At 54.7% G+C, this 215,396-nt stretch carries 255 protein-coding genes, 6 tRNA genes and 1 riboswitch (2 of these 262 running past the window's edge); of the genes, 102 read left to right on the top strand and 159 right to left on the bottom strand.

Annotated elements, in window-relative coordinates; all coding sequences use genetic code 11:
• The 3 genes from ACZ5AM_RS09135 to ACZ5AM_RS09125 form a co-directional block, all read right to left on the bottom strand.
• On the bottom strand, window positions 1-129 hold the beginning of the coding sequence (locus tag ACZ5AM_RS09135; RefSeq protein WP_464914659.1) for an ABC transporter permease. It extends 1,035 nt beyond the left edge of the window; the window shows 129 of its 1,164 coding nt (coding positions 1-129); its start codon is at window positions 127-129; its stop codon lies beyond the left edge, outside the window.
• 12 nt (window positions 130-141) lie between these two features.
• The gene (locus tag ACZ5AM_RS09130) at window positions 142-1,143 is read right to left on the bottom strand and encodes an ABC transporter permease (protein WP_464914658.1); all 1,002 of its coding nucleotides are present in this window, start codon (window positions 1,141-1,143) and stop codon (window positions 142-144) included.
• An 89-nt stretch (window positions 1,144-1,232) separates the two neighbouring features.
• The gene (locus tag ACZ5AM_RS09125) at window positions 1,233-3,395 is read right to left on the bottom strand and encodes an ABC transporter substrate-binding protein (RefSeq protein ID WP_464914657.1); all 2,163 of its coding nucleotides are present in this window, start codon (window positions 3,393-3,395) and stop codon (window positions 1,233-1,235) included.
• A 310-nt stretch (window positions 3,396-3,705) separates the two neighbouring features.
• Here ACZ5AM_RS09125 and ACZ5AM_RS09120 point away from each other — a divergent pair, with 310 nt between their 5' ends.
• Window positions 3,706-3,948, top strand: a complete 243-nt coding sequence (locus tag ACZ5AM_RS09120) for an Lrp/AsnC ligand binding domain-containing protein (protein WP_464914656.1) — start codon at window positions 3,706-3,708, stop codon at window positions 3,946-3,948.
• Window position 3,949: 1 nt separating this feature from the next.
• Here the strand turns inward: ACZ5AM_RS09120 and ACZ5AM_RS09115 are convergent, their stop codons facing one another.
• Complete coding sequence (locus ACZ5AM_RS09115; protein ID WP_464916112.1) at window positions 3,950-4,279, bottom strand: signal recognition particle protein Srp19; 330 nt, start codon at window positions 4,277-4,279, stop codon at window positions 3,950-3,952.
• 56 nt (window positions 4,280-4,335) lie between these two features.
• On the opposite strand from ACZ5AM_RS09115, the gene ACZ5AM_RS09110 reads away from it, so the two are divergent.
• Window positions 4,336-4,965 carry a DUF257 family protein gene (locus tag ACZ5AM_RS09110; protein WP_464916111.1) on the top strand — a complete coding sequence of 210 codons (630 nt, stop codon included), beginning with the start codon at window positions 4,336-4,338 and terminating at the stop codon, window positions 4,963-4,965.
• Entirely contained in the window at window positions 4,955-5,719 is a 765-nt protein-coding gene (locus tag ACZ5AM_RS09105; protein WP_464914655.1) for a tRNA (adenine-N1)-methyltransferase, read from the top strand. Before ACZ5AM_RS09110 ends, ACZ5AM_RS09105 begins: the two co-directional genes overlap by 11 nt.
• Here ACZ5AM_RS09105 and ACZ5AM_RS09100 read toward each other — a convergent pair.
• Window positions 5,703-5,915 (bottom strand): hypothetical protein, encoded by a 213-nt coding sequence (locus ACZ5AM_RS09100; RefSeq protein WP_464916110.1) that lies wholly within the window; start codon window positions 5,913-5,915, stop codon window positions 5,703-5,705. The genes ACZ5AM_RS09105 and ACZ5AM_RS09100 overlap by 17 nt on opposite strands.
• 250 nt (window positions 5,916-6,165) lie before the next feature.
• Between ACZ5AM_RS09100 and ACZ5AM_RS09095 the strand changes: the two genes are divergently transcribed.
• Both ACZ5AM_RS09095 and gltA read left to right on the top strand, forming a co-directional pair.
• Window positions 6,166-7,032, top strand: a complete 867-nt coding sequence (locus tag ACZ5AM_RS09095; RefSeq protein ID WP_464914654.1) for a sulfide/dihydroorotate dehydrogenase-like FAD/NAD-binding protein — start codon at window positions 6,166-6,168, stop codon at window positions 7,030-7,032.
• The gene (gene gltA, locus ACZ5AM_RS09090; RefSeq protein WP_464914653.1) at window positions 7,032-8,474 is read left to right on the top strand and encodes an NADPH-dependent glutamate synthase; all 1,443 of its coding nucleotides are present in this window, start codon (window positions 7,032-7,034) and stop codon (window positions 8,472-8,474) included. Before ACZ5AM_RS09095 ends, gltA begins: the two co-directional genes overlap by 1 nt.
• A 15-nt stretch (window positions 8,475-8,489) precedes the next feature.
• Here gltA and ACZ5AM_RS09085 read toward each other — a convergent pair whose 3' ends face one another.
• The 10 genes from ACZ5AM_RS09085 to ACZ5AM_RS09040 form a co-directional block, all read right to left on the bottom strand.
• Window positions 8,490-9,587 carry an AAA family ATPase gene (locus ACZ5AM_RS09085; RefSeq protein ID WP_464914652.1) on the bottom strand — a complete coding sequence of 366 codons (1,098 nt, stop codon included), beginning with the start codon at window positions 9,585-9,587 and terminating at the stop codon, window positions 8,490-8,492.
• A 51-nt stretch (window positions 9,588-9,638) separates the two neighbouring features.
• Window positions 9,639-10,028 (bottom strand): type II toxin-antitoxin system VapC family toxin, encoded by a 390-nt coding sequence (locus ACZ5AM_RS09080; protein WP_464914651.1) that lies wholly within the window; start codon window positions 10,026-10,028, stop codon window positions 9,639-9,641.
• The gene (locus ACZ5AM_RS09075; RefSeq protein ID WP_464914650.1) at window positions 9,997-10,182 is read right to left on the bottom strand and encodes a hypothetical protein; all 186 of its coding nucleotides are present in this window, start codon (window positions 10,180-10,182) and stop codon (window positions 9,997-9,999) included. The genes ACZ5AM_RS09080 and ACZ5AM_RS09075 overlap by 32 nt, the downstream gene beginning before the upstream one ends.
• The gene (locus tag ACZ5AM_RS09070) at window positions 10,179-10,325 is read right to left on the bottom strand and encodes a hypothetical protein (protein ID WP_464914649.1); all 147 of its coding nucleotides are present in this window, start codon (window positions 10,323-10,325) and stop codon (window positions 10,179-10,181) included. The genes ACZ5AM_RS09075 and ACZ5AM_RS09070 overlap by 4 nt, the downstream gene beginning before the upstream one ends.
• 365 nt (window positions 10,326-10,690) lie before the next feature.
• Window positions 10,691-11,095 (bottom strand): glycine cleavage system protein GcvH, encoded by a 405-nt coding sequence (gene gcvH, locus ACZ5AM_RS09065; protein ID WP_464916109.1) that lies wholly within the window; start codon window positions 11,093-11,095, stop codon window positions 10,691-10,693.
• A 135-nt stretch (window positions 11,096-11,230) separates the two neighbouring features.
• Window positions 11,231-12,055, bottom strand: a complete 825-nt coding sequence (rsmA, locus tag ACZ5AM_RS09060; protein WP_464914648.1) for a 16S rRNA (adenine(1518)-N(6)/adenine(1519)-N(6))-dimethyltransferase RsmA — start codon at window positions 12,053-12,055, stop codon at window positions 11,231-11,233.
• Window positions 12,052-12,672 carry a DUF655 domain-containing protein gene (locus ACZ5AM_RS09055; protein ID WP_464914647.1) on the bottom strand — a complete coding sequence of 207 codons (621 nt, stop codon included), beginning with the start codon at window positions 12,670-12,672 and terminating at the stop codon, window positions 12,052-12,054. Before ACZ5AM_RS09055 ends, rsmA begins: the two co-directional genes overlap by 4 nt.
• A gap of 69 nt (window positions 12,673-12,741) precedes the next feature.
• Window positions 12,742-13,110, bottom strand: coding sequence for an RNA polymerase Rpb4 family protein (locus tag ACZ5AM_RS09050; RefSeq protein WP_464914646.1), 369 nt, complete (start codon window positions 13,108-13,110; stop codon window positions 12,742-12,744).
• 2 nt (window positions 13,111-13,112) lie between these two features.
• Window positions 13,113-13,409 (bottom strand): 50S ribosomal protein L21e, encoded by a 297-nt coding sequence (locus ACZ5AM_RS09045; RefSeq protein WP_464914645.1) that lies wholly within the window; start codon window positions 13,407-13,409, stop codon window positions 13,113-13,115.
• Window positions 13,410-13,610: 201 nt separating this feature from the next.
• Entirely contained in the window at window positions 13,611-14,771 is a 1,161-nt protein-coding gene (locus tag ACZ5AM_RS09040; RefSeq protein ID WP_464914644.1) for a tRNA pseudouridine(54/55) synthase Pus10, read from the bottom strand.
• Between the two features lie 46 nt (window positions 14,772-14,817).
• On the opposite strand from ACZ5AM_RS09040, the gene ACZ5AM_RS09035 reads away from it, so the two are divergent.
• Complete coding sequence (locus tag ACZ5AM_RS09035) at window positions 14,818-15,111, top strand: transcriptional regulator (RefSeq protein ID WP_464914643.1); 294 nt, start codon at window positions 14,818-14,820, stop codon at window positions 15,109-15,111.
• Here ACZ5AM_RS09035 and ACZ5AM_RS09030 read toward each other — a convergent pair whose 3' ends face one another.
• From ACZ5AM_RS09030 to ACZ5AM_RS09010, 5 genes are read right to left on the bottom strand one after another with little or no spacing between them, the layout of a single operon-like run.
• Window positions 15,112-15,321, bottom strand: a complete 210-nt coding sequence (locus tag ACZ5AM_RS09030) for a PRC-barrel domain-containing protein (protein ID WP_464914642.1) — start codon at window positions 15,319-15,321, stop codon at window positions 15,112-15,114.
• 36 nt (window positions 15,322-15,357) lie between these two features.
• Entirely contained in the window at window positions 15,358-15,885 is a 528-nt protein-coding gene (locus ACZ5AM_RS09025; protein ID WP_464914641.1) for a hypothetical protein, read from the bottom strand.
• Window position 15,886: 1 nt separating this feature from the next.
• Window positions 15,887-16,537, bottom strand: coding sequence for a DUF120 domain-containing protein (locus tag ACZ5AM_RS09020; RefSeq protein ID WP_464914640.1), 651 nt, complete (start codon window positions 16,535-16,537; stop codon window positions 15,887-15,889).
• A complete protein-coding gene (locus tag ACZ5AM_RS09015) occupies window positions 16,506-17,099 on the bottom strand; it encodes an endonuclease V (RefSeq protein WP_464914639.1) in 594 nt (197 codons plus the stop codon). Before ACZ5AM_RS09015 ends, ACZ5AM_RS09020 begins: the two co-directional genes overlap by 32 nt.
• Window positions 17,092-17,712, bottom strand: a complete 621-nt coding sequence (locus tag ACZ5AM_RS09010; protein ID WP_464916108.1) for a translin family protein — start codon at window positions 17,710-17,712, stop codon at window positions 17,092-17,094. The genes ACZ5AM_RS09015 and ACZ5AM_RS09010 overlap by 8 nt, the downstream gene beginning before the upstream one ends.
• A gap of 89 nt (window positions 17,713-17,801) precedes the next feature.
• Between ACZ5AM_RS09010 and gatD the strand changes: the two genes are divergently transcribed.
• Genes gatD through ACZ5AM_RS08980 form a run of 6 tightly spaced genes read left to right on the top strand, consistent with a single transcriptional unit; the run spans window position 17,802 to window position 23,299 of the window.
• Window positions 17,802-19,124, top strand: coding sequence for a Glu-tRNA(Gln) amidotransferase subunit GatD (gene gatD, locus ACZ5AM_RS09005; protein ID WP_464916107.1), 1,323 nt, complete (start codon window positions 17,802-17,804; stop codon window positions 19,122-19,124).
• Window positions 19,124-19,330 carry an antitoxin family protein gene (locus tag ACZ5AM_RS09000; protein WP_464914638.1) on the top strand — a complete coding sequence of 69 codons (207 nt, stop codon included), beginning with the start codon at window positions 19,124-19,126 and terminating at the stop codon, window positions 19,328-19,330. The genes gatD and ACZ5AM_RS09000 overlap by 1 nt, the downstream gene beginning before the upstream one ends.
• Entirely contained in the window at window positions 19,296-19,769 is a 474-nt protein-coding gene (locus ACZ5AM_RS08995) for a type II toxin-antitoxin system VapC family toxin (protein ID WP_464914637.1), read from the top strand. Before ACZ5AM_RS09000 ends, ACZ5AM_RS08995 begins: the two co-directional genes overlap by 35 nt.
• Window positions 19,766-21,652 (top strand): Glu-tRNA(Gln) amidotransferase subunit GatE, encoded by a 1,887-nt coding sequence (gene gatE, locus ACZ5AM_RS08990; RefSeq protein ID WP_464914636.1) that lies wholly within the window; start codon window positions 19,766-19,768, stop codon window positions 21,650-21,652. Before ACZ5AM_RS08995 ends, gatE begins: the two co-directional genes overlap by 4 nt.
• Window positions 21,653-21,683: 31 nt before the next feature.
• Window positions 21,684-22,229, top strand: coding sequence for a hypothetical protein (locus ACZ5AM_RS08985; protein ID WP_464914635.1), 546 nt, complete (start codon window positions 21,684-21,686; stop codon window positions 22,227-22,229).
• 23 nt (window positions 22,230-22,252) lie between these two features.
• Complete coding sequence (locus ACZ5AM_RS08980) at window positions 22,253-23,299, top strand: glycosyltransferase family 2 protein (protein WP_464914634.1); 1,047 nt, start codon at window positions 22,253-22,255, stop codon at window positions 23,297-23,299.
• Between the two features lie 12 nt (window positions 23,300-23,311).
• On the opposite strand, the gene ACZ5AM_RS08975 is transcribed toward ACZ5AM_RS08980, so the two are convergent.
• Window positions 23,312-23,815, bottom strand: a complete 504-nt coding sequence (locus ACZ5AM_RS08975) for an HIT family protein (RefSeq protein WP_464914633.1) — start codon at window positions 23,813-23,815, stop codon at window positions 23,312-23,314.
• A 93-nt stretch (window positions 23,816-23,908) separates the two neighbouring features.
• Between ACZ5AM_RS08975 and ACZ5AM_RS08970 the strand changes: the two genes are divergently transcribed.
• Window positions 23,909-23,986: transfer RNA gene (locus ACZ5AM_RS08970), tRNA-Val, on the top strand.
• A gap of 912 nt (window positions 23,987-24,898) precedes the next feature.
• On the opposite strand, the gene ACZ5AM_RS08965 is transcribed toward ACZ5AM_RS08970, so the two are convergent.
• From ACZ5AM_RS08965 to ACZ5AM_RS08925, 9 genes are all read right to left on the bottom strand, one after another.
• Window positions 24,899-25,198: a hypothetical protein gene (locus tag ACZ5AM_RS08965; protein ID WP_464914632.1), complete on the bottom strand. Its 300-nt coding sequence runs from the start codon at window positions 25,196-25,198 to the stop codon at window positions 24,899-24,901.
• 67 nt (window positions 25,199-25,265) lie between these two features.
• Window positions 25,266-25,865 (bottom strand): hypothetical protein, encoded by a 600-nt coding sequence (locus tag ACZ5AM_RS08960; RefSeq protein WP_464914631.1) that lies wholly within the window; start codon window positions 25,863-25,865, stop codon window positions 25,266-25,268.
• Between the two features lie 71 nt (window positions 25,866-25,936).
• Window positions 25,937-26,359 carry a hypothetical protein gene (locus ACZ5AM_RS08955; protein WP_464914630.1) on the bottom strand — a complete coding sequence of 141 codons (423 nt, stop codon included), beginning with the start codon at window positions 26,357-26,359 and terminating at the stop codon, window positions 25,937-25,939.
• A 53-nt stretch (window positions 26,360-26,412) separates the two neighbouring features.
• Window positions 26,413-26,643, bottom strand: coding sequence for a hypothetical protein (locus tag ACZ5AM_RS08950; protein WP_464914629.1), 231 nt, complete (start codon window positions 26,641-26,643; stop codon window positions 26,413-26,415).
• A gap of 96 nt (window positions 26,644-26,739) precedes the next feature.
• A complete protein-coding gene (locus tag ACZ5AM_RS08945) occupies window positions 26,740-27,348 on the bottom strand; it encodes a hypothetical protein (RefSeq protein ID WP_464914628.1) in 609 nt (202 codons plus the stop codon).
• Window positions 27,349-27,465: 117 nt separating this feature from the next.
• Window positions 27,466-28,479, bottom strand: a complete 1,014-nt coding sequence (locus tag ACZ5AM_RS08940) for a type I restriction endonuclease (RefSeq protein WP_464914627.1) — start codon at window positions 28,477-28,479, stop codon at window positions 27,466-27,468.
• A gap of 515 nt (window positions 28,480-28,994) precedes the next feature.
• Window positions 28,995-29,819, bottom strand: a complete 825-nt coding sequence (locus tag ACZ5AM_RS08935; RefSeq protein WP_464914626.1) for an integrase — start codon at window positions 29,817-29,819, stop codon at window positions 28,995-28,997.
• Window positions 29,820-30,204: 385 nt separating this feature from the next.
• On the bottom strand, window positions 30,205-32,859 hold the full coding sequence (locus ACZ5AM_RS08930) for a hypothetical protein (protein ID WP_464914625.1): 2,655 nt from the start codon (window positions 32,857-32,859) through the stop codon (window positions 30,205-30,207).
• A 137-nt stretch (window positions 32,860-32,996) separates the two neighbouring features.
• A complete protein-coding gene (locus ACZ5AM_RS08925; protein WP_464916106.1) occupies window positions 32,997-34,196 on the bottom strand; it encodes an aminotransferase class I/II-fold pyridoxal phosphate-dependent enzyme in 1,200 nt (399 codons plus the stop codon).
• 110 nt (window positions 34,197-34,306) lie between these two features.
• Here ACZ5AM_RS08925 and ACZ5AM_RS08920 point away from each other — a divergent pair, with 110 nt between their 5' ends.
• Both ACZ5AM_RS08920 and ACZ5AM_RS08915 read left to right on the top strand, forming a co-directional pair.
• Complete coding sequence (locus ACZ5AM_RS08920) at window positions 34,307-34,561, top strand: hypothetical protein (protein WP_464914624.1); 255 nt, start codon at window positions 34,307-34,309, stop codon at window positions 34,559-34,561.
• Window positions 34,558-35,142, top strand: a complete 585-nt coding sequence (locus ACZ5AM_RS08915) for a LysO family transporter (protein WP_464914623.1) — start codon at window positions 34,558-34,560, stop codon at window positions 35,140-35,142. The genes ACZ5AM_RS08920 and ACZ5AM_RS08915 overlap by 4 nt, the downstream gene beginning before the upstream one ends.
• 14 nt (window positions 35,143-35,156) lie before the next feature.
• Here ACZ5AM_RS08915 and ACZ5AM_RS08910 read toward each other — a convergent pair whose 3' ends face one another.
• From ACZ5AM_RS08910 to ACZ5AM_RS08890, 5 genes are all read right to left on the bottom strand, one after another.
• Window positions 35,157-35,726: a glucose-6-phosphate isomerase gene (locus ACZ5AM_RS08910; protein WP_464916105.1), complete on the bottom strand. Its 570-nt coding sequence runs from the start codon at window positions 35,724-35,726 to the stop codon at window positions 35,157-35,159.
• 64 nt (window positions 35,727-35,790) lie between these two features.
• On the bottom strand, window positions 35,791-36,354 hold the full coding sequence (locus tag ACZ5AM_RS08905) for a site-2 protease family protein (protein ID WP_464914622.1): 564 nt from the start codon (window positions 36,352-36,354) through the stop codon (window positions 35,791-35,793).
• A complete protein-coding gene (locus tag ACZ5AM_RS08900; protein ID WP_464914621.1) occupies window positions 36,351-36,539 on the bottom strand; it encodes a KH domain-containing protein in 189 nt (62 codons plus the stop codon). Before ACZ5AM_RS08900 ends, ACZ5AM_RS08905 begins: the two co-directional genes overlap by 4 nt.
• Window positions 36,540-36,552: 13 nt before the next feature.
• Window positions 36,553-37,281, bottom strand: coding sequence for a TraB domain-containing protein (locus ACZ5AM_RS08895; protein ID WP_464914620.1), 729 nt, complete (start codon window positions 37,279-37,281; stop codon window positions 36,553-36,555).
• Window positions 37,278-38,222 (bottom strand): ribonuclease Z, encoded by a 945-nt coding sequence (locus tag ACZ5AM_RS08890; protein ID WP_464914619.1) that lies wholly within the window; start codon window positions 38,220-38,222, stop codon window positions 37,278-37,280. Before ACZ5AM_RS08890 ends, ACZ5AM_RS08895 begins: the two co-directional genes overlap by 4 nt.
• Window positions 38,223-38,429: 207 nt before the next feature.
• Between ACZ5AM_RS08890 and ACZ5AM_RS08885 the strand changes: the two genes are divergently transcribed.
• The 5 genes from ACZ5AM_RS08885 (at window position 38,430) to rnhB (ending at window position 44,785) form a co-directional block, all read left to right on the top strand.
• Window positions 38,430-41,384: a PKD domain-containing protein gene (locus ACZ5AM_RS08885; RefSeq protein WP_464914618.1), complete on the top strand. Its 2,955-nt coding sequence runs from the start codon at window positions 38,430-38,432 to the stop codon at window positions 41,382-41,384.
• 71 nt (window positions 41,385-41,455) lie between these two features.
• Entirely contained in the window at window positions 41,456-42,421 is a 966-nt protein-coding gene (locus ACZ5AM_RS08880; RefSeq protein ID WP_464916104.1) for a hypothetical protein, read from the top strand.
• A gap of 60 nt (window positions 42,422-42,481) precedes the next feature.
• Entirely contained in the window at window positions 42,482-43,279 is a 798-nt protein-coding gene (locus ACZ5AM_RS08875) for a metal ABC transporter ATP-binding protein (protein ID WP_464914617.1), read from the top strand.
• On the top strand, window positions 43,276-44,097 hold the full coding sequence (locus ACZ5AM_RS08870) for a metal ABC transporter permease (RefSeq protein WP_464914616.1): 822 nt from the start codon (window positions 43,276-43,278) through the stop codon (window positions 44,095-44,097). Before ACZ5AM_RS08875 ends, ACZ5AM_RS08870 begins: the two co-directional genes overlap by 4 nt.
• A gap of 4 nt (window positions 44,098-44,101) precedes the next feature.
• The gene (rnhB, locus tag ACZ5AM_RS08865) at window positions 44,102-44,785 is read left to right on the top strand and encodes a ribonuclease HII (RefSeq protein WP_464914615.1); all 684 of its coding nucleotides are present in this window, start codon (window positions 44,102-44,104) and stop codon (window positions 44,783-44,785) included.
• Here rnhB and ACZ5AM_RS08860 read toward each other — a convergent pair whose 3' ends face one another.
• Window positions 44,786-46,588 carry a dolichyl-phosphate-mannose--protein mannosyltransferase gene (locus ACZ5AM_RS08860; protein ID WP_464914614.1) on the bottom strand — a complete coding sequence of 601 codons (1,803 nt, stop codon included), beginning with the start codon at window positions 46,586-46,588 and terminating at the stop codon, window positions 44,786-44,788. It abuts the gene before it with no gap.
• A gap of 85 nt (window positions 46,589-46,673) precedes the next feature.
• Between ACZ5AM_RS08860 and ACZ5AM_RS08855 the strand changes: the two genes are divergently transcribed.
• Window positions 46,674-47,831 (top strand): methyltransferase domain-containing protein, encoded by a 1,158-nt coding sequence (locus ACZ5AM_RS08855; RefSeq protein WP_464914613.1) that lies wholly within the window; start codon window positions 46,674-46,676, stop codon window positions 47,829-47,831.
• Here ACZ5AM_RS08855 and ACZ5AM_RS08850 read toward each other — a convergent pair.
• Window positions 47,826-48,017 carry a PCNA-inhibitor gene (locus tag ACZ5AM_RS08850; protein ID WP_464916103.1) on the bottom strand — a complete coding sequence of 64 codons (192 nt, stop codon included), beginning with the start codon at window positions 48,015-48,017 and terminating at the stop codon, window positions 47,826-47,828. The two genes, ACZ5AM_RS08855 and ACZ5AM_RS08850, sit on opposite strands and share 6 nt — an antisense overlap.
• A gap of 86 nt (window positions 48,018-48,103) precedes the next feature.
• On the opposite strand from ACZ5AM_RS08850, the gene pepQ reads away from it, so the two are divergent.
• The 5 genes from pepQ to ACZ5AM_RS08825 all read left to right on the top strand — a co-directional run bounded on the left by pepQ (window position 48,104) and on the right by ACZ5AM_RS08825 (window position 51,139).
• Window positions 48,104-49,156 carry a Xaa-Pro dipeptidase PepQ gene (pepQ, locus tag ACZ5AM_RS08845; RefSeq protein WP_464916102.1) on the top strand — a complete coding sequence of 351 codons (1,053 nt, stop codon included), beginning with the start codon at window positions 48,104-48,106 and terminating at the stop codon, window positions 49,154-49,156.
• A gap of 65 nt (window positions 49,157-49,221) precedes the next feature.
• Window positions 49,222-50,295 carry an mRNA surveillance protein pelota gene (locus ACZ5AM_RS08840; protein ID WP_464914612.1) on the top strand — a complete coding sequence of 358 codons (1,074 nt, stop codon included), beginning with the start codon at window positions 49,222-49,224 and terminating at the stop codon, window positions 50,293-50,295.
• A 56-nt stretch (window positions 50,296-50,351) separates the two neighbouring features.
• Complete coding sequence (locus ACZ5AM_RS08835; RefSeq protein WP_464914611.1) at window positions 50,352-50,546, top strand: hypothetical protein; 195 nt, start codon at window positions 50,352-50,354, stop codon at window positions 50,544-50,546.
• Between the two features lie 8 nt (window positions 50,547-50,554).
• The gene (locus ACZ5AM_RS08830; RefSeq protein WP_464914610.1) at window positions 50,555-50,845 is read left to right on the top strand and encodes a type II toxin-antitoxin system RelE family toxin; all 291 of its coding nucleotides are present in this window, start codon (window positions 50,555-50,557) and stop codon (window positions 50,843-50,845) included.
• Window positions 50,846-50,911: 66 nt separating this feature from the next.
• Window positions 50,912-51,139, top strand: coding sequence for a hypothetical protein (locus ACZ5AM_RS08825; RefSeq protein ID WP_464914609.1), 228 nt, complete (start codon window positions 50,912-50,914; stop codon window positions 51,137-51,139).
• Here the strand turns inward: ACZ5AM_RS08825 and ACZ5AM_RS08820 are convergent.
• The 3 genes from ACZ5AM_RS08820 to ACZ5AM_RS08810 are packed head-to-tail and all read right to left on the bottom strand — an operon-like array spanning window position 51,127 to window position 53,304.
• On the bottom strand, window positions 51,127-52,125 hold the full coding sequence (locus tag ACZ5AM_RS08820; RefSeq protein ID WP_464914608.1) for an AIR synthase family protein: 999 nt from the start codon (window positions 52,123-52,125) through the stop codon (window positions 51,127-51,129). The genes ACZ5AM_RS08825 and ACZ5AM_RS08820 overlap by 13 nt on opposite strands.
• 5 nt (window positions 52,126-52,130) lie before the next feature.
• Complete coding sequence (locus ACZ5AM_RS08815) at window positions 52,131-52,919, bottom strand: 7-cyano-7-deazaguanine synthase (protein WP_464914607.1); 789 nt, start codon at window positions 52,917-52,919, stop codon at window positions 52,131-52,133.
• A gap of 37 nt (window positions 52,920-52,956) precedes the next feature.
• On the bottom strand, window positions 52,957-53,304 hold the full coding sequence (locus ACZ5AM_RS08810; RefSeq protein ID WP_464914606.1) for a DUF4870 domain-containing protein: 348 nt from the start codon (window positions 53,302-53,304) through the stop codon (window positions 52,957-52,959).
• 221 nt (window positions 53,305-53,525) lie between these two features.
• Between ACZ5AM_RS08810 and ACZ5AM_RS08805 the strand changes: the two genes are divergently transcribed.
• The 10 genes from ACZ5AM_RS08805 to ACZ5AM_RS08760 all read left to right on the top strand — a co-directional run bounded on the left by ACZ5AM_RS08805 (window position 53,526) and on the right by ACZ5AM_RS08760 (window position 62,543).
• Complete coding sequence (locus ACZ5AM_RS08805) at window positions 53,526-53,753, top strand: FeoA family protein (RefSeq protein WP_464916101.1); 228 nt, start codon at window positions 53,526-53,528, stop codon at window positions 53,751-53,753.
• An 11-nt stretch (window positions 53,754-53,764) separates the two neighbouring features.
• Entirely contained in the window at window positions 53,765-55,771 is a 2,007-nt protein-coding gene (gene feoB, locus ACZ5AM_RS08800; RefSeq protein WP_464914605.1) for a ferrous iron transport protein B, read from the top strand.
• A gap of 9 nt (window positions 55,772-55,780) precedes the next feature.
• Complete coding sequence (locus ACZ5AM_RS08795; RefSeq protein ID WP_464914604.1) at window positions 55,781-56,053, top strand: DNA-binding protein; 273 nt, start codon at window positions 55,781-55,783, stop codon at window positions 56,051-56,053.
• Between the two features lie 82 nt (window positions 56,054-56,135).
• Window positions 56,136-57,377, top strand: a complete 1,242-nt coding sequence (locus ACZ5AM_RS08790; RefSeq protein ID WP_464914603.1) for a sugar phosphate nucleotidyltransferase — start codon at window positions 56,136-56,138, stop codon at window positions 57,375-57,377.
• Between the two features lie 169 nt (window positions 57,378-57,546).
• Window positions 57,547-58,431: a hypothetical protein gene (locus tag ACZ5AM_RS08785; protein ID WP_464914602.1), complete on the top strand. Its 885-nt coding sequence runs from the start codon at window positions 57,547-57,549 to the stop codon at window positions 58,429-58,431.
• A gap of 31 nt (window positions 58,432-58,462) precedes the next feature.
• Window positions 58,463-59,413 carry a hypothetical protein gene (locus tag ACZ5AM_RS08780; RefSeq protein WP_464914601.1) on the top strand — a complete coding sequence of 317 codons (951 nt, stop codon included), beginning with the start codon at window positions 58,463-58,465 and terminating at the stop codon, window positions 59,411-59,413.
• A 5-nt stretch (window positions 59,414-59,418) separates the two neighbouring features.
• Window positions 59,419-59,796: a hypothetical protein gene (locus ACZ5AM_RS08775; RefSeq protein ID WP_464914600.1), complete on the top strand. Its 378-nt coding sequence runs from the start codon at window positions 59,419-59,421 to the stop codon at window positions 59,794-59,796.
• A 1-nt stretch (window position 59,797) separates the two neighbouring features.
• Entirely contained in the window at window positions 59,798-61,876 is a 2,079-nt protein-coding gene (locus tag ACZ5AM_RS08770; protein WP_464914599.1) for a hypothetical protein, read from the top strand.
• 1 nt (window position 61,877) lies between these two features.
• Complete coding sequence (locus tag ACZ5AM_RS08765; RefSeq protein ID WP_464914598.1) at window positions 61,878-62,291, top strand: ATP-binding cassette domain-containing protein; 414 nt, start codon at window positions 61,878-61,880, stop codon at window positions 62,289-62,291.
• Window positions 62,292-62,543, top strand: coding sequence for an AAA family ATPase (locus tag ACZ5AM_RS08760; RefSeq protein WP_464914597.1), 252 nt, complete (start codon window positions 62,292-62,294; stop codon window positions 62,541-62,543).
• Window positions 62,544-62,549: 6 nt separating this feature from the next.
• On the opposite strand, the gene ACZ5AM_RS08755 is transcribed toward ACZ5AM_RS08760, so the two are convergent.
• A complete protein-coding gene (locus ACZ5AM_RS08755) occupies window positions 62,550-63,359 on the bottom strand; it encodes a DNA integrity scanning protein DisA nucleotide-binding domain protein (RefSeq protein WP_464914596.1) in 810 nt (269 codons plus the stop codon).
• Between the two features lie 142 nt (window positions 63,360-63,501).
• On the opposite strand from ACZ5AM_RS08755, the gene ACZ5AM_RS08750 reads away from it, so the two are divergent.
• From ACZ5AM_RS08750 to cyaB, 3 genes are read left to right on the top strand one after another with little or no spacing between them, the layout of a single operon-like run.
• Window positions 63,502-64,038 carry a UbiX family flavin prenyltransferase gene (locus ACZ5AM_RS08750; RefSeq protein ID WP_464916100.1) on the top strand — a complete coding sequence of 179 codons (537 nt, stop codon included), beginning with the start codon at window positions 63,502-63,504 and terminating at the stop codon, window positions 64,036-64,038.
• Complete coding sequence (locus ACZ5AM_RS08745) at window positions 64,035-64,517, top strand: Lrp/AsnC family transcriptional regulator (protein WP_464914595.1); 483 nt, start codon at window positions 64,035-64,037, stop codon at window positions 64,515-64,517. Before ACZ5AM_RS08750 ends, ACZ5AM_RS08745 begins: the two co-directional genes overlap by 4 nt.
• Window positions 64,518-64,545: 28 nt before the next feature.
• Window positions 64,546-65,058, top strand: a complete 513-nt coding sequence (gene cyaB, locus ACZ5AM_RS08740; RefSeq protein ID WP_464914594.1) for a class IV adenylate cyclase — start codon at window positions 64,546-64,548, stop codon at window positions 65,056-65,058.
• Window positions 65,059-65,078: 20 nt separating this feature from the next.
• Here cyaB and ACZ5AM_RS08735 read toward each other — a convergent pair whose 3' ends face one another.
• A complete protein-coding gene (locus ACZ5AM_RS08735; RefSeq protein WP_464916099.1) occupies window positions 65,079-66,272 on the bottom strand; it encodes a redox-regulated ATPase YchF in 1,194 nt (397 codons plus the stop codon).
• 257 nt (window positions 66,273-66,529) lie between these two features.
• On the opposite strand from ACZ5AM_RS08735, the gene ACZ5AM_RS08730 reads away from it, so the two are divergent.
• Complete coding sequence (locus ACZ5AM_RS08730) at window positions 66,530-69,481, top strand: glucodextranase DOMON-like domain-containing protein (RefSeq protein ID WP_464914593.1); 2,952 nt, start codon at window positions 66,530-66,532, stop codon at window positions 69,479-69,481.
• 81 nt (window positions 69,482-69,562) lie between these two features.
• Here ACZ5AM_RS08730 and ACZ5AM_RS08725 read toward each other — a convergent pair whose 3' ends face one another.
• The 4 genes from ACZ5AM_RS08725 to ACZ5AM_RS08710 form a co-directional block, all read right to left on the bottom strand.
• The gene (locus ACZ5AM_RS08725) at window positions 69,563-70,201 is read right to left on the bottom strand and encodes a hypothetical protein (protein WP_464914592.1); all 639 of its coding nucleotides are present in this window, start codon (window positions 70,199-70,201) and stop codon (window positions 69,563-69,565) included.
• A gap of 64 nt (window positions 70,202-70,265) precedes the next feature.
• Window positions 70,266-70,637, bottom strand: a complete 372-nt coding sequence (locus tag ACZ5AM_RS08720; protein ID WP_464914591.1) for a hypothetical protein — start codon at window positions 70,635-70,637, stop codon at window positions 70,266-70,268.
• Between the two features lie 51 nt (window positions 70,638-70,688).
• Window positions 70,689-71,837 (bottom strand): tRNA (guanine(10)-N(2))-dimethyltransferase, encoded by a 1,149-nt coding sequence (locus ACZ5AM_RS08715; protein ID WP_464916098.1) that lies wholly within the window; start codon window positions 71,835-71,837, stop codon window positions 70,689-70,691.
• 35 nt (window positions 71,838-71,872) lie between these two features.
• Window positions 71,873-72,136 (bottom strand): 50S ribosomal protein L35ae, encoded by a 264-nt coding sequence (locus ACZ5AM_RS08710; protein ID WP_464916097.1) that lies wholly within the window; start codon window positions 72,134-72,136, stop codon window positions 71,873-71,875.
• Window positions 72,137-72,229: 93 nt separating this feature from the next.
• Between ACZ5AM_RS08710 and ACZ5AM_RS08705 the strand changes: the two genes are divergently transcribed.
• Both ACZ5AM_RS08705 and ACZ5AM_RS08700 read left to right on the top strand, forming a co-directional pair.
• Complete coding sequence (locus ACZ5AM_RS08705; RefSeq protein ID WP_464914590.1) at window positions 72,230-72,817, top strand: metallophosphoesterase family protein; 588 nt, start codon at window positions 72,230-72,232, stop codon at window positions 72,815-72,817.
• A complete protein-coding gene (locus tag ACZ5AM_RS08700; protein ID WP_464914589.1) occupies window positions 72,817-73,791 on the top strand; it encodes a hypothetical protein in 975 nt (324 codons plus the stop codon). Before ACZ5AM_RS08705 ends, ACZ5AM_RS08700 begins: the two co-directional genes overlap by 1 nt.
• Here the strand turns inward: ACZ5AM_RS08700 and ACZ5AM_RS08695 are convergent, their stop codons facing one another.
• On the bottom strand, window positions 73,792-74,721 hold the full coding sequence (locus ACZ5AM_RS08695; RefSeq protein WP_464914588.1) for an NOL1/NOP2/sun family putative RNA methylase: 930 nt from the start codon (window positions 74,719-74,721) through the stop codon (window positions 73,792-73,794).
• Between the two features lie 294 nt (window positions 74,722-75,015).
• On the opposite strand from ACZ5AM_RS08695, the gene ACZ5AM_RS08690 reads away from it, so the two are divergent.
• Complete coding sequence (locus ACZ5AM_RS08690; RefSeq protein WP_464914587.1) at window positions 75,016-75,867, top strand: Kelch repeat-containing protein; 852 nt, start codon at window positions 75,016-75,018, stop codon at window positions 75,865-75,867.
• A gap of 159 nt (window positions 75,868-76,026) precedes the next feature.
• Here the strand turns inward: ACZ5AM_RS08690 and ACZ5AM_RS08685 are convergent, their stop codons facing one another.
• Window positions 76,027-77,391: an ATP-binding protein gene (locus ACZ5AM_RS08685; protein WP_464916096.1), complete on the bottom strand. Its 1,365-nt coding sequence runs from the start codon at window positions 77,389-77,391 to the stop codon at window positions 76,027-76,029.
• 93 nt (window positions 77,392-77,484) lie between these two features.
• Window positions 77,485-78,432 carry an ornithine carbamoyltransferase gene (gene argF, locus ACZ5AM_RS08680; protein ID WP_464916095.1) on the bottom strand — a complete coding sequence of 316 codons (948 nt, stop codon included), beginning with the start codon at window positions 78,430-78,432 and terminating at the stop codon, window positions 77,485-77,487.
• 223 nt (window positions 78,433-78,655) lie between these two features.
• On the opposite strand from argF, the gene ACZ5AM_RS08675 reads away from it, so the two are divergent.
• Both ACZ5AM_RS08675 and thyX read left to right on the top strand, forming a co-directional pair.
• Window positions 78,656-79,168, top strand: coding sequence for a DUF996 domain-containing protein (locus ACZ5AM_RS08675; RefSeq protein WP_464914586.1), 513 nt, complete (start codon window positions 78,656-78,658; stop codon window positions 79,166-79,168).
• A 74-nt stretch (window positions 79,169-79,242) separates the two neighbouring features.
• Window positions 79,243-79,983 carry an FAD-dependent thymidylate synthase gene (gene thyX / locus ACZ5AM_RS08670; protein WP_464916094.1) on the top strand — a complete coding sequence of 247 codons (741 nt, stop codon included), beginning with the start codon at window positions 79,243-79,245 and terminating at the stop codon, window positions 79,981-79,983.
• Window positions 79,984-80,010: 27 nt separating this feature from the next.
• Here the strand turns inward: thyX and ACZ5AM_RS08665 are convergent, their stop codons facing one another.
• Together ACZ5AM_RS08665 and ACZ5AM_RS08660 are read right to left on the bottom strand one after the other, a co-directional pair.
• The gene (locus tag ACZ5AM_RS08665) at window positions 80,011-81,255 is read right to left on the bottom strand and encodes an HD domain-containing protein (protein WP_464916093.1); all 1,245 of its coding nucleotides are present in this window, start codon (window positions 81,253-81,255) and stop codon (window positions 80,011-80,013) included.
• Window positions 81,256-81,340: 85 nt separating this feature from the next.
• Window positions 81,341-83,479 (bottom strand): restriction endonuclease, encoded by a 2,139-nt coding sequence (locus ACZ5AM_RS08660; RefSeq protein ID WP_464914585.1) that lies wholly within the window; start codon window positions 83,477-83,479, stop codon window positions 81,341-81,343.
• Between the two features lie 121 nt (window positions 83,480-83,600).
• Between ACZ5AM_RS08660 and ACZ5AM_RS08655 the strand changes: the two genes are divergently transcribed.
• Window positions 83,601-84,842 carry a phosphoglycerate kinase gene (locus ACZ5AM_RS08655; protein WP_464914584.1) on the top strand — a complete coding sequence of 414 codons (1,242 nt, stop codon included), beginning with the start codon at window positions 83,601-83,603 and terminating at the stop codon, window positions 84,840-84,842.
• Here the strand turns inward: ACZ5AM_RS08655 and ACZ5AM_RS08650 are convergent, their stop codons facing one another.
• A complete protein-coding gene (locus tag ACZ5AM_RS08650) occupies window positions 84,843-85,244 on the bottom strand; it encodes a DUF3783 domain-containing protein (RefSeq protein ID WP_464914583.1) in 402 nt (133 codons plus the stop codon).
• Window positions 85,237-85,995, bottom strand: a complete 759-nt coding sequence (cobB, locus tag ACZ5AM_RS08645) for an NAD-dependent protein deacetylase (protein ID WP_464914582.1) — start codon at window positions 85,993-85,995, stop codon at window positions 85,237-85,239. Before cobB ends, ACZ5AM_RS08650 begins: the two co-directional genes overlap by 8 nt.
• 145 nt (window positions 85,996-86,140) lie before the next feature.
• On the opposite strand from cobB, the gene ACZ5AM_RS08640 reads away from it, so the two are divergent.
• The 3 genes from ACZ5AM_RS08640 to ACZ5AM_RS08630 all read left to right on the top strand — a co-directional run bounded on the left by ACZ5AM_RS08640 (window position 86,141) and on the right by ACZ5AM_RS08630 (window position 89,321).
• Window positions 86,141-87,328 (top strand): aromatic amino acid transport family protein, encoded by a 1,188-nt coding sequence (locus tag ACZ5AM_RS08640; protein WP_464916092.1) that lies wholly within the window; start codon window positions 86,141-86,143, stop codon window positions 87,326-87,328.
• A 102-nt stretch (window positions 87,329-87,430) separates the two neighbouring features.
• Window positions 87,431-88,717: a serine hydroxymethyltransferase gene (gene glyA, locus ACZ5AM_RS08635; protein ID WP_464914581.1), complete on the top strand. Its 1,287-nt coding sequence runs from the start codon at window positions 87,431-87,433 to the stop codon at window positions 88,715-88,717.
• A gap of 112 nt (window positions 88,718-88,829) precedes the next feature.
• Window positions 88,830-89,321 carry an immunoglobulin-like domain-containing protein gene (locus tag ACZ5AM_RS08630; protein ID WP_464914580.1) on the top strand — a complete coding sequence of 164 codons (492 nt, stop codon included), beginning with the start codon at window positions 88,830-88,832 and terminating at the stop codon, window positions 89,319-89,321.
• A gap of 17 nt (window positions 89,322-89,338) precedes the next feature.
• Here ACZ5AM_RS08630 and ACZ5AM_RS08625 read toward each other — a convergent pair.
• Window positions 89,339-89,416 (bottom strand) — tRNA-Lys (locus tag ACZ5AM_RS08625).
• Between the two features lie 43 nt (window positions 89,417-89,459).
• Entirely contained in the window at window positions 89,460-90,308 is an 849-nt protein-coding gene (gene taw2 / locus ACZ5AM_RS08620) for a tRNA(Phe) (4-demethylwyosine(37)-C(7)) aminocarboxypropyltransferase Taw2 (RefSeq protein ID WP_464914579.1), read from the bottom strand.
• 129 nt (window positions 90,309-90,437) lie between these two features.
• Between taw2 and ACZ5AM_RS08615 the strand changes: the two genes are divergently transcribed.
• Window positions 90,438-90,782: a hypothetical protein gene (locus tag ACZ5AM_RS08615; RefSeq protein ID WP_464916091.1), complete on the top strand. Its 345-nt coding sequence runs from the start codon at window positions 90,438-90,440 to the stop codon at window positions 90,780-90,782.
• A gap of 165 nt (window positions 90,783-90,947) precedes the next feature.
• The gene (gene cas4, locus ACZ5AM_RS08610) at window positions 90,948-91,583 is read left to right on the top strand and encodes a CRISPR-associated protein Cas4 (RefSeq protein ID WP_464916090.1); all 636 of its coding nucleotides are present in this window, start codon (window positions 90,948-90,950) and stop codon (window positions 91,581-91,583) included.
• A 93-nt stretch (window positions 91,584-91,676) separates the two neighbouring features.
• Here the strand turns inward: cas4 and ACZ5AM_RS08605 are convergent, their stop codons facing one another.
• The gene (locus ACZ5AM_RS08605) at window positions 91,677-92,558 is read right to left on the bottom strand and encodes an MBL fold metallo-hydrolase (RefSeq protein ID WP_464914578.1); all 882 of its coding nucleotides are present in this window, start codon (window positions 92,556-92,558) and stop codon (window positions 91,677-91,679) included.
• 74 nt (window positions 92,559-92,632) lie between these two features.
• A complete protein-coding gene (locus ACZ5AM_RS08600; protein ID WP_464914577.1) occupies window positions 92,633-92,812 on the bottom strand; it encodes a hypothetical protein in 180 nt (59 codons plus the stop codon).
• Between the two features lie 136 nt (window positions 92,813-92,948).
• On the opposite strand from ACZ5AM_RS08600, the gene ACZ5AM_RS08595 reads away from it, so the two are divergent.
• The gene (locus ACZ5AM_RS08595) at window positions 92,949-94,256 is read left to right on the top strand and encodes a 2,3-diphosphoglycerate synthetase (RefSeq protein ID WP_464914576.1); all 1,308 of its coding nucleotides are present in this window, start codon (window positions 92,949-92,951) and stop codon (window positions 94,254-94,256) included.
• Window positions 94,253-95,131 carry a 2-phosphoglycerate kinase gene (locus tag ACZ5AM_RS08590; protein WP_464914575.1) on the top strand — a complete coding sequence of 293 codons (879 nt, stop codon included), beginning with the start codon at window positions 94,253-94,255 and terminating at the stop codon, window positions 95,129-95,131. The genes ACZ5AM_RS08595 and ACZ5AM_RS08590 overlap by 4 nt, the downstream gene beginning before the upstream one ends.
• On the opposite strand, the gene ACZ5AM_RS08585 is transcribed toward ACZ5AM_RS08590, so the two are convergent.
• Genes ACZ5AM_RS08585 through ACZ5AM_RS08575 form a run of 3 tightly spaced genes read right to left on the bottom strand, consistent with a single transcriptional unit; the run spans window position 95,128 to window position 97,906 of the window.
• Window positions 95,128-96,630 carry a metallophosphoesterase family protein gene (locus ACZ5AM_RS08585; RefSeq protein WP_464916089.1) on the bottom strand — a complete coding sequence of 501 codons (1,503 nt, stop codon included), beginning with the start codon at window positions 96,628-96,630 and terminating at the stop codon, window positions 95,128-95,130. The genes ACZ5AM_RS08590 and ACZ5AM_RS08585 overlap by 4 nt on opposite strands.
• Window positions 96,631-96,635: 5 nt before the next feature.
• On the bottom strand, window positions 96,636-97,046 hold the full coding sequence (locus ACZ5AM_RS08580) for a CBS domain-containing protein (RefSeq protein ID WP_464916088.1): 411 nt from the start codon (window positions 97,044-97,046) through the stop codon (window positions 96,636-96,638).
• Between the two features lie 47 nt (window positions 97,047-97,093).
• A complete protein-coding gene (locus tag ACZ5AM_RS08575) occupies window positions 97,094-97,906 on the bottom strand; it encodes a class II glutamine amidotransferase (protein ID WP_464914574.1) in 813 nt (270 codons plus the stop codon).
• 102 nt (window positions 97,907-98,008) lie between these two features.
• Between ACZ5AM_RS08575 and ACZ5AM_RS08570 the strand changes: the two genes are divergently transcribed.
• Window positions 98,009-98,950, top strand: coding sequence for a type I restriction enzyme HsdR N-terminal domain-containing protein (locus ACZ5AM_RS08570; RefSeq protein ID WP_464914573.1), 942 nt, complete (start codon window positions 98,009-98,011; stop codon window positions 98,948-98,950).
• Here ACZ5AM_RS08570 and ACZ5AM_RS08565 read toward each other — a convergent pair.
• The 6 genes from ACZ5AM_RS08565 to ACZ5AM_RS08540 all read right to left on the bottom strand — a co-directional run bounded on the left by ACZ5AM_RS08565 (window position 98,947) and on the right by ACZ5AM_RS08540 (window position 103,757).
• Entirely contained in the window at window positions 98,947-99,936 is a 990-nt protein-coding gene (locus ACZ5AM_RS08565; protein ID WP_464914572.1) for an AIR synthase family protein, read from the bottom strand. The genes ACZ5AM_RS08570 and ACZ5AM_RS08565 overlap by 4 nt on opposite strands.
• 1 nt (window position 99,937) lies before the next feature.
• A complete protein-coding gene (locus ACZ5AM_RS08560; RefSeq protein ID WP_464914571.1) occupies window positions 99,938-100,120 on the bottom strand; it encodes a hypothetical protein in 183 nt (60 codons plus the stop codon).
• Window positions 100,110-100,826, bottom strand: coding sequence for a SagB/ThcOx family dehydrogenase (locus ACZ5AM_RS08555; protein WP_464914570.1), 717 nt, complete (start codon window positions 100,824-100,826; stop codon window positions 100,110-100,112). Before ACZ5AM_RS08555 ends, ACZ5AM_RS08560 begins: the two co-directional genes overlap by 11 nt.
• Window positions 100,827-100,873: 47 nt before the next feature.
• Entirely contained in the window at window positions 100,874-102,646 is a 1,773-nt protein-coding gene (locus ACZ5AM_RS08550; RefSeq protein ID WP_464916087.1) for a ribosome biogenesis/translation initiation ATPase RLI, read from the bottom strand.
• Window positions 102,647-102,840: 194 nt separating this feature from the next.
• Window positions 102,841-102,948 (bottom strand) — tRNA-Met (locus ACZ5AM_RS08545).
• 65 nt (window positions 102,949-103,013) lie between these two features.
• The gene (locus ACZ5AM_RS08540; protein ID WP_464914569.1) at window positions 103,014-103,757 is read right to left on the bottom strand and encodes a cytochrome c biogenesis protein CcdA; all 744 of its coding nucleotides are present in this window, start codon (window positions 103,755-103,757) and stop codon (window positions 103,014-103,016) included.
• 132 nt (window positions 103,758-103,889) lie between these two features.
• On the opposite strand from ACZ5AM_RS08540, the gene ACZ5AM_RS08535 reads away from it, so the two are divergent.
• On the top strand, window positions 103,890-104,183 hold the full coding sequence (locus tag ACZ5AM_RS08535; RefSeq protein WP_464914568.1) for a hypothetical protein: 294 nt from the start codon (window positions 103,890-103,892) through the stop codon (window positions 104,181-104,183).
• Entirely contained in the window at window positions 104,180-105,379 is a 1,200-nt protein-coding gene (locus tag ACZ5AM_RS08530; protein ID WP_464914567.1) for a cysteine desulfurase, read from the top strand. Before ACZ5AM_RS08535 ends, ACZ5AM_RS08530 begins: the two co-directional genes overlap by 4 nt.
• Here ACZ5AM_RS08530 and ACZ5AM_RS08525 read toward each other — a convergent pair.
• The 5 genes from ACZ5AM_RS08525 to ACZ5AM_RS08505 are packed head-to-tail and all read right to left on the bottom strand — an operon-like array spanning window position 105,376 to window position 109,457.
• The gene (locus tag ACZ5AM_RS08525; protein ID WP_464914566.1) at window positions 105,376-105,708 is read right to left on the bottom strand and encodes a hypothetical protein; all 333 of its coding nucleotides are present in this window, start codon (window positions 105,706-105,708) and stop codon (window positions 105,376-105,378) included. The genes ACZ5AM_RS08530 and ACZ5AM_RS08525 overlap by 4 nt on opposite strands.
• 35 nt (window positions 105,709-105,743) lie before the next feature.
• Complete coding sequence (locus ACZ5AM_RS08520; protein ID WP_464914565.1) at window positions 105,744-106,283, bottom strand: hypothetical protein; 540 nt, start codon at window positions 106,281-106,283, stop codon at window positions 105,744-105,746.
• A 46-nt stretch (window positions 106,284-106,329) separates the two neighbouring features.
• Window positions 106,330-107,466, bottom strand: coding sequence for an ATP-NAD kinase family protein (locus ACZ5AM_RS08515; RefSeq protein ID WP_464914564.1), 1,137 nt, complete (start codon window positions 107,464-107,466; stop codon window positions 106,330-106,332).
• 4 nt (window positions 107,467-107,470) lie between these two features.
• Window positions 107,471-108,919, bottom strand: coding sequence for a potassium channel family protein (locus ACZ5AM_RS08510; protein WP_464916086.1), 1,449 nt, complete (start codon window positions 108,917-108,919; stop codon window positions 107,471-107,473).
• Complete coding sequence (locus tag ACZ5AM_RS08505; RefSeq protein WP_464914563.1) at window positions 108,912-109,457, bottom strand: GNAT family N-acetyltransferase; 546 nt, start codon at window positions 109,455-109,457, stop codon at window positions 108,912-108,914. The genes ACZ5AM_RS08510 and ACZ5AM_RS08505 overlap by 8 nt, the downstream gene beginning before the upstream one ends.
• A 46-nt stretch (window positions 109,458-109,503) precedes the next feature.
• Here ACZ5AM_RS08505 and ACZ5AM_RS08500 point away from each other — a divergent pair, with 46 nt between their 5' ends.
• Both ACZ5AM_RS08500 and ACZ5AM_RS08495 read left to right on the top strand, forming a co-directional pair.
• On the top strand, window positions 109,504-110,454 hold the full coding sequence (locus ACZ5AM_RS08500; RefSeq protein WP_464914562.1) for a transcriptional regulator: 951 nt from the start codon (window positions 109,504-109,506) through the stop codon (window positions 110,452-110,454).
• 61 nt (window positions 110,455-110,515) lie between these two features.
• On the top strand, window positions 110,516-112,366 hold the full coding sequence (locus ACZ5AM_RS08495; protein ID WP_464916085.1) for a prolyl oligopeptidase family serine peptidase: 1,851 nt from the start codon (window positions 110,516-110,518) through the stop codon (window positions 112,364-112,366).
• Window positions 112,367-112,368: 2 nt separating this feature from the next.
• Here the strand turns inward: ACZ5AM_RS08495 and ACZ5AM_RS08490 are convergent, their stop codons facing one another.
• From ACZ5AM_RS08490 to ppsA, 3 genes are all read right to left on the bottom strand, one after another.
• A complete protein-coding gene (locus tag ACZ5AM_RS08490) occupies window positions 112,369-113,781 on the bottom strand; it encodes an MATE family efflux transporter (RefSeq protein WP_464916084.1) in 1,413 nt (470 codons plus the stop codon).
• A 43-nt stretch (window positions 113,782-113,824) separates the two neighbouring features.
• Window positions 113,825-115,231, bottom strand: coding sequence for an MATE family efflux transporter (locus tag ACZ5AM_RS08485; protein ID WP_464914561.1), 1,407 nt, complete (start codon window positions 115,229-115,231; stop codon window positions 113,825-113,827).
• 139 nt (window positions 115,232-115,370) lie between these two features.
• The gene (gene ppsA / locus ACZ5AM_RS08480; RefSeq protein WP_464914560.1) at window positions 115,371-117,725 is read right to left on the bottom strand and encodes a phosphoenolpyruvate synthase; all 2,355 of its coding nucleotides are present in this window, start codon (window positions 117,723-117,725) and stop codon (window positions 115,371-115,373) included.
• A gap of 390 nt (window positions 117,726-118,115) precedes the next feature.
• Here ppsA and ACZ5AM_RS08475 point away from each other — a divergent pair, with 390 nt between their 5' ends.
• Window positions 118,116-122,078 carry a S8 family serine peptidase gene (locus ACZ5AM_RS08475; RefSeq protein WP_464914559.1) on the top strand — a complete coding sequence of 1,321 codons (3,963 nt, stop codon included), beginning with the start codon at window positions 118,116-118,118 and terminating at the stop codon, window positions 122,076-122,078.
• A 23-nt stretch (window positions 122,079-122,101) separates the two neighbouring features.
• On the opposite strand, the gene ACZ5AM_RS08470 is transcribed toward ACZ5AM_RS08475, so the two are convergent.
• Genes ACZ5AM_RS08470 through ACZ5AM_RS08455 form a run of 4 tightly spaced genes read right to left on the bottom strand, consistent with a single transcriptional unit; the run spans window position 122,102 to window position 123,939 of the window.
• Window positions 122,102-122,674: a DNA replication complex subunit Gins51 gene (locus ACZ5AM_RS08470; protein ID WP_464916083.1), complete on the bottom strand. Its 573-nt coding sequence runs from the start codon at window positions 122,672-122,674 to the stop codon at window positions 122,102-122,104.
• Between the two features lie 28 nt (window positions 122,675-122,702).
• On the bottom strand, window positions 122,703-123,452 hold the full coding sequence (locus ACZ5AM_RS08465) for a DNA polymerase sliding clamp (RefSeq protein WP_464914558.1): 750 nt from the start codon (window positions 123,450-123,452) through the stop codon (window positions 122,703-122,705).
• A 2-nt stretch (window positions 123,453-123,454) separates the two neighbouring features.
• Window positions 123,455-123,613, bottom strand: a complete 159-nt coding sequence (locus ACZ5AM_RS08460) for a hypothetical protein (RefSeq protein WP_464914557.1) — start codon at window positions 123,611-123,613, stop codon at window positions 123,455-123,457.
• Window positions 123,610-123,939 carry a transcription factor S gene (locus ACZ5AM_RS08455; protein WP_464916082.1) on the bottom strand — a complete coding sequence of 110 codons (330 nt, stop codon included), beginning with the start codon at window positions 123,937-123,939 and terminating at the stop codon, window positions 123,610-123,612. The genes ACZ5AM_RS08460 and ACZ5AM_RS08455 overlap by 4 nt, the downstream gene beginning before the upstream one ends.
• 88 nt (window positions 123,940-124,027) lie before the next feature.
• On the opposite strand from ACZ5AM_RS08455, the gene ACZ5AM_RS08450 reads away from it, so the two are divergent.
• From ACZ5AM_RS08450 to ACZ5AM_RS08410, 9 genes are all read left to right on the top strand, one after another.
• Entirely contained in the window at window positions 124,028-124,273 is a 246-nt protein-coding gene (locus ACZ5AM_RS08450) for a hypothetical protein (RefSeq protein ID WP_464914556.1), read from the top strand.
• 46 nt (window positions 124,274-124,319) lie between these two features.
• Window positions 124,320-125,645 (top strand): CoA-disulfide reductase, encoded by a 1,326-nt coding sequence (gene cdr / locus ACZ5AM_RS08445; RefSeq protein WP_464914555.1) that lies wholly within the window; start codon window positions 124,320-124,322, stop codon window positions 125,643-125,645.
• Window positions 125,646-125,723: 78 nt separating this feature from the next.
• Window positions 125,724-127,175, top strand: coding sequence for a proline--tRNA ligase (gene proS, locus ACZ5AM_RS08440; RefSeq protein WP_464914554.1), 1,452 nt, complete (start codon window positions 125,724-125,726; stop codon window positions 127,173-127,175).
• A gap of 86 nt (window positions 127,176-127,261) precedes the next feature.
• Window positions 127,262-128,872 carry a carbamoyltransferase family protein gene (locus ACZ5AM_RS08435; RefSeq protein WP_464914553.1) on the top strand — a complete coding sequence of 537 codons (1,611 nt, stop codon included), beginning with the start codon at window positions 127,262-127,264 and terminating at the stop codon, window positions 128,870-128,872.
• 238 nt (window positions 128,873-129,110) lie between these two features.
• Window positions 129,111-130,397 (top strand): translation elongation factor EF-1 subunit alpha, encoded by a 1,287-nt coding sequence (gene tuf, locus ACZ5AM_RS08430; protein ID WP_464914552.1) that lies wholly within the window; start codon window positions 129,111-129,113, stop codon window positions 130,395-130,397.
• Window positions 130,398-130,448: 51 nt separating this feature from the next.
• Window positions 130,449-130,757, top strand: a complete 309-nt coding sequence (rpsJ, locus tag ACZ5AM_RS08425; RefSeq protein ID WP_012571711.1) for a 30S ribosomal protein S10 — start codon at window positions 130,449-130,451, stop codon at window positions 130,755-130,757.
• 16 nt (window positions 130,758-130,773) lie between these two features.
• A tRNA-Ser gene (locus ACZ5AM_RS08420) sits at window positions 130,774-130,860 on the top strand.
• 300 nt (window positions 130,861-131,160) lie between these two features.
• Window positions 131,161-132,414: an aminotransferase-like domain-containing protein gene (locus ACZ5AM_RS08415; RefSeq protein WP_464916081.1), complete on the top strand. Its 1,254-nt coding sequence runs from the start codon at window positions 131,161-131,163 to the stop codon at window positions 132,412-132,414.
• Window positions 132,415-132,517: 103 nt separating this feature from the next.
• The gene (locus ACZ5AM_RS08410) at window positions 132,518-133,315 is read left to right on the top strand and encodes a gamma-glutamyl-gamma-aminobutyrate hydrolase family protein (protein ID WP_464914551.1); all 798 of its coding nucleotides are present in this window, start codon (window positions 132,518-132,520) and stop codon (window positions 133,313-133,315) included.
• Here ACZ5AM_RS08410 and ACZ5AM_RS08405 read toward each other — a convergent pair.
• On the bottom strand, window positions 133,295-134,137 hold the full coding sequence (locus tag ACZ5AM_RS08405) for an SPL family radical SAM protein (protein ID WP_464914550.1): 843 nt from the start codon (window positions 134,135-134,137) through the stop codon (window positions 133,295-133,297). The genes ACZ5AM_RS08410 and ACZ5AM_RS08405 overlap by 21 nt on opposite strands.
• 58 nt (window positions 134,138-134,195) lie before the next feature.
• Between ACZ5AM_RS08405 and ACZ5AM_RS08400 the strand changes: the two genes are divergently transcribed.
• The 4 genes from ACZ5AM_RS08400 to ACZ5AM_RS08385 all read left to right on the top strand — a co-directional run bounded on the left by ACZ5AM_RS08400 (window position 134,196) and on the right by ACZ5AM_RS08385 (window position 136,807).
• Window positions 134,196-134,609, top strand: a complete 414-nt coding sequence (locus ACZ5AM_RS08400) for an OsmC family protein (RefSeq protein WP_464916080.1) — start codon at window positions 134,196-134,198, stop codon at window positions 134,607-134,609.
• 39 nt (window positions 134,610-134,648) lie between these two features.
• Window positions 134,649-135,290, top strand: a complete 642-nt coding sequence (gene snatA, locus ACZ5AM_RS08395) for a neutral amino acid NAAT transporter SnatA (RefSeq protein WP_464914549.1) — start codon at window positions 134,649-134,651, stop codon at window positions 135,288-135,290.
• A 318-nt stretch (window positions 135,291-135,608) separates the two neighbouring features.
• Window positions 135,609-136,481, top strand: coding sequence for a hypothetical protein (locus tag ACZ5AM_RS08390; protein WP_464914548.1), 873 nt, complete (start codon window positions 135,609-135,611; stop codon window positions 136,479-136,481).
• Window positions 136,482-136,525: 44 nt separating this feature from the next.
• Entirely contained in the window at window positions 136,526-136,807 is a 282-nt protein-coding gene (locus ACZ5AM_RS08385) for a family 4A encapsulin nanocompartment shell protein (RefSeq protein ID WP_464916079.1), read from the top strand.
• Here ACZ5AM_RS08385 and ACZ5AM_RS08380 read toward each other — a convergent pair.
• The 8 genes from ACZ5AM_RS08380 to ACZ5AM_RS08345 form a co-directional block, all read right to left on the bottom strand.
• Window positions 136,800-137,717 (bottom strand): triphosphoribosyl-dephospho-CoA synthase, encoded by a 918-nt coding sequence (locus ACZ5AM_RS08380; RefSeq protein ID WP_464914547.1) that lies wholly within the window; start codon window positions 137,715-137,717, stop codon window positions 136,800-136,802. The two genes, ACZ5AM_RS08385 and ACZ5AM_RS08380, sit on opposite strands and share 8 nt — an antisense overlap.
• Window positions 137,718-137,948 (bottom strand): hypothetical protein, encoded by a 231-nt coding sequence (locus ACZ5AM_RS08375; protein WP_464914546.1) that lies wholly within the window; start codon window positions 137,946-137,948, stop codon window positions 137,718-137,720.
• 1 nt (window position 137,949) lies between these two features.
• Window positions 137,950-138,387 carry a PspC domain-containing protein gene (locus tag ACZ5AM_RS08370; RefSeq protein ID WP_464916078.1) on the bottom strand — a complete coding sequence of 146 codons (438 nt, stop codon included), beginning with the start codon at window positions 138,385-138,387 and terminating at the stop codon, window positions 137,950-137,952.
• Between the two features lie 108 nt (window positions 138,388-138,495).
• Window positions 138,496-139,290, bottom strand: a complete 795-nt coding sequence (locus ACZ5AM_RS08365; RefSeq protein WP_464914545.1) for a DUF1648 domain-containing protein — start codon at window positions 139,288-139,290, stop codon at window positions 138,496-138,498.
• On the bottom strand, window positions 139,290-139,640 hold the full coding sequence (locus ACZ5AM_RS08360) for a PadR family transcriptional regulator (protein ID WP_464914544.1): 351 nt from the start codon (window positions 139,638-139,640) through the stop codon (window positions 139,290-139,292). Before ACZ5AM_RS08360 ends, ACZ5AM_RS08365 begins: the two co-directional genes overlap by 1 nt.
• Before the next feature lie 6 nt (window positions 139,641-139,646).
• Window positions 139,647-140,378: a YhfC family intramembrane metalloprotease gene (locus ACZ5AM_RS08355; protein ID WP_464914543.1), complete on the bottom strand. Its 732-nt coding sequence runs from the start codon at window positions 140,376-140,378 to the stop codon at window positions 139,647-139,649.
• Window positions 140,379-140,383: 5 nt separating this feature from the next.
• Window positions 140,384-140,713: a YbjQ family protein gene (locus tag ACZ5AM_RS08350; protein ID WP_464914542.1), complete on the bottom strand. Its 330-nt coding sequence runs from the start codon at window positions 140,711-140,713 to the stop codon at window positions 140,384-140,386.
• A gap of 85 nt (window positions 140,714-140,798) precedes the next feature.
• Window positions 140,799-141,395 carry a YiiX/YebB-like N1pC/P60 family cysteine hydrolase gene (locus ACZ5AM_RS08345; RefSeq protein ID WP_464914541.1) on the bottom strand — a complete coding sequence of 199 codons (597 nt, stop codon included), beginning with the start codon at window positions 141,393-141,395 and terminating at the stop codon, window positions 140,799-140,801.
• 170 nt (window positions 141,396-141,565) lie between these two features.
• Here ACZ5AM_RS08345 and dph2 point away from each other — a divergent pair, with 170 nt between their 5' ends.
• From dph2 to ACZ5AM_RS08325, 4 genes are all read left to right on the top strand, one after another.
• The gene (gene dph2, locus ACZ5AM_RS08340; RefSeq protein WP_464914540.1) at window positions 141,566-142,594 is read left to right on the top strand and encodes a diphthamide biosynthesis enzyme Dph2; all 1,029 of its coding nucleotides are present in this window, start codon (window positions 141,566-141,568) and stop codon (window positions 142,592-142,594) included.
• An 81-nt stretch (window positions 142,595-142,675) separates the two neighbouring features.
• Entirely contained in the window at window positions 142,676-144,454 is a 1,779-nt protein-coding gene (locus ACZ5AM_RS08335) for a hypothetical protein (RefSeq protein WP_464914539.1), read from the top strand.
• A 43-nt stretch (window positions 144,455-144,497) separates the two neighbouring features.
• The gene (locus ACZ5AM_RS08330) at window positions 144,498-145,133 is read left to right on the top strand and encodes an METTL5 family protein (RefSeq protein WP_464914538.1); all 636 of its coding nucleotides are present in this window, start codon (window positions 144,498-144,500) and stop codon (window positions 145,131-145,133) included.
• Complete coding sequence (locus tag ACZ5AM_RS08325; RefSeq protein ID WP_464914537.1) at window positions 145,111-146,436, top strand: RsmB/NOP family class I SAM-dependent RNA methyltransferase; 1,326 nt, start codon at window positions 145,111-145,113, stop codon at window positions 146,434-146,436. The genes ACZ5AM_RS08330 and ACZ5AM_RS08325 overlap by 23 nt, the downstream gene beginning before the upstream one ends.
• A 13-nt stretch (window positions 146,437-146,449) precedes the next feature.
• Here ACZ5AM_RS08325 and ACZ5AM_RS08320 read toward each other — a convergent pair whose 3' ends face one another.
• Both ACZ5AM_RS08320 and pfpI read right to left on the bottom strand, forming a co-directional pair.
• A complete protein-coding gene (locus tag ACZ5AM_RS08320; protein ID WP_464914536.1) occupies window positions 146,450-146,890 on the bottom strand; it encodes a hypothetical protein in 441 nt (146 codons plus the stop codon).
• 166 nt (window positions 146,891-147,056) lie between these two features.
• Window positions 147,057-147,557, bottom strand: a complete 501-nt coding sequence (gene pfpI / locus ACZ5AM_RS08315; protein ID WP_464914535.1) for a deglycase PfpI — start codon at window positions 147,555-147,557, stop codon at window positions 147,057-147,059.
• Between the two features lie 107 nt (window positions 147,558-147,664).
• Between pfpI and ACZ5AM_RS08310 the strand changes: the two genes are divergently transcribed.
• The 4 genes from ACZ5AM_RS08310 to ACZ5AM_RS08295 are packed head-to-tail and all read left to right on the top strand — an operon-like array spanning window position 147,665 to window position 151,000.
• Window positions 147,665-148,792, top strand: coding sequence for a tyrosine--tRNA ligase (locus ACZ5AM_RS08310; RefSeq protein WP_464916077.1), 1,128 nt, complete (start codon window positions 147,665-147,667; stop codon window positions 148,790-148,792).
• A 39-nt stretch (window positions 148,793-148,831) separates the two neighbouring features.
• Window positions 148,832-149,332: an Lrp/AsnC family transcriptional regulator gene (locus ACZ5AM_RS08305; protein ID WP_464914534.1), complete on the top strand. Its 501-nt coding sequence runs from the start codon at window positions 148,832-148,834 to the stop codon at window positions 149,330-149,332.
• A complete protein-coding gene (locus ACZ5AM_RS08300; protein ID WP_464914533.1) occupies window positions 149,307-150,629 on the top strand; it encodes an HAD-IA family hydrolase in 1,323 nt (440 codons plus the stop codon). Before ACZ5AM_RS08305 ends, ACZ5AM_RS08300 begins: the two co-directional genes overlap by 26 nt.
• Window positions 150,629-151,000: a DUF2304 family protein gene (locus tag ACZ5AM_RS08295; protein ID WP_464914532.1), complete on the top strand. Its 372-nt coding sequence runs from the start codon at window positions 150,629-150,631 to the stop codon at window positions 150,998-151,000. Before ACZ5AM_RS08300 ends, ACZ5AM_RS08295 begins: the two co-directional genes overlap by 1 nt.
• On the opposite strand, the gene ACZ5AM_RS08290 is transcribed toward ACZ5AM_RS08295, so the two are convergent.
• The 4 genes from ACZ5AM_RS08290 to ACZ5AM_RS08275 all read right to left on the bottom strand — a co-directional run bounded on the left by ACZ5AM_RS08290 (window position 150,997) and on the right by ACZ5AM_RS08275 (window position 152,867).
• The gene (locus ACZ5AM_RS08290) at window positions 150,997-151,530 is read right to left on the bottom strand and encodes a deoxycytidylate deaminase (protein ID WP_464914531.1); all 534 of its coding nucleotides are present in this window, start codon (window positions 151,528-151,530) and stop codon (window positions 150,997-150,999) included. The two genes, ACZ5AM_RS08295 and ACZ5AM_RS08290, sit on opposite strands and share 4 nt — an antisense overlap.
• A 13-nt stretch (window positions 151,531-151,543) precedes the next feature.
• On the bottom strand, window positions 151,544-152,332 hold the full coding sequence (locus ACZ5AM_RS08285) for a M48 family metallopeptidase (RefSeq protein ID WP_464914530.1): 789 nt from the start codon (window positions 152,330-152,332) through the stop codon (window positions 151,544-151,546).
• Between the two features lie 10 nt (window positions 152,333-152,342).
• Complete coding sequence (locus ACZ5AM_RS08280) at window positions 152,343-152,711, bottom strand: BlaI/MecI/CopY family transcriptional regulator (RefSeq protein ID WP_464916076.1); 369 nt, start codon at window positions 152,709-152,711, stop codon at window positions 152,343-152,345.
• A 68-nt stretch (window positions 152,712-152,779) separates the two neighbouring features.
• Window positions 152,780-152,867: transfer RNA gene (locus ACZ5AM_RS08275), tRNA-Leu, on the bottom strand.
• 77 nt (window positions 152,868-152,944) lie between these two features.
• On the opposite strand from ACZ5AM_RS08275, the gene ACZ5AM_RS08270 reads away from it, so the two are divergent.
• Complete coding sequence (locus tag ACZ5AM_RS08270; protein ID WP_464914529.1) at window positions 152,945-153,439, top strand: ribonuclease FAU-1 family protein; 495 nt, start codon at window positions 152,945-152,947, stop codon at window positions 153,437-153,439.
• Here the strand turns inward: ACZ5AM_RS08270 and trmY are convergent.
• Complete coding sequence (gene trmY, locus ACZ5AM_RS08265) at window positions 153,436-154,044, bottom strand: tRNA (pseudouridine(54)-N(1))-methyltransferase TrmY (protein WP_464914528.1); 609 nt, start codon at window positions 154,042-154,044, stop codon at window positions 153,436-153,438. The two genes, ACZ5AM_RS08270 and trmY, sit on opposite strands and share 4 nt — an antisense overlap.
• Before the next feature lie 57 nt (window positions 154,045-154,101).
• Between trmY and ACZ5AM_RS08260 the strand changes: the two genes are divergently transcribed.
• The 3 genes from ACZ5AM_RS08260 to ACZ5AM_RS08250 are packed head-to-tail and all read left to right on the top strand — an operon-like array spanning window position 154,102 to window position 155,071.
• Window positions 154,102-154,386, top strand: a complete 285-nt coding sequence (locus ACZ5AM_RS08260; RefSeq protein WP_464914527.1) for a DUF167 domain-containing protein — start codon at window positions 154,102-154,104, stop codon at window positions 154,384-154,386.
• Window positions 154,387-154,445: 59 nt separating this feature from the next.
• On the top strand, window positions 154,446-154,676 hold the full coding sequence (locus ACZ5AM_RS08255; protein WP_464914526.1) for an AbrB/MazE/SpoVT family DNA-binding domain-containing protein: 231 nt from the start codon (window positions 154,446-154,448) through the stop codon (window positions 154,674-154,676).
• The gene (locus tag ACZ5AM_RS08250; protein WP_464914525.1) at window positions 154,661-155,071 is read left to right on the top strand and encodes a PIN domain-containing protein; all 411 of its coding nucleotides are present in this window, start codon (window positions 154,661-154,663) and stop codon (window positions 155,069-155,071) included. Before ACZ5AM_RS08255 ends, ACZ5AM_RS08250 begins: the two co-directional genes overlap by 16 nt.
• Here ACZ5AM_RS08250 and ACZ5AM_RS08245 read toward each other — a convergent pair whose 3' ends face one another.
• Window positions 155,072-156,076, bottom strand: a complete 1,005-nt coding sequence (locus ACZ5AM_RS08245) for a phosphorylating glyceraldehyde-3-phosphate dehydrogenase (protein WP_464914524.1) — start codon at window positions 156,074-156,076, stop codon at window positions 155,072-155,074.
• 120 nt (window positions 156,077-156,196) lie between these two features.
• On the opposite strand from ACZ5AM_RS08245, the gene ACZ5AM_RS08240 reads away from it, so the two are divergent.
• A complete protein-coding gene (locus tag ACZ5AM_RS08240) occupies window positions 156,197-157,024 on the top strand; it encodes a translation initiation factor eIF-2B alpha/beta/delta subunit family protein (protein ID WP_464914523.1) in 828 nt (275 codons plus the stop codon).
• On the opposite strand, the gene ACZ5AM_RS08235 is transcribed toward ACZ5AM_RS08240, so the two are convergent.
• The 11 genes from ACZ5AM_RS08235 to ACZ5AM_RS08185 form a co-directional block, all read right to left on the bottom strand.
• Window positions 157,021-157,314, bottom strand: coding sequence for a MazG nucleotide pyrophosphohydrolase domain-containing protein (locus tag ACZ5AM_RS08235; RefSeq protein WP_464914522.1), 294 nt, complete (start codon window positions 157,312-157,314; stop codon window positions 157,021-157,023). The two genes, ACZ5AM_RS08240 and ACZ5AM_RS08235, sit on opposite strands and share 4 nt — an antisense overlap.
• 39 nt (window positions 157,315-157,353) lie before the next feature.
• Complete coding sequence (locus ACZ5AM_RS08230) at window positions 157,354-158,031, bottom strand: aspartate/glutamate racemase family protein (RefSeq protein ID WP_464916075.1); 678 nt, start codon at window positions 158,029-158,031, stop codon at window positions 157,354-157,356.
• Window positions 158,032-158,191: 160 nt separating this feature from the next.
• Window positions 158,192-159,406 carry a bifunctional phosphopantothenoylcysteine decarboxylase/phosphopantothenate--cysteine ligase CoaBC gene (gene coaBC, locus ACZ5AM_RS08225; protein ID WP_464916074.1) on the bottom strand — a complete coding sequence of 405 codons (1,215 nt, stop codon included), beginning with the start codon at window positions 159,404-159,406 and terminating at the stop codon, window positions 158,192-158,194.
• Between the two features lie 50 nt (window positions 159,407-159,456).
• Window positions 159,457-160,209: a DUF835 domain-containing protein gene (locus tag ACZ5AM_RS08220; protein ID WP_464914521.1), complete on the bottom strand. Its 753-nt coding sequence runs from the start codon at window positions 160,207-160,209 to the stop codon at window positions 159,457-159,459.
• Between the two features lie 68 nt (window positions 160,210-160,277).
• A complete protein-coding gene (locus ACZ5AM_RS08215; protein ID WP_464914520.1) occupies window positions 160,278-160,802 on the bottom strand; it encodes a hypothetical protein in 525 nt (174 codons plus the stop codon).
• A gap of 278 nt (window positions 160,803-161,080) precedes the next feature.
• The gene (locus ACZ5AM_RS08210) at window positions 161,081-161,467 is read right to left on the bottom strand and encodes a DUF190 domain-containing protein (protein WP_464914519.1); all 387 of its coding nucleotides are present in this window, start codon (window positions 161,465-161,467) and stop codon (window positions 161,081-161,083) included.
• A gap of 4 nt (window positions 161,468-161,471) precedes the next feature.
• Entirely contained in the window at window positions 161,472-161,843 is a 372-nt protein-coding gene (crcB, locus tag ACZ5AM_RS08205) for a fluoride efflux transporter CrcB (RefSeq protein ID WP_464914518.1), read from the bottom strand.
• A gap of 33 nt (window positions 161,844-161,876) precedes the next feature.
• On the bottom strand, window positions 161,877-162,299 hold the full coding sequence (locus ACZ5AM_RS08200; RefSeq protein WP_464914517.1) for a hypothetical protein: 423 nt from the start codon (window positions 162,297-162,299) through the stop codon (window positions 161,877-161,879).
• On the bottom strand, window positions 162,296-162,604 hold the full coding sequence (locus ACZ5AM_RS08195; RefSeq protein ID WP_464914516.1) for a hypothetical protein: 309 nt from the start codon (window positions 162,602-162,604) through the stop codon (window positions 162,296-162,298). Before ACZ5AM_RS08195 ends, ACZ5AM_RS08200 begins: the two co-directional genes overlap by 4 nt.
• Complete coding sequence (locus ACZ5AM_RS08190) at window positions 162,582-163,274, bottom strand: DUF6062 family protein (protein WP_464916073.1); 693 nt, start codon at window positions 163,272-163,274, stop codon at window positions 162,582-162,584. Before ACZ5AM_RS08190 ends, ACZ5AM_RS08195 begins: the two co-directional genes overlap by 23 nt.
• A 16-nt stretch (window positions 163,275-163,290) precedes the next feature.
• Window positions 163,291-164,157: a prenyltransferase/squalene oxidase repeat-containing protein gene (locus ACZ5AM_RS08185; protein ID WP_464914515.1), complete on the bottom strand. Its 867-nt coding sequence runs from the start codon at window positions 164,155-164,157 to the stop codon at window positions 163,291-163,293.
• A 24-nt stretch (window positions 164,158-164,181) separates the two neighbouring features.
• Window positions 164,182-164,255, bottom strand: a riboswitch (Fluoride riboswitch).
• A 73-nt stretch (window positions 164,256-164,328) separates the two neighbouring features.
• Between ACZ5AM_RS08185 and ACZ5AM_RS08180 the strand changes: the two genes are divergently transcribed.
• Genes ACZ5AM_RS08180 through ACZ5AM_RS08170 form a run of 3 tightly spaced genes read left to right on the top strand, consistent with a single transcriptional unit; the run spans window position 164,329 to window position 165,598 of the window.
• Window positions 164,329-165,066, top strand: a complete 738-nt coding sequence (locus tag ACZ5AM_RS08180) for an arginase family protein (RefSeq protein WP_464914514.1) — start codon at window positions 164,329-164,331, stop codon at window positions 165,064-165,066.
• The gene (locus ACZ5AM_RS08175; RefSeq protein WP_464914513.1) at window positions 165,066-165,389 is read left to right on the top strand and encodes an Sjogren's syndrome/scleroderma autoantigen 1 family protein; all 324 of its coding nucleotides are present in this window, start codon (window positions 165,066-165,068) and stop codon (window positions 165,387-165,389) included. Before ACZ5AM_RS08180 ends, ACZ5AM_RS08175 begins: the two co-directional genes overlap by 1 nt.
• Window positions 165,386-165,598 carry a FaeA/PapI family transcriptional regulator gene (locus tag ACZ5AM_RS08170; RefSeq protein WP_464914512.1) on the top strand — a complete coding sequence of 71 codons (213 nt, stop codon included), beginning with the start codon at window positions 165,386-165,388 and terminating at the stop codon, window positions 165,596-165,598. Before ACZ5AM_RS08175 ends, ACZ5AM_RS08170 begins: the two co-directional genes overlap by 4 nt.
• Window positions 165,599-165,634: 36 nt before the next feature.
• Here the strand turns inward: ACZ5AM_RS08170 and trmBL2 are convergent, their stop codons facing one another.
• The 10 genes from trmBL2 to ACZ5AM_RS08120 form a co-directional block, all read right to left on the bottom strand.
• Entirely contained in the window at window positions 165,635-166,429 is a 795-nt protein-coding gene (gene trmBL2 / locus ACZ5AM_RS08165) for an HTH-type transcriptional regulator TrmBL2 (RefSeq protein WP_464914511.1), read from the bottom strand.
• Between the two features lie 253 nt (window positions 166,430-166,682).
• Complete coding sequence (gene rgy / locus ACZ5AM_RS08160) at window positions 166,683-170,360, bottom strand: reverse gyrase (protein WP_464914510.1); 3,678 nt, start codon at window positions 170,358-170,360, stop codon at window positions 166,683-166,685.
• A 35-nt stretch (window positions 170,361-170,395) separates the two neighbouring features.
• Window positions 170,396-170,905, bottom strand: coding sequence for an SWIM zinc finger family protein (locus ACZ5AM_RS08155; RefSeq protein ID WP_464916072.1), 510 nt, complete (start codon window positions 170,903-170,905; stop codon window positions 170,396-170,398).
• Window positions 170,906-170,958: 53 nt separating this feature from the next.
• Complete coding sequence (gene rpl18a, locus ACZ5AM_RS08150) at window positions 170,959-171,192, bottom strand: 50S ribosomal protein L18Ae (RefSeq protein WP_464914509.1); 234 nt, start codon at window positions 171,190-171,192, stop codon at window positions 170,959-170,961.
• A 17-nt stretch (window positions 171,193-171,209) separates the two neighbouring features.
• Entirely contained in the window at window positions 171,210-171,896 is a 687-nt protein-coding gene (locus ACZ5AM_RS08145) for a translation initiation factor IF-6 (protein WP_464914508.1), read from the bottom strand.
• A 27-nt stretch (window positions 171,897-171,923) separates the two neighbouring features.
• Complete coding sequence (locus tag ACZ5AM_RS08140) at window positions 171,924-172,193, bottom strand: 50S ribosomal protein L31e (RefSeq protein WP_464914507.1); 270 nt, start codon at window positions 172,191-172,193, stop codon at window positions 171,924-171,926.
• A gap of 10 nt (window positions 172,194-172,203) precedes the next feature.
• Entirely contained in the window at window positions 172,204-172,359 is a 156-nt protein-coding gene (locus ACZ5AM_RS08135; protein WP_012572069.1) for a 50S ribosomal protein L39e, read from the bottom strand.
• 116 nt (window positions 172,360-172,475) lie between these two features.
• Window positions 172,476-174,164 (bottom strand): acyl-CoA mutase large subunit family protein, encoded by a 1,689-nt coding sequence (locus tag ACZ5AM_RS08130; RefSeq protein ID WP_464916071.1) that lies wholly within the window; start codon window positions 174,162-174,164, stop codon window positions 172,476-172,478.
• 87 nt (window positions 174,165-174,251) lie between these two features.
• Entirely contained in the window at window positions 174,252-175,076 is an 825-nt protein-coding gene (locus tag ACZ5AM_RS08125) for an ABC transporter permease (RefSeq protein ID WP_464914506.1), read from the bottom strand.
• Window positions 175,073-176,011, bottom strand: coding sequence for an ABC transporter ATP-binding protein (locus ACZ5AM_RS08120; protein ID WP_464914505.1), 939 nt, complete (start codon window positions 176,009-176,011; stop codon window positions 175,073-175,075). The genes ACZ5AM_RS08125 and ACZ5AM_RS08120 overlap by 4 nt, the downstream gene beginning before the upstream one ends.
• A gap of 85 nt (window positions 176,012-176,096) precedes the next feature.
• Here ACZ5AM_RS08120 and ACZ5AM_RS08115 point away from each other — a divergent pair, with 85 nt between their 5' ends.
• The 5 genes from ACZ5AM_RS08115 to ACZ5AM_RS08095 all read left to right on the top strand — a co-directional run bounded on the left by ACZ5AM_RS08115 (window position 176,097) and on the right by ACZ5AM_RS08095 (window position 180,788).
• Entirely contained in the window at window positions 176,097-176,954 is an 858-nt protein-coding gene (locus tag ACZ5AM_RS08115; protein ID WP_464914504.1) for an MBL fold metallo-hydrolase, read from the top strand.
• Window positions 176,955-177,060: 106 nt separating this feature from the next.
• Entirely contained in the window at window positions 177,061-177,546 is a 486-nt protein-coding gene (locus ACZ5AM_RS08110) for an Hsp20/alpha crystallin family protein (protein WP_464914503.1), read from the top strand.
• Window positions 177,547-177,643: 97 nt separating this feature from the next.
• The gene (locus tag ACZ5AM_RS08105) at window positions 177,644-180,034 is read left to right on the top strand and encodes a CDC48 family AAA ATPase (RefSeq protein ID WP_464914502.1); all 2,391 of its coding nucleotides are present in this window, start codon (window positions 177,644-177,646) and stop codon (window positions 180,032-180,034) included.
• Between the two features lie 47 nt (window positions 180,035-180,081).
• Window positions 180,082-180,546 carry a transposase gene (locus ACZ5AM_RS08100; RefSeq protein WP_464914501.1) on the top strand — a complete coding sequence of 155 codons (465 nt, stop codon included), beginning with the start codon at window positions 180,082-180,084 and terminating at the stop codon, window positions 180,544-180,546.
• Window positions 180,543-180,788 (top strand): hypothetical protein, encoded by a 246-nt coding sequence (locus ACZ5AM_RS08095; protein ID WP_464914500.1) that lies wholly within the window; start codon window positions 180,543-180,545, stop codon window positions 180,786-180,788. Before ACZ5AM_RS08100 ends, ACZ5AM_RS08095 begins: the two co-directional genes overlap by 4 nt.
• A gap of 42 nt (window positions 180,789-180,830) precedes the next feature.
• On the opposite strand, the gene ACZ5AM_RS08090 is transcribed toward ACZ5AM_RS08095, so the two are convergent.
• Together ACZ5AM_RS08090 and ACZ5AM_RS08085 are read right to left on the bottom strand one after the other, a co-directional pair.
• Complete coding sequence (locus ACZ5AM_RS08090) at window positions 180,831-180,980, bottom strand: hypothetical protein (RefSeq protein WP_464914499.1); 150 nt, start codon at window positions 180,978-180,980, stop codon at window positions 180,831-180,833.
• Between the two features lie 196 nt (window positions 180,981-181,176).
• Entirely contained in the window at window positions 181,177-181,326 is a 150-nt protein-coding gene (locus tag ACZ5AM_RS08085) for a hypothetical protein (protein WP_464914498.1), read from the bottom strand.
• A gap of 119 nt (window positions 181,327-181,445) precedes the next feature.
• On the opposite strand from ACZ5AM_RS08085, the gene ACZ5AM_RS08080 reads away from it, so the two are divergent.
• Window positions 181,446-181,853 carry a M67 family metallopeptidase gene (locus ACZ5AM_RS08080; protein ID WP_464914497.1) on the top strand — a complete coding sequence of 136 codons (408 nt, stop codon included), beginning with the start codon at window positions 181,446-181,448 and terminating at the stop codon, window positions 181,851-181,853.
• Here ACZ5AM_RS08080 and ACZ5AM_RS08075 read toward each other — a convergent pair.
• On the bottom strand, window positions 181,850-182,584 hold the full coding sequence (locus ACZ5AM_RS08075; RefSeq protein WP_464914496.1) for a molybdopterin-guanine dinucleotide biosynthesis protein MobB: 735 nt from the start codon (window positions 182,582-182,584) through the stop codon (window positions 181,850-181,852). The genes ACZ5AM_RS08080 and ACZ5AM_RS08075 overlap by 4 nt on opposite strands.
• Window positions 182,585-182,593: 9 nt before the next feature.
• On the bottom strand, window positions 182,594-182,815 hold the full coding sequence (locus ACZ5AM_RS08070; protein WP_464914495.1) for an LSm family protein: 222 nt from the start codon (window positions 182,813-182,815) through the stop codon (window positions 182,594-182,596).
• Between the two features lie 61 nt (window positions 182,816-182,876).
• Here ACZ5AM_RS08070 and ACZ5AM_RS08065 point away from each other — a divergent pair, with 61 nt between their 5' ends.
• From ACZ5AM_RS08065 to ACZ5AM_RS08055, 3 genes are all read left to right on the top strand, one after another.
• Window positions 182,877-183,707 carry a hypothetical protein gene (locus tag ACZ5AM_RS08065; RefSeq protein WP_464914494.1) on the top strand — a complete coding sequence of 277 codons (831 nt, stop codon included), beginning with the start codon at window positions 182,877-182,879 and terminating at the stop codon, window positions 183,705-183,707.
• Between the two features lie 520 nt (window positions 183,708-184,227).
• Complete coding sequence (locus tag ACZ5AM_RS08060) at window positions 184,228-185,118, top strand: hypothetical protein (protein ID WP_464914493.1); 891 nt, start codon at window positions 184,228-184,230, stop codon at window positions 185,116-185,118.
• A 35-nt stretch (window positions 185,119-185,153) separates the two neighbouring features.
• Entirely contained in the window at window positions 185,154-187,838 is a 2,685-nt protein-coding gene (locus tag ACZ5AM_RS08055) for a DEAD/DEAH box helicase (RefSeq protein WP_464914492.1), read from the top strand.
• A gap of 61 nt (window positions 187,839-187,899) precedes the next feature.
• Here ACZ5AM_RS08055 and ACZ5AM_RS08050 read toward each other — a convergent pair whose 3' ends face one another.
• Window positions 187,900-188,517, bottom strand: a complete 618-nt coding sequence (locus tag ACZ5AM_RS08050; protein ID WP_464914491.1) for a YigZ family protein — start codon at window positions 188,515-188,517, stop codon at window positions 187,900-187,902.
• A gap of 7 nt (window positions 188,518-188,524) precedes the next feature.
• Entirely contained in the window at window positions 188,525-188,977 is a 453-nt protein-coding gene (locus tag ACZ5AM_RS08045) for an HAD family hydrolase (RefSeq protein ID WP_464914490.1), read from the bottom strand.
• 137 nt (window positions 188,978-189,114) lie between these two features.
• On the opposite strand from ACZ5AM_RS08045, the gene ACZ5AM_RS08040 reads away from it, so the two are divergent.
• Together ACZ5AM_RS08040 and ACZ5AM_RS08035 are read left to right on the top strand one after the other, a co-directional pair.
• Window positions 189,115-189,915 carry a phosphatase PAP2 family protein gene (locus ACZ5AM_RS08040; RefSeq protein ID WP_464914489.1) on the top strand — a complete coding sequence of 267 codons (801 nt, stop codon included), beginning with the start codon at window positions 189,115-189,117 and terminating at the stop codon, window positions 189,913-189,915.
• Between the two features lie 45 nt (window positions 189,916-189,960).
• Window positions 189,961-190,037, top strand: a tRNA-Thr gene (locus ACZ5AM_RS08035).
• A gap of 280 nt (window positions 190,038-190,317) precedes the next feature.
• Here ACZ5AM_RS08035 and ACZ5AM_RS08030 read toward each other — a convergent pair.
• The 15 genes from ACZ5AM_RS08030 to ACZ5AM_RS07960 form a co-directional block, all read right to left on the bottom strand.
• The gene (locus ACZ5AM_RS08030) at window positions 190,318-190,782 is read right to left on the bottom strand and encodes a hypothetical protein (protein ID WP_464914488.1); all 465 of its coding nucleotides are present in this window, start codon (window positions 190,780-190,782) and stop codon (window positions 190,318-190,320) included.
• 181 nt (window positions 190,783-190,963) lie between these two features.
• On the bottom strand, window positions 190,964-191,512 hold the full coding sequence (locus ACZ5AM_RS08025; RefSeq protein ID WP_464914487.1) for a hypothetical protein: 549 nt from the start codon (window positions 191,510-191,512) through the stop codon (window positions 190,964-190,966).
• Complete coding sequence (locus ACZ5AM_RS08020) at window positions 191,499-192,110, bottom strand: TRM11 family methyltransferase (RefSeq protein WP_464914486.1); 612 nt, start codon at window positions 192,108-192,110, stop codon at window positions 191,499-191,501. The genes ACZ5AM_RS08025 and ACZ5AM_RS08020 overlap by 14 nt, the downstream gene beginning before the upstream one ends.
• On the bottom strand, window positions 192,110-192,280 hold the full coding sequence (locus ACZ5AM_RS08015) for a hypothetical protein (RefSeq protein WP_464914485.1): 171 nt from the start codon (window positions 192,278-192,280) through the stop codon (window positions 192,110-192,112). The genes ACZ5AM_RS08020 and ACZ5AM_RS08015 overlap by 1 nt, the downstream gene beginning before the upstream one ends.
• Window positions 192,277-192,636, bottom strand: a complete 360-nt coding sequence (locus ACZ5AM_RS08010; RefSeq protein ID WP_464914484.1) for a hypothetical protein — start codon at window positions 192,634-192,636, stop codon at window positions 192,277-192,279. Before ACZ5AM_RS08010 ends, ACZ5AM_RS08015 begins: the two co-directional genes overlap by 4 nt.
• The gene (locus ACZ5AM_RS08005; RefSeq protein WP_464914483.1) at window positions 192,633-192,878 is read right to left on the bottom strand and encodes a hypothetical protein; all 246 of its coding nucleotides are present in this window, start codon (window positions 192,876-192,878) and stop codon (window positions 192,633-192,635) included. The genes ACZ5AM_RS08010 and ACZ5AM_RS08005 overlap by 4 nt, the downstream gene beginning before the upstream one ends.
• On the bottom strand, window positions 192,875-193,090 hold the full coding sequence (locus tag ACZ5AM_RS08000; protein WP_464914482.1) for a hypothetical protein: 216 nt from the start codon (window positions 193,088-193,090) through the stop codon (window positions 192,875-192,877). The genes ACZ5AM_RS08005 and ACZ5AM_RS08000 overlap by 4 nt, the downstream gene beginning before the upstream one ends.
• Entirely contained in the window at window positions 193,087-193,566 is a 480-nt protein-coding gene (locus tag ACZ5AM_RS07995; protein ID WP_464914481.1) for a hypothetical protein, read from the bottom strand. Before ACZ5AM_RS07995 ends, ACZ5AM_RS08000 begins: the two co-directional genes overlap by 4 nt.
• Window positions 193,559-194,134: a coiled-coil domain-containing protein gene (locus tag ACZ5AM_RS07990; protein WP_464914480.1), complete on the bottom strand. Its 576-nt coding sequence runs from the start codon at window positions 194,132-194,134 to the stop codon at window positions 193,559-193,561. The genes ACZ5AM_RS07995 and ACZ5AM_RS07990 overlap by 8 nt, the downstream gene beginning before the upstream one ends.
• A gap of 17 nt (window positions 194,135-194,151) precedes the next feature.
• Window positions 194,152-194,328, bottom strand: a complete 177-nt coding sequence (locus tag ACZ5AM_RS07985) for a hypothetical protein (protein ID WP_464914479.1) — start codon at window positions 194,326-194,328, stop codon at window positions 194,152-194,154.
• Window positions 194,329-194,708: 380 nt separating this feature from the next.
• Window positions 194,709-195,137, bottom strand: coding sequence for an AbrB family transcriptional regulator (locus tag ACZ5AM_RS07980; RefSeq protein WP_464914478.1), 429 nt, complete (start codon window positions 195,135-195,137; stop codon window positions 194,709-194,711).
• The gene (locus ACZ5AM_RS07975; RefSeq protein WP_464914477.1) at window positions 195,134-196,135 is read right to left on the bottom strand and encodes a hypothetical protein; all 1,002 of its coding nucleotides are present in this window, start codon (window positions 196,133-196,135) and stop codon (window positions 195,134-195,136) included. The genes ACZ5AM_RS07980 and ACZ5AM_RS07975 overlap by 4 nt, the downstream gene beginning before the upstream one ends.
• Window positions 196,136-196,137: 2 nt before the next feature.
• Entirely contained in the window at window positions 196,138-197,247 is a 1,110-nt protein-coding gene (locus tag ACZ5AM_RS07970) for a hypothetical protein (RefSeq protein WP_464914476.1), read from the bottom strand.
• 53 nt (window positions 197,248-197,300) lie between these two features.
• Window positions 197,301-197,744 (bottom strand): AbrB/MazE/SpoVT family DNA-binding domain-containing protein, encoded by a 444-nt coding sequence (locus ACZ5AM_RS07965; RefSeq protein WP_464914475.1) that lies wholly within the window; start codon window positions 197,742-197,744, stop codon window positions 197,301-197,303.
• Window positions 197,745-197,912: 168 nt separating this feature from the next.
• Complete coding sequence (locus tag ACZ5AM_RS07960; protein WP_464914474.1) at window positions 197,913-198,950, bottom strand: hypothetical protein; 1,038 nt, start codon at window positions 198,948-198,950, stop codon at window positions 197,913-197,915.
• 142 nt (window positions 198,951-199,092) lie between these two features.
• On the opposite strand from ACZ5AM_RS07960, the gene ACZ5AM_RS07955 reads away from it, so the two are divergent.
• The gene (locus ACZ5AM_RS07955) at window positions 199,093-199,776 is read left to right on the top strand and encodes a hypothetical protein (RefSeq protein WP_464914473.1); all 684 of its coding nucleotides are present in this window, start codon (window positions 199,093-199,095) and stop codon (window positions 199,774-199,776) included.
• On the opposite strand, the gene ACZ5AM_RS07950 is transcribed toward ACZ5AM_RS07955, so the two are convergent.
• Window positions 199,760-199,918 (bottom strand): hypothetical protein, encoded by a 159-nt coding sequence (locus tag ACZ5AM_RS07950; protein WP_464914472.1) that lies wholly within the window; start codon window positions 199,916-199,918, stop codon window positions 199,760-199,762. The two genes, ACZ5AM_RS07955 and ACZ5AM_RS07950, sit on opposite strands and share 17 nt — an antisense overlap.
• Window positions 199,919-199,986: 68 nt before the next feature.
• Here ACZ5AM_RS07950 and ACZ5AM_RS07945 point away from each other — a divergent pair, with 68 nt between their 5' ends.
• Window positions 199,987-200,586 (top strand): hypothetical protein, encoded by a 600-nt coding sequence (locus tag ACZ5AM_RS07945; protein WP_464914471.1) that lies wholly within the window; start codon window positions 199,987-199,989, stop codon window positions 200,584-200,586.
• Between the two features lie 138 nt (window positions 200,587-200,724).
• Here ACZ5AM_RS07945 and ACZ5AM_RS07940 read toward each other — a convergent pair whose 3' ends face one another.
• The 8 genes from ACZ5AM_RS07940 to ACZ5AM_RS07905 form a co-directional block, all read right to left on the bottom strand.
• Entirely contained in the window at window positions 200,725-201,633 is a 909-nt protein-coding gene (locus ACZ5AM_RS07940; RefSeq protein WP_464914470.1) for a hypothetical protein, read from the bottom strand.
• Between the two features lie 83 nt (window positions 201,634-201,716).
• The gene (locus ACZ5AM_RS07935; RefSeq protein WP_464914469.1) at window positions 201,717-201,884 is read right to left on the bottom strand and encodes a hypothetical protein; all 168 of its coding nucleotides are present in this window, start codon (window positions 201,882-201,884) and stop codon (window positions 201,717-201,719) included.
• 264 nt (window positions 201,885-202,148) lie between these two features.
• A complete protein-coding gene (locus ACZ5AM_RS07930; RefSeq protein ID WP_464914468.1) occupies window positions 202,149-202,586 on the bottom strand; it encodes an AbrB/MazE/SpoVT family DNA-binding domain-containing protein in 438 nt (145 codons plus the stop codon).
• Window positions 202,587-202,717: 131 nt separating this feature from the next.
• Complete coding sequence (locus ACZ5AM_RS07925; protein ID WP_464914467.1) at window positions 202,718-203,863, bottom strand: hypothetical protein; 1,146 nt, start codon at window positions 203,861-203,863, stop codon at window positions 202,718-202,720.
• Between the two features lie 107 nt (window positions 203,864-203,970).
• Complete coding sequence (locus ACZ5AM_RS07920) at window positions 203,971-204,282, bottom strand: hypothetical protein (RefSeq protein WP_464914466.1); 312 nt, start codon at window positions 204,280-204,282, stop codon at window positions 203,971-203,973.
• 2 nt (window positions 204,283-204,284) lie between these two features.
• Window positions 204,285-205,337, bottom strand: a complete 1,053-nt coding sequence (locus ACZ5AM_RS07915) for a hypothetical protein (RefSeq protein WP_464914465.1) — start codon at window positions 205,335-205,337, stop codon at window positions 204,285-204,287.
• Between the two features lie 114 nt (window positions 205,338-205,451).
• Window positions 205,452-205,733 (bottom strand): type II toxin-antitoxin system HicA family toxin, encoded by a 282-nt coding sequence (locus ACZ5AM_RS07910; RefSeq protein WP_464914464.1) that lies wholly within the window; start codon window positions 205,731-205,733, stop codon window positions 205,452-205,454.
• A complete protein-coding gene (locus tag ACZ5AM_RS07905) occupies window positions 205,730-206,116 on the bottom strand; it encodes a type II toxin-antitoxin system HicB family antitoxin (protein ID WP_464914463.1) in 387 nt (128 codons plus the stop codon). Before ACZ5AM_RS07905 ends, ACZ5AM_RS07910 begins: the two co-directional genes overlap by 4 nt.
• Before the next feature lie 183 nt (window positions 206,117-206,299).
• Here ACZ5AM_RS07905 and ACZ5AM_RS07900 point away from each other — a divergent pair, with 183 nt between their 5' ends.
• Entirely contained in the window at window positions 206,300-207,082 is a 783-nt protein-coding gene (locus ACZ5AM_RS07900) for a p24 family protein (protein ID WP_464914462.1), read from the top strand.
• A gap of 166 nt (window positions 207,083-207,248) precedes the next feature.
• Here the strand turns inward: ACZ5AM_RS07900 and ACZ5AM_RS07895 are convergent, their stop codons facing one another.
• From ACZ5AM_RS07895 to ACZ5AM_RS07835, 13 genes are all read right to left on the bottom strand, one after another.
• Window positions 207,249-207,734, bottom strand: a complete 486-nt coding sequence (locus ACZ5AM_RS07895; RefSeq protein WP_464914461.1) for a hypothetical protein — start codon at window positions 207,732-207,734, stop codon at window positions 207,249-207,251.
• Complete coding sequence (locus ACZ5AM_RS07890) at window positions 207,731-207,931, bottom strand: t26-17p (RefSeq protein ID WP_464916070.1); 201 nt, start codon at window positions 207,929-207,931, stop codon at window positions 207,731-207,733. Before ACZ5AM_RS07890 ends, ACZ5AM_RS07895 begins: the two co-directional genes overlap by 4 nt.
• A 77-nt stretch (window positions 207,932-208,008) precedes the next feature.
• Window positions 208,009-208,320 (bottom strand): hypothetical protein, encoded by a 312-nt coding sequence (locus tag ACZ5AM_RS07885; protein WP_464914460.1) that lies wholly within the window; start codon window positions 208,318-208,320, stop codon window positions 208,009-208,011.
• A 2-nt stretch (window positions 208,321-208,322) separates the two neighbouring features.
• On the bottom strand, window positions 208,323-209,021 hold the full coding sequence (locus ACZ5AM_RS07880) for a hypothetical protein (RefSeq protein WP_464914459.1): 699 nt from the start codon (window positions 209,019-209,021) through the stop codon (window positions 208,323-208,325).
• 4 nt (window positions 209,022-209,025) lie between these two features.
• Window positions 209,026-210,327: an ATP-binding protein gene (locus ACZ5AM_RS07875; RefSeq protein WP_464914458.1), complete on the bottom strand. Its 1,302-nt coding sequence runs from the start codon at window positions 210,325-210,327 to the stop codon at window positions 209,026-209,028.
• 158 nt (window positions 210,328-210,485) lie between these two features.
• Entirely contained in the window at window positions 210,486-211,649 is a 1,164-nt protein-coding gene (locus ACZ5AM_RS07870) for a hypothetical protein (RefSeq protein WP_464914457.1), read from the bottom strand.
• Window positions 211,649-212,131, bottom strand: a complete 483-nt coding sequence (locus ACZ5AM_RS07865; protein WP_464914456.1) for a hypothetical protein — start codon at window positions 212,129-212,131, stop codon at window positions 211,649-211,651. Before ACZ5AM_RS07865 ends, ACZ5AM_RS07870 begins: the two co-directional genes overlap by 1 nt.
• Before the next feature lie 11 nt (window positions 212,132-212,142).
• A complete protein-coding gene (locus ACZ5AM_RS07860; protein ID WP_464914455.1) occupies window positions 212,143-212,928 on the bottom strand; it encodes a hypothetical protein in 786 nt (261 codons plus the stop codon).
• A gap of 3 nt (window positions 212,929-212,931) precedes the next feature.
• A complete protein-coding gene (locus tag ACZ5AM_RS07855; protein WP_464914454.1) occupies window positions 212,932-213,177 on the bottom strand; it encodes a t26-9p in 246 nt (81 codons plus the stop codon).
• Window positions 213,174-213,512, bottom strand: a complete 339-nt coding sequence (locus ACZ5AM_RS07850; RefSeq protein ID WP_464914453.1) for a hypothetical protein — start codon at window positions 213,510-213,512, stop codon at window positions 213,174-213,176. Before ACZ5AM_RS07850 ends, ACZ5AM_RS07855 begins: the two co-directional genes overlap by 4 nt.
• 11 nt (window positions 213,513-213,523) lie before the next feature.
• On the bottom strand, window positions 213,524-214,066 hold the full coding sequence (locus tag ACZ5AM_RS07845; RefSeq protein ID WP_464914452.1) for a hypothetical protein: 543 nt from the start codon (window positions 214,064-214,066) through the stop codon (window positions 213,524-213,526).
• 1 nt (window position 214,067) lies between these two features.
• Window positions 214,068-214,547, bottom strand: coding sequence for a hypothetical protein (locus ACZ5AM_RS07840; protein WP_464914451.1), 480 nt, complete (start codon window positions 214,545-214,547; stop codon window positions 214,068-214,070).
• A 12-nt stretch (window positions 214,548-214,559) separates the two neighbouring features.
• A protein-coding gene (locus tag ACZ5AM_RS07835; protein ID WP_464914450.1) for a hypothetical protein crosses the window boundary here: on the bottom strand, window positions 214,560-215,396 show its final stretch. Its footprint extends 1,470 nt past the window's final position; 837 of the gene's 2,307 nt are visible here — the last part of the coding sequence; the start codon falls outside the window, past its right edge; it ends in the stop codon at window positions 214,560-214,562.

Genomic DNA, 215,396 nt, shown 5'->3' with positions numbered 1-215,396 from the left:
TTCTTCCATCTTGGAGCGGTTTTTCTTCTTCCAGTCCTTCTTGAACAGGCTGATGAATGATCCTAAAGCTTCAACAAGGCCGTCCGCGATCCTGTCGAGGATACTCTTTTTGTACTCCTCTTGACCCATTTTACCACCACCTCAGTACCTAACCCTCGGGTCTATGACCGCGTACAGGAAGTCGACGATCAGGTTCGTGGTGACGAAGATCAGCGCGAAGATGAACGTTATTGCCACCACCGCCGGGAAGTCCAGGTTGCTTATGGCGTCGAGCACGTAGGAACCCATTCCGGGCAGACCAAAGACCCTCTCCGTGATCGGGGTTCCTCCGAGCAGTCCGCCGAACTGGAGGCCGAGGACTGTAACTATCGGAACAAGCGCGTTCTTGAGGGCGTGCCTGTATATCCTGAGCTTTGGAACGCCCTTCGCCTTGAGGAAGGCAACGTAGTCGCTGCTGAGGGCCTCAAGGAAGGAGTTCCTGACGAACCTCGCCAGGACACCTGACCCAGTAAAGCCAAGCGTTAGACCGGGAAGCCAGAGCCTGCTTATGTGCTGACCAAAGGTTCTGAAGTCCCCGGTCAGAAGGGCGTCTATCATCGGCACGTGGGTTATGGTGTGGGCCGGCGGGGCGGGGAAGCCGGCGAGGGTGATGACGCGCCATTTGACGAAGAAGATGTACATGAGAAGGTAACCCAGCCAGAATATGGGCATTGAGACGCCGGCAAGTGCGAATATCCTAACGACGGTATCAACCCACGTGTTCCTTTTGAGGGCGGCCAGTATGCCCAGGGGGAGGCCTATTATCAGGATGAAGAAGAACGCCACCAGCGTCAGCTCAAAAGTCACGGGAAACCTTGTTCTAACATCATCGAAGACGTAGTTTGAGGTTCTCGGGTCAACTATCTTGTTCCTCGCGAGACCGCTGATGAGGAACCAGTACTGCTCGTACCAGGGATCGTTCATGTGGTACTGCTCCCTTATCCTCTCTATCGCCTGCGGCGTTGCCTTCTCACCCCCGGCCCAGGCCCTAGCGGGGTCCGCCGGGATGACGTAGGCTATCAAAAACACAATCAAAGTGACGCCGATTATTGTGGGTATGAAGGTAAGCAACCTCCTTATCAGAAACTTCTTAAGGTTCGCCAACTTCGCTCACCCCTCCTTTTTATTGGAACCCTGTCCTGCCTTGATTAGTGTTTGCTTAAATGCGGACAAAATGAAAGAAGGAAAGGGCCTCAGCTCGAAACGGTAACTTCGAGGCTCTTGAACTCGGTGGCGCCGTAGAGGAACGGCCCAACCCAGTTGTCGGAGTCGAGGTAGTCCGGCACCCAGCCGACGACGTAGACGTCGTAGTCGCCGTGCTCGGTCTTGCTCAGGTAGGTCGGCCAGTTGTAGCTGTTGACGGTGACCTGGAAGCCGAGCTGGCTCCAGACGTTCTGGAGGAGGGTCATTATCTTCTCACGGGCGGCGTTGCCCTCGTTGTAGATGAGCTCGATCTTGTACTTGCTCGGGTCGATGCCGGCCTCCTGCAGGAGCTGCTTGGCCTTGGCCGGGTTGTAGGTGTACTTGATTATTCCCTCCTCGAGGTAGCCCGGCCACGGCTTGGGTATCGGGCCGTAGTTGGGCTCGAGGAGGTTCCTGTAGACGAGCTGGGATATCTGGTCGTACGGGACGGCGTAGGCCAGGGCCTCCCTGACCTTCGGGTTGTTGAAGGGCTCCTTGTAGGTGTTGAAGACCAGGAAGGTCAGTATCGGCTGGAGTATGTCGGTCTTAACGACCGAGTGGAAGCCGTTGAGCTCGAGTCCCTTGACGCTGTCCATCTTCTCGGGCGGTATGGCGACGACGTCAGCCGTTCCGGTCTTGAAGAGGTTGATCCTCGACTGGGCGTCGTTGTTGATGATGTAGATGACGTACTTGTGGCCTGGGTTGCTGGTGGCGTTCCAGTAGTGCGGGTTGTACTCGAGGACTATGTACGAGTCCTTCTGGTAGTCCTTGACGTAGAACGGGCCGGTTCCAACGGGCTTGTTGTGCATGAGCTGGTGGGTCGGGTCGTCCTTACCCTCCTGGAGATAGTTCCACCAGGCGCTCGGGTCGTGGCCGTTGTTGCTCGCCTGGAGGGCCTCCTGGTACTTGTCGCCGAGGAGGTACTCCATCGGGAGGACGCTGAGGAACGGGTCGGCGAGGATGCTGAGAACCGGGGCGTACGGGTTCGGGAGGACGAGCTTGAAGACGCCGGCGGTGTCGCCGCTGTAGCCGAAGAACTGCTTGAGCTCGTCAACCGAGTGTATCTCCTTGACCTTGCCGTTGTACTCTGCAACAAGCGGGTGGTCCTTGAGGTAGTTGTTGAACTCGTCCTCGGTCAGTGCTGCCGAGTGGTTGACGTCCATGAAGCTGTCGACCATCCAGCTGACGCTGTGTCCGAGCCTTTCGACGCGGAGGAAGGTGAAGGCGACGTCGGTTGCATCAATCGGGTAGGTCTTGTCGTTCCACGGGTCGTAGGCCTTAACGCCGCCGCGGATGAGGAAGTACCACTCGGTTCCGTTCTTGTTGTGGGCCCAGGCAACCGCGAGGTCCGGGCTGACGGTCTCGGTGTTCTCCTTCCAGTAGGTGACGAGGGTGTCGCCGATCTCGTGCCAGATCTCCCATCCAAAGGTCTCGTAGGTCATGGCCGGGTCAAAGCTCTCCGGCCAGCCGATCGTGGCTATGGTGTAGGTCTCGGGGTCGTTCTTGTAGTCCTTGATTCCTATCTGGACTGATGGAGCGTTCGGATCCTCGCTGAGGAGGTCGTAGCGCTCCGCGAGGGTCGGGTGGTAGTAGCGTCCCTTAACCCAGTCCCAGTAGACGCGGAGCTGCCTGTTCTGGCCGAGGATGACCTCGGGGACGAGCTTGTTTCCGAGCATGTAGAGGGCCTTGAAGAGCTCAGTCCTTACGGCCGGGTCGGTCTCGCGCCTTGCGGCTATGATGAGGGCATCGACGTGCTCGTCGCGGAAGAAGGCCGGGTCGATCTTACCGAACCCCTGCCCTGCCTCCATGAGGCTCTTTATGCTCGGGGTGTTGGCCTCGTCGACCTCGTACTGGACCTTTATAACTTTGACACCGCTCGGGATCTGGACGGTCGGGTTCTCACCCTTCGGGCCAACTACGATAACGCTCTTGTCGGTCTCTATAACGTAGACCTTTCCCATTTCGAGGATCTTTGGCGAGAGCGTTGGGGGTGCGGTAGTGGTCGCCTGACTTGAGGTTGTGGTTTTACTCTGGCTCTGGGTCGTAGTCGTGGTCTTGCTGGGGCTTGAGCTGGTGGTTCCCCCTCCACCGCCGCCAATGCAGCCGCTGGCCACTACTGAAAAGGCCACCAAAAACACAAGAAAAACGGACAGTACAACCTTTTTATTCGCCATGGTGTACCACCTCAAAGGTATTGGCACTGATAGTGTGTTCGATGTCCGTAATAAATCTTTCGATGAGCACATTTGGATATAATGGCACTCTCAGAAACAATGGGGCTCGTTAAAAATATTCATTCCCCAGATGATAGGGCGGTTAACCCCTGCCGTGGGGGAACGTTGGCTTTTCAGGTGTTCAGCGTCCCGCGAAACGCGGGGATTCATCGGTTTCTGGTTTTCTCGCTCCCCTCCATTCGGGGGTTGCGAAAAGCTTAAATTAAACCTCACACAAGAGAATACTGTAAAAACTCCGAAGGTGGTTTCCATGGTTAAGGCCTACGTTTTGCTGACGATAGAGATCGGGAAGGTTGAGAGCGTTATAGACTCCCTCAAATCCCTCCAGGGTGTCATAAGGGCCGACGCGGTTACGGGCCCCTACGACGCCATAGTCTACATCGAGGCCAACGACCTCGGTGAGCTCACGAGGAAGATACTCCACGACATCCACAACATCGACGGCGTCATCGACACGACTACTGCCATAGTAGTCGAAATGGAAGAAGAGTGATTCAGCGCTTTTTCCGCTTGGATTTCCTTACTTCCGTTCGTTTCCTTAGTTCGCGGATCTTCTCTGCTATCATCCTGAGGCTCTTACCCTTTCCGTGGGGGGACTCTATTATCAGCCTTCCACTGGTTCTGTACTCCTCTTCGACGCCCGCCAAGCGGGGGTTTAGCTTGGTGGGGTCTTTTTCGATCACATTGAACCCGAGGGTAACGGCGGCGTCCTCTATCTCGCGGAGGGAGGGGGCTTTGACCGCCACGCTCTTTGGAACAGCCCTGCCGTATTTTCTGTTCAACCTTGAATCGAGCTCGCTCGGCCATACGACGAACTTTGGCATTCTCCTCACCCAAACTTTTTAAATTCGCGCCTTTAAAAATCATTGTGGTGGTGGCGATGCTAAAATACAAGGAAGTCCTTCGTCTCATCCCCTTGCTTCAGCCAGGTGACCGGGTTCTGGTTGAGTATACCCCAGACATAACCCTCAGGGATCTGGAATGGAAGGAGATTATGCGGTCGTTTGTGAAGGACGGTACTGTTATCGTGTTCGATTTCTACGGGATCGGGGACATAATGTTCCGGAACTACTTGAGGACACTCGCGGGAAGGGACTATCGCGGTCTCATCGAGGCCAAGAGGAACATACACGTCTTTAAGTTCGGCCCGGGGGGCGCGAGCTACGGCCAGCTTGCGGCCGAGGAGAAGGTTTACAGCGACACTGAAAGCTTCCTGAGGAGCTACTATTCAATGATCAGGAGGACCCTCAACCTCCCCCAGAAGCCGAAGTACTCCTTCATCTTCGGCCTGGCGGAGTACCTGTACTTCACGGGAAAATCGGGGCTGTACAACATCCTCCACGCGACGAGCACGATCCCCCTTGAGGACTGGGTAACTTTCGTGTTCCTCAACACGGAGGCGGTGGGTCATTTCGAGCGCGCAATACTGGAGGAGATCTCGTCGTGGGTGCTGGTGCTTAAAAAGGAGGGGGTTGAGGTCATCAAGGGAGGTAGTGGGAGTGCTCGTTAAGGAGGGCGACAGGGTTCTTCTGGTCGATCGGAGGGGCAAGCGCTACCTCGTCACGGTCTCCGAGAGGGAGTTCCACACCGATTTGGGAATACTAAAGCTCGGCGAACTCATCGGAAAGCCCTACGGGAGCTCGATAACCAGCCACAAGGGGGAGGTGTTCAGGGTCATCAAGCCGGACATCAACGACATAATAGCCAAGATGAGGCGCGGGCCGCAGATAATCCACCCGAAGGACGCGGGCATAATAATCGCCTACGCGGGTATTTCTCCCGGCGACACGGTTATAGAGGCCGGCGTCGGGAGCGGAGCGCTCACGATCTTCCTGGCCAACATAGTGGGGCCAAGCGGAAGGGTGATCAGCTACGAGGTCAGGGAAGACCACGCCGAGATAGCTAGGAAAAACGTCGAGCTCGCCGGCTTCTCCGATAGGGTCACGATAAAGCTCAAGGACATCTACGAGGGCATCGACGAAGAGCGCGCGGACCACATCGTGCTCGACCTGCCGCAACCGGAGAACGTTCTCCCACACGCGGTGGAGGTTCTCCGGCCGGGAGGGTACTTCGTGGCCTACACCCCATGCGCCAACCAGGTTCACCGCTTCTTCCAGGCGTTTCAAGCTTACAGGGAGCACTTCTACAAGCCGAGGGTCGTCGAGGTTCTGGTGAGGGAGCAGGAGGTCAAGAAGGAGTGCATGAGGCCGAAGACGACTATGCTGGCACACACCGGCTATATAACCTTCATCCGGAAGCTGTGACCTCTTCTTCCTTTGCTCCCCCGTTCTCTTCTCCGTACGTGAAATACGCCAGCGCCCCGAAGACCAGCACTCCTGCAATCGCCTGGAGCGCTGGATCCCCCGGAATTCTCTGCAGGATAGCAATATTGCCGTAGAGGATCGGCCAGAAGAGGAACAGCGCTGTCAGTACTACCGAGACCCAGTAACCAGTTCTCATTTCAATCACCGGGGATGGTTTGATTGGAGGGTTTTAACTTTTCCCGTTTCGTGGTGTCTGACGCAATGGCTTTTGTCCCCGAGATGCCAAACCGCTCACGACAGTATGCTGAATCATGTTCTGCATCTCACGGGAACGGGCGAAACTCCCTCGGGGATCCTTAACCTTTGGTTGGCAACAGGTTTATAAATACTCAACGTTGTGAACCTTTAGATGCCCATGTTTGAGCCTGTGCACGGAGGTGTTCATCGTGTACCGAATACTTGAGAAGAAGGAAATAGCCATGCGCAACGTCTGGTACAAAATTGAGGCCCCCCACGTGGCCAAGAAGGTTCAGCCAGGACAGTTCGTCATAGTCAGGGCATTTCCGAACGGTGAGAGGATCCCGCTCACCCCAGTCATGTGGGACAGGGATGAGGGCTGGGTTGTCCTCATAACCTTCATCCGCGGAAAGACGACGATGAGGATGGCCAACGAGCTCAAGCCGGGTGATTCCCTGCTAAACGTCGCCGGTCCTCTCGGAAACCCCGCTGAGATGAAGAAGTTCGGCAAAATACTGGCGATAGGTGCCTACACAGGAATAGTTGAGGTTTATCCGATCGCGAAGGCCTGGCAGGAGCTTGGAAACGACGTCACAACGCTCCACGTTACCTTTGAACCGATGGTTGTTCTGAAGGACGAGCTTGAGAAGGCCGTTGGTAGGCACGTCCTTGAGACGGTTCCGATAGACCCGAACCTCGACTTCCCGGCGAACATGAAGAACGTTACCAAGAGACTCACCGAGAAGGTTCGCGAGATGCTTGAGAGAGAGGACTGGGATCTGGTTTTCATGGTGGGCCCAGCCGGAGACCAGAGGGCGGTCTTCAACGTCGTCAAGGAGTTCGGGATCCCGATGAAGGCAGACCTCCACCCGATTATGGTGGACGGAACCGGTATGTGCGGCGCCTGCCGCGTTACCGTCGGCGGTGAGGTCAAGTTCGCCTGTATCGACGGCCCCGAGTTCGACGCTTACGGGATCGACTGGGACGTTCTCATCGCGAGAACGGGTTATTACACCGACATGGAGCGGAGGGCCATGCAGGAGTACATGAAGGCCCTCCAGGGAGGTGAACAGTGATGGCGGTTAGGAGAAAGCTCATCAAGGAGCGCGTTCCGACGCCGGAGAGACCGGCGGAGAAGAGAGTCAAGGACTTTTTGGAGGTAAACCTCGGCTACACTTTCGAGCTTGCTGTTAAGGAAGCCGAAAGGTGCCTTCAGTGCCCATACGATTACGCCCCCTGTATCAAGGGCTGTCCGGTTCACATTAACATACCCGGTTTCATAAGCAAGCTCGTTGAGTACCGTGACGACCCGGACAGGGCAGTTAAAGAAGCTCTGAACGTCATCTGGGCCTGCAACTCCCTGCCTGCCACCACCGGCCGCGTCTGCCCGCAGGAGGATCAGTGTGAGATGAACTGTGTCATGGGCAGGGTTGGAGACAAGATAAACATCGGCAAGCTCGAGAGGTTTGTGGCCGACTACGCGCGCGAGAAGGGCATAGACGAGCAGTTGCTCTTCGAGATGGTGCCCAGGATAGAGAAGAAGGGACAGCGCGTTGCAATCATCGGTGCCGGGCCAGCTGGTCTTACCGCCGCTGGCGAGCTGGCCAAGCTCGGCTACGACGTTACAATCTACGAGGCCCTCCACGAGCCCGGAGGAGTCCTGATGTACGGTATTCCCGAGTTCAGGCTGCCAAAGAGCATCGTGGAGAGCGAGATTGACAAGCTGAAGAAGCTTGGAGTTAAGATACTCACCGACCACATCGTCGGAAAGACGATAACCATTGAAGAACTCCTCCAGGAGTACGATGCCGTCTTCATAGGCTCAGGCGCTGGAACGCCGAGGCTCATCAACGCCCCCGGAATCAACCTCAACGGCATTTACACCGCCAACGAGTTCCTTACCAGGGTTAACCTCATGAAGGCTTACCTGTTCCCGGAGTACGACACTCCCGTCAAGGTCGGGAAGAAGGTTATCGTCATCGGTGCAGGAAACACCGCCATGGATGCAGCGAGAAGTGCGAGGCGCTTTGGAGCGGAGGTCACCATCGCCTACCGCCGCGGTGAGGAGGACGTCAGCGCGAGGATCGAGGAGGTTGAGCACGCAAAGGAAGAAGGAATAAAGTTCGAGTACTTCATTAACCCTGTGGAGTTCATAGGCGACGAGAACGGTAACGTCAAGGCAGTGAAGTTCGAGAGAATGAAGCCGCTCGAGGAGCGCGATAAGAGGGGCAAGAGGAAGATCGTTGGCACCGGCGAGTATGTCACGCTTGAGGCAGACACGGTGATCATAGCCATCGGAAAGCACCCGAACAGGCTCATCATCAACACTCCAGGGCTGAAGGTCGAGCGCGGAAGGATTGTAGTGGACGAGAACCTCATGACCAGCATCCCGGGCGTCTTCGCCGGCGGTGACGCAATAAGGGGCGAGGCCACCGTCATCCTTGCTATGGGTGACGGAAGGCGCGCTGCCAAGGCCATCCACGAGTACCTCACGAAGAAGAGGGAGGAAAACGCCTGAGTCCCTCTTTTTTCTCTACTTGAAGCACGCCTCCAGTATCGGGTCCGGGATTCTGTAGTGGACGTTTCTTCCCTCCCTGACCTTTTCTAGAAAAGACGAGTCAACAAGCGCTTTAAGGAGCCTCGCTAGCACGCTGTCGGCTATGCTCTTACCCTCTTTTCGTTCCAAGTGCTCCTTTATCTCCTCCCACGTCCGTTTTCCACTCGCCACGGCCCGCATTATCTCGACGTACCTATCCCTCGCCGCCGACCTTTTCACCAGGAAGTTCTCGAACTCGCTCATCGCGAGCGCCTTTGCCTCCTCGAAGACTTCATCTATGAGCCCCCGGGACAGGCCATTCTCCATCGCTTTCCTCCCGAAGAGGACGAGCCAGCCGACTATACCGTCAAGCCTCTCAACTGCTTCCTCAATGAGCCTTTCCGGCGGGTTTATACCAACCTGCTCGAACCCCTTCAACAGGAAGTCCATGCTCTGCTCCGGAGTAAAGCAGGACAGGCTCACCTCGTGGAAGTACCGTCCGTACAGCGGCGCTTTGGGGTCATCGACCCCGAGGTAGTCGTGGAGGAGGCCAACCTCCGAGCCTGTCATGACAATTCTCAGCTCGGAGTAGTCGTAGAGGTGTGCTATCAAACCCGCGAACTCACTACCAACCGGCCCTCTGAGATACTGAACCTCATCGAAGGCCAGGACAACGTTGTATTTCTCCAGTTCCCTGAATAGGGCAATCAGGTCTGTCTTCTCTCCCTTCCAGGAGAAGCTCACACCAAAGCCGAGCACTCTCAGGCCAGAGATGCTTTTGAGGTTCCCTTTGACCTCTTCCCAGATCCCACGGTTTTCGCGGAAGAATGCATTGATGGCGCTCTCTATCCTCTTGTAGACGTCCATGCGGGAGTTGGGATTCACTCCCCTGAAATCAACGAGGATGTAGGGGAGGTCAAGCTCGTTGAGGCCAACGAGGAGGAGGGAGGTCTTTCCAAGCCTCCTTATGCCGGTGATGACCGTAAGCGGGTTGTTGGACTTCAGGGAGTTCTCAAACTCTCTCAGTTCACCTTCCCTGTCGTACAAATCCTCCCGCCGCCTCTTCGGGCAGGTGTCGAAGTACACAACTATCACCCCAGTAGTTAACTACTGGGGCAGAAGTTATAAGGGTTTCGAGAAAACTGGCTAGTTCCTCCACGTTTTGATTTTAAGGCCAAGGCTTTGGAGGGGTTTGAAGTGTTTTTCGTTTGCGGTCCAGAGGGTGTAGTTCTTTGCTATGGCGGTTGCTCCGATGAGGAGGTCGTTGTCCTCTATGGATCTTCTTACTCTTCGAAAGGCTTCCCAGTAAACGAGGGTTATGTGGTCGTCTATGGGTTCTATGTGGTATAATTCCTGGAGGAGTTTGAGGAACTGGACGGCTCCTTTTTGGGTTCTCGCTCCTCTGACGAATTCTAGAACGGTGATTATGGAGATGTTGAAGTAGTGCTTGTGAAGTTGCCGTTTTCTTGCGAGTTTTATGAGGACGCTCGTGTCGGCGAGGATTTTACTTTTTGGCTTTTTTGTCCTCGATGGCATCCCAATCAAACCTCTCCAAGAGCTTGTAGAGTTTCTCGGCGGTCTTTTTTCTTCTGAGGTATTCTTTGAGAGCTTCGGTTATCACTTCCTTTGGGACTTTCTCGGGGGTTTCTATGAGTAGGGTTACCTCGGTCGTGTTCTTTTTGTTGGTCATTTCGTCGCCACCTTTCTTACTTTCAGGCCTCTTGTGGAGTAGCCTGCGGCTTCGAGGTATTCTTTGAGGAAGGTCTTGAAGTCCCGGGTGAAGTCTTTGCTCCACTCAGGGGGAATTTTAACGGTGACTTTGACTTTCGTCATGATCTCACCCTTGTGGATTTAGGTGCTGGTGATAGATTAACTTTTCCATTTTATGAGTCCGGAAAAGTTTATTTGTCTCGCCCAAGTCAGAAGAGTGAAATCCAAGTTTGAGCTTTTTATACTGGATGCTGTCTCATATACCGACAGCCGTGGAGGCGATGACGAGCCCTGGAGTGGCTGACCAGTGATGACGGGCATACTGGCCGAGCCGCTAGGCTTTTAACTCCCTTTTGGAGAGGGTAGAACGAGCGATGAAGAGCTCTAGGGTAGCTGAACCGCGCGGGCGGAAGTGATGATAGCAGAGGGCTGAGCTCACTCTTTTCCAGAATCCCCCGAGAATGAATGGGATGAAAAGGGAGCCAGAATCAGAGGCTCTTCAGGTACTCGGCGTAGGCCTCCGCGTCCATGAGCTCCTTGAGCTCCTCGTCGAGGTTGCTCGGCTTGAGTTTGGCTATCCAGTTCTCGTAGGGATCCTCGTTGAGAAGCTCTGGGCTGTCCTCGAGTTCGGAGTTAACCTCGACGACCTTCCCGCTGACCGGGGCGTAGACCTCGCTGACGGCCTTGACGCTCTCCAGCTCGCAGAGGACGTCGCCCTTGCTGAGCTCCTTCCCGACCTCGGGGAGCTCGACGTAGGCCAAATCGCCAAGCTCCTTCTGGGCGTAGTCGCTTATCCCGACGAGAACGGTTCCATCCTCAAGGACCTGGGCCCACTCGTGGTCCTTCGTGTAGTAAAGGCCCTCCTTAACCTTGTATTCCCCGACTTCGATCATGAACATCACCGGGCAGTGTAGCAACTTTGAGCATTTAAACCTTATTGTGGTCGTCGGCTATTCTTCAAGGGGTATGTGGGTCTGAAAGCCCCCTTTGTAGAAAACGTGAAGTGAGAATACCTTGTTCAGATATTCCTACCCGGAAGGTTCTTCTTTTGTGAGAAGCTTGGAGAGGTGGCCCTGAATGTCCAGGACATCCTCGGGTGTGAGCTGAAAGACCCTCTTTGAGCCGTGGGGTATCCCATCTGCTATCCGCGCCATGTCTCCCTTGCTCAGTCCGATCATGTGGGGGGACTTCTTCAGCGCCGCCCTAACGGTGCTCCTTCTATGCTGGAAGAGGGCTTTAACAAGGTTTTCATCCAGCTCTATTCTCTCACCCTTTGGTTTGGGCCTTAGGACTATCACTGCCGAATCAACCTTCGGCCTCGGCCAGAAGGCGCCCCTGCCTATCCGCTCCACCAGCTCGGCGTAGGCCTTCGCCCTGACCATCAGGGAGAGGCGGGAGTAGTTCTTTTCTCCGGGTTTAGCGACCATCCGCTGGGCGAACTCAAGCTGATAGATCAAAATGGCGACGTCGAACTCGTGTTCCAGTATCTTGAAGGTTATGGGGGAGGATATCTGGTAGGGGAGGTTTGAAACGACCTTGTTGAACTCGGGGAAGGCGACTTTGAGGGCATCTCCGTGGATTATCTCGACGTTTGACCATCCGTATTCCTTCCTGAGGATCCCCACCAGTCGGGGGTCCTTCTCTATCGCGTAGACTTTCCCTGCCCTCTTGCTGAGGGGATCCGTTAGGACACCAAGCCCGGGGCCTATCTCAAGGACAGTGTCGCCCTCGGAAACCTCTGCCCGCTCTATGTTCCTCTCGATGATGTCGGGCACTATGAGAAAATTCTGCCCGAGATCCCTCTTCGGGTTGAGGTTGTACTTGGAAATTAAATAAAAAAGGCGCTCCCTCATTCCCTGAAGAGCCTCCTTGAGCCCACAAAGAGTCTGTAGCGGTCTTTGCCTTCTATCTCTTCAACGACCCTCTTGGCGATCATCTCGCAGGGGTCGTGGAGTCCCTTTACCCTGGATTTTAGGTCTTCAAAGCTCTTGAATGGTTCTTTCTTCCGCTCCTCAAGGATTTCCCACATGAGCTTCTTGCCTATCCCGGGCAGGAGCTCGAGGCTGTGAAGCCTGTTAGTTATCGGCGGGGCGATGTTGAAGAACTTAACGAAGCGCTCCTCGTTGTTCTTCACTATCTCCTTGACAACGTAGGGAAGCTCGGCCTTTGCCGTTGCCGTGAGCTCATCGTGGCCTATCTTCCTGTTTATCATAAGGATTTTATCCCTGTCTCCCTTTCCGATGAAGACCCTTTCGTAGAGCATGAGGTCTGATTTCGGGGTGACTTCGAGGAGGGTGAAGGCCTTCTCCCCTATGACCTGGGCGACTGGCTTCCCGGTTCGCCTTCCGGTGCTTATATCGGTGTACCCCTCGGGAAGGTAATCCAGAACGTAGGCGTACTCCTCGTACTCTTTGTTGTGCCTCTTCTTCTGGAGGCTTTCCCGATACGGGTGGCGTCTCGTGTAGTCCATCTTCTCTCCCCCAAAAACTCTACCCCTAGGAGTTTTTATACTTTGTGAGGAAAAAAGGTAGAACGGCCGTCACTCAAGCGGCCGGTACTCGTCGAGGAGCCTTATTATCTCCTCCGCCTCCTCTTTCGTGGGCATGTACTCCTCTTTGGCGAAGATGACGCGGATGTCGAAGTAGTCCTCCGGGAGGAGGTCCACCAGCTTGACGGCTATCCTCTCGTCTATCCAGTCGAAGAGGCCGAGGAGCTTCTCCTTCAGCTCCGCCGCCTGCTCTGGCTTGAGCTTGGCGAAGCGCTCGGCGTGCTCGAGGCTAACCCTGGCCTCGTAGAACATGGGCTCCTCCGGGTTCTCCTCGATGCCCTCTGCCTTGCGCCTCTCGAGGAGCTCCCTTGCCTCCGCAAGGGTTAGGTAGCGCTCCTCTATCTTCTTTTTCCCGATCATGCTCATCCCTTCTGGGGCCTGAGGTGGACCGGGTGGATGAAGAAGGTCTTAACCTTGCCCCCGTCCTTGAGCTCCACGATGTAGGCATCGCCGCGCTTGCCGACGACGGTTCCGGTCCTTCCGTGGAACCTCGGGTCGGGCATGCCCTTGTGGTAGCTCGGCTCTATGACGATGTGAACCCTCTGCCCGACCTCGAACTCCTGGAGGAACCTGGTGAGCGGGGGAAGTCCCCTCCTCCTCGGGCTCTTGCTGAGCTTCCCGCGAGTCTTCTTCCTGAAGCTGTGCGCCTTCTTAACCATGTCAATCACCCCTTTAACCCGTTTATGCCTCACAGGCACTAAACACACGGTTTTTGCCTTCGAAACCTCAAGGCACTGCGTTTAGCGAAGGGGGTCTTCTTTTCACCTTTTTAGCCTCCCAGCTAACCCCCTCATGGAATCACTAAAGCCTCGGACGGTCCATTTATAAATCTTTCACCCGGTGGGTAGAAGGGGAAATCATCAATCGTCCAGTATGTTCAAAACATCAAGCCTCTCGCACCAGGCAGGTTTTCCAAGCAACTCGCTGACGCTCGGCTTCGTCCTGCCCCTGTCTCCGGAAACCAGCTCCTTTATGTATAGCCCCCCGTCGGTCACGAGTCTTAACTCGAAGTGCTTCTCGTCTATCCACCTCGCCTCAGCCTCGTGGACCTTTCTGACCCTGACTTTGTCGGCCCTGGCCTTTCTGACGCGCCACGGCGTTCTTTGGTGGATCTCGAGGCCCCTCAGTTTTCTGGCTACCCCCTCGGCTTCCTCCGGTGTTACACCTTCCTCAACGAGGACGAGGGCTAGATACTCCTTCCTGTGGCTCTTCGTCAGAACTTCCTCGGCCTCTTTCGGCGAGACGAAGCGGAGGTTCAGGACCTCAACCTTTCCGCTTGAGTTTATCTCCCTTGCTATAGCGCCGAGGTCGACTTTCCTCCTCTTCGGCCGCTTTATCTCAACGATGAAAGGCCTTCCGTTGCCGAGCATGCGGACGTCAACGTCTTCCCTGCCAGCGCCCTTGAAGACGCACTTGCCGGAGAAAGCCCTGGAGAAAGCTCTGCAGATTATCGAGGCCACGCTGTCCTCGAACTCCGGCAACGGTGTCTGCGGGATCCCCCTGACGAGCTTTCTGTAGCGGCCGTAAATGTAAACCGGGTTTACCTGGAGCTCGATCCTGCCTGTGTGGGGTTCCACCACGAAGACCACGTCCGGGTTCCTTGACGTGTCCTTGCCCGTGGCCAGACCGAAGGCCTTCCCCAGCTCGCGGTTGAACTCGCGGTTTATGGGCTCGGCCGTTTCGATCCCGAACTCCCCCCATATGGCCCGCTCCTTCCCCTCGACGTCCTCGGGGAAGCGCGAACCCACCAGAAAGGTATCGAACTCTACGCTTCCGGAGGATTCGAGCATCTTTTCAACGAGCTCCGGGATTCTCTCGAAGACGTTTCCACAAAGCTCGCATTTTTCCGGTTCGTCGATTGGGGCCAGACCTCTGGCCGAGCGCTCCATGTTGAGGACGAACCTTATCGCTTTTCCCCTCTCCTCGTTGGTACCCTTACCGAGTCGGGCGAAGAGCCTTCCGAGGCAGTGATCGCAAAGTTCATGCCTCTTGAGTATTTCCCCAGCCTTTTCCACGATCATCGTCGACACCGGTTAGGTTTAAATCCCTATTTTCCAATGCATCCCCATGATGACGAGAAGGCAGAGGATAATAAGCCTTTTGGAGGAACGGGACTACTCGCCGAGTGAGCTGGCGAGGGCCCTTGAGCTCAGGGGCAAGGGGGCAGTCAAAACGGTCATTGAAGACCTCAGGGCGATTCAGAAGACACTCAAGAGGGAGGGAAGGGTTCTCCTAATAAAGCCCGCCGAGTGCAGGAACTGCGGCTTCGTCTTCAAGCCGGAGATAAAGATACCCTCTAAGTGCCCGAGGTGCAAGTCGGAGTGGATAGAAGAGCCGAGGTTCAAGATAGAGAAAAGGTAATCACTCCTCTCTCGCCTTGACCAGTATTATGTCGCCTATAGCCGTGACCCTCTCGTACGGGATGCCAACCTTCTCCCCTGGAAGGGCCAGCGCCAGAACCCGGCCGTAGCCGCTGTCGATCTCGATTAAAACCTCGTCCACGTACCCAACGTAGTTGCCCTTCGTATTGTATATCTGCTTTCCGTATATCCTCGAGAGCCTCATGACCACTTAAACCACCCCCAGAATTCTGCTTTCCCATGATATTTAAGGTTTAGGTTTTCCCGGCCTGGTTGATATCACGAGGAATATCGCCGCCGTGAGGAACGCCGCTATCGTCCCTGTGATCCCCACAAAAACCGTCCCGACCATGGTCTCAACGCTCTTGAGCATCCCGAGAACGCCTTCTACAGCCAGGGCTGTTACGACGCCCCCAAAGTACGCCGGACCTGCGAGAAGCGTGTCTATGATCCCCGTAGGCGGAAAGATACCGAGGGCCAGTACGGAGATCAGTATAACGGCGAACGACTTGGCCATGGTGACGCTCGACAGCTCAGCCACCGCGGTTATCGCGAGGATAGCAAATACTCCTCCCAGATAAGCCACGGGGGACGCCCTGAACTCCAGCCTCAGGGGCCAAAAAGCCGCCGCCCCCACCGCCATCCCCAGCGCGTAGACCCCGAAGACCTCCCCCACGGGGGCGGTTTCAGGGACTAGGCGGAGACTGAGCAGGAACGTGACGAGAACCCCGATTCCGGCACCAGTAAGTAGCTTTCCGGTGGTTTTCCACTCCATCTCACCCACCTTCCACAACGGCCTTTATCTTCACCCTGTCCCCGTCTCTGAGCCCCAGCGATTCCCTCAGGTTTACGGGCGCTATTATCTCCGCTATCTTGGGGGGATGAACGGTTCTCGATGGGACCACTATCGCCCCTTTGATCCCGTTTATAACGACGGGGTACGCCTTAACGTCCCCGAAGGTTCTCCCGTCTTTTACAAAGCCTGGTATGAGGATGGGTCTCACGTTGACGAGGGCGTCAAAGACAGTTTTCGGAAACAGAACCCGGACGTTGAGGGTTCCGGGGTAGGGTTCAAAGCCGAGGTACTCCTTTATCCTCCCACTGTAGAGCCTCACGTAGTACGACCCCTCCCCCAGCCCAGAGATGACCTCGCCGAGGATTATCCCCCTGTAGAGAACCCTCTCGAGCCTTTCACACAGTCCCTCGAGGAGGGCAAGTCCCTTATCGCTCACCTCGAGGTAGGTCTTTCGCCCCTCCACCTTCCGGGTTATCAGTCCGTCCTCCTCTAACTCCTCGATGGCCCTTAGAACCGTCTGGGGGGATACACCGAACTTTTTTGCAAGCTCCCGCAGGGTTGTGGCCTTTTTCTCACCTATCGCACCCATTCCAGCTATCTCAATGAGAACTTGGGTCTTTTCGAGCTTCATCTCCGGCACCTTTGGAAAGCCTGTCCGCGAGCTTGAGCGGTAGGGGATAGCCGTTCCGGCTTAAAGCCTTAACTATCTCCACCGCGGATTCAAGATCCACGAGATGGCCGACGCTCACGTAGGCCTTCCCGACCCTGGCCCACGAACCTGGTGGGGCCCCCCTGAGAGGTTTTTTCGCGACTGCAACGGTCGGGATCCCCAGAACGAGCCCTACGTGTGAGGCCAGGCCGTAGCCCCTCGGGTGTGCCTTCCCGTGTCCCTCGACCAGCAACACGTTTGGCCTCTCCCCACCAACCGCCAGGAGAATCGGCCTCGTCTCCCTCAGGAAGAAGAAAGTGGGGACGTATGGAAAGGGGACCTCCGTTTCCACAACTCGGGACCTAATCATGCCGCATCCCGGAAAGGAGCAGAGGACGAAGGCTGCTCTAGCCCTTTCCCCTCGGTACGAGACGTCAACGGCGCCAACGGTCTTTATGGACCCCAGAGAGATTGGCCTCTCCACTATCCTCCCAGAGAGCTTTCTCTGAACTCTCTCCAGCTTTTTAAAGATTTCCTCACTCATTCCCAACCGCCGCTTTGAGCTTCTCCTCGAGGCTCTTGCTCAGCTTGGCCCTCACCAAATCCTCCAGGGTTCTCTCGAGTACATGCCTCGCCTGGTCCTGCTTCGTCCTTATGTTAACCAGCCCCTTGGGGTATTCCAGGGTCATCAGCTCTTCGTACAGCTCTTCCATGAAGTGATAAACTTCCTCGGCCTCACCGATTTCTCCCCTGAGGAGGAGAAGGAGGAAATGCCTCCTGAGTTCGCCTATAAAATCCCCGAGGCCTAGTAAATAGTCGGCCTCCGGAACGCCCAGATCCCAAGGCGAGGGGAATTTCCTTCCTTCCCTATAGGCCAGCAGCAGAGTTGCCTCGACGAACTCCTGATGGGCGCTCTGGACGTAGCCGGAATAGTACAGCATCGGATACGGCTTCAGCTTCTCCCTCAACGTCTCCACAAGTTTTTGGGCGTTTTTTAGTCTTTCCCTTGCGGTTTCCAGGTCTTCCCTGTGTATGGCCTTAACCGCATCGCCACTCAGCCTTAGGATGTCTCTCGTGAGCTTCAGCGCTTCTTCTCTTGCTGAATCGGCCTCGTCCAGAACCCTCTTTATACCCCCAACGATCTCGCTAAGCATCATTGCGTTCACCACTGGGACTATGCACAAACACCTTAAAACCCATTCACAAGCGTTTTATAGTTTGCACCCAACTTGAGCGGGGGATGAAGATGGGAAGAAAGGTTGAGGAGTTCATGAGGAAACATAACCTTGAGGTTGGAGACCTAATCAGGATTGTCAAAAGGGAAGGGAACGAGCTTTTAACCTTTGAAGGCCTTGTAATGCCTCCCTATGAGCTTTCTCCCGGCGAAACGCTGACGATAAAGCTCGACAACGGCTACAACATCGGCGTTCTGATTGACGCCATCGAGGGCGTGGAGATACTCGAGAAGGCCGTTGAGAAACCGGAGATGACGTTCCGGGAAGTTCTCCCCCGGAAGGAGGGTCTCCCCAACGTTACAATCCTTGGAACCGGTGGAACGATAGCGAGCAGGATAGACTACAAGACGGGAGCAGTTCACCCGGCTTTCACCGCTGAGGAGCTTGCCAAGGCCGTTCCGGAAATCTTTGAGATGGCAAACGTCACACCGAAGCTCATAATGAACATCCTCAGCGAGGACATGAAGCCAGCCTACTGGGTTAAGATAGCCGAGGAAGTGGCAAAGGCCCTCAACTCCGGTGAGGACGGCGTTGTTATAGCTCACGGAACGGACACGATGGGTTATACCGCCTCTGCATTGAGTTTCATGCTCAGGAACCTTACCAAGCCCGTTGTTTTGGTCGGTGCCCAGAGGAGCTCCGACAGGCCGAGTAGCGACTCAGCTATGAACCTCACCTGTGCAGTGAAAATGGCAACCAGCGAAGTCGCTGAGGTCATGGTTGTCATGCATGGGGAAACGAGCGACACCTACTGCTTAGCTCATCGCGGAACGAAGGTAAGGAAGATGCACACGAGCAGGAGAGATGCGTTCAGGAGCATAAACGACGTTCCGATAGCAAGGGTATGGCCTAAGGGTAAGATAGAGTTTCTTAGGAGTGATTACAGAAGGAGGAGCGAGGGAGAGGTTGAAGTGGACGGAAAGATGGAGGAAAGGGTTGCAATCCTCAAGATTTATCCTGGAATCAGTGGTGAGCTTCTCGACTTTCTGGTTGACAAGGGTTACAGGGGTGTTGTCATCGAGGGAACCGGCCTCGGTCATGTTCCGCAGGATTTCATACCGCACGTCCAGCGCGCCGTTGAGGAGGGTGTGGCGGTCTGCGTAACGAGCCAGTGTCTCTACGGAAGGGTGAACCTGAACGTCTACTCCAACGGAAGGAAGCTCCTCAAGGCCGGGGCGATTCCCTGCGAGGACATGTTGCCCGAGACTGCCTACGTCAAGCTGATGTGGGTTCTCGGCCACACCACCGACCTCGACGAAGTGAGAAAGATGATGCTCACCAACTACGCCGGCGAGATAACGCCCTACACGAGGTTTGACACCTTCCTGAGGTGATGGGTGTGGGTATAAAAGCGGTCTATAAAAACGGGATTTTTATGCCTTTGGAGAACGTCAAACTGCCTGAGGGAACGGAGGTAGAGGTTATAGTGAAGAGCGCCGGCCCGATTCTGAGGAAATACGCGGGCATATTGAAGAAGAGCGAGCACGACTGGGAGGCAGAGTACTATGAGTACATCGAGGAAAGAGCTGGCGGTAGTTGACAGCAACGTGTGGGTTGAGGTTCTCAGTGGAAACGAGAGGGCAGTTGGGCTCCTAGACAGTGTTAGCAGAGAGTGCAAGCTGTGTATAACCCCCACCATCTATTCAGAGGTTTCCTTTGTCATTCTTGGTCATCATTTCACTTCCAAAACCGGGAAAAAAGGGACTTATGCACTCAAGAAAGAGCTGAAAAGAGACCCCTCACTCTATGAGATTGTCGAGGCCTTTGACAGCTTACTCGATGAGCTCCATACTGCTGGATTGCTTGAGTTCTTGGAAGAAACTGAAGAAGTCGTCAAGAGGAGCAGAGACTTGCGGAAAAAATACGGCCTCTTACCCAACGACGCCTTAATACTTGCAACTTGTGAAGTGTATGGGATTTCAAAATTGGTTACCTTCGATGATGACTTTTTGAGAACCAATCTGGAGGTGTTGAGATGACCGAGAAGTTCGATTACGAAAAGCTCGGCCTAAAGGTCGGCCTTGAGATTCACAGGCAACTCGATACTAAAAAGCTGTTTTCACCCGTTCCGAGCGAGCTTACCGAGAGGGTTGACTTCACCTTTGAAAGACGCTTAAGGCCCACGATGAGTGAGCTCGGGGAAATTGACCCTGCCGCTCTGGAGGAGTTCAAGAAGGGGAGAAAATACATCTACGAGGGTAACTACGAGCTCAGCGACCTGGTTTACATGGATGAGGAACCGCCGAGGGGACCCGACAGGGAAGCCCTTGAAGTTTCGCTTCAGATTGCCTACCTCCTCAACGCAAAGCCCGTTGATGAAGTTCACTTCATGCGTAAAATAGTCATAGACGGCTCGAACGTTTCCGGCTTCCAGAGAACGGCAATAATAGCGCTCGACGGTAGGGTTGACACCCCCTGGGGGAGCGTTGGAATCCCGACGATATGCCTTGAGGAGGACGCCTGTAGAATAGTCGAGCGGAAGGAAAAGGAGGTAATCTACCGCCTCGACCGCCTCGGAATTCCGCTGGTTGAGATAAGCACAACCCCCGACATACACCACCCGGAGCAGGCTAAAGTAGTCGCGAAATACATCGGCGATGCTCTAAGGGCAACGAGAAAGGTCAAGCGCGGTCTCGGAACGATAAGGCAGGATTTGAACGTCTCCATTAAAGGTGGCGCTCGCGTCGAGATTAAGGGCGTCCAGGAGCTGGACATGATTCCCCTCATCATCGAGCGCGAGGTTGAAAGACAGCTCAACCTTCTCAAAATCCGCGACGAGCTTCGCGAGAGGGGCGTTAAGCCAGATGACATCAAGGAGGAATTCTACGACGTTACCGACGTCTTCCAGAACACTGAATCAAAGATAATAACCCGGACGATAAAGAAAGGCGGGAAGGTTCTTGCCGTTAAGTTACCCAAGTTCCGCGGGCTTATAGGCAGGGAAATCCAGCCGGGCAGGCGTTTGGGCACGGAAATGGCAGACAGGGCTAAAAAGTACGTGAGGGGAATCTTCCACATTGATGAACTACCGAACTATGGAATTACAGAAAAAGAGGTTAACGCAATCATCGAAAAGCTTGAGCTTGGCGAAGAAGACGCGTTCGTTCTTGTTGCTGCGGAGGAGGAAACCGCCAAGAAAGCTTTAGCCGAGGTAATCAAGCGCGCTAGGGAAGCTATAGAAGGTGTTCCCGAGGAGACGAGGAGGGCTTTGCCGGACGGCAATACCCAGTACATGCGTCCCCTCCCCGGCAAGGCGAGGATGTATCCCGAAACCGACATACCCTCGATTTTCATTCCACCTGAGGAGAAGGAGAGGATTAAGGCGAGCCTTCCGGAGTTGCCACAGGAGAGGGTTGAGCGCTACGTGAAGGAGTATAAGATTGACAGGAGCCTGGCTGAAACCCTCGTCAACGACGAGCGCGATGAACTCTTCGAGGAGCTCGTGAAGAGGGGCATAAAACCATCGCTGGTCGCCTCAATCCTCGTGGTTGTTCTCAAGGGCCTTAAGAAGGAGGTCCCGATAGAGAAGGTCACCGATGAGCACATCAGGGAGGCCTTTGAGCTCTACCTCAACGGCAGGATTGCGAAGGAGGCCTTTGAGGAGATTTTCAAGGAACTCGCCAGGCACCCTGAGAAGACCGCCGAGCAGGTTGCGGAGGAGAAGGGCCTGACCCTCCTCAGCGAGGAGGAGGTCGAGAAAATCATAGACGAAGTCGTCAAAGCCAACATTGACGTCATAAAGGCCAAGGGAATGGGAGCAATGGGCATGATAATGGGAAGGGCAATGGCGAAGCTCCGTGGCAGGGCGGACGGTAAGCTCGTCAGCCAGCTCGTCAGGAAGAAGATTCAGGAGCTGAGTTAAGCTTTTTATCCCTTTTCTCCAAATTCCTCCCATGAGGTACCGGTATCGAGTGCTCTACTACACTTATCCCCCCGATCCGGAACTTCTTTCGAGGCTTAAGGGAAAGCTGCGGGACTACACTCTTCTCCTCAACCCCGACAAGACTTGCCTCCACGATGCCCTCCTGATAACTGCAATGACGAGTGGAGAAGTGATCATCGCGAGGTCTGGGGATACTTTTCTCATAGCACCCTCTCAGGATGTCCCGTCCGGCTGGACCTCTGGCGAGGAGTTTCTGATAGGCAGAGAAAGGGGCCTTGAAAAGGTTGCGGGTGATATCGTGGGGAAAGGAAAGGGCAATGTCATAGAGGGTGCCCTGGTAGTCGGCTTCTTAATCATCCTTTCCTACGTCGGCTATCGCCTCCACTCCCTGGGCCTTATCAATAACTTCCTCTTCCTCCTCGGCCTCTTCCTCAGCCTCTTTGGGGGCCGTTTGAGGGGTTATCGAAGGAGAAGGTCAGAGCATCGGCTCCTCGTCACCGCTCGGAGTGAGGGAAAAACTCATCATCCCCGAGGTGGTTTGGGGTTAGGCTTTTAAAAATCTCCTCCTACCCGTGAAGGATGCTGGTCGAGATCCTCCTCTCCCTCATCCTGCTCTGGGACGGCTACTTCTTCCTCCGCTACCTGCTGAGCCTTAGAAAGGCCTATCGCACGCGGGAGTGGAGGCCGAGGGTCAGCGTTCTCATCCCGGCGTACAACGAGGAGGAGAACATAGAGGATGCCGTTAAAGCCGCCCTCTCCCAGGACTACCCCGATCTCGAGGTGATAGTTATCGACGATGGGAGTGAGGACGGGACGTACGAGAGAGCTTTATCGGTTAGGGACGAAAGGCTCAAGGTCATAAAAGCCGAGCACGGCGGCAAGGCGAGGGCCCTAAACCTGGGCCTTGAGGCCTCCTCCGGTGAGATCGTTGTGACGACCGACGCCGACGGTTTTCTGGAGGAGAAGGCCGTCTCCGAGCTCGTGAGGAGGTTCTACTCCGAGGATGTTGTGGCAGTCGGGGGACAGGTTCGGGTTGCTGGGAGGAGGTTTCTTGAGCTCGCCCAAGACGTTGAGCATTTGAGGATAGCGATGTTCAGGCGGGCCAAGGAGCTTGAAAACCTCAGCCTCGCCCCGGGACCGGTTTCCGCCTTCAGGAGGGAGGCCCTTCTGGAGGTAGGCGGCTTCGTCGAGGATCCGGTTGAGGACTACGCGACAACTATCGCCCTCAAACGGATCGGAAGGGTTCTCTACGCGCCCACGGCCAGGGCGTGGGTCAGGATGCCCCTGACGCTCTCGTCCCTCTGGAGACAGCGCAAAAGGTGGTTCCTTGGGGACCTGCCCAAGCTCGGTGCGGGGCCGCTGAAGGACCGGTTCTTCCTCGCCGTTAGCGACGTTATAGCGCTCTCCGATGTCGTCTTTCCCCCAATGGCCATTGCGCTTGAAAGGTGGGGGCTTTTGGTCCTCTTTGTCCTGTTTGAAATGCTGACGATGGCCGTGGCCGTCAGAAACGAAGGGGGTTCAAAACTGGAGATCCTTTTGTTTCCAGTTCTCCTGTGGTTCTGGGCGGCCTTTTACCTGTTCCTCCACGTTTACGGCTATCTGAGGCTGTTCGTCTTGAAGAAATAGGGAAAAGCTGGATCAGAAACGCTCGGCTTCGTTTAAAACCTCGTCTATCGCCTTTTTTAGCTCGTCGTAGGCCTCCTTCAGGGACTCCGGGATGACCTTGGTGTCAGCTACGACCGGCATGAAGTTTGTGTCCCCGTTCCAGCGCGGGACGATGTGGAGGTGGACGTGGTCGTCTATTCCAGCCCCAGCCACTCTGCCCAGGTTAACGCCCAGGTTGAAGCCGTCCGGGTTCATGGCCCTCCTTATTGCCTTTATCATGAGCTGGGAGAGCTTCATTATCTCGAGGATTTCTTCATCGGTGAGGTCTTCCCACTCCCCGACGTGCCGGTAGGGGGCTATCATGACGTGGCCCGGGTTGTAGGGGTAGTTGTTCATTATCACGAAGCTGTGCTCCCCGCGGTAGAGGATGAGCCTCTCCCTATCGCGGTTCTCCTTCGGGAAGTCGCAGAATATGCATCCCTCATGCTTCGGTGAGCGTATGTACTCTATCCTCCACGGTGCCCATAGGGTCTTCAAGCTCTCACCTCCTGCCGTGGGATGGAATTGGGAGTTAAAAACTTTCCCCGGCGAAAGATTTATAACCCGCGCTCCTCTCCTCATAGACGGGACGGGCCCGTGGTCTAGTCTGGTTATGACGCCGCCCTCACGAGGCGGAGGTCCGGGGTTCGAATCCCCGCGGGCCCACCAGAGCTGACGCTCTGGAGACTGAAGATCGTAAACCGCCCCATTTCTTAACAACCGCTCCAACCGAGCCAATCTCTCCTCAAGAAGAGAAATCCGGTCTTTTTCATCATCAGATTTCTGGGGTATTTGTGCAACCTGTTGTACAACCGGTTGTGCAATCCTATCATCTGTAAAGACTATAACCGCCAACCTGCCATCTACGTATGCGACTTCAATCTCGACCTCCTTACCTATCAACCAATCCCACTCTCTCGGCAACCTAAGAACCGGATACTCAACACCCGAACTATTCCTAACCTTGCCAACTTTTCTTCTAACCCTCACCGTATACACCCCCAAAGCAGAAATTAGAGCTAAACTCACCCCTCCATATCAGCCCACTTTGCACCCTTTCTGAGCAGGTATCCGACGAACATTATCGCCACCATCGGGAATACCACAAACACCAACACCGCAAGCAATATTGAACCCAGTAGGCCAAAAAACAGCCCGACCCTCTGGTGCCCATTATGTAATACATCGTTAGGAGCGCTATTATGAACGCCGCTACAAAACCTCTCTCTAGTATTCCGTGAACCTTCCTGAAAAGCCAAAAACCAAACAGGAGTATCGCCAGATACCCCCAACGCCCCCATAGACCATCACCTACATCATTCGATCGTCAGCTTTTTGATATCTTCTGAACTTCTCTGAACTTCTATAAGTCTTACTTAGTACGAGTACCAAAAAATTTATATATTAAAACCCTGCTGCTATTACTGGGAGTTAGGGTGAGTCAATCCCGACCCGACCACCCCGACCCCGACCCGACACCTAAGGGCCGGGTCTCCCGGCCCTCCTCATTTTGCCCACCCATACTTTAAAGGGAGTTGTTTCCTCACAAAATCATAACCTGCTACTTCTGCTGTGAGGTATTCAACCATACATCCTCTCCTCGTCGTTTATCGCGCTGAACCCCGCATCCCTCTTTGCGAGAGCCTTGACCACCGCATCAATCACCCCCGCAACCGCGAAAACCTTAAGATACCGCTCGTCCGACCCCGCATCCACACCAAGATACTCTGCCAACTTGTTGGCAAACTCGTAAATCGTATCCGACTCTGTATAAAGCTTCTCAATGTCATCCAGCCCCTTCATAACCACATCCTTCGACTCAACCCTAAACCTCTTCCTAAAATCCCATTCACTCCAAACCCAACCTCCACTCTCAGCCATAGCTACCACACCTCCCACATCAACCACTAATTTCGACAGAGAATAGTACATGTGAGGAATTCACACTTCAACGTTTAATATACTTCTTTTTCCGTCTTTTCTCTAGAGAGTCTCCCCGTTTTTGGAGCGTTTCTTTCTTGAATCTCCTAAGAACCCAGACCTCACCCCACTTTTCATACTTGTCCTTGTACCGAACCTTAATTACTTCATACATCTTCCTCTTGTTGGAAATTGCATAGTCCACGGCATTTAGGTTCCAAGTTCTTATCCCAAACACTTCCTCGGTGAGATTATTGACTTCAGCTTTAAGTTCACGGTATGGTATCCATTCTACGACCTCTGCCCGTATTTTAAGATCCGTTGGATCCAGCTCTGGGCGAGCATAGAAGTACCATACATTATATGTCCTCCTTATTGTCTCGATCTTGTCGAACTTTTTTCTGTAAATCCGCACTGGTTGTTTGAGAGACAATGTAGAAAGCCCTGCAACTGCCTCTTCAAAAGAAGTAAATGGAAAATGCCAATCATTCTCTGGAATTATACACGGACTTCGCACGATAATTCTTGCGATAGTCATGTACACCATATTCCTATTTTTGCTTTTCTCTTTCGATTCTTCTTGCTTGTGATATTCTGACCTCATGTTGCGTGAACCTATATAAACCAAGGAAATTCACCTCCACTTCTCCGTTCCGAGCCAGTAACCCTTCTCGATAACCCTACCAAGAGTAGTAAAAATCACCAAGAAAGCTCACCCCCATTCTTAGAAATCACTTCACCAACAATATCCTCAATATACGGTATCCTCTCCCTAACCTGCCTCAAAAACTCCAGAAAAGCATCCTTCAGGTAATCCGCCTCAACCTTACCCTTAACCCTCACCTTCGCCATCGCCTCCAACTCCCCAAACATATTCTCCTCGTACTTAAACTCCTCAACATGCCAACCATATTGGGAAACTACATCCTCCAACACCCCGTCCGCGATTATCTCCGCCAAAACCGTATCCGTATCCATTATGAGGATATAACCCTCATACTCCCAGATATTAGCCACAACCCTCTTAAACCCAACCTTGAACCCAAAATGATAATCCACCATGTCCTCAATCCCAAGATAGAAAACCGGCCTTGTGCTCGACCCAGCCTTCACCACAACCACACTTTCACCCCCAATTCGTAATTCACCACTAAAATATGAAAACTGAAAAGACATCACCTACCCCTCATAATCCTTTCAACCTGCTCATCCGTAAGCTCGACCTCAAGCTCCTCACCGTTCCTGACCCTCTCCGTAATCTCCTTGCCAAAAATCTCCTCGAACTTCTCCCACATAGGCCTCTTGTTGAAGTAGTCGAGATAAGTTACCACATACACCATCTCCTTAAGGGAAACCATCGGAGCCTCGACACCAAACCACCTAACCTTCTTAACCACAGCCTTCATTTCCCAACACCCCCTATATATTATTCCGCCCAACTAGATATGGCTGCCGAATATTACGATAATACACAGTATTTTTATCTGGCTATCCTAACCATTTCACTCAGGTGCCAGTATTTTTGCCACAAACTCGTTCAACTCCTCCTCATGACCGATAACATAATAATCAATAATCCCCGCAACAGGAATACCCTTCTTGTAAAGCACGCCAATAAAAACACCATCCTTCCACCGACCCGTAAAAGCATAATCCCCAGCCGACGAAGCCCTAAGCTTCCTAAAGAACTTCGCAAACCTGTATTTTTCGTCGTTAAGAACCTCAACCATCAACTGCTTAGCCACATTCCGCCTGAAATCCTTCCCAGCATGAGAACTCGTAATTATGACCTCCTTAACCCCAAGCTCCTCGCCCTTCTCCCTAATAAACTGTGCAACCTCATAGAAATTAACAATCTTTTCCTTAAACCACATCGTCCTGAAAACATCCGGTATGCCCTTCGCATGCTCCCTCTTCAATATGCCGACGTAATTCCCGTCCGGCATATACCTGTCCGAGCCAAGATGCACCAACCAATACGACCGAGGCCTCCGAGTCTGCAACCTACCCTCAAGAACATTCTGAAGAGCCATATACGACATCGCCCTAACATACCACTCCACATGCTTCCCAAAATCCACATTATCAACTATCAGTATAGCCTTCGGCATACCCAAACCCTCCTTTAGCAGAATAACTATTCTTTATTGAGAAACTAAGGACACAAAACACCAAGTGTAGAGAGATCGAAGGACTTCTTTCAATATCCTCCCTCCAATAAGTTCTCGCTAGACCAATGTTATGGCCACATCAATCTCTAGCCTTTGAATCAGTTCTTTTAGGATCCTGATCGTAGAATTTCCATCACTTGGCATTCTTACTCCAAAACCAGCACCGACATAAATGACCCATGAACTTCTTGGAATGTTTTCTATCCTATCAATCCAGCCGTATATTCGGAGATCCTCAAGAGATACTCCCTTCTGAATCAAAAATACTACAACTGCAGGCAGAAGAGTACTCCATGCGAGTCTAGGTCTCTGCCTCCAAGAAGCTCCACCCACAACATCAAGCCGATACCATGTTTCCCTAAATTTTACGTATACTGCCATTGGTCTTTTTCCCCTGAGATCACTATTGAAAAGCTCATCTATTGTGTGTGTTGGAGGCTTATCAACGGTTACCTCAGTTACAGTTAGAGTTCTAATCCTCTCGGATAAACCTGTTTTTTGTATACTTTGCGTAACTCCACTCTGCCACGATCTATCAGTATCGATGGCTGGAAGATCCACTAAGGTTTTTCGCTCATTGTCCGAAATCTCCACTAGTTTGTCTATTTTCTCTTTTGATAACCAAGATAGCCTTCTAGCATTCTCCCCTAGAGGTAGCCACTTTAAGTCCACAACAATAACCCGCCTATCTGCCAGTCTTTTCTCCCTATCAAAAGCATCAATAACTACCCATTGAATGCCATTTGTTAGTATTCCAATTCTGACCCCATCATTAAAACAATAATATCCAAGTTGTCTAAGCGCATTGTGATCTTTTATCACATTGGTATTCAGATTTTTGGCTTCTACATAGGCTACACATTTGCCTCCTTTATATAGTGCATAGTCCACTCGGCCTCCTCCATCACTCCTCGCTTCTGGAACCATGTCTCTGGGATTAAAAATATCCCATCCAAGACCTTTTAAAATTCGTAGGATTAAATGCAATTTTGTGGCCTCTTCATTGGATAGGTACAGGGATCTGTTTGAGTTGATTAGTTCTAACACCTGGCTTAAGACTTCCATATCCATAAAACCACCACACTGATTATGTGGGATTCCTTTTTAATATTTTTTGTAATGGTGAACTTTTATATTCCATCAAATCTTACTTCAATCAAATCCAAATTTACCAATTAGTTTCAGCCATATTTTGAAATTCTAACTTGTCATAGTAGCATAAAATTACTCTGCCAAAACTAAAAATGGAAATTAAAGTTGCTCCCAGTTATCCAGAAGACTAATCAAATACCTGTACACTCCGCCAAGGAACACCCAAACCAAAAGCACCATCGTAATGAAAATCAAAAACACCATGAATCCTGATCTACTCAAAATAAAATACGCTGCCACCAAAGTTGCCAAGAGTGCAAATGGATCAAACATCTTTCTCATGCTCATCACCAACCCAATCTTAAACCTCCTGAACTCAAAAACCCCACGAAAACAAAGACAGTCTGTGGTATCCTGAGTCAAATAATCAGGAATACGACTCTCAACAATCACCTCCACATCCGATACCTCTATCCATACCTCTATTAAACCGTTTAAACTTGTGGTCTCCCGTCCGGGAACAGCACCCGCTCCAGCCTATCCACAACCTTCGCATAATACCGCTTCGACTGAACCATCATGTCCAAGTAATGAAGAGCCATAATATCCTTGCCCAAACTGTGACCAACGTAATACTTCACAATCGACTCCGGAACCTCAAACTCCATCATCTTGTTGATAAACCACTTCCGAAGATACTTCATCTTCACACCCCGCTTCACCGCATAAGCGTTCAACGCATAATACCCAACATCGAACCGCCGCAACATCTTGGCCAACCAAACCGGCATGAAAACCGCATTCGCCCGCTTGAAACCCCTCACCCAATTAAGCTCGTAATACGCAATCTCGCTCCCGTTCACCCGCTCAAACTTCAACAACCGCTCATCGAACTCATTCAACACCTTAACCGCCTCCGCAACCCTGATACCACTGAACGCAATAATAAGGAAAGCCAGACGCACGTCGTCCCTGTCCTTGATACGAGAATACCAGTCCCGGACTTCCTCATCCGACGGCAAATAAAGATCTAAACCCCGCTTCGGAATCTTTAGAACCCTCCGCAACTTATCCGCGAACTCCTTGTTAATCTCCTCCCGCTCCTCAAGATAGTTAAGCAGGTTCCGAAAAGCCTTGACGAACTTGTCGTTCTTACCAGCCACCGTCATCAACTCCGAAACCTCAGCCGAACTACTGATGACCCGCTCACCGAGGAACCTGTCCAACGAACTGATATAATCCCTCACCACGCCCCGACTAACCCGACCTTCCAGCCACCGCTTGAACCCCTCCCGAACCCTCGCATAATCCACGACCATATCTATTGAATTTATTCTATATACACCCCTACCATAAACCGCATCATCCGTATATCTGAAATCCGTATCATCTTTATTAACCGTATTAACTGTACTATCGGATATTCGGATATTCGGGTTTAATTTAATAAATTCAGTAAATATAGGGTTACGGTTATACGGTGGCCCGGTTTTTTGCGGAACCGCCGACCCCGAATAACTGAGATACGGATTATCCGAACCCAAATCACCCAAATACCGATTATTCGGGTTTAAATCCGAATTTTGAGCATAATCGATGCCCTCACGAGGCGGAGGTCCGGGGTTCGAAGCCCCGCGGGCCCACCACACTTCCCCCGGTAGAAACTTCGCCTTTTAGCCCTGCTGTATCAAAAAATAGAAAAGCTCAGCGGCGTTTCCAGAGGAGTGGGAGAAGGGCCATGGGGAGTAGCAGGGCGGGGCCGCATATCCCCTTCGAGGTCTTTTTCTCCGTCGTGGACGTTTCGGATGGGTTTGAGTTCTGGGTCTTTCCAGCGTTTTCGGAGGTCTCTCTGGCCGTGTAGAGATCCACGACCTCGTAGTTCGTCTCTGCAGGGCTTAATGAACCCTCAACTCTAGCCCAAGACAGCTTCAGCGGTTCTACTGACGGGGAGATCGTGTCGTATCCAATGACCGCGGAGGTATTGTTCGAGGACAGGCCTTTCAATGAACCCTCGACGACCTTCACAGTGAAGGTTTCCGCGGGTCTGTGAACCCGGCCGCTGGGGTTAATAAGGAGCTCAACGTACTCCTCGGGGGAGAGCTTCCTCATTCTGGGGGAGGACTCTTTGAGCTCTACTGGGGAGAGGGACACGGGCTTTTCCACGGCTCTGTCGTTTATGTAGTCAGTGCAGTCTGAAACTGTGTTGTTCTTCTCCAGCGGATAGTCGATGAGCTCCCCGCCGTTTCCAAGGACCGCTATCTCAGTCTCGTTCGCGGAGAGAACCGTTTGAACCGAGTAGACGGGAGGAAATGCCGAGCCGACGTACTCCCCGTCGGATCTGAAAACCATGAACGCGTGGAGGGTACCGGAGTAGTGGGGGAGTCCCAGGACTACGAAGTTCCCCCTCACCCATAGCGGGTAGTCCTTCCGTTGTAGGCTCGTGAAGTAGTCCAGGGGTACGCCCCTGCACCATTTGAAGGCGTGGACTCCGTCCTGGAGCCGGAGGAGTCTTAACCCTCCTTCTACCCTTGAGAGGGCGTAGAGGCCTCCGCTGCTCCCTGCAACCGTCTGGATACCAGGTATTTCAAAAGCTCCCGAGTATTTCAGGCCGTCTTTTCCTTCCCTGAAGAACATGAGAACCGAGCCGTCGAATAGGACCAGGGTCCCGTTGGAATAGGCACCGCCCTCTATCGTCTCAAACGTGACGTAGGAATTGCTTCCGCCCCCGAAAGAGAGGGAGTAAGCTTTCTTTCCGGGCCTTATGTAGTACACGGACCTCGAGTCCTTCGGTTTGACTACAACACCGTATTCGGTTCCTATGAGCATCGCCTTCGTCTTGGGGCGGAAGGGGCCTTTCCTCTCTTCCCTCGGGAGAACGTAGGTTACCCTGTCCGGCAGAACGTGGAGGTACTGGGTGCCGTTGTCCTCCAGGAGGATGTAAAGCCTGTCCCCTCCTGCCGCCGATGCCAGAAGGGAGTAGTTCCCCTCCATCAAAAAAGCACCCTCAACGTTGCCGTTTTCGGCGTAGCGAACGGCCGCCAGGCTGGGGGTGGAGGTAAGGTTCACCACGCTCCAGAGGGTTTCCCCCGAGGGTAGGACGTCCAAGACCATCTGGGAGCCCAGGAAATCACTATTCCAGACTTTCTCAAGCTCGGAGTTGAGCATGAGAACGGAGAGTACTCCGGAGTTCTCGCTGGCGACCACTATGTTGCGGGAGAACCCTCCGGCCTTACCTGGGGACATGCCGTTAAGAACCGTTCCAGTGATGGGCTTTCCGGAACCCGAGATCTTGAGGAGGTAAAACCCCGAGAAATCGCTGATCTCTTCTGAAAGGGAACCCATGAGGGGAGTCATCCCGATTACAAAGCCGTCCCCGGCTTTAATCACGGAAACGGGGACGAAGATCGGGTTGTAAAGCCACGGGCCAGAGGGGGAATTTGTGGCATCTGTTACGCCGAGAAGTTCGGCTGCCGCGTCGGTTTTTACTGCGACGACGGTTGGGTACTCCCGGGAGTAGAGTACCACGCCCGAACTGGAGAGCCCGATGATTCCAGGGGCGGAGGTGTAGAACCCCTGCTCCACGAAGGGAATGGGGAGAAGGGAAAGGCTCAGGTTCTGATGGAGGATGCCCCCTTTCACGAGGCCCGCGAGGATTAGGTGGCCGCTCCAGGTTCCGGAGGTAGCCAGAAAGCCATCCACCTCCTTGCCCCACACCAGCTCGCCGTTCCCCGATATTTTCACGACCTTGGTGCTCCACGTTTTCACGCTTGGGAGCAATACGTAGAGCTCTCCGTTTCCGGAAATTAGAATCGGATTCCAGAGGGGTCTGATAACGTCAAGGGAGCCGTTGATCTTAAGCGTCCACAGGGGTTTGTCCCCGATTGAGAGCAGGGTGACGTAGAGGCTATCATCTGACTCCGAGTCCCACAGGACGTAGGCCCCCCTCGGCGACTCGGCGAAGGCTATCGCCCGGCCGCTCTCGTTTGAGGAGAGGGCCATCACCCGGGAGATCCTGCCGTCTGGGGAGATTTTAACTATCTCCCCCCCGAACGAAGCGGCGTAGATGGTGTTTCCAACCCTCGTGGCCGATGCTATGTGCAGATCCGGGTAAAGCCTGCTCAAGAGCAGCTTTCCGTCCCGGCTTACGAGGGTGTAGGCACTCCCGGCGGCTCCGGAAGAAACTATACCGATGGCGTCGTTGATCTCCCCGATCCAGAGCGCAGGGGAGACGTCGATGAACCTTCCTGGGTTCTGGATGAGCTTGGGATGCGTCCCCGATGAAGCACTTGCCTGCGGAATTATCATCATGACAACCAGAGCGGACAGTATAACTCCGGCTATTCTGTTCATGCAGCTCACCATAGGTAGTAACAAGTGGCCTTTAAAAACATTTGGGAAATGGTCATTGAAGGATGCCGATGATGAGCGGTTGGCCCGGCACCGACTTGTGAGGAGGGCCACCACGTCTGAGGCAAGAATAAAAAGGGCCTAAAGGCTTACCCCGCGAGCCTCTTCCTCATAAAGGTCTCGAACCGGTCCATGGCCTCCTCAAGGATCTCAACCGGCGGGAGGAAGACTATCCTGAAGTGCCAGTCGCCGGCTTTCCCAAAGCCCGAGCCGTGGACGAAGAGCACGTGAGCCTCGTGGAGCACATCGAGCACGAACTCCTTGTCGTTCTTCCACTTTGAGCGCTCGTCGATGCGCGGGAATATGTAGAATGCCCCCTGCGGCTTCTGAGTGCTCACCCCAGGGATCTCGGTGAGGCGCTTGTAGACGTAGTCCCTCCTCTCACGGAGCTTGGCCATGTACCTCTCAAGGTAGTCCATCGGGCCGGTGAGGCCGGCTATGGCCGCGAACTGCGCCGGCGTGCTGGGGCATATCCTGATTCTCATGAGCTTGTCGATCGCTTCCCTGACTTCAGAAAGCTTGTTCTCGGGATCGACGTAGTAGAAGTAGCCGAGGCGCCAGCCGGTGGCGAAGTAGACCTTTGAGAGGCCGTTCATCACGATGACCGGAACGTCCTTGGTGAGTGAACCCGGTGAAACGTGCTTCCCCTCGTAGGTCATGAGGTCGTATATCTCGTCGCTTATGACGGGGAGATCGTACTCTCCGGCCAGGTCGAGGATTTCTTTTACCGTCTTCTTCTCGTAGAGCGCGCCGGTCGGGTTGTTTGGGTTTATGACCGCTATGGCCTTCGTCCTCTCGTCTATCTTCCTCCTTATGTCGTCGAGGTCGGGCTGCCAGCCGTCCTCCTCAACCGTCATGTACTCCCTGGGCTCCGCCCCGTAGAACTTGACTAGGCCAACGTAAGGAGGATAGCTCGGACTCGGCACGAGTATGTTGTCGCCGGGGTCAAGGAGGCCTCCAAAGATGAGCTGAAGGGCCTCGGTAACTGCAGTGGTAACGCGGACGTCGTCAGCTGTTATGTCGACGCCGTTCTTCCTCCTCTCGCGCTGGACGACGGCTTCCCTGAGCTCGGGGAGACCCTCGCTCGGCCCGTAGTAGTTGTGGCCCTCCCTTATAGCGCGACAGTATGCCTCCTGCATGTGCTCAGGCGGCTGGAAGTCGTATTTGCCGGGGTCGCCTATGTTGAGACGGATGACATTTATTCCCCTCTTTTCGAGCTCTCTAGCGGGAAGAACAACGTCCCTTATCGCGTACTCAACACCCATAGCCCTCTCGGACGGACGGATCATTTCAACCACCGTCCCAATGGTGAGATATCCTTCATAAAAACCTTTTCATAAACCCCGTATTGGCTCATGGAGACGACAAACTTTTATAAATCCCAAGTGAACTGTCCCCCATGAACATTTTAATCCCCCTTCTCCTCGGTCTCGCAGTGGGGCGCATGCTGCGGGGCCGCAGATCGATTAAGGAGATGAGGCTGGACTCCCTCATCGGCGCAACGGTTCTCGTCCTCGTTTTCCTCATGGGGGTCGAGGCTGGAAAGGTTGAGGTCAACGCCGGCTGGCTAGCCGTTTCCTCGATCGTCTTGGCAGTCCTCACCTCTGCCGGAAGCCTTCTCTTTGGGTTCCTCCTCTGGAGGTGGCTGCGTTGAGCCGCTTCTCGGCGATGGTTATCGCTTCCTTGGCTCTAGGTTTCATAGCCGGCAAAACTCTGTCCCCTGGCCTAGGAAACCTCTACGAGTGGGTTCTCTACGTCCTCATTTTTCTGATAGGCCTTGATCTGGGCAGGGGGATGAACTTAGAGGCCCTCCGGAAGTCGGGGCGCGTTGGGGTGTTCTTGGCTGTTACGACCATTTTGGGTTCTATCTCGGGCGCCCTCCTTGCCGGGCTTATCGTGGGAGTCCCCTTTAGATACGCCTCGGCAATAGGGGCCGGTTGCGGCTGGTACTCGATAACCGGTCCGATAATAGCCCAGTACTCGGCCACCTACGGCACTTTGGGCTTTCTGGCCAACCTGCTCCGGGAAATCCTCACCGTTACCCTTTACCCGTTCTTGGTGAGGCGGATCCCCGCAGAGGTGGGCCTCACGGTTGGCGGAGCCACAACTATGGACACGACGCTCGGGATAATAACTAAGGCCGGCGGGAGGGAGGTAGCCCTGGTTGCGTTCGTCCACGGCTTTGTGATAACTATGGCCGTCCCCTTCCTGCTTCCCCTGATGTTGGGGGGATAAAGGGAGAAAAAAGGTCACTCCTTCCAGCGCGGGTTGTCAACGACCTTTATTTCGCCGTCTTCCTCGATAACCAGCTTGGAGAAGCCCTTGTCCTTTATCGACCCGTAGTCGTGGCCCGCATCAGCAGGATAGACCGCAAGGAATATGAACGGTTCATCGCCTGTATTAACCGTCCTGTGGGCCCAGTAGGGCGGGACGTAGACAACCGTTCCCGGTTTCATCGGTATCCACTCGGCTTTTCCTTCCGGCGTCTGGAGGAGCATCCCTCCTTCGCCTTTGATGCCGTAGTATATCTCCGCCCTGTCGGCCTTCGAGTGGAAGTGGCCCTTCGTGAAGAAGAACTCCTTGCCAACCTTGCCGGGGTAGAGAACTGTGGTGGCGAAGTTTAGGTCGCCGTCCTTCTCCTCCTGTTCTATAGCGTAGACCTCGTAGACAACCGGATCGTCCTTGAGGAGCTCGTTGTAGGCTTCTTCATCGAGGAAGTAGCCCTTGAGGTCGCTCAGCCTCCTGACGAGCTTTTTGGCTCCGGGGATGACGCCGGTCTCGAGGTCTATATCGACACCAATCGGGCTCTTGTACTCCATGAGCATCACCGGAGTAAGTAGGAAGACCCCTATTTAACCTTTCCCTTTTGTATCACCGGCAGTGTTACAGGAGCATGTTGAGGGAGTAGGCTATCCCTATTGCCACCGCCCAGTAGCCGGCGTTCCACCTCAGGACCTTGTAGCCGTCGAGAGGAGGGATGGGCCAGAGGTTGAAGAAAGCCAGCCAGAAGTTAACCGAGGCCGTTATCCCCAGAACCAGCTGAACGGCCCCTGAGGTAACCTGGATCAGGAGAAGTGAGACCATGCCAACCGCCATGTTGGTTGCCGGGCCGGCCAGGGCTATCTTGCCGAAGGCCTCCCTGTCCGCGAGCATGTAGGGGGCGTAGATCTGGACGGCGCCGAGGGCCGCGAATATCCAGGTGTTCCCGGTTAGAGCGCGGGTTAGCAGGCCTAGGGCCAGGGCGATGACTATCCCGGTGTCCCACCTCTTGTAGTACGCCCGGTAGCCGTATCTCTCCGCCACCTGCCTGTGGGCGAGCTCGTGGAAGACGAACGCGGTCAGGACGGCCAGCGAGACGTAGGGCATGTTTTTGATCTCGAAGTTTGAGAAAAGGAGCAGGAGCACGAGAAAAGACAGTGCAAGATCCTCAACCTCGCGGGGGTTCATCTGGCTTTCACCTCAATTTTCTTGCCGAGCACGAGCTCGGCGGCCCTGACTGCCGCTCCCCCTGTGCCCACTGCTATCCTGACCTGGTCTTCGGGGACGTAGACTATTATCTTGTCACCCTCGTATTCCACCTCGAGTATCTCGACGTTGAGCATCTTCCTGAGCCTTTCCAAAACCTCTGTCATGGCCTCTCCCCCTCTAAGTAGCCGTTCCTGGGTTATAAAGGTTGCCCAGCCCATTTGGATAAATAAACCTCCTCCCGGGTTTCCACGAGTTGAGGAGGCGCTCTATCCCCTCCTTGTGCCCCATCCCCACAACGGCCACCACCCTGGGCCGTTTTATCCCCCTTGCGAGAAGCTCATCCACCGTCGCCTTCAGGTTCCTCGCCATTATCTCGTTCCTCTCCTCTACCAGGACGCGGAAGAGGTAAGGATAGCGCAACCTGAACTCCCTCATCATGTCCCTGTACGCCGCCAGAACGTCGTTTCCCCCTATTTCCTCCCCCATTCCTGGCAGGAAGACGAGCGAACCTTCCAGGATCAGGAGGAGCTTCTCCCTCGCCGGGGCCATGAGGATCTTGTTCATGATGACCCTTATGTCCTCGTCTATCAGCAGGAGCGGGATGTTGAGTCTCTCGGCGGTCTCTATCGCCCCAAGCATCTCACCGCCGGGTGCCATTCCGAACTCTTCCCCGAGCTTCTCCTCCAGCTTCGTCAGGAGGTAGCTGACCAGGCCAGCCCTTCCAAGCCTGAGGCTCTCCCTCAGCTCGGCCCTCTTGCCCATCCTGAGCCCCTGGAAGCGGGGAAGATCGAGCTCCACCGCGACGGCGTGGGGCCTTTCCTCCACTATCGTCCTGATGACCTCCTCCCTGCTCCTCGGTGAGACGTGCATCGTGCCTATGACCTTGACGTAGCGCAGGTAGCTCATCCTCTCTCCTCCAGGAGGTTTCTAAGCTCCCATGAGCCGGATTTGAAGGTTATGGCGTCGAAGTCCCTTGGAACGATAAAGTTAACCCCGAGGCCCTCGCATATCCTTGCCGCTTCCCTCGCGTATTCCTCGTAGGTGTAGCGGAAGGCCCTGTGGAAGAGCGCGAGGAGCTTCACTTTGGCTTTTCTCGCCGTCTCGCAGGCCTCTTCAACGGTCGAGTGGTAGCTGTCGCCCCTGTCGCCGGGGTTCAGGTAGGTCGCCTCGTGGATGAGAAGGTCGGCCCTCTCAGCGAAGAGCCTTACCCTCTCAGCCGGCTCCGTATCGCCGGTGTAGACGACCTTGAGTCCCTTCCTCCTCGGCCCTGTGACGTCCTCAAGGCGGATTATCCTGCCATTCCACTCGATTTGGCCCTCCCTTTCAAGCTTCCCGAGGATTGGCCCCTCGCTCAGGCCGTACTCCCTCAGCTTCTCCGGCAGGAACTTCCCGCGTTTGTCCCTCTCCTTGAAGACGTAGCCGAGGGCTGGAACACCGTGCTCCACCTTGAAGCTCCAGATTTCATAGTCCCCGAACTTCAGCCTCGTCTCGCCAAGCTCGTGGACGTGAATGTCAAAGCCCGGCCGGAAGAAGCCGCTGTTGAGGAAGTGCTGCACGAACTCGAAGGTGTACTTGGGGCCGTAGACGTGGAGCGGCTTTTCCCTGTCCCAGAGGTTCATGGTCTGGATTAACGCGGCCAGCCCGAGGTAGTGGTCGCCGTGGAAGTGGGTTATGAATATCTTCTCGACCTTCATGGGGCTCAGCTTTGCGGTGTTCATCTGCCTCATCGTGCCCTCGCCGACGTCGAAGAGGATTATCTCTCCCTTGTAGCGGAGGGCTATCGCTGGCACGTTCCGTTCCCTGGTTGGCATTATGCCGCCGGTGCCGAGGAAGAAGACTTCTAGCATGGTAACCCATCTCTCACCGGAACTTAAAAAGCCTCCCCTCTCATCCCCCTCTTTTTCCGAAATTCCCTCGTGTTATACAGGCACAAAGTAAACAACAATCGGCAAAAATGTTTTATATCTTGGTGTGTAACAAGTATTGAGTTTACGTAGGTTTGCCGACCTTTCTATTCTGCAACCCGTAGGCTCGGTACGAAAGGGGGTTGTCGTATGGGGAGAAAGATCCTGTTGCTATTGTTTCTGTTTCTGGTGGCCCTTCTTTTCGTTCCGGGGGCCTCTGCAGGGGAGGCCGACCTTCTCCACGGTTCTGGAGGCATGGTCATCGAAAACGGGGAGATAATCATCGGCGACAGGGCCGACTACATCTGGGAGTACGAGAACGGAAGCGATGCGCACTACATCTTCAGGTTCCACACGGGCTACGAGAAGTGGGACGAGCTTATAGCGTGCGACGTCAACGGCGACGGCAAAGCCGAGATAATCCAGGGCGACAGGAGCACGGACAAGATCTACATCTACGACATGTACGGGAACGAGCTCGGGAAGCACGACGTCAACTTTGAGGCTGGAGACGACCTGGCGTGCGGGGATTTAAACGGCGACGGGAAGGACGAGATAATCCACGCGGACAGGAACAACTGGATACACGTCTTCGACGAGAACTTCAACCTCGTATCGCAGTTTAAGGTGAACGACTTTGAGATAGGGGACGGCATGGCCGCGGGCGACTTCGACGGCGACGGCGTCGATGAGATAGCCCACCTGGACTACAGCGAGAACCTCATCAGTCTCTACGACATGAGCGGCAACTCCCTCGGCGTCGTTGAGGTGGAGTCCTTCCGCACGATGCTAAGGGACGAGCTGGCGACTGGAGACGTTGACCTCGACGGTCTCGACGAGATAGTTGTGGCGACGAGGGACCTCTCAAAGCGGGGAATACACATATTCAAGCTCGAGAGGAAGGGCGGGGGGTTCAGCGGGAAGGAGGCGAACTACTTCACGATAACCTACGAGAAGGGCGACAGGATAGCGGTTGGAGACGTCAACACGGACGGCGTCGATGAGATAGTGTGGGCCTCTCAAAACGGCCACGTCAAGGTCTACGACTACGCGGGCAACCTGCTGAACGGGCCGGACGGCCTCGAAACCGAGTTCACCTACGGCGCTGGTCTCGCCATAGGGGACGTGAACGGCGATTCGATAGTGGTAGGCCCGCCGAGGAAGGGCACGATGAACATCGTCAACAACGTGATAGCGGTCATAAACGCCCCGCCGGTTGATTTTGACGCCATAAACGAGACCGGAACGTTCTACGCGGAATACATGAACAAGCAGACCACCACTCACATTGCGAGCGTGAAGGCCGTCGATGACGTGAAGGTCAGCCTCGGCTTCAAGTACAGTGCGGGGGCGAAGGTAGGCAGTCTGGGGCTCAAGACTGAAGTTTCCCTCAAGGCCCGCCTCGGGGCGAAGTTCGAGAGGGAGAAGGGGAGCGAGTACGTCACTGCCATAACCTACAAGATGATCGCCGACATGGCGGACGGGGCCCTGACGGTAAGCACGGACTACGACGTCTACGAGTTCCCGATAATAAGCCCGCCGGAGCTGGCTGTGATAAACGGCGAGCAGCAGTACATCCTCGTAACCGTCCCGAAGAGCAAGCCCAACGTCCACTTCTCCAGCTACGACTCCAAGCTCCACGAGATAGGGGACATAAACACCTATCCCACGAGGCCAACCGAGCTCAAGAACTACGACGTGAACAACGTCCTCGGAACGTTCACAATGGAAGCGGGCCAGATAGGTAGCTCCTACGAGCTCTACACAAAGGAACTCCACTGGAAGAAGAGCAAAAACACTCTGAGCATTGGAATATCCCTCGGCCTTAAGAACGAGGGTGGAATAGGGGCCTCCAGCTACACCGCGGAGTTCCAGGGGGACTACGGACACACCCAGATCATGACCCACGAGATGAAGTTCTCGAACGAGACCTCGGTCAAGGTGGCCTACGAGGGCAGGATAGACGAGGGGGACAAGTGGTACAACGTGACCGGCGTCATCTACACCGACAGCGAGGACGGGCACCTCGTTCTCGACTTCTACGTCCCGAGCAAGGGACAGTACTACGTCAACAGGGAGCAGAGCCCGATTTTCATCAACTTCGGCATATTCCAGATAAACTACAACGTCCTCCGGGCCCTGAACAAGCCGCCGGAGTGCTCCATAGCGGCGAACCCGGGCTCGGGGAAGCTGCCGCTCGACGTCGACTTCAGTTTTGACCTCAGCGATCCGGAGAATGGCTCGATGTGGTGGGAGATCGACTTCGGGGACGGCGTGAGGGGCGAGGGCAACGGAAGCACCACGAGCCACACCTACACCTCGGAGGGAACCTATCACATCAGCATGACCGTCTACGATTCTTGGAACGCCAACTCAACGTGCACAGCAACGGTCAACGTCCAGTCCAACGAGAAGCCGAACGCTCTCTTCAGCTACTCGCCGGCGAAGATAACCGCTGGAGACGAGGTCAGCTTTATAGACAGCTCTTCCGACCCCGACGGGAGCGTGGCGGGCTGGAGCTGGAACTTCGGCGACGGGAGCTTCTCGAACGAGAGGAACCCGAAGCACACCTATTCATCGCCCGGAGTTTACACCGTGATGCTCACGGTGGAGGACAACAACGGGCTGAAGGACAGCTATTACAGGGAGATAACCGTCCAGCCAAAGAATTACCTTCCAACGGCCGATTTTACCTTCCTTCCGAAGGAGCCCAAGGCCGGTGAGGAAGTGAGCTTCGCCGACAAGTCCACCGACAAAGACGGGAGCATCGTGAGCTGGAGCTGGGACTTCGGGGACGGCGCCACTTCAAGCGAGGCGGAGCCAACGCACGCCTTCTCAAAGGCTGGAAACTACACGGTGACTCTCACCGTCAGGGATGACAAAGGAGGCGAGGACGTGACGAGGATCACGATAGCCGTGGCTGAGGCTGCACCGACCTCAGCGACCACAAGCCAGAGTGAGACGGGCACGACCACGACGTCAGCAACAAAGTCCTCGTCCACAGGGTCAAAAACCAGCTCAAGCGAGGGCGGTGGAAAGGGTGGCATATGCGGACCGGGGATTCTGGCAATTCTGGCACTGGCGGTGCTGCTGAAGAGACACTGACGGCCCTTTCTTTTTGTTTTTTGGGAGAAAAGGATTAAAACCCCGGCGGCGTACTTAGGGTGGTGAAGAAAATGGAGGAGCTTCTGAAGGCTTTAGAGAAGAAGGACACCAAAAAGCTGGCAGGTCTGCTCTACTACAAGGTTGATGAGCTAAGCGACGAGGAACTTGAGGATATCCTGAAGAAGGCGGAAGAGCTTGCGCTGGAGAAGAAGGACTACGAGCTCTACAAGCTCGTTGCCTACTACTACCACGAGTTCCTTGAGGTCGATAAGATAAGCGAGTTCGAGGATCTGGCCGAGAAGGAGGGAAGCTTCGAGGCGAAGTTCCACCTCGCTGACCTCTACTTCCTCATAGGCGAGCTTGAGAAGAGCCTGGCCCTGTATCAGGGCCTTCTTGAGGAGGAGCTCGCCAAGAGGAACCTCGATCACGTTGCCGAGATCTACTACAACATGGCTTTGATAGAGGAGGAGCTCCAGGACTATGAGAAGGCCTACGAACTCCTCGAAAAGGCCGAGGAGTACTATAAGGAGCTCGACCGCGAGGGTGAACTGCTTCACATCAGGGTCTACAAGGCATACGTTAAGTTTGAGATGGGCGAGACCTACGAGGCAAAGGCCATGCTCGCGGAGGTTCTTCCGAGGGCGATGGAGCTCGGTGAGGGGAAGCTTCTAGCCGAGATCCACCTCAGCTTCGAGGAGATGTTCGAAGACGACGATGACTACGAGGCTGCACTCCAGGAGTGCCTCTACGCCATGCTCTGGGCCAGGGGGACGGAGTACTACGACGTTGCCTTCGATGCGCTCGTGGACGTCCTGTGGCAGCTCTTCCTTGAGGACGGCTTCGACACCGTCTACAACAACGCCGATATGTTTGCGAGGGCTTTCCCCGACCTCAGGGAGTTCTTTGAGGGCGTCAAGTACTTGGCGCTCTTCAAGGACGGCAAGGTCGAGGAGGAAAAGCTAACGGAGGTTCTCAGGAAAGTAAAGGACAGGAGGCTCCTCGACCTCCTGGAGTTTCTGGGGGAGGCCGAGCTCTGATCCCCTTTTCTCTTGCTTAGGTTTATAAAGTAGGCGAGCCTAAAACACTGCGGTGAGACTATGGAACCAGCGGTTCGGGCGAGGGAGCTCACGATATACTATGATGGCCACGTTGCCCTCAGCGACGTTACCTTTGAGCTCGATTCATCGGAGACCCTTCTCCTCCTCGGGCCCAACGGGGCCGGTAAGACGACCCTCCTCAGGACCATAGCGGGCTTTCACAGGGAATACAGCGGAGAACTCCTGGTTTTTGGTAGAAAACCCCTCGAAGCAAGGGATCTGGTTTCCTACGTCCCCCAGAGCCATTATCTGAACGAGAAAGTCCCACTGACTGCCCTGGAAGTAGTGGCGATGGGTGCCGTATACAAGCGCGGGCTGATCCACAGGAAGATCCCGGAGGAAGTGAAGAGGCGCGCCCTGGAGGTTTTGAGGTTCGTTGGGTTGGAAGGCGTTTCGGACAAGATATTCCGGAACCTCAGCGGTGGACAAAAGCAGAGGGTTCTCCTGGCTAGGGCCTTGATAAGCGACCCCAAGCTGCTCCTTCTGGACGAACCGCTCTCCGCCCTGGATCCCTCGGCGAGGGCCGAAGTGACCTCGGTCCTGAGCAGGATAAAGAAGGAGCGGGGCATATCGATGATAATAACCACCCACGACATCAACCCCCTGCTCGAGATAGGGGACAGGATAATGCTCATCAACAGGAGGATGATAGCCTTTGGAAAGCCCGACGAGGCTCTGAGGGATGAGATAATAAAGAGCGTTTACGGCCCGATGGCGAGGGCTGTGAAAGTTGAAGACAGGCTCTACTGCATAACCGGCGACTTCCACATACACGTGAGAAGGGGGGAGAGGCTGTGATCCCCGAGTTCATGCTGAGGGCGATCCTGGCGAGCGTCACCATAAGCGTCCTCCTGGGCCTCCTCAGCCCCCTGATAAACATGAAGGGGCTCGCTTTTCTGACCCACGCGCTGTTTCATGCCCTCCTCTTCGGAGCGGTTCTCGGGATGATCCTCGGCCTCATCCTCAACAACCTCTCCCTGGTCATGCTGGTCGCCACTTTGATAACGCTCGTCGTCGTCCTAACGATAGCCGAGCTCGAGCGCTTCGGCTTCTCCTCTGACTCCGCCGTCGGCATAGTGGCGAGCTTCGTCGCGGGCCTGACGGTTCTCGGCTTCGGGATCCTCTACAAGGTGATGGCCGGCAGGCCCTACTTTCCTCTCACCGAGAACGTGGTCTCGTACCTAACCGGAGAGCTGTTCCTCGTCACCAAGGAGAACCTGCTGGTCCTCACCGGTGCTGGTTTTCTGATACTCCTCGTCATCCTCCTCTTCTACAGGGACTTCCTCTACATAAGCTTCGACATTGAGGGAGCGGAGAGCTACGGGGCGAGGGCCAGGTTCTACCTCGTCCTTCTATACGTCCTCGTTGGCCTCGTGGGGTCTCTGATAGTCCAGAGCGTTGGGCTCGTGACCCTTCAGGTGATAGCGGTCCTCCCGGGGGCAATAGGGATAATGCTGAGCGAAGACCTGAGGAAGATAGTCCTGGCGAGCCTCCTGGTGACCCTCGTCGTCCAGCTCTCCTCCGTTGTCATAGCCTACTTTACTGCCATACCCCCCAGCGGCATAGCCACTATAATCCTCGGGGCCGTTTACGGCGCACTGCTGCTGAGGAAGTGATAGCATGGGAAGGAAGCTTGCTGGAATAGACGAAGCGGGTAGGGGGCCCGTTATAGGTCCGATGGTCATAGCGGCGGTTGTCGTTGACGAAGACAATCTCCAGAAGCTCGAAGAGCTTGGCGTTAGGGACTCGAAGAGGCTCACCCCCAAGAGGCGCGAGAAGCTCTTTGGGGAGATAACTGAACTCCTCGACGACTACGTTGTAATCGAGCTCTGGCCCGAGCAGATAGACTCGAGGGAGGTTACCTTGAACGAGTTTGAGGTTGAGAACTTCGTGAAGGCCCTCAACTCCCTTAGGATCAAGCCCGACGTTGTCTACATCGATGCGGCAGACGTCAAGGAGGAGCGCTTTGGGGAGGAGATAGGGAAGAGGCTGAACTTCGGGGCGGAGATCGTTGCGGAGCACAAGGCTGACGACAAGTTCCTTCCCGTCTCAGCCGCCTCCATACTCGCCAAGGTCACCAGAGACAGGGCGATAGAGCGGCTCAAGGAGGAGTACGGCGAGATAGGGAGCGGCTACCCCAGCGACCCCAGGACGAGGGCCTTTCTTGAGTCCTACTACCGCGAGCACGGTGACTTTCCCCCCATCGTCCGGAGGACGTGGAAGACCCTAAAGAAGATCCAGGAGAAGCTTGGAAAAGGGAGAAAAGGCCAGACCAGCCTCGATTCGTTCCTGAAAAGGAGATGATCAGAGATTTTCCTCTTCTCCTGACTCTTCCTCCTCAACGTCCTCGACGTGCTTCTTCGGGAGTCCCCCCGGCTTTGGCTCCCTCTTCCTTTGGGTCTTTTCGATGGCCCTCTTCCTCGGTAGGCCGTGGTACTCGACGTAGACCGTTGGGGGTAGCGGGATGGAGGGAATCACGGACTGGACGGCCTCTTTTTCTTCCTCCTTCTCGGCCCTCTTTGCCTCCACGTAATCGACAATCCTGCCGATCCTCATAAGCTCGCCGAGCCAGTAGAGGTAGTCCATGAGGGACTCGGTGAAGGCGTCCCACTTGACGACGTCGTAGAGGACGACGCCCATGGCAACTGCGGCCTCCGGGACCAGGGCAGTCGCGTAGAAGCTGAACTGGGTCTTGCCGCCCATCGCGTACTGAAGGGCGAAGAGGAGGACCGTGCTCCAGAACACGCCGAAGGGCACGAGGACAAGATCCCTCTTCCTCCAGACGTAGGGGATGGCGAATATGGCGACCACCATGAAGAGGAGCAGTGTGGGGTTGGTGCTGGCAACGACGTCGGGGTTGAAGTGGAAGTGGAAGGCGTTGCCGTTGTAGAACCACTCCCAGAACGGGGCCGTCCAGGGGTTCTCCCCCTTGTAGCTTAGGTGCCACTTGAAGCTCCCGAGGAAGTCCCTGAGCCAGGGATCGAAGCCCTGAACCTTTATTATCGGAATCTCGGGGACGATGAAGCCGACGAGCGGGAGCACGAGGCCGGCGTTTACGAACCAGAGCAGGTCCTTTTCTGAGCCCCTGCAGGAGTAGAGGAACTCGGCTATCGCTAAAACTGTTATGACGGAGAGGACCTGGAAGTAGCTCGCACCCCAGTAGCCTGCCCTGTACTCTGCGTAGGCCACCACCGTTCCCCCTAGTAGGGCCAGTATAACTACCATCCTCACGCCCCTCTTCCAGTCAGCCCTCCCCTTGATGTCCGCTAGCAGTCTGAAGAAGAACACAGGATAGCCGAAGGCACCGCTTAGCTTTGTGGCCGCCCCCAAACCTATCCCAAGGCCGGCCAAGTTCCTCCAGCCGTAGGTCAGGAGGAAGACGAAGAGCATGACGAAGGCGGCGACGTAGATGTCGAGCATCGCGGTAACGGCAGTCGCCTGCAACGTGGGGTCAACGGCAACGAAAAACAGCGCTATAAGCGAGGCCAGATAGCTCTTCGTTATCCTGTACGCCGTCAGGAGGACGAGGAGCTGGAGGAGGCCGTAGAGGATCAATCCCGGCACGCGCCAGTAAAAGGGTTCGTCACCTAGGAGGAGCATGGAGAGCATTATGAAGTCCTTTCCGAGGTAGGGGTGCTCTGTGTTCAGGTAATTCTGGATGTTGTCCTTGTCGGGATAGCGGTAGCCGGTAACGACGTAGTAGGCACTCCCCGGGATGTTGTCCCTGAGGTAACCCAAGAACCCGTCGAGCTTTTTCGCGGGGATCTCGACGTACATCCCCGGGAACTCTTTGTAGCTGACGGTGGCGGACATGTTGCCCCTGTAGACCACCAGGGCCTCGTCAACGAAGTGCCTGTACTTGAGCTTGTCCTTATCGCTCGTGAAGATCACGTTAACGCCCTCGTAGCCGTTGTGAACGTAGTGGGCCTCAAAACCGAGCCTGTGGAGGGCGTTCCTCGCCGCCGGGACGTACCAGACCTCATCTCCGACGTAGTCCTTGAGATCGCTCCGGGCGGCGGTGTCGAAGGCGTACCAGAGCGAAGCCCCCATCATGCCGATGGCGAAGAGAATGAACAGGACTAATTTTACCTGCCTCATTGTTACCATTATACCACCCGCCGATATTGGGGCTCCATCTTTTTAAGTTTCTCCATGCCCTCAGGTTTTTAAAGGCCTCAGAGAACTAGCCCCGATGAGCTGGGTAAACGAGGTTGCCGAGGAGCAGGTCGAGCTGGCGGTGGAGCTGGTGAAGAGGGGCCTGGACGAGAGAAAGCTCCGCTCGAAGCTTGGCCCTCTCTGGAGGGAGATAGTAGAGATCGCCAGGGCCAGAATACGGGCAAAGGACAAGTTCTCACGCAGCGACCTGTGGATGGATCTGGAGGGACTTCGCTACGCGACCCACGAGGTCGTGGCAGAGTATAGGGCCGAGAGGCTGGAGGAGTTTGGAGTCAAGAGCATCGCCGACGTCTCCTGCGGGATAGGGATACAGCTCATCTTCTACGCCATGAAGGTTGAGAGGGCCTACGGGATCGATATAGACCCGGTTAAAGTGGAGTTCGCAAGGAGAAACGCCGAGAAGTACGGGGTCGAGAACATCGAGTTCATAAACGCGGACTCCCTGTCTCCAGAGACCGTTGGGAGGGTAGATGCCGAGGTGGTCTTCTCAGACCCGGCGAGACCGCCGGAGGCCCCCGAGCGGAACCTCGAAGACCTCATCCCCAGCCCCCTCAAAGTCCACGAGGCTTACAGCCAAAAGGTTGACTCCTTCATCTTCGACCTCCCACCCCAGATAAGGAGGGGGAAGGTCCCGTGGAAAGGAGAGTTCGAGTATATAGACCTCTTCGGGGCGATAAACAGGCTGACCTTCTACTTCGAGCCCCTTGCGAAGGCCGAGAGGAGCGCCGTAACGCTCCCGAAGGGTGCGAGGCTTGAGAGCAACCCGGACCTTGAGAACATCGTTGAGTGGGCTGAAAGGCCCGGGGAGTACCTCTACGAGATCCCCCAGAGCATAGACTACGCTGACTTGATAAACGAGCTCTTCCACGCGGTAAACGGCGAGATCAGGATGCTCCTCAGGGAGAAGCGGAGGGTTCTAGCTACCGGGGACGAAGAGATAAGGAGCGAGTACTTCAAGAGGGCCTATTCCGTCGTTGGAACCGTACCCTTCCACCCCCTCAGGATAAACGACTTCCTCCGGAAGGAGGGCTTTGGAAGGGCCACACTCAGGGTGAGCGTGCCCGACTCCGAGTACTGGCGGTTCAGGAAGCGCGTAGAGGCGAACCTGCGGGGAGAGAGAAGGGCCTTCGTCTTCCAGTTCAAGGACAGGGCGATAATAGCGGAGGAGCTATAGCTCCTCGATTTTGGCGTTTCTTATCTTCTTTGAACCTATGCGGAGCTGTTTGAAGTAATCAACGTGCTCCGCCGGAAGAAAAGCGTCCAGACTGGTCTCCTTTAGGCGCTTCTTCCTCTTCCTCTGGGCTTCCTCCTTCTTAATTGAGACCCCGGTCCCTATGAACTCGTCTATCCGCCGGTACATGATTTCAACCGTCATAAATAGGCCCGCCGGTATAAAACTTTTCCGACGAAAGGGTTTTATCCCCCCAGTCAAACACTCGTTTGGTGATTAAGATGAGGATCGAAAAACTCAGGGAGTTCATAGCAGAGAAGGAACTCGACGGGGTGTTGATCACCGGGAAGGAGAACCTCTTCTACTTTACCGGAAGCTCACCCGTTCTCGGCGGCTACCTCGTCGTTACGCCGGACGAGGAAGTGTTCATCGTCCCCGAGCTCGAGTACGAGGAAGCTAAGGAGACCTCGAAGGTCCCGGTCGAGAAGTTCAAAACCGGGAAGGAGCTCTACGAGAGGCTCTCCTCCTTCAATCTCAGGAAGCTCGGCATCGAGGGGCGGACGAGCTTCTCCACGATACAGACCCTGGAGGAGAAGGCTAACGTTGAGGACTTCACCCCCGTCGACGAGGTCATCAGGGAGCTCCGCATAATCAAGACCAAGGAGGAGCTGGAGGTCATCGAAGCAGCTTGTAAAATAGCGGACATGGCCATGATGGCTGCTCTGGAGGAGATAAGCGAGGGCAAGCGCGAGAGGGAAATCGCGGCCAAGATGGAGTACGTCATGAAGATGAACGGCGCTGAGAAGCCCGCCTTCGACACGATAATCGCGAGCGGCTGGCGTTCAGCTTTGCCACACGGTATAGCGAGCGACAAGAGGATAGAGAAGGGCGATCTGGTCGTTATCGATGAGGGCGCACTCTACAGGCACTACCACTCGGACATGACGAGAACCATAGTCGTCGGCTCTCCCAACGAGAAGCAGAGGGAGATATACGAGATAGTCCTAGAGGCCCAGAAGAAGGGAGTCGAGGCGGCAAGGCCCGGCATAACCGCCAAGGAGCTCGACACCATCGTCAGGGACGTCATAGCCGAGTACGGCTACGGCGACCACTTCATTCACTCCACCGGGCACGGTGTCGGCCTGCAGATACATGAGTGGCCGCGCGTGAGCCAGCAGGACGAGACGGTTCTAAAGCCTGGCATGGTGATAACGGTCGAGCCTGGAATCTACATCCCCAAGTTCGGTGGAGTTCGCATAGAGGACACCATCGTCATCACTGGGAACGGCGCCAGAAGGCTCACCAAGACGGAGAGGGAGCTCATCTGACTCCCGCTCCCGTTCTTGACAACTTTTTAAACCCAAAGGGTCGACCCTTCTAGGGAGGTGAGAGAGTGCAGATAATCGAGGAGAAGCCCAAGGAGGGCAAGGTGAAGGTCAAGGCCGAGACACTCGACGATCTATGGCATCTCTATCACATAATCGACCCCGGCGACACCGTCTACACCAAAACGCTCCGCAAGCAGAGCCAGAGGAGCGACTCGCTCCGAGCTGAAAAGGTCGAGGTTATCCCCGTCTTCCTCGGCGTTAGGGCTGAGAAAATAAACTTCCACAAGTTCGCCAACCAGGTCCGCGTTACCGGTCCGATAGTCTACGCGAGCAGGGACGACGTCCCCCTCGGCAAGTACCACACGATAGCGATAGAGGAGGGAACGGTTGTCACCATCCAGAAGCCCCGCTGGAAGGAGCACCATATTGAGCGTCTGAAGGAAGCCGTTGAAGCCTCCAAGAGGGCGAGGGTAATGATAGTCGTCATCGACGACGGCGAGGCGGATATGGCGCTCGTGAGGGAGTACGGGCTGGAGATTCTCAACAGCATACGCCACAACCTCGGCGGGAAGCGCTACAACACCGACAGGGAAAGCGAGGAGAAGAGGTTCTTCCACGACGTAGCCAAAACCATGGAGGAGGTAATGAAGCGCGAGAAGGTTGAGAAGGCCATCGTTGCCGGCCCTGGCTTCGTCAAGGAGGATTTCCACAAGTTCCTGCAGGAGAACTATCCTGAGCTCGCAAAGAAGGTGGTCATAGAAGACACCAGCGTTACGGGAAGGACTGGCATCTACGAGGTCATAAAGCGCGGAACCGTTGAGCGGGTCTACCACGAGAACAGGGTTGCGAAGGAAATCCAGCTCGTCGAGAAGGTTCTCGAGAACATAGCGAGGAACAACGGTTTAGCGGCGTACGGCCTTAAAGAAGTTGAGGAGGCCGTCAACTACGGCGCTGTTGAGACGCTCTTGGTTCTCGATGAACTCCTCAAAGGGGAGCACAGGGGGAAGATTGAGGAGCTGATGGACGCCGTCCGCTACTCCCGCGGTGAAGTGGTGGTTGTCAGCTCTGAGCACGAGGGCGGCGAGAAGCTGAAGGCGCTGGGAGGTCTTGCGGCTCTGCTGAGGTTCAGGGTGAAGTGAACGTTTTACCCCCTTATCTTCGAAACGATTAAAAACAATGGGGAGAACTAAAAACCATGAGCACGACGGTTGAGAGCTTGGAGAAGAGACTTTCAATGGTTGAGAAACGCTTAGAAACCCTCGAACAGATGATAGAACGTCTTCTCCCGAAGGATGATGAGGAGTTGCCGGAAGTAACAGAGATTGGTGAAGTTCGGGACTACAAGCCCGGAGAGTTTCAGCGTCTAGCCAAGGAGCGTGGGCTTATTTGACATGGGCGGTGAAGTACTCGTCCTCGTTCTGGAAGTCAGTTGAGAAGGTTCTGAGAGGACTTTCGAGAAAGGAAAAGGAGAAGCTCATTTTGAAGCTCGACGAACTCGCCACTGTTCTTCAGGAGACCCCCTATCCAGTTCACAAGTTCGACCTCAGGAAGGTTGTTGGCAGGGATAGAATCGAGATACGCGTTAGGCTGGGCAAATACCGCGTTGTTTACTGGGTGTTAAAAGAGGAGCGAACGGTTCTCCTCGTCGGCTTCTTCAGAAGGGACGAAACGACTTACAGAGAGAAATGAGCAGTGGTAACACTCCCGGAGGAACTTGCGGGGAGTTCTCAGTCCTAAAAAAGCCTATTGATTTTATTGATAGACGAGAGAACTGCCCATTTGATAGAGGTTAAGTGGAAAGATTTGAACAAGAAGGACACCGAGCGGGTTTTGCATTCCCTTGAAGGAAAGTCAAAGCTAGTGAGGTCCAATGGAACCTTTAAACTCGGACTTATCGCAAGGAAGGTCGAGGAAAAAGAAGACCTGAGGGCAAAAGGATACCCTATCTGGGACTTGGAAGACATTCTCAGTCAGTCCCCGTAAAGCCCCACGTACGGATCTTCTTTGAACTCCGGAAATGGTCTTTCTTCCCCATTTTCCACAAGAACCCTCTCTTTCTCCCCCGTGAACTCCCCGAGCTCGAAGGCCAGAATTCCATTTTTAATTAGTTCTGTAATCAGGTTGCCCGCGTTCTCGGAGGGAGTTATTGCAATAAGAGTCCCCGTTGAAGAGACGCTCCACGGCTCGAGATCGTAGAAGTTCAGAACCTTCCTCACGAGGGGGTCTAGGTGGAGCTTCTCAGCGTAAACCCTGAATCCGACCCCGGAGTTGTCCGCTATCTCGTGCAGAGCGGTTAAACCACCTTCGGTTGCATCGTGCATGCCCCTGACAAAGGGTTTTGCTGCTAAAGCATCTGGAACTACCGTCTCGAAGTAGAAGGAGCGCTTGAGACGCATGAGTTCTTTCTTTGAGAGCACTTTTGAGAGCTCTTCTCCCCTAAAGTAGGCCGCTGAAACGGCGAACTCGAGGCCAACCTTTGCCGTGACGATGATTTTATCACCCGGTTTCGCCAGCGGAAGCTTGAGTTCATCCTTTCTAACAACGCCAATCGCGGTGGTGGTTGCTGTGGGCTCTGAAACGCTCGGGTAAACCCCGGTGTGGCCACCTATTATTGAGCCCCCGTACTTGAGGCACTCCTCGTGGATGTCGCCCATCACGGTTCCCAAAAAGTTCTGACTCGTGCCTGGGGGGAAGAGAAGATCAACGACGAGCCACCTCGGCCTCGCTCCGAAAACTGCCACATCGCTTGAAGCGAAGTGGTAGGTAAAGAAGCCGAAGGTCTCAGCCGGAACGCCAAGTGTGGGATCAGTGGCGACAACAAGGTAGTGCTCCTCGTCGTATTCCAGAACAGCCGAATCATATCCTTCCCTCGGCCCATACACTACCTTGGCATCCTCAATGCCGAGGTTTGGAAAGACAACCTCCCTTAAACCCTCGTTCCTGAGCTTTCCCGGTGGGAGTTCCCTCATCCCAATCACCTGAACTTTTCTACTACCTTCCTGATTTCATCGAGCGTTTCCTCGTCGCAGTCCCAGCACATCACCTCGAAGCTCGGGACGCGGACGCTCACGCGCACCTTCCTCCTCCTCGCTATTCTGCTCACCTCGTAGTTTACCCTGTAAGCCAAATCCATAAGCTCTGGAGTTACGGTTTCTTCCTTGTCAATGTACTGGAGCGGACAGCCCTCGCGCCACTGCCTCCTCCTCGCGTGCTCGTACATGCGGTAGGGCCTTATTCTAGCTTCTTCTGCAAGCCTTTCAACCTCCTCGGCGGTGTACTTTATGAGGGGCCTGAAGAAGGGCACACCGATCTTAGGGAGCCCGCAGAGCCGTATGTCCCCCTCGCACTGGTCTAGCAAAGCCCCGATTATCTTGTCGTTGGCGTTGTCACCCTTGGCTAAGACGTCGAAGCCGTTGTTGAGGGCGAACCACTTCGCGTTCCAGAGCATCACCTTCTTGCAGTTGATGCAGACCGGCCCCTTCCTCCCGGTCGCTTCCCTGAGGAGGCCGTCGGTGACGTCGACGAGGAAGTGCTCCACGTTGAGCTTTTTTGTGAACTTCATCGCCCAGTTCAGCGTTTCCCTCCAGCTCCAGCGGTGGAAGAATGTGAGGGCAGAAACGTCGAGGCCGGCTTCCTTCAAAAGGTACAGGGCGAGCGAGCTGTCCTTTCCGCCAGAGAACATGACGAGTATTCTCCTGTCGTGGAGCCCGGCTTTCTCCGAGAAGTTCCTTATCCCCTCGATGGCATCGTTGAGGGTCGGCATGGGGAAAAATAAAATGGGGCGCTTAAAAACCTGCGCCTCAGACCTTTCCGAGCCATTGCTCTGCGAGGTCCCCCGCGATGGGGAACCTGTAGCGCTCGCCCTGATAGGCCTTGACCATTCCCACGATCCATACGACGAACTCCAGCAGACCGATGAGTGTCCAGAGCGGCCCGAATATAATTCCTGCTACGATCTGAAGAATCCAGAGCCCGATAAACACTATCGTCGACTGCATAGCATGGAACCGAACGAACTCGCTTTCCTTCTCAAGCAACAGGAGGATTATCCCGGTTATAGGGCCGAGAAGGTACGCCAGCAGTCCCTCTAAGTTTTCGTCCATCCCGAGGGATGTCCTTTTGGGTTCTTCAGGTGGTAGATTTTCCATAAACAACACACCTCCAGCGTTCAGATTGCTGTATTCGCTTCGAATCTTTAAATATCTTTCCAAAGTTTGGGGGACTTTGGAATGCCGGATCACCCGGTGGAATGCCTTAGAACCACTGGATTTCAGATTTCGAACCTCTGAGTTTTGTTAGGCTCACCAAAGCTTTTTAAGACTCCTGAGCGACCCTGAGATGGAATTAGGAAAACCTAACGGTGGTGCTCATGATCGTACCCTTAAGTTCACTCAGACCCGGCGAGAGGGGGGTTGTGGTCAACATCTCAGGCGGCCCAGGGGTGCGGGGAAGGCTCGTCTCCATGGGGATAACCCCCGGAGCCACAGTACAGGTTCTCGAGTCCTACGCCATCGGCCCGGTCATCGTCTCTGTGGGGGGCGTGAGGTTCGCGGTCGGTAGGGGGATGGCCTCGAAGATCCTCGTAAAGAAGTTCTAGGGTGGTAGAGTATGGCAATGAAGGTCGTTGCCCTGGCCGGAAACCCCAACGTTGGGAAGACCACGATATTCAACGCGCTAACTGGAATGAGGCAGCACGTCGGAAACTGGCCGGGAGTTACAGTTGAGAAGAAGGAGGGGGTCTTTGAACATAAGGGGGAGAGATTCCTCGTCGTTGATCTTCCCGGGACTTACTCCCTCACCGCGAACTCGATAGACGAGCTTATAGCCAGGGATTTCCTCCTCAACGGGAGCGCCGACGTCGTCGTCAATGTGATCGACGCCACGGCCATAATGCGAAACCTCTTTCTGACAATGGAGATCCTTGAGATGGGCCTCACGAACGTTATCGTGGCCCTGAACAAGATAGACCTGGCTGAGAAGAGGGGGATTCAAATAAACGTTAGGGAGATGGAAAAAGCCCTTGGGGTGCCTGTTGTTCCGCTGAACGCCAAGGAGGGCATAGGCATCGATGAACTCAAGGAGAAGATATACGAGATGGCCCATGGAATGCTAAAGGCAAGCCCGGTGGTTCCTGTATACGAGCCCGACATAGAGCGGGAGATAAGCCACATAAGCCGGGCCCTTGAGGGCACCGAACTGGCTCAGAGATACAACCTCCGCTGGCTGGCCATAAAGCTCCTCCAGAGGGACGACAGCGTAATCAAGCTCATCCTCAAGACCCTCGGAAAGGAGAAGCTCGATGAGCTTCTAGGCCATCTGGGCGAGATAGAGGCCAAGTACAAGCGCCCCATGGATCTTATCCTCGCCAGTCAGAAGTACGAGTTCATAGACGGTCTCATGCACAGCTTCATCCGGTACGTCGGGAAAGAAGGTGAGAGCCTGAGCGACCAGCTCGACCGCATTCTCCTCCATCCCGTCTATGGTTTTCTGGCCTTGATCCTGGTCTTCTACGGCATGTTCAAGATCGTTTTTGCCTTGGGCCTTCCCCTGCAGGGCTGGCTTGGGGATCTGTTCGCCTCCTTTGGTGAGTGGCTCGGGCCTCACATAGCCAACCCCACGCTCAGGGGTCTTGTGGTCGACGGGATAATAGGCGGAGTCGGTTCGGTTCTCAGCTTCTTCCCGCTGGTTTTCCTACTCTTCCTCATGCTGGCCATCCTGGAGGACGTTGGCTACATGGCCAGGGTAGCGGTGCTCATGGAGAGGATAATGAGGAAGTTCGGACTCCCCGGGAAGGGCGTTATATCGCTCATCCTGGGCTTCGGCTGCAACGTTCCGGCGGTAATGGCCACGAGAACCTTGGACAACGAGAGGGACAGGCTGGTCACAATGTTCGTTAACCCCTTCATCCCGTGTTCCGCCCGTTTAAGCGTCATAAGCTTCCTGGCAGGAACCTTCTTCAGCTCCAACCAGGCCCTCGTTGCGGTGAGCGTTTACGCGATTGCGATACTGGTGGCGATCCTCTCCGCCTGGTTCGTCAGTCGCTTCCTGGTGAGGGAAGGCGAGGAGGTGCCCTTCGTTATAGAGCTTCCCGAATACCTCATACCCGGCTGGAAGACGGTGATCCTTCACTCATGGGAGCGGAGCAAGGAGTTCGTGAAAAAGGCCGGAACGGTTATACTCGTAGGTGCGATAGCCATATGGTACCTTAGCAACTATCCTGAGCCCATTGGAAGCGGGAAGAGCTACGCCGAGATGCTGGGCCATCTCTTTGCCCCCTACATGCGCCTGATGGGTCTGGACTGGAAGGCGGCCGTAAGCCTGATGTTCGGCATAATCGCCAAGGAGAACGTGATATCCACCTACTCGGTAATCTACGGGGTCAGCGGCGGTGAGGAAGCGCTGAGGCAGGCCATGATGGGTGTGATGAGTCCGCTCCAGGCCTACGTCCTAGCCGTGGTGACCACCCTGTACATACCGTGCATAGCCACGATCGGTGCCATAAGGGCCGAGAGCAACTGGAAGTGGGCGGCCCTGGCGACTGTGTACATGATAACCGTGGCTTCGCTGGTCGGGGTACTGATATGGCGCCTCGGGCTTGCATTAGGGATTGGGTGAGGGATTTGCATGTCTTCATTTTCCCTTGAGAGGGTTCTCGAACTGTTGAAGGAAGGAAAGACACCCGACGAGATCTCCTTGGAACTGGACGTTTCTAAGGATGAGGTGGACGGGGCTATAAAGATCCTCGAGAGCATGGGGTACGTGGAGAAGGTCGAGCTTGGGAGTTCGGCCTGTGAAGGCTGTCCACTGAGGAGGGTATGCCCTGGATCCTGCACGAGGGTTGGGGACAAGATACTGGTCGGCTTCACCCTCTCCGAGAAGGGGAAGGGAGTTCACTAGGCTTCGTTTACTCACTTCCGGGGATATATTTTACGGCCGTAAAATATATAAGCTCCCCCTCCGAGATAATACCGGTGATACCATGAAGGCGGTTATTCTCGCTGGGGGCTTTGGCACAAGGCTCAGGCCGATTTCATCCACAAGACCCAAGCCGATGGTTCCCGTTCTGGGCAAGCCCAACCTTCAGTACCTTCTCGAAAGCCTCGGGAAGATCGGTGAGGTTGACGAGGTCATCCTGTCGGTTCACTACATGCGCGGTGAGATAAGGGAGTTCATAGACGAGAAGATGGCGGACTATCCCAAGGACATACGCTTCGTCAACGACCCGATGCCGCTCGAGACGGGTGGGGCCCTCAAAAACGTTGAGGACTACGTTGATGAGGACTTCCTCGTTGTCTACGGCGACGTCTTTACGAACTTCAACTTCAGGGAGCTCATAGAGGCCCACAGGAAGAACGGCGGCCTGGTTACAGTCGCCGTTACCAAGGTCTACGACCCGGAGCGCTACGGTGTCGTCGAGACCGACGGGGAAGGAAAGGTCGTCCACTTCGAGGAGAAGCCCCACAGACCCAAAACGAACCTCGTCGACGCTGGCATCTACGTGGTCAACAAGAAAGTGCTCGAGGAGATACCGAAGAACAAGGAGGTCTACTTCGAGAGGGAGGTTCTCCCCAAGTTCGTCGGCAGGGGCGAGGTTTACGCCTATAGGATGCCCCGTGACGTCTACTGGGTCGACCTCGGAACACCGGACGACCTCTTCTACGCCCACCAGATAGCGATGGACGAGATAGCCAAGGAGAACGGCTACATGACCATAAAAGAGACTGCGGAGGTTCCCGAGGACGTTGAGATACAGGGGCCGGTCTACATCGATGAGGGGGCCAAGATAGGCCACGGGGTTAAGATAAAGTCCTACACCTACATAGGGCCCAACACGATAGTCGAGGATAAGGCCTACTTCAAGCGCGCGATCCTAATCGGAAGCGACATAGTCAAATCCGAAGCGGAGATAAAGGACAGCATCCTCGGCGAAGGCGTCGTCGTTGGAAAGAACGTCATCCTCAAGGAGAACGCCGTGGTAGGGGACTACGCGAAGATATACGACAACCTGGTCATCTACGGGGCGAAGGTCCTCCCCTGGAAGAAAGTTGAAGAGTACGAGGCCTTCATCAAGATAAAGCTCGATCCGACGAAAGTGAGGCCCGGCCAGTACCCAGACCGCTGCCCGCTCGGCCTGCCGGAGTGCATCTACAAGAAGTTCAAGGCGATAGCCGGCGAAAAACCGCCGTGCGACGAGTGCATAGAGAACCAGTGGCTGTTCTGAGGTTTCTATCTTTTTGTTCTCATTTTGTTTTATTACTGCTCTCTGGAGTTTTGTTCCTCCAATTTACACAATTTTGTTAATTGACACCATAAAATTTATATACTACGTTGTGCAGTATTTAATCTGCCCGACGTTGATTGTCGGACATGTCTCTTGGGGGAGGTAAACCATGAAGAAGTTGTTGAGTTTGTTGATTGCCCTGGATTTTCTCTTCAGTACGTTAGTTGCAGTTCCAGTAAACGCGGGGTGGGTGCAGCAGGACGAAGTTTCAAAAACGTATACTTCCGATGGACACCTTCTTGGCAAGTTCTATGCTGTCCAAGGATCTCCGGAGGCTATAGAACCCGACGTCCCAGACTATTTAAAGCCTTACATGCCCAAAAAAATAACAATATACATCCCTGACACAGATTTTCCTCCCATAATTAGTCAAGAAGCAAAAAGAGTATCTTCCTTCAAGAAAGAAGACGGCAACTCTTGGACGACATGCACCCTAAAGATATTTTGCACCTACTTCTATCCAGAGATTCAGGTCAGGAAATATGAGGATTACTACGTATCAGGCGCGGATCCAGAGATAGAGATATCCTTTGTCAGTGGAAAGAGTTATCTGTCAGGCTCCTCAGAACCCTATGATGCGTTAGAATCTATTTACAAAACTGCCTTTGATGCTGTTTTGTCTCTGGCGGGATCCCCCATTGGTCTTTCGTGGCTATTTGATGCTTTAGAGAGTAACGATCCCCGTGTTAGTGGGGAGCAAACTTCTCATTTGACTATTAATCTAAAGACAAGTAGCTTCCTTGGGCAGACGTACTATGAAGCAAAATATGGAATTCTCTATGACACCATAGTATTCGGAGGGCTCAACAACTGGGCTCTCAAACATAAACCTATATATTCAAACTTAATAGACTTGGACACGAGGTATACAGTAGTTGCTGGATATTGGATCCCTGACAACATATGGGGTGGGGGAACCTTCGTCCCAGTGAAAACAGATTATGTGGTACTTCACAATGTGGATGCAGAAGTGATCTTAGTCCCTTCAAATTGAGGAGGATAACGAAAAAGCGGGGGATGAAGCCATGAAACCTAGAAAAAGTGTCCTTGCCCCGCTTTTGGTTTTTATTTTTGCGCTGCTCATGCTAAGTGCCGTATATATGACGGTCGACACCGTCAGAAACTCCCAAACTTCTAAATCAGAAAGAGACAATGTGAGTTCCCGGGAGAAGTCGCCCTACGCCCGGGTCTTTAACGAGATCCTCAACGAAAGCGATGCCCTTCATGGAGACACTGAAAAGCTCGTCTACGGGCCCTACATGTGGAATGCCCTCGATGACTCCCCCCACAACTGCACCATAACGAAGAACTTAACTTCCCTGAGGGCGGTGGGGGATAGGATCTATACCCTGTACAAAAACCTGTCACTAAATATGACCCAAAAAAGGGACCTCATTGGAATCATACTGCTCACCGATTTGGATATGGATATCTCATTTACACTCGGGAAGATCTCGTATCTTGTGCAGTCCAGATACATCAGCCCCGATGTTGAAGTCGAGGCATGCATATCCCTCCACCGGCTGGAGAATTTTGAAAAGTACAGGGAAAAGGCCTTGGCCATGTACGGGAAGCCCTGCTTTTCCTACGAGTACTATAGAAACCTGTCCCTTAAGATCAGAAAATTCATCACGACCTCGTACCGGCTTAGGAGCACCAACCGAACCTGGGATGTAGAGGTCAGGCGCTTCCTCGAAAAATCAGTTGAGATACTTGCATCAAACGAGACACTGCTTAAAAGGAACTTGGACGAGAACTATTCTCCCCGAAAGGCTGCACAGTTGCTTGAGAACTTCGCTAGGCAGGTGAGAGCCGATCCTTACATGAACGTCCTGTGGGGCTCATCACTGAATTATCTCGTCTACCTCAGGAACAGTGATCTTATGAAGTCAGGTGCTAGTCCTGTTCAGATCGATGAGCACTACCTTGAGGTCTTCTGGGCCTGGTACCACATGTTCGCTCCAGAGTGCGGGTGAGTGCGATGGGGGCTCTTTGGAATAAACTATTTGGGGCATTCTTTGGAATCGTTGGAACGGCTGATTTTCTCTCGATCCTCATACTCTACAAGATGAGCAATCCGGGAAAGACCCTCGTTCTAAAGGCGTTCCCGGTAGAGTACTGGGTCGTTAAAGTTGGAGAGATGGGCGTGGCTTTTGCGTACCCTGTCCTCTGCCTTGTGGGCTCGTGCAATCGCAGAAAAACACTGGCTCTACTGGCCTTTCTCTTCGTCCTCCTCCGGCTACTCTCAAACGTCCCGCTACTTGGCAATATCACAAAAATAACCGCAGGAGGTATTATCAGTTCTCTCATCATCTACATCGGAGGAATGGCAACCATGTATAATCTAAGGAGGTGCTGAAATGATAGGCTACCTGTTCAAAATAATCGCAAGGAAGAAGAGTTTTGTCATGGTTTTTCTATCCCTCCTCGTGGTGTCTTTTACGGTGTTCCATTTAGTACTCCAGGTCGATGCCTTAGTGGATAAAAACGTGGAGTACCAGTTCAGGGAATACAGGCCCCACGTTGTTTACTTCACCCGTTTTCTCCTGCCCGGTGAGATATCCTCCGGCTATCCCCTTATGGACGACATCCGAGAGTTCACAGGTTCGCTTAAAAGAGATATGACTACCGGGAACTTCAGTACAGAACCCCTCGTTGGATTCTCATGGAGCGATATTAAACCGGTCACGTTTATGGGAAAACAGATCAACGTGGTGGTGTACCTGACGGACAATCTCTCGTCCCTCAGTAAGTTTGGGTTCCATATTAACGCTAACAACGGTGTTTTGCCTGAAAACACCATCGTAATACTCGATTCAAACCTCACTCCGGGAATGGATCCCGAGGTTGTTCTTTCGCAGTTCTTTGGTAGAAACGTTAGCGTCGTAGAAGCAACGAGAACAGCCCTGGGTTACCCCCTTCTTTCAACTGAGGACTCCGGAGTTCCGTACGTACAGGTCGTTGCTCCACTTAAAGACTGGGTTCTCAGCGCCTGCGTTCGGAATCTTAGAAGGCCTCCCTCAGTGGAAAATGGGCTCAGCCTGCTAGTTTACACTGCGGTTAACTTTAGACATCCAGTAAAAAACGTCTCGAGGCTTGAGACGATAGTTAAGGAGACAATACCAAACCAGCTCTTTCCCAAGGTCCTCTGGGATGCCTACCAGGGGCTCTCCATCTTCAGGAATAAAACCGTCTACCTGGAAGTGAGAAGCCCTACAAGTGACAAAAGAGCGCTCTATTATAACGGCAACTACTACAATTACAGTGAAGAAGAGCTGTGGAAGCTTGCCGATGAGGGACACCCAATAGTACCGGTGACAATATTTCTGGAGAAGGGCGACATAGTGAACCTCGTAAAAGATTCAAGGGGGTACGTGCTCAAGTTCTTCGTTGGATACAGCGGGCTTTTAGTGGTGCTTTATCTCCCATTGTTCATGTTGCTCCTCTACACTTCGTCTTTATTCTACAGGCAACTGATGGGAGACCTCACCCTCCTCTCCCTGCGGGGGATGACCGAAAATCACCGCAGAGTTGTAGATCTAACGATCCTAGGTGCCTGTTTATTGGCAGTCCTCATTTCCTATGGGGTATTCAGTGCGGTCTACGGTAAATCTCCCTCGGCTTTAGTGGGTGGTGCCGTGGTTTTGCTTTCATACTTAACTCTGCTGATTTCACAGAAGCTCCGCGGAGAGGGAAGGCTAAGAACATTCCTCCTACCTCTACTAACTGCCTCCTTCATCGTACTCGGTTACCTGAGGATTAACGGTGTAGTCCTGATGAGCCGGGGCTGGGGGTTCCTCGTTATATTCCTAGCATTTCTCTATGCCCTATCCCCGCTTATGGGATTGTACTACGGAGTACTATCCGAGCAGTTGATAAGAAGACTCATAGCCCTGTTCCAGAAGAGGAATCCCCTACCTTACTATGAGAGGATTCTCTGGCAGTACACCCTAGTGCTCGCTTTTTCCGCTTATACCCTCGCCATAGGGATTCTGCCAGAGTTCATATCCACTGGAAAGATAGTTGCCGAAATATCCCGCTCCAATGAGTATTTCAACCTGGTTGGATACAGCAACGTCTCCATTCTAGGCCTCTTGGGTGAGTACCTGGAAGAGCTTGCCCTAATTTTTGGGTCGGCTGGTTGTATCGTAGGTTTGGTTATCCTTGGAGTGATAATATCCAAGTACCTGGAAGCCAAGAGGTACTCAAAACTCCGCGGGATCGATGAGGAAACCCTCAAGAGACAGACCATAAATGCAATCTTTGTTTTTGCCTCAATACTGGTTGTCTCCACAGTCGTGTTGTTGCTAGTGGTGGCCCTCTTCACTGACGCCTATATAGGCTTCAACTACACGGAGGCGAAAATGTCGGTGGAGAGCGGACGGCTCATTGTTAAATCGCTCTTCAAGCCACCTCATATCTTCGTCTGGGGTGATTAAAATGGGCGTAGTTGAGTTCGAGGACGTGTTCGTGAAATACGAAACGTACACAGGTGGGGTTTTGGCACTCAGAGGGGTTACGTTTTCTCTTCAAGAAAAGGAGACGGTGTTGATTATGGGGCCCTCGGGAAGTGGAAAAACGACGATACTGAGAGCGATCCTCGGATTAGTACAGCCGCTACACGGTTCGGTCAGAGTCTTTGGGACGGAGCCAAAGGACGAGAAACGCGCCCTTGAAGTCCGGAGAAAAATTGGCTATCTGACTCAGGAGGGGAGGATGATAAAGGAGCTTACAGTATGGGAGAACATCCTGTTCTACGCCAAGGGGAGGGGAAAAAGCATAGATGCGGAGGCCGTTAGAAAACTCGCGGAGAGACTGAACATTGAAGCCGTTCTTGATAAACATCCGGACTAGTTGAGCGGCGGTGAGCTGAAGAGGGCAGAGCTTCTGATGGTGCTATCGGACAACCCGGGGCTTTTACTCCTCGACGAGCCAACTTCAATGCTCGATGCCGAAAACTCGGAGACAATCGTGGAACTGATTTCCGAGCTGGGGGGAAGCGTTCCCATGATAATAACATCCCACGATCCAAGGCTTGAAAGGGTAAGCGATAGGATTCTAAGGATAATTGGCGGCAAGCTCGTGGAGGGGGATAAAAAGTTTTGATCCCTCTCAATATTTCATCCTCGGGTTGTACTCGAGCAGCATCATTCCGTTCTTGAAGATCCTTATGGTGCCGCTCTCGGAGAGGCTTATGGCGGTCGCCTTCGTGAGCTTTGTTATTCCAGCTGCCGCTATGTGCCTCGTCCCCAGGCCCGGGGGCAACCTCAGATCCAGCCCCTTGGGATCGACTTCGAGGTAAACTCCCGCCGAGACTATCCTTCCCCGGGAGCTCACTATGAAGGCCCCATCGAGCTGGGCGAACTCCTTTATGATCTCCTTGCTGTCCCTGTCCAGGACGTTTATCTTGTGGCCCCTGAACGGGTTCGGCAGCATGCTGTGAGAGTGCTTTAGGACGTTCTTAACGTCCCCCACCACGAACAGGGTTCCAACTGGGTAGCCCTCCCGGCCTTCAATGCTCAGCTCTATCGCTATCTCCAGAAGCCTTTGAACGACCGACTGGGCCTGGGCGAAGAAGCCGTTCATGGCGAATAGGTTCCTCTTGACTGTTCTCACGCCCAGGATCTCCGAGGTTATGTAGACGAAGGATTCACCCTCCTTGACCAGCTGCTGTTCTATCAGAAAGGCGGATACCAGGTTCAGTGTGCTCTCCAGGTCGAGGTTGGGAGGTATTGAGAGCCGTATGCGCCTCGGGTGCTTGACGTCGAAAACGGGCCCAACGATCACGAGTGTTAAGTCCGTGGTTGAAACTAGACTTTCTTCCACCTCCGCAGGCGGTTCGGCTAGAAAAACGACTACCCTTGTCCCCACGCTCTTCGCGACGTCAACTGCGGCTTTGCTCAGTGTTTCGATTATCGCCATCCCCTAAAACCATTTGCTGATCTTATGATGGAACTATTAAAACTTTCGTTCCCACTACGTGCTTCCCCTATAATTAGGTAAGCTTAAAAAGGATCGATCGTACACCCGAAGGGACGCGCTCATGGGTACGGCGGACGGAAAGATGCGTATCGTCGTTGCCATCACCGGCGCCAGCGGTAGCGTCTACGGTGTTAGGCTCGCTGAGAAACTTAGATCTATGGGACACGAGGTCATCCTACTTGCGTCAAAAACGGGCATAGCCGTGGCGAAGCACGAACTTGGAGTTGTTTTAGAACCGGATTACAGTGAGGATGATCTCTTTGCGCCTGTAGCCTCGGGATCGTACCGTTTCGATGCCATGGTAATAGCGCCCTGCTCAATGAAGACCCTAGCTTCGATAGCCAACGGCATCACGGACAGCTTGATCACCCGCGTTGCGGATGTGGCACTAAAAGAGCGGAGAAAGCTCGTCCTCCTGATCCGGGAAACTCCCCTAAACGTGATCCACATCGAGAACATGCTCAAGGTGGCCCGGGCGGGTGCCGTGGTCATGCCTGCCTCTCCAGGATTTTATACTCGGCCCAAAACTTTGGATGATATCGTAAACTTTATAATCTGGAGGATCCTAGATCAGATCGGGGTAGAGGAAGACTATCCCAGATGGAGGGGAGCAGGATGATTCAGCTCGACGATCTTGATAGGGCGATTCTCAGGCTTCTAAAAAAGGACGCGAGGCTTACGATCTCGGAGATAGCAGAGAAGTTGAACAGGCCGGAATCAACCATACATTTTAGAATCAAGAAACTCCTTGAGAAGGGTGCGATAGACCACTACACCATACTTCTCGGAGAGGCCCTTCAGCCGAAGAAGGTTGCCCTGGTGGTTCTGCAGGCCGAGACCCCGATAATCGAGGACTTCCTCGAGCGTTACGTTAACCACATCATGAGGACCCTCTCGATGCTCTCGAACGTACTCTTCGTGGCCAAGAGCGGAAAGGACACGGTGATCGCCCTCATCGGCGGAGAGGACGGGGAGAGCTTGGAGAACTTCATAGACGAGAACATAAAGACGCTGCCAACCCTCAAGGGGGTCCACGTATACTTCCTGGACGAGATAAAGAAGGGAAGCGATTTGGTGGGCTTCTTGGTTGACGTTTGATCCCTTACAATTTTCATTGGTGGACTCGATGGAGATCGAGGTCAAGTTCAGGGTCGACTTCGACACCATAAAGGAAAGGATAGAGGCCCTTGGGGCAAGCTTTGAGGGAGAGGAAATCCAGGAGGATCTGTACTTTTCCGTGCCCCTTCCAGAGCTCCTCAGGGTCAGGAGGGTTGAAAACCTTGGGAGGTCTTTCCTTACCTACAAGTACATTGAGGATCCCGGGAAGAACGAGGAGTTCGACGAGCTTGAGGTTGAGGTTTCCGATTTTGAAACAGCCGTGGAGATACTAAAACGACTCGGCTTTAGGGAGGACGTGGTGGTCAGAAAGCGCCGCCTCGTCTACAAACTAGGAAACGTGACCTTTGAGTTGAACGAGGTGGAAGGCCTCGGCTCCTTTCTTGACATTGAGGTTATCTCGGACGACGTGGGGGAGGCCAAGAGGAGGATACGGGAAGTAGCGGGAACGCTGGGGCTGAGTGAGTCCGACGTTGAACCTCGGCTCTACCAGGAGCTAATCCGCGAGAAGATGGAAGAATAAAGGAAAACTCCCCCAAGCACTTAGCGAGCCGTTGCGACTATTTTGATTATGTCGTTGAACTGGAGCTCGTAGTCGTCACCGACACGCCTGTGGGTTCTCGCGTTGACGGCGTAGAGGAACGTCTTGCCAAGATCTGTGTGGACTTTGTACGCTAGGTCGCGGGGGTTGGAGCCCTTTGGGAGCAGGTGAACGTGGGGCAGAACGTTGCCGAATTGATCCGTCAGCTTGTGCTCGTCCTCTACTGGATACACTGGAACGAGTTTGAGGAGCTCAAAGACGGCCGTATCGATGACCTTTTGTACGCCGGTTGAACCAAAGCGGTCGAGCACCTTCTCCCTTATGAGCTCAAGCGCCTTCTCCTGCTTAGGGTTCATCTTCTTGAGGATCTTGAAATCACCGGATCCGGGTATGTAGTCTATGAACCCCGCCCTGGAGGCTTTTCTGAGGGTCAGCTCCGCGGCCGCGCTCGTGGGGATGACAATGTAACCCCTGCTCTTCCCTTTCTTGATGAGCCTCTCTATCTGGGCATCCGCGGCCGCGTCGGCCTTGTTGGCTGCTATGATTATCGGCTTGTTTACCTTTCTGAGCTCGTGGACGAAGTTGAGCAGATCCTCATCGCTCCACTTCGTGGGATCGCTTTCCAGCCCCAGCCTATGGAGCGCGTCCCACACGTCCTCTTCCCTAACGCCTATCCCGGACAGGTGGTCGGCTATTGCCTGCTCGAGCTTCATGTGCTGGAGCTTTATCCTCTTGGAGAACTTGTCCCAGTTCTTCTTCAATATGCCGTATATCCAGAAGTCTATCTCCTTCTCAAGGAACTCTATGTCCTCGACCGGGTCGTGATGGTCTGTAGGCTGGCCCTCGGCGTCCGTCTTCCCCGTCGCGTCTATGACGTGAATTAGCGCTGAGGCCATTCTCAGGTCATCGAGGAACTTGTTTCCCAGTCCCCTGCCCTCATGAGCACCTGGTACGAGGCCGGCCACGTCGATCATCTTGACTGGTATCAATGCTATACCGTCCCGGTACTGGTAGTTCTGGGGGTTCGGTGTGCAGCCTAGCTCTTTGCATGGATGCTCTGCCCTCGCGTACGTGACCCCGACGTTCGCGTCTATCGTCGTGAACGGGTAGTTGGCGATATCAACGTCAACCACGGTCGCGGCCGAGAAGAACGTTGATTTTCCGACGTTTGGCTTTCCGACGACCCCAATCTCCATCGTCAATCCCCCACCCCAGTTGGGTTCGGGGCTTTAAGAAGTTGTGGTTGTCACGCCCGAGTTGCGTGGGTCGTAGAGCTTCTTTTACCTTAAATTAAAACCCTTCTTAGACGTTAGTTTTATTAGGAACCCATACCAAATTAATCTGCCCATAAACGGCCTATGGGCAATAAAGTTAAAAACATGACCACAGTAAGAGTATTGAACCCCATCGCGGGAGGTGAAGGTTCGTGAAATCCAAAAACGGATTTAAAGAAGTGAAGAACAGGAAGCTGCAAGTGCTTCCCCTGATATTCCTGTTGCTTGGAAGTACGCTCTGGTTCGGTGCCAGCATCGGTCTCGCCAGCGCTTCTGAGTCAGGCAATGTTTTCTGGACAGGCCTTTATCAGGCAGAGAAGGGCAGCGTTGTTTCACTCGCTTACGGTGACTCGGGGCTCGTTTTTGTCGGATGGCTCAACGGTGCAGGGGTTGATCACTCTGACGCTTGGATTGTAAAGCTCAACGAGAACGGTACCGTGGCCTGGCAGAAGGCCTTCAGCGGTAACTACGGCCTCAGCGATGTTAGGGCCTACGGTGAAGGCTACCTGGCCGTTGGTTGGGCCAACGGTGCCGGGATAACCAAGAACGATGCCTGGATCGTCAAGTTCGATAAAGACGGGAACGTCGTCTGGCAGAAGGCCATAGGCGGTGACGGCAATCAGGAGGCCTTTGCAGTTTCCGGCAACGCCTTTGTCGGCTGCTACAACGGCCAGCCGTGGATAGTTGGCTTTGACCAGAACGGAAGCCCCACCTGGCAGAAGGTCCTCCAGGGAGAGGGCAACTACGGCTTCACCAACGTCCTCAAGGACTACAAGTACTACTACGCCGTTGGTTGGGCCAACGGTGCCGGAATAGTTAAGGATGATGCGTGGGTTGTTAAGTTCAAGGGCGATGGCAGCAAGATCTACTGGCAGAAGGCCATAGGGGGCCCCGGCGAGGAGAAGGCTACCGCTATAGTTCCCGTTTACAAGGGTACCGTGACCTCGATAATCACCGACGAGGGAACCGTTCTCATAAAGTTCGACTACTACGGCAACCCGAAGTGGCAGAAGCTCTACAAGGGGGTCTTCATCAAGAACATGTACAGCAGGAAGGGTGTAATACTGGCCGTCGGCACCATGGACGGAAAGCCCTTCGTTATGAAACTGACTGATGACGGAACGGTGATCAAGGCCTTGGTGTACGAGACTGAGACGGCTGGTGCCCTGAACGCGGTCATACTCGAGGAGGACGCCGCCTACATCGGCGGTGAGATGGACGACAACGCTTTTGTGGCGGCACTGCCGCTTTCAGGTGTTGCCATACCTGACAGCTCGCTCGCCAAGCCCGTTACCATAGAGGTTCAGGATTCAAACCTCACCATCAAGGACACTTCCCTCGAGCTCGTTAACACCGATGCTAGGGTTGTCGAGACTTCAGCCGAGGCCGTTGAGACTTCCGCCCAGTTCACCCAGCTCACCGGTATGAAGAAGGTCCTCAGCGTCAGCGACCCCGAGGGAGACGACAACGGTCCAGGAACCTACACCTACCCGACCAACCCGGTCTTCAACCACACCGGGCTCTTTGACCTTACCGGCTTCACCGTCTATGAGACAGCCGATAACTACGTCATGTACTTCCACTTCAAGAACTTGGGCGGCAACCCATGGTTTGCTCCGAACGGCTTCAGCCTCCAGATAATTGAAGCTTACTTCGACTTCAAGGCCGGTGGCACTACCTCAGCGATTAAGCTGGCCGACAACGGGCCAGGAGCGAACGTTAACATCGACCCCTACCACCCGTGGGACGTTGCCCTTAGGGTCCACGGCTGGGGCAGCGACCTCGTCCTTCCGAACATGACGACCATACCGATAAAGGCCACCGCGGACCTCTCAACCAACACTGTAATAGTCACCGTTCCGAAGGAGTACCTCACAATAAACTCCGACACCTACTACACCGTCCTCGTTGGTTCGCAGGATGGCTTCGGTGTCGACACATGGAGGGACGTTAGCGTTCAGGCCGAGGAGTGGAGGGTCGGTGGCGGTGACGCCGATGCCATCATAGCCGGTGTCGCCCCGCGCGTTATGGACCTCCTCGCTCCAACTGGCTTCGTACCGACCCAGGAGGAGCAGCTGAAGAGCTACAACGTCGAGAGCGAGAAACTAGCAACCGTTGCAATGCTCCCGGAGGAGTACGGCTACATCACGGTCACCCCGGAGCCGGCTGATGCCACGGTCTACATTGACGGCATGGAGATCGGAAAGGGCACCATCGAGCACTACTTCCTCCCGGCAGGGCTCCACGAGCTCAAAGTTACGGCGCCCAACTACCTCGACGAGGCCCTCAACGTCTCTATAGTAGCTGGCCAGGAGCTTTCGGTCCCGATAGAGCTCATTCCGAGGACTGGAATGCTGACCATTAACAGCACACCTGTTGGCGCTACCGTCCTCGTTGATGGCCAGGAGATCGGCAAGACTCCGATTGAGAAGTACAGGGTTCCGATTGGGCTCCACGAGGTCACGGTAACCAAGAACGGCTACTACCCGGAGAGCTTTAACGTGTCCATCCAGGAGAACAAGGAGCTCAGCTTCAACGTCGAGCTCATTCCAAAGACCGGAATGCTGACCATTAACAGCACACCCGTTGGCGCTACCGTCCTCGTTGACGGTCAGGAGATCGGCAAGACCCCAATAGAGAAGTACAGGATCCCGGTGGGTACTCACGAGGTTGTCGTGAAGATGGATGGCTACAGGGAGGAGAGCTTTAACGTGTCCATCCAGGAGAACAAGGAGCTCAGCTTCAACGTCGAGCTCACCCCGCTGACCGGCACCCTTACACTCACCTCAGACCCGAGTGGCGCCACCGTCATCATCGATGGCAAGGAGGTTGGATCCACGCCTCTCGAGAAGTACACTCTGAGCGTTGGCCAGCACCAGGTTGTTGTCAAGAAGGACGGCTACAGGGAGGAGAGCTTTACGGTCACTATTGAGGCTGGGAAGGAGGTCAAGAAGAGTGTGAAGCTTACTCCACTCCAGACTACTACGACGACAACCACTACTACAACCACTACGACCACCACAACAACTACTACAACCACCACTACGACCGAGGGCAAGGGTGGAATCTGTGGCCCAGCGGCCCTAGTTGGACTAGCAATAATCCCACTCCTCCTCAGAAGGAGGAAGTGATTTCCCCTCTTTCTTTTTCCGTTTCTATCTGCACTCCGCGGATTCCTTGTGGACGTTTCTGATGTCGAGGGTCTGAGAAGACTAGGGTTGTAGTATCTGCCTTATTTCGGCGTCCACGGGTATCGAGTGTTCTCCCAGGTATTTGACGAGATCTGCTGGGGCACGGAGGAGAGAAACGTTGAGCCTGTAGTGCCCCCTGTAGGAACTCACCCTGGCCACGAAGAGGTAGTCGAAGAGCTCGGGGACGAGGTAGTGCGAGAGGAATTCACCCGCTAGGTCTAGTTCGTTCAGTACTAGTGGGGTGTGCGTGAGGAGGAGTGTTACGTCCCTCTCCCCGGCGGTTTCCAGGAGTTCCATGATCCCGTCTGCACTTTTGCCCTTTACCAGGGGGAACCTTGAAACTACGAGCGTGGAGCCGGGTTCTACGGCGTTCACAGCCTCCATTACCGTCGACATCTTGTATGCTGTTCCGAAGTAAAAACCGCTCAGATCATCCCTGATCCTTCTGAGTATCCCTAGGCTGAAGCCCCCGCCGATCTGAACGTGGTATACACTGCCCTTCTCCAGGAAGGCAGCCTCTATACGCGATACCAGAAAGGCCTCGGAGAGCTCGTCTGAGAAGAGAACGGCTAAGGAGCTACCCCTTCTTATTCCAAAGGGAAACTCCTCGAGGGGTTTTATCTCCTCTGGTTCAGCGAGAGTGTGGAACACCAGGGCCATCGAGGAAATAACGGTGTTGGAATATTTATACCTTGTGGCCACCGCTAAAGGGAAAAATAAAAATTCAGAGCAGGGCACTTATCAGTAGGGCTATAACCACCCCAACGACTATCTCGAGAATTATTGCCAGTATGAGGGCCACGAAGGCCTTTCCCCAGCCGGTGTTGAAGACTGTCTTGATAACCCACACGTAAGCTACTATCGCGATGATGATGTTTATGACCGGCAGGAAGAACAGGACCATCGCCACTATCGCCGCGATTATTCCGCCACCCAGTATCGCTATGAAGCTCTTGCCCAGCGTAACGTCTTTGATCCCAGCCAGCTTGGCCCCCATCTCCATGAACCAGGCCGCTATTATGAGGCCTATCAGCCATCCCACTACCATCGCGGTCATGCCGAGCCCGAAGAGGGCCATATCCGGTGTGGCTCCCATATGTGCTCCGGGCATGGTACGTCACCATTTTGTATGGTTGGGTGCTCTCGTTTATTTGCTTTTGGGTCTTCCGGCCAGTATCTCTAGGACGGCTCCAAAAGGAGCGTCTGTTTTCACCGCCGTTGGGGAGAAATGTGTTCTGGTCGCCCTGTACCCCCTCTCCCTGAGTTCGTCTATTACCTCCCCCACCTTCCTTAGCTCAAGTCCGTTTCTCCTTGCCAAGGCGTGCGTGTCGTAGTGGAAGGGAACGTCCAGCTCTTGAACAATGGTCTCTAGGAAGGGGATGGTCTTTTTATGGGCGAGCTCGCTTTCTTTAGCTATCGCCAGCATCTTCTCCACGAATCCCTGATCTTTCAATGGGCCGAGCCACATGGGCCCGTAGGCGTTTTTCTTTGCCGGGAGGAAGGACTTCTCGTATTCGAAGCTCCCATCCTCCCCTTGCCACAGATACCCGAGCTGATTTAGGGTTTCATCCCCTTTTCTGGCCCCGCTCCTCAGCTTTAGAAACGCTCTGAAGTAGTGGTCCCGGTAATAGGCAAGTAGAACCTCAACACCTAGGTCGTACTTTACGGCATACCTAACAACCGCACCTATCAAAATCCTCAGGCCGGCCTCGTGGCAGAGCTCACCCCTTATGGGTTCCCCCAGGTACTTCCTCCTGCAGGCGTTCCTGTAGGCCCCGCAAAGAACACCGGTATCGGTGGCGGTTATTCCCAGCACCCCCTTCCTCTTAACGGAGCGAAGGGCGGTGTCCAGGAACTCCATGGGGGAGCCAAAGGGGTCCAGGTCGAGAAAGTCAAAGTACCGGAACTTCTCAGCCATCAGCCTGTTCGCGTCTCCTATGTTTGCGACCAGAATCTTCCCACCGGGTTCCTCCACTGTTGCCCGGTTCCCGCTCAACTCGGGCTCAACGCCTGTGTTGAGCTTCAGATTTTCGAGAATGAGTTTGAACGCCTCCTCGTTTATATCGTTCATCCACACCTCATTTGCAGGGGCTTCGAGAGCGTACCTGATCCCCCTTACTCCCGTTGCAGAGAGAGCGTCCAGAACCCTTTCGGGGGAGAGGACTTTGAGGGCGAGGACGCTTATGTCTCTGTTGAGGGCCATAACCGGGTTGTAAAATACGGGTGCGTCGTATATCCTCTCCGCCTTTGGAACTAGGATCCTCGCGAGACCTTCCCTGATCTCGGTAAACTCCACGTCTCCCACCAATGGAAAGAAAAGGTTAGGGGCGTTTAAAGGATTTCGACGTAATCACCCAAGGCCTGTCCCGGGAGCCCGGGCTTGAAGTAGGCCTTCACCTCGCCCCGGTTGCCGTGGGGCCTGAGTATCTTACCGAACATCTTCTTGCCGGTGGGGCTCTTCCAGACCACCTTCCTCCCTATGAGGGCCCCGGCCCCTCCCCTGTCGTTCACTCCAAGGGGCTTGAGGATCATGTGGTGGTTGTGCTGGTGCTCGTGGCTACCGGCGTAGGAAAGGATTATTGCCTTCCCCCTCATGATCCTCACCCCCGGATCATCTCTTCCAAGCCGATTTTTAAAGGTTATCGGTGCATGCGGTAGGCTAATATAGCCCAAGGACGAACTCCTCCTATGGTGCTAGGGATCCTCAGGAGACTCCAGTTTAAGAGGGACGTGCTTGCGGAGATCTCAGCCTCTGACGAGACGAGGGTAATGCACGTCAGCGACACTCCCGAGAGCGTTTACCGCTTCATCGAGGGGTTGATAGAAAAAACGGGGCCTGATTACCTTATCCACACCGGGGATATGGCGGACAACGTTAAGCTGGAGAGGAGGCCGGACCTAAGGCCACTCTACGAAGGAGCCCTGAGAAAGCTCGCAAGGGTTCTAAAGGGCTCTGGGGCAAGGCTTTACGTAGTTCCGGGCAACGAAGACGATCCCGAGCTGGTGAGGGAGTTCTTCGGTGATGCAGTTGTGGAACCAGGTACCGTCGTGGAGATCGAAGGCTTCAGGTTCGCCCTCGGTCACACTTGGAAGGATGTGGTGGATAAAGAGGCGGACTTCAGGCTCTACGGCCACAACTTCAAGCTGATTGATAAGGGATTAAACGGTGTCCTCGGCGTTAACTTCGTCCTCCTCCCGAGCGGGAGGACTTACAGGGTTAAATACCCTGGTGGAACGGATTTTGATAGGGGATACAAGACCTGGAGGGGATTGTGATGAAGGTTATCCGCTTTGGGCCGTCGATAGTGTTCCTGAGAACACCGCACCTCGATGCGGTCAAGTCCGCTCTGGAGGATGTCTTTGGGGTGGCCGAGGTAAGCACGGAAGAGGCAATACGGAGCAGCAGCGAGTTTGAAACCGTGCTCTTCGTCACCGACGAGTGGCAGAAGGAGACCCTTCCCCCGAAGACGGGCTTTCTCGTGAGGTTCCACGCCCCCCTCGTTCTCAGCGAGATCATAAACAGGAACCTCCCGATTGAGAAGGTTCACGTGGAGAGCACGCTTCTCTTCCTCAGGGTTCCGCAGAAGGTTGAAGAAGCCCTTGAATTGATCTCAGAAAAATACTCCGGCAAGGTCATGGACATAAGGAGCGCCCTCGACGAGGGAGAAGCTAGGGACACCATAATAGCCATCACAAGAAAGAAGCTCAACTCCCCCATAGGCCCAGAGGACATAGAGGGGGCCGTTCTCGTAAGGCGCAACTTCCTCGAAGTTTACAGGGAGCTCCTCCTCGATGCCCCGCTCCTCCTGCTCAAGCTGATGCCCGAGTGGAACGAGTTGACCATCAAGATCTACGACACTGAGAAGCGCTACGAGGAGAACATCGAGCGGCTGATGATGGTTATAGAGGACCTCGACCTCGGCTTCATCGTTGGGGAAGGCTGGGACTGGGACTACCCGAGGCCCTTCATGCGCGTCCCGGTCTACAAGCTCAAGCTCCTGACGTGGGAGAAGCCCGAGCGCGTCAAGTTCCTGCTGAAGGGCATCGAGTACGTCGGCTACAAGCGCCTGTGCGACATAGACGTCTTCGTCGAGGGCAAGAAGATACACTGGACCTCCCTAGGAAAGTACGACTCGAAGTTTGAGCTGGCTCAAAAAGCGAGAGAAGAGCTGGAGAAGCACCTCAGCGAGGACGTATCGAAGAGGCTGAAGGAGCTCGACGAGCGCCTCGTCGCCGAGTCCAAGGATTAACTAAAGCTTCCTTATCTTTGCCACGAAGAAGCCGCTCGTTCCGTGCCTGTCGGGATAGAAGCGCTTCGCCTTCTTTATCTCCTCACTCAGTTCGATTCCGAAGGGGTTCGTCAAAGCCGGCTCGCCGTAGCGGAGCGGGAGGAGCTCAACGTCGAAGTTGTCCAGAACCCACTGTATCACGAACTCGTTCTCCTCCGGCTCGAGGGAGCAGGTGGAGTAAACGAGGGTTCCACCTTTCTTCAGAACGCTCAGTCCCTTCTCGAGGAGCTTCATCTGCAGGTTCTGGCAGAACTTCACGTCCTCCATCGTCCTGTTTGCCTTCCTCTCTGGGTTCTTGTGTATCGTTCCGGAGCCGGTGCATGGGGCATCGAGAAGGATTTTATCGAACTCGACTCCGAGCTCGTCTATGTGGAGCGATGAGCTGTGGATTAAGACGGTATTCGTAACGCCGAGGCGGGAGAGGTTCAGGCGGGTTTCCTTTAACCTATCCTCGCCGACGTCGAAGGCGTAGATTATCCCTTCATTCTCCATGAGCTGAGCTAAATAGCTTGTCTTCCCGCCTGGTGCTGCCGCCATGTCGGCGACGGTCTCGCCGGGCTTAGGTTCCAATGCAACCGGGGGGTACATCGAGCTTGCCTCCTGGATGTAGATGAGGCCACTGAGATATTCTGGCGTTGAGGTTATCGAGAAGGGCTCGCGGGTGAGGCAGAAGCCCTCCCTCGCCCAGGGGACGCGCTTAAACTGGAAGCCCTTCTTGTTGAGGAGCTTGGTGAGCCTGGGAACTTCTATCCTGAGCGTATTGACGCGGAAGCACCTCGGCAGGGGCTTCTCCATCGCCTCGGCTATAGCTAATGCCCTCTCGCCCCAGAGCTGATAATAGCGCTCCGCGAATGTCTTGGAGTAGCCGAGGCTGAAGAGCTTTTCGAGCATGGTTGGGAGTTGGGGGAGGGGTTTAAAAGGTTCTTGGGTGGCGGGTCGGTCTTTTAATTGGCTCATGAGTACAGACATTAATCCAGTACCGAAAAACTAAAATAGCTGGATCCAGTAAGTAATTTATCCCGTGCTGGGCGGAAACAGCCCGCACCGTTGTGTTGGGGTGGATGGCATGAGGCGTGGCGTTCCTCTCGCTGTCCTTTTCATTGTGGTGGGGATAGCTATTACTGGGCGTGGAACGCCCTTGGATCGAACTCCGATGGCATTCACGTTGTTGGCGACGTCGAGCTCGTGGAGATCGACCATGATGCCCTAGCAGGGCTTGGGAACGGGTTTTTCGTGAAGGTGGACAACTCGACCTTCATAGCTAGCGTTAAGGTTCTGCTTAAGGGGGAGAGAGTCGAGCACAGGGTGTATTGGTTGGGGGATGGGAAGTCAGAACTGATCGGCAGACTCGATGTCCCCTTCGTGGTGGACGTGCCCGCTCTGTGGGTAAACAGCGAGGTGTTGCTCTTTGGGGGCATGAACTCCGGCAACCCCACCCTAATCCCGGTCGTTTACGCGTATAACCCTGAGAACGGGGGCATGAGGAAATTCGTGGAGATGCCCTTTAGGGACTACGACCAGCTCTCCCTCCTCTGGGACGGCTCAAAGGCCTATCTATTCGTCAGGTTCCTGGATAGAAACCTCTCCGCCTATTCATTTGATCCCTATGCAAAGAGGTTTCAACGCCTCGATCTCGATTTCCCGGAGGGTTTCGTCTTTCCGGGAACTTCACAGTATGCGGCCGTGTGGTACAAGGGAAGGGGATACCTCGTACACGGTGACAGGATAGCGGTCTTCGATCCCCTCTCAAGAAGCCTTGTCTGGGCGCCGGTTAGGCTTCCCGATAAATACTGGGCCAGGACGGCGGTGGCGACTGACAGGGGGATATACATCTTTGGTGGCTTTGACGACAATCTCAACTTCAGCCGTAACGTCTATCTCTTCGTCCCCGAGAATAAGACCCTAACAAAAGTTGGCATCCTCCCCTATCCCCTCGGGCAGGCTCCGGGTGCCTGGGATGGTCGGAGGATATACATAGTCGGCGGGAGGGGCCCGGGTCCCAATAAGTACATCGTAATTTTCACGCCGAAGGGTTAGGGCGGAGCGTTCGTTAGTTTTTGGGCTCTGCTTTTCTCTGCGGATGTTGATAGACACCTTTTCCTTTTGGTTTCTTCAGCTTCGAGTGCCGTTTATGAAAGTCCACTTTCACAAATTGGCCCTTTTATGAAATGAAAATAGAATTTTATTGAGAAAAACTCAGGATGGCCCCTCAACCAGTCTCCTAAAGTCGTCCAAGTCCCAAGCGAGGTAGCCCTCCCTCCTCAGTTCGTCTTTGTCCTTCACTTTTTTGGCTACCACCCCATAGTTTTCGTTCCAGCCCTTAAGCCCAACGAGGCCTGCCTTCCTCTCCAAGTCCCTTAAAATTCCCCTTGCTTCCAGTTTTCTTAACTCCTTCCACTTCACCTCGATGAACAGGGCCTTCTTTTCCCTCTCGTTCAAAGCCACCAGATCAATCTCCTCGTTTTTCTTCCACCAGCGTCCGATTTTCGTGAATCTGAACGGTAACTTTCCCCTCCCGTTGAGCTCGATTAAGAACTGTCTTGCAACGTCTTCAAACGCCCTCCCCACGTGGGTATTGAAAGCGTCCCAATTCATCTCAAACGTCCCGATCTCGACCTTCCCCCGGTTAGGTTTTACGAACTTGAACCAGAAGGCGAAGAAGTTGTCTTTTAGGTAGTAGCGGGCTCTTTTACTCCTCTCACTTTCAGTTACTGGCACTTCCCTTTTCACGAGCTCAAGGGAAGTCAGCGTTCTAAGGTATTTTGGCATGTCCTTAGTCTCTATTCCTGCGTACTGGGCGATATCACTGACCCTGTGCCTCCCGTTAGCCAGGGCCTCAAGGATTAGATAGTAGCGGTGAACGTCGCCGAGCTCTTCTCTGAGCACGAACTCTGGCTCTTCGTAGAGAATTGAAGTCGGTGAAAAGACGGTCTCCATCAGCTCCTTCTTCAAGTTCTCTCCCTTGAAGAGACGGAAGTACATTGGAACCCCTCCGGTTACTGAGTAGATCTCCATCACGGTCTTCAGGGGCTTCTTTGGGAAGTATCCGGCCACATGGAAGAAACTTAGGGGCTTTAACTTGAGCTGGGCCGTTCTCCTGCCGTAGAGGGGATTGTTGTAGCCCATTAAGCTCTCCATCAGTCCGACGAGAGAGCCGCTGAGTATGAGGAAAAACCTCTCATCCATTATCTCATCCACGACGTACTGGAAAACCGCCGGTGTGTTTTTATCGGTGAGCAGCAGGTAGGAGAATTCATCAATTACCACGACGAGTCTCTCGGGGGCCTTGAGTTTTAATAGCTCGAAGGCCCTTCTGAAGTCGTCAACCTCAACCTCCGGCAAACCGAGTTTTTCTGCGCTCTCGATGTAGAACCTCCTGGCGTTGGCCCTCAACCCATCCTTGTCGGCGAGGAAGTAGATGGCGGGCTTGTCCCTAATGAATCTCTTCACGAGCTCCGTTTTTCCGACCCTTCTACGCCCGTAGAGAATCAGCACTTCCTTCTTTCCCGAGTGGTATAACTTCTCGAGTAGAGCCATCTCATTCTTTCGGTTCACGAACATTATCTTCACCGGGATAATCTTTATCAAGATAATTTTAAGAATTTCGGAAGGATGGAATGTCAGGTAGGAAAACAAAGCGAAGAAGAAAAGCTCTCAGACCTTAATCCCGCCCATGACGAGGGCCATGACGGCCTTCTGGGCGTGGAGCCTGTTCTCGGCCTCGTCGAAGACGACGCTGTTCGGACTGTCAACGACGTCGTCGGTGACCTCCTCGCCCCTGTGGGCCGGGAGGCAGTGCATGAAGATGTAGTCGGGCTTGGCGTGCTTGACGAGATCCCTGTTGACCTGGAAGGGCTGGAATATCTTCCTCCTCTCCTCTGCCTCTGCTTCCTGACCCATGCTCGCCCAGACGTCGGTGTAGATGACGTCGGCGTCCTTGACGGCCTTGACTGGGTCGTGGAGGAGCTCGAAGCTTCCGCCGCTCTCGGCCGCGTTCTGCTCCGCCCACTTGATGACCTTCTTGTCCGGCTCGTATCCTTCGGGCGTGGCGACGACGACGTTCGCTCCAAGCTTGGTTCCGGCTATCATGAGGGAGTGGGCGACGTTGTTTCCGTCACCGACGTAGACGACCTTTAGGCCCTGGATCCTGCCCTTCTTCTCGAGTATGGTCTGGTAGTCCGCCAAAGCCTGGCACGGGTGGGAGAAGTCGCTGAGACCGTTTATTACCGGGACACTCGCGTACTTGGCGAGGTCTTCCACATCCTTGTGGGCGTAAACGCGGGCCATTATTCCGTCTACATAGCGGCTGAGGACGCGGGCGGTGTCTGCTATCGTCTCGCCGCGCCTGAGCTGAAGATCCTGGGCGTTGAGGTAGAGGCCGTAGCCTCCGAGCTGGTAGATGCCGACCTCGAAGGAGATCCTAGTCCTGGTCGAGGGCTTCTGGAAGATCATGGCGAGCGTTTTGCCCTCGAGAACGCGGTGCGGTTTTCCAATCTTGTTCCAGATCTTCATCATCTCGGCCGTCTTGAGAATAGTCTCAAGCTCCTCCCTCGTGAAGTCCTGGAGGCAGAGAACGTCCCTTCCGGCTAGGCTAACCACCATGTGCATCACCGTCTAAAGCTGGGGGGCGGATTTAATAACCCTTTCGTCGGATTAAAGAAGTCTGTTTTGAAATTCTTTGAATCTAAGGTCCTAGAAGTTTTCCAAACGTAATGTCATCTATGCCCTAAACTGGCTCCCCATGTTCTTTCGGCATACCCGGTTTTCTTTGATAAACAAGAAAACGTTTTAAAGATTGAATTCCCAAAAATGTCGAGGTGATCCCATGGCGGAGTTGAAGGATGCAAAAGTATGGGGTGGCGTTGGAGCCATACTAACCGTTGTTGGTCTGGGTTTTATAGGGTTTATACTTAAATTGCTTGGCGTCAAGAAGATATCCGAGGCCACCGGCAACGAGGAGATATTCAGCAAGTACCTCTGGTCGGCAGTGCTGGCTATAATAGCCTCTGCTATCCTGTTCGGAAGTTTCTTCATGGCAGGTGGGGGTCTTGGCCTGGGAGCCATTGGACTTGGCACTGTAATCGCGGCGATCCTTATGATACTGGCGGCCTGGTTCATGAAGCAGAGCTACGACATGATCGCCTCAGAGACCGGCGTTGGAATGTTTCACACCGTTGCCCTCCTGTATATCATTGGTGCGGTGTTGACGATAGTCCTGATCGGTGTCTTTCTGGTGCTCATTGCCGCAATACTGGAGATCGTAGCGTTCTTCTCCCTCCCGGACTCAGTCCCGGGGAAGGCCTCCCCCTCGCCAGCTGAGGAAGAGGCCATCTTCTGATGGCACTCTTTTAATTTTTGTTGCCGTCTCAAAAACCTAATAAACCCCCGGCGTTCCTATTCTCGGTGGCCGACATGGGGGATAAAATCCGGGTGACTCTTGTCAATTATACAAAAAAGCCGCTCGAAACTGTCACATGGGCGGCCCTCATAAGCTACTGGGACGGGTGGGAAACGGAAGCCTTTGAGAGGATGGGCGAGAAGGACGTCAAGATGCACCTCCCGAGGGTTCTCGGCTACGGTCACGAGTCCATCCTGGAGCACGCGGTTCTGACCTTTGCGATAGAGGGATGTTCTCGCGTATGTTCGCACCAATTAGTGAGACATAGACTGGCAAGTTATACCCAACAGTCACAGCGTTACATTAAATTAAACCCAAACGATGTAGAGGAGACCTTTGTGATTCCTGAGAGCGTGAAAGAAAAGCCAGAGCTCTACGAGAGGTGGAAGGAGTTCATGAAAAGGGCCATCGAACTCTACGAAGAAACTTACAACGCCAGGGTTCACCAAGAGGACGCACGCTTCATCCTTCCCCAGGCAGTCAGGACAAAGATCGTCGTGACGATGAACCTCCGCGAGCTCAAGCACTTCCTTGGCCTGAGGGCCTGCGAGAGGGCCCAGTGGGAGATAAGGGAAGTTGCCTGGAAGATGCTGGAGGAGATAGCGAGGAACGAGGAGCTGAGGCCAATCATAAAATGGGCCAAACTCGGGCCGAGGTGCATTCAGATAGGCTACTGTCCGGAGGGCGAGCTGATGCCGCCAGGGTGCTGGAAGAGGACGAGGGAGAAGTGGAAGTCCCTGGTTGGAGGTACCTGAGCCCCTTGTGGCCAAAAAGTAGAGGGATCAGCCGAAGAGAACCTTTTTCCACACCTCCCTGATCCTTTCCACGTACCCTGCCGGGGAGGCTATCAGAACGGCCCATCTGGGAGTCTGTCTCCTCTTGAGGGCGTTCGCTAGGGGGGTGACTCTGGTCAGGGGTTCCAGCCTGCCGTCGTCCATCAGGACGTTTATCTCCGTGGCCTTAAGCCTCGGCTCGCTGAGCATCAGGTCCGCTATGCTGAACTCCAGGATCACCTCGCCCTCCTTGGCCCCCACGGCATCTGCCAGGTTCCTCTCTATCTCCTGCCTCCTCTTCACGTTCTTGTAGGCAGTTAGGAGCTCCCTCTTCTCCTCCGGGCTGAGCTCGTCGGCGCTCGCCAAAACCGCCGCCTTGTAGAGGTCGCGGTACTTTATCCTCCTCACCATCTCAGAGGGGAACCCCTCGAGGTCCTCCAGCTCGACGAGAACGCGGCAGTCTATCATCTTCCAGAAGTCCCAGAGGTGATCCTCCTCGAGGGCGAATTCCAGAGCCCTGGTCAGCATGCCCTCAGCTATCTTCACCGTGTGGTGGAAGTAGACCCTCGAGTACATCAGCGACCTCGCCACCATCATTCCCTCGACCGCTTCAACGCCCTTCTCCTCGACTACTAGTTCGTCGTTGTGGACGGCCATCACCTTGAGGAGCCTCTCCATGTCTATTATTCCGTGTGCGACGCCGGTGTAGTGTGCGTCGCGGATTAGGTAGTCGATCTGGTCCACGTCCACGTCGCCGTGAAGGGCCTGGCCCAGGTACCTCTTTTTGCCCCTGCCGAGGATGAGTTCCGCTACCTCGCGGGGATCCATGCCGTAGTTATCTAGGATCTCGGGGATCCTGCCGCCGCCGTTTCCGTCCGTCAGGTCGATCTCGCCCAGGATTATCTTCTGACCGAGGCGCATGTGGTCGTATTCCCTCGTGTAGTGCTTGTAGATGCTCTCGAAGGTGTGGCTGAAGGGGCCGTGGCCGATGTCGTGTAAGAGCGCCGCTATCTCCAGGAGTAGGCCCTCCTCCTCGTCCAGGCCCAGCTCCCCTGAAAGCCTTCTCGCGACGTTCCACGTCCCCAGCGAGTGCTCAAAGCGGCTGTGGTTCGCCCCCGGGTAGACGAGAAAAGCAAGACCCAGCTGTCTTATGTGCCTCAGCCTCTGGAACTCGGGCGTCCTCACGAGGTCGAGAACCACGCCGTCTATCTTCATGCTCCCGTGGATTCCATCGTGGATGACCTTTCCACCCATCATCACCACCGAAAAACGTTCGTCAATCGGTATAAAAGGGTTTTCCACAGATTGCCAAAATAAAGCCCTCAAAATAGGAAAAAGGTCACCTGTACTCCCGCTCGAGGCCCATCTGCTTCAGCTTCGCGGCCAGGCCTTTGACCGGGACGAGGTCCTCCTTGATTATTTTCCCGGTCCTCGTGTCGATCCTGGCGTAGTACAGGCGGTCCTTCCCGGATACTTTTATGTGGACGTAGCCCTTGTCCTTGTAGTGGGTTAAACGCTCCGTCCTCGGGTTATCCTCCCCGTACTTGCTCCTGAGGTGCTCGTGGTACCTCTCCTCCAGCGCCCTCTCCGTGAAGTGAACCCTGCTCTCCAGCACTTCTCCGTTCGCCCTGTCGAGAACCAGCTCGCCCACCTTTGAAACCCCTGTGAACTTGACCACCCAGTTATCGGAGAGCTCCACCGACTCCACCTTGGCCTCGGGATCCACCTCTCTGGCCCTCTCCTCGGCGATCTTCTCGGCGAGCTTCCTCCTCAGAACCCTGTCTATCTCCTCCATTATCTTGCCGTCCCTGCTGAGTCTGATCCTCACCTCATGGGTCTCGTTGACGGCGTCCACTATGTACTCGTCGGTCTCTCCAGTCACCGAGGCGATCTCGTAGCCTGGGTACCTTTCGAGGACGATCTCCCCGGCCCTCTTCTCGGATATCTCCACGAAGTAGTCCAACACGTCCCCCGTGGAACCGTCTATTTTGACCCGTGCCCTCCCGTGCTCCCCTGACAGCTCCACCTCAAGGTGCTTGTGGTCCACGACGCGGTACGAAGAAAGCTCGAGCCCCTTGACCGGGAAGTTCTCCTCGATTATCGCCTTCGCCTTTCTCACGGCCTCCCCGAGTGGAGGGAACTCGGCCACTTCCTCGTCCCTTCCGGTGCTCAGGTCAACCCTCACCACGCGGATTCTCTCGCCGGCCAAGATGTCTGCGACTGCGCTCCTCTTCCCGAACTCCATCTCCAGTATCTCCCCGCCGGGGTACTTGCTTTTGAGGAGCTCCCTCACGGCGTCCTCGCTCATCCTCGTGCTGAACCTGAGGGGCTTTCCTGTGTAGGGATTGAAGACCGCTTCAAAGGAGAACCTCGCGGTTTTTCCCGAAACCACGACTTTCTTCTCCTTCATCGCAACCTCTGTGCTCTCGACGGACTCCCCGGTCTCCGCGAGCACTGCCTCAGCCGCTTTCCTGACGAAATGCTCCTCTGGGAGGGGTTTCAGGGAGACCTCGATTTCGCCCTGCGGGAGTTTTATCCTGGCCTCTCCCCTGTTGTCCCCTATCTTCAGGCCCAGTTCTGCCTCTGTGGGTATGTAGACCTTCTTCCTGGACGCGATCTTCACCCTGTTCTCGGTGGTTCCGAGGTTCTTGGCGACGCGCTCCTTGACCACCAGAACGGCCTCCCCCGGGGACAGCGGCACCTCGATCTCCCTCTCGGTGGCCCTTATCGTTGCCGGTGAGTCCAGTCTGGCCTTTTTGAGGGGGACGCTGAGCTCCGGATCCTCGTCGCCCCTGAGGATCACTTTCTCCCTTGAGAAGACGACGGCGGTTCCCCGTTCAGCTTCGTCAACGCTCCACGACACCACGTACGAGCTCATGAACTTGGCCTTGAGTGACGAGAGCTCGACCTCCTTGGGCTCGACCGGATACCTGGAGGCCACTTCCCTGGCAACGCGCTCGAGGATGGTCTCCGGTGAGAACTCGTACAGAAGCGGCGCGTCGAGGCTGAACTCCCTGAGAACGTCCTCTGGGCCGGGTTCGGGCTTTTCCTTCTTTTCCACGAGTGTTTTTACGTCCTCGGGGATGGGAACGGAGTAGTTGTTCAGGAGTGAGGCGAGCTTGTCCCCGTCCCATGGGATTATCCTCCCGCGGTACTCCCTTGAAAGCAGGAGCTTGGCGTCCTTTGTGAAGCCCGCCGGGGAGACGAGGACGCCTTTGTCGGCCTTCTGGGCATTCACTATTCCCCCGAAAACGTTCACGTCCCTTGAGCTCGCGAGCCCCTTGTCATGGAGCGCTATGACGACCTTCTCAGTACCGGCTATGGGGTCGTTCCTCAGGGCTATCACGTCGAGCCCCCACTCGTCCCTCCGGGGAACCTTCTCGTACTCTATGAAGCCCATCCTCCTGAGGAGTTCAACGATGATATCGATGAGCGCCTCCCGGGGGGCGACCATCAGCATCTCGGACGTCCATGTCACCGTTACCACCACGTAGTAATGGTTTGTTCGACCTCATATAAATCTCTTTCTTCTAGGTTATCACCCCGGGTGTTTAGAATGATTTTTAACATGTCCCAGGCAATACCCTCCGGGTGAAAGCATGGAAGCTTTCAGGCTCACCGACTTCAGCTTTGAGGACAGAACGGTTTTTCTTAGGGTTGACCTCAACTCCCCCGTCAAGGGTGGCAGAATACTGAGCGACGCGAGGTTTCGAGCGGCCCTTCCGACGGTTAGGGAGCTCCTTGAAGGGGGTGCAAAGCTCGTCATAGCCACCCACCAGAGCAAGCCCTACAAGGAGGACTACGTGACGACCGAGGAGCACGCTGAGATACTCTCCCGCCTCCTCGGACAGGAGGTTGAGTACGTTGAGGACATCTTTGGAAGGTACGCCAGGGAGAGGATAAAATCCCTGAAGCCTGGGGAGGCCCTGATGCTCGAGAACCTCCGCTTCTCGGCTGAGGAGGTTCTCTACAAGCCCCTTGAGGAGTGCGAGAGGACGCACTTTGTGCGGAAGCTCTCCCCGCTCATAGACTATGCGGTCAACGATGCCTTCGCCGCCGCCCACAGGAGCCAGCCGTCCCTGGTTGGGTTCGCACGGATAAGGCCCATGGTGATGGGGAGGCTCATGGAGGGTGAAGTGGATGCCCTCTCGAGGGCCTACGATACCAGAGAGGGGCCGAGGGTCTACGTCCTCGGGGGGGCGAAGGTGGACGACTCGCTTGGAGTTGCTGAGAACGTTTTGAAGCGAGGAAAGGCAGACCTTATCCTCACGGGCGGCCTCGTCGGCCAGGTGTTCACGCTGGCGAAGGGCTTCCACATCGGTGACGCCAACATATCCTTCCTGGAGAGGAAAGGCCTCCTAGAGCTCGTTGACTGGGCCGAGAGGATCCTCGATGAGTTCTACCCCTACGTGAGGACGCCGGTTGATTTTGCCATCGACTACAAGGGGGAGAGGTTCGAGATAGACCTCCTGAGCGATGAGAAGAGGCTCCTTGACGGCCACCCAATAATGGACATAGGAACCAGAACCGTTGAGAAGTACGGTGAGATCCTGAGTGAGGCCAGGGTGATAGTGGCTAACGGCCCTATGGGCGTCTTTGAGAGGGAGGAGTTCGCCAAGGGCACGGTGGGGGTTTTCAGGGCTATAGGAAAGAGCAGAGCTTTCAGCGTGGTCGGCGGCGGCCACTCCATAGCGAGCATCTACCAGTACGGCATCGAGGGCATAAGCCACGTCTCCACCGGAGGGGGCGCGATGCTTAGCTTCTTCGCCGGGGAGAGGCTCCCGGTTCTGGAGGCCCTTGAGATAAGCTACAAGAAATTCAAGGGGAGGCTTGGCAGCTAGTTACCTTTTGAAGTCGAGGAAGGGGCCGCTCCTCTTCTTGGCCTCCCTCCGGGCCCACTGGTACGCCCTGAAGTACTCGTCCTCCTCTATCCACTCCTCTATCAGCTCCTCAAGCGTCCTCTCCAGCGATATCGGCGTCGTGGAGACGAAGATTATCCTGCCGAGTCTGAGGGGCCTGATCGCGGAGATCACGCGCTTTATGAACTCGTTGGAACCGTGCATTATAAGGAACTTCCTCTCGTGCCAGTCGGCGCTTCCCCTCGGCCTCTTCTCAACGACCTCCCTCAGCTTCCATCCGGTGCACTCTCTGGGCAAGGGAACTACTTCGACGCCCCCAAGGGCCCCCTCGACGAGTTTAACCTCCTCGCTGGTGAAGCCTATTAGGAAAACCCCCTCATTCATCTGCATTCCTCCTCAATGCCTTTAGGATCCTCTCCATGGCCTCCCCGGCCGGGGAGGGTATGAAGACGTCGGCTATGGGTGTTATCCCGCTCCTCTTCGGGTTTATCTCTATGACCTTCCCGCCCCTCTCCTTCACTATGTGGGGGATGTAGGCGGCTGGATACACGACGCCGCTCGTCCCGATGACGAGGACTAGGTCCGACCTCTCCGCCAGCCGGAAGGCCTCTTCCAGTGCGCCCTTGGGGAGGGGTTCCCCAAACCAGACGACGTCCGGCCTCAGCAGGGAGCCGCAGCGCGGACATCTTGGGAGGGTCCTTTCCTTTAGGAACTCCTCGAGCCTTCCGCTCTCCTTGAGGTTCTCCCCGTAGGTGCAGGAGGTGCACCTAACCCGGAATATGTTGCCGTGCAGTTCGATCAGGTTCCTGCTTCCGGCTTCGCGGTGGAGGTCGTCGACGTTCTGGGTTATCACAGCCCTGATTATACCCATCCTCTCAAGCTCCGCCAGTGCGAGGTGGGCCCTGTTCGGCCTGGCCTTCCTTATTAGTTCCATCCTCCACCTGTAGAACTCCCAGACCAGAGAGGGGTTCTTCCTGAAGGCCTCGGGGGTCGCGAGCTCTTCGGGTTTGTGGTTCCTCCACAGCCCGTTGGCGTCCCTAAAAGTCGGAACGCCGCTTTCCGCACTTATCCCCGCCCCGGTGAAGGCGATTGCATGGCGGGAGCGGGCGAGGAGTTTGATCGCTTCCCCTATCATGCTAGCCCCTACTCGCCGAACCTTAAAAATCATGCCCGTCGTTTAGGCGAACCCCACGCGTTCCCGAAGATTTTTTGAAGAGCCGTTCATGTTTCCGTAGGAGGGTTTAAATTGTGTTCATCTGTACATCCAAGTGGTGAGAGAGATGCCGGTCTCCGAGGGTGTTGAGAGGAGGAAGGTCGCCACATCCCACGGGAGGTATTACTCGGCGAGGATAGCGGCCCAGAGAAGGAAAAAGCTCGTGGTCATCCAGAACATCAGGAGAAGGAAGTGCGTGAGGGGCATCAGGACGAGCCCCATCACCATTGAAAAGCCGAGGATAAGCGAGAGGGAAGCCCTGGCTGTTCTCGTGGGAACCCAGATTGGAGCGGGAGTTCTAGGCCTCCCCTACGCGGCCAGCAAGGTCGGTCTCATCCCCGCCTTAGGCGTCCTCATCGGGGTAATGCTCCTGATGCTCGGGACGGCCTTCATAGTGCTGAAGTTCTCGGCCAGAATGGACGGGGCCCAGATGAGCACCGTAGCCAACAGAACCCTCGGCAAAGCCGGCGGCTGGCTCATGTACCTCAGCATAACCCTGATGAGCTTTGGGGCCCTGCTGGCCTACGTGGCCGGTATGGGACAGGTGTTCGCGAGCCTCTTTGGGATCAGCGAGACGGTGGGAGGCTTCGTATTCTGGGTTCTGGCATCGCTGGTGGTCTACCACGGCCTCGAGGCGAGCGGAAAGACGGAACTGGTTATGAGCTACATCATGCTGGCCCTCTTCATCGGCGTCACCTTCATGCTCGTTCCGCACGCAAAACTTGAAAACGGCCTCTACTCCGACCTCTCCGGGATCCTCAGCATAACGGGAGTGGCCATCTTCGCCCTCGGCTGCCACACCATCATACCGGACGTCTACAAGGGCCTCGGGAGCTACGAGAAAACAAGGAAGGTGGTCGTCCTGGCTTTCCTAATACCCACCGTCGTCTATGCCGTCTTCATGGCCTCTTTTCTCCTTGTCTTTGGCAGGAACACGCCAGAGGTGGCTACCCTTGGCCTCCAAGAACTGTACGGAAGGCTTGGCTGGCTCGTTGGCAACCTCATTCCGCTGCTTGCGATAACCACGAGCTACATAGGCATAGCTCTGGCACAGCAGAGCAACAGCGAGGAGTTCGTGAGACTGAAAAGGTCGTACGCGTGGGCCCTAACGGTGGTTCCCCCAGCTGTGGTCTACTTCGCCGGCGTCAGGAACTTCGCCGACGTTCTGGCTTTTGCCGGCGACACTGGCGACATGCTGGCCTTCATCGTGCTTCCGGTCCTAATGTGGCTCGCCCACCGCCTCAGGGGGCGCTGAGCCCTCTTTTCTTCTCCAGATTTGATGTACATTTCTGGATACGTGAACACCTTCGGTAAGATTTATATTCGGGACGTTCAAATCTCCATCGAGGTGTTTGCGATGGCCGAGTACAGGGAGTACCGCGATAAGGTTCTGGGCTTTATTGAGGACCACGAGAACTGGAGGAAGCACACGATAAACCTCATAGCGAGCGAAAACGTGACTTCTCCGAGCGTTACAAGGGCCGTTGCGAGCGGTTTCATGCACAAATATGCCGAGGGCTGGCCGAGGCAGCGCTACTATCAGGGCTGCAAGTACGTCGACGAGGTTGAGCTCATCGGTGTCGAGCTCTTCACCAAGCTCTTCGGTAGCGACTTCGCCGACCTTAGGCCGGTTTCCGGAACCAACGCCAACCAGGCGGTCTTCTTCGGTCTCACCCAGCCGGGGGACAAGGCGATAGTCCTTCACACCAGCCACGGCGGGCACATAAGCCACATGCCCTTCGGTGCCGCCGGAATGCGCGGTTTGGAGGTTTACACCTGGCCCTTTGACAACGAGGAGTTCAACATCGATGTTGACAAGGCCGAGAAGCTCATCCGCGAGCTCGAGCCCAGGATAGTCGTCTTCGGCGGTTCGCTCTTCCCGTTCCCGCACCCGGTCAAGGAGCTCGCGCCGGTTGCGAAGGAGGTTGGAGCGTACGTCATGTTCGACGGTGCCCACGTCCTCGGTCTTATAGCTGGAAAGCAGTTCCAGGACCCGCTCCGCGAGGGAGCCGACATAATCACGGCATCAACCCACAAGACCTTCCCGGGACCGCAGGGCGGTGTAATTCTCTACAAGAGGTTCGGTGAGACCGAGGAGATAGCCAAGCTCCAGTGGGCCATCTTCCCCGGAGTGCTTAGCAACCACCACCTCCACCACATGGCCGGAAAGGTCATTACGGCAGCTGAAATGCTCGAGTACGGCGAGAAGTACGCGGCCCAGATAGTTAAGAACGCCAAGGCTCTGGCGGAAGCCTTAGCCGAGGAGGGCTTCAAGGTCATCGGTGAGGACAAGGGCTACACCGAGAGCCACCAGGTTATAGTTGACGTCAGCGACCTTCACGAGGCTGCTGGCGGATGGGCGGCGCCTCTCCTCGAGGAAGCCGGCATAATCCTCAACAAGAACCTCCTGCCCTGGGATCCGCTCGAGAAGGTCAACACCCCGAGCGGTCTTAGGATAGGCGTCCAGGAGATGACCCGCGTTGGCATGATGGAGGACGACATGAAGGAGATAGCCCACTTCATTAAGCGCGTCCTCCTCGACAAGGAGGACCCGAAGAAGGTTAAGAGGGACGTCTACGGCTTCCGCGCCGAGTTCCAGAAGGTCTACTACTCCTTCGACCATGGACTGCCGCTCAGGGAGTGATCTTCTCCTTTTCTCCCTTTTGTATTGTTCCCTTTCCAAAACTTCAAACCATTTTGAAGCCGTCGCAAGCCTTAATACTTTCCACGTTCCTGAGAACGATAGGGTGCCGGGGATGAAGCGCGTGCTTCTTGTGGTACTGCTCCTGATCGGAGTAGTTTTCGCGTACCAGGTTCTGAGCACCCACGGGAACGCTTCCGACGGCCTGACAGTTAGGGAGAACCCATCGAACCTCAACGAAAGCCTCGGCCCGATAGTGCCTGTTGAGAACGCTTCGTTTATGCATCCCGATAAGGCCTTCTACTCTCCCAACGACACGATGGTACTCACGATAACCAACAAAGGGAACGACACCGTTACAACGGGCTACGCTTTCAGGCTTTACCGTCTGGAGGACTGGGAGTGGAGGGAGGTTCCCGTTAACATGACGTTTGCCCAGGTCTTGATCACAATCGGGCCGGGAGAAAGCTGGGAGCAGAAGATCGAGCTGGCGAAGCTGAACCTCGGGCCGGGACATTACAGGATAGAGAAAACGGTAGTGATCACTGACCTGGCAAACAAAATGAGCATGAAGATCAAAGCGTGGACTGAGTTCAACGTGGGGTGAGAAAGGTGGTTTTGTGATGGCGGGCCGGACGGGATTCGAACCCGCGGCCACGGGGTTAAAAGCCCCGCGCTCTAACCAGGCTGAGCTACCGGCCCACGCCCGCCGGTTGATACGGGTGGAGCTTTTATAAGTTTTGCCCTACCTCTTGAAAACCCTAACATCCACCACGACGTGCCAGACGCCGGGTGCGTAGCGTTTGATGACCAGCTCGTTGAGCTTCTCCGCCTCGTAGCCGTGCTCCTTAGCTACCCTTCTGAAGGTCTCAAAGGGCTCCGCCGGCATCAGCCTCTCCGGAACGGTGTTGTGGTAGTGGATTATCGCCTCGTCCTTCGCTATGCTCAACGCTTTCGGTATGAACTCGGCCGTTTTGACGACGTAGCCCATGAGGACCCTGTCGGCGATGTTCTCCCCCGGAAAGTCGCGGTTGTCAATGTTGTAGGCCGTCATCCTGTCCTGGACTTTGTTAAGCTCTATGTTCTCTACAAGAAAGCGGAACGTGTAAGGGCTCTTCTCTATCGCGATGATCCTCGCTCCACCGTGGACGGCCATCGGAAGGCTGAGGTGCCCGATTCCCGCGAACATATCAACGACCAGCTCCCCCGGCTTCGCCACCTTCGCCATCCTCACGCGCTCCTTGACGTTGGCCGGCGAGAACATTATCCGAGCGACGTCGAGCTTGTACTTGATCCCGTTTTCCACGTGAACCGTCACCGTGTCTGTGCCGTAGAGGAGCTCGTAGTTCGTCTCGCGGAACTCGCCGCTTATTCTGCCCTTCCTGAGGACGGCTTTAACGCCGAGAACCTCCGCGTAGACCTCGGCTATCCTTCCCTTGTAGGGCTCGAGCTCGGGCCTGAGCGGTAGAATTAGAACGTCCCCTATCTGAACCCAGTGCTTGGGGAGCAGCTTGACTAACCCCTCTGGAAGCTCGCGGGAGAGGATTTCCCTTATGCGGGGTTTGATGAGCTGGGTTCTGCCTTTCCGTGACATCGCCCTTTCTCAGGCCTGGAACCTTAAAAGGGTTCCTTTCGTCGTTTCGGCAAAAAGCGAGGAGAAAGCCTTAAAAACCCGTGGACGGATTTATAAACGAGATATATCGACCGGAGGTCGATGAGGCGTATGGACGAAGACCCCTCGAGTAGTAGCTGGTTCTCCCGGATATTTAAAGGAAGGAAGGATGAATTCCTTCTCGAACAGGAACTGAGCTCCAGGGCCTACGAAGAGTACCGCAGGTTGCTCCTGAAGGCAAGACCGGAGGTCAAGGGTGAGAACATCAGGGTCAGGCTTCCAAACGGTGAGGTCGAGCTCTCCAAGGGCAGGCTCATCGTGAAGGCCAGGGATAAGGGCACCGCCGAGAAGATACTGAGGAACCTCCACCACTACGAACAGCCGCCGAGCCTTTGGCCGGCCTACGGACTGAGCTACTCCCTCAAGAGGACAGGAAAGCCCAGGATAAGGGCTTGAAACCGGCTTTTCTTGGAGGGGCAAAGGGTTTTAAGCTTGCCTTTTTATCCCCTTTGCGGATGACGACCCTTGCCCAGTCTGAACTGTGATGACGTCGGTATTAGCTGACGCAGGGGCGGCGAGGTTCGCGGGCCGATGACCCGCCCCGTCGCTGGAGGGAAGACGATGAGCGGCAACGGAAGCGATGGAGACGGTCTCTTGGAGTTTTACGCCAGCGAGGCCTTAACCTGCCCGAGGAGGATATACTTCCGGCTCATGGGCTACCCCGAGCGGTGGCCCGAGTTCGTTAGGGTGAGGCTGAACCAGGGGATAAACACCCACAACGTCCTCGGGGAGATCCTTTCAAAGCGCTTTGGCTTCGAGCTTGAGAAGCACCTCGTTCTGCGCTCCAGCAAGCTGGGCTTCGAGATCCACGGCAGGATAGACGCCTACAGGGACTTCCCCATCGAGATAAAGGGCAAGACGAGCCTCCCAAAGATCCCCTACGACTACCACCTAGCCCAGCTCAACATATACCTCCGGTGGGCCGAGGCGGAGTACGGCTACCTCTACTACATCAAGCTTCACGACGAGCCCACCAAGGTCATCAGCAAGCTGGACTTCTCGTCCTTCCCGGTGGTTAGGGGGCCGAACTTCAGGGCCTTCGAGGTGCCCTACGACAGGCACCTCTTCAAGGAGACCCTGAGGCATTTCTACAGCGTGAAAAAAGCCTACGAAAGGGAAAAGCCACCGAAAGGGCGCTATTCCTACCTCTGCAAGTTCTGCCCCTACAGGTACCTCTGCTATCCCGACGATGAGTGAACCTCTGTGATTACTACCCGCAAAGTTCTCCCAAATCTTTGTGGTTGATAACCACAAAGATTGGTGTGATCTTTGTGGATGGCAACCGCAAAGCTATCCCTTTTGCATTACTGACCACTTAAGCCCCTTCTCTACCTTGGCCTCGATCTCCCCGCGGTTGTAGAGCTCCGCTATGAAAGCCCTCACCGGGACGAGGTTGAGTGCCAGCTTCTGCGGGGTTATCTCAACGCCGTAGTGCTCCATCACCTTATAGGCCAGCTCGTCCGTTGACCTGGGGGCTTTCAGGAGCTCTAAAACGAGGGATTCAGCTCCTTCCACCCTTTTGAGGTTGAACTCGAGCAGTTCCTCCGCTTCTTCCCCTTCAACGGGCTTCCCGTGGGAGGGGATCAGGAGGTAGCCCTTTTCTGCATAATTCTGCAGTTCTTTAATTGAAGCTTTGAATAATTCTGGGTCGACGAGGTAGGGCAGTCCAACGGACTGGATGATCCTCTCGCCGAAGAAGGCATCGCCGGCGTAGATTAGACCGTTCTCCTCGTCGAGAAAGCCTGTCATCCCGGGGGAGTGGCCGTTGAGCCTGATGGCCTTCAGGCCAAAGGGCTCGTCCCCCCACTCGAAGACGGCGTGAGCTTTCACCTCGCCCTGAAACTGGAAGACTAGGAATCCCTCGGGGGCCTTGGAGCCGAAGGTCAAAAGCTCCCTGTTCAGCGGGCTCTCGGCAATCGACAACTCGAAGCGGTGAATGAAGAGGGGTGCGTTTATCCTGGGAGCCACGGCTACGTGATCCGCGTGGCCGTGAGTGGCCAGCTGGGCTTTGACCTCGATCCCGAGCTTTCTGGCTTCCCTTCTGAGGTCCTTGTGCCGCCCGCTCCCGTGACCCGGGTCAACTAGAACCGCGCCATCCCCGAGAATCCTCACGAGAGTCGACGGGCTCCCCGGGTACAGGTAGGCTGAATCCCCAAGCTTTTTTAGGGCCATGTCATCACCTGGGAGAATTGGATAAAGGGAATAAAAGGCCATCGATGAAATTGGAAAAGCAGGAAAAGAAGGATTCAAACGTGCCTGGCGTAGAGGGTCTTCTTGCCCTCGGCCTTGGCCCTCTTGACCGCCTTCTCAACGAGGGCCTTGAGCTCGGCCTCAAGGGCGTCGTAGAACTCCGGGCTAACCCTCATCTCCTCGTCGAGGCCCTTGACATATTCCTTAACCTTTGACTTAACTACCATCTCAACCATTTTTTACACCTCCTGTCGAGAGCTGTCCCCGGGACAGCTCCGCCCATATCTGGAATTTGGAGTTTATAATCCTTCCTCTGCAGATCCAAGCAAAAGGTTAAATCCTCGGAACCCGAAGTGAGTGCAGGGTGATTGAATGAGGATAGCCCTCATCGACGGTGAGCACTACCCCGACGTTGTGAGGTGGGCAATGGAGAAGCTCGGGGACGTCTGCTGCGCCGTTTTTCTGGGGGGGACCGAGAAAATAGGGGGACTGGACGAGGTAGAGAGGAAACTGGGGGTTAGGCTATACCATAGCACCTCGGATTACCTTTCCGCACTCTCCCAGGCTTTACTGGAGAACCCCGGCGTGGAGGAGGTCGTTGACTTAAGCGACGAACCGGTTCTCAACTACGAGGATCGCTTTAGGGTAGCCTCCCTCTGCATGCTCCACGGCGTTTCCTACAGAGGGGCCGACTTTGAGTTCCGGCCGAAGCCTTTGAAGAGAACCAGGAAGCCGAGTCTGGCCATAATCGGGACCGGGAAGAGGGTCGGAAAGACCGCCGTGAGCGGCTTCGTGGCGAGGACGTTAAAAGAGCTTGCGAGCCCGGTGGTAGTGACGATGGGGCGCGGCGGGCCGGAAGAGCCGGAGGTGATAGAGGGGGATAGGTTTGAGATACCCTCGGAATTTCTGCTTAAGCTTGCGGAGAGCGGCAGGCACGCAGCATCGGATCATTTTGAGGACGCTTTAACGGCTCGCGTAACTACCATAGGCTGCAGGCGCTGCGGGGGCGGAATGGCGGGCTTTCCTTTCTTCGACGTCGTCGATGAGGGCGTTGAGCTCGCCGAGAGCCTGCCCCACGACCTCATAATACTGGAGGGTAGCGGGGCAACTTTTCCCGCTTACCGGGCCGACGGCTACGTGGTCGTCACGAGCGCGCTCCAGAGGCTCGACTTCCTCAGGAACTACTTCGGTCCCTTCAGGATCTCGCTGGCGGACGTAGTCGTCGTTACCATGGCAGATATGGTCGGGGAAGACCGGAGAAGGGAGATTGAAGCTATCGTCGGGGAGATAAACCCCTCCGCCGAGGTTCACCTGACGGCCTTCAGGCCGAGGCCCCTCGGCGAGGTGGAGGGGAAGAGGCTGGGCCTCGTGATGACTTCTATGACAGCGTTGCCCTCGGCGGTGGAACACCTTGAGAGCATGGGGGCCGAAGTCCTCCACACCTCGGGGAACCTCTCGAACAGGCCCGCGCTCAAGGAGGACCTTAAGCGCTTTTCCGGCATAGAGGCCGTCGCGGTCGAGCTGAAGGCCGCCGCCGTCGATGTGGTCACCAAGTGGGCGCTCGAGAGGGGGCTTGAGGTTGTTTACTTGGACAACGAGCCCGTGAACATCGACGGAAAAGACCTCGGGGAGGCGGTTCTTGAGCTGGGAAGGAAGGTTCTCTCGGGGGGCCGGAAATGATAATAGTGACGGACTCAGAGCGCAGGGTCAGGCTCCCCTTTTCACGGGGGATACTCACCAGGTCCATAACCCTCGCAGGGGTGGATGTGGGTATAGCGTACGCCATAGCGGCTGAGGTTCAGAAGGAGCTCGAGAGGAGGAAGAAGTACGCCGTCACGACGGACGAGATAAGGGAGCTGACCTACTCGAAGCTCGTCGAAAGGGGCCTCAGGGACGCGGCCGAGAGGTACCTCTTCTGGCGCACCCTCAGGCGCAGAAGGTTGAGGCTCGCGGTTCTCATCGGGGGCACCACTGGGGTTGGGAAGTCGACCATAGCCACGGAGCTCGCCTTCAGGCTGGGCATAAGGAGCATCATCGGAACGGACACGATAAGGGAGGTTCTGAGGAAGGTAATTGCAAAGGAACTCCTCCCCGACATCCACGTGTCCTCTTTCATGGCGGGCGAGGTCGTGAACTCCCCCAGGAGCGTCGATCCCGTCGTCTACGGTTTTGAGACGCAGGTGAAGCACGTTTCGGTCGGGATAAAGGCGGTTCTAGAGCGCTCGCGCAGGGAGGGTCTGAACGCGCTTATAGAGGGAATCCATGTCGTTCCGGGCTTCATAACCCCCGAGGAGAACGAGTTCATGTACGTGATAACGGTTCCGAGCGAGGAGCACCTCGTCTCTCACTTCTACGAGAGGTCGCGCTACTCGATAAGGAGCGCCGAGAGGTACGTAAAAAACGCGGACAGGATAATGAGGATACAGGAGTACCTGGTCGAGAGGGCGAGGGAATTCGGGATCCCCGTCATAGAGAACGTGGAGCTGGAGAAAACCGTGTCGCTTATAATGGAGGACATGATGAGGAGGCTTAGAAAAACCGAGAGGGGAAGCTAGCCTCTCTTCCTCTTCCAGATCCCGAGGAGCTTTTTACTCCCCCACGTTGACTGGACCTCCCACACCACCACCATGTCGGTGTAGATGTCTATGAGGTTGAAGCTGTTTCCGAAGGGGTTCCTGTGGAGCTCCCAGCTCACGGAGCCGGAGTTGACTATCGGCGTTCTCTCGATCTTAACGCCGTAGGCGTTGCCTCCGTGGCCCGTAAGCACTAGCTCTGTCTTTTCGTCCGTCAGAACCTTTAGAACGTCTCCCGCGTCCTCAAGAAAGCCTATCTCCCTGCTCTTGGGGATGGGGATGACGTTGTGGTGGAGGGCCACTATCCTGAACTTGCCCTCGTAGTCCCTCAGGACTTCCCTGAGCCGCCTCTGCCCCATCCTGCCGACCACGCCTATCGGCGTCTCGTACTGGGCGCTTAGAAGGGGGATTATGACGACGTCGTCGAGCTCAGTTACCTCGGGCTCCCCGAAGTACTCCTGAAATAGCTCGTAGCCGAGGTAGGTTATGTCGTTGTGGCCCGGGATGACTATCTTTGGGGCTTTCACTTCCCTGTAATGCTCGTAGGCCCTCTCGTAGTAGCGCTCGATTCCAGCGTCGACAACGTCCCCGTTGTGGATGACCAAGTCCGGCTTTAGCCTCTCGTTTATCATCCTGATCGCGTTCTCAAGGGTTCTCTTCCTGAAGTACACCCTGTCCGAGACGTTGCTCTCGCTGAGCTGGACTATCCTCAGAACCCTCTTTCCAGAGGGCACGAAGATCTTTGGTCTCACCGGGCTGTGCTCCCCCTGGACTTCGTCCCCCGTAACGCGCCTTATGGTCACCTTCACGCTCCCGTCGTCGTGGAGTTCCACTATGCTGTAGCTGTTCACGTCTCCCCGCCGGGTCTTCTTGCAGGAGGTACAGCCCGCGTTGTCTATAACTAGATCCTCAACGCGGTAGACGTTGGGGACGTGCTTGTGGCCGCAGGTGTAGAGGGTCACCTCGTTCCTCAGGAGGAGATCCAGGACGTCACCGGCGTTGAAGAGGACGTTCCTCTCCCTCCCCGTGTCTGGGAGCGGAACGAGGTGGTGGTGTGCCGCAACTATCTTGAACTTCTTGCCGGAGTACTCCTCGAGCTTCTCCTTGAGCCAGCGGAACTTGTTCCCCCCTATCCTGCCGTCGCTCAGGTCCGGGATCGTCGAGTCCACCCATATGACCACTCCGTCCTTGAACTCGTAGACGCCGTTCAACGGCCCTATGAACTGCTCGAAGAGCTTGTAGCCGACGTTCCTGACGTCGTGGTTCCCGGGGAGAACCACCAGGGGCTTCTTTATCTTCTTAAGCTGGTAAGCGGCCTGCTCGTACTCCTCGCGGAGGCCCTGGTTGGTTATGTCGCCGGTGTGGATGACGAAGTCGAAGTTGCCCCTGTTTATCTCCTCCACGATGAGGTCGAAGGCGTAGCCCTTGAAGGCCCCCTCGTTGGTTATGTGGGTGTCGCTTATGTGGGCTATCCTTATCATGGGCATCACTCCGTTGCTATGGCCGTTTCAAGCTTTCTTCTGCTAGCTTCGAGGAGATCGGTTATCGAGAAGATGCCCGTGATCCTGCCCTCCTCCTCGATCAGGATGTGCTTGATGCCCTTCTTACTCATTATGTCGAGGACTTCCCTGAGGGGGGTCTCGGCCGAGACCGTTACTAGTTCCTTGGTCATTATCTCCCTCACGGGGGTAGTGTTCGGCAGGCCCGGAACTACAAGGCGCCTTATGATGTCACCCTTCGTGAGAAACCCCACAACGTAGCCTTCCTCGTCAACGACGACGAGTGAGCCGATGTCGAACTCGGTCATTACCTCCCCGGCCCTCTTGACGGTGTCCCCCGGCTTCACCCCTATGAGCTTCCGGCTCATGTAGACCTTGATGGGGGCCCTCATCTCCACGCGGATCACCGGAATAAAAGTAGGGCGGCAAAGTATAAAACGCTACCTCAACCTAGGACCAGCTCCTCAACCTCAAAAGCCTCCCCCTCGAAGTCGATGTCGACGTAGAAGGCAGTGCCGTTGACAACTGGCTTCCATTCGTCCCTGTGGTAGAGCTCGAGGGTAGACGAGCCGACGGCGAACAGGTTCTCCTTCCTCAGGACGATCTGCCTGACGTAGTCCCAGTTCCTTGAGTTCATTATGTAGAGTGGCTTTGAGTAGGCCGTCACGAAACCCACTGCCCTTCCATCCGACCCGAGGAAGAGCGTTCCAGTGTTGAAGCTCGTGTTAGCGGTTCTGGAAAGCAGGGAGTAGTGTCTCAGCAGTTCGTCCTTCTCGAAGGACTCAAGCCGCCTGCAGAGATAGGAGGCCATCGCGTAGCTGTCCGAGGCGTGTCTGAAGTGATCCTCCTCGAACTCGGCCATCCTGATTATTTTCCCCTTGTCCAGGTCGCCGTTGTGGTATACCCAGTACGAGAAGCCCTTCCTGCTTGAAAACCCGAAGGGCTGGGTGTTGAAGAGGTTTTTGGGGCCCTGGGAAGCCGCCCGGGAGTGGAGTAGCAGCGCCGAGAACCCTTTGAGGGATGCCTTGAGGCCTTCAACGCCCCCTGAATCCTCGAATATGGGCTTAACGAAGCGGTAGCTTTCGACCCCCTCCCTTTTTAGAACGACGTATCCCCAGCCGTCCCTGTGCTCCCTCCCCTTCCCCCTGGCCTCCTTGTACGGATCGTTTCTGGAGGATTCCACGAGGGCGTCCACGAGGGGGGAAAGCTCCCCCCCGTCGCCGACTGCGAATAGAACGCGGCACAAGTTTATCACCATCCCCAATACTCCCGGGCAATAAAAACCTTGTCGGGACAAAACGTTTTTTAGGGTGGGGAGGGGAGTATATGTATGGCGAAAGCGTCCAACCGGTGAGCTTTAATGGCCGAGACTAAATCAAAGGCCCTCGATCAGGCCCTGCCGGTGTCCACCACTCCTGGATCCGCGGAACTGGGCCCGATAGCGGAGAGCATAATGAGGGTTCTGAAGAAGATAGACGCACACAGGAGCCTCTACGAGAGCAACGAGGAGGCCGTGAAGCAGCACCTCATAGGGGAGATAATGACATCCCTCGGGTGGGACTGGAACAACCCCGAGGAGGTAAGGCCCGAGTCGAGGACTGATGAGGGCAGGGCCGACTACGCCCTCATAATCGGCGGTGAGACGGTGGCCTACCTTGAGGCCAAGAACCTGAGCGTTAACGTGTCTAAGAGGGAAGAGCCCCTCCGCCAGCTCGCCAAGTACTGCTTCAGCACGGGCGTCAGGTACGGCATACTGACCAACGGTGCCGTGTGGATAGGGGTAAAGGCCTTCGAAGTGGGTTCCAGTCTGAGGGAGAGGATCCTCGTAAAGGTGAACATCCTCGAGGAACCGCCGATGAAGGCCGCGCTGAAGCTCTCTCTCTTCTCCAAGGCCAGGATAAACGATATGGAGCGCCTCTCCTCCCTTCTAAAGGCCCTTGAGCTCAGCTTCATGGGGCTCATAAAGGAGGGCTACCCGAGGGAGGCCCTCTTCGAGTACCTAAAGGTCGACAAAGGAAAGAGGATCGTCCCCATCTACCTCCTGGAGGGGCACGAGACCCCGAAGGTGGCCTACGTGTACGACAACGGGTGGAAGATGCTCCCGCTTCCCGAGAGGACCATGAAGGGCGTTCTACTGGCCGTCCTGCTATACATGGGCCAGAGGGCCTTTGGTGACGAGAAGAGGGAGATAATGGCCGCCTATGAGCAGCTCAAGAGGATACCCCTGGAGCAGAGGAAGGCCCACGAGATCCTGAAGAAGCTTGAGGAGGAAAAGAAGTTCAACCTGTCCGTTGAGCTCTAGACTACCTTCCAGAGCTCGTCGCTCTCCGGCCTCCTAAGCGGCACCTCATCCCCGCCCTTTATTGCCACCCTCTTCTTCTCGGCCAGGAACTCCCCTATCACAGCCGCGTTTATGCCCTTTGCGAGAAGCTTCTCGACCACGAACTTCGCGTGGTCCCGCGGCACCGCCGCCAGGAGGGAGCCAGACCCTATCAGCGCCAGGGGGTCTATGCTGTAGAACTCGCAGATTTTGGTAGTTTCCCCCCTGATGGGGATCCTGTCCAGGAAGACCCTCAGGCCAAGGCCCGCACCGTCGGCCATCTCGTGGAGCCCGTTGAGGATCCCTCCCTCCGTGGGGTCGTGCATCGCGTCCGCGAACTCTCTAATCAGCGCGGCCTCTGGCAGGACGCTTATGTAATCTATCAGCGCCTTCGCCCTCTCGACGAAGCTTTCTCCAAAGACCTCCCTCAGCTCCCCCTCCCTCTCCCGGGCGATTATCGACGTGCCTTCCAGGCCCGCCCATTTGGTCATCACTATCGCGTCCCCGGGCTTGGCCCCGTCGGAGGTAACTAGTTTTTCCCTCTCGGCCTCCCCGAGCATCGTTCCGACCACTATCGGCCTCCTGAGCCCGGGAGTAACCTCGGTGTGGCCGCCCACAACGGCAACGCCCAGGCTTTCCGCGGTTTCCAGAATCTCGTCCATTATGCGCGCGAGCAGTTCCTCACCGGAGCCTTCCGGTAGGAGGATCGTCACCAGGAACCACTTGGGCCTGGCCCCAAAAACGGCCACGTCGTTCGCGTTTATGTGGACCGCGTAAAACCCTATCCCCTTCCCGGCCCCGGTTATCGGGTCGGTCGAGGCCACCAGTACTTTATCCCCGAAGTCTATCGCAGAGGCGTCGATCCCCTGACCCGGACCGACTATGACCCTTTTCCCGGCCTTCCCTATCCTCCTGAAGACCAGCTCTTCAAGCTTTTCGGGGGGAAGCTTTCCTGGGGGAAGGGACATTCTACCACCTCACGGCCCACAGGGTTAGGAACATCGCCACGTAGGCGAGTATCGAGATTATGACGTGGATTAAGGTCCAGATCCTTGAGTTCTTGCGGTTGAGGAATATAAAGGCTCCGCTCAGCATGCTGAGGGTCATGAGTCCGAAGGTTATCCAGCCTAATGTGTTGTGGTCAAGGTTCATCTCCGACCCTCCCGACGGGGAATATGTAGAGGGGGGCCCCTTCAGTGCCCAGTATCTCAGCTACCTTCTCATCGTCAAAAGCGCCGACGGCAACCGTTCCGAGTGAGAGGGCTGTGGCCTGGAGGTAGATGTTCTGCCCTATGTGGCCTGCCTCCATGTGGACGTACCTGTAGCCCCTCTCCCCGTAGACCTTCACGGTCCTCTCGTAGAAAGCAACCAGGACTATGTCCACCGCGGCATCGCCAACCCAGTCCTGATCCAGGGCGGCTTTCTCCAGATCACCCCGGTAGTCCCCGGGTTTGATCAGGCCGAGGGAATGTCTCTGGGGGTTGTAGAGGTAGATGCCTGGGGGGAGGCCCCTGACGTTCCCCACTGCGACGTAGACAGAGAAGGGATAAGTCGCCCCCGCGCTGGGAGCGGCCCTTTTTCCGTCGGGGCTTGTTATGCCTTGGGCCGCCCACAGGAGCTGGGACAGCTCCTCGATGGAGAGGGGTTCCGGGAGGTACTCCCTTACGCTACGCCGCGTGGCGATGGCCCTTTCAACGCTCATACTCCCGTCAACCTTGGGCTTCGGGAGGACAACTTCGCCCCCCACCGGTTCTCCGGGGCTTTCCCTCGGGAAATAGGGCTTCAGCAGGAGCATCAGAGACAATACCGCCGTCAAGACAACCACAAACCAGCCGATCTTTCTGTAGTCCGGCCTCATGGTGGACACTTGTCGGCGGAACTTTTAACCTTTATCAAAAAAGTAGGTCAGAAGGTGTAGTAATACTCCCCCATCTCCTTCTGCTCCCTGTCCTTTACCGAGCCTTCCTTGTTGGCCCTCGGCCTCCCTGTGTCGGGGTCGCGCCTGAAGGTTATGCCAACGCTCGCTAAGAAGCGGTTCATGCCCTCGCGCATGCCCATCGGCGGCAGAGCCTTACCGTGCTTCCCCGGCTCGCCCTCGAAGACTATAAGCCTGTCGCTGAGGTAGTCGACCATCATGACGTCGTGCTCGACTATCAGAGCCGTCTTCTCGTTCTTGGCCATCAGGGAGCGTATCGCCTTGGAAACGGCAAGCCTCTGCTCGACGTCGAGGTGGGCTGAGGGCTCGTCGAGGAGGTATATGTCCGCGTCCCTGATGAGGGCGGCGGTTATCGCAACGCGCTGAAGCTCACCACCGCTGAGCTCGCTGAGCTGTCTGTCGTACAGCTCCGGGATACCAAGTGGGTTGAGGAGCTCGCTCTTGTAGAAGCTGCTCATGAGCTTGGCGGCGTCTATCTTGCTCAGGAGATCATAAACGGTTCCCTCGTAGTCCGCCTTGATGTACTGGGGCTTGTAGGAGACGGTGAGCGACCAGTCGACTTCGCCCTCAGTCGGTTTTTCAACGCCGGCGAGCATCTTGACGAAGGTCGTCTTACCTATGCCGTTCGGACCCACTATGCCAACGACCTCACCAATGTAGAGCTCCCCTCCAGCCGCCTCAAGCCTGAAGGAGCCGTAGTCCTTTACGAGTCTCGGGTACTGGACGAGCACCTCACCCTCCTGGCTCTTCCTCTCGCTCTTCTTCGTGAAGCTTATCTCGAAGGGCCTGAAGCGGACGTTCTCGTCGCGGAGGTAGCCGCGGAGGAACTCGTTTATCCCGTTCCTCGTTGATTTGGGCTGCGAGAATATACCATAAGCTCCTGGCTTGCCGTAGACGACGTGGATTATGTCGCTCATGTAGTCGAGGATGGCGAGGTCGTGCTCTACAGTTAAGACGGCCTTTCCTCCCTCGGCGAGCTTCCTTATCGTCTTGGCTATCCTGAGGCGCTGCCTTATGTCGAGGTAGCTCGACGGCTCGTCGAAGAAGTAGAAGTGCGCATTGCGGAGGAGGGCGGCCGCTATGGCGACCCTCTGGAGCTCACCGCCGGAGAGGTGTTTTATGTCTCTGTCGAGGATGTTCTCAAGCTCGAGCTCCCTTACAACTTCGTCGAACTTCCCGGTCTCGTCAGCTTTCTTCAGGAGGTCGCGAACTTTCCCCTTAACCGCCTTGGGAATTAAATCGACGTACTGGGGCTTCACCACCGGGCGTATCTCCTTGTTCTTCAGCCTCTCGAAGTAGTTCTGAAGCTCGTTGCCGCGGAAGGCCTTGATGACGGCGTCCCAGCCCTCGTTGTCCTCGCAGAGGTTGGGTATCATCTGCCCGGAGAGGATCTTAACGGCAGTTGTCTTACCCGTCCCGTTAGGCCCGAGGATTCCGACGACCATGCCGTCCTTGACGACAGGGAGGCGGTAAAGAACGAAGGCGTTTATGCCGTACCTGTGAACGCAGCCCTCCTCAAGCTCCTCGGGGAGGTTGACTATGGTTATCGCACCGAAGGGGCATTTGTGCACACAGATTCCGCAACCGGTACAGCTGGCTTCCTGTATCACCGGTCGGTAGTTGTCCTCGTCTATGATTATGGCCTCGCCCCCCATTCGGTTGACGGGACAAACCCTCTCGCACAGGAAGTGCCCGCACTTGTCCGGGTTGCACTTGTCGTAATCGATGACCGCGATCCTCATCCTCACCACCGGGTTAGGCTGAGGGGGAGGGTTTTAAAGGGTTGCGGGGATGGGGAGGAAGCAAAATAACCAAAATACGGCTGCAGCGGCAACACCCTAGAGAACACAATGATAGGTAAACTCAACCCCCTGAAGTTCTAGAAAAGCACGCAATCTTCCCGCCAGCGCGAAACTTTGCGAAGGCAAAGTTTCAATGGTGCCGGGGCGGGGCTTTGAACCCCGGACCTCTCGGTTTCTCAGGCTCCCCCGAAGGGGAGCGGCCCTATGAGCCGAGCGCTCTGACCAGGCTAAGCTACCCCGGCACTGCCCGAGCGCCCGGGTTATACCTTCCGGAGGGCCTTTTTAAATCTTTCGATGCAGTGGATGGTTAGACGAGCCCGAGGATCCAGAGGCCGATGGCAACGAGGAGAACCCCGGCAACCACCGAGAGCTCGGCCGAGTGCCTCACCATCGCCCTGGAGAACTCCTTGCTCTCCCTCAGGCTCCCCATGGCGAACAGGATGACCAGCAGGGGGAGGATGAATATCAGGTTGTAGAGGGCCAGCAGGAGGACGACCATCGCCATGGACGAGCGGGCTATAACTGCCGCGTAGACCAGATAGGGGCCGGCGGAACAGGGGAGCAGTGTGGTTGAGACGCTTATTCCAAGGATCAGGGCCCCCAGAACCGTCGTGTCGGTCGAGAACATCTTCCTCCTCAGGGCCTTTTTATCGCCCGTTCTCGAGCGCTCGGCTATTCCCGTTGCTATGGTGTACACCCCAAAAGCTATGGCAAAGTAGCCGGCCCATTCGAGGGGGATTTTCCCGGCGACGAAGGTGAGGCCGAGCCCCAGCGTGTAGTACGAAATGTAAACGGCCCCCACAAAGGAAAGACCAACGATGTAAAGCCTCTTCTTGTCAACCCCCTTAACAGAGAGGGCTATCAGGAAAAGGGTGTAAACTGCAAAGGTGCAGGGGTTCACAGAGTCCGTCAGGGCCAGTGTGAGGAACTGCAGAATAAAGCCGGCCATGCCCAAGAAATAGAGCGTCGCCGCGCTTACCCCGAACGATATCAGGACTATGAGCAGCAGGTACCCCAGTTCCCTCGCCTTTAGGATCTCGCTGACGTTCATAGTTTTAATATCCGGGGGAGCGGATTTTAGGCTTTCCTAAACCGACGGTTCAAAACCTTTGGGGGAGTCCTATCAACTTATGGTTTAAGAAACCCATAAATTCTCCCCGGCAGAGCGTAACTTGGTGGGAGCATGATAATCGCAAAACCCTGCGTAACGATGAAGGGGATCGTCATAAGCGGCTACTCTTGGGAGAGGCCGATAAAGCTGGACTTAACAAAGACTGCCCAGTGCCTCAGGGAGGAGGGCTACACCGTCAAGAAGCTCATCCCGGGTATGATGCTGATCCTTGAGATGGAGGGCTACGAAGTCAGCGTCTATCCGAGCGGCAAGATAATAATCAAGCTGCTGGAGGACTCAAAGACGGGCGAATCAATCGCCCGTGTGATATACGACTGTGCTGGAGTTCTGGAGGTGGTTTCATGAGGATTCCGGAGGATGTTAGGAAGGACATTCCGCTGACCGAGGAGGTAATATACTTCGACAACACCGCTACTTCGCTCACGCCGAAGCCCGTGATAGAGGCCATGGACGAGTACTACCTGAAGTACCGCGCCAACGTGCACAGGGGAATACACCGCCTTTCTCAGATGGCGACCCACAAGTACGAGGAGAGCAGGAAGGTCGTGGCGGAGTTCCTCAATGCCAAGTTCGAGGAGATAGTCTTCACCAAGAACACGAGCGAGAGCCTCAACCTTGTCGCCCTTGGACTTGAGCACATATTCAAGCCCGGCGACAGGATAGTAACCACCCCCTACGAGCACCACTCCGACCTGCTTCCCTGGCAGAGGCTGGCTCAGAAAAAGGGCCTCAGACTGGGGTTCATAGAGGGCGACGACGAGGGCAACCTGGATTTGAGCGACGCCGAGAAAAAGATTAGAGGCGCAAAGCTGGTAGCCGTCCAGCACGTCTCAAACGCCCTTGGTGTTATCCACGAGGTCGAAGAACTAGGAAAGCTCGCGAAGGAGGAGGGGGCTATATTCGTCGTTGACGCTGCCCAGAGCACCGGCCACATGGAGGTCGATGTCAAGAAGCTCCACGCCGACTTCTTGGGACTTTCCGGCCACAAGGGGCCGATGGGGCCGACGGGAATAGGCGTTCTCTACATCAACGAGGAGTTCTTCGAGACCTTCGAGCCTCCCCTGATAGGAGGAGGGACGATAGAGGACGTTGGGCTGGAGGGTTACAAGCTCACAGAACCCCCAGAACGCTTTGAAGCGGGGACGCCCAACATAGGCGGTGCGATAGGCCTCGCCGCTGGAATACGCTACATCCAGAGGATAGGGCTCGATAGGATCGAGAGGCAGGAGCACAAACTCGTAAAGCGCATCACCGAAGGCTTGGACGAGCTTGAAGTGCCGTGGTACGGGCCGAGGAACCTGAAGAAGCACGCCGGTGTAGTGAGCTTCAACGTTCCACCCCTCCACCCACACGACGTCGCTGCCGTACTCGACAACCACAACATCATGGTTCGCTCCGGCCACCACTGTGCTTTACCCGTCATGAAGAGGCTCGGGATAAACGGCACGGTTAGAGCGTCGTTCCACGTCTACAACAGCGTTGAAGAGGTCGAGATCTTCCTCGGCGTCATGGAGGAGCTGGTAAAAAGTTTGAGGAGTTAGAGAGGCATCTCGCCCCACTCTACGTTTATCGTCTCCGGCGTGCGGTAGATGAAGGCCGCCTGTCCCTTGTGGACGTGCTTCCTCATTGGACCAGGCGGGACGCCGTTCGTCTCGTAGATCACGCTCTGAGTGTCCGGGTCGTGGTAGAGGAGCAAACTAGGGCCGGCAAGGTTCATTATCGACTCCACCGCATACTGCGTCGCGAGAACGGTCACCCTGGCCCTGAGGGGCTTCGTTATGAGAGGAATCGCCGCGCCGCCGGCTGTGGTGTACGCCAAAACGGCCGCATCGTTGACGCCTACCATCGTGTTTCTCCTGTGCCTGACCACCGCGCTCACCACGAGAAAGGCTATGCCCGCCATGGTTATGCTGTACGTCTCCCCAGCTCCACCAGGATGTTCCTTCCGAACTCGGGGGGTTTCCCGGAATAGAACGCCTCGTCCAGGGGCGTGTAGCTTTCTCCAATGACTTCAGCGTATTTTCCGTCCGACTTCACCGCCTCCGGAACGCTCTTCACCTTTCCAGCCAGAAAGTCCGCGTAGAGCCTCTCGGTCAGGGTTCTGTCGAGTCCGTAAACTGTCTGGACTATCGTCGCGGCCGTGTAGCCGTCGAGAAGACCTTCTCCCGCCAGCACCAAGGGGTCGAGACCCGTCCCCTGACCGTCCCTCACCCGGATTATGGTGTCGAACCTCTCCTCTGGAAAGCCACCCTCGGTGTCAAAGATGACGACCCCGTAATCAATCTTCCGGTACCTGTCCGCGATGTACTTCAGCGCCTTTCCCGGCCACTCGTCCATGCCGAATATCTTGATGGTCCTTCCGTGGTAGACGGGGTCGTAGAACGTATCCTCACCCTCCCTCTCAAAGAGTCTAACCGCTATACGGCTGTACTTCATAGGATTCACCGGTAGAGAATAGGGAGCGCTCATATAAACGGCTTCTGGTTTAAACCTAAACGACCCTAACGAGCCTCTCCATCCAGGGGCTAACGCGAACCCGTATGTACCCCCTGAGCTTTTCATCGACCTCCCTGTCCCCCGTGTAAACCCTGAGCGGGCCGTTTTCAAGCTTGGAAGGGGTGGCGACGACCGTTATGTTCTCCCTGGGAATCCTCCTCAGCACCTCCGCCGAGAACTGCTGGTTGCCCCTGCCGAAGAGGAAGTTTAGACCTCCAATGACCGTAACGACGATTTTCGGGTTCCGATCAACAAATCTGAGGAGGTCCCTCTCGGTCGCGTCCTTCACGAGGAGCCTGGCCTTTCCATCTCGAATCTCGACAACATCGACGCCGAGGAGGGTTCCCTCTATGCCCAGCTTCTCCTTTATTCTCTTAACCGTCGAGCCGGAGCCGAGGAAGTAAACGCCGTCGTTTTCAAGGATTTCCTCAGCCAGAACCTCTGCAATGACCTCAAGCTCGTCTTCCTCGCGGAGGGGAACCCTCTCCTTGCTGCCCTGGACCAGGGTCTCAACGACCGGAACTACGGCCTTTCCGTAGGTTTTTGCCCTAACCTCGTCGTGCCTGTATGCATCTTCGTCTATGTCCCTCACCTCCCGCTCCTCCAGCCTGGCGCGCCCCTGAAGGAAGTCCACAAGAACCCCGGCCGCGTCCTCCGGAGAATACGCAAAAACTCCCGAGTACATCTTAACGCCCGTTGGGATGCCTAGAATTGGAACCCGCTCATCGACGGCCTCGATTACATCCCTCGCAGTCCCGTCGCCACCGGCGAAGAGGAGGATCTCTACCTTATCGGCCATTCTCCCCGCGAGCTCCTTGGTGTCCTCGGAACTCGTGTCTGGAATCATCACTCCCTCCACTTCTCGGTAGCCGATTTCCCTGTGTCGCATCACTTCGAACTCAAAGTCAAACTCTTCCAGGACGTCCTCCCCGAGCGGCCCCGGGCCTGTGATGAACATTATTTCACTGGCCTCACCGTAATGGGAAAGCTCCGAGAGAAAGAGCCTCACGAGGTCTTGGGCTATCGGCCTGGCCCCCCTCCTTATTGCCTCCTCGACGACTCCGTCCGTGCCTTTGAGTGCAACCCTGCCGCCCATTCCGGCTATGGGGTTGACTATCAGTCCAACGCGCATGTTATCACCTCATGTACCTCCTCGCGAACACCGTCAGGAACACCGCCCACATGAACATTCCGAAGAGGGCCTCGATCGACGCTATTACCCTCCCCAGGCCTATTGGGTGGTAGTCACCGTAGCCGAGGGTGGTCGCGGTGACGACGCTGAAGTACTCGTAGTCCAGGAAGCCCATGCTCCCAGATATGCCCTCGACGCTTTTGGTTAGGAAGAAGAGCAGGGGGAAGAAGACGTTGACGGCGGCGAGCCATATCAGTATGGGCCTCTTCCAGTCGGTGCCGTACTTGCAGGTCAGGTCCGCGAAAAGCCACTCGAAGGCTACCTCAGCCCTGTAAAGGATCTTTTTCCAGCCCCTCCACCTTCCGCTGGCCCTTACCCTCCTCTTGGCCACCATCTCGCGGTAGTAGTACTCATCCGCCCTCTCGAAGTCGCCGCTCCTCTCCCAGCTGATGCGGGCGAGGCGGTAGAAGGCCTCCTCCGCGTAGGGGCTGCTGAAGGTGCAGTTCTCCACTATGAAAAAGCCCCCTACGTCCAGCTCTATGGGGAGGTTCGGGAGGGTCGTCATGCTCCAGGAGGGATCTACAACCAGCGAGGAAGACCTCAGCACGAAGTTCCCCTCGACCCTGACGTGGACGAACTCCGGGGAGGAGAGCCTGCTACGCCTTATCTCCACGTGACCGAACACGTTGAGGTTCTCCATGACCAGCTGGCCGCTCACCCCGTTGAGGGTCAGCCTCACCTGCCTCTTAAAGCGCGGGGAGATGTCAAACTCTATGTCCCTCACCACGATGGTTTTGACCCGAACCATCCTGGCGTGCCCTTCCTCGAGGTTTATTCCGTGCTCCCTCAGTATCCTCCTAAGCAGGGGGTAGCGCGTGTTTATCCCTATCCTCCTGACGTTCCTGAGGCCGGCAAGTTCGATCGTGCCCAGAATTCCTTTCCTCTCCCCGTACGCCGCCTCCTCCCCCCCCGTGCCTTCCCTCACGTACCTCGTCGAGTTTATCATCAGGTACTTGACGTCGGAATCCCTGACCGAGATGTGGCCCGTGAAGTCGACGCGGAGGAGGTTGAGGCCGAATATCTGCGAGTCCTTGAAGAAGAGCATCTCGACCTTGGTCTCAAAGATTATGACCCTCTCAACGGTGGACCCTATGAGGATGAGCCCCTTGAGGGTCGAGCCGTCCACGATCAGGGTCTTTATGTGGGAGTTCTTGAAGACGAGGACTTTGTCCGAGGTGAACCCGGCAACCTCGACGTCGTAGAGGTAGACGCCCTCGAAGTACGTCTGCCCCCGCTTCAGCCGCTCGCTGAACTTCTCGGCTTTAACCTTCTTTATCTCCTCCCCCAGAAGGGACTCCCCCTCCTCGTAGGGCACGTGGAGGGCACAAAAACCAGAGCCGGGGATGGGCCTCAGCCTGCACCTCCTTCCGTTTCCGTAGACGTACTCACACAAGCCCATCTCCCTCCCTGAGGAGCTCGTAGAGCAGCACATCGACGAATCCCATTCCCGGCACGTACTGATGGTCCCTGAGCCTCCCAGCCAATGTGAACCCGTTCCTCTCCAGCACCACGCTTGACGCTGTGTTAGGCTCAAAAACCCTCGCGTAGAGCTTCCTGAGGTTAAGCCACTCGAAGGCGTACCTCACGGCGAGGGAGACAGCCTCTGTCGCGTACCCCCTCCCCCAGTACTCCGGACCCAGGAAGTAGCCTAGTTCCGCGTTCCTGCTGTAGAGGTCGATGTTGTGGAGCCCGATCAGGCCGACCAGGTTTTTCCCGTCGTTTTTTACGATAGCGAAGACCTTCTCCCTGTTCTTCTCCCTTCTCAGGGCCTCGTACCACTCCATCTCGTCCTCGTAGAAGAAGATCTCGTGCGGGAACGATATGTACCGCCTGACCCTCCTGTCGTTGTACCACTTCCAGATAGTGTGGAGGTCTTCCCTCACGAGCACCCCAAGGCTGACCCCCTCACCTTCGATAACAACGGGCCTCATGATTTGCACCTTAACTTTAAAAGTTCACCGCCATATTTAAACTTTGATGGAGAGGGAGAGACTCATAGGCGTCGTTGCAAGGCTGTTCCAGAGGGCCGGCTTCAAGGTGGCTCACGTCGAGCTTAGGGGAGGGTGTTTTGACATAGTCGCCAGCGGTTTGCTGACCCTTCTGTTCGTTAAGGTGGTTACGAACATAGACACGGTCACGGAGGAGCAGGCCGAGGATCTGAAAAGGCTCTCGAAGGTGTTTAAAGCCTCCCCCCTAATAGTCGGCCTGAGAACCAAGAACTCGGAGCTCGAGGAGGACGTGATCTACGAGCGCTTTGGGATCTACGCCCTGAACCCGGCCACCCTCTACCACGCCCTAATAGAGGGCGAGCTCCCGGCCATATTCGCCGAACGCGGCGGGCTCTACGTCAGGATAAACGGGGAGCTCCTGAGGAAACTGCGCGAGAAGCACGGCTACTCCGTTGGGGAACTGGCCCAGCTCCTCGGGGTCTCGAGGAAAAGCCTCCAGAACTACGAAAGGGAGGAGCAGGCGGTCTCTCTCGAAGTGGCCGTGAGGATGGAGGAGATCTTCGACGAGCCCATAGCGGAGCCGATAGACATCTTGAGATCGAAGGTCGAGGCCGAGCTCGCCCCCCCGAAGCCGGAGACCCCGCTTGAGAAAGAGGTATTCGACAAGCTTACAGAGCTTGGTATGGGGGTTGTCAAGGTCAAGCGCGCCCCCTTCAACGCCCTCTCCAAGGAGGACGAGTTCACTATTCTGACCGGAATAGGCGAGAGGAAGACGAAATCGACGGTTAAGCGGGCCGAGATGGTGGCTGAGGTTGGGAGGATAATAAACAGCGGTGGCCTCTTCGTCCTCGAAAAATCGAAGCTGGAGGTCGTTTCTGAGGTTCCCCTCATACCTAAGGACAGCTTCGAGGAGATAAAGGACGTGGACGAGCTTATCGACCTCATAGAGGGCCTTAAGAAAAAGATCTCCAGGGCGTGATACTGCAACGCCCGCCTAAACGTTTATATCTTCATCTCCGTAGATTCTCCCGGTGGTTTCTATGGAGGATCCCTACCTGTGGATGGAGAACCTCAAGGATGAGCGCGTTCTAAAGATAGTTGAGGAGGAAAACAAACGCTTTAGGGAGTTCGTTGGGGAGCTGAGCGACGAACTCTTTCCAGAGGTCTGGGAGTACTACTCGATGCCGGTTATCTACGGCGCGAGACTAACCGAAAAAGGCACCATCGCGATGTACAAGGAGAGGGACAGGCAAATCATCAGGTGGCTCGGCGGAGAAGTCATAGTTGACTCCAAGGAGCTTGAGAAAGAACTCAACGACGAGGTTCTCCTCCAGGGGTTCACCGCGGACAAATCTGGAAAGCTCCTCGCCTACAGCTTCTCCATAGGCGGTGCCGACGAGGGTATAACGAGAATCGTAAACCTCGAAACCGGCGAAATACTGGAGGAGTTCAAGCCCTCGGTCTGGAACGTTACCTTCACAGGGAAGGGCTACTACTTCAGCAGGTTCTACCGTCACGGTGAGACGCCGGATGGAGTTAAGGCTCCAGCGGTGAGGCTCTTCTTCAGGGACGAGAACGGAGAGAGGATGGTCTTTGGAAAGGGACTTGGCTCGGGCTACTTCCTCTCGCTGAGAAAGAGCACCGACGGGAAGTGGGCCATGCTCACGGTCACCTTCGGCTGGAACAAGGCGGAAATCTACATCGGGCCGATAGAGGCTCCGGACAAGTGGGAGAAGGTTTACTCCGCCGAGGTCCCGGCGGAGCCTATAGATGTCGTCAACGGGAAGCTCTACGTCCTCACGAGGGAAGGCAGGGGCCTCGGGAAGGTGGTAGCCCTCGAGGGGGAGAACGTCACCGAGGTGATTTCGGAGGGAGAGTTCCCGCTGGAGTGGGCGGTAATCGTTGATGATAAAATCCTCGCCGGCAGGCTCGTCCACGCGAGCCACAGACTTGAGATTTATTCGCTCGATGGCGAAAAGCTCGACGAGATAACCTTTGACCTCCCCGGAAGCGTCTACCCGCTCGACACCGACGGGGGGAGGGTTCTTCTCCGCTACGAGAGCTTCACAGTGCCTTACCGCCTCTACGAGTTCAACGGGGAGCTTAAGCTCGTCGAAAAGCAGGAAGTTGAGGGCGACTTCAGAGTCGAGGAGGACTTCGCGGTCTCGAAGGACGGAACGAAAATCCACTACTTCCACGTGAAGGGAACGGAGGACAAGAAGAGGGTCTGGGTCTTCGGCTACGGCGGCTTCAACATCTCTCTGACGCCTCGCTTCTTCCCGCAGGCGATTCCCTTCATCAAGCGTGGCGGAACCTTTGCGATGGCCAACCTGCGCGGTGGCAGTGAATACGGCGAGGAGTGGCACAGGGCTGGGATGAGGGAGAACAAGCAGAACGTCTTCGACGACTTCATAGCCGTCCTTGGAAAGCTCAAGGAAGAGGGTTACAAGGTGGCAGCCTGGGGAAGGAGCAACGGCGGGCTTCTCGTTTCGGCGACGCTCACCCAGAGGCCCGACGTCATGGATTCTGCCTTGATAGGCTACCCCGTCATCGATATGCTCCGCTTCCACAAGCTCTACATCGGCAGCGTCTGGGTTCCCGAATACGGCAACCCCGACGACCCTAAGGACAGGGAATTCCTGCTGAAGTACAGTCCGTACCACAACATCGATCCCAACAGGGAATATCCGCCGACGCTCATCTACACGGGCCTTCACGACGACCGTGTCCACCCGGCTCATGCGCTGAAGTTCTTCATGAAGATGAAAGAGGTTGAAGCACCGGTTTATCTGCGCGTGGAAACGAAGAGCGGTCACATGGGTGCCTCGCCGGAGACGAGGGCTAGGGAGTTAACGGATCTGCTCGCGTTCGTTATGAAGACCCTCGGCTGAGGCTATTTTTCCTCTATTATCCTCTTCATCCAGCTTCCGCGCATGAACCAGGCTAGGGCCACCAGCGCCGCCAGAAAGTTGCTCATGCCCATCCCGAAGAACACTCCCCTGCTAGTGAAGCCGAAGAGGCTCGCCAGCGGTATCGTGAGGCCGAGTACAGTTATGGCTCCGACGTAGCCGAAGGCGTAGCTGAGCGGAATCCTAAGGCCCCAGAGGCGCAGCATGCTGAGGACCATGCTCTTCTTGGTGTGGCCGGCCGAGCTGAAGGTTCTCGTGACAACTACGAATATCCCGTTGAAGAAGGGCACGGAGATGAGGAAGTACTTGAGCACGTACTCGCTCTGGGCTATGACAGCCGGATCGTCGAGGAAGACCCTGAAGACGGGAACCCTGAAGAGGCCGATGATGAGTATCGCGGAGGACGCTATTAGGAAGTTGATTACCATGGCCCTTTCAGCTATCCTCTTGGCCCTCCCGTAGTTTTCAGCTCCGACGTTCTGGGCTATCATAGTTCCCATCGCCATGCTAACGCCCCTAGCTATGCTCGTTATGAAGTTGACGAGGCGGGTGGTTATGGTGTAGGCGGCGTAAACAACGTCGCCGTAGCCGTAGATGATCCTCGTGAGGACGACGAAGCCGAAGCTGTTCGCGGACTGGCCAACGGCCGACGGGAGGCCGACGTGGAAGATCTTACCGTAGAACTCGAAGTCCGGCTTAAGGGTCTCGCGCGTTAGATGAAGGCCCGCCCTCCCGCTCGTCAGGATTCTCGCGCCGATGAGTGCGCCCGTGCCGTTTGAGAGGACCGTTGCTATGGCAGCTCCCTCCACGCCCAGACCCAGGACGAATATGAAAACCGGGTCTAAAACTATGTTCATCCCAACGGTGAGCATGCTTATCTTCACGGGCGTTTTGGTGTCACCGGAGGCCCTCATGAGAGCCGAGAACGCCATGAAGGCGAAGGAAAGCGGGACGCCGGCAAAGACCACCTGGGCGTAGGCCTTCGCGTAGGGGTAGACGTTCGGAGTCACCTTCATAAAGCGGAGCGCGTACGGGAGTACCACGAGGCTTATTATTGCCGTTGCCGTTGAGAAGAGGAGCATGAGCGAGTAGAGCGCTCCAGCGGAGCGGTTGGCCCTATCATAACGTCCGGCGCCTATGTACTGGCCGACGAAGGCAAAACCTGCCGTAGCAAAGCCCATGCCGAGGGCCATCAGCGTTCCTATTATCGGCCAGCTCGTTCCCGGTGCCGCCAGCGCTTCCCTCCCGAGCTTGCCCAGCCAGAATGTGTCGGTTATGTTGTACAGCACCTGAACGAGATTGCTGACTATGAGTGGATAGGCCAGCTTTAGCAAGGTTTTTTCAATGGGGCCGTTGAGTATCTCCTCGCGCATTCTCTGCAGCTTTCCGCGCTCCATTGGCATCACGGTAAGACCCCTGTCGAAACGTGCCTATAAAAAGTTACTCCTCGATGATTCCACTCATCCAGTTCCCGCGAAGGAACCACGCGAGCGCTATAACTGCCCCCAAAACGTTGCTCAGGCCCATTCCCAGCCACATTCCTGCGGTGTCCCTCATCAAAACTCCGAGCCCGTAGCTGAGCGGGAGCCTTATGCCCCAGAGCCTCACCATCCCGAGCACCATGCTCTTCTTCGTGTGGCCTGAGCTCTGGAAGACGTTGTTGACGGCGGAGAATATTCCAAAGAAGGGTAGCGAGGCGGAGAAGTATTTGACGACCTTCGCGCTCTCCCCTATTATCTGGGGGTCGCTGATGAAGAACCTGAAGATTGGCACGCGGAAGAAGGCAAAGAGGAGCGTTCCAACTCCAAGGATCGTGAAGTTTATGAGCATCGTTCTCTCGGCTATTGTCTTGGCCCTGTCGTAGAGCTTCGCCCCAACGGTCTGGCCGACCATCGTGCCCATCGCCATGCTTATGCCGTCCGAGAACGCGAACATGAAGTTCGTCAGCCTGTTGGTTATGCTGTAGGTAGCGAAGGCAACGTCCTCGTAGCCTTTTATCCCGTGAGCCTGCCCGTAGATCCCGCCGATCGTGAATATAATCCTCGTCAGGATGACGAAGCCGAGCGCAGTCGTTGATGATCCCACGCTCGACGGAAGGCCGACGCGGAAGATGCGGGAGTAGAAGTGGGGATCCGGCTTTAGAGTTTCGGGTGTTAGGTGGATCCCCACCCTGCCAGTGAACAGGAGGTAGCCGCCCACGAGAGAGCCGAGGCTGTTTGAGAGCATCGTCGCAACGGCGGCCCCGACAACCCCCATCCGGGGGAAAGGCCCCCAGCCGAATATGAAGAAGGGGTCTAGGACGAGGTTGAGCAGGACTGTGGCTATGTTTATCTTTACCGGCGTCTTCGTGTCCCCAACGGCCCGGAGGAGGAAGTTGAATGCGAAGAGCGTGAAGGAGAAGGGAATGCCCGCGAATATTACCCTGGTGTACCTGAGGGCGTAGGGATAGATCGTATCGCTGACGTTCATGAAGCCGAGAAGGTAGGGGGCCGAGAGGACGCCGAATATTCCCACTCCGGCCGAGAACAGCATCATGAGGGAGTAGAGCGCTCCCGCGGCACGGTTGGCCTTATCGTACTCTCTGGCCCCCACATACTGGCTCACAAAGGCGAAGCCAGCCGTGGCAAACCCCATCCCCATGCTCATGAAGAACCACACGAGGGGCCAGGCGGTTCCCGGAGCTGATAGTTCGGTCCTTCCGAGCTTGCCCAGCCAGAAGGTGTCGGTGAGGTTGTAGAGGACCTGAACGAGCTGGTTTATGATCAAAGGATAGGCTAACCGGATGAGCGTTTTGACTATTGGTCCCTTGATTATCTGCTCGCGCATCGCCTCTACTTCACGCCTCATTATGACAGCGATCTAAACGTGTGTATAAAAAGTTTATCGTGGATAAAAGAGCCAGCTCTGGGAAAGACTGCACTGGAGCGCTGAGAACTCGTGTTATGCCGGTTCAAAATCAAGTAGAAAAGAGGAAGCCGAAAAGGCTTCACTCGAAGAGCCTCTTGCGGGCAGCCTCGAGGATGAGCTTCTGCTCCTCCTGGGCGACGGTCTTCCTGATGAGCTCGACGGCGTCCGGGTTCGCTGAGATGCTGTCAATTCCGAGCCTGACGAGGATTCTGGCCATCTTCGGGTCGCTTCCGGCCTGGCCGCAGATGCTGGTCTCGACGCCGTACTTCTTGGCGACCTTGATGACGTTCTCGATGAGCTTGAGCACTGCCGGGTGCTTCTCGTCGTAGAGGTACGCTATCCTGTCGTTGTCCCTGTCGATGGCGAGGGTGTACTGGGTGAGGTCGTTGGTACCGAAGCTGACGAAGTCAAGGCCCTCCTTGATGAGGTCCTCGATGATGAGGGCAGCGGCCGGAACCTCGATCATGATGCCCCACTCGACGTCCTTGTGCGGCTCGAGGCCGACGCTCCTAGCTATCTCCTTGGCCTTCCTGATCTGCTCGGGGTGGCCGACGAGCGGGAGCATGACGCCGATGTTGTCGTAGCCCTCCTCGACGACCTTCTTGATGGCGGTGAACTCGGCCTTGAGGAGCTCGGTCTGGTCAAGACCGCGCCTGATTCCGCGCCATCCAAGCATCGGGTTCCTCTCGTCCGGCTCGTCCTCTCCACCCGGCATCTCCTTGAACTCGTTAGTCGGAGCGTCGAGGGTCCTGTACCAGACCGGCCTCGGGTAGAAGGCAGCGGCAACGGTCCTTATTCCGTCGGCGAGCTTCTCGACGAGCTCGTCGAACTTGCCGTCCTTGATGAACTTGATCGGGTGCTGGCCGATGCTGAGGATCATGTGCTCGGCCCTGAGGAGACCGACACCGTCGGCTCCGGTGGCGGCGGCGCGCTCGGCGACCTCGGGCATTGAGACGTTGACCTTGACCTTGGTCGCGGTGATGAGCGGGGCACTGGCAACGACGACCTGTCCGCCAGCGGCCTTCTCTTCCTCCTTCTTCTCGACGAGACTCTTGACTATGCCCTTGTAGACGACACCGCGGGTGCCGTCGACGGTGACGTAGTCGCCGGTCTTGAGGACCTTGGTGGCCTCCTTGGTGCCGACGACGGCCGGAATGCCGAGCTCCCTGCTAACGATAGCGGCGTGGCTGGTCCTTCCGCCCTCGTCGGTGATGATAGCGCTGGCCCTCTTCATGGCCGGAACCATGTCCGGGTTGGTCATTGTCGTTACGAGAACGTCGCCCTCCTTGACCTTGTCAATCTCGCTGGCGTCGAAGATGACGACGACCTTGCCGGCGCCGATTCCCGGTGAGGCACCGAGTCCCTTGAGGATGACCTCGGCCTCCTCGGTCTCGGCGGCCTCGGTGGCAGTAGTTTCTTCCTTGAGGGTGGTTATCGGCCTGCTCTGGACGATGTAGAGCTTGCCGTCGTCCTTGTCGTAGGCCCACTCGATGTCCTGCGGCCAGCCGTAGTGCTCCTCGATCTTGGCGCCGATCTTGGCGACCTCGACGATCTGTTCCTCGGTGAGAACCTGCTTCTCAACGTATTCCGGACCGAGGTAGTCGGCGACCTTGACGTAGACGGTACCCTTGTTGGTCTCCGGGTTGCGGACGACCATGACCTCCTTCTTGGCGATGAACTTCTCCTTTATCTTCCAGGTGCCCTTCTCGACGATGTACTCGTCCGGGGTGACGCTTCCGCTGACGACGGCCTCACCGAGGCCCCAGCTGGCGTTGATCATGATCTCGTTCCTGTTGTTGGTGACCGGGTTGGCGGTGAACATGACACCGCTCTTCTCGCTGTTGACCATCTTCTGGACGACCGCTGAGAGGTAGACCTTGCTGTGGTCGAAGCCCTGCTTGGCCCTGTAGAAGGTGGCCCTAGCCGTCCAGAGGCTGGCCCAGCACTTCTTGACCTTGTCTATGACGTCGTCAACTCCGTAGACGTCGAGGTAGGTCTCCTGCTGACCGGCGAAGGAAGCCTCCGGAAGGTCCTCGGCGGTAGCCGAGCTCCTGACGGCGACGTAAACGGCGTCCTTGTTGTACCTGGCGCTGAGCTTCTTGTAAGCGTCCTCGATCTCCTTGGCAATCTCCTCCGGCATCGGGAGCTCGATGATCTTCTGCCTGATCTTGGCGGTGTTCTCCTGGAGCTGCTTTGAGTCGTCAACGTTGGTCTGGCTTATGATGTTCATGATCCAGTCCTGAAGAACGGTACCGTCCTCGAGCTTGACGTTCTCGACGAAGTACTTGTAGGCCTCAGCTGTGACACAGAACCCGGGCGGAACCGGTATCCCGGCGTTTGTCATTTCTCCGAGGTTGGCACCCTTCCCACCGACGAGGGGAACGTCGGTCTTCCTGAGCTCCTCAAACCACCTTATAAACCTGTATTCGCTCATGGCGATCCCTCCTTTTTAAAGTACTTACCGGTGGTGATATATGAAAACCCTATTTAAAATTAACTGCCAAAAAGGGGAGAACAAGTTTTTTAAGGAACCCCGAGGACTGAGGAGAATACTCCCCGGGAGATCAAGTCTTAGCTGCCTGTTCTCATGTATTCAACCGATCTGAAGAAAAGTTTAGGTGACCAATGGATTCTTAGCGACCTTGATGAATAGAAACGTTCCATGGAGGTTTCGGCCAAATAAGACCTCAGTGTTACAAGATTCAGTGGTACCCCGATTGGACGCGTCCTCCGGATCTCTCGCTCCCGGTCGGGGAGGGAAAATTTAATAATGTCCTTCCGTTTATACATCAATGCACAATACCGCATGGAGGTGTCCTGAATCATGGGAAGAAAAACCATTGGCCTCTTGGTTGTTTTAATTATGGCATTGGCCATCGTTCCAGTGACCTCAGCGCCAGTTATTGCCACGAATAATGTACAGAATGTTATGAATCAGCACCCTGCTACTGCAAAGCTCATGCCCGTTGACAAGCAGATCGAGAAGTTCTTCAGCAGCGGTGAGAAGGAGGTAAGGCTCATCATAGCACCGAGCAGGGACAGGGCTATGGAAGTCTACAACGAGATCGCCAAGATCGGAAGGATCGACCCCATCAGCAAGCCCCAGTACCAGTTCATAGTCGCCACGATCCCGAGGGAGAACCTTGAGAAGCTCAAGCAGATCGATGGGATAATCGGGATCTGGAAAGACGAGATGGTCAAGCTCCCGGAGCCCGTCAAGGAGCCCGATGCACTACCCTCAAAAGAGACACCGCAGATGCCCGACATGTTCCTCAGCGTCTTTACCACTCAGGCTTACGACACGTGGGTCGGATACGGGGTCCTCGGAGACAACGTCACCGTTGCGGTTCTTGACACAGGCATTGACGTCGGCCACCCGTTCCTCCAGACCACCCTCGACGGCAGGAGGAAGATAATAGACATCTACGATGCCAGCGACGAGGGGATAGCCCAGCTTTACTACGCCACCAACGAGACCCAGGATGGTACCATAGTCGTCAACATGGCCGTCCCGGTTTACTGGGGTCTCTATGCCATATACTACGGTCACGATTCCGTCACCTACTATAACATGACCGCCTATTACGTTGGCAACATAACCGGAAGCGAGTACTACCTCGGCCTCCTTCCGGAGAGGTACTTCGACCTGAACAACTTCAACGGAACCCCCTACGATCCCTACGATCTCGGCCTCTTCGGAGACCTCAGCGACGTTTACCCCGTCCTTGTAGTCAACCAGAGCGGCAACTTAATTGCCTACATCGACCTCAACCTCAACAACGACTTCACCGACGATCAGCCACTCGAGCTCTTCGACGAGACTGGTTCCTACGTCCAGGTCCCGAGCACCAAGGTTGACATAGCCCTCGCGAGGGTGCACATCGGCGACATGAGCAACGACGAGAACTACCCGTTTGACATACCCTACGGCCCGGGAATTGGCTACGCCATGTTCATGTGGGACGCACACGGCCACGGAACCCACGTCAGCGGAACCGTTGCTGGAGTGGGCCTGCCCGACGATCCCGTGTTCTCCGGTGTCTATGGAATGGCCCCCAACGCCCAGCTCATGGAGGTCAAGGTTCTCCCCGGTGAACTTGGATTCGGAAGGATGAGCTGGATAATCAACGGAATGTTCTACGCTGCTCTTCACGGCGCCGACGTCATAAGCATGTCCCTTGGCGGAGGTGGGGAGATAAACGACGGTCTTGAAAATCCGGAGATATTCTACGCCAACTTCATAACCGACTACTTCGGCGTTACCTTCGCAATAGCGGCAGGAAACGAGGGACCGACCACCAACACTGTTCACTCTCCTGGTGACAGCGACCTCGTCATAACCGTTGGAGCGTACCGCTCAAGCCAGCGCTGGAAGATATTCTACGGAGTTGACGGCGTTGCCGACACTATGGCGAGCTTCTCCAGCAGGGGGCCGAGGATGGACGGTCTCCTCGATCCGGACGTAACCGCGCCGGGAGAGATGATATTCTCAAGCCTACCCCTCTGGTACACAGTTCTTACGGGTAATGCTTACAGGTACTACGGCATATGGGACGGAACCAGCATGGCCACCCCGCACGTCAGCGGTGCGGTGGCGCTCATGATAAGCTACGCAAAGGCCCACGGCCTCAGGTACGATCCGTTCATGATCAAGCGCGCCCTCGAGATGACAGGAAAGCACCTCGAGGAGACCACGATGATCGACGAGGGATTTGGCCTGATCCAGGTTAAGGACGCTATAGCGGCCCTCGAAAACCTCAGCAAAGAACCCACCACCTACATCTACGGTGGAACAACTTTCACCGGCTTCAGAAACGCCCTCGACAAGAAGAAGATACCGCTCAGCCCCGCCTACGTTGAGTTCAACAGCTACTTCTACGGCATGTTTAACCTACCGTACCTCTACCGCGGCGTCTACATAAGGAACGAGTTCCCGGACAGCGTACCGCTATACTTCTACCCGATGGACTACCACCCGGGAATAGGCCTCTGGTACACCGGGGAGGAGAAGACCTACACGATAAGCACAAACGTCGACTGGATCACCCCGAGCACCCACACCGTTGCCGCTGGCCAGCAGACCATCGGTGCCTTCTCAATCCAGATAGACTACTCTAAGCTCCAGCCGGGCTACCTTTACGTTGGTCTCGTCTATATCGACGATCCTGACACCAGCTACATCGACGGTTTCATCCCGGTTATAGTCGACATGCCCATGAACTTCAACGGCGAGAGCCACGCTTCCCTGAGCGACACTGCACTTCCTGGCGTCGCCAAGCACTACTACTTCCAGGTCGCTCCGGGAACCAAGGAGCTCCGCGTTACCCTCAGGGTGCCCCTCGACGATAATGGAAACCCCATGGGAAGGACTACGCTTATGATAGCGAGGCCCGAGGGCGCGGTCGTAGCTAAATACGTTCCGGGATACTACTTCGTTGGCCCAGGAGGGCCCAATGAATACACATGGGTTATTGAGGACCCCGAGCCGGGCACATGGGAGATAACAGCCTACACCAGCACGTTCACCAAGCCCAGGACCGGCTACGATGAGTCCCACTACAAGATCGAGGTTGAGGCCGCTTCGCTCAGCGTTTCACCGCACATAGTAAGGGCCTACTCGGACAAGCCGGGAGTCGTGAAGACCCAGGTTGACCTCGTCAACAGGGGCTACGGTGACGTAAAGGTCAACGTCACAGGCATGGGTGTTGGAAGGCTGGACGTCGCCTACGCCATGAACCGCACCGTTAACCAGGATGACTGGGACGTGATCGGATACATTCCGGTTACCTCAAGCGACTACTACCTCAGGGTGGGCATTACGAACCCGGAGGATCCGAAGGCTGATCTCGATCTCTACGTCTACTACTTCCCGACCTATGAGGACCTCAAGAACTTCACCAACTACGTTCTCTACACAGACCAGATAGGGCCGACGGCCTACGAGTACTTTGAGAAGTTCATGCCCGCGCCTGGATATTACCTCATAGCGGTGTACGGCTACGACACCGTCGGCTACAACCCGATCCACTACACCTTCTACTACCAGCTCCTCGGGGACAACGGGGACATCCAGGTAGAACCCTCGAGCCTTCAGGTGAAGAACGACGATGAGAGGAGCGTTAACGTCAAGATAAACACGAACGAGGAGGGAACCTACCTCGGAGTCCTCAAGGTCGTTGATGCCGAGACCGGAAAGCTCGTGGACTACGCGCCAGTTATAGTTGACGTCGGCACCCCACAGGTGGCCGTGGTCCCGTACGTTGAGGGGGACATCAAGCCAGGCAACACCGTAAAGATAACACTCGAGCTCCGCGATCCGGAGAACGGCGATCTAATAACCAGCGACACCAAGGTGTACGTCGACGGCAAGTACTACTACACGACCCTTGGAAAGGTCGAGTTCCAGTACCAGGTCAAGCCCGGCGACAACCTCCTCCACATAACCGTGATAAACCCGAACTACGGATACACGGACACCCTGCTGGTCCTCAGCCAGAAGACCAAGGAGACAGAGAAGGTTAAAGAGATCGAGACCAAGTACGAAGAAACTGTGGACGAGTACTACACCGAGCTCACCGAGGCCATGGAGACACTCCCGGTTCAGACTGTGGCGAGAGTGGCGGCAGTAACGAACGCGTACATCCAGAAGTCCGAGGAGTTCAGGGGTAAGGCCGCTAAATACGCCCTCTACGACCCCATGGTCAGCCAGTACTACATGAAGCAGGCCTACAAATACGCCCTCCTCGCCCAGTACACCCTCCAGTACTACCTGGCCATCTACGGCTGATTTTCCTCTTTTCTTAATTTTCCTCAGAATGAGAGCCTGACCTTCTGGGCGACTCCCCGTTTTAAGAGAACTTCCCCGATGCTCTTAGGGAGAACCACCAGGTCCCCAGCTCTTATCGGGCCGTACTCCTCCAAGTTCTCGTCGAGTATCTGGGGCAGGTCATCAAGGACGATATAAGCTTCAGACACGACCTTTCTAGCCGGCTCAACTACCGCAGAGGTCTCCTCAATAGGTGCGGATTCCTCCACATCAGCCCTGGGAGTGGGGAGTTCTTCCCTTTCAACAAAGGCCTTTAAAATGAAGAACATTTTCCTTTCCTCTTCAACCAGCGACGGCGAGGCCCCTGAGAAGACCATATCGACGAGTTTGTGGAGCCTCACCCGGAGTATGTCGCGCATTAGCCCCTCGGCGATCCTGAGCTGCTCTAGATAAAGCCTCTCCTCAACCTCTTCCCCCATCTCCCTCGAGCTCTCCGCCCTGAGCTTCAGGGCCTTCACTAGACTATCGTAGTCGGCGTAAAAGCTCTCGTCTATAGGGGTCAACTCGTCGCTGGAAAGCTCGCCCTCGAGCATCTCCCTGAGCTTGATGATGTCCATTGCCACCACCAAAAGAAAAGTTAAAGGATCAGTCCTCGACGCGCGGCGCAAGGAGGAAAGTCAGCTTGCCCTCGTCGCGGATGAAGTAGTCCATCTGGAGGGGCATCTCGTTTCCAAAGCGAATCGTCACCTCATCTGCCTTGCCTATCCCCTTGACCATGTCCGCGAGGTAGCTGATACCGTAGGCGCTCTTGGTTTCTTCCTCGACCTCAATGTCGAGCAAACCTTCGTCCTCAAGGGTGAGCTTAATCTCGACCTCGTTGGTCTCACCCTCTGCCCTCATGCTGAACTCGTTTTCCTTGGCTATGAACTTCATCGCGTCGCTGACAAGGGAGGCGTCCTTTACGGCCTCCTTGAGGACTTCCCCTAGGAGGACGACCTTAGCGGTGAACGGCAACTCGGGGAGGTCCAGCTCTAGCTCCTCAACGTCTATGAGCGGAAGGCGGAAGGTTCTCTTAGCTGTGCCCTCAAAGGTTATCTCCAAGAAGTTCTCATCCCCCTTCTTGAGGATGAGGGTGTCCTTGCCCTTCCCGCGCTTGAGTATCTTCTTGAAGTGGTCCATGTTGATCCCGATCGTCTCCTCTTCCTCCACCTCGTACTTGGAGAATATGCTCTCGGGGAGGTTGAGGTCTATTAGAACGACCCTGCTGGGGTCCATGGCGCGCATGCTTATGCCCTCGTCCGTTACTTTAAAAGCCGCCTCGTCTATGAGGTTGCTTGCCGTGGCTATAAGGTCGGCAAACTCCTTTGCCCCGTCAAAAACGATCTCAAACGGCATCTTTACCCCTCCTTATTCAGTATCTCGAGCATAAGCCTAACCCTTTCTTTTCCCCGGAATAGATAAGCTTTTCCATTGTCCGTTTCGGGTATCCTGCGGTAGGCCTCCTCGAGCTCTTTGAGGGCCTTCTCCGCGAGCCTGCGGAGAACCTCGTCCCTCATTCGTAAGACCTCCAGACGTAGCCGCACTTGGTGCACTTGTAGAATATAGTGCTCGGCTCGTCTCCAGCCCTCGTCTGCATCTCCCACCAGTAGGCCGTGTCGTTGCCGCACTTGGGGCAGGTTATCTTGGTGGTCGGGAGCGTCTTGACGTCTTGGTCGATGACAATGATTCCCTCGTCCGGCTTGTGCTCGATTTTCTGGGTTATTTTGGCGTTCTTTTTATCCTCGTCAGTGATTGGCTCCTCGTAGCCGCAGTTCGGGCATACCCAGGCGTTCTTCTTCCTGTCAGGACGCATGAGAGTGCCGCATTTGGGACAGAACTTCAGGCCAGCCATCTTCTCACCTCCAGCCGATGGATGGGTATGTGGGTAGGTAATAAAAAGGTTTGCAACGTAGGAAAAACAGGTGATCGAAATGGGTGATGGCGTTGATGTTTTTGAACTGGCCAGGAGGTACCATGAGGAGCTGAGGATAGAGGAGCCCAGCCTGGCAACCCTGGCGGCGGAGCTCTTTGAGGATCTGGGGCTGAAAATCAGGGAGTTCCTAGAGGAAGAGGGGTACTCATTGGGCGGCGCCAAGTTCATAGACTACGATAAGAGCCTCGTTCTGAGCGTTATGAAGGGCGACAAAACCTACGAGGTGATCCTTAGAAAGACCTGAGGCAAATTTTTAACCTCTGGTTTTGAACCTTTTGTGGTGATACGGGATGAAGAAAACGGTGGTTATCATAGGCGGTGGAGCGGCCGGAATGAGCGCTGCCTCACGCGTTAAAAGGCTGAAGCCGGAGTGGGACGTCAAGGTCTTCGAAGCAACGGAGTGGGTGAGCCACGCCCCCTGCGGCGTTCCCTACGTCGTTGAGGGCATCTCCCCGAAGGAGAAGCTCATGCACTACCCTCCGGAGGTCTTCATCAAGAAGCGCGGCATAGACCTGCACATGAAGTCAGAGGTCATCGAGGTTGAGGGAGGGAAGGTGCGCGTCAGGGAGCCCGATGGAGAGCACACCTACGAGTGGGACTACCTAGTCTTCGCGAACGGCGCCTCTCCGAGGGTGCCCCCAATCGAGGGGATAGACCTTCCGGGAGTTTTCACGGCCGACCTCCCGCCGGATGCGGTTGCCATAAGGGAGTACTTGGAGAAGAACCCCGTTGAGAACGTCGTCATCATCGGCGGCGGATACATAGGCGTCGAGATGGCGGAAGCCTTCGCGGCTCAGAACAAGAACGTCACGCTGATAGAGAGGAACGAGAGGATAATGGCGAAAGCTTTCGACAAGGAAATCACCGACGTCCTTGAGGAGGAGATGAGGAAGAAGATCAACCTGAGGACCGAGGAGATAACGCTCCGCATCGAGGGTAAGGAGAGGGTCGAGAAGGTGATAACCGACGCCGGCGAGTACAAAGCGGACATCGTCATCGTCGCGACTGGAATAAGGCCCAACATCGAGCTGGCAAAACAGATAGGCGTCAGGATAGGCGAGACTGGCGCGATATGGACGAACGAGAGGATGGAAACGAGCGTGGAGAACGTTTACGCCGCTGGAGACGTTGCTGAGACCAAGCACCTCATAACCGGAAGGCGCGTCTGGATTCCGCTGGCTCCAGCAGGAAACAAGATGGGCTACGTCGCGGGAAGCAACATAGCCGGAAAGGAGGTTCACTTCCCGGGCGTCCTCGGGACGAGCGTCACCAAGTTCTTCGACGTCGAGATTGGAAAGACTGGCCTTACAGAGGCTGAGGCGATGAAGGAGGGCTACGACGTCAGGACGGCGTTCATAAAGGCCGGAACGAGACCTCACTACTACCCGGGTTCGAGGCCGATATGGCTGAAAGGAGTTGTCGACAACGAGACGAACAGGCTCCTCGGCCTCCAGGCGGTCGGCGCTGAAATCCTCCCAAGGATAGACACCGCCGCGGCGATGCTCACCGCTGGCTTCACGACAAAGGACGCCTTCTTCACCGACCTGGCCTACGCGCCGCCCTTCGCCCCGGTCTGGGATCCGCTCATAGTTCTGGCGAGAGTTTTGAAGTTCTGAGATCCCTCTCTTCCGTTTTTCCTGAGTTTGGAAAAAACTTAATAAACGGCTTTTACGTCCAACGGCTAGGTGGTGTAGATGGCGGGTAAAGTTAAAAGGGAAAAGTGGAGCGAGAATTTCAGCGAGTGGTACAACGAGCTCATCGAGACCGCTGGAATCCAGGACAAGCGCTATCCGGTCAAGGGGATGAACATCTGGCTTCCCTACGGTCTTAAAATCATGCGCAACATCGAGAGGTTCATCCACTCCGAGATGGAGAGAACCGGCCACGAGGAGGTTCTCTTCCCTGCCCTCATTCCGGAGACCGAGTTCCAGAAGGAGGCGGAGCACATAGCCGGCTTCGAGGGCGAGGTCTTCTGGGTAACCCACGCCGGCCACGACCCGCTCGACATCAGGCTCATCCTCAGACCCACGAGCGAGACGGCAATGTACTCCATGTTCTCGCTCTGGATTCGCTCCCACGCCGACCTTCCCTTCAAGGTCTACCAGATAGTCAACACCTACCGCTACGAGACCAAGCACACGAGGCCCCTCATCCGCGTGAGGGAGATAAGCAGGTTCTTTGAGGCCCACACTGCCCACGACAGCTATGAAGATGCTGAAAGGCAGATAAGGGAGGACCTCGAGATATTCGACCGCCTCGCGAAGTTCCTCGCGGTTCCCTACATCGTCTCAAAGCGCCCGGACTGGGACAAGTTCCCCGGGGCTTACTACTCCCTCGGCGCCGAGGTCATGATGCCCGACGGAAGGACGCTCCAGATAGGCACGATGCACAACTACCGCCAGAACTTCGCGAAGGCCTACGACATAAAGTACGAGACCGAGGAGGGCAAACACGAGTACGTCCACCAGACGACCTTCGGAATGAGCGAGCGCCTTTTGGCAGCCGTTATGGCCATCCACGGCGACGACAACGGCCTCGTCCTTCCGCCGACGATAGCGCCTATACAGGTAGTTATAGTCCCGATCCCGAAGAAGGACGCAGAAGCAGACGTCTTCGCCTACGCGAGGGAGATAGCGGAGGAGCTTAGGAACGCCGGAATCCGCGTCCACGTCGATGAGCGCGATATAAGGCCGGGCAGGAAGTACTACGACTGGGAGATGAAGGGAGTCCCCGTCAGGATAGAGGTCGGCCCGAGGGACGTCGAGGGCAAGAAGGCTGTCATAGCGAGGCGCGACACCCTCACCAAGGAGGTTGTTGAAAGGGCGGAGATAGTCGAGGCCGTCAGGAGGACCTTCGACGAGATAATGAAGAACCTCTACAGCCGTGCTAAGGAGTTCCTCGAGAGCCACATCAAGCGCGTCGACACCATCGAGGAGGCTAAGGCGGTCTTTGAGGACAGGCGCGGAATAGTGGAGATTCCCTGGTGCGGCGAGGAGGAGTGCGGCCTCAAGATGGAGGAGGAGCTCGACGCCAAGATGCTCGGAACGCCCTATCCGGAGGAGAAGGCCAAGGCCCCCGAAGGGAAGAAGTGCCCTGTCTGCGGCAGGGAGGCGAAGTTCATCGCGCGCTTCGCGAGGACTTACTGAGTTTTCTTTTCCTGCAATATACTTTTGAGTAATTTACTCAAGAGTAAATTACTCGTGAGTAAACTAGGACTCATGGAGGCGCTCCTATGATACTCGGAATCCACGACGGCCACGACGCAGGAGCGGCGCTGATAGAGGGGGAGAGGCTCTTCGCGGTGAACGAGGAGCGCTTAAACAGGGTGAAGAAGTACCGCGGCTTCCCGGAGCTCAGCGTGAGGAAGGTCATGGAGATGGCCGACGCCTCTCCGGAGGACGTCGAGATAATAGCTGTCGCGGGGATTTTCAGGAAGCAGAAGCGCCTCCAGGAGCTCGAGGCCAACCTTCGGGCGATTTTTGGGGGAGACTTCAAGAGGAAGATCCTCTTCGTCGAGCACCACCTCGCCCATTCCGCTTCGGCCTACTACACGAGCGGCTGGCGTGATGCTCTCGTGGTGAGCATAGACGCGGCCGGCGACGGGCTGAGTTCGTCGATTTATGTCGCGAGGGACGGCGAGATGGTGAGAATCGCCCAGAGCACCTACATCGACTCTCTCGGCGACTTCTATGCCTCAATTACGGAACTCCTCGGCTTCAAGCCGATGCGCCACGAGGGCAAGGTGATGAGTCTGGCCGCTTATGGGAGGCCGAAGTACAACCTGAGCGCGATCATCGAGCTCAACGGGCTGACCTTCGACAACCACCTCGGCGTTATAGGGGTTGAAGCGACCAGAAAGCTGGCGGAGCTCTTCGACTACCCGCTGAGGCACGCAAGGGAGATAGCCCTCCAAATGAAGCGCGGAAAGCTGGACGGGGTTCTGCAGAAGAAGGCCATCGAGATAGCGGCCAGCGCTCAAAAGCATCTCGAAAAGCTGGTTGAAGAGCTGGGCCTCGAACTGAAAGGGTACGACCTCCCGGTGGCCTACGCCGGAGGTGTAGCCCAGAACGTCAAGGCCAACGCAGTTCTGAGGCGCGTTCTCGGTGATGATAACCTCTGGGTCTTCCCTGCAATGGACGACGGTGGTTTAGCATTCGGGGCGGCGGTTTTTGTTAAGGCCCAGATGGAAAGACTCGATGGGAAGTGGAGGCCTTTCAAGCTCGAGCACGTTTATCTGGGGCCTGCTTACGGAAAGGACGAGGTTGAGGGATTCCTGAGAAGCGAGGGCGTCGAGTACGAGGAGGTGGACGTCCCCTCCTTCGTTGCGGACGCCCTTGAGGAAGGAAAGCTCGTCGGTTTCTTCCAGGGGGCGATGGAGTTCGGCCCGAGGGCCCTGGGCAACCGTTCCATTCTGGTGGACCCGCGCGATGAGAGCGTGAAGGAGAGGCTCAACGTCGCGCTGAGGAGGGACGTCTTCCAGCCCTTCGCACCGTCGATGCTCTGGGAGCGGGCCGGGGACTATCTCGAAGACCTTAATGGCACTCCAAATGAGTTCATGACGATGAGCTACACCGCGAGCGAAGAGTTCAGGAGGGAAGCGCCGGCAGTCCTCCACGTCGACGGCACCACGAGGCCGCAGGCGGTCAGAAGGGAGGTGAACCCGACCTACTACGGGGTCATAAAGGCGTTCGAGCGGAGGAGTGGCCTTGCTGCGGTGCTGAACACGAGCTTCAACATGCACGGGGAGCCGATAGTGTGCTCTCCGGCGGACGCGCTGAAGACCTTCAGGAACGCGGGGCTGGATGTCCTCGTTGTTGAGGGGTTTGCGGTTTGGAATGGATAGCCCGCTCCTTCAACAAAATCACAGATGAACCTGACTGCAAGATACCCGTTGAATTTGAACTTTCTCGTTAAAATGCCCGCCATAGTTAACTTTTTAAACTCGCGTCTCAAGTTAGGGACGGAACTCGTGAGGTCCCCCCGAAAAAGGCGGGTTTCCCGCCCGAGGGGACTGAGGTTCGAAAGATTTAAAAAGCCATCCTAGTCAACGAGACTAGACCAAAATCTGGAGGTGTATGGAAATGGCTAAGGAGAAGCCGCACGTTAACATCGTCTTTATAGGCCACGTCGACCACGGAAAGAGCACCACCATCGGAAGGCTGCTCTTCGACACAGCGAACATACCGGAGAACATCATCAAGAAGTTCGAGGAGATGGGTGAGAAGGGTAAGTCCTTCAAGTTCGCTTGGGTCATGGACAGGCTCAAGGAGGAGCGCGAGAGGGGTATCACCATCGACGTCGCCCACACCAAGTTCGAGACCCCGCACAGGTACATCACCATCATCGACGCTCCGGGCCACAGGGACTTCGTTAAGAACATGATCACCGGTGCCAGCCAGGCCGACGCCGCCGTTCTCGTGGTTGCTGCCACCGACGGTGTCATGCCCCAGACCAAGGAGCACGCCTTCCTTGCCAGGACCCTCGGTATCGGCCACATAATCGTCGCCATCAACAAGATGGACATGGTCAACTACGATGAGAAGAAGTTCAAGCAGGTCGCCGAGCAGGTCAAGAAGCTCCTCATGATGCTCGGCTACAAGGACTTCCCGATCATCCCGATCAGCGCTTGGGAAGGCGACAACGTCGTCAAGAAGAGCGACAAGATGCCCTGGTACAACGGCCCGACCCTCATCGACGCCCTCGACCAGATCCCAGAGCCGCCGAAGCCGACCGACAAGCCGCTCCGCATCCCGATCCAGGACGTCTACTCCATTAAGGGTGTCGGTACCGTTCCGGTTGGTAGGGTTGAGACCGGTGTTCTCAAGGTCGGTGACGTCGTCATCTTCGAGCCGGCCAGCACGATCTTCCACAAGCCGATCCAGGGTGAGGTTAAGTCCATCGAGATGCACCACGAGCCCATGCAGGAGGCCCTTCCGGGCGACAACATCGGTTTCAACGTCCGTGGCGTTGGTAAGAACGACATAAAGCGCGGTGACGTTGCCGGACACACCACCAACCCGCCGACCGTCGTCAGGCCGAAGGACACCTTCAAGGCCCAGATCATCGTCCTCAACCACCCGACCGCCATCACCGTCGGCTACACCCCGGTCCTCCACGCGCACACCCTCCAGGTCGCCGTCAGGTTCGAGCAGCTCCTGGCTAAGCTCGACCCGAGGACTGGAAACATCGTCGAGGAGAACCCGCAGTTCATCAAGACCGGTGACTCCGCCATCGTCATCCTCAGGCCGACCAAGCCGATGGTCATCGAGCCGGTCAAGGAGATCCCGCAGATGGGCAGGTTCGCCATCCGTGACATGGGCCAGACCGTCGCTGCAGGTATGGTCATATCCATCCAGAAGGGCGAGTGAAGCCCTTCTCTGACCTTTCCTTTACTTCCTGAACTTTTAGGAGGGACGGAAATGCAGAAGGCAAGGATTAAGCTCGCTAGTACAAACATCAAGGCCCTCAACGAGGTCACCGACCAGATCAAGCAGATAGCCGAGAGGACCGGCGTCAGGATGAGCGGGCCGATACCGCTCCCGACCAAGAGGATCAGGATCACCACCAGGAAGAGCCCTGACGGAGAGGGAACTGCAACCTTCGACAGGTTCGAGCTCCGCGTTCACAAGAGGCTCGTCGACATCGAGGCCGACGAAAGGGCCATGCGCCAGATTATGCGCATCCGCGTTCCGGAAGACGTCACCATCGAGATCGAGCTCATCTCCTGATCCCTCTCATTTATGCGCCGGGGTAGCCTAGCCTGGGAAGGCGCGGGCCTGGAGAGTCCGTGGGCGTTAGCCCGCCAGGGTTCAAATCCCTGCCCCGGCGCCAAAACCCTTCTCCGTGTGAACCCTGAATTTTAACGGCTCCTCTTCACCCTCCCCCGCTAACCTCGAATATGAACGGAGTCGTTCTGCCAAAAGCCGACACCAAAGTCCCTTTTAGCGTATCAGTATACCAAACAGCTCATCGGGAGACATGGGGATTTTACACTCTTTTTCTTTACAAACAGAAAGGTCTGGGCGCGGTTTTAAGGAAAAGTTTATAACCTGTGAGCCGGATTTATTCATGTACAGTTCAGTACTGATGGATTAAGATGATCATCGGGAGGGAAGGGATGTGGAAAAGAAGATGGAGAAGCTCGAAAGGAAACTCGCCGCTGAGCCCATAAACTTCGACTCATTCTTCTCCGAGAAGGCGCTGTCGATGAAGGCCTCCGAAGTTAGGGAACTGCTAAAGCTCGTTGAGACGAGCGACGTCATAAGCCTGGCCGGAGGCCTGCCCGCGCCGGAGACTTTTCCGGTTGAGACCATAAAGAAGATAGCGGTTGAAGTGCTGGAAGAACACGCCGACAAGGCCCTGCAGTACGGGACAACGAAGGGCTTCACGCCCCTCCGCCTTGCCCTAGCCAGGTGGATGGAGAAGCGCTACGAGATCCCGATGAGCAAGGTCGAGATAATGACGGTTGCTGGATCCCAGCAGGCCCTCGACCTCATCGGGAGGACGTTCATCAACCCCGGCGACATCATAGTGGTGGAAGCCCCAACTTATCTCGCTGCGATACAGGCCTTCAAGTACTACGACCCGGAGTTCGTCTCGATCCCCCTGGACGACGAGGGCATGAGGGTTGACCTCCTTGAGGAGAAGCTCGAGGAGCTCAGGAAGGAAGGAAAGAGCGTTAAGATAGTCTACACGGTCTCGACCTTCCAGAACCCCGCGGGGGTCACCATGAGCCTTGAAAGGAGGAAGAGGCTCATCGAGCTCGCCAACGAGTACGACTTCCTTATCGTGGAGGACGGCCCCTACAGCGAGCTCCGCTATTCAGGACAGCCGATACCCCCGATCAAGCACTTCGACGAGAACGGCCGCGTCATATATCTCGGAACCTTCTCAAAGATACTGGCGCCGGGCTTCAGGATAGGCTGGATCGCTGCCCACCCGCACCTCATAAGGAAGATGGAGATAGCCAAGCAGAGCATCGACCTCTGCACCAACACCTTCGGACAGGCGATAGCCTGGAAGTACGTCGAGAACGGCTACCTCGACGAGCACATACCCAAGATCATAGAGTTCTACAAACCGCGCAGGGACGCCATGCTGGAGGCCCTTGAGGAGTACATGCCCGAGGGCGTTAGATGGACAAAGCCCGAGGGCGGAATGTTCGTCTGGGTTACGCTCCCGGAGGGCATCGACACCAAGCTGATGATGGAGAGGGCGGTTGCGAAGGGAGTGGCCTACGTCCCCGGCGAGGCATTCTTCGTCCACAGGGACAGGAAGAACACCATGAGGCTCAACTTCACCTACGTCCCGGAGGAGAAGATCAGGGAGGGCGTAAAGAGGCTTGCCGAGACCATAGAGGAGGAGCTCAAGGGAGTTGGGAGCTGAGACAGTTTCTCCCTTTCTCCCCTATTCCATAGACCTCTCCTTAGATTTATCAGGCAGTTCGCGTCCAGAACCTTTTTAACGACTTCTCTGTATATCCCCCAAGGTGGTTACTGTGAAACCCCTGATTGCAATCATCGTTGGAAACGAGCGTGACCTCAAGTCGGGGTGGCTGTTCAGGCACCTAACTTCGGTGAGCAAGGCCGGTGGCATTCCGGCGGTGTTCTTAAGCCACGGGGATCCATCAAACGTGACCGCCATAGCCGACGGGATACTCCTGACAGAGGGGCCCGATATACACCCGTACTTCTACGGCGAGGACCCCTCTCCCCACCTCCGGAGCGTCCACTACGAGAGGGACAAGTTCGAGATCGGGCTCTTCAAAAGGGCCCTGGAGATGGACATACCGGTTCTGGGCGTTGGGAGGGGCATGCACGTGATGAACGTCGCCATGAACGGAACCCTCTACCAGGACTTGGAGAAGGAGATCCCGAAGGCTATAAAGCACGACTGGGATCCCGAGACAACCGATCCCTCCCAGAGGCTCCACAGCATCCGCGTGAAGACTTCGTCCAACCTCTACGACATCCTCAAAGACAGGCTCGACATAGCCAGCACCAACGAGGTTTTCATCCACGTCAACAGCTTCCACCACCAGGGGGTTAAGAGGGTCGGCGAGGGCTTCAGGTCAGTTGCCTTCTCCATCGACGGCATACCCGAGGCCATCGAGATGAAGGACGGCTTTTACATAGGCGTTCAGTGGAACCCCCAGTTCCTCCCGGAGATGACGGCCCTCTACGAAAAGCTCGTCGAGGCCGCCAAGGAGAGCCAGCTCAGGAGGATCGAGAGGGAGAACATAGAGGCCGAGGAGGAGAGGAGCAGGTCACCGGGGAACGAGGTGTGAACCGTCGCAGCTCGGAAACGAGCGGTAGCCCTCCCTGCAGGAGCCAAAGGTGATCCCCCTCTTCAGTATTTTTCTCTCCGCTTCCCGGAGGATTTCAAAGCGGAACTCCTGTGGGAGGTAGTAGTAGCCGCCTATCCTCTCACCCCTCTCGTAGAGCGGCCAAAGCTTTTCCATCAGCTCCGGAAACTTGGCGAACATCCTCTTCTTCGAATCGGGACGGAGCTTGAGGGTTGAAACCGTTATGTGGCTCACGAAGCCTAGGGCGTCGAGCGTCTCATCGAAGTCCTCCCACGTGTAGAACGGGATTATCGGGTCGATGCGCGCGTACACTGGAATCCCCGCTTCCTCCGCCTTCTTAAGCGCCCGAATCCTGGCCTTCGGAGATGGTGCGTTGGGTTCTAGGAGTCTCGCCTTTCTCTCGTCCACGGTAGTTACCGTTATCCCGACGGCACACTTCAGCTCGCTCAGTATGTCGATGTCACGCTCGAATATATCCGATTTCGTGAGGAGCAGACAGCGGACGCCGTATCTCCTGAAGAGCTCCAGCACCTTCCGCGTTATCCCCAGCTCGCGCTCGATGGTTGGGTACGGGTCGGAGGAGTAGGAGAGCGCTATGATGTAGCGCCTGTCGAACTTTCTCAGCTCCCTCTCGAGCTTCAGCAAGAGGTTCTCCTTGGTTCTCACCTGAAAGGCGTTCGGGATGTAACTCGTGATGTAGCAGTAAACGCACGCGTGGTCGCAGCCTGTGTAGACGTTCAGCGTGTACTTGAATGGGCAGGTGCAGAGCTTCGCCTTCCAGGGGTCGAAGGGTCTTATGTACATCACCAATGGTTTGGGAAACCCCTTTAAATCCCTTCCCGGACTGGTAACGGTGGTGGAGATGTCCGAGCCGGTGAAGGGAAAGGTCGAGTGGTTTAGGGATTACCAGTTCATCGGGAGGATAGAGAGCGACAAGTGCTCGGTGATACTGGGCGAGGGCGGCATAAGCCCCATGAAGCTCCTGCTTTTGAGCGTCGCAGGCTGTACAGCCTACGACGTGGTCATGATTCTCAAGAAGATGCGCGAGCCGATTAAAGGCCTGGAGGTCGAGATAAGCGGCGAAAGAAGGGAGGAGCACCCGAGGATTTACAAAAAAGTGCACCTGCACTACAGGATATACGGCGACGTGAAGGAGGAGAAGGCAAAGAGGGCGATAGAGCTGAGCCAGGATAAGTACTGCTCCGCGAGTGCCCACGTGAAGCTCAGTGGTGCCGATCTGACGTACTCCTTCGAGATAATCCGCGGGGAGGATTAACTTTTTAACCCCCTCTTTTCCGGCCTGGTTGGTGGTAGCGTGATAGAGTACCTCAAGTACTTCGTGCTGCTCTACGGCGGACTGTTCGCGATAACGAACCCTGTTGGAGCGGTTCCGGTTTTTCTGAGCGTCACCCACGACCTCAGCTGGCGCGAGAGGCGAGAGATAGCGACGAAAACCGCCATAACAGTTGTGGTAACGCTCGTCACCTTCGCCCTCATAGGCGAGTGGATATTCAAGTTCTTCGGCTCGAGCGTCGATGCGTTCGCGATAGCCGGCGGCATACTGCTCTTCAAGATGGCGATGGAGATGCTCTCCGGAAAGCTCTCGACGGTCAAGATAAGCAAGGAGGAAACTGAGGAGTTCAGCGAGGAAGTGATCACGCTGGAGGAGGTGGCGATAATACCGCTGGCGATACCGCTCATCTCGGGCCCGGGTGCGATAACGACGGTGATGCTCTACATGGCCAAGAGCGACCAGATCCCCGAGAAGGCCACCGTCATAGCGAGCATCGTGGCTATAGGGCTGACCGTCTGGCTGATCCTCTGCTCCTCGAACAGGATACAGAGGAAGCTCGGAAGGGTCGGCATCAAGGTGATGACGAGGATGATGGGCCTGATCCTGACCTCGATGGCCGTGCAGATGATAATCAACGGGATCAAGGGCGCCTTCGGCCTCTGATCCTCCGTTTTAGCTTTTTAAACCAGGGGATTGTCTAAATCCTGACCAACCCCTAAAAGTCGGAGTTGTGTAATTCTCCCATAACACGGTTATCACTTCGAATGATAAGGAAACCCTTAAATAGAATGAAGTTCAACCCCGCAGTGCAGTCCCCTACCGGAGGTGCGTAAGGTGAACAGAAAATTCCTAGTCGTATTGTTTCTTGGACTCCTCCTGTTGGGGGGGGGTCGTGATCCCGACACCGGCTAGGGCTGGAGAGAGTAGCGGGAAGGGCATTCTACCGGTTGTCCGGGGCCCCGATCCCGGGGGGTGGTTAGTATGAAAGGTGTTCGGTTGGTCTCGCTCTTGGTGCTTCTCCTTGTGGTTGCCGGCATTGTAGTCGCCTACGGTTCTACAAATGACAACTCAAGCAACGGGAGAGACTCTACGGAACGCGTTTGCCCCGCGGGGGCACCCCCCGACGCCCTCAACTCCTTCGGCTCCCTGGCCGTTGCCCAGAGGTTTGAGGACCACTGGGTAAGGTTCACCGAGGTGTTTGCCCTCATCCCAAAGGTTGATCTCAGGACTTCCAAGAGCTACGACAGGCTGTACATCGAGAACTGGACGTCCGGGATGAACATCACGCCCCCCTGCTACGTCCAGGGGGGAGAGGGCGTGTTCGAAACGAACTCCACGGCCAAGGTGTTCTACCATGCCGCACTCTGCACTTCCAACTCCTCCGAGACAAACCTGATGTACTCTCCATGTGAGGAATTAAAAACCCTCCGCGGAAGGGTGGAGCTCCCGGCCGGCAGGGTCAGCCTGGCAATGTACATCGTGCCCACTGGGAACGCTTCGTGGGACAGGTGGGATCACGTCTACTGCTCCCAGGTGGAGGATTTCCTTAGAACCTGTGGGCACCCTGAGAAAGTCGTCAAGAACTTCACGGTTCCCTGCCACTGTGGCATTGAAGCCGTTCTCTCGTACCTCAGGGAACGGATCGAGGCGGCGGGATTCGAGCAGGTGTCTTCCAACGAGACCAATGGAAACGACGTGTTCTCCGAGGTTCACAGGCTCACCTACAGGGGGCCAAGTGGGTACCTGTACCTCGAGGTGGCCGGCATAAAAGGCATGAACGCCGCCAGGGTTTTCATCGCGTTGGGAGATGAGGAAATGGTGAAAGCCGTCTCGAGGGTCTTCTCCTCGGGCTGAGCAAGGCTTTTTAACCCCTCTCCCTATTTTCTCCGGTGTCCGAAATGCGCGGCGACCTGATACGCGTTCTGAGCGGTATCGAGGAGAAGGCCAACGAGCTGAAGCTCGACGGCTACGAGCCGGACGTGGTTCTCATGGGCCTCGAAGCGTACGAGTTCGTCAAGGAGCAGGTTAAAGAAGAGTTCGGCGGGGACGAGGAGCTCCTTGAGCTCTCGGGCCTCAAGGTGAGGCTCCTTGAGGAGCTCGGTGGTGACGCGGTGGTCATCGACAGCGGTGCCATAGGTTTCGGCCTCGGTGGGGCCAAGAGGATAAAGATAGTCAGATGACGCCGAAGACCTTTCCTTCCCTGACCTCAACCCCCATGCCCGATAGGACGAGGAGGCTCAGGGAAACAGCGGTCACATCGGCCAGGCTCCCGGGGTTCCTTAAGTCGCCCCTCTCGCGAAGGAACTCGTCCAGCCCCTCAAGGCTTGCCCTCCCCTCCAGAACTTCCCAGGCCTTCTTCCTCACGAGCTCCGCCTCTTCCTTCCCCGCCTTCCTGGCTATCAGCGTGTCCTCCCTCTCGGCCATCAGCTCGACGAAGGCCCTGGAAACGGCCTCCTCGAGCGGGAGCTCTTTCAAGAGCTCTATGATTCTGTCCGCTGTCCTGTAGGACAGCCGGTACTTCTCCAGCCACTCGCAGAAGACGAGCTCGCGCCCGCAGCTTATCCCGGCCAGCTTCCAGAGGTTCACCCTATCGGCGAAGAGCTCCCTGAAGGAGTCGTCGCTGTAGACGTCGTACTTGACACCTCTCGGGATACCCTTCGGGTTCGCCGTCCTGATGGCGCGGTAGAGCTCCATAGTGTCCCTGACCGTGGACTCCTTCAGCAGGAGCTCCGCCTTTTCTCTAGCCTCCATCACGTCCCTGGCCATTGCCAGGCCCATCATCAGGGGGATCGAGAGCACCACCACCCCGAAGTTTGGGTTCCCGTCCTGAACCTTCCTGGACTCAGAGACTGCCCTCCTGATAAGCTCGCCTATCCCTGCCTCGTTTAGCGAGAGGGCCCCTTTCCTGAGCAGCTCCCCGATCTTGACGGCCTCGTAGTAGACCGGAAGGACGGCGGTGTTCCCGAACAGGAAGTGGTAGATGCTGAGATCCTCGAAGTCGCGGTGGCGGTTTACGTTGCCGGGCTTTGGAATAGCCGCCTCCAGCAGGGGGCCCAGAGTAAAGGCCCTGACGATCCTCCAGCGCTCCATTCACACCACCAGGTACAGCATGAGGTATACCAGGTAGAGGAAGACGACGACCCTACGGAGGGTTCTCCTCGTTAGGAGGTAGGAGCCGGCCGCTAGAAGGGTAACCCCGCCGAAGGAGCCCCTTATGACGTTCCTGTACGGCTCGAGCCAGAGGAGAAAGGCCGGCCTGAACTCCCTCACGAGGAGGAGCACGCCGAGGAAGATGAGGATCACGCCGGCTGTTCTCCCCATCTCATCTCCCCTCCAGGAGCAGGATGATCCCGAGGGCCAGAAGCAGGAGCGCCACGAGCGTGCTGGATGAGGGAACCCTGAAGACGAAGAACAGCGGGAGCGTAAAGGCTACCAGGTAGAGGATACCCAAGAGTATCAGGATTATCGCAATGGCCTTTATAAGGTCGTTCTTCTCACCGCCGCCCGAGATGACCCTCTCCACCTCCCTCGTCACGTCGTTGAGCCTCTCCTCAACCGGCTTCTCCACCTCACCTTCCTCCGGGATCACTATGGCCGCCAGGAAGTAGAGGACTGTCATCGTGACCGGGTTGAACACGAGGAGAACCACGAATATCAGCCTGATTAGTGTGGGGTCTACGTTGAAGTACTCCGCGAAACCCCCGAGAACCCCTAGGAGCATCCGGTTCCTCTTCGAACGCACGAGTCTCTTCCCCTCCATCTTACCCACCGTCCTTGGTTGGGCCTGGCGCTTATTAAAGTTTCAGTGGGGTCTTCCCGATTCAGAAAGGAGAAACTCCGGGAAATACCGTTAGGGACTCCCATGAGCTCATGCCCGTTCATCTCCTCTCACCGTCAGGAGCCTGTAGGTTCCGATGAAGACGAGCCCGATAAGGGCCCAGGCCGAGTAGCTTACAACCTCGCCAGGGATGAAACCGGCGTTGTAGAGAAGGACGGCGGTGTCGATTACTACTATTCCAACTGCCATTACTGTGAAGAACTCCGCGGTTCTCTTCCACCCAGCTTTGCTGAACCTCATGAGGGGCGCGAAGCCCGGCTCCCTAAGGAGGTAGGTCATCCCGAGGAAGAGGGGCTGAACGACGAGGGGGAACACCAGGGCTCCCACAGTCTTGGAGGCGAAGTTATCCGGCCTTCCGGATCCGTTGAAATGGATGGCAACTTTCCCGGGCAGTTTGTCCCACAGAATTGCGACGAGCAGGAGGTAGAGGGCCAGGGCCGAGAGCTGGGCGAGAAGATAGGGCCCAACGTCAACTTCGATTCTCTTCCCCGGTTTTTCCGCCTCCTGGGAAAGATCCTCAACCTCGTACTCGCGCTTCGCCACCAGGGTTCCAGCGAAGAGGAGGACGAGGATCCCCGCGATCATGATGAGCACGAATGTGTTGGTGCCGATGCCAGTTAGGGCAAGGAGAAGCAGGAGGAGCGAGAAGGAGACCATGTAGAGCCCCGCGAAGGTGTTGGCCTTCCTCCAGGCTTTTTCCGACATGTAGGTGTAGCCTATCCGAAAGCCTACCGCGTACTGCCTCCTGTTCCTGAAGGCGAGGGTCAATAGCCCCGCGACCAGCAGGACGGACGAGATAAGCGCTTCCAGCGGGTTCACCATCATCACCCCATCTCCCCAAGCACGCGGATTATCGCGTTCACTTCTCCCCTCAGTTCCCGGAGAACCTCCCTTCCGAGCGCTGTCAGTCGGTAGTACTTCCGCGGCCTTCCCCCCACCTCGACCCAGAAGTCCTCCACGAGTGAATACTTTTTCAAGCTTTTAAGGATGTCGTACAGAGCGCCTTCGCTCGGAACAAGCTTCCCATGGCTGAGCTCCTCCAGCCTCTTCCTTATGGCGTAGCCGTGGAGCTCATCTTCCTTCTCAAGGAGGGAAAGAACGAGATAGGAGTAGAGGCCCGACCTTAGGTCCTTCCTGAGCTTTTTGAGGGCCTTCCCCTTCGGGTCTCCCAGCAAGCCCCATCACCACAGGGGCCTTTCTTCCGTCTCGGGCTCTGAGAGGGCCTTTAAAGCCCCGTACGCGAACACCGCCACCCCAATGGCGGCAACGGTGACCTCAAGGATGTAGCCCATGAGGTTCAACACGCGGTATGGTCTGGGCCTTACGAAGAAGGCCAGCTGTACGTAGGCGGCTCCCGCATCGATTAGGGTGTGAAGCCCTATCATGTAGATCAATCCCCTCGCCCCAAAGCCCTTCTTGAAGGCGTACGCTAGGAAAACTGCCGTCCCAACGTGGAAGAGGACCACGAAGTAGCGCTCGGCCATCGAAAGGAGGGCGTTTATAAGGGGCACGTCGACCGTGCCGCCCCTGAGTGCAACCGGAAGAACCGTTGCCAAGGCTACGACAACCGCTTCGGTTACCCCAAAGCCGAGCCCCACGAAAACCGCCTCCCTGAGCTTCCTCTCCCTGACTAGGTAGTACTTGACCCCCTCCTGGACAAGCCCTGCGGCGAATCCGAGCCACAGGGCCACCGTCGCGATGAACGCCGTTCCCCTCGCTGCAACGTCTGCGTTCGACTTAATACCAATCCCAAGGAGCGGAAGCTGCTGAACTGGGTTCTGCACGAACATGGCTATGAAAAATGCCGCCGTGCCAAGCAAAAGCTCCGCCCACCTCTGTTTCTTAAAGCCGACCGCGTAAACGGTGGCCCAGGCTAAGACGGCACCGAGAATCGGAAAGGGGAGGAGGTACATGCGGATCACTCCCTTTCAATGACGACGGCCGTTCCGTAGGCGTAAACCTCGGCGACGCTTGAGCCGACGTTGGAGGTGGCAAAGCGGACGTTGACGACGGCGTTGGCACCAAGTTCTTTGGCATGAAGGATCATCCTCCTCAGGGCTTCCTCCCTAGCCTCGGCCATCATCTCGGTGTACTCCTTCACCTCGCCGCCCTTTATGTTCCTGAGGAGGGCCATTATGTCCCTGCCCAGGTGGGTGGCCTTAACGACCCCGCCCCTGGCGAGGCCCTTAACCTCGACGATCCGGTAACCCGGAACCTCGGGGGTCGTCACGAGAATGATGTCATCCATACCACTCACCCCGATGCCTCGAACTTCGATGTATTGTTGGGGTTGGGAGATATAAAGGTTTCGGGGTGAAAAGAAGGAGAAGGGGTCAAGCGGAGTGGTAGTATATCACGTAGGTATCGTCGTCATCGTAGACTTCCTGCGGGGCCACACCGTAGAGGTACTTCCAGTAGAACCCCGGGTGCTCATCTATGTCGACGTAGCCACCGCTAGCCCAGTAGTAAGCCGCCCAGACGAGTTCTGAGCAGTAGTAGCTGTCCCCGTAGACCTGCTTTGTGTACCAGCCCCAGTCGTAGGGCTTGCCGAGCTGCTGGAGGGCAAAGTAAACGGCGTTCTGCCTCACGTAGTCGCTGGTGGCAACGCGAAGAACCGCGACGGTGTCGTAGCGCTTCATGAAGTCCGAGAGGTAGACGAGCCTCACGGCGCTGGGGTTGTCCCACGCCTCCACCACGACCCAATCGTTGGCGTAGTAGTCGTAGTAGGCTATCATACCGGTGTGCGTCCAGTAGCCGGGGATTATTATGCTGCTCAGCGGGTTGTGGCCGATAACAATGTCTCCAGGTTTCAGGCCGTGGGGATAGGGGTGGTAGTAGTTCGAGTCCCCCTTGCTTCCAGTTGCACCGGCCGGCTGGAAAACGAGGGCAACCACTGCAAAAGCTACCAACAACGCCATCAGCCGCCTCATTTTAGCACCTCCAAAGGGCTTTGCGATATTGATTGGGGATCAATGACTAATAAAGGTTTTGGTTGCACGAATTTGGAATGTAATGCATTACTATGCTCATTAAGGGCATGTACGCATGTGGGGATCGATGGGGATTTAAAGGGTTGCCTCAACCCCCATAGGGTGGTTCAATGCACGAGGTTTCCATGGGCGAGGTACTCGAGAAGCTCCGCGAGATGAACGCGAGGAGGGTGCTCATCCAGACGCCGGAGGGACTCAAGCGAGAGGCCCAGGCACTGGCGGATTTCCTTGAGGAGAACGGGATAGAGGCGATAATAAGCGGCGACATCAACTACGGCGCCTGCGACCCGGCCGATACAGAGGCCAAACGGCTCGGCTGCGACGCTCTAATTCACCTCGGCCACAGCTACATGACGCTCCACCTCGAGGTTCCGACGATATTCGTGCCCGCTTTTGCCAAGGTCGACGTCGTTCCGGCCCTCGAGGGGAACATCGCTGAAATCAAAAAGCTCGGGAAAAGGCTTGCCCTCGTCACCACGGCCCAGCACATTCACCAGCTCGATAGGGCGAAGGCTTTCCTGGAAGAGAACGGCTTCGAGGTTCTAGTTGGGAGGGGCGACTCCCGCGTTTCCTGGCCTGGACAGGTTCTTGGATGCAACTTCTCGGCCGCAAAGACCGACGCCGACGGGGTGCTCTTCATCGGAGCCGGCTACTTCCATCCGATAGGAGTTGCGATGGCCGTGAAGAAGCCCACCCTCGCGGTCAACCCCTACTCCGGCGACGCCATCTGGATGGACAAGGAAGCAGAACGGCTCATCAGGAAGCGCTGGGCGCAGATAGCGAAGGCGATGGACGCGAAACGCTTTGGTGTAATCACGAGCACCAAGAAGGGCCAGCTAAGGCTTGCTGAGGCGAAGAGAATCGTTGAGCTCCTCCGCGAGAGGGGCAAGTACGCCAGGCTGATAGCTATGAACCACATAAGTTATCCCGCTTTGGAGGGCTTCGACTTCGACGCCTACGTAGTCGTCGCCTGCCCCCGCGTGCCAATAGACGACTACGAAAACTGGAGGAAGCCCGTTCTTACACCGCGGGAGGTGGAGATACTCCTTGGACTGAGGGAGGACTACGAGTTCGACGAGATACTAGGCGTCGAGCGGAGGACTGATGAGCCGCTCGGGATATCCCTGAGGGGCGTTTAGATGGAGCGGGGTTGGTCGTGGTACCTTTATTCCCAGCTTCGGGCGAAAGGGGTATAAGTTTTCGATCCGAAAAACCTTGCGATGGAAGGCGAGAAGAACCCCGATGAACTGCTGGGGGAGTACCTCCGCTCGTGGAAGATAAGGGAGGCCGCCGAGCTGGCACTGGGGGATGAGAGGGCCCTTAGGAGACTCTTTGGGCTCCTCCACGGGCGCGACGATGGGATGAAGGTCAGGGCCCTGATGGCCCTGGAGGAGGTTCTGAGGAATTTACCGGACGTTAAACGGCTTTTCCTCCTCCGTGAGTTCCTCGACGACCTGATAATGGCCATGAGGGAGGGCAACGACAGTGTCTCCGCCCATGCGCTCAGGGTAACCTCGCTCCTAATAGAGAGCCTCCCCCTCGACCCTGAGACCTTCGTGAAGCTGGGCCATGCCCTAAAGGATCTCGTAAAGGCCCGCAGGAACGAGGCGGTTCTCCTTGAGATACCCTCTGTGCTCAAAAACATGCGCGTTCTCTCCTCTGATCCTAGGGTTCACGACGTGGTGTCTAGGTTGCTCAAGTCCAGGAACCCCCGGTTAAAGGCCATGGGGCTCAGGCTTCTCCTGAACGTGAGTGCCTACACGGGCGATCCCTCCCTCCTCAAGGAGGTCTTCTCGTCAGTCCGGGACATGCTGAGCGGTGAGGACGTTCCCCTCGCCGAGTTCGCACTGGAGATACTCCTCGACGTCTCCCGCTATCCCCTCAGGGAAGAGCTCATAGACGAAGTCGCCGGGGTTTTGACCGCCGTGAAGAACCTTGTCTTTGGAAAGAGGCCCGAGCTAAGGGAGAAGGCCCGTCTGGTGGCGGAGAAGCTTGAGGACGCGATTTATCGGTACTACAAGGGGAGGCCTGAGAAGGCGAGGGGGAAGATAAACGAACTCCTGATAGGGGAGCGCTTCTACGAGGCCATCGACCTGGCCCTGGCCGTTGGATACACCTACGTCCTGAAGTGGCTCGCGGAGGTTCTCGAGGAGATGGGCAAGGAGACGCTCAAGATAAACGAACGCGTCCTCCCCGGGCCGAGATATCTCTCGGTGCCACCCGAGAAAAAGGCCCAGAAGTACCTGAAGCCGCCAGCGCTGTCGCAGTTCAAAACACCGAGGAAGAGTGCGCTGGAGGTGGCACTCAAAGAACCTTCCGCGGGTGAGGGCGGGCTTACAGAGGAGGAGAAGGCAGAGCTGGAGCGCTCCCTTGAGTCTGGAGACGAGGAAAAGCTCGTTGAACTGTTGAGGAGGAAGCCCGAGGCGGTCTTTGAGCTTGTCCACAAACTCGAAGAGGGCGACAAGTTCGAGAGGATGGACGCCCTCTGGGCCCTCTCGAAGCTCGCGGAGAGGCTTGACTCGACAAAGATGGTCGTCCTCAAAACTGCAGTGGAACCCCTGATAAACATCACAAAATCCAACAATCGCTGGGCGAGGCTGAGGGCCGCCAAAACGCTCACAAAGCTGGCCTCCAAGGCCCCCTACGGGAACGGGATAGTTGGGCACTTCCTTGGGGAGTATCTGTCTGGAAGGGGCAAGGAAGTCCTCCCCTCCCTCGAGTTCTTCAGCTACTACTTTCTCGAGGGTTGGGACGAGAAGACCGCGAGGGCAGTACTAGTGAAGCTCGGCGATTACCTCAAGGGGGAGACGCTCTTCGACGCCCTCCTGGTTCTCGATGCGCTCGTGTCCTCAATTCCAAGGGGTAGAATAGGCCTCCTCCGGCCCTTTGTTGAGGTGCTGAAGGAGGTCAAAAAGACGGCCTCACCGGACGAGCAGAAGCTCGCCCTTAGGGTGCTTGAGGGGATAGCGGAGAAGTCCAAGGGGCTTGTAAGCCGGTAGCGGGGCAAACATATAAATAGTCCGTCATTTAGGGGAAGTCGGTATGCTAAAGAAGAAGCACCTGGCAATAGTCCTCTCCCAGCTGAAGGGCTTTCCTGAGCCGAAGCCCGAGCTCGAACAGTACAGGACGCCGGGAAACGTCGCGGCGGAACTTTTATGGTTAGCCCACTCCCTCGGCGACATCGAGAGAAGGACTGTGGCCGATCTGGGTGCCGGGACGGGGGTTCTCTCGATAGGGGCCTGTCTCCTTGGGGCAAAGAAAGTTTACGCTGTTGAGATAGACGAGACTGCCCTTGAAACCGCGAGGGAGAACGCAGCTTCCCTCGGCATCGACTGCATCGAGTTCATAAACGCCGACGTCTCGGGGTTCTCGGGTAGGGTCGATACGGTCATCATGAATCCGCCCTTCGGGAGCCAGGTTAAGCACGCGGACAGGCCCTTCCTCCTGAAGGCCTTCGAGGTGAGCGATACCGTCTACTCCATCCACCTCGCGAAGCAGGAGGTGAGGGGCTTCATAGAGTCCTTCGTCAGGGACGCCGGTTTCTCAATAACCCACAGGGTAACGGTTCCCTTCGAGATACCTGCCCAGTTCCACTTCCACAAAAAGAGGCTTGAGAGGATTACGGTGGACGTATACAGGTTCGAGAGGTGGGGACATGGGAAAGCTGAAACTGAGTGACAGGCAGCTATACGCGCTCATCGAGGCGGTCAAGCTCGGCGAGGAGGTCAAACCCAGTCAGGGGGCCAAGAGGAAGGCCTTCGCGAAGTACAGAATCGAAGGCTGGGAGAACTCCAAGCTGACCGGGATTTTCTACTCTATCCAGCGGAGGCTTGGCCTCATAGACGAAATAATTGAGGAGCTCGTCGGCGTCTCCCCGCTCATCCTCGACCCCTGGCTGAGAGCAACTTTGAGGGTCGCCGTCGAGGTTGCCGTCTTCCGCGACCCGAACGAGAAGACGCGGCAACACCTAAAGGGCCTCGCCCAATTCCTCTCGAAGAGAACCCACCCCTACGTTGGTTATTACTACTACGACCTCCTTCCGAGGGTTCTCGAATACATGCCCGTTATCGACTCCGAGGAGAAGAGGCTGAAGTGGGAGTACCTCTTCCCGGAGTGGTTCATAGGTCGGATGCGCTCCCTCCTCGGCGATGAGGCGGAGGAACTCCTCAAAGCGCTCAACGAGACCCTCTCGACGAGCATAAGGGTGAACCGGCTGAAGGCGAGCGTTGAGGAGGTCGAGGAATACCTGAGAAGGAAGAACGTCCGCTTCGAGAGGAGCGAGCGGGTTGATACCGTCATCAGGATTCTCGACCCCTTCAACCCTGAGTGGCTCTTCAACAAGGGCTGGGCCATAGCGCAGGAAGAGGCCCCAGCGGTCGCTTCGCTCGTCCTCTCCCCAAAACCCGGTGAGACGGTCGTTGATTTAGCGGCGGCCCCAGGTGGAAAGACCGCCCACATGGCCGAGCTCATGAACAACGAGGGCAAAATATACGCCTTCGACATCGATAAAGCCAGGATAAAGCGGATGAACGAGGTGCTGAGGAGGACGGGCGTCGAGATAGCAGAGACGATCAAAGCCGACGGCAGGAAGGCCCCGGAGATACTCGGCGAGGGGATAGCCGACAGGGTGATGCTCGACGCGCCGTGCACGAGCGACGGGACGATAGCGAAAAACCCCGAGCTTAGGTGGCGCCTCCGTGAGAAGAACATCCCGAAGGTCGTTGCGCTCCAGAAGGAGCTCATCGAGAGCGCGTGGCGCCTTCTAAAGCCCGGTGGGAGGATGCTCTACTCAACCTGCTCTATGCTCCCAGAGGAGAACGAGGGCGTTGTGGAGTGGTTCCTTGAGAGGCACGATGACGCGAAGCTCGTGCCCCTGAACGGCCCTTACAGCGGGGGCTTTTTGGAGGGAACTATGAGGGCGTGGCCGCACAGGCACAAAACGATAGGGTTCTTCTACGCCCTAATTGAGAAGGAGGTCTGATTTGACCCCCTTATTAAAGCGAGTGTGAGGGAACGCCTGATTTGAGCACGGGGGTGAAGGGGGACGGCCACAGTGCCGGCGTGAAGAGCTCGAAGAGCAGAACGTGGGGGGTCTCGGCGTAGAGGTCGAGGTTGGCCAGTATCATGCTCTTGACCTCCTCATCCCCGAGGGAATAGACGTCGGCAACCACGGGCTTTTTGAGGAGCCCCATGAGGAACCTTACCGCACCTTCTCCCCTGAGCCTGCCGCCGGTTCTTAGGAAGAGCACCTCCGCCAGGAGGAGTTTTTCCTCGTCAAACAGCAGCTGAACGTACGCGCTGCCCTCCTCTGTTGAGAAGACCCTCACAAGTGCTCCCTTCCCGATCCTAAGGGCTTCCTGGATGAGCAGGAAGAGATCCTCGGATGATTTGCAGACGACGTTCTCGTAGAGCTTTACACCCTCCCAGGTCTTCATACTCTCACCTCCGTTGAAACTTACGCCCTCATCCTATTTAAAGATTTTCCAAAATATTTGCTCAATATTTGGAATTTTTACAATCAACTTCCGATTACTTTGGAAAAAATCCAACAATGAATGGAAAAAACGCGAGAAAATGAAGAAAATCCGAAAATTTGGAGAATCATTTCAGAAGTTTCACGAACTCCCTCATCCACGCGTACAGGTCGCCCGGGTGCCTGGAGCTGACCCAGTTGCCGTCGACAACAACTTCCGCGTCGACCCACTCAGCACCGGCGTTCCTCACGTCGTCGCGGATGGTTACGACGCTCGTTCCCTTCCTGCCTTTCAGTACGCCGGCCGAGATGAGCACCTGCGGCCCGTGGCATATGCTGGCGACGGGCTTTCCGTCCTCAAACATCTTCTTGGTCACTGCAACGGCCTTCTCGCTGAGCCTCAGCCGCTCGGGGGCCTTCCCTCCTGGAAGAACCAGCGCGTCGAACTCGTCCGGGTCGACCTCCTCAAAGGCCAGCTGGGCCTCAACCGAGTAGCTGTGCTTGCCCGTTATCTTCCCGCGCCTGAAGCTCGCCACGTAGACCTCGTGTCCCTCCTCTTTGAGCCTGTGGAGTGGGTAGATAAGCTCAAGATCCTCGAACTCGTCGGCGCTCAGAATCAGCACCTTCACGTTGAACACCCCCGTAACGTTCAGATGGATATAGCCATAGAACCTAATTAACCTTTCGGGCGCAAAGCCCTTAAACCGGTGGCCGTTTTTTCTTTAGGTGGTTGGAGATGGACATAGAGAGCAGGATAGAACTCATAAAGAGGAAGCCAACGGAGGAGCTCCTGACCGAGGAGAACCTCAGGCACCTCCTCGAAGTTGGAATCCCGATGCAGCACTACATAGGGTTCGAGATAAGCGGTTACATTCACCTCGGAACCGGTCTGATGGCCGGCGCTAAAATAGCCGACCTTCAGAAGGCCGGCATAAAGACGAGGATTTTCTTAGCGGACTGGCACAGCTGGATCAACGACAAGCTCGGTGGGGACTTAGAGGTCATCCAGAAGGTGGCTTTGGGTTACTTCAAGGAGGGCATGAAGCAGAGCATAAAGGTCATGGGCGGTGACCCTGACAAGGTCGAGTTCGTTCTGGCCAGCGAGATACTTGAGAAGGGCGACTACTGGCAGACCGTTATAGACATTTCCAAGAACGTTACCCTCGCGAGGATGATGCGCTCGATAACGATAATGGGCCGCCAGATGGGTGAGGCAATAGACTTCGCCAAGCTCATTTATCCAGCCATGCAGGTGGCGGACATCTTCTACCAGGGCGTCACCATAGCCCACGCTGGAATGGACCAGAGGAAGGCTCACGTCATTGCCATAGAGGTCGCCCAGAAGCTCAAGTACCATCCCCTCGAATGGAAGGGCGAGAAGCTCAAGCCAGTAGCTTTACACCACCACCTCCTCCTCGGCCTCCAGGAGCCGCCGGTGTGGCCGATAGAGAGCGAAGAGCAGTTCAAAGAACTCAAGACCCAGATGAAGATGAGCAAGAGCAAGCCCTATTCAGCTGTGTTCATCCATGATTCGCCGGAGGAGATAAAGCAGAAGCTCAGAAAGGCCTTCTGTCCGGCTAAAGAGGTCAACTACAACCCCGTCCTGGACTGGGCAGAGTACATAATCTTCCGCGAAGAACCTACGGAGTTCACCATCCACAGGCCGGCAAAGTTCGGCGGCGACGTGACCTACACCACCTTCGAGGAGCTGAAGAGGGACTTCGCGGAAGGGAAGCTCCACCCGCTCGACCTGAAGAACGCGGTAGCTGAGTACCTTATCGAGTTGCTCAAGCCCGTCAGGGAGTACTTCGAGAGGAACCCGGAGCCGCTCGAGCTCATGAAGCAGGTGAAGATTACCCGCTGACTTTCTTTTGTTTCCAAACTTTGGAAACCGGTGGAGAAGATGCCCGGCATCGACGAGAAGGACAGGGAGATCCTGCAGATTCTGAGGGAGGAGGGGAGGATAACCCTCACGGAGCTCGGTAAGAGGGTGAACCTCTCCCCCGCGAGCGTGAGGAACAGGCTGGACAAGCTCGAGGGACTCGGGGCGATCAAGGGCTACTCGGCCGTCGTTGACCCGGCCTTCTTGGACAGGTACGTCAGGGTCTTCATGCTCCTCAAGCTCAAGGTGGAGGGACCCGATATAGACAGGATCCTGGAGAAGTTCGCGCTGATGGACAACGTTCAGGCCCTCTACAGAACGACTGGCAGGACGCAGGCGATGATAATAGCCGAGTTTGGGGACATGGACGAGATGAAGAGGTTCGCCGCCAGGCTGAAGGGCGCGCTTGGCTCGGCCCTCGACTACATAGAATGGGGGGCCATCTACGGTTCGCTGAAGGAGTGCTGGATTAAAGAGGGTAAGAGGCGGGGTTCTCATGGACGTAAGGCTGGTTATCTTTGACCTCGACGGCACGCTCGTGGGCGCTCCAAAGCCCTTCACGGAGATAAAGGAGGAGCTCAGGGAGAGGCTCGTTGAGATGGGGATAGAAGAGAGACTCCTGGGTGACCTGACGCCGATGTACGAGAGCCTGATCAGGATATCGAAAGAGACTGGCATCGACTTCGAGAGGCTTCACTTCATCCAAGTCGAGCTCGAAACCGAGAGGATGGAGGAAAGCTTCCTGTTCGAGGGCGTCGTGGAGGTTCTTGAGTACCTCCGGGGAAAGGGCGTTAAAATCGGCCTCGTGACGAGGAGCTCGCGGAAGGCAGCCCTCTTGGCCCTCGAGAAGAACGGCATCGTGGAGTACTTTGACGCCGTGGTTGCGAGGGAAGACGTTCCACCGGAGGGACTCAAGCCGGAGCCTGGCCAGATAGAGAAGATCCTGCGTGATCTAGACGTTCCCCCCGAGAAGGCCCTGGTGATCGGGGACCATGGCTACGACGTCATAGCTGCCAGGAAGGCCGGAACCCTGAGCGTCCTCGTGACTTCACACGACTCCGGGAGGATGAGCTTCTCGGTAGAAGCTCAGGCGGACTTTGAGGTTCCAACGATAAAGGAGTTAAGGCCCCTCATCGAAAGGCTCCTGTCAACGTACGTTGTCGTTCCGGCCTACAACGAGGAGAAGACCATCGGAGGCGTTCTCGAAGACCTCCTCCGCTACTTCAGGCGGGACGAGGTAGTCGTCGTCAACGACGGTTCCCGGGACAGGACGAGGGAGATAGCGGGCTCGTACGGCGTCCACGTTTTGAACCACCTCGTAAACCGCGGCCTGGGCGGCGCCCTCGGCACGGGTTTAGCTTACGCGGTCGGGAAGGGTGCGGAGCTGATACTAACCTTCGACGCCGACGGCCAGCACCTGATAAGCGACGCCCTCCGCGTTATGAAGCCCGTTGCAGAGGATAAGGCGGACTTCGCGGTAGGTTCGAGGCTTAAGGGCGACGTTAGCCAGATGCCCTTCGTTAAGAGGTTCGGGAACCTCGTTTTGGACACCATAACCGCGGTCTTCGCCAAGAAGTACGTGAGCGACAGCCAGAGCGGCTTAAGGTGCTTCAACAGGGAGTGCGCCTCGAGGATAGAGATAACGTGCGACCGCTACGCCGTTTCGAGCGAGATAATCATAGAAGCCGCGAAGAACAACTGCAGGATAGTTGAAGTGCCCATAAAGGCCGTCTACACGGAGTACTCCATGAGGAAGGGAACTAACGTGCTGGAGGGGGTTAAGATAGCCCTCAGCCTTCTCTTCGACAAGTTGAGGTGATGGGGATGTACGTGGCGCAGGTTATAGCGGTGGTGGTGATACTCTACCTGCTCTGGAGGGTGGTCATCGACTACCGGAAGAACGTGATAGACTGGAGAAGCCTGATCTCGTGGGGGTTAATCTTCGCGGTCTTCGCCGTCATAGCGGCCTTCCCCGTCAGGATCTCCACGGAGATAAAGGACCTCCTCGGGCTCGGGAGGGGACTGGATGCCCTCTTCGTCGTCTCGATAGGGCTTATATTCGTCCTGCTCTTCGACACCTACCTGAAGATAGACAGGACCCAGAGGGAGATAACGGAGCTTACAAGGAAGGTGGCGATAGAGCTCGAGGAGATAAACGAGAAGCTCAAAAAGCTGGAGGAGAATGGCTAAAAGTCCTCACCGAACAGCTCCTCAAGGAAGAGCCTCACCCTGTCCTTCGGCAGCTTGAACTGCCTTATCTTTATTATCCCCTTCTCCCGCGCCTCCTTCAGGAGGATCTCAGTTGCTTCGTTCGGGTACATCTCCTCGTAGACGATCTCCTTTATGCCCGCGTTTATGACGAGCTTGAAACAGGTGTCGCATGGGAAGTGGGTCACGTAGAGCGTCGCGCCTTCCAGGCTTATGCCCTTTCTTGCCGCCATCGCTATGACGTTCTGCTCCGCGTGAACCGCTCTGTGGCAGTGCCCGTCGACGATGAGGCAGCCGACGTCTATGCAGTGGTCCATCCCCCTCGGCGCGCCGTTGTAGCCTGTGGCGAGTATGTAGCCGTCCTTAACGGCCACAGCTCCAACGCGCAGGCGGGGGCATGTTGCCCTCAGCGAGACGAGCTTCGCTATGAGCATGAAGTACTCGTCCTTCGTTGGTCTGACCCTCTTTATCCTCTCCGCCTTCTCCCTGTCCAGGAAAATCTCAACGCCCAACCTACCACCCCGCTCACTTGGTGGAGAAGTCGTTCGAGTAGGCGACTATCCTGAAGATCCTCTCGTCGTAGCTCGGGTGGGTAGGAAACAGTATGAAGCTCGAGATCCAGTAGCGCCTCTTCGGGGAGGATCTCTCTATGCTGGGCTCGATACCGGGGAGGGCGTGCTTCTTGACCGCCGCCCTGATGTCCTCGTAGTATTTCAGCTCCTCGAGAGCCCTCTTCAGGCTCATCGGGGTGTCTAGGAAGTGGAGGGCCACGTAATCGGCCTTGAACTCCCTCTCCTTCAGGAACTTCGACCTCTCGAACTCGTACCACATGTAGGTGGTGAGGGCCAGGAAGCTGGCCAGAGGGTTCATCGACAGGATGAAGATCACGAGGGGGCTCAGGAACATGAAAATCCTGAAGTAGGCCACGAGGGGGAACATGATGGTGTCCCTGTTCTTCACGTGCCCTATCTCGTGGGCAACGACCGCGATTATCTCGTCGTCCTCGAGGATCTCAAAGAGGCCTAGGGAGAGGACGACTTTCTTTCCGTAGGAAAAGGCGTTGGGGATGTAGTCGTCCATGACGTAAACCCTGAGGCCTTTAACGCCGGCGCGGCTTACAACCTTCCTCAGCTTCTTCAGAAAGTCCCCGTGGATGGACTCGTCGATGGGGGTGCATCTGCCGTGGTTTCCGGAGAGGGAGAGCCTGCCCAAGAGGAGGACCGCCACAAGAACGCCGGCGTTGGCGGCAACCCCGAGCCTACCCGCGGATACGTAGGTAATCAGAAACGTCAGCAGCACTGGGATCGCTATCATCCCGAACCCCTCAGTCGCGCTTGATCCGGGACAGGTAAGCGTAGGTCGCTTCCCTGAAGTTGCTCATGAGGGCGTCGAGTATCTTCTGCACGACCTTCTCCTCGAACTCCTCCCTGGTCGTGGTTATAGAGTAGACGTACCTCATGCCGCCCCTGCCGTGGTCGACGCTCCTGGAGAGAAGGCCCTTCTCGCAGAGGCGGTTCATCAGAATGCTGACCGTTGAACGCCTCATGTCTGGGTGTTTGGGCTTCAGGTGCTCGTAAACCTCCCCCGCTGTAGCCACCTTGGCCTTCCACATGTACTCCATTATCTCGGCCTCTAGGGGCGGCAGAACTGCCTTTATGCCCTCCTCGGTGAGCTTGAACTCGTTCGGTTCCATACCCATCCCTCTCACTCTAGCTTGGGCGGGCATCCATAAAAGTTTTTCGAAATCTCTCGCCAGAAGACTGGTGCGGGGGCGGGGATTTGAACCCCGGAACCCCTGCGGGACGGGACCCTAAATCCCGCGCCTTTGGCCAGGCTCGGCTACCCCCGCTCGTTCCCCCATCGCAGGGTGCATTAAAAAATCTTTCGATGGGCTAGGTTTTTATTTAATCCGCCCAAAGCCCGCACATGGAGGGGAGAATACACCTCATCTACAGGCGCATCCCAAACCGCGTTCTTGAGCGAGACGACGAGGTAGTTGCGGATTTAGGTAACGTGGTCGTCGCCAGATCCCGCTTTGAGGGCATGCTCGCCCCGCTCAAGGTGAACGGCGTTAAAGTGATAGACAACGGCTACACCATGGTCTACTTTGCCTTCGTTGGAAGGAACTACGACGTCCTCAAGGTCTACGATGGGGAGGGGAACTTCAGGGGCCTCTACATCGATGTTCTGGCCTACACAAGGCGCGAGGGGAACACCATTGAGATGCTCGACCTCTTCTTGGATATCTTCGTCTTTCCAAACGGCGAGGCCTTCCTCCTCGACGAGGACGAGCTTGAGATGGCCCTGAACTACGGGCTTATCGATCGGGAGACCTTCGACTTCGCCTACTCCGTTGCCCGGGAGATTCTTGAGAAGATTAAACGCGGCGAGTTTCCCCCGGAAATCGTGTGGGACTACTAAGGAGGATCGGACAGGGAGTCGAGGAGTATGTTGACGTGGGCGACGACGTGGGACGCGAGGTAGCTTTTCCTCCCGACGCTCACCCTCTCCGCTATCCCGTCGAGGAAGGCCTCGTCCTCCCCGCTCAGCCCTTTGTGGTCGCCGAGGACGAAGGCAACGTTCTTCCCGAAGCGAACCCCGCCGATTGGCTTCCCGCCCTCGTGGAGGTAGTAGAGTTTAGAGTTCTTCACGGTCAGCCGTATCACGTCCTCGAAGGTCCTGTTGCTCACGTAGAGGCCGGGGTAAACCTCGACCTCCCTTCCCGGTTCTCTAAGGCCCTCACCTGCCTTCAAAGCCCTCGTTATCAGCTTCGCAGTGCTCATCTCGTCCGGGTTGAGGCGGACCCTCAGCTTTGATCCCTCAAAGCGTATCGCCTTGGGCGGCTCCGGCGGGCCGTAGAGGAGGAGCCAGACGCGGACGTTCTTCCTGAAGCCGTGGGAAAGTAAGAAAGCGGCGTTCAGAAACCTGCAGAGGACGTCTATCCTTCCGCTCGTCCCGGGGAGGTCGTTCAGCCTGAAGTCCGCCTTGGTATGCGCTTCGTTCGCCTTGATTATGAAGGTTCTCATGTAGGGGGTAGGGCGAAGGGGTTTAAAGGGCTTAACCTACCCCAATGGGGTGGTGGGATGAAGTTCCTCAAGGAGACGAAGGAAGGGACGCTCCTCTTCATTCACGTCCAGCCGAAGGCGAAGAAGAACGCGATTGAAGGCGTCGATGAATGGCGCGGCCGCTTAAAGGTCAAAATAAAGGCCCCACCCGTCGAGGGAAAGGCGAACAAGGAGGTTGTAAAGTTCTTCTCAAAGCTCCTCGGGGCGGAGGTTGAGATAGTGAAGGGAGAGACGAGCAGGGAGAAGGACCTGCTGGTAAAGGGAATGAGCGCGGAAGAGGTAGAGAAAAGACTGGGGTTCTGACGTTGCTCGCAACCTTAAATATAGTAGAGGAACGAACCTACTATCAGGGTGAACCTACTATGGGCATCACTAAAGTAACGCGGAACTACCAGATAACGATTCCCGCTGAGGTTCGGAAGGCACTTGGAATAAAGGAGGGGGAGCTCCTCGAGGTCAACCTTGAGGGGGATAAGATAGTGATTCAAAGGCTTAAGAAAAGGAGAAAGCGCCTTAAACTTGGCAGGAACATCACTCCAGAGGAGATAGAGGAGTCTATCAAGGAGAGCATGAAAGAATGCATGGGGTCATAGACACGAACGTTCTCATCTACGACACCTTTGAAGATACCGAGTTCCACAGCGTGGCTGAGAACGTCCTTGATTCCCTGGATAGATGGTACGTTCCGGCAATAGTCATGCAGGAGTACGTGTGGTTCTTCAAAAACAACGGTTTTTCGGCCAAGGATGCACTGGAGTCTCTCAGGGGCTACACCGAGGACCCGAGGTTCAGAGGACTGAGTGAAAGCCCCGAAACCATTGAGAATACCCTAACTCTTCTGGTTGGGGAGAAAATCTCACTATCTCGGTTCAACGATGTGGTGGTTCTCCTTCATGCTCTGGAGAAGGGAACACTCGTCACATTCGATAGAAAGCTCAGAAGCCTGGCAGAAAGAAAGGGAATAAAGGTTCTTCCAGAGAAACCCTAATCACTTCAAAATCCCCAAACTCCTGTTCGTCTTCCTTATGCTCTCCCACTTGTCGGCGAGCTCTAACATCGCCCTTATCGCGTCGACGTTCTCAGGCACGACGTCGCTCTCCTGGTGCACCGCTTGAATGTAGAAGAGCCTGTTTCCTCTCACGCTTATGCTCTCCTTCCAGACCGCTATCTCGTAGAGGTTGTTCCACTCGCGGTGCAGGTCGCGGGCGAACTCTATTAGCTGGGCCGTGCTGTCAAAGCCCCTCTCCTTCTCGAAGAGGAGCACGCGTGTGGTGTTCTCGAAGATATCGATTACGTCTTTCTCAGTCAGCGGCTTCTTCAGCTCGATCATGACGCTGTGGACGTGCATAAGCGTGGTGGGGACGACGAACGCAGAAGTCTCAATGTTTATCGGGATGACCGTCTGGACGTCCGGCCCGTGGTGAGAGGGAACAGTAACGCTCGGGGTTATCGCGTTGACGGGGCCACGCTTGGAGTCGTTGGGGTCTGCAGCTCTTCTTATCATCACCGCGTAAACGTAGTCGATGTAATCCCGAAGGGCCGAGAGGGTTCTGGTTAAGCCGGTCGTGTTGCAGGAGACGACGCGGACGTAGTCCTTTCCAAGGGCCTTCTCGTAGTTGGCCTGCGCCACGAAGGAGACCTCCGCAATCGAGGCCTTTTCGCCGCCCTGGAAAATCGCCTTAACGCCGGCCTTCTCGTAGAGGGATTTGTTCTTCGCACCCATTCCGCCGGGAGTTGCATCGACTATGACGTCAACCTTCTCGAGGAGGTCGTTTAGAGTGCCCGCAACCTCGAAGCCGGCCTTTTCAAAGCGCGGGAGGAACTCCTCGCTCGCGGCGTAGACCGGAATTCCCAGCTCTTTAGCGTGGTAGGCCTCGAAGTCCGGCTTCGTCTTCGTGACGCCGATGAGCTCCATATCGTTCTGCTTTGAGACCGCGTAAGCCACGCGCTTTCCTATAGTCCCGTAACCGTTTATTCCTACCTTGACCTTCATGGGATCACCGGGGATTTTACAGCGGTAAAATACTTAAGCCTTGTTTTCACCGCGGGTGAAATGCCGAAAGGATGATAAAGAATAGGGTCAAACTAGCGAGGGCTGCAAGCGGTGATCCCCATGATCCCGGATGAGGTCAGAAGGGTTCTGGAGGAAATGGTACTGGAGAGAATACGAGGCGCGAGCTGGCTGGCCAGGAGGGGGGCTGAGGCGTACATCCTCCTCTCGGAACTCCTCGATGGTGATGACCTCAGGAAGGCGCTCCTTGAGATGAGGGAAGCCGTCCCGGCAGTCAATAAAACCATGGCCTCACTCTACAACCTCTCCAGGTTCATCCCCGTGACGGATTCACCGGAGCTCGTTCGCACGAGGGCCGAGGAGTTCATCAGGCTGGCAGAGGAGGCCAGGAGGGAGATAGGCAACATAGGGAGCGAGCTCATAGACGAAAACGACGTTGTGATAACCCACTCCTTTTCTTCCGCCGTTCTGGAGGTGTTTAAGGCTGCAAAAAAGAAGGGGAGGCGTTTTAGGGTCATCCTTACCGAGAGCGCCCCCGACTACGAGGGACTCTCCCTCGCCACGGAGCTTGAATCGCTGGGGGTTCCTTACGAGGTCATAACCGATGCCCAGATGGGACTCTTCGCGAGCAGGGCAACCCTCGCGCTCGTTGGGGCTGATAACGTGACGAGGGACGGTTCAGTGGTGAACAAGGCTGGAACGTACCTATTGGCCCTCGCGTGTCATGGGGCCGGGGTTCCGTTCTACGTCACCGCGGAGAGCTTCAAGCTCCACCCCGAGCTCGAGGCGAAGGACGTCGAGATAGTGGAGAGGCCGTACACGCGGCAGGGGCACAGGGTGAGGAACATGCTCTTCGACGTGACCCCCTGGAAGTACGTCCGAGGCATAATAACCGAACTGGGGGTTCTAGTGCCCCCGAAGGAGATCTAAAACTTCTCCTCGCACTCGCAGGGCTTCTTTCCGCAGTAGGGGCAGACGCCGGGGTACTTCCTCTTCGCCGCTTCCTCCAGGTCTATGCCTAGGAGGTTTGCCAGGCTGGCGAGCCACGCCAAAACGTCGGCAAACTCCTCCTCCATAGCTCCCCTGTCCTTCTTTCTTATGGCCTCGCTCAGCTCGCCGACTTCCTCCACAAACCAGAGGAAGGTTTTCTCAACCCCCCTCTTCGAGTCCTTGTGGAAGTAGATGTCCCTAATCATCCCCTGAAATTCCCTGATCTCCATTGTCTCACCGGGTGAAGGGAAAGAAGATGAGCTTAAAAATCACTCGCTCGCCACTTCTATGAGCTTCCTCACGTGTATCTCAACGGTGTCGAAGACCTCAACCGGAACGTCGCCCGGCTTAACAACCAGCGGAAGCTCGGTGCAGCCCAGGATGACCCCCTCGATGCCCTCCCCGGCGTAGCGGTTGATGAGGTCGATCACCCAGTCCCTGCTGGCGAAGTTCTCGAACATGAGCTCCTCCGTGATTATCCTGTGGAGCTCGTCCATCTCCTCCTCGCTCGGCGTTACCACTTCAAAGCCCGCCTCGCGGAGGGCGTTTTTGTAGAACTCCGCCGTCATCGTCGTCTTGGTTCCGAGGAGGAGAACCTTCTTAACGTCCCTGCGCTTCATCTCCTCTATGAGAGCGTCGATTATGCTGACCATCGGGACGTTCACGGCCCTCTGAACGTCCGGGAACACTATGTGGGGCGTGTTGGCTGAGAGCGATATGATCTCGGCCCCGGCCCTTTCAAGGGCTTTCGCGGCCTTTATGAGTATTTCCTTCCTCCCCTCCCAGCCGTTCGGGTTGTGGATGAACTCCTTGAAGTTTATGGAGTAGATTATCAGCTCGGGGAAGACGTAGGGCTCGAACTTCTCCCTGCTTATCTCCAGGTATTTCTTGTAGTAATAACAAGTGGCCTCCGGACTAGTTCCTCCTATTATCCCTATCCTCCTCATGAGAACCACCGGGGGATGTGGGACCGGGGAGGATATGAACCTTTTGGTTTAAAACGAAAGGTTATGGGGGCCGGAATTTTACAAAGGAATTCCCAACCCCCAAGGGTTTCGAAAATCGTTCGTTTCTGGGGGAGTGAGCGTTCAAAAAATAGAAAATTCCTCAGGGGAATAGGTCCAAGATCTCGTCCCAGAGCCTCTCTGCGAGTTCGCGCTTGCCCATCTTAGGAAGCTTCTTCGCGGAATCACGCGTGACCAGAAGAACCTCGTTCTTCTCGCTTCCAAATGCCCTTAGGGTGTTGGCAATAACCAGATCGCTTCCTGCCCTCTCGATCTGCTTTCTGGCCGCGTTTATCATCTCCTCCTCGCTCAGCCCGGTTTCGGCCTTGAAGCCGACGAGGAAAACGCTCGGCTGCAGTTTCTTGACGCGGTCGATTATCTTAGGCGTAGGCTCGAGCTCGAGCGTCAGGGGTTTCCCGCTCTTTATCTTCACCTTTGCCTTCTCCTTTACCCTGAAGTCGCTTACGGCCGCCGCTAAAACTACGACGTCGTACCTCTTTGCCTTCAGCTCTCTTTCTATCGCCTCGAGCATCTCCTCTACCGTCTCGACCTCAATCTGGTTCTCAACGAAGCTTGGAACGCTGCCCCTCGTCCTTATGAGCGTAACCTCTGCACCCCTCAGTTCGGCCTCCTCAGCTATAGCAACGCCCATTCTCCCGCTGCTCGCGTTGGTTATGTAGCGTATCGGGTCTATGTACTCCCTCGTCGCGCCCGCTGTGACGAGAACGCGCTTTCCAGCGAGGTCTTTTCTGTAGAGCTTTTTGATGACGCGGTAGACTATCTCGTCAATTGAAGCCACCTTCGCCTTGCCCTCCTCAAAGCGGGGCCCTATGAACTCAACGCCGAGCTTTTTGAGCTTCTCGATGTTCTCCTTTACAATCGGGTGCTCGTACATCGTCGAGTGCATTGCCGGGGCTATCATTATCGGCGTGTGGGCGAAGGCGGTCGTTACAACGGTCGTAACCGGAGTATCGTCTATGCCGCAGGCTATCTTCCCGATGGTGTTGGCCGTTGCCGGGCAGACGAGGATTAAGTCGGCCTTGTTCTCGTGCTCTCCCGCTAACTCAACGTGCTCGATGAAGCCCGTTATTTCCGTCACGACTGGGTTGCCGGTGGCGAACTCCATAGCGTATGGATGGATTATTTTCTGGGCGTTCTCGCTCATGACCGCGTGAACCTCTGCACCGTGCCGTATCAATTCCCGCGCGAGCTTGACGCACTCGACTGCCGCTATACTCCCGGGGATTGCCAGAACGATCTTCTTTCCGACGAGCTTCCGGCTCTTCGTGGCGTGGATAAGCTTAACGTGATGGAGCATCCGGGTCACCGATGTAAGTAATCCTCGGATCCTCTAAAGGTTTTTGGCGATCAGAAAAGCCACGTCAGTTCCCTTTCCAGGAGCTTCAGCTCCTTCTCGGTTAGGCTCTTTGGGTCAAGGACAACGATCAGAGACGCCCCTTTGGCCGTGATGTTGTCTTTGAGGGCCGTTAGGAACTTGAAGAAGGTCTCAAAACCGTTCTCCAGTATCAGATATTCCACCCCCTCTAAAACGACCACCGTGTCCTGATCGGCACGCTGGACGAGGTAGTGGAGCAGCGGAGCAAGCCGGGTGGGTTCTATGGTGTTCTCACCGTTCACCGTCGTTATCCAGAGCACGGGTATGCCGTATTTCCGGAAAAGTTCGGGCTTCCTCGCGGCCGCGATCACCTTAAAGCCACCGAGGAGCTGATGAATCCCCTCAAGCAGAGCCTCTGGGCGGACTAGATAGGCCCCGCTCTCAATGGACTTCGTACCGTTCACCACCTTTGTCGGCTCGATCCTTATCTTGACCTCCCAGTAGAATGGTCTCAGGGCAAACAGTACCCACGCGAGGCCAACAGCCACGAGAACGTCGTCAAAGACCTTCATGAACTCGGTCTTTACCACGTCGTTCATAACGTTGACCAAGTAGCCCGCCCAGAATATCAGAACGCCTATCGCGAGATTTCGTACGTTGCTTTCGGTGAAGGTTCTGCGAAGCCACGGCCTGATTTTGAAGAACAAGACCACGACTAGCGTTAGGGCGGTGAAAGCAATGATCTCGGCCCCGAGCTTTATGTGCTCATACGAGGCAAACCCCATGGTCACTCGTTACCCCGGGATATTTTTAAGACTTATCCTTCATGCCAAATTAAAAATAAAAACGCCCCTCACGGGGTGATCACTATTCTCGTTAGGGCGTTTCTGTGCACCGTCTTCCGGGGCAGATCCTCGTCAAAGCCGAGTGCGCCGAATCTAGATCTCAGAACCCCACTCAGAGAATCAACGGGGAACTCGGCGCTCGTTATCACCGTGATCTTCGCCGGGAGGTAGGGGCCGGTCTCTGGACCGTACTGCATTAGAACGACTATGGGGTATGTTTTGTCCCCCAGATGGACGGCGTTGAGGAAGGCCTGGTCTATTGACTTAAAACCGCTCTCGTCCGTGACAACGGTTATCTCGAGGGCATCCCCGTAGGATTTGGAGATCCAGAAGAGGGTTTCCTCAAGCTCGCCCTCTGGGACCACTGCCCTGACGGCGACCGTTTCCCTGTGCTCGTTGTAGAGAACCCACCTAAGAAAGAGCCCCTTATTCATAATGGGATCCATGACTTTATTCACCTTGGATATAGGAACCTCGAAGTCGAGTTCTATCATAACCGCATCACCGCTGGTACCAGCAGCGCGCTCGCTCATTAACAGGTTGTGATATGACAACTTATTAATTTTTCGATGGGCATTATTCAAAGTAACGGTTGTACGTTTGTTAACTGCCGACAAAATTTGAAAACGTTGAAAACGAAACTTATTCCACCCGGAGGGTCGGCGGCTATTTTATCCCTGATTCAACCGACTTATTCAAGGGCAGGGGGCACCCGCTTGATCTATCTTCGCCGTAATCCTATATAAAGTTTTCGCGAAAAGTTGTGGCTATTTCAATAGAATGCCGTGAATTTTCCAGAAATATGGAAGATTTACAACTCAACCTCCCTGACGGCGTCTTCCTCGAACCTCTTGACTTCCTCCTTCGTTCCCACCCACACCACGATGACGGGTTCGACCGTTATCATTCCGTCCTTTATCATGGGCTTTATCTCGCAGATGGCCTTCTCGATCTTGTACCCCCTGTCAACCACCTCAATTACGATGGGCAGATCGGTTGAGAGCCTTAAGACGTCGCCGGAGTGAACGCGGCTCTTCTTTCCAAAACCGTAGATGCCCCTGTAGACGGTCGCGCCAGCAATGCCCATCTCGCGGAGCTTCTCCACTATGGCCTTGTAGAGGGGCCGTCCATTCCAGCGGTCGTTCTCTCCTATGTAGATTTTAAGGCGGAGGGTGTTCCAGTGTTCAACTTCAACCATACTTTCACCTCCGGGCGGCCAGAAAGCCCAGGAATACTAGGGATATCGTGATTATAACGTTTGCCGCTATGTTCAGGCCAGCAATAACGTACTCCCTCTCCCGGAGGAGGGAGAAGGTTTCATAGGAGAACGTGGAGAACGTGCTTAATGCACCGCAGAAGCCGGTTCCGAAGAAGGCCCTCCAATCGGAGGGAACGTCTATTCCCCAGAACAGGAGCCCGTAAAGGTAGCCGAGTATGAAGCTGGCGATGCTGTTGACGATGAGTGTTCCGACCGGGAAGTCCCTGTAAACGGGGGCTACGCCGGACAAGTAGAATCTCGCCAAGGCCCCCAGGGCACCGCCGATTGCGATGGCCACTGCTATTCTGCCTTCCATGTCATCACCTGCCGGGGATCCAGGGGAGCCTTTTTATGTTTTTCCCGAGAACTGGAGGTAGTAGTGGATCAGGCTCTCGATTTTTGAATAGTCTGGCCGGGGCTTTCCGAGTCTCTCCCTGAGCCTCTTGTTCTGCGCTATCATAGCGGATATCTGTATGGCCAGGTTTTGGTTGTCCATGGCCAGGTAATAGGTCTTGAACTTTAAGGGTGACCACTTGCCCTCGAGCTCGTAGAGTTCCCTTTCAAGATCCTCCAACCGGGCCTCGAGGTGTTCCAGCCCCTTTTCATTAACGTTTTCGTCCAGAAAATCACCTAGAAGCAGTATTTTTAGGGCCTCGTCGGTTCTGAAGCCGTACTTCTTGGCGAGCCTTTGTATTTGGGAGAAAGTTTCGTCGCTGAAATCAATCTTGAGGCGTTTGAACCTGCCAGCCCGTACCGTAACGCTGACGGTCATTTCCCAACTTCCTCCTCAAGTTCGCGGTTCTCCCGACTCAGCTCAAGGCGGACGCCCATGAGGTACTCCTTGTCTCTCTCGGCCCTCTCTTTGAATTCCAGCAGGGATCTATAGTGCTCCTGCATCTCCTCAAGCTTTTTCTTGAGCTCAGTTGTGCGCTCCTTCAGGTACATGTACCTTAAGGCCATGAGGGTTTCCTCAAGCATTTCGAGTTCCGGGTTTTTGCCGAGATCCTTGGCCCTGCGTTTTATTCTCTTAAACTCCTCCAGGGAAACTGTGAGCTCAAACTTTCCACCTGAGAACAATTCTGCGCGCCCCCTTTCCTTTTCCCGTCGTGGGTAGGGGCAGTGGCAGGCCCTTTAAGGCCTCTACTGTGCCCTTAACCGCCGCTACCTCCCGATCGCTGGGCTTCTCATGACTTCTGTAGTCGAACTTGTCGATAAAGCCGTTCAGTCTCTTTTTCAGGAGCCGTAACTTCCTTATCTGTACGTCGCGAAGTCTCTCCATGACCTCCGGCCTTTCTCTAAGCTCGGTCATCAGCATCTCGTAGTGCCTCTTGCAGAGTACCGCCTCTGACGTTTCGTACGTCTCCATCAGCTCCTCCAGCCTATCGGCTAGAGCCTCAATGGTCAGCCTCTCCTTCTCTTCTAATAGTTTGCAGAGGTGACACTTTCCCTCCCTGTACTCCTCTCTGCGCTCCAGCGAGTCCAAGTAAACCCCGAGCATGTGTTCGTATATCATCGCCACTCCCAGTCCGCCGTAGAGGGGGTTAGAGTAGGCCGTTTTCAGCAGCTTCCAAGCGTGATAGGGACAGAGCCCCAGGCTCTCCTTGAACTTCTCCCTTACCTTGGGATCGTTAACGTGCTCGTAGAGTATCGTGTCCATCTCCCGATCCTCGAAGTCCTCCAGGATCCTGCAGACTGGACAACCCCTACGTTCGATGGCGTCCTTAAGGTGCAGTCCTATGAGGTCCATTTTGACCACTTGGGGTTTAGAGGTAAGGAACCATCGAATCGACCACCGCCAGTGCCCTGTACGTGTTCTGGAAGTTTGAGATGCCCAGCTCTAGGGAGCGCCTGAAGCCGCCGTTGGGATTCTGGAGCTGACGAATGAACCATACGTGCCTCCTGGGGCAGGTTGGGGTCTCGCCCTGGAGCTCAAGACCCCTGGTCGCGTAGAAGGTCGGCTCAAGGTACGGGGGGAGGCTGTAGGGAACCTCGGTAAAGCCGCCCCAGTCGCCGCAGAGCTCGCAGTTCCTGAAGTGGGGGCTCCTTGGCGGTCTGTACCCGAGCGTGTGGAGGGTGTAGAGTGCCTGGTAGGTCATCGTTGTCGTCGGTTGCTTCACCCCGTAGCCGTTCCCGTTTCTGAAGCGCATGACGAACTTCCTGATGGCTTCTTTTTCCTCGTCCGAGAAGCGATGCCCGATGGCCTTAAAGGCCTTGACCACCCAGTACGTGGCTTCAAGAGGCGTTGCCGTTCCGAACTCCTCGCTGCCGCCGAGACCGACGGCGAACTTGCCTTCGAGCGGGTTGTACTTCGTGAAGACTATATCGACGTGCTCCATCGCGACGTCCTTCGCCCCCAGTAGCGCCAGACCCTCGAGGGCCATCGCTATTGCAACCACCGCGGTCTGGGGCTGAATTGCCCTCTCGAAGAACTCCACCGTCTTCTCCCCGTCCGGGACCTCCAATCCAAGGAGGTCGTGGATTTTGACGGCGTAGTAAGTGTCGTTCACGTTTGTATCGTCCAGAACGCTCACGAAGCAGTAGCCGCCGTCATTGTGGCGCCTCTCCTCGACGTAGTCCAGAATGCCCTTCACATTAACGTAGCGTCCCAGCTCGTAAAGCTTCGAGCCCATTCTACCGCCTCCCAAGTTCTCTAGCGGAGAACAGGCGTCATCAGCCCATGAGGGCGGTTCGGCTCGAAGCCCGGGCGGACGCCATCGCCCGCGTTTTTATCCCGATGTGACTTTAAAAAGTTTCCCGTTTAACTTTAAAAGAAACGCACCCGACTTCCTCCGGGATGCGAAATGGTGACCTTCATTCCGTTCGGGGAGAGGCCCAACAGGGAAGGGGTAGAGTACGCTTTGAAGCTCCTCCTTAGGGAGGGTTTGATCGAGGAAGACGAGGTTGAAAGGATCGATGCCAGGACTGTTAGCTCCCTGGCCGAGAAATTAAAGCCCGATTGCTGCTACGTCCTTGGGGAACACTTGGCGACTTACTCAATAGTTTCGAGGTTTAAGCCGGGGTCTCTTATCAGCGTCGACGCCCACACGGACCTCCTCCATGACTATTTGGATCACGGCTCATGGCTGGCGTACGCGTTGGAGGAAAGAAAGGTGGAGAAGGCGGCTGTGGTTGGGCCTGTTCTAATGATCCCGACAACACAGAGAACGAACCTCTGGACGAGGAGGGTCAGGGTATACCCTGCCCTGCCCAGGACGAGGAAAGTAAGGGGGAAGTGGAGGAGCTACGTCAACCTGGCCAACCACGGCGTTGAGGGCGTTCTCGATGACGTCGAGAAGTACCTCGGGAAGGAGGTATACCTAACGGTGGATCTGGACGTCCTGCGTCCCGAGTACAGGATAGCCAGGTTCCAGCACGGCGAGCTGACCCTGGAGGAACTCCTCGAGTTGATAGGGGGGATAAAGGAGAGGTTCGAGGTCAAGGCCTTCGATCTGGCCGAAGTCTCCGACAGGGTCAGGAGGTCAAAGCTTGGGAGGAAGGCCCTGATCGAAGTCTTCTCGGCTTTGAGGGGGGTGAAGTGATGGTCGGTCCCACAGAGGAGGAAATCAGGAACGTTATAATGCCCCTTATGCTCTCAGGGGCCAAGATGCTCGACAAACACTGCCCCAAATGCGGATCGCCGCTTTTCGAAAAGAACGGGAGGGTTTTTTGCCCGGTCTGCGAGTACAGGGCAAAGAAGAGGGCGGAGCGGATTAGGGGCGTTGAGGAGAGGCTCATGGAGAAGCTGAACGAGCTGGCGGAATCCCTGCCCAGTGACGTGGCCGAGCTTGAGAAACACTTAAGTGCGATGGAGAAGATAATAGATTTGATTCAGAAGTACCGGAAGCTGGAGGGAGGGGAATGAAGAACCGCAAAGTCTTGGAGGCCCTCAGTGGTGGGGAAAAGACCACCGAGGAGATAAGCAAGGAGACGGGAATACCTGAGATGGAGGTCAGGAGGTACCTGCTCAGGTTCGCCGAGCAGGGGAAGGTCGAGAGCTTTGAGAGGGGCGGCAAGATCTACTGGAAGATCAGGGAGAAGAGGCCAGAGGAAGAGGAGTTCAAGTACGTTTGACGGCTTTTCTTACAATTTATTAAAAGGAAAGGGGAATCAGGCCTTCTTGGCCTTCTTCCAGTACTCGTTGAACTTGCCCTCGAATAGGGCCCTGACGCGGAAGTCCTTGATCCATATCTGGGTCTCGTAGTTGAAGTAGCGAGCGGCCATGTCCTCGAGGGCGAAGAAGACCTCGTCGTCGCAGATGAGCATCGGAAGCTCGAATTTGTCGAGAACCTTGAGCTCGATCTTGCCCTTCTTGGCGTAGTCCATGAGCTTTGACGTCTTGAGCCTCGGGAGAAGGTTCTCGGCAACGATTATCTGGGCCTTAACGCCCCTGTCAACGGCGGCGATGATGTCCTTCTCGAGGTTGGCCGCTATGTAGCCGTCGTCGGCGAGGAGGATCTTCTCCTGAACGCTCTCAAACATCTCCTTGGTCTTCAGGGTGGCGTTCCTTATGCCCCTAACGACCCAAACCCTCTCGACGCCGTACTTCGGAATCTCAGTCTCGATGAGCGGGGTCATGAGCTCAAGGAGCTCTTCCTTAGCTTTCTTCTTGGCCTCAAGCTCCTCGGCAACGCGCTCCTGCCACTCCTCGATGAACTTCTCGAGGATGTTCTCCGGGTGAACGGGCCTGTACTTGTTGACCTTGCCCGGCTGGCTTATGGCGAAGCCCTTTTTCTCGAGGCTCCTGAGGACGTCATAGGTCCTTGGTGCTGGAACCTCTGAGACGCTAGCCAGCTCGGCAGGGGTGAGGACGCCGAAGCCGACCAGAGCCACGTACGCCCTTGCCTCGTAGAGGTTCAACTCAAAGTGCTCCTGCAGGAGCTCTACCATCCTGTCCTTCACCATCTTTACCACCACCAAGATCTGCTTAGATATATATCCGATTCAGGGACATATAAGTTTTTTCCTTACGGGCATCGGTGTTGGAACCAATGCTTGATGGATAATCCCCATAACTTTTGGGGATCTTATCCGAGTTGCACGGACATGCAACACTATTACTACACCGCTTATGCTACTTTAAAGGTTTTCGGTTAGGAGAATAGCATCACTCAGTGACCATACTGCCATGCCCTCAACGGGAATAGAAAAGATGGGCTCAGCACTTGGCCCCTTTAACCTCGCAGAGTATTTCCCTGTAGAGCTCGTTTAGAACGTCCAAGTAGTCCAGCTGGTTCTCCTCGATGAGATCCATCTTCTCCTCGAGTGCCCTCGTCTTCTCCTCGCTGACGAGGTCTTTGTACTTGGTTATGAGGTAGTGGTAGACCTTTATCCCCTTGTCCGTTGGGACGAGCTTCTTCCTCCCGCGGGTCTCGAGGACGTAGTAGCGCTTTATCAGCGTCTCGACTATCTTCGCATAGGTCGAGGGCCTGCCTATCTTGCGCTCCTTCATGAGTGCTATGATGTCGCCCTGGCTGTAGAGGGAAACCTTGGGCGCCTTCCACTTCTTGGCCTCGACGACCTTTAGCTTTGAACCTGCCTCAAGCCTCGGGAGCTGCCTGAAGGGCGGCGAACGCAACTTAGTCCAGCCGTCTTCGATAACTTCGACGTAGCCCTCGAGCTCCGCCTTCCCAACGCCAGCGTTGATAACCGCCCTCTCCATGAGGAGCTTCGCAGATTTCATCTGGCTGGTCATGAAGCGCCTGAATATCATGTCATAGAGCCTGTAGTGGTTCCTCGTGAGGTTCCTGGGGAGCTGGATAACGCCATCGCGGACGAGCTGCATTAAACGACCGGTGTCTATCGGTCGCGTCGGCCTTATGGCCTCGTGCGTTCCCTCCTCGCCCCAAGGCCTCGGCTTGAAGTACTCCTCCCCCACCTCCTGGGTTATGTACTCCTTGGCGACCTCTATTCCGGTGTTGCTGACGTGGGTTGAGTCTGTGCGGTGATAAGAGATCAGACCCATTTCGAAGAGGTCCTGCGCCAAGCGCATCGTCTCCGGTGCGGAAAGCTTCAGGAACGTCGAGGCATCCTTCAGCATGGCATCGGTGGTGTAAGGTGGGGATGGGTTGAACTCCTTCTCCTCGAGCTGAACTTCTTCAACCGTGACGTACTCGGGAGGCTCGACATCCTTTCCGTCCTTGCCTATCTCAACCGTCACCTGAAGGCCGTTCTCAAGGGTTAAGCCGAGGAAGTAGGTCTCGCTCTCGCTGAACTCCTTATACCTCTCGATTATCCAGCCGAGGACCGGAGTCTGGACCCTTCCGGCGGAGAGGTTCCTGTTTTCAAAGACGCGCTGGAGTTCCTGGCTCAGCTCGAAGCCTATCCACCTGTCCTCTATTCTCCTCACGATCTGGGCGTTTACTCTGCCCTCGTTGACGTCCCTTGCCTCCTGGATGGCGCGCATTATGGCAGGCCTCGTTACCTCGTGGAACTCTATGCGCTTGATGTTTGGGGTGTACGGGCTCAGCACGTTCCGTATGTCCCAGGCTATCTTCTCACCCTCGGTATCTGGATCGGTGGCGATGAGGATCTCGTCCACCTCTTGGGCCAGCTCGCGCATTGCCTTGACGTTGTCGAGGGCGTCGCGAACGTTAGTTGAACCACAGCGCGGGCAAACCCCTTTGTTCTCCCAGTCAACGAACTGATGGCCGCAGTTGCGGCAGCGCTTTATGGTGTCGTAGACCGGGATGAACCTCATCATGCCGTCCTTCTCGTCGATCAGGACGCCGTGATAGCCTTCATTCGTCACGAGATCAAACATGTGCCCGCCGCTTGCCAAAATCGTCAGCATCATGTTTCCAATGCTGACCTCGTAGGCAACAAGGTCGCCTATCCTCGTCTTGCTCGGCTGGCCGAAGAAGTTCGCTATGGTTCTGGCCTTGTTCGGGCTCTCCACTATCATGAGGGCTGATTTAACGAGGTCTTTCACCTTGGCGCTTATCTTGCCCTCCATCACCAGCCTGACTTTCTCCCTGTCCTCGTCAATCTGTTTCAGCACCTCGTCGAGGTCAAGCTCCTCGAAGGGAACCATCTTGAACTCGGTGAAGCGCCAGCGCATCTGCCTGAGCAGGCCGTTGAAGACCTTCTCGTTGTCGACTATTAGCACGCTCAGTCCCTTGGTGATTCCGCCGGCGAAGAGCCTGCTGGTCCTCCCAGTGGCCTGGATGTAGGTTCTGACGTCCGGAATCTCAATGTACCACTTGCCGCCTTCCTCCGTCAGGCTCACAAAGGGGTCCTCGGCGAGCTTCTTCAGAACCTTCTCGTCGTGGAGGGCTTTCCTGAGGAACTCAACCAGCTCGCGGAAGACTCCCAAAACGTGGTTGTGGAACTCGTTCTCTATGGGAAGCCCTTCGGCCAGGGCCTCTTCTATTTTCAGCAGTTCAAACTGCGGTATGTTCCTTATGAGTCTCCTCAAGCGGGCGTGGAGCTTTTCGGCCTGCTTCCTGTCCTCGTCGCTCAGAAAGTCCATTATCTCGCTGAGCAATCCCAAAGCCCTGTATATGGTCGGCCTCTCGAGGTCTATCGAAAACCTGAACTTCGGCACGCCAGTGAAGACCGCGTAGCGTATGAGGTGGGGCAGATCGAGTCCCCTGACGAGGGAACCGTAGTATGTAGCGGAACCGACGAGGTAGTCGGCTTCGCCGTTCTCAAAGCGCTCTATCGCTTTCCTGTTTTTCGAGCTGACGAGTTCAACCTTGAAGCCGCGCTCGCGGAGATAGTTAACGAGTTCTTCGGCGTAGCCAAGTCCCTGGTCAATGGGCGTGAAGATTATCCCGCCCCTTCCGAGCATCGTCAGGAGTTCTTCCACGTGCTCCTTGATGTCCTTGGTCGGCTTCAGGTAGCTGTCGACGACGTTTCTGAGCGCGCTCCTTCCGGAACCAACCTCGAAGCCGAGGAGCTCGCGGTAGAGCTTTATCCTGTCGCCCCTCGCGCTTCCGGTTGCGGAGGCGATGATCATGATGCCGATGTCGTTCTTCGATTTGAACTCCTCAATCTCGCGCTGGAGCTTCGATATCTCCGTGTTGAGCTCCTTGAGCCTCTCTTCCCTGTCCTGGGCGCGGCCGTTGAGGTATTTTGACATCTGCTTCTTGAGCCTGATTATCTCCCAGGCCTTCTGAATGACCTCGTCGTTGAAGCCGAGCAAATAGAGGGAGCGGTCTATGTTCTTGCTCGCCTTGAGGAAGGCATCGACGTCGTCCACGAAGATGAAGTCTAAGTGCCTGCCCTTGAGAACCTCGTCGAACTTCCTGGCCATCCACTGGGCACTGGTGACGAGGATATCGTAGTCCTCGCTGGTTATCTTCCCCAGCATCTCCTCCTTCTCCTTCTTCCGGAGGTTGCCGTGGTAGTACGCTAAGTTAATCTCAACGCCTGCCCTCTCGGCTATGCTCTGGATTTTCCTCACGGTTTGAATGACCAGCGGCGTCGTCGGGACGACTATGTAGCTCTTCCTGCCCTTCGTTGCATGCCAGACGGCCATGAAGGCGCCAAAGGTGCTCTTGCCCATTCCGGTAGGGGCTATGATGGAGAAGCTCCTCCCCTTCAAAAGACGCTTCACCCACGTCCTCTGGGCGCTCCAGAAGGTGAAGCCAGTCGCCCTCTCGAAGAAGGACTCGATCTCGCGGAGGTTCTTCTCGAGGGAATAGATCCTCTCCCACTCCTTCAGCGTGCCTTTAACCTGCAGGGCGTTTCTAACTGCCGTAACGAGTTCAAAATAGGAATCAGCGTGAACGGGATTATCAAGGCACTCATCGCAGGGGTTCTTACTTACAAGCCTCTCGTCGGAGATCCTCCCAGAACAGTTTGGGCACATCTCCTTGTATATCGCCTTCATTTTCCCACCCTCTGGCTCAAAGCGCTGTGGCCCAATTACATCTCAACTTTCAAACGTTGGAACTCAGATTTAAGCCTTTCTGTGAGTTGATAATCCGGAAAGACAGAGGAGTATTCATCGAGAAGAGCCTCAACAGCGGCCAGTTTTCTCCTGTTTCTCACCTTTTTGAGGAGTTTAAAGGATTTGAAGAAGAGCTCTGCACTCAGACTACCGCTCTCGTCGGTCTCAAGAGCGTGCCTTAGCTCCTTTATCACGACTTCGAGGGCCAGCTGGGGAACGGATTCAAGCATCGAGAGGGCGCAGGCCTCTGGGAACACCTCACCCCCTTCCGGGCACTCGAAGTAAAAGCCCCTCTCGAAGGCGAACTTCACAGCCTCCACGTGTTCGCAGGAGCCTCCCTTTGGACAGGTACAGCGAGTGGAGTTGTCTTTGAGCCCTATCTCCACAGTGTAGGGGTATTCCCCGAGAACCCTTCCGTAAACGGCATTACCAGTCTTGACGACCCAGAGCACCCTGCCGGCGTAGTAAAGCTCCTCCCCATCCATTGTGACCACTTGAATTAGTAAGAAGGGCGGCTTAAAAAGTTTTGGAATAAAAATCAAAGTTCGAGGCTGAGCCTCCTTACCACCATGTCCTCGGCTTCTTCGGGCTTTATCTCCTCGATGCCCTCGATCTTTATCTTGGTCCTCGGAACGCGGTGCTTGCTTCCGATCTCGGAGTAAACGAGCTCGACGACGTGCTCTTCCTTGAGGCCGCGGTACTCCTTGGTAAAGCGCTCTTTCCTCCCGTTCTTCTCGAAGACGCCCTTAACGCGGAAGACCTTAACCTCCATCCCTCACACCTCCATCATCAGTCAAGGAAACCCAACGCTTCTTCAATCTTAACTATCTCGGGTCCAGTGGTCTGGTGTCCAACGACGACACCGTGGGAGTTGGCGAGCATGCATGAACCGACGAACGGAACGCCCATGTTGGCGGTTCCAACGTAGACGTCGACTTTGAACAGGTCGCGGAGCCACTCGAGCTCCTCGTCTGTGGCCTCGGGGTGAACCAGGCCGCCCCTGTTGGTGACCACGCCGGCGCTGCCAACGGCGTGGTAGTCGCCTATCATCCCCCTCTCGACCTCGACCCCGAGTATCTCCCCAAGCTGTTTGGCCTCCTCCCGGCTGAACTTCGAGCTTACGAGTGCAGCCCTGTCGTTGGCCAGGACGAGGTTGCCGAATGCCGTCAGGGTGCTCTTGAACGGAACCACCTCGAGATCGATCCCGTGTTCCCTGAGTCTGGAGTTTATGCCGTCCACCTCTGCGTCCCAGACGTACCACGGCAGGATTATCGCGTTGGAGTTTCCAGCGGCGAATATCCCGACTATGCGGGATTTCATAACGCTGGTCTCTATAACGGGAACCTTGAGAACCTCTTCGAGGACGGAGAGCTTCTTCTCTCCCAAACCCTCCCTAACCAGGACTACCTTATCGGTAGCAAGGCCGTATACGCCGAGATACGGTGAGTTCTCAAAATCGAGCCTTTCTATGTGCATCGCTCAACCCCTCGCAAAAGGAAAGGGTCATGCGAGGGAGACCTTGGCCACCCTCTTGCCTTCCTTCTCCTCAACAACAACCTTAACGCGGAGCTTGCTCGGGGGCTTCTCAGCGCCGCGCTCCCAGATCTTCTCGTTGACGTCGTTGCCTATTATGACCTCCTCCGCTTTGGCGTGCCTAGCTATCCACTCGCGGACGAAGCGGGCCGCTCTGGGTGCCCTCTTCCACCTTGGAACGCGCTTCTTTATCTTCTTGATCGGGACTACGAACACAACCTCCTGACCGGCCTTGATCATCTAAACCACCTCACTCCTTAAGCTTGGTCCTTCTCCACATCCTCCTCTTGGGGTGGGTCATGACCTTCCTGTTGGTCTTGACTATCACCCAAACTGGAACACGCCTGTTCTGCTTTGCGGCCTTAGCGAGCCTCAGCTTCTTTGCAAGCGGCTTGTTTCTCGCCATGAGCACACCTCCGGGTTTAGTTATGTTACCGTGAATGCCTAACGTTCCTTCCGCTACCCTTTTTTAAGCTTTTTTGTGGAACCTTGAAACTCAAAAAAGGTGGGATAAACAGGGGGTCAGAATATTAGGGGAGCGCGGTACTCGCCCCAAACTTCCCTCAGAACGTCGGTGACCTCGCCGAGGGTCGCGAGGTGCCTGTGGGCCTCGATGATGTAGGGCATGAGGTTCTCGTCCTCGGTTTCTGCCGCTTTCCTGAGCTTGTCGAGGGCTTCTTCCACCTTCTTGCTGTCGCGCTCGCTCCTCAGCTTCTTCAGCCTCTCGATCTGCTTGTCCCTTATGCTCGGGTCGACCTTGAGTATCTCGACGTCGAGAGGCTCATCTATGACGAACTCGTTTACTCCAACGATGATGCGCTTCTTCTCCTCGACCTCCTTCTGGAACTTATAAGCCGACTCAGCTATCTCCTTCTGGATGTAGCCGCGCTCAATGGCCCTCATCATGCCGCCCATCTTCTGGATCTTCTCGATGTACTTGAGGGCCTCTTCGTAGATGTGGTCGGTGAGCCACTCGATGTAGTAGCTTCCGCCGAGAGGGTCAATTGTGTCAACGACGCCGCTCTCGTAGGCGATGATCTGCTGCGTCCTCAGAGCTATCCTAACGCTCTTCTCGGTCGGGAGCGAGAGGGCCTCGTCGTAGGAGTTGGTGTGCAGGCTCTGGGTTCCGCCGAGAACTGCTGCCAAAGCCTGAATTGCAACCCTAACGATGTTGTTCTCCGGCTGCTGGGCGGTGAGGGTTGAGCCGGCAGTCTGGGTGTGGAAGCGCAGGAGCATCGAGCGCGGGTTCTTGGCGTTGAACCACTCCTTCATGATGTAGGCCCAGAGCCTTCTGGCCGCTCTGAACTTGGCGATCTCCTCAAGGAAGTTGTTGTGGGCGTTGAAGAAGAAGCTCAGCCTTCCGGCGAACTTGTCAACGTCCATGCCCCTGTCTATGACCGCCTTGACGTACTCGATACCGTCCGCGAGGGTGAACGCAACTTCCTGGACGGCGTTTGCTCCAGCTTCGCGGATATGGTAACCGCTTATGCTTATCGGGTTCCACTTGGGGACGTTCTCGGCGCAGTACATTATGATGTCCGTGGTAAGCCGCATGCTCGGCTGGGGCGGGAAGATGTAGGTGCCGCGAGCTATGTACTCCTTCAGGATGTCGTTCTGGACCGTTCCGCGGAGCTGTTCCGGCTTAACGCCCTGCTCCTCCGCAACCAGGATGTACATGGCGAGGAGGTTTGCCGCTGTGGAGTTGATGGTCATCGAAGTTGAGACCTTGTCGAGCGGGATCCCGTCGAAGAGAACGCGCATGTCCCAGAGGGAGTCAATAGCGACGCCCACCTTACCGACCTCACCCTCGCTCATCGGGTGGTCGGAGTCGTAGCCTATCTGGGTGGGCAAATCAAAGGCGACGCTCAAACCCGTCTGCCCCTGGCTGAGGAGGTACTTGTAGCGCTTGTTGCTCTCCTCGGCGGTTCCAAAGCCGGCGTACTGCCTCATCGTCCAGAAGCGGCCGCGGTACATGGTAGCGTAAACACCGCGGGTGAAGGGATACTCACCCGGGAAGCCGAGCTTCTCCATGTAGTCCCAATCCTCACCGAGGTCAGCGGGGGTGTAAACGCGCTTTATCTCAAAACCGTCGTCCGTCATGAACTTCTCCTTTCTCTCGGGCCTCCTCTCGATGAACTTTTTGACGGTCGTTTCCTCCCAGCGCTTCCCCTCCTCCCTAATCTTCGCGAGCTTCTCCTTATCGAAGGTCATGCCTACCACCTGGCCCTATTTGGGCACCGGAGTATAAAAACCTTTTACATAGCGAAAGACCTGGCTTGATATTGGATAAATTGTCCATCAATCGGGGAACTCCCTTCTCTCTAGGACGACCCATGTTATCGCCAGTAGGAGGGCGGTTAACAGCCCGAAGAAAATGGCGGTGTGCTCAGGACTTCCATGGAACCTCGAAAGGTCAACCTCGTGAAACCCGCCCCTGAGGAGGAGAACCGCCCTGTAGCCGAGGGTGTAGCTTTCGGGGTTGCTGATGTAGGGGATCTGGGGTATGAGGAACTGGAGCAGGAAGAGCAGGCCGAAGGTAGCGAGGGAGGCGTAAAGTGGACGGCTGAGAACAACTGATAGGAGCATTGAGAGTGCCCCTATACTGGCCCCTAGAAGGGCCGTTACACCCAGAACGTAGAGGAGATCGCCAAAGCCTTTCTCGAGCCCACTAACTCCAGCTCCGTAAACGACTGGATTGTAGAGCCAGATCACCACGTAGGGAACCCCAAACAGGAGCACCAGGGTGCCCAATCCGGCGAGGAACTTGGCCGCTACGAGCTCCGAGAGGCGGAGGGGCTTTGCGAGGAGAAGCCTTATCGTCCCCCTGTCTATCTCGCTCGCCAGGAGATCGCTCATGAGGATTATGATTATAAGCTGGCCTATTATCCCTAGCCAGTAGTTGGGGAGCAGGTCGAGCATCAGAGCCTGAAAGGCCTTTCTCATGCCCTCCACTCCGCCCCCGGTCGGATTGGGACTGAGGAGGTAGATCACAGATGGGAACAGGGTTATCACCAGTAGGGCCTTGAACTTCCTTGAGCGGAGCAGTTTTATGCCCTCGGTGGAAAAGACGACCCACAGTGGGGACGAGAACAGCCTCTCGACTTTAAGCCCTTTCAGGCTCATTCCTTCCACCCCACGTTGAAGCGCTTCATGAGGATCCTCTCAAGGGGGCTCGTGTGGGGTTTGAAGAGCTTGAGGGCGAGCTTTTCGCCGGCTATGAACTGGGGGACCTCGAGGAAAAATCTCTCCGAGAACCTCTCGTCGAGCCTGACCCTGACCACGCCTTCCTCCTCCCAAACTTCCCTGACGTAGACCTTGTCCCGGAGGAAGTCTAGGAGCTTTGAGTTGTCCGAGACCATGACGTCGTAGTCGGTGCTCTCCACTCTCACGAGGTCCCTCACCCGGCCCTGCTCGATGAGCTGGCCGTCCTTTATGAGCCCGACGTAGTTGCACGTCCTCTCGATTTCACTCACGATGTGGGAGCTTATGAATATCGTCTTTCCGGACTTGGCGAGCTCAAGGACCTTCCCGATGAACTCCATCCTCCCGACCGGGTCCAGGTTGCTCGTCGGCTCGTCTAAAATGAGGAGATCTGGATCTCCAAGGAGGGAAGCCGCGAATATCGTCCTCTGCCTCTGCCCGCTGGAGAGCTCCTTTATCCTGTGAAAGGCCAGCTTTCCGACCCCCGCGTACGCCATTAGTTCCCTGGCCTGCTTTATTGCCTCTTCCTTTTTAAGCCCGAGGAGGCGCCCCATGTAGGTTAAAAACTCAAAGATCGTCATGTCATCGTAGGCTATAGGCTTTTCCGGCATGTAACCGACCTTTCTCATGATTTCGACCCTCTCGCGCGGCATATCCATGCCAAAAATTCTTATCTCGCCGTAGGTGGGCTTCAGCGCGCCCGTGAGCATCTTAATTGTGGTTGTCTTTCCGGCCCCGTTGGGCCCGAGGAAGCCGTAGACAGCTCCTTTCGGAACCTTGAGGTTGAGGTTGTAAACCACGTTTCTCTTGCCGAAGAACTTCGTCAGGTCCCTCGTCTCGATGATGTAGGTCTCCATCTCAACACCCAGAGTGCTATCGAAACGGATGTAATTAAGGGTTTCGGGCGGGAAGGTTATATTGGCCGGGATGTATTTAATAATAATGATAATCGGGAAAGTCGGCCTCGACAGCTCCTCAAGGATAGCCTTCCAGAGCCACGCCCACACCGACCACTTCGTCAGTGGAGAGGTCATCTTCGCGACAAAGGCAACCAAGTACCTCAGCCACCTCCGGAAGGGCGGCTTTTACAGGGAAATCGAGTTCGGAAAGACTTTCTACCTCGGCGATTATAAGGCAAAGCTCTACCCGGCGGGTCACATGCTAGGTTCAGCCGGAATAAAGCTCTGGCTCGAAAACGGGACGCTCTTCTACACCGGCGACACGAAGTGGTATAAGCTCAGAACCGCCGAGAAGAGCCGGTTCCCGAGGGCGGACTTTCTGGTAATCGAGGCCACCTTCGGCGTTCCGGGCTTTACCTTCCCCACTCCGAGGGAAGCGGAAAAGAAGCTGGTGGCCTTCGTGGAGGAGGCTCTAGACAGGGGAAAGAGGCCTACCCTCTACGTTAATCAAACCGGAAAAGCCCAGGAGGTCATGAAGATACTCGAGCTGCACGGTTACACGGTGAGGCCGAGCAGAACAATGCTTAAGGTCGCGAGGGTTTACACCAAGTTCGGGGTCGAGTTCGGGAACGTTGATAAAGACGGCGACGTAGTTTTGCGCTCCTACCGCTCTCCGAGGGTCGAGAACTCGCTTTCTCCCTGGGAGCTTACGGTTTCGGGATTTGGAGGGCTTAAGCTCAGCAACCACGCGGACTTCTGGGAGCTGATGAGGATCGTGGAGAGAGTTAAGCCGGAGAAAATCTTCACGGCCTACGGCTTTTCGAAAGAGTTCGCGAGAATCCTCCGGGGCTTCGGCTACGACGCCATAGCCATCCCGCGGGAGTTTGAGTTAAGGCTGTAGCGGGTCAGGTTTTAGTCACCAATGCACATTAAAAGACGCAAAACTTTTTAAACCCTTCTCTTTTAGTAACTAACGGTAACCAAAAAGGCACCGGGAGGTGGTGCCGATGGTCTGGAGGAGGGACCGCTACTGGGACCCCTTCGACCTGATGAGGGAGATTCAGGAGGAGATCGACGCCATATTCAGGGACGTCATGCGCGGCCCGAGGCTCTGGGGCTGGCGCGAGCCCGAGGAGAGCGTAGCCGTCAGCGAGACCTGGAGGGAGCCCTTCGTTGACATCTTCGACCGCGGTGACAGGTTCGTCATAACCGCCGAGCTGCCAGGAGTCAGGAAGGAGGACATCAAGCTCAGGGTTACCGAGGACACGGTCTACCTCGAGGCCCAGATAAAGCGCGAGAAGGAGCTTGAGCAGGAAGGAGCAATAAGGATCGAGCGCTACTACAGCGGCTACAGGAGGGTCATCAGGCTCCCCGAGGAAGTCATCCCGGAGAAGGCCAAAGCGAGGTACAACAACGGCGTCCTCGAGATCGAGATCCCCAAGAAGAAGCCCACCAAGACCGACAAGGAGGGCTTCGAGGTCAAGATTGAATGACGGCTTTTTCGTTTATTTTCAACCCCGCCGGGGATTGGGTTGAAATCAGGGAAACAATCACGATCATCGGTCATGAGAAGTTTGGAGGTGGTGAAAAATGGCCGAGAAGAGGGAGATTAAGCTTAAGGTTGCTTCCGCTTACCAGCGCGACGTTGGTAGGGGAATAGTCAGGATAGACCGCAAAGCCATGCGCGAGATTGGCGTCCAGAGCGGTGACATAATCGAGATAATCGGAACCAAGAACACCGCGGCCGTCGTCTGGCCCGCTTACCCCGAGGACGAGGGACTAGGCATAATCCGCATGGACGGAACCCTCAGGAAGAACGCCGGCGTTGGTCTCGGCGACGAGGTTACGATAAGGAAGGCCGAGGTCAAAGAAGCTAAAAAGGTCATCGTTGCCCCGACCGAGCCGATGCGCTTTGGAGGCGACTTCGTCGAGTGGTTCCACAGCAGGCTCGTCGGGAGGCCGGTCGTCAGGGGAGACTACATCAAGGTCGGAATCCTCGGTCAGGAGCTGACCTTCGTCGTTACCGCGACCACTCCAGCCGGGATCGTCCAGATAACCGAGTTCACTGACTTCCAGGTCAGTGAGAAGCCGGTTAAGGAGGTCAGCAAGACCGCTGCCTTAGGCGTCACCTACGAGGACATAGGCGGCCTCAAGGACGTCATCCAGAAGGTCAGGGAGATGATCGAGCTCCCGCTCAAGCACCCGGAGATATTCGAAAAGCTCGGCATCGAGCCGCCCAAGGGCGTCCTGCTCTACGGCCCACCGGGAACGGGTAAGACGCTCCTAGCGAAGGCCGTCGCCAACGAGGCGAACGCACACTTCATAGCGATAAACGGACCCGAGATAATGAGCAAGTACTACGGCGAGAGCGAGGAGAGGCTTAGGGAGGTCTTCAAGGAGGCTGAAGAGAACGCTCCGGCGATAATCTTCATCGACGAGATTGACGCTATAGCCCCGAAGAGAGAGGAGACCCACGGCGAGGTCGAGAAGCGCGTTGTGAGCCAGCTGCTCACGCTGATGGACGGTCTCAAGAGCCGCGGAAAGGTCATAGTCATAGGTGCCACCAACAGGCCTGACGCAATCGATCCGGCCCTCAGGAGGCCCGGAAGGTTCGACCGCGAGCTTGAGGTCGGCGTTCCGGACAAGCAGGGAAGGAAGGAGATACTCCAGATCCACACCAGGGGGATGCCCATCGAGCCTGAGTTCAGGAGAGATAAGGTCATCGAGATACTCGAGGAGCTCGAGAGGAACGAGACCTACCGCTATGCCGCCGAAAGGGCCATAATGAGGGTCAAAAACGCCAAGGACGAGGAGGAGATAAAGAAGGCCCTCCGCGAGGCCGACGAAAGGCTCTACGACGAGGTCAAGGCCAAGCTTATCGACGCCCTCCTCGAGGAGCTGGCAGAGGTTACTCACGGCTTCGTTGGAGCGGACCTGGCGGCACTAGCGAGAGAGGCCGCGATGGCTGCCCTCAGGAGGCTCATCAAGGACGGCAAGATAGACTTCGAGGCCGAGCACATACCCAAGGAAGTGCTTGAAGAGCTGAAGGTCACCAGGAAGGACTTCTACGAGGCGCTGAAGATGATAGAGCCTTCAGCACTCAGGGAAGTCCTACTGGAGGTTCCCAACGTCCGCTGGGACGACATCGGTGGCCTTGAGGACGTCAAGGAGGAGCTCCGCGAAGCTGTGGAGTGGCCGCTCAAGTACCCTGAGGCCTTCCAGGGACTCGGAATCACCCCGCCGAAGGGAATCCTCCTCTACGGACCGCCCGGAACCGGTAAGACGCTCCTCGCCAAGGCCGTCGCCAACGAGAGCGAGGCCAACTTCATAGCCATCAAGGGTCCGGAAGTGCTCAGCAAGTGGGTCGGCGAGAGCGAGAAGAACATCCGCGAGATATTCAGGAAGGCCAGGCAGGCAGCTCCAACGGTGATATTCATCGACGAGATTGATGCGATAGCTCCGAGAAGAGGAACCGACGTCAACAGGGTCACCGACAGGCTCATCAACCAGCTCCTGACGGAGATGGACGGAATACAGGAGAACAGCGGAGTGGTCGTCATAGGCGCTACTAACAGGCCGGACATCATCGACCCTGCCCTGCTCAGACCAGGAAGGTTCGACAGGCTGATACTCGTCCCAGCGCCGGACGAGAAGGCCAGGCTGGAGATATTCAAGGTGCACACCAGGAAGGTCCCGCTGGCTGAGGATGTGAGCCTCGAGGAACTCGCGAAGAGGACCGAGGGCTACACCGGTGCCGACATCGAGGCAGTCGTGAGAGAGGCCGCGATGCTGGCAATGCGCAGGGCGCTCCAGGAGGGGGTCATAAGGCCCGGCATGAAGGCTGACCAGATAAGGCAGAAGGTCAAGGTCACCATGAAGGACTTCGAGGCTGCCCTCAAGAAGATCGGTCCGAGCGTCAGCAAGGAGACGATGGAGTACTACAGAAAGATACAGGAGCAGTTCAAGCAGGCTAGGGGCTGATGCCCTTAGGTTTTTAACCTCCTTTTCCTATTCTCTGAGGTGGTCCGATGAGGAGAAAAGAGATTCTCGTTTTTCTTGCGGTCGTTCTGATGATGTACCTTTATCCCCTCTCAATGGTTCCTCTCCTGCTTCTCGCTAGGGAATGGAGGGAACTCGGTGAAGAATGGAGAAAATCCGCAGTCTTCATTGGACTTTCGATACCCCTTTACGGGGCCAAGATACTCCTCGGGATTTCCGGCTGGGCGAAGACCCTCGGAATAACCCCGATCAGCGTTTTACCAGTGATCTGGTGGTCGGTTTACCTCTCGTTCACGGCGCTCCAGACGGCAGCGGTTTACTACATTTACCGCGTTTCGAGGAACCTCGGGGGATGCGGGAAGGCCGGAGGTCTCGCGATGTTAATAGCGGTTCCCCTTCACCTGCTGAACATTTGGCTCTACTTCGTCCTCACGTGGATCGGGTTGATCCTCTTCCTGCTCTGTCTTGAAAAAGAAAGGGAGGTGATAGGATGATCTACGGGATACTGCTGAGCATACCGGAGAAGCTCGTGCCCAGGTACGAGGACGAGGTCAGGAAGGTTATAGGCTACGGCATAGCGAGGGGAGACATCATAAGCTTCACGGAGGCGAAATACAAAGGGGACGTTGCCTTCGTCATGCTGGCCAGATCCAGAAAGGCCGCCGAGAGAACCTACTCGGAGCTCTCGGGTATGCCAATCTACGTGAAGGTAATAGAGATAGAGGGGGAGGGCTGACTCCCCCTTCTTATTTCAGCGGTGTCGAGGAGGGGAGGAGCGTTAAGCTATGAGCTCTACCTCGTAGTCAACGGCCTTGAACTCGCGCATCTTCTCCCTTGCCAGTTCTTCCGCCTTCTTTATGTCGTTAGCTGGAACCACTATCTCCCAGGGCATCTCGCTCTCGCGGTAGTAGAGGATTCTGGCTAGCATCGCATCACCCCCAATGTATCACTGCAAGTGAAAAGCAGTGGGAACACCTTAAAACCCTTGCCGTTCGTATGTGTTCGCTAATGAACACAAAAGTCGTACATCGGAGGGGAACGGATGATCATGTTGAGGGGAATGAACATGACCGATCATTAGGGTTGGAGAGGGGTGGGATAAAAACGGGGCTCCAGAAGAAGGGTCACTCGATTCTTTCCAGCTCAAAAACCCTGGCGTTCTTCTCCCTGAGCTCCCTGAGGGCTATCCTCCTGGCCATGTCAGCGTTTTCGGCCTCGAAGGTTATCCTCCTTCCGTGGTGTTCCCCTCCGTGAAGGGTGACCGCCCACTTCATGATACCACCGCAACTTTTGTCATTTGTCCAAACTTTATAAGCTTAACGGGATACTTTTGGACGAATGGACAAAATTTAAGCTCTATCCTGGCACAACAGCCGAAAGTGGGGGGAGGGGTTTGAAGGTTGAGAGGCTTTCCATACCCGCTGAACTCCTCTCGGAGATCCTGACTGTCGCGGCCCGTAGTGGGGTGGAGATCTGCGGCTTCCTCTTCGGGAGGCGGGAGGAGGAGACGTTCAGGGTCGAGGAGGTGCGCTTCATCAGGAACAGGCTGAACTCTCCAACGGAGTTCGAGATGGAGCCGCTTGAGATGGTCGAGGCCATAGAGGAGGCCGAGGAGAAGGGACTTGAGGTGGTTGGGATCTTTCACTCCCATTTGAAGTGCCCGCCGAGGCCGAGCGGGAGGGATTTGAGGGGGATGGAGCTCTGGCCGGTGGTGTGGCTGATAGTTGACGGGAAGGGGAACTATGGGGCGTACGTCTTGAAGGATGGAAGAGTGGAGGAAATCCCCGTGAAAGCCGTCTAGTCCTCCCGCATCACAATCTCGATCTTTCTCCCCTCGCGGTAGCCCTTCATGGCCGAGAGCATGCCCTTTATCGTCTTCTCGACGAGTTCCTGCACCCAGTCCTTCATTGGGAGAACCTGGCCATCGATTTTGACCGTAACCTTCGGCTTCGAGCTGAGCACGACGCAATCCTTGAGCGTTTTTTCTCCCTTTACTATCATCCTAGCCATCTCGGCGCACTTGAAACCACAGAGGCCACAGTCTATGTTCGGGAGCATGAAGGCGCGCTTCTCAACGAGATCAGCGAGCTTTTCCGGCTCTTTAGTCGCATCTATGACAGGAAGGCCCTCGATCTTCCCGACCCCGTTCCCCGCTATGACCCCGCTCACCGCTATGGCAAGGCCGTCGTTAAGCTCCCTAACGTCCTCTTCGCCCCTCGCACAGATGACCTTGGGGACGTGCTGAATCGATTTAAAACCCTCCAGGAGGAGGAAGTCAGCGTTCACCATCGAGAAGAGGGCGTTGATATCTTTAGCCCTGAAGAGGAGGGCGTCAATGTCGTTTGCCCTCACAAGAACCGAATCGGCCACCTGGGAGAAGCGCCAGGTGTCGCTTTCTTCTCGGTCGAAGTCGGCGTGCATGCTCTTCGCTACCGCCACGCGGTAGCCGCGCTCCTTCAGAACCCTTGCGACGGCCTCGACCGTTGTTGTCTTCCCGCTCTTCTTGAAGCCTACGAAGGCCACCGCCCTCATGGGGATCCCTCAGAGAAGGGTTATCCAGTTTATGTCGTCTATCTTGGCCATTAGTTCCCGGGCCCTGTTGCCCGTGTAGTCCGTAACGTCCTTGAGGAGAACCACCTCCTCATCGAAGTCCACCAGCGTGCCTGAAAAGCTCGTCTCGCTCCCTATGCCTATTGCTATCCTCTTCCCCTTCCAGCGCTCCAGCGTCTTGTCCAGGAGGTACTGCTTTCCCTCGCCGCTCATTACCTCACCCCCACATCCAAAAGTCTATAAGGCTTTTTAGCCTTTACCGCACGGTGGTATTATGAGGGTCGTCACAAAGAGCCCCACTGTCAGGGAGGCACTCACGGCCGAACTGAGGAAGGAAGGTATAAGGTTCGAGTTGACAGAGAGATCTTCCTACGAGACCTTCGTCGGCTACGTCATAGAGGGCACGCTCGATGAGATAAGGGCTAAAATCGACGCTTTGGAGAGCGCCGAGAAGGAGGCGATAATGGAGGGCTTCACGTCCTTCAAGGAGAGCCTGATGCACGTCCTCGATCACCTGAAGGCAGGGGCCGAGGCCGAGCGGCTTCTGGCCGAGGGGCCCTGGGTCGCCGATATACTCGACCAGCTCTACAACGCCGGCGCCGTCGATTACAACGCCTCCGATGGCAGTCTAAAGCTGAGGGACGGCATTGACGTTGCATCGCTGAGGTTCCAGTTCAAGTTCCCCTTTGACCTCGTCACCAACCCAGAGGGGATTGAGAAGGTCGCGAAGCAGTTTGTTTTCACGGATCTCGTCCAGGAGTGGGAGTTCGAGATACTGGAGCTCGATATAGGGAAGATAAACGCCTTCGGCAGGATAGCGAGCAGGTACTTCCCGGAGGACTACGTCCTGAAGGCCTACTTTGCCCTGGTGGGCAGAGCCATCATGGCCGGGGAGATCCTCAAGGGCATGGGCGACGGCAGGGTTGAGATCAGCGAACTCAAAAAGGCTTTCCTGAGGGCCATGCCGCTCCAGATCCCAACTGAGAAGGGCACTCTCGTCGTGCACTCCTCCAGCGACGCCTTCGATGCTCTCATCCGCTTCTTGGAGAGGCGGGGCTACATCGATGTAAAGGCCGGCAAGGCCAGGAAGCTGAGGGATCTCTGATCTTGTTTTCCTTTTCTGACGTTTTTCCGTAAAACTGCAAACCTCTAGGGGTCCCTGAGATGCCGCTCTTCTGCTCGGTGGTTGTGGCGTACGCGCGAGATCTGGATTACCATGTTTTTGAGGTAGAGACACACAAGGGCATTACTCGAATATTTTTTTGAACCATCTAAGGCCGGCACGGGGGTGAGAAAATGGTTGTGAAGATTTTAAGAGGTATGAAGCCCTTGTTGAGAGTGAGGCCGGAATTCTTGGGAGGATTGGCCTTGGAGAAATTGAGCTGACGTTCTTTGATGATCACGCCTGTCTTAGGCTTCCTGTCGGCGAGATGGAGCTTACTTACACGAAGGAGAATGGAGAAACGCTCCTCCAGCTGATAAAGCTCTCAACGAGAGGATGAAGCTTGAGATGGAAGCCCAGAGGCCTCGCTGGTTTTTCTTTTCCTGTTTTTGAGGGAACTTTCCTTCACTGGAAAGCCTAATAAGGAAAGCCGCCGGAACTTGGTTATTTAGGAGGTAGTAACATGGGTCTGTTAAGGAAGTTCCTTGCTTTAGCACTGGTTGTTGTCGTGGCCTATTATGGCTTTCTGGTCTTTGAGAAGAACAACGGAAAATCCAAGGTCGTCGTTCTAGCCAGCAATGATCCCGCTTCCCTCGCGGGGGGAATGGCGATAAGCGAGGCCTTGGGGGCTGAGCTCGTTACCTTCCCGATGGGGGAGTTCAGTGGGGGTAGCCTATCGAGGGTTCTCTCGCTCTCCCCAGGTGAGGTTATCCTCGTTGGAGAGAAGGCCCTCGTACCGGCCGAGTACTCTTCAAGACTGGCTGAGAAAGGGGTAAAAGTGAAGGAACTCGTTGGGAAAGACCGCTTTGAGACCTCAGACCTGGTAACCAGGTGGCTGGCTGAGAACGTGAAGGAGTGGGAAAGGGCCTACATCGTGAGAGGCTGGAACGAGGGGCTCATAATCCACATCACTCAGGACGATCCCGGGGCGGTTGTAATGCTCGTTAATCCCCACCATGACCTGGTCAACGCTATCCACGAGAAAACCGGCCTCTCGAAAGCCAAGGTGAAGAGTGCATCAGCCGGCGGCGGGAGCTACGGGCGGAGCGTCTACGTCGATCCAACCCTCTTCAACGGTTCGCCGCCATGCAACTGCACCCCGATGGACGTGAACCTGAGGGAGGTGACCTCACTTTCAGCTGAGAGGCTGGAGAACATCTCGGGCACGCTCCCAGGTGGTGAGCTTAAGACCGAGCTCGATGAGAGGGTAAAAAAGGCTAGGGAGCTCATATCAGAGGGGAAAGTTATTGAGGCCGAGGAAATAATTGAAAACGGCCTTTCCCTGGCATATGGGAGGATAGAGAGCCTAGAAAGTCCAGGACCGACTCAGAGTGGCTCGGGCTCTACCGACTGAGTTATCTTTTTAGGCCTTTCCTCCCACTTTTCTCCATGTCCCTCTTTGAAGTCCTCAAGCCCCTCAAGTCGGAGATAGCTAAAGTCCACGTCTTCCCGCCGAGCGAGGGCGAGTTCGGCGAATTCTCCTTCAACAACCCTGAGGTAAACGCCCTTCTGGAGGAACTCGGCTTCACCCTCTACAGGCATCAAGTTGAAGTCCTCGAAAAGCTCTACTCGGGCAAAAACATCGTGGTGACAACTCCCACAGCGAGTGGGAAGAGCGAGATTTTTAGGCTGGCCATCTTCGACGCCTACCTCTCGGACCCGCGGAAGACCTATCTCCTGGTCTACCCCACTAGAGCTTTAATAAACAACCAGTACGAGAAGTTCTCCCTCCAGAACCTCGCCTTCTACCGCATAACCGGGAAGGGCATACACGCGAGGATCCTCACCGGCGACGTCCCCTGGAGCGAGAGGAGGGAGCTAATCCGCGAGAAGCCGAGGGTCATCTTTACGACCCCGGATATGCTCCACTATAACGTCCTGAGGAGATGGAGGGACTACGAGTGGCTCCTGAGGAACCTGCGTTATCTGGTTGTTGACGAACTCCACGTCTACCGCGGCGTCTTCGGGAGCAACGCGGCGTGGCTCTTCAAACGCTTGCTCTTTAGGCTTAAGCGCCTTGGAGTGAAGCCTCAAATAATAGCGCTCTCGGCGACGCTGAGGAACCCGGAGGAGTTCGCCCAAAAGCTCTTCCGAAGTGAGTTTGAGGCCGTAACGAGGGCTACTAACCCATTCCCGCGGAGGTATCTGGTACTCTTCGAGCCGAGGAACCTCGAGGAGAGGCAGCTCCTGAAGGCGGCTGTGGAGAGGCTCGCCGAGAGGGGCATCAAGACCCTCGTCTTCTTCGATTCCCGGAGGGGCACGGAGAAACTCCTCCGCTTCCTGCTCAACTCGCCTCTCTTTCACAGAACGAGCACCTACAAAGGCACGCTCCCAAAGAACGTCCGCTGGGAGATAGAGCGGGACTTCAAGGAAGGGAAGCTTTTGGTTCTCCTCACCACCAACGCCCTCGAGCTCGGCATAGACATAGGCGACCTCGACGCGGTGGTAAACTACGGCATTCCCCCGGATGGTCTCTTCTCCCTCATCCAGCGCTTCGGCAGGGCCGGACGGCAGGCCGAGCGCGAGGCCCTCAACGGCATCGTCCTGAGGAAGAACGGCCTCGACTACTACTACCGCGAGCACTTTGACGAGCTTGTGGAGAGGCTCGAGAAAGGAACAATCGAGTACATGCCGGTGAAGACCGACAACGAGCGCATAGCCGAGAAGCACCTTCACTACCTGCTCACCGAACTTGGAATCCTTGACTGGGACGAGCTGGATGAGTTCGAGAGGAAAATCGCCGAGAGGCTCGTCATCGAGCGCAAGGCCGACCTTAAGAAGAACCCCATCACCGGGAAGCTTGAACTCCGCATTAGAAGGCCTGCTTTCAGCTACTCCTCGCTGAGGACAGCCAGCGACGAGAGCTTCTTCCTCGTGAAGGGCGAGCCGTGGATAAGGAGCAGGTTGATGGAAAAGTCCTCGACGCGCGAGCTCCTCAACTTCATCAACTGGCTCAAGCTCAAGGGCTACGTCATAGAGGAGGTTGATACCGACGAGTACCACCGCTCGCTCTTGCCGGGAATGGCCTACTTTTCCAGGGGAGAGCTCTATATGGCTAAGGACCGCCTGAGCCTCGGCAACTTCCACTTCGTCTTCGCAAGGCAGCTCAACCGCCTCTGGGACGTCGAGACCTTCGTCTCCAAGAGGGAGGAGGTCGAGATACTCGAGGTCTCAGACACGAAGACCTACAAAGGCGTCGAGATAGGCCTCGGGAGGCTCCGCGTTAGGCATGTTTATACGGGCTACGCCGTCAAGGGTCTCGACATCGGCAACTACGTGGCCGAGCTGATGAGGCTCAGGGAGGAGGGAATTCTAAAGGGCGAAGTCTTCTCGCCAGCCACCGGGGAGAGGGTCGAGGAAGAGGACTTCTCGATACTCAACTGGGAGAAGTTCGCGAAGGTCGAGTTCGAGGAGCCCCATGTGAGGGAGTTCGAGACCGAGGGAATTTGGCTCGTCTTCCCCGACTCGATCAGAGAGGTTCCCTCCGAGGAGTTCAGAGAGTTCTTTGGGAAGGCCGCGGAGAAGGGCTATGAAGACCTAGCTTTCCACCTCTACGAAACCATTGACAGGAGAAAGCTCTTCCCCCTCTACCTCGGGAGCACGAGCTTCGTTATCAGAAAAACGATAGGCGACGCCCTCCAGAGGGCCGGGATAAAGGACGAGGAGCTGGCCTTCGCGATCAAGAAGATGGTTGACAGCAAGGACGGAATCGGAAGCGCGCTCCACGCGATAGAGCACAACCTCATCAAGATAGCACCGATCTTCACCTACGTTGATTCAAGGGAGCTCGGCGGCTACAGCTACGCCAGCTTTTCGGGGGAGCCATACACCGGACGGCCGGTGATCTTCATCTACGACGGCAACGAAGGAGGAGCAGGTTTGGCGGAAATCATCTACGAGAACATCGAGAAGCTCATGGAGAGGAGCCTTGAGCACCTCAGGGGTTGCTCCTGCAAAGACGGCTGTCCCGTCTGCGTCCTCTCGCCGAAGTGCGGCACCTTCAACGAGTTCCTGGATAAGTGGGCAGCGATAAGGGCCTGGGAGAGAATTTTAGGGGAAGAAAAAAGCGAGTGATGGCAGGATTTTTACACCCCTTGCTCTTTACACCCCGTGTAATTTACATGGGGTGTAAAAATCAGACCTCACGCATAAACAGCGGTCTCAGCCTCACTCTCCCCCGCGTCTTCTCAGTCAGAAGCTCCATCAGCGGCTCCGCTTCGCCCTTCCTCGTCTCGACCGTGAACTTCACAAGCTGGTCGTATTCCTCTCCAACCACCCTTCCACCGGCGTTCTCAACGGTCTCCTTAACCGTGTGGAATAGATTGTAAGGGAAGGTAACCTCAAACCGCTCCGTCTCGTAGACTTCAACAATCCCCGCATTTTCAATGGCCAGGCTTGCCGCGTCGCTGTAGGCCTTAACCAGGCCGCCGTAGCCGAGCTTTATACCGCCGAAGTAGCGCGTGACCACAACGACGACATTGCTCAGCCCCTTGTTCTGGATGACCTTGAGGACGGGCTTTCCCGCGGAGCCCTTTGGTTCTCCATCGTCGTCATACCTAATCGCAAAGTTCCTTCCATCGTTGATTAGGTAAGCGAAGACGTTGTGAGTCGCGTCGCTGTGGTGGGACTTTATCTTCTCTATGAAGGCCCTCGCTTCCTCCTCCGTGTTGGCCGGGGACGCGTAGCCTATGAAAACGGACTTCTTGACCACGAGCCTGGCGCTTCCAACGTGCCTGAGTGTCCGATACCCCACTCGTCCCTCACCTTCTCAGCGTCGCGATAAGCTTTCTCTCATCGAGAAGCATCGCCATCGCGTCCTTGACGTCCTTCACAACTACATCGCTCGCGAGGAGCGCATCAACGGTAGCACCCTCGGGCCCGATCACGCAGAAAGCTAACTCGGCCCCTTCGAGCATCGCCACGTCGTTGTTGCCGTTCCCGATGGCAGCGTATGGGGCGTAGCCTTTCGCTATCTCAGCCTTCTCGACGCCGCTTGAGACCCGCTCAATCCTGACCGGGAGGCCATTGAGCTCCTCCTCAAGCGTCCCGAAGGTATCTGCGCTGAGAACCACGACGGTGTACTTATCCGCGAGCCTCTCGAGCAGGTGCTTCACCTCCTCGCCTATTCTTCCTCTCTCGCCGAGGGTCCCGTTGAGGTCGAAGAGAACAGCCTCGAAGTGGATCTCCCCAAGGTTTGGGATCGAGATTCTCATACCATCACCCCTGATAGATTGGAGTGAGCCCTAAAAACTTAATCACGGGGTGGCATACAACTTTGTAAAGTCAAAAAGTTTAAATAGACATATGGTCTACTGGGGGTGGTGTTATTGTCGAACTAGGAGGGGAAGCCATGGGACATCGGCCTTTGGATCGTATAATCAGGTCACTGAACGACCATGATGTCCTCGTCAGGCTCAACACTTTCCTGCTCCTCTACTTTGGATGGATCGGCTTCACCGTCCTCTATGACCACTTCATAAAATACCACAGCAGGAATATCTTGAGCGTTTTCCTCAGGCTTCCATTCACATCGTACGACTTTGTCATATCCCTGCTCAACTTTTCACGGGCGATACCTCCATTCCACCTCCTGATGAAGGCTGTCTACTACGTTGGGTTCTCCGGTTCGATTGCACTGACCGTCTTTTTTGTCCTCATTTACTGGAGGGACCTGGAAAAATCTGATGAACTGGCCCTCGGCTACCTCCTGGCTTACACCTTCTCGGGTATCATGTACTCAATCTTCCACGTCTACGCACACCACTACGTTTACAACCTCCCCGGATTCTACCCGGACAGAACTTACTTGACCCAGCAGGAGTTTGTCCTCCCCTCCCTCCACAACACGGTAGCCGCCCTCAACATTCTGGTCCTGTGGAAATACCGGCGGGAAACATGGGGGAAGTTCGTTATAGGCCTCAACTCCCTTGTCCCCTTTGCTACAATCTTCCTCGGCCACCACTGGATCTACGACGCCCTTGCTGGAATACTCCTCGCGGCTCTGATAAGCAAGATGACGGACGGGCGGAGGATCTCCGTGCCCGCTGCTTTGAGAGACGTTCACATATCGAGCATCCAGAAGGCTACGGTTTTGGGCTTCCTCGCGGGAGGGTTCATTCTCTTTCTGGCGGTAACGCTCCCCAAGCCCTGAGCGGGAAAAACTTATAAACCCCTCCCCCCTTCTTCCCAACGGCGTGCCGGGGTAGCCTAGCTCGGCAGGGCGGCGGACTCGTAATCCGCAGGTCCCGGGTTCAAATCCCGGTCCCGGCTCCACAACCTTCCTTCTCCCACAAATGGCCTTCTCTCGTATGAAAGCCTCATTAAAACGGCATCCTCGATGAAACGGCTCCTGTTATACGTGGCTTTGTCGAGCATTTCGATGACCTGCGGACTAAGCGTGATGTGAATTGGAATACGTGTCCTCCTTGGCTTCTTTCTGGCCATTTCAATGCTCTCCTCCGCCCAATTTTGTGTGGCCACACGTGGCCATATGTGGCTACACTGAAACCATACCTGCGGACCAGATATAGCCATTACGGTCATGAGAATCACCTCAGATCTCGCCGGCCCTCCACAGGTTGTAGAATTTTGTTAGTGTGTTCAGCTTCTCAACGAATTCCCACGATAGGTTGAGCCTGTTCGAAGTCCTAGATACAATTCCGAGTTTTATGAGAGTCTTCTTGACTATGCTCCAGTCCTTCCTCAGCTTTGCAGCAGGATAACCCCTTTCACGAAGCTCCCTCTCGATGAGCTTGTTTATCCTCGTCTTGCTGATTTCTCCGTTGTCGAACTTGTTCAGGAGCTCGTGATACTGCTCAAGCAGGTCCTGCTCGCCGAGGTATTCGAGGATAACCTCAAGCCAATCCTCGGTGTAGGTCTCCCTCTTCTGCCTCAGCCGCTCGAGGAGGGCCTCAGCGATGCCTACGCGATGCTCGTCGTCATCGAAGATCAACTCAAGGAAGTTGTAGAGGCTCTTGAGCTCGAACTCGTTCCGCGGGAGAGCTATTTTGGGCTTCATGAACTCACCCCGCTCACAGTTTTTGTGAGTGCAGTAGTGCTCCTGAAAGAGTTCTCTGTGAAGGCTTGCCCACCCGTAAATAACCCCCCATATTCACGGAAAGCGTGAGCTAGGAAATGGGCTGCACTCGGTGAAACTGAAATCCTGTTCACAGTTTTTGTGAATACCTCGCTCACCACCATCACCCGCGCCCCCCTTTCAAAAGGAGTTCCAAGTCCGTCCTGAGCTCGTCCAGCCCATTCGAGACGATCAACTCATCCACGTCCAGGACAGCGTAATAATCCCGCTTCTTCCCCTCGTACCGCTTCTCAAACCTCGGCCTAACGTGAAGCACGTCAAACATGATGAACTTCTTATTCTCCACGTTCACGAAATAATACACCGGAATACTGAGCAATCGCGCCAAACGCTGGATCCTCAAGAACTGGTGCCCATTCAGCTCCAACTCGTACCCATTGAACGTCCTCTCGCTCTTGTACTTCAACTCGAAAGCCGCCCTGAAATCCTCCCCCCTATAACGCCCGAACTTATCATAAACCGGCAGGTAGAGGATCGAATCAACGTCCGTCATCCTGTACTGGTTGTGGAAGAGGAACTCAATCAGCCTGCTGAACTTCATCCTGTTCCTCCCATCCCTGACGAGCCGCTCCATGTAATCAAAAGCCGGGTCGTAATAATTCGGCCCGGCCCGAACATTAGTATAAACCATCGCCGCTCTAGCGGCCACCATCAGCCCTCACCTCCACATAATCCTTGAAAATTGTTCTAATTCCAAAATGCCTGCTCAAAATCACGCGCCAATCAAAATCTCTTCCTGAATCCTTGAACGCGTGCACTATCACCCTGTGCCCCTGCTTGAGTTCATAGCGAATGAGCCTTACCACATACGTGACTGTGACCCACTTCTTGCCCATGAGATTGCGCTCACTGAACCTGTTCTCAAACATCCTCCCAAGCTCTGAACCAGAAATGTGGAAATCTCGAACAAGGGAGATTGGAGCACTGCCCACGACTCTCATAGGATTCGGGGGGTCTGTGAAGAGGACATTATGTTCGAAGCGTTCTACTGCCTCCTTCGCGTCAACGCGCCAGTACAGAGCGTAGTCCGTGACTTCCTTGAGCTGTGGACGAAGGTACTCGCTCCAGTCCTCGATGTCAGAACCAATTGCAAAACGCGCTCCGGCTCGGACTGCCGCGTAGACGAGCGTGCCCGTGCCAGCGAATGGGTCGAGAACCACTTGTCCACGAAGATCCGCCAATTCAGCCGCAATCACTGCATCTCTTAGAGAAGTCTGTTGGGGGTGCAGGCGATAAAGTGCCCTAGCCATCACTCTCCACCCCCGAGGAGGACGGCAATAACCTCGCGCATGATGTCCCTGCGATAAGTTCTCCTGTAAGCCTCAACGTGCTTTTTGAGGCCCTTAGCCGCGGCCAGGATCTTCCGCCGCTCCCTCCGCTCGTTCTCCGAGTACAGTTCAAGGGCCGTCTGGAAGCTCACGAAACCACCCCCACAAGAGTCGCCTGCCTGAGCTCGGGAAGCTCGCGCTTTTCTTCGGCCTTCTTTCTACCAAGAAACTCCCTCGTCAGCTCCAGCTCCTCCCGCCAGAGGTCCTTCTCCTCGGCCCTCTCGAGGGCCACGAGGATAAAGTCGAGCGGAGCATCAACTTCCTCAAGGAGCTCTCGCCAGTCCTGGACGCGGTGGGTTTTTGTGGAGTGCACGTACCCGCTGAAGAGCCGCTCCACGTACCTGTACGAGTAGCCGCCGCGCTTCAGCTTCCTGATGACAACGAACTCCGTCCCTGTCCTCCTCTTGAAGCCCACAGCACCGAGCGGGACCCAAAGCTCCCGGTTCATGCCCTCACCTCCCTTCTCCTTATCGCGTTGAGGAGGTCCTGCAGGGCATCAGCATAGCCAGTCCAGTACTCGGCCCCGTTCTCCCTGCGAGCCATCGCGGCAAACGCGGCCTCCCTAGCCTCGTTGATTTCCCGCTCCAGCCACGTGATGAGGTCCGGCACTTCCTCGGTCTGCTCGAGCACCCTGTCCAGCTTCGCCTTCTCCTGAGCAACCCAACTCCAGAACTCAACAGATTCACTCATTCCTCATCCCTCCTCAGCCAGACGCGGAAGAGCTTGTAGCTCGACTCGACCGAGCGAACAACGAAACCATCACCCTGCAAAGCCTCAACCGCCTTCAGGAAGCCCTGAAAATCCTCCCACGAGGCTGGTGTAGTCAGGCTCAGCACTACGGCACCGGGCACTTCAGAGGGTTTGGTGATGCGCGCATTCTCCGGCAGCTTCACCCCGTTCATCCCAACCACCTCTCGGAGACGCTTGAGAGGTACTCGTAAACCTCGGCCTCCTCAGGAGAAAGGCGCGAGAGAAGACCCTCAGAATGCGGTCTCAGCATAGCCGCCGTCATAATCTTCCTCAGCCTGATAGCCCTAAGGTCCCGGACCTTCCGCTTCAACGTGGCGAGCTTCGCCAGCTTCACGTTCAACACTGACACGTCCCCAAGCCCGCGCCTAACGAAATTCTCCGCGTACCAAGTCCAGAACTCGGCCCGCCCGTAGAGGCCCTCCGGGAGCTTTGTTAATGGTTCAGACTCCCTCTCCTCTGTTATCGCCCTGTCCACTTCCCCGATCACCTTGTCCATCTCGTCAACCACTTCCACGAGGCCGTAGTTCCAGAGGACCTTCACCTCCTCCTGCGGGAGGAGGACGATATCGCCCTCGTTGAAGTTTGCTAGGGGCTTCAGCACTCTAACCGGGACCCGAACCTCAGACATCGGAAATCACCTCCATCACTTCTCCCGAGAAACGAAAGGAGTCGGCAAGCTTCACCACCCAAGCGGGTTCGCCATACCGTGGGTCCTTCTCGACCACTAGGCCAAGCTCTTCCGAGACGAGCACCTTGCCCTCGTCGATGAACCACTCCTCGAGCAGCTCCCGCGCGTGCCTCTTGAAGTCCGAAGAATAGCCGAGCCTCTTGAGGAGCTCGAGCATCTTGATGCTACCGTTCCTGCCGTAGCGCTCGATGACCTCGTGGATTTCAGTCTTCAAGCTGGTGGCCCTGCGCTCACGCGATGAAATTGCTCCTGCTTTTTCAAGCTCTCCCTGAAGCTTCTGAACAAGACGAGTTAGTTCCTCCACACGGGCCTTCAGCTCGGCGTTTTCCCTGCGGAGATTCTCAAGTTCCAAAGCATCAACAACTTCGCCCTTATGAGCCTGCCAGAGAATCGTGAACACCTTGCCATAACTCAGCCTGCCCCTGAACTGGTCAATTTCGTCTTTGATTTCTGCTTCGAGAGTTATTGCAAATGTGCGGGGATTTCTGTACTCTGGCTTCCTTGCCATGATGGTTCACCTTGGAATTAGGTCAGTGCAGACTCAAGCTCACGGGTCTTCTCCAGAAGCCAAGCGAGGTATTCACCCCGGGTCATGCCCCGGGCTTCCCTCCTGCGTTCAAACTCCTCCGCCACCTCGGGAGCAGCGGAGATTGAGAGTATGGTCGGGCCATGCTCATACTTCTTCGGGCGAGCCATCTTCATCACCTAACGATAATTTCGTCATAACGTAATTGTTGTTATTATTTAATAAACTTTTCGGGGACTAAAAAGTTCATCGCTACACAGTTCAGAGAACAGAAACAGAATAAGTCATAGTAGTATGTAGTATATTGAGGAATAAATTGTTTAACAAACAATTTATTTTTCCTCTTAGCTTGCTTATTTAGCTGTTTTTAGCTTCCACAAGCCTGCTTTATTTATAAAGGTCAATTATGTTAGAAAATAGTGGACATTACTCAACAGTCGAATAATGTTCAGAATTTTCTAACAGCATTGGCATTTATAAATAAACAAGCCAGCAGAGAAGAGAATAAGAAGAATAGAGAATTCTCAAGGGAGAAATAAATTGTCTGACAGACAATTTATTCGCCAAAATAAGATATATGATATATACCTTTAGAGAGCATAGATAGAAGTCTTTTCTCATCTTCCTCTGAGATGAGTTTGTATTCATTTGAGCGTAGAGCTTTCATGATTTTAAGCCCTGATTCGCCTATTACATCTTCAATCCTGATAAAGCCAATGAGGAGGACTTCGACGAAATCTCCGTCTGAGATATTTAACTCACGCCGTAGGCCGAGAGGGACGGTTAAAACACCTCTAACTGTCAGCTGTGCTAAAAACCATCCTCTGCCGGTGATTTTGTCGCCTTCGTATTTTCTCACGATTAGCTCGACTATATCGTGTTGATCCAGGCCGTAATAGTCTCTCTCGTTTTTAGGTATGGCTATTCTGCCGTTGCGGTAGACTTGAGCATGAAATTTGGCTAGTGGCTCTTGGCAGTTGCTCATTTTGATCGCCTCTTTCTTATGCGCACTCCCCATTTGGTCAAATCTGCTTTTGGCTTCTCTTCTTCCTTTTTGATTCTGATTTTTTGTTTTTCTTTTAGTTCTCTTTCTGCGGCTTTCTTGATAAAGAATTCTTTGAGGTCGGGGGCGGCCCTCTTGTTTGTTTTGACTTTTATGAGCTTTTCTTTCCAGTTCACTTCTATGAAGTCAGCGTATTCTAAGAGCTTAATAGCCTTGCGGAATACTGATTCTTTGAGTTGTTGTATGTTGGTGCTTTCAGAGATCCAGGGTTGAAAGAACTTGTTCAGTTCTTCGTACACCTCGTGGAATGTGAGCTCGACTTCTTTCTCGTAATAGATGGCCTTGTGCATTACGAGAGTTAGCAATATTGGCCATAGGCGGTATGCTGCATAGGCTTCTGGTGGTTTTTCTCGAATAAAGGAGTATCTTAGAGATGACGTGACAAGGAGGGGTATTTTGAACTTTTTCTTTTTTAGGGGTTTCATAAATTCTTCGCAATCAGGTTCACCTCTAATTTTCTCAAAGGTTATGATCTGATTTTCATTGTCTAGTAATGCATTCCAAATGATTAACCTCTCATCAAGTTTTGAAATGAGCCTCCACAATTTTCGTCGGTCTTCTTCGGATCGGATGTTTGAGAAGAGCAAAATAACGTTTGGTGTGAGTTTAAGATATTTTTCCACGTCTTTTAAATCATCGATAAGGTGCTCATCTTGGCCTTTAATCCCATATTTGTACTCGATTATTAGGAGTATGGCTTTTTGGGGAGTGTAAAAGACAATATCGGGCCTAACGCTGTGATTATTTTCTAATTTTAACGTGGGCTCAATTTCTATTGTGAACTTTCCTTGCTTACGAAAAAAGCTCCATATGCTGTAGAAGAGGGTAACTGTCGTTAAGTATCTTTCAAATTCATGCTCGATTTCTTTTATTTTGGAATTCAGTCGTTTCTGGTATTCTTCTACAGTTACTTCTTGCATATTCACTCGACCTCTGCAGGTTTGATACGTATCTGCAGAGTTGGAAGGATATCAAGGAGGAGAGATACGATTTCTATGAGGGTAGAGAAAGTAACTCCTCTACCAGGAACCAAGTCAATCTTATTTCCGGATGCGAAGAGTGCCAAGTTGGAAAAGTCCTTTCTGTCAATGAGTTCCATATGGAGATAGGGGTTTCCTGCATGAAGTACGCTGGACAGGTACTTAGTGCTCAGTACATTCCTGATATGGAAGAGGGTCTCTCGGTCTATTTCCGTGGGATATGTGAGTTGTATTATTTTAAGTGAGGAATCAGATGGGGCATCTCTTTCAACTTCCCTGAAAATGCTGGATTTCTCGTCAATTTTTCTAAGGAGCGGCCGGATAACATACATATAGAGGCGTTTATATGAGCCGTGATAAAGAGTTACAAATCCTTCTTCATATATTCTAAATTTCATGCCATTATCTTCAGTCTGAACAACAATTGAACTCCACCGGCCATTATTTTCAGTTGCTATTCTCGTTAGAAGTTCTCGGTCATATGCTAGCGGCCTCTTTTTCCATATTCTTCTTGTTTCTCCAGGCATCTTAAGAGTGCCATCAACAAATAGCAGTCTGGTTTGCGTACTCTCTGCAAATTCGTCTATAATATCGAATATGTCTTGTTGAGATATCAGGGAGCTTTCAAAATATGGTTTGGCGTTTCTAAAGAAGGTGTGCAATATAGTCCTAGCCCGGTTATCGTCACTTAGGAACAAATAGAACGTTCTGCTTTCGTCACGCGTTTTTCCGTCTCTGATTAGGTAATAATCTAAGATCAGATCTTTCCCAAGCCTAACGTAGTATAGTCTTTCTGTTATTCTCTCAATTTCAAAGGTTACTTTCCTAAAAAGAAGGGTTCTTAATAGATTTTCACTTTGGATATCTATTGAACACGTTGAGATTCCAACAGTAAGGGCATGCTTTGCAATGTTGTGCATGTACTTATCCTCGATGAGTTCATATAATTCATTAAGCGAACTAGCTTTTTCTGTGAATATAGAACTGTCCTCTTTCTGAGGAGGTATCTCATACATTCCTTGTGGATTCATTTCCGATAGTGCCTGCGCCATGGTCACACCTCTGGAATACAATTTGATCCTGGCCAATGTGATGACTGTTTAGCTTACATAATTCCTAGCTCCCCAATCTTAAATACGTTACGTACGTAATTAATGTCTAAGTTTGTGGCTTCCTGTTCAGGGGTCAGGATCTCATACTTGCCCTTTATCACGCCTCTGAGGAGTTTGGCCTTTTCGCCGAGAAGCTCTTCCGGTTTGATTATGTCGACGATAAGAACCTCTACAAAATCGCCCTTTTGGATTCCAAGCTCATCTCTGAGTCCCTTGGGGATCGTCATATATCCTTTGTCATAAACCCTAGCCAAGAAATGCCCTCTCAGGAGTCCTTCCTCTGAAGGCTTCCTTATGATGACTTCAATAAAATCTCCGAGATCAATGCGATAGTACTCCCTAATTGTGCTTATCAACGTAATTCTCCCTTGAATCATTACCTTTGTAGGATACTTCGCCAGCGGCTCGATGATTTTAGCGTTATCCTGGTCGGCCAAGCCTCTCCCTCCCGGACGGTTACCTGTATGGACACACTCATGTCCTTATTGTGCTTATTATCTTATAGGGTTTACCGTTAAGCTCGATGCTAAATAGGCGATTAATAGTCAGATGTACAAAATTAAGTTCTGCTCATCGGGTTGTCTTAATTGCGGATCTCTTTGGAATTATCTTTTGTTTCTTTCTTCAAGGTACGTATCAAAGTCAAAATATGTCTTTGCATGTGAGACTAAATCTTGTGCCCAATGATACCAGTCTCGGAATTTTGGATGAAAAAACAGCCATCCCCGCATTTTGTATCTAACTGTCACTATGCATCTAATTTCTACCCATTTCATCAGTTCTTCTGCTTCTTTTCCACTAATCTCCCTCTCTTTGCAGATAATTTTGTTTTCACCAATAACAAGAGCCTTCGGAGTACATCCGATCAGGTACAATAAGGATGTAGGAGCTCCAACTTGGATCTTAACAACAGTAGCAGTTATTGACAGAAAATTTAGTGGGGTTAATAATTTTCCCTGAAGTACAACCTCTCCTTCTGCACTAATTGTATTATCCTCAGGAGTTCCCCTTTTTATGACAATTCCCTTCGGCATGGAGGTATGAAATTCATTATCCTGCCAATAAATTTTGGCTTCCTTTACGAAGATGTTGTTTTCAAATGCTTTAGATATATCCACAAAGGACATAGGACTTGGAGACAAGACTGGAGATGTTCTCCCAAATACCGAACTTACTATTTTTATTGAGTGTATTTCTGGAAGATATCTTATCAAAATCCATTCAATTAAGTCTTGAATATTAGGATCATCAAGTTTGATATCATTGGCCTGGACTAATGCTTTTTGTTTGAATATCTTGCTAACTTCAAATGCCTTGAATGCGGGAAAATAATCCAGTGGATAAAACTCTCCAGAATCTTTATTTACTAGCAGAGGCATTGAAAAATTGGTAGTAATAGTTTCACCTAGGTAGTAATTCGTTAGCCATAGTGTTGAACCAACTATTATCAAGATAGAAAGAATGATTCTAAGCCCAAGCGATATATTAACGATATTCATAATCTCTACAAGTGAACTTGAAATGATGCCCACAGCTATAGCTATAAAAATTGCACTTGCGATGATCTGTAAAATCACATGGCGTCGTTCAATCATATCCGGAAAGATGTCATCGCGAGCCATTGTTTTGGGTATAGACCTCACGATGTATATTAAGGTTTTTCTTACCTTGGCTTCATGCTCATAAGGTTTACCGTTAAAGTGCTTATCGGAGGTGGTTGAAATAATTCCGTACGTAATTTATTTAAGTTCCATCGGGGTTTAACTTTCCGGTGGATTAAAATTGATGAAGCTCTTGTTTCCTCAGACTGTTAAACTAAAGGCGCTGGATGGCACGGTTAGAATAGAGTTCCTGAATTCTACTCATATAGATCTTATGAGGTCCTTTGACGCCGGACCTAAGGGTAAAGAGCAAACAGATTTTGCGAGGAATGACGCGTGGAACTCTCATAGCAGAGGCTTATCGACTGTGTTTGTTGTCCTCTCTGGAGAGGAGCTTTTGGGGTATTTTACCTTGTCTCCGTTTATTGTGAGTTTGAAGATTAGAGATGATCTGCCAGAGAACCAGAGAGAGCTTGTTGAAAAATTAAGGAAGCGTCTTGTGGAATTACTTGGGATGGATATTAAGTATTCCTCTGTTCCAACGATACTCCTTGGCCAGTTTGGTATTCAAGAGGAGTATCAAGGTAGGGGTATTGGCGGCGAGCTTCTGGCAGAGGTCATTAAACCTTATGCAATTCTTTATGCCGCTCAAATTGGTGGTGTTGGGTTGTCTCTTCATGCAAAAAAGAAAGTTGCTAAGCAGTTCTATCTTAATCCCAAGAAAAATTCTTTGGCTGAGGGCTTTTGTGTAGTCTCTGCAGGGGGGACTTATGAGTTGGTATATCCTTTTGTTAAAGAGGTTTCAGGAGTTAGAAAGAGGCTTATGGAATTGCTCCAGAAAAGAACTCAACTCAAAGAACGCCCATAAGGCCTAGGACTTTGTTTATAGTATCCTCTACCTCTTTGGGGTCTCGCTCTTTAGCTTTCTCAAATGCTCTCACGAAGTTCTGGAGCTCTTCGGGAGTCTCCAGTATGAGTTCGTAACCATCAAACTTGGCCATCTCTCTCACCGATATTCCCTTACGGAAGGAATTATATAAAGGTTTTGTAGTCATCAATTTGGGAAAAGTGAAAAGATTTGGGGGGAAGTGTCGTGCTTCGCAGGATTGGGTTAGTTGTAGGGTTATTTGTATTTTTCGGTGCACTTATCGTGAGTACTAATTCAGTCATCAAGAGTCTTCATCCGATATATGATCTTCAAGCTGGATTGACTGCGCTGGCTACGTATGGTGTTATTTTGCTTGTAAATGGCGAGCTCGTGAAGTATTTGGAGACAATTAGCAATAGAGAAGGAACTCCACAAAAACAGTTGCGGATTGCCATTGTTTCCTTTTTAGGCGCGTTCATTGGCTTGAATCTTTTAGTGGCCCCATTGATGTACGTGATTCTTAACTCGGAATTTTTTGAGGGAATTTCAGTTGGTTTAATATACATTTTTCTGGCTTTGGTATTTCCGGTTCTTCTTCCACAAATTTGGGTGTTAGCTGGTTCCCTCCAGAGCTTTAATTTGGAAAATGAGACAATTACTCTCTTAGTGGTCATATACGGGACGCCCACGCTCTGGCTTTTGCTGAACCATAGGCCCACCCAAGATATAGTTGCGGCTTACTTGCTGGTGGAAGGGATAATTCTCTTGATCATTTGGAAGGTATTGAGGGTTCACTCTGAAAGTCGATAGCATACGAGGGCTATATACTCGCGCAAAGTTATACTCTGGTTAATTCCAATATCCACGCACAGTAACTCGCCATTAAGCGAGTTGAGAAAGGAATTTATCTTCTTTTCAAGCCTGTCGAGATTTCCGTCTACAAATATTCTAACTCGCCACGCAGACATCGGAAATCACCTCCAGCTTTTTCGTTAAGGCGCGCATGGCAACGCGCCGCAGGTTAGAAACGAAAGCCTCATTCCAGGCCGACTCATGCTCCTCTATCACTGCCAGAACCGCCCTCCTCCTGTCGGCCGGATCAACCCGTTCAAGGGCCTTCTCCAGCCGCCGGCCCACCTCAGTCTCTATGAACTCCTTGGCCTGCTTGCCCCTCCTCTGCTGGATGAGCCGGGCGTACTCAGCATATGCAATCTCGAGAACAGCGGAGAGGTACTGCTCAGCGGCCTTCCCGCTCTTGAGGGTCTGGACCTGCGGGACGGTTCTAGCGACGGCCTCCCCAACGAGGAGACCCTTCGCGGCCTTGAGAGTGTCTTCCCTGTAGAGGACGTAGTCAATGATGTCGGCCTTTTCGCCGGGCCTCTTGAGGATCCATCCCTTGAATTCCTCTGCAATGTCCTTCGGGTAGAACTTGTCCGGGAACCTGTTGTGCTGATCCTTCTTCACTACGAAAGCCAGCTTAAGCAGGCGCTTGATCTTGTTCTCGTCCCTGAGGCCGAGGACTTCCGCGCAGAGGGCCTTCCAAGCTACGCCTTCCTTGGCCTTTTCAGCGAGGGCCTTGAGCATCCTGGCGTCCTGGTAGGATCTAACAGAGCGGCCCTGCTTGAGTGCCTGGTTCTCAAGCTCAAGCTTCTCGATCCGCTCTTGGAGGCGCTCAACGAGATGCTTGAGATCCTCATTTTCTTTTTCAAGCTCTTTTATCCGCTCATCTTTCTTTTTATTCTCCGAGTGAAGCTCTACCACGCTCCAATTTGTGTGGTGAAGAAGTGCATGGAAGAACTCCGCCCGCGAGAGGCCCAACTTAGTTCTCTCCTCCTCGGCAAATTCAAAATCCTCCAACGGTATATCTGCCCTCCACTGTATCAGAGGGCTTTTCCATTTCCGTGGACGGCCAGGGCCTCTCGCGGGAATTCTCATAGAACTCACCTTGTTGTGGCTTTGTATTTTGCCCACATGTCAAGAATCAGTTCAGGCCACGAAATGTTCCTACGCTGCTTCTCTTCTTCCATCTCCTTGTAGACGTCATATGGTAGCCATGCTTCGAAGCGTTTGACAGGCCCATCATACTTCATCCGTCTTCCCACCTTCACCACCTTACGAGATTTTTTCTCGAACGAGAATATTTCTCGTAAGATAGTACGGGAGAACTTCTTAAAAAGATTGCGTGGACGGTCATGTATAAAAATCAGCGGAAATGTTCAACCCATGACGAGCCAAGTTCGTAAATTCAAATATTTTTCCTGCATATTAATTAAGCCATCTTTAAAGAAGCCACGAGAACGCTTCAAAGAACAGATACTACTCTTTACTCTTCTCTTTCTCGCTAATTGAATTATAAGTACTTAATATTAAACTCAAACAAAAACATAAGTGAAGTGTTTCATGATTTTGTCTTCTGGAATTAGTTCTCCAGGCTTGATTTCAATCCATTTTCCTGACGTTTGAACCTTGGAAAGTAGCTGTTTACCTTTTTCACTGACTAACTCGTCAAACTTGTGATAACCGAGAAGAAGAACCTCCACAATGTCTTTTTCGCGCAGTTCAAAGTCTTTCTTGAGGTCAGCAGGAAGAAAAATAAGGCCTCTTGTCCCAACTCTTGTGATTAGATAACCCTGCTTAAGGACCTCGATTGTGGCTGTTTCGGGGTCAATTTTGATTTTACGGACAATAACTTCCACATAGTCATTTTTATTGATATTCAAGGCTTCCCTGATGGTTTTGGGAATAGCTACCCTGCCTTCTTTGTCCAACTTCGCATGAAACTTGGCCAGTGGTTCTTTGGCTTCTTTCACTGTCTCACCTCAGCAGTGCTGATTTTACGAATTATTCTTACGGTATGAATGCTTAAAAGGTTTGAGAAATTTTCCCGTGCGTGAGATTTTTACTTGGGGGCTGGAGTTAAAAGGAAAAAGGAGTAGCGGCGTTATTTGGTATAGAGGGTTAGTACTAAGTCATCAAGAGATGTTTGGGCTGTGATATAGTACTCGTGGTATTTTTCGAGGTCACTTATGGCGTTTGAGGCTGACAGGAGGGATATCAGCATTCCTGTTGCGAATTCTCTATGGAATGGTTTTGTGTAGAAGTACGTGCCGAGGGGATAAGTGTGGGTGTATCTCTTGGCTTGATAGTCATATTGTAGATTGGGATTGTAAGTGTAGGTGTATCCTTTGGATTGAAGGGCTTGAAGGAACATGGCATTCATGTCTTTTTGGAGTTCTTGGAGGTTCTGGTATGTTAGAGTCATTTCGCTGTTGTAAAGGTGGATGCTCCATTTTTCCCTCTCTTGGATTGGCACGTATCTTTTTTCTATGGTGATGTCCCCATTGGGATGTTTGGTTATCCTGTACAGTATCAGGTCGTGGATTTCGTGCCCTGCGTGCATTGTCAGTATTCTTTCGTATTGAGTGTATGGTAGGGGGAATGGATATGGCCAGAGAGTAGTGTAATTAATGTCTTCATAGTGGAAGCCTGCTTCTACGTCAAAAGCTGTCGAGTTCTGGATTGAGTAGTAGATGTAAGCTTCGTTGAAGATGTTCAGGAAGAATCCCGCGTATAGGAGCGCTATGTCTGCTCTGGAGCCACCTTTGCTTTTGATTGTTTCCATTGGAGTTTTTATGTCGTAGTAATGTCCAAGACTCATGCTTTTGTTTTCTTTTACCTCGTCTAGCGCTATGTTTATCGTGCCATAGCTGAGGACGTAGTACACTTTCTCGGTAGAGGAATTTGCATGAGGTGCTATTGTCGTGGTTAACATTTGTCCTAACTCGGAGAGTGTGTTTGGAGTTAGTGCGCAGTAGAGAGACTTATCGAAGTTGTCTCTCCAGTCATTACACATCTTAGGCTTTGGGAGAAGTTTCCATTTAGTGCTGTGTATTATACTCGTAGTGGTCTGCGGGGCTGATGTTGTGGAGATTTGGCTTTTGGATATGGTTGGGGTGCTGGTGCTTTCTTCCGTGGCTGAAACAGTTGAGGTTGTGCTGGTTGGTGTTTTGTTTTCGCTTATGCATCCACTAACGAGTGAAGTCAGTAAAATCGCCACGAGGCCTAGAGCTAGGGTCATCCTTTGCATGGCATCACCACAGAGAATACGAAGGATAATAAAAATCTTTTGGGCTTTTCTAGTTATCGGTCAGCGGCTCGATGATTTTAGCTTCTTGGTCGGTCATTGGCTCACCTCTATATGATGCCTTTTTGTTGGAGGTAATGAATGTATGAGGGGTAATCCATCGGGCAGTCTATAAGGTCGTAGAATGCTGGCCAGTCTACTTTGTGGGTGTGGGGGTCCTTAAAGCCGAGTTTTTTTGCGATTTCCACGAGAATCCAGGTAGGGATTTGTTTGGACTTGTGGCTGTGGCTTATTTTGGTTCTGATTTTTGTTTCTTTGCCGTCAATGAGCAGAGTGAGATAAACGTGGTCGCGGTTTTCTTCTTTGAATCCTTTTTTCTTTAGTGAGTTTATTATCTGCCGCCCTTTGTAGGTTTTGCGCATGTTCAGCCCTCCACGAGGTCTTTAAGTTTTCTTTTAACTCTAATTGCTGACTCGTGGAGTTGTTCGTCATCTGTTGTCAGGTATTCTTCGATTAGGAGGCTCAGGTCTTCTTTGGCCCTTTCCAGTGCTTCATTGAGTGTTCGCCCGCAACCCACTATGTTGAGTTCGTCGTTTTCCAAGCACCATACTTTGATTTCTTTCTTCCCTTCAGGCTCGGGCACTATTTCAAAAGTGACTTTGAGGGGGATTGGCTCCTTAAGAGGCAGTCCATCTAAGTCATCGATAGGTATCTCGTCTAATGGTTTTATGTTCTCTACCAATTCGAATTCGTTTTTAGCTTCGTTTAAAACGCCTCTCACCATAACAGGACGCTCGATGTTGTGCTTGATTTTCTCTTTGAGCTCTGGCTGTTTTATTGGGTCAAATTTGCCCCAAACGATTCTTCCGTCTTCGGTATACACTGCAAATCGTGGGGGGTGCTGATCCAGAGACACTCTGGTGATTGCTCCCGCAATTTCCTTGGAGAATTTCTTCATTAGGGTCTCATAGGCAGTCTCAACTATTCTCTTTTTTTGGGGATTGAACTTTGAGAACTTTCCTTGGGTGGGAGTTTCCCCGATGCCAATCTCTATTTCTTTTTCTTCGTCAGACCATAATTTCATAAGCCTTTTTAGAATGCTGAGTGCCTCTTTTTCGGTATGTCGAGTTAGTAACCACTCTAGGAGCTCTTTTTCGTTATTTATTTTGGAGAGATAGTTTATTATTTGATCCTCTATAATGCGATATGCTGGACCACTCCCATCTAAATATGCGAAACCTGAGTAAGGTAACATTCCTATTGCAGAACTTCCTTCTTGAATTGTTTCAACATAGAGGGTTAGGTGTTCCCTTTTAATTGACTTTTTAGTTGAAAGTTCGTAGAGTAATCTCTGGAAGTTCTCTAAAAGTTCAGCTAAGAGAAGAGCCCTGATTTTGTGATCCTTTACATGCTCTCCTTTTACTTTGAGCCATATTTTCCTTAGGGGCTTCTCTGGAGGCGATGTCATAGTGATCACCGTTATAAATTATTATAGACTATTATAACCCATGAGATTTTTAAGTCATTCCTTACATAAGACTTCGCCAGCGGCTCGATGATTTTAGCTTCTTGGTCGGTCATTGGCTCACCTCTAAATCACTTTTTTCTCGCGGAGCATGGTGAGGTAGTCTTCGTAGCTCATTGGGCATTTCACAAAGTCGTCGAACTGTTTGGGGTCGTCGAAGTGGAGCTGTTTCATTATTCTCCTCACGAGGGCTGGACCGAGTTCCTCTTTGTCTTTTCCTCTGCTGATGATTGTCATCACGCGCTTTTTCTTGCCGTTCTCATACAGGATGTATTTGGTGTGGCTTCCTCCTTCCTTTTCTACAAAGCCTTTCTTTCGTAGTGCTTTCTGGAGTTCTCTTCGCTTCATGGGCTCACCTCTATGTGTTTGAGGAGGGCGTCTCTCAGTTTTTCGGCGTCTTTGTCGAGGTTGTTCTCGTCTTCGAGAACGTATTCTTCTATGAGTGCCTTGAATACTTCTTCGGCGTCTGTTAGTGCTTCGTCAAGGGTTTGTCCGCACCCGTAGAGTTCTAGGTCCGGATTTTCGACGCACCATGTGCTGGTTTTGTGATTGTACTCGATTTTGAGGGTGATTGGTTTTTTTAGTTTGTAACCGGCAAGCTCTCCGGAGAGCTCTAGAGTTTTGAGGTTTGGGAGGATTTTTTTGAGGGTGTTGAGCTCGTGTCTGAGTTCTTCGAGTTCTTTTTCTAGTCTCTCGATGCGGTGAATGATGACTTGGACGCTCTCGCTCATGTGCTCACCTCTGGATTAGTGATTCATGTTTGTCAATACTGTGCTATTCCTTAAAAGGTTTGAGAAATTTTCTCGCGTGGGGGATTTTTACCCGGGTCTGGTGGAAACTTTGGCGAAAGCTTCTTATAGCTCGGCGTAAACGCCCTAATTGCTGATTCAAAAACGAGCGGAGGAGGGCCCGGGATGAGTGAGGATGCGGTTAGTTTGAAGGAGATCGCTGAGCCGAGGGGCTTGAAACCTGTTCCTGGTGTTGTCGTGGGGTACAGGCGGGTTCGAAGTAAAAAGGTGTGGGGATTTCTTACAATTTCGTTGATTATCTTGTTCCTTGGCCTTGCTCTTATAGTGAGTCCGCCGATGTCCTCAAAGGTGGAGGCTAACATAGATTACAAGTTACAGCCTCAGTACTATTTCCATCCTTGGTTTACACTCAAGAAGGGGGAAAAGCTGGAAGTTAGGGGAACGGTGAACGGAGGAAATAATGACATCTGGATTTATGTAAAGGAAGGCGGACGGAAGATCAAAGACTTTGGGCTTGTTGAGAGTCCGGTTCACGTCATCTTCACTGCTCCAGAAGAAGGCAATTATACGTTGTATATTGATAATACCATTAGCTTGGTGACGCCCAAGGTTCTGCATTTGGAGATCCTTAAATATTACTATGATTATACCGTGGGAGGCCTGCTTTTCTCAATTGGTATTGTGTGGGTGATAGTAGGCCTCATCGCGGTAGGAGTGGGTCAAAAGCGTCTCGTTCTGAGTGTGGGCGGAGAGACGTATGAGTTCTGGCCTGCTGGTGGGTGGAAGTTTGGGGTTGCTGTGAATGGTGTTGTTTTGGATGCAAAGATCAAGGTTGGGGAGAAGTTCAGGATAGGGCCGAATGATGAGCACGTGTTGGAGATTAAGAAGCTCTCCTGGAGGAAGGCCGGGTTTTTTGTTGATGGCCAAGAGGTCGGTCGATTGCCGTGAGAAATCTTTATATATTTTGTTGGTGTATCCTGTGATGAGCCCGTGAGAATGATCGGGCGATGAGCCGCACTAGCATGAGGTCCCGTTGGGGACGGAGTTGGCGGGCCCTTCGAGTGGTGGCCCTGGCAGACCCTTATGAAGCCGGGGATGCACCGTGAGAGGGGCTTCATAGTATTCCTCTTTTCCGCAGTTCTTTCTTGAGTGCGTTTGGATTTGGATTCTTCTCGTAAATCTCACGACTAATATACGCGAGATTGTCCGTGAGGAGAACAACTTGTCGAAACTCGTATCTCTTCTTAGCCAAGCTCTCTTTGAAGACATTCTTTTGGTTCAAGTACTCACTAAACTTTTTGAGTACTGCATCGTCAAGAATTAGAACCCGAATACTTTCGGATTTAGAAGCCACTTCGTCCCTAATCTCACCCAAAAATGGAGTTATGATAATTTTCTCTAGGTAGGGCTTTATCTTTTCAAATCTGCTCGGAAATTTCGCAATGTAGTTCCGCCGTTCCTGTTTTGGGAGTTCTGCTAAGTGTTTAAGCCAACTGCCTTTCTCTCGGATGTACTCAAGGTTATTATACTCTACCTCGACTAATGCGTAGATGGTTCTTTTCTGCCTGCTTCTGTCTACGGAGACGACGAGTGTCTTCATTCCACCACCAGCCAGCTCGGCCTCTTTTCCTCTGGAATCAGCTCGGCCAGCTCTTTAAGCTCTTCTGGAGCGAGGATGTAAACTTCCTCTGGAAGCTCGGCCTTTGAGGGGATGTAGATAAGCCTCTGCTCAACGTTATAGACTTTGCCCCTTTTCTTCTGCCTCTTGATGTGCTTGCGGACCCTGACTTTTAGCATTGGTCCCACCGTTATACTGTAGAAGGCTTTGCCTTATAAAGTTTTCTACTGTAGAAAAAAAGGAAAGGATTTTAGAGTTATTCTCTTTCTTTGCATTCCACCCCGATCAGTTCACATGCAATCCCGTTCAGTATCATCAACTGCTCAAGGTCGTCAAGGATTTCATTGATGAGTATGCGGTCCTCCTTCTTTGGAACATCAAGGTAAAGAATGCGAAGCCGCCGAACTATCGCAGTGATTAGTTTCCTGTTCAGTTTTGCTTTTGGAAGTTTCCCTGGCCTGCTGTCTCCTGTAGAAGACCTAGAGGGAGGTTTTTCCGAGTTTTTTGTTTCTGAACTAAGGAGATCATCAAGTTCAGTGGGAAGAGTCTTAAAGGCATCCTCGGCCAATTTCAAACCCTCCAGCGCTTGAACGGGTTGTCCTCGAAGGCCACTTCAATGCCGCCGAACCGCTCTTCCTTGGTTCCCTCATCGGGATTCTGCTGTTTGGTGCTCATGTAGGTCTTTATCCTCGGGTTCATTTTCATGGCGTCTTCAACGACTTCAGGCACGCGGTAGCGGAGGATTGTTATCAGGTCCCAAAGCATGTCATTCTCTTTCTTGAGGGCGAGGTAAAGCTTCACATCGGTCTCGTCCATGGTGAGTGGGATTGCTTCGTACTCGTAGTATTCGTTCATGATGAATGCACTCGCGAGGATTGTTATTGTTTCGTCACCGAAATAGGCGATTTTCTTTGGAACGCGGATTATGGCTGTTGGCGGGCTTTTGCCGACGACTCTCAGCAGGCTGTGGACTATACTGTCGAGCCAGCTTGGGGGCCGGACTTGGTAGAGTATTACGTAGTCGTTGAGGTCCTCTCGGAGGCCGATAGGGTACCCTATTACGCGGCTCTCTTTCCCGTTGAACCATATAATAACCCTCTGCTTTGGCTCGTAAACTTGGGCAAATTTGTAGTTAAGCTCTCGAAGCTTTTTGGCGTGCTCCTGGATACGAACGTCGGGAACTATTGGGATGGTATCACCCTTTTCAGAGCGGATTTCCTCCTGTATGATTTTCTCTTTCTTTGTTTTCCTAAACCCGAACATGTTCATCACCTCACAAACTTTGTGGAGGGCGGAAGTAAATCCGCTCGGTGTACATTTTATCGAAGGAGAACCAGCCGCGGCCCTTTAGCCAGGGCTTAACGTTCTTGTACTCGGTAAAGCTCTTCACTTTGGGGTTCTTGATCCTGTGAAAGTCTCTGATGACTTTTCTTAGGAGCATCTCGTCGTCTGCGCTGGCTATTCTCCCGATGATTCCGATGTGTGCGGCTCCATAGATGAGGAAGGCCGGTAGGCCGTACATGTATTGTGTCCCGCTGATAATGTTCACCCAATTGGAACGGCCTTCTCTGTTCAGCTTGTCCAGGGCTTTTCTGCCGTCGGGATGCTGGAGGAGGTTCTGGACTTCATCAATGATGAAGAAGACCGGCGTGTTCCTGAAGCGGACGAATTTGGTGATGATGTACATGACTAAATGCTTGAAAATCCAGGCTTCCTCTGCCGGGCTTAGTTCGGAGTTAGCGGAGAAGTCTATCACGTTGATAACGTCGGTTGAGAGCTCTGAGGTGAAATCTCTGTTCTTTGAGAAGATTGTGTCGCTTCTCAGTAGGGCACAGACCTCGAGGATGCTGAGGAGCGTTGTACTTGGCACGTTAGAGTTCGGGCGGTACTTCCGCTCCCACTCATATCCGAACCTCTCAAGCTCGTCGGGGTCTCTCTTTTTCTCAAGGTCCCATGCCTGCCGGATGATGCGCCCATAGATAGTGTTCCTGTTAATCTGCGCTAGCCTAGCTATAAAGTCAAAGTCCACGTCTTTGTAGCGGACTTTTCCTTCTCTAACCGCGCAGTGGTTGTCTTTTTCAATGGCTTCTAGGTCTCTGACTGGCCGGAAGACTATTCTCTTCACGGGGAACGCTTTTGGTTTCAGGCCGTGCCAGCTGAGGATTGAGTGTTTGTCCCCTGGAAACGGTGGATATAGGGTGAACGGGTAATTAGGCCAGCCAAAGGCGAAGTCTCCGGGTTTACCGTGGAGTACGCCGTCGTTCTTGAGGATGTTGTAGTACTGGAGCAGGGGTTGGAGGTTCTCTTTCACAAAGTCGGGGCCTTTCTTCTTCGTAACGAGGGTTAGGAAGTCCATGAGATCCTTTGCCTTGTTCTTGTCGTACTTCTGCTCGATAACCACAACAAGGGCTCCGGGGACGTTCTGGAATATTTCCTCTGCTAGGGCTCTCATGACTGTGGTCTTCCCGCTCCCGCTTGGGCCGAGGAATGTGATGTGGTTGGCCTCATTTTCTTTTAACTCCACGTAGCGTTTTTCTTTGTCCGTGTTCTTCCCTATGTAGATTGATACTCCCATCTAACCCATCCCTCCAGGTGCTTTCTATGATTGAAAGAGATTGCGCGATGTTTCACAATTTCATACTTTCGAGCTTTCTTATCGTTTCTTTCCCGAAATGGGGGCTTCCCCTATTGTGCTTTGAAAATAAAACTATGTAGTTCTCCCACAATGCTTTTTTAGAGACCGCCAAGCTCCCACGACCTCTTTTTCCTGTATAAAAGGTATCCCACCACACTGGTGATTATCAGAGCAGTGAGAATGCCCTTCAGCAAAATTGAACCGATTAGCTTCTCTTTCTTTGCCTTCTCGATGTAACTCTGTTTACTCCGCTGGTTCTCTTCGCTCATCACTTGCTCTATTATTCCGTGGTACTCTTTATTCTGCTGCTCCAAGAAATCGGCCTTCCCTTTGAGCTGGTTGTACTTCATTGTAAGATTTGCCAATTGGGCCTTGAGATCGCGATTCTCCTTCGTGAGGTTCAGGAGCCTCTCCTGGAGGGCTGTGAGGTTCGAGGATTTCAGTTTGCGTTCCAGCTCAGAAACCTGACTCTTTAGCTTTTTATTCTCTGAAGTTAGAGTGTTGATTTGTTTTAGCTTCTGCTGTATTTGCAAGGTGAGGTTTTCAATGGCGAGGTCCTTCTTTAGAAGGGTGGAGTTAAGCTGCGCTATGATGGTCCTGCTAGCATTTAGTTCCTCGATGAGATTAGCTACTCTCTCATGGAGCAAGGAGTTGTTGGCCTTGAGTTGTCCATTTTGCTGTTCTAAATCCTTAATCTGCTCTAGGAGGTTTCCCAACCGACGAGAAAGGTTTTGGATCATTTCTTCTTTTTCACTATTCAGGGCATGGGCCTGCTCGAGTTCTTTAGTTAGATTTTGAATTAGGGTCTCTTTTTCCTGTATGGTTTCATTGAGCTGATTAATCAGCGCTCGGAGCTCTTTGATCAGAGTTTCGTTCGTCTGGTTTACAATAACTGTTTGGTTCACGATCACTGTCTTAGTCCTGACAATAGGCCAGAAAGTGGCTGAGAACGGCTCACTGGATTTAATGAGAACTGACATCGTGGTTCTATTTAGGGGAACGACAGTCACGTTCATTTTGCCGATAATCACCGTCCCGTTTGCAAGGAAGTAAGGAACACTACCCACCTGGAGGAGGGCCACGGGCCGAACTAGAACTGTAATGCTCGCATTGAGATAGTTATCGGATATGTATAGGGTCTGGCCATTCTTGAGGATTCCCTCCCATGTGTATGCTTGGTAGGTTTCCGCAGCTAGGGCCTGCCCGAGACTTCCTATTAGGATATACATGAATACTATGGCCAGAAGCTTTCTCACCACCATCACCCCAAAATGCCTTTGATTTCCACGGTTCCGGTCTTCCGGTTCACCCACGCAAAGCCCGCGAACATAGAATCCCTGTCCGACTTGAGCTTCAGCTCAAAAACCCAATAGAGCTGGTCGTCCTTTTCCTTCTCTGTGAGGCTGGACTTCTTCGGTTCAAGCTTGTAGCCATATTGCCTGAGCTTAGCGTTGTAACTAGCAAGGTACTGGAGAACGATGTTGTAAGCCTGCTCTGCAGTAATTGGGTAATTCTCGACGTATTCTCCTTGGAGGATTGTTAAGTGGCCATCGCTCCAGAGGATTTTGTCTCCCTGGATTATATGGCCGCTTTCAGGGTACCCAAGATGGTAAAGCCTCTCACGGAGAGGATCGTGTTCGTTAAACGTCGAGTATCCGAAATAGAGCAAAAAAATTATGCTAACCGCTGCGAAGAGCCTCAGTAGGACTTTTGAAAAAGATGGGGAGGAGCGGTGGGCGTACATCACCGCCCACCTCAGCCACTCACACTCTTAGTCTCGTTCGCGTAGAGCTGTATGGTGCCGTTAGCCGGCACTCTGGCAATGTTGCCGCTCAGGTCGTAGATTTCAGCATAGACATCGAGGTAGTAGTAGGTCGTGTCGGTAGTGTTGCTGTCGACGGTGAGCGTGTAGGTGTACGGAGCGGCAGTCAGGGTGACATTGCTGAAGGTCACGTTGGTCAGGTTGCCGTCTGTGGTGACTGCATAGAACAGGATAACCCTGTCTATGGCGTCGTTGTCGCTGGCGTTGACTGTGATGGTTGCATTACCTGTAGTAGCGTTGTACTCAATACTAAGCGTAGCAGTCGGAGCGGTGGTGTCGCTCACGGTGATGCTCTGAACATCGGTAACGAGCTCCTTGTTGGTGTCATAGACGACCTTGACCTTGTAGTAGACGATATCGCCAAACTTCGAGGGAATTTCGGCCTTGTATGTACCATTCTCTGCAGTGACATTCAGGGCAGTGTAACTCGCGTTGTTCGGGTCAGCGACGTTGAGTGCGTAGAGAACCTGCACGCTACTAATATTGAAGTGCTCCTCATTCGTCAGATTAAATGAAATATCCACGTGGCCAGTCTGTTGATCTACTGTTGCAACGAGACCCACAACAGCAAGCTGGTAGGTAGTGTTCTCGTTGCTCTGGTTGTCCAGGTTCAGGAGCACTCCAGCACCCGTGTCGTGTCCATAGTACGCCCACCAGGCTATGGCCGCAAAGAGGGCAACCAAACCGATTGTTATCAATTGACGCTCTTTCTTTCTCATTCTTCAAACACCTCCCGGTCCTCCTAATGAATCTTTCAGTATGTTCGGGATATCCTTCAAGAAAGAAAAGAAAGTGTCAACTAGGCCAAATGACTTCAGGAGCGCGAGGGCTCCAAGAGCGTAGAACACTAACGCAGTTTTGCCTCTTGTCAGAACTCCAATGAAGGTGAGTATGATGCCAAGGGCCAGGTAAGGGTGACTTCCTGCGAGGCTTTGCATTTGGTCAATGATTGCATTCACATCCATCATGCGTCCCTCCTAGCCTTCATAGTCAAGCCTGCGAGGATTCCTGCAAGGCCAAACGTAGTGACTCCTTTGACGAGCTCAAGGGCCGTAGCTGCCGGGTTTGAAGTTATTGCGAGCATTGAAATACTGCCAATGGCGAGGAACGCTGCCGCGTCCCACAGGCCCCAATGATCCAGATCAGTGATTCTATAGACTGAGAGGCCGATCAGGGTGCTTGGGATGAAGAGCGCCCAAAAGCCCGTGAGGCCGAAGAGCTGGCCCACTGTAACCATGCTACTCTGAAAGTGAAAGACAACAATGAGGTAAGCAATGACCGCCGCTGCAACCCTACCGAGCATCGTTTTTCACCTCAGAGCCTCAGTATCATTCCAATAAGCCGCGTCAGAGCCGGAATAGCAAACGCATTAGGCAGGTACTGGCCGTGGGTGGCAATAGTAGCCCCAAGCCAGATCCAAGCTATGAGTTCATCGTCACCAGTTTCTGGAAGCATTACATACGTGGCTAGAGTTCCAGACCAAAGCAACACTGCGGGACTATACGATCCAAGTGTAAACGATAAATTGCCTGCAACTAAGTACAACACCGAAAGGAAAACAAACGCGCTGACTAGTATTGGGGACAATATGCCTGCTAGATCATTCCTCCGCTGTCCTGCCCATTTCTGGTAGACAAAACCATACATTCGCGCATAAGTTGACCTATCAGATATTTTATCAAGGATCTCCACTCCAGCGACAAGGAATACATTTGTACTGGCAATGACCTTAGTAAGCTCGGACACTGTAACGTTCCTGCTACTCCCATACATTAGCAACAGGGCAACCATCGAAGCTCCAAAGATCACTCTAGCAAGCCACCTACCAAGCCGAAGTTTTCTAGGCATATCTGCCATTTCAAAGCACCCCCGGCAGGATTGTAAGGAACTTTCCAGCAGTCACCAGCGTCTCAGCCACCCAAAGCCACAGGATCCACTCACTTGTTCCAGTGTTCGGCATGAACACCAGCAGAGCCACCAGGGCCGCCGAAAGCACTGACGCAGCACTAGCCGCCTGCAGGCTTCCGGTAATCAGCCAGATGAACGCCAGGAAGAAAACCCCCGTCGCAATCATGGCATACACTAGGCCGAGCGTCCTGCTGCTAGGCTTCCTGATAATCCTATCATAGAGTTTGCCCGTGTCCAGGCCGTAGTCAAAGAACATTGCCAGGATTATGGCCGTCACCGGAATGCTGGCGAAGGCCTCATTGAACTGCTGTGCCGTCACGTTGTGCTGGCCTGCATACCACGCCATCAAGGCCAGTATTGCAGTCACTACCAGCCGGAAACTATATTTTGAAAACCGGGGGCCAGCGCCCCCGCCCTTACCGTCCCCCATCTTTCCACCACCTCAAAGCTTTGCTTTCAGCCAGATTATCAGGCCCTTCAGGGCCGGGATACCAATCACGATGGCCAGCCAGATACCGAGCCCGATAAGGGCCCCCATTCTGCCGAAGACGTAGAACCCGCCGATTACCAGCACTGCGAGCAACAGTAGATACTTCCAGTTCGTCAGATTGCTCAGAATGCTGTTCACAAACCCGCCCGGACTGAAGTGGGGTAGATAATCGTCTGCAGTCTTCTTATACTCCTGCGCCTGACCATCCAGGTACCTAGCCCCTTCCAAGTCGCCATTGTTCGCCTTCTGCGCCGCCTGGCCCTCAAAATCAGCCGCGTACTCGTATTTTTTAGCAGCATTCAGGTAGTTAAGGGCTAACTGCGCGTCCTGCGTCTGTGCCGCCTGATCCAACATCTGCAGCTCAAGCTGGTAGTACTTAATCGCCCTCTCAGCGTACTGCGCAGCCTCAGAATTACCGTTAGCCTCGGCCATCTTCTTGAGCTCCTGCATCGCCCTGATCTTCTCCTGTATGTCCTGCTTCGCCGTTTCAAGCTCCGCTTTCAGCGTCTGGAGCTCCATACTAGTGATTTTGTTATCATCAAATATGGGGAGAATACGCTGAATTCTGGCGTCATCAAGGGCCAGCTTTTCAGGATCAAGTACAGTCATGTGGGGCTGGACTAGAACCCAAACAGGTATTTTTGTCCCATCATCACGCTGGAACCAGATAAGGCCGAGGCCGTACACCCTGTAATTCACAATATCCGGCCCAAACGTGTATTTCGTGACCCCATAAGCCTTCTTAACGGCCCCATCTGTCAAATCGCCGAGCTGGTTCGCCCTCCTGTC

It is taken from the genome of Thermococcus fumicolans (assembly GCF_055386755.1).
Note: the sequence above shows the minus strand (reverse complement) of the source record. Positions and strands in the feature narration are given on the sequence as shown.

Coding starts and splice junctions, on each gene's coding strand:
- ACZ5AM_RS09125 (WP_464914657.1), bottom strand. CDS start 3,395: ATGGCGAATAAAAAGGTTGTACTGTCCGTTTTTCTTGTGTTTTTGGTG.
- ACZ5AM_RS09120 (WP_464914656.1), top strand. CDS start 3,706: ATGGTTAAGGCCTACGTTTTGCTGACGATAGAGATCGGGAAGGTTGAG.
- ACZ5AM_RS09115 (WP_464916112.1), bottom strand. CDS start 4,279: ATGCCAAAGTTCGTCGTATGGCCGAGCGAGCTCGATTCAAGGTTGAAC.
- ACZ5AM_RS09110 (WP_464916111.1), top strand. CDS start 4,336: ATGCTAAAATACAAGGAAGTCCTTCGTCTCATCCCCTTGCTTCAGCCA.
- ACZ5AM_RS09100 (WP_464916110.1), bottom strand. CDS start 5,915: ATGAGAACTGGTTACTGGGTCTCGGTAGTACTGACAGCGCTGTTCCTC.
- gltA (WP_464914653.1), top strand. CDS start 7,032: ATGGCGGTTAGGAGAAAGCTCATCAAGGAGCGCGTTCCGACGCCGGAG.
- ACZ5AM_RS09080 (WP_464914651.1), bottom strand. CDS start 10,028: ATGCCATCGAGGACAAAAAAGCCAAAAAGTAAAATCCTCGCCGACACG.
- ACZ5AM_RS09075 (WP_464914650.1), bottom strand. CDS start 10,182: ATGACCAACAAAAAGAACACGACCGAGGTAACCCTACTCATAGAAACC.
- ACZ5AM_RS09070 (WP_464914649.1), bottom strand. CDS start 10,325: ATGACGAAAGTCAAAGTCACCGTTAAAATTCCCCCTGAGTGGAGCAAA.
- gcvH (WP_464916109.1), bottom strand. CDS start 11,095: ATGATCGAAGTCGGGGAATACAAGGTTAAGGAGGGCCTTTACTACACG.
- rsmA (WP_464914648.1), bottom strand. CDS start 12,055: ATGAGGGAGCGCCTTTTTTATTTAATTTCCAAGTACAACCTCAACCCG.
- ACZ5AM_RS09055 (WP_464914647.1), bottom strand. CDS start 12,672: ATGGACTACACGAGACGCCACCCGTATCGGGAAAGCCTCCAGAAGAAG.
- ACZ5AM_RS09050 (WP_464914646.1), bottom strand. CDS start 13,110: ATGATCGGGAAAAAGAAGATAGAGGAGCGCTACCTAACCCTTGCGGAG.
- ACZ5AM_RS09045 (WP_464914645.1), bottom strand. CDS start 13,409: ATGGTTAAGAAGGCGCACAGCTTCAGGAAGAAGACTCGCGGGAAGCTC.
- ACZ5AM_RS09040 (WP_464914644.1), bottom strand. CDS start 14,771: ATGATCGTGGAAAAGGCTGGGGAAATACTCAAGAGGCATGAACTTTGC.
- ACZ5AM_RS09035 (WP_464914643.1), top strand. CDS start 14,818: ATGATGACGAGAAGGCAGAGGATAATAAGCCTTTTGGAGGAACGGGAC.
- ACZ5AM_RS09025 (WP_464914641.1), bottom strand. CDS start 15,885: ATGGAGTGGAAAACCACCGGAAAGCTACTTACTGGTGCCGGAATCGGG.
- ACZ5AM_RS09020 (WP_464914640.1), bottom strand. CDS start 16,537: ATGAAGCTCGAAAAGACCCAAGTTCTCATTGAGATAGCTGGAATGGGT.
- ACZ5AM_RS09015 (WP_464914639.1), bottom strand. CDS start 17,099: ATGAGTGAGGAAATCTTTAAAAAGCTGGAGAGAGTTCAGAGAAAGCTC.
- ACZ5AM_RS09010 (WP_464916108.1), bottom strand. CDS start 17,712: ATGATGCTTAGCGAGATCGTTGGGGGTATAAAGAGGGTTCTGGACGAG.
- gatD (WP_464916107.1), top strand. CDS start 17,802: ATGGGAAGAAAGGTTGAGGAGTTCATGAGGAAACATAACCTTGAGGTT.
- ACZ5AM_RS09000 (WP_464914638.1), top strand. CDS start 19,124: ATGGGTGTGGGTATAAAAGCGGTCTATAAAAACGGGATTTTTATGCCT.
- ACZ5AM_RS08995 (WP_464914637.1), top strand. CDS start 19,296: ATGAGTACATCGAGGAAAGAGCTGGCGGTAGTTGACAGCAACGTGTGG.
- gatE (WP_464914636.1), top strand. CDS start 19,766: ATGACCGAGAAGTTCGATTACGAAAAGCTCGGCCTAAAGGTCGGCCTT.
- ACZ5AM_RS08985 (WP_464914635.1), top strand. CDS start 21,684: ATGAGGTACCGGTATCGAGTGCTCTACTACACTTATCCCCCCGATCCG.
- ACZ5AM_RS08980 (WP_464914634.1), top strand. CDS start 22,253: ATGCTGGTCGAGATCCTCCTCTCCCTCATCCTGCTCTGGGACGGCTAC.
- ACZ5AM_RS08965 (WP_464914632.1), bottom strand. CDS start 25,198: ATGGCTGAGAGTGGAGGTTGGGTTTGGAGTGAATGGGATTTTAGGAAG.
- ACZ5AM_RS08950 (WP_464914629.1), bottom strand. CDS start 26,643: ATGAAGGCTGTGGTTAAGAAGGTTAGGTGGTTTGGTGTCGAGGCTCCG.
- ACZ5AM_RS08945 (WP_464914628.1), bottom strand. CDS start 27,348: ATGCCGAAGGCTATACTGATAGTTGATAATGTGGATTTTGGGAAGCAT.
- ACZ5AM_RS08940 (WP_464914627.1), bottom strand. CDS start 28,479: ATGGATATGGAAGTCTTAAGCCAGGTGTTAGAACTAATCAACTCAAAC.
- ACZ5AM_RS08935 (WP_464914626.1), bottom strand. CDS start 29,819: ATGGTCGTGGATTATGCGAGGGTTCGGGAGGGGTTCAAGCGGTGGCTG.
- ACZ5AM_RS08925 (WP_464916106.1), bottom strand. CDS start 34,196: ATGATCCGTCCGTCCGAGAGGGCTATGGGTGTTGAGTACGCGATAAGG.
- ACZ5AM_RS08920 (WP_464914624.1), top strand. CDS start 34,307: ATGAACATTTTAATCCCCCTTCTCCTCGGTCTCGCAGTGGGGCGCATG.
- ACZ5AM_RS08910 (WP_464916105.1), bottom strand. CDS start 35,726: ATGGAGTACAAGAGCCCGATTGGTGTCGATATAGACCTCGAGACCGGC.
- ACZ5AM_RS08905 (WP_464914622.1), bottom strand. CDS start 36,354: ATGAACCCCCGCGAGGTTGAGGATCTTGCACTGTCTTTTCTCGTGCTC.
- ACZ5AM_RS08900 (WP_464914621.1), bottom strand. CDS start 36,539: ATGACAGAGGTTTTGGAAAGGCTCAGGAAGATGCTCAACGTCGAGATA.
- ACZ5AM_RS08895 (WP_464914620.1), bottom strand. CDS start 37,281: ATGAGCTACCTGCGCTACGTCAAGGTCATAGGCACGATGCACGTCTCA.
- ACZ5AM_RS08890 (WP_464914619.1), bottom strand. CDS start 38,222: ATGCTAGAAGTCTTCTTCCTCGGCACCGGCGGCATAATGCCAACCAGG.
- ACZ5AM_RS08885 (WP_464914618.1), top strand. CDS start 38,430: ATGGGGAGAAAGATCCTGTTGCTATTGTTTCTGTTTCTGGTGGCCCTT.
- ACZ5AM_RS08880 (WP_464916104.1), top strand. CDS start 41,456: ATGGAGGAGCTTCTGAAGGCTTTAGAGAAGAAGGACACCAAAAAGCTG.
- ACZ5AM_RS08875 (WP_464914617.1), top strand. CDS start 42,482: ATGGAACCAGCGGTTCGGGCGAGGGAGCTCACGATATACTATGATGGC.
- rnhB (WP_464914615.1), top strand. CDS start 44,102: ATGGGAAGGAAGCTTGCTGGAATAGACGAAGCGGGTAGGGGGCCCGTT.
- ACZ5AM_RS08860 (WP_464914614.1), bottom strand. CDS start 46,588: ATGGTAACAATGAGGCAGGTAAAATTAGTCCTGTTCATTCTCTTCGCC.
- ACZ5AM_RS08855 (WP_464914613.1), top strand. CDS start 46,674: ATGAGCTGGGTAAACGAGGTTGCCGAGGAGCAGGTCGAGCTGGCGGTG.
- ACZ5AM_RS08850 (WP_464916103.1), bottom strand. CDS start 48,017: ATGTACCGGCGGATAGACGAGTTCATAGGGACCGGGGTCTCAATTAAG.
- ACZ5AM_RS08835 (WP_464914611.1), top strand. CDS start 50,352: ATGAGCACGACGGTTGAGAGCTTGGAGAAGAGACTTTCAATGGTTGAG.
- ACZ5AM_RS08820 (WP_464914608.1), bottom strand. CDS start 52,125: ATGAGGGAACTCCCACCGGGAAAGCTCAGGAACGAGGGTTTAAGGGAG.
- ACZ5AM_RS08815 (WP_464914607.1), bottom strand. CDS start 52,919: ATGCCGACCCTCAACGATGCCATCGAGGGGATAAGGAACTTCTCGGAG.
- ACZ5AM_RS08810 (WP_464914606.1), bottom strand. CDS start 53,304: ATGGAAAATCTACCACCTGAAGAACCCAAAAGGACATCCCTCGGGATG.
- ACZ5AM_RS08805 (WP_464916101.1), top strand. CDS start 53,526: ATGATCGTACCCTTAAGTTCACTCAGACCCGGCGAGAGGGGGGTTGTG.
- feoB (WP_464914605.1), top strand. CDS start 53,765: ATGGCAATGAAGGTCGTTGCCCTGGCCGGAAACCCCAACGTTGGGAAG.
- ACZ5AM_RS08795 (WP_464914604.1), top strand. CDS start 55,781: ATGTCTTCATTTTCCCTTGAGAGGGTTCTCGAACTGTTGAAGGAAGGA.
- ACZ5AM_RS08790 (WP_464914603.1), top strand. CDS start 56,136: ATGAAGGCGGTTATTCTCGCTGGGGGCTTTGGCACAAGGCTCAGGCCG.
- ACZ5AM_RS08785 (WP_464914602.1), top strand. CDS start 57,547: ATGAAGAAGTTGTTGAGTTTGTTGATTGCCCTGGATTTTCTCTTCAGT.
- ACZ5AM_RS08780 (WP_464914601.1), top strand. CDS start 58,463: ATGAAACCTAGAAAAAGTGTCCTTGCCCCGCTTTTGGTTTTTATTTTT.
- ACZ5AM_RS08775 (WP_464914600.1), top strand. CDS start 59,419: ATGGGGGCTCTTTGGAATAAACTATTTGGGGCATTCTTTGGAATCGTT.
- ACZ5AM_RS08770 (WP_464914599.1), top strand. CDS start 59,798: ATGATAGGCTACCTGTTCAAAATAATCGCAAGGAAGAAGAGTTTTGTC.
- ACZ5AM_RS08765 (WP_464914598.1), top strand. CDS start 61,878: ATGGGCGTAGTTGAGTTCGAGGACGTGTTCGTGAAATACGAAACGTAC.
- ACZ5AM_RS08755 (WP_464914596.1), bottom strand. CDS start 63,359: ATGGCGATAATCGAAACACTGAGCAAAGCCGCAGTTGACGTCGCGAAG.
- ACZ5AM_RS08750 (WP_464916100.1), top strand. CDS start 63,502: ATGCGTATCGTCGTTGCCATCACCGGCGCCAGCGGTAGCGTCTACGGT.
- ACZ5AM_RS08745 (WP_464914595.1), top strand. CDS start 64,035: ATGATTCAGCTCGACGATCTTGATAGGGCGATTCTCAGGCTTCTAAAA.
- cyaB (WP_464914594.1), top strand. CDS start 64,546: ATGGAGATCGAGGTCAAGTTCAGGGTCGACTTCGACACCATAAAGGAA.
- ACZ5AM_RS08735 (WP_464916099.1), bottom strand. CDS start 66,272: ATGGAGATTGGGGTCGTCGGAAAGCCAAACGTCGGAAAATCAACGTTC.
- ACZ5AM_RS08725 (WP_464914592.1), bottom strand. CDS start 70,201: ATGGCCCTGGTGTTCCACACTCTCGCTGAACCAGAGGAGATAAAACCC.
- ACZ5AM_RS08720 (WP_464914591.1), bottom strand. CDS start 70,637: ATGGGAGCCACACCGGATATGGCCCTCTTCGGGCTCGGCATGACCGCG.
- ACZ5AM_RS08710 (WP_464916097.1), bottom strand. CDS start 72,136: ATGAGGGGGAAGGCAATAATCCTTTCCTACGCCGGTAGCCACGAGCAC.
- ACZ5AM_RS08705 (WP_464914590.1), top strand. CDS start 72,230: ATGGTGCTAGGGATCCTCAGGAGACTCCAGTTTAAGAGGGACGTGCTT.
- ACZ5AM_RS08700 (WP_464914589.1), top strand. CDS start 72,817: ATGAAGGTTATCCGCTTTGGGCCGTCGATAGTGTTCCTGAGAACACCG.
- ACZ5AM_RS08695 (WP_464914588.1), bottom strand. CDS start 74,721: ATGCTCGAAAAGCTCTTCAGCCTCGGCTACTCCAAGACATTCGCGGAG.
- ACZ5AM_RS08685 (WP_464916096.1), bottom strand. CDS start 77,391: ATGTTCGTGAACCGAAAGAATGAGATGGCTCTACTCGAGAAGTTATAC.
- argF (WP_464916095.1), bottom strand. CDS start 78,432: ATGGTGGTTAGCCTAGCCGGAAGGGACGTTCTCTGCCTCCAGGACTTC.
- ACZ5AM_RS08675 (WP_464914586.1), top strand. CDS start 78,656: ATGGCGGAGTTGAAGGATGCAAAAGTATGGGGTGGCGTTGGAGCCATA.
- thyX (WP_464916094.1), top strand. CDS start 79,243: ATGGGGGATAAAATCCGGGTGACTCTTGTCAATTATACAAAAAAGCCG.
- ACZ5AM_RS08665 (WP_464916093.1), bottom strand. CDS start 81,255: ATGGGTGGAAAGGTCATCCACGATGGAATCCACGGGAGCATGAAGATA.
- ACZ5AM_RS08655 (WP_464914584.1), top strand. CDS start 83,601: ATGGAAGCTTTCAGGCTCACCGACTTCAGCTTTGAGGACAGAACGGTT.
- ACZ5AM_RS08650 (WP_464914583.1), bottom strand. CDS start 85,244: ATGAATGAGGGGGTTTTCCTAATAGGCTTCACCAGCGAGGAGGTTAAA.
- cobB (WP_464914582.1), bottom strand. CDS start 85,995: ATGATAGGGGAAGCGATCAAACTCCTCGCCCGCTCCCGCCATGCAATC.
- ACZ5AM_RS08640 (WP_464916092.1), top strand. CDS start 86,141: ATGCCGGTCTCCGAGGGTGTTGAGAGGAGGAAGGTCGCCACATCCCAC.
- glyA (WP_464914581.1), top strand. CDS start 87,431: ATGGCCGAGTACAGGGAGTACCGCGATAAGGTTCTGGGCTTTATTGAG.
- ACZ5AM_RS08630 (WP_464914580.1), top strand. CDS start 88,830: ATGAAGCGCGTGCTTCTTGTGGTACTGCTCCTGATCGGAGTAGTTTTC.
- taw2 (WP_464914579.1), bottom strand. CDS start 90,308: ATGTCACGGAAAGGCAGAACCCAGCTCATCAAACCCCGCATAAGGGAA.
- ACZ5AM_RS08615 (WP_464916091.1), top strand. CDS start 90,438: ATGGACGAAGACCCCTCGAGTAGTAGCTGGTTCTCCCGGATATTTAAA.
- cas4 (WP_464916090.1), top strand. CDS start 90,948: ATGAGCGGCAACGGAAGCGATGGAGACGGTCTCTTGGAGTTTTACGCC.
- ACZ5AM_RS08605 (WP_464914578.1), bottom strand. CDS start 92,558: ATGGCCCTAAAAAAGCTTGGGGATTCAGCCTACCTGTACCCGGGGAGC.
- ACZ5AM_RS08600 (WP_464914577.1), bottom strand. CDS start 92,812: ATGGTTGAGATGGTAGTTAAGTCAAAGGTTAAGGAATATGTCAAGGGC.
- ACZ5AM_RS08595 (WP_464914576.1), top strand. CDS start 92,949: ATGAGGATAGCCCTCATCGACGGTGAGCACTACCCCGACGTTGTGAGG.
- ACZ5AM_RS08590 (WP_464914575.1), top strand. CDS start 94,253: ATGATAATAGTGACGGACTCAGAGCGCAGGGTCAGGCTCCCCTTTTCA.
- ACZ5AM_RS08585 (WP_464916089.1), bottom strand. CDS start 96,630: ATGATAAGGATAGCCCACATAAGCGACACCCACATAACCAACGAGGGG.
- ACZ5AM_RS08575 (WP_464914574.1), bottom strand. CDS start 97,906: ATGGTGATAAACTTGTGCCGCGTTCTATTCGCAGTCGGCGACGGGGGG.
- ACZ5AM_RS08570 (WP_464914573.1), top strand. CDS start 98,009: ATGGCCGAGACTAAATCAAAGGCCCTCGATCAGGCCCTGCCGGTGTCC.
- ACZ5AM_RS08565 (WP_464914572.1), bottom strand. CDS start 99,936: ATGTCCCTTCCCCCAGGAAAGCTTCCCCCCGAAAAGCTTGAAGAGCTG.
- ACZ5AM_RS08560 (WP_464914571.1), bottom strand. CDS start 100,120: ATGAACCTTGACCACAACACATTAGGCTGGATAACCTTCGGACTCATG.
- ACZ5AM_RS08555 (WP_464914570.1), bottom strand. CDS start 100,826: ATGAGGCCGGACTACAGAAAGATCGGCTGGTTTGTGGTTGTCTTGACG.
- ACZ5AM_RS08550 (WP_464916087.1), bottom strand. CDS start 102,646: ATGAGGATCGCGGTCATCGATTACGACAAGTGCAACCCGGACAAGTGC.
- ACZ5AM_RS08540 (WP_464914569.1), bottom strand. CDS start 103,757: ATGAACGTCAGCGAGATCCTAAAGGCGAGGGAACTGGGGTACCTGCTG.
- ACZ5AM_RS08535 (WP_464914568.1), top strand. CDS start 103,890: ATGATAATCGCAAAACCCTGCGTAACGATGAAGGGGATCGTCATAAGC.
- ACZ5AM_RS08530 (WP_464914567.1), top strand. CDS start 104,180: ATGAGGATTCCGGAGGATGTTAGGAAGGACATTCCGCTGACCGAGGAG.
- ACZ5AM_RS08515 (WP_464914564.1), bottom strand. CDS start 107,466: ATGCGCGTTGGACTGATAGTCAACCCCATAGCCGGAATGGGCGGCAGG.
- ACZ5AM_RS08505 (WP_464914563.1), bottom strand. CDS start 109,457: ATGAGGCCCGTTGTTATCGAAGGTGAGGGGGTCAGCCTTGGGGTGCTC.
- ACZ5AM_RS08500 (WP_464914562.1), top strand. CDS start 109,504: ATGGAGAGGGAGAGACTCATAGGCGTCGTTGCAAGGCTGTTCCAGAGG.
- ACZ5AM_RS08495 (WP_464916085.1), top strand. CDS start 110,516: ATGGAGGATCCCTACCTGTGGATGGAGAACCTCAAGGATGAGCGCGTT.
- ACZ5AM_RS08490 (WP_464916084.1), bottom strand. CDS start 113,781: ATGGAGCGCGGAAAGCTGCAGAGAATGCGCGAGGAGATACTCAACGGC.
- ACZ5AM_RS08485 (WP_464914561.1), bottom strand. CDS start 115,231: ATGAGGCGTGAAGTAGAGGCGATGCGCGAGCAGATAATCAAGGGACCA.
- ppsA (WP_464914560.1), bottom strand. CDS start 117,725: ATGAGCGAATACAGGTTTATAAGGTGGTTTGAGGAGCTCAGGAAGACC.
- ACZ5AM_RS08475 (WP_464914559.1), top strand. CDS start 118,116: ATGGGAAGAAAAACCATTGGCCTCTTGGTTGTTTTAATTATGGCATTG.
- ACZ5AM_RS08470 (WP_464916083.1), bottom strand. CDS start 122,674: ATGGACATCATCAAGCTCAGGGAGATGCTCGAGGGCGAGCTTTCCAGC.
- ACZ5AM_RS08465 (WP_464914558.1), bottom strand. CDS start 123,452: ATGCCGTTTGAGATCGTTTTTGACGGGGCAAAGGAGTTTGCCGACCTT.
- ACZ5AM_RS08460 (WP_464914557.1), bottom strand. CDS start 123,613: ATGAGGGACGAGGTTCTCCGCAGGCTCGCGGAGAAGGCCCTCAAAGAG.
- ACZ5AM_RS08450 (WP_464914556.1), top strand. CDS start 124,028: ATGGGTGATGGCGTTGATGTTTTTGAACTGGCCAGGAGGTACCATGAG.
- cdr (WP_464914555.1), top strand. CDS start 124,320: ATGAAGAAAACGGTGGTTATCATAGGCGGTGGAGCGGCCGGAATGAGC.
- proS (WP_464914554.1), top strand. CDS start 125,724: ATGGCGGGTAAAGTTAAAAGGGAAAAGTGGAGCGAGAATTTCAGCGAG.
- ACZ5AM_RS08435 (WP_464914553.1), top strand. CDS start 127,262: ATGATACTCGGAATCCACGACGGCCACGACGCAGGAGCGGCGCTGATA.
- tuf (WP_464914552.1), top strand. CDS start 129,111: ATGGCTAAGGAGAAGCCGCACGTTAACATCGTCTTTATAGGCCACGTC.
- rpsJ (WP_012571711.1), top strand. CDS start 130,449: ATGCAGAAGGCAAGGATTAAGCTCGCTAGTACAAACATCAAGGCCCTC.
- ACZ5AM_RS08415 (WP_464916081.1), top strand. CDS start 131,161: ATGGAGAAGCTCGAAAGGAAACTCGCCGCTGAGCCCATAAACTTCGAC.
- ACZ5AM_RS08405 (WP_464914550.1), bottom strand. CDS start 134,137: ATGTACATAAGACCCTTCGACCCCTGGAAGGCGAAGCTCTGCACCTGC.
- ACZ5AM_RS08400 (WP_464916080.1), top strand. CDS start 134,196: ATGTCCGAGCCGGTGAAGGGAAAGGTCGAGTGGTTTAGGGATTACCAG.
- ACZ5AM_RS08390 (WP_464914548.1), top strand. CDS start 135,609: ATGAAAGGTGTTCGGTTGGTCTCGCTCTTGGTGCTTCTCCTTGTGGTT.
- ACZ5AM_RS08385 (WP_464916079.1), top strand. CDS start 136,526: ATGCGCGGCGACCTGATACGCGTTCTGAGCGGTATCGAGGAGAAGGCC.
- ACZ5AM_RS08380 (WP_464914547.1), bottom strand. CDS start 137,717: ATGGAGCGCTGGAGGATCGTCAGGGCCTTTACTCTGGGCCCCCTGCTG.
- ACZ5AM_RS08375 (WP_464914546.1), bottom strand. CDS start 137,948: ATGGGGAGAACAGCCGGCGTGATCCTCATCTTCCTCGGCGTGCTCCTC.
- ACZ5AM_RS08370 (WP_464916078.1), bottom strand. CDS start 138,387: ATGGAGGGGAAGAGACTCGTGCGTTCGAAGAGGAACCGGATGCTCCTA.
- ACZ5AM_RS08365 (WP_464914545.1), bottom strand. CDS start 139,290: ATGATGGTGAACCCGCTGGAAGCGCTTATCTCGTCCGTCCTGCTGGTC.
- ACZ5AM_RS08355 (WP_464914543.1), bottom strand. CDS start 140,378: ATGTACCTCCTCCCCTTTCCGATTCTCGGTGCCGTCTTAGCCTGGGCC.
- ACZ5AM_RS08350 (WP_464914542.1), bottom strand. CDS start 140,713: ATGGATGACATCATTCTCGTGACGACCCCCGAGGTTCCGGGTTACCGG.
- ACZ5AM_RS08345 (WP_464914541.1), bottom strand. CDS start 141,395: ATGAGGCGGCTGATGGCGTTGTTGGTAGCTTTTGCAGTGGTTGCCCTC.
- dph2 (WP_464914540.1), top strand. CDS start 141,566: ATGCACGAGGTTTCCATGGGCGAGGTACTCGAGAAGCTCCGCGAGATG.
- ACZ5AM_RS08335 (WP_464914539.1), top strand. CDS start 142,676: ATGGAAGGCGAGAAGAACCCCGATGAACTGCTGGGGGAGTACCTCCGC.
- ACZ5AM_RS08330 (WP_464914538.1), top strand. CDS start 144,498: ATGCTAAAGAAGAAGCACCTGGCAATAGTCCTCTCCCAGCTGAAGGGC.
- ACZ5AM_RS08325 (WP_464914537.1), top strand. CDS start 145,111: ATGGGAAAGCTGAAACTGAGTGACAGGCAGCTATACGCGCTCATCGAG.
- ACZ5AM_RS08320 (WP_464914536.1), bottom strand. CDS start 146,890: ATGAAGACCTGGGAGGGTGTAAAGCTCTACGAGAACGTCGTCTGCAAA.
- ACZ5AM_RS08310 (WP_464916077.1), top strand. CDS start 147,665: ATGGACATAGAGAGCAGGATAGAACTCATAAAGAGGAAGCCAACGGAG.
- ACZ5AM_RS08305 (WP_464914534.1), top strand. CDS start 148,832: ATGCCCGGCATCGACGAGAAGGACAGGGAGATCCTGCAGATTCTGAGG.
- ACZ5AM_RS08300 (WP_464914533.1), top strand. CDS start 149,307: ATGGACGTAAGGCTGGTTATCTTTGACCTCGACGGCACGCTCGTGGGC.
- ACZ5AM_RS08295 (WP_464914532.1), top strand. CDS start 150,629: ATGGGGATGTACGTGGCGCAGGTTATAGCGGTGGTGGTGATACTCTAC.
- ACZ5AM_RS08285 (WP_464914530.1), bottom strand. CDS start 152,332: ATGATAGCGATCCCAGTGCTGCTGACGTTTCTGATTACCTACGTATCC.
- ACZ5AM_RS08280 (WP_464916076.1), bottom strand. CDS start 152,711: ATGGAACCGAACGAGTTCAAGCTCACCGAGGAGGGCATAAAGGCAGTT.
- ACZ5AM_RS08270 (WP_464914529.1), top strand. CDS start 152,945: ATGGAGGGGAGAATACACCTCATCTACAGGCGCATCCCAAACCGCGTT.
- trmY (WP_464914528.1), bottom strand. CDS start 154,044: ATGAGAACCTTCATAATCAAGGCGAACGAAGCGCATACCAAGGCGGAC.
- ACZ5AM_RS08260 (WP_464914527.1), top strand. CDS start 154,102: ATGAAGTTCCTCAAGGAGACGAAGGAAGGGACGCTCCTCTTCATTCAC.
- ACZ5AM_RS08255 (WP_464914526.1), top strand. CDS start 154,446: ATGGGCATCACTAAAGTAACGCGGAACTACCAGATAACGATTCCCGCT.
- ACZ5AM_RS08250 (WP_464914525.1), top strand. CDS start 154,661: ATGCATGGGGTCATAGACACGAACGTTCTCATCTACGACACCTTTGAA.
- ACZ5AM_RS08245 (WP_464914524.1), bottom strand. CDS start 156,076: ATGAAGGTCAAGGTAGGAATAAACGGTTACGGGACTATAGGAAAGCGC.
- ACZ5AM_RS08240 (WP_464914523.1), top strand. CDS start 156,197: ATGATCCCGGATGAGGTCAGAAGGGTTCTGGAGGAAATGGTACTGGAG.
- ACZ5AM_RS08235 (WP_464914522.1), bottom strand. CDS start 157,314: ATGGAGATCAGGGAATTTCAGGGGATGATTAGGGACATCTACTTCCAC.
- ACZ5AM_RS08230 (WP_464916075.1), bottom strand. CDS start 158,031: ATGAGGAGGATAGGGATAATAGGAGGAACTAGTCCGGAGGCCACTTGT.
- coaBC (WP_464916074.1), bottom strand. CDS start 159,406: ATGCTCCATCACGTTAAGCTTATCCACGCCACGAAGAGCCGGAAGCTC.
- ACZ5AM_RS08220 (WP_464914521.1), bottom strand. CDS start 160,209: ATGGGGTTTGCCTCGTATGAGCACATAAAGCTCGGGGCCGAGATCATT.
- ACZ5AM_RS08215 (WP_464914520.1), bottom strand. CDS start 160,802: ATGAGCGAGCGCGCTGCTGGTACCAGCGGTGATGCGGTTATGATAGAA.
- ACZ5AM_RS08210 (WP_464914519.1), bottom strand. CDS start 161,467: ATGGTTGAAGTTGAACACTGGAACACCCTCCGCCTTAAAATCTACATA.
- crcB (WP_464914518.1), bottom strand. CDS start 161,843: ATGGAAGGCAGAATAGCAGTGGCCATCGCAATCGGCGGTGCCCTGGGG.
- ACZ5AM_RS08200 (WP_464914517.1), bottom strand. CDS start 162,299: ATGACCGTCAGCGTTACGGTACGGGCTGGCAGGTTCAAACGCCTCAAG.
- ACZ5AM_RS08190 (WP_464916073.1), bottom strand. CDS start 163,274: ATGGACCTCATAGGACTGCACCTTAAGGACGCCATCGAACGTAGGGGT.
- ACZ5AM_RS08185 (WP_464914515.1), bottom strand. CDS start 164,157: ATGGGCTCGAAGCTTTACGAGCTGGGACGCTACGTTAATGTGAAGGGC.
- ACZ5AM_RS08180 (WP_464914514.1), top strand. CDS start 164,329: ATGGTGACCTTCATTCCGTTCGGGGAGAGGCCCAACAGGGAAGGGGTA.
- ACZ5AM_RS08175 (WP_464914513.1), top strand. CDS start 165,066: ATGGTCGGTCCCACAGAGGAGGAAATCAGGAACGTTATAATGCCCCTT.
- ACZ5AM_RS08170 (WP_464914512.1), top strand. CDS start 165,386: ATGAAGAACCGCAAAGTCTTGGAGGCCCTCAGTGGTGGGGAAAAGACC.
- trmBL2 (WP_464914511.1), bottom strand. CDS start 166,429: ATGGTGAAGGACAGGATGGTAGAGCTCCTGCAGGAGCACTTTGAGTTG.
- rgy (WP_464914510.1), bottom strand. CDS start 170,360: ATGAAGGCGATATACAAGGAGATGTGCCCAAACTGTTCTGGGAGGATC.
- ACZ5AM_RS08155 (WP_464916072.1), bottom strand. CDS start 170,905: ATGGATGGGGAGGAGCTTTACTACGCCGGCAGGGTGCTCTGGGTCGTC.
- rpl18a (WP_464914509.1), bottom strand. CDS start 171,192: ATGGAGGTTAAGGTCTTCCGCGTTAAGGGCGTCTTCGAGAAGAACGGG.
- ACZ5AM_RS08145 (WP_464914508.1), bottom strand. CDS start 171,896: ATGCACATAGAAAGGCTCGATTTTGAGAACTCACCGTATCTCGGCGTA.
- ACZ5AM_RS08140 (WP_464914507.1), bottom strand. CDS start 172,193: ATGATCAAGGCCGGTCAGGAGGTTGTGTTCGTAGTCCCGATCAAGAAG.
- ACZ5AM_RS08135 (WP_012572069.1), bottom strand. CDS start 172,359: ATGGCGAGAAACAAGCCGCTTGCAAAGAAGCTGAGGCTCGCTAAGGCC.
- ACZ5AM_RS08130 (WP_464916071.1), bottom strand. CDS start 174,164: ATGACCTTCGATAAGGAGAAGCTCGCGAAGATTAGGGAGGAGGGGAAG.
- ACZ5AM_RS08125 (WP_464914506.1), bottom strand. CDS start 175,076: ATGAGCCTGAAAGGGCTTAAAGTCGAGAGGCTGTTCTCGTCCCCACTG.
- ACZ5AM_RS08120 (WP_464914505.1), bottom strand. CDS start 176,011: ATGGAGACCTACATCATCGAGACGAGGGACCTGACGAAGTTCTTCGGC.
- ACZ5AM_RS08115 (WP_464914504.1), top strand. CDS start 176,097: ATGATAATCGGGAAAGTCGGCCTCGACAGCTCCTCAAGGATAGCCTTC.
- ACZ5AM_RS08110 (WP_464914503.1), top strand. CDS start 177,061: ATGGTCTGGAGGAGGGACCGCTACTGGGACCCCTTCGACCTGATGAGG.
- ACZ5AM_RS08105 (WP_464914502.1), top strand. CDS start 177,644: ATGGCCGAGAAGAGGGAGATTAAGCTTAAGGTTGCTTCCGCTTACCAG.
- ACZ5AM_RS08100 (WP_464914501.1), top strand. CDS start 180,082: ATGAGGAGAAAAGAGATTCTCGTTTTTCTTGCGGTCGTTCTGATGATG.
- ACZ5AM_RS08095 (WP_464914500.1), top strand. CDS start 180,543: ATGATCTACGGGATACTGCTGAGCATACCGGAGAAGCTCGTGCCCAGG.
- ACZ5AM_RS08090 (WP_464914499.1), bottom strand. CDS start 180,980: ATGCTAGCCAGAATCCTCTACTACCGCGAGAGCGAGATGCCCTGGGAG.
- ACZ5AM_RS08085 (WP_464914498.1), bottom strand. CDS start 181,326: ATGAAGTGGGCGGTCACCCTTCACGGAGGGGAACACCACGGAAGGAGG.
- ACZ5AM_RS08075 (WP_464914496.1), bottom strand. CDS start 182,584: ATGAGGGCGGTGGCCTTCGTAGGCTTCAAGAAGAGCGGGAAGACAACA.
- ACZ5AM_RS08070 (WP_464914495.1), bottom strand. CDS start 182,815: ATGAGCGGCGAGGGAAAGCAGTACCTCCTGGACAAGACGCTGGAGCGC.
- ACZ5AM_RS08065 (WP_464914494.1), top strand. CDS start 182,877: ATGAGGGTCGTCACAAAGAGCCCCACTGTCAGGGAGGCACTCACGGCC.
- ACZ5AM_RS08060 (WP_464914493.1), top strand. CDS start 184,228: ATGGGTCTGTTAAGGAAGTTCCTTGCTTTAGCACTGGTTGTTGTCGTG.
- ACZ5AM_RS08055 (WP_464914492.1), top strand. CDS start 185,154: ATGTCCCTCTTTGAAGTCCTCAAGCCCCTCAAGTCGGAGATAGCTAAA.
- ACZ5AM_RS08045 (WP_464914490.1), bottom strand. CDS start 188,977: ATGAGAATCTCGATCCCAAACCTTGGGGAGATCCACTTCGAGGCTGTT.
- ACZ5AM_RS08040 (WP_464914489.1), top strand. CDS start 189,115: ATGGGACATCGGCCTTTGGATCGTATAATCAGGTCACTGAACGACCAT.
- ACZ5AM_RS08030 (WP_464914488.1), bottom strand. CDS start 190,782: ATGAAGCCCAAAATAGCTCTCCCGCGGAACGAGTTCGAGCTCAAGAGC.
- ACZ5AM_RS08025 (WP_464914487.1), bottom strand. CDS start 191,512: ATGGTGGCCGCTAGAGCGGCGATGGTTTATACTAATGTTCGGGCCGGG.
- ACZ5AM_RS08020 (WP_464914486.1), bottom strand. CDS start 192,110: ATGGCTAGGGCACTTTATCGCCTGCACCCCCAACAGACTTCTCTAAGA.
- ACZ5AM_RS08010 (WP_464914484.1), bottom strand. CDS start 192,636: ATGAACCGGGAGCTTTGGGTCCCGCTCGGTGCTGTGGGCTTCAAGAGG.
- ACZ5AM_RS08005 (WP_464914483.1), bottom strand. CDS start 192,878: ATGAGTGAATCTGTTGAGTTCTGGAGTTGGGTTGCTCAGGAGAAGGCG.
- ACZ5AM_RS08000 (WP_464914482.1), bottom strand. CDS start 193,090: ATGAACGGGGTGAAGCTGCCGGAGAATGCGCGCATCACCAAACCCTCT.
- ACZ5AM_RS07995 (WP_464914481.1), bottom strand. CDS start 193,566: ATGTCTGAGGTTCGGGTCCCGGTTAGAGTGCTGAAGCCCCTAGCAAAC.
- ACZ5AM_RS07990 (WP_464914480.1), bottom strand. CDS start 194,134: ATGGCAAGGAAGCCAGAGTACAGAAATCCCCGCACATTTGCAATAACT.
- ACZ5AM_RS07985 (WP_464914479.1), bottom strand. CDS start 194,328: ATGAAGATGGCTCGCCCGAAGAAGTATGAGCATGGCCCGACCATACTC.
- ACZ5AM_RS07980 (WP_464914478.1), bottom strand. CDS start 195,137: ATGAGCAACTGCCAAGAGCCACTAGCCAAATTTCATGCTCAAGTCTAC.
- ACZ5AM_RS07975 (WP_464914477.1), bottom strand. CDS start 196,135: ATGCAAGAAGTAACTGTAGAAGAATACCAGAAACGACTGAATTCCAAA.
- ACZ5AM_RS07970 (WP_464914476.1), bottom strand. CDS start 197,247: ATGGCGCAGGCACTATCGGAAATGAATCCACAAGGAATGTATGAGATA.
- ACZ5AM_RS07955 (WP_464914473.1), top strand. CDS start 199,093: ATGAAGCTCTTGTTTCCTCAGACTGTTAAACTAAAGGCGCTGGATGGC.
- ACZ5AM_RS07925 (WP_464914467.1), bottom strand. CDS start 203,863: ATGCAAAGGATGACCCTAGCTCTAGGCCTCGTGGCGATTTTACTGACT.
- ACZ5AM_RS07920 (WP_464914466.1), bottom strand. CDS start 204,282: ATGCGCAAAACCTACAAAGGGCGGCAGATAATAAACTCACTAAAGAAA.
- ACZ5AM_RS07910 (WP_464914464.1), bottom strand. CDS start 205,733: ATGAAGCGAAGAGAACTCCAGAAAGCACTACGAAAGAAAGGCTTTGTA.
- ACZ5AM_RS07905 (WP_464914463.1), bottom strand. CDS start 206,116: ATGAGCGAGAGCGTCCAAGTCATCATTCACCGCATCGAGAGACTAGAA.
- ACZ5AM_RS07900 (WP_464914462.1), top strand. CDS start 206,300: ATGAGTGAGGATGCGGTTAGTTTGAAGGAGATCGCTGAGCCGAGGGGC.
- ACZ5AM_RS07895 (WP_464914461.1), bottom strand. CDS start 207,734: ATGAAGACACTCGTCGTCTCCGTAGACAGAAGCAGGCAGAAAAGAACC.
- ACZ5AM_RS07890 (WP_464916070.1), bottom strand. CDS start 207,931: ATGCTAAAAGTCAGGGTCCGCAAGCACATCAAGAGGCAGAAGAAAAGG.
- ACZ5AM_RS07880 (WP_464914459.1), bottom strand. CDS start 209,021: ATGAACATGTTCGGGTTTAGGAAAACAAAGAAAGAGAAAATCATACAG.
- ACZ5AM_RS07875 (WP_464914458.1), bottom strand. CDS start 210,327: ATGGGAGTATCAATCTACATAGGGAAGAACACGGACAAAGAAAAACGC.
- ACZ5AM_RS07870 (WP_464914457.1), bottom strand. CDS start 211,649: ATGGTGGTGAGAAAGCTTCTGGCCATAGTATTCATGTATATCCTAATA.
- ACZ5AM_RS07865 (WP_464914456.1), bottom strand. CDS start 212,131: ATGTACGCCCACCGCTCCTCCCCATCTTTTTCAAAAGTCCTACTGAGG.
- ACZ5AM_RS07860 (WP_464914455.1), bottom strand. CDS start 212,928: ATGAGAAAGAAAGAGCGTCAATTGATAACAATCGGTTTGGTTGCCCTC.
- ACZ5AM_RS07855 (WP_464914454.1), bottom strand. CDS start 213,177: ATGATGGATGTGAATGCAATCATTGACCAAATGCAAAGCCTCGCAGGA.
- ACZ5AM_RS07850 (WP_464914453.1), bottom strand. CDS start 213,512: ATGCTCGGTAGGGTTGCAGCGGCGGTCATTGCTTACCTCATTGTTGTC.
- ACZ5AM_RS07845 (WP_464914452.1), bottom strand. CDS start 214,066: ATGGCAGATATGCCTAGAAAACTTCGGCTTGGTAGGTGGCTTGCTAGA.
- ACZ5AM_RS07840 (WP_464914451.1), bottom strand. CDS start 214,547: ATGGGGGACGGTAAGGGCGGGGGCGCTGGCCCCCGGTTTTCAAAATAT.